This window comes from Kribbella swartbergensis (assembly GCF_054784135.1).
Map to the genome: position 1 here is coordinate 278,197 of NZ_BAAGPM010000007.1, position 165,233 is coordinate 443,429.

The following is a 165,233-nucleotide window of genomic DNA, read 5'->3' on the forward strand; positions in this document are numbered from 1 at the left end:
ACCACGCTGACGCTCGGCGCCCTCTCCCCGGCCACCGCGGCCGGGGCCACCGATGCCGGAGCAACCGTGGACGAAGACTTCCTCGCCGTACTGACCAAGGCCAACCAGGCGCAGATCGCGCTGGTCCTGGGCAATTTGCAGAACCCCTCCGACAGCGTCCGGGCCGTCGCCCGCAAGGCCCGGCGGCTCGTCTCCGGCTACGTTTGGGGCAAGTCGTCGTACCACCACGACGCGTCCTTGCTGGCTCCCCTGCAGTGGCTCGTCGAGCAGCTTGCGGCCCGTCAGCACGAGGACGGCCTGTACGACGTCGGCAACCTGCACTCGCCGCCGGACAGCTCGTTCGCGATCCAGGACGTCTGCATGATCTACGGGCTGCTCGACGCCGACGGCCGGCCGGCCACGCAGCCGCACCGGGAGATCCTGGAGAAGGTCCTGCGGAAGGCCGGCCCGGCCATCGCGGCCGGCGGGGTGCACACCCCCAATCACCGCTGGGAGATCGCCGCCGCGCTGGCCCGGACCCATCACCTCTTCCCCGATCGCCGGTACGCCGCGCGGATCGACGACTGGCTCGACGAAGGCATCGACGCGACCCCGGACGGGATCTACAGCGAACGCAGCTCGACGTATGCGTCCGAGGTCACGAACCACTGCCTGGTCACGGTCGCCTGGCTGCGGAACAAGCCCGAGCTGCTCGAGTACGTCCGGCGCAACCTGGACGCCACCCTGTACTTCCTCGAGCCGAACGGCGAGGTCGACACGATCGCGTCCCGCCGGCAGGACCAGACCCGGATCCGCGAGGTCTGGTGGTACCTGACCCAGTTCCGCGAGCTCGCCCTGCACTCGGGCGACGGGCGCTTCTCGACCGTTGCCAAGAGCATCGAACAGCGCGGTACCGGTGAGCTCGGCGACTTCCTGGCCGAGGTGCTGGAACGGCCGGAGATCGCGGCCGTGCTGCCCACGCCGAAGCCGGTGCCGACCGATTTCGCCCAGCACTTCCCGTCGCAGGCGTCGGCGCGGATCCGGCGAGATTCACGAACGGCGACGGTCTTCGGCGGCACCGACTTCCACGACATCCCGGTGATCGCGTCCGGGCTGTCCACCAACCCGACGTTCTTCAAGCTCCGCAACGGTGCGGCGATCCTCGACTCGGTCCGGCTGTCGCCACAGTTCTTCAGTACCGGCCACTTCCGCAGCGACGGCCTGCGCCGTACCGGACCGCACACGTACAAGCTGGCGCAGGAGGTGAAGGTGCCGTACCACCTGCCTCTGCCGAAGCGGTACCGGCGGGAGGACGGGCTGTACGCCCTCACCCTGGACGGCCGGTTCTACGCGGCGATGGACTTCCCGCACCGGCCGAAGCACTACCGCACACTGCGGACCGAGGTCACGATCGTTGAAGTCGGCAACGGCTGGGACCTGGCCTTCGAGTTCGACGGCGACGAAACGGCGTACGCGATCGAGCTCTGCTTCCGCAACGGCGGAACCCTGGCCGGTGTCGAGTCCCTGGGCACTCCGGGCAACCACCAGCTCGTCTCCGGCACCGGCTCCTACACCGTCGGCTCCGACCGGATCGAATTCGGCCCCGGCAACGGCGCCGCCCGGGTCACGATGGACCCGGGCGAGCGCTACACCTACCTCGGCGGGAGCCTGACCCCGGACGGCCTCCGCGTCTACGTCACCGGGCGCACTCCGGGCCGCCAAACCCTGCAGTTGAGGACTCCCTAGACAGTGAGGACGACCTTGGCGCGCGCGTGCTCGGTCTCGACGTACCGGATCGCGTCGGCGGTGGCGGCCAGCGGGTAGGTGCGGTCGATGGCCGGGATGAGTTGTCTCGCCTCGGCCATCGACCGCAGCGTCGCGAGGTTCTCCGCACTCGGCTTCGCGTCGAAGGTGACGATCCGCTGACGGACGAAACGCGACAGCAGGACACCTCGGAGAATGAGGCCGACCGGGCCGAACACGCTGCCGCCGCCGGACACTCCACCGCCGGACAGGATGAGGATCCCGCCGGGTCTCAGCGCCCGCCGGAGGTCGGTGAGTGACCGGTTTCCCACCAGGTCGAGGACGACGTCGTACTGCGACCTGGTGAAGTCGTCGTGCGTATAGTCGACGACCTCGCCGGCGCCGAGAGAACGCATCAGGTCGACGTTCCTCGTGCTGCAGACAGCGGTCACCTCGGCGTCGAGCGCCTTGGCGATCTGCACCGCGAACGTACCCACCCCACCCGACGCACCGTTGATCACGATCTTCTGTCCCGGCTTCAGTTGCGCCACGTCGCGCAACCCCATCAGGGCGGTGTTGGCGGCGAGCGGGATCGCAGCCGCCTGCTCGAAGGTCAGGTTGGCCGGATTGTGATCGACCACGGTCTCCGAGGCTCTGACGTACTCGGCGAACGCTCCGGCCGCCTCGCCGTACACCTCGTCGCCCGGCTTCAACCGCCGTACGTCCGGCCCGACGGCCTCGACGACCCCGGCGAAGTCCGTACCCAGGACCCCTTTGGGTGCCCTGAGCCCGAACGCTGCCGGATTCATCAGCCGGGCGACGTACGGATCACCGCGCATCACGTGCCAGTCGCGCGCGTTCACCGACGCCGCCCGGACCCGGACGAGGACCTGATCACCGCCGACACCGGGCCGGTCGATGTCCCTGAACTCCAGCACATCCGGTCCGCCGTACCGGTCCTGCATCACTGCCTTCATGACTCGACGCTAGTCGGCGACGGCGACCGCCACATCCGGACGATCCCTACGGCATCCCTGGACTCGCCGGGCCGTCCGCGAGGGGTGGTTGCGGCCTTGTGGAGAATGTCTGTGTGAGTTTCCATGCGGCTGTTTTCATCGCCACCAGTCTCGACGGTTACATCGCGCGGCCGGACGGGTCGATCGACTGGCTCACCGAGCGCGCGGAGCAGGCCGGTGCCACCGGGTACGACGAATTCATGGCGTCGGTGGACACCGTCGTACTGGGGCGGAACACGTACGAGACGGCGCTGACGTTCGACTTCTGGCCGTACGAGGGCAAGCACGTCGAGGTGCTCAGTACGACGCTCGACCCGGACGCCGACGAGCGGATCATTGTCCACCGCACCCTGGACGCGCTGATCGAGACCCTGAACGACCGCGGCGCCAAGCGGGTCTACACCGACGGCGGCCAGGTGATCCAGACGTTCCTCCGAGCCGGCCTCCTCAACGAGCTCACCATCACCACCGCCCCCGTCCTCCTAGGCGCCGGCATCCCCCTGTTCGGCCCCCTCGACCACGAAATCACCCTCACCCACAACGCCACCCGAACCCTCAAAGCCGGCTTCACCCAATCCGACTACACCATCCACCACTAGCCCCACCGCGGTCGGGACCCGGCTTTCATCCGACTGGCAGTCGACGGTGGTCAGAGGTTGAGGCCCTGGCCCAGGTCGCGGCCTTCGGACCAGGCTCGCCGTGGGTCTTCGGCCGACGCACCCGGCGTCGTCCGGGCGGACGGCGGCGTCGGGTTCGTGCCGGCCCGGATGGCGTGCGCGAGCTCCGCGCTGTCGTGTGCGAGGTTCCCGGCGTCCGGCCAGGTGTTGTCGAAGTCCTCGCGCAGCGCGCCGAGGCCGCCGCGCGCATCGCCGACAGCCTTCTCCGTATCGGCGCCGACCTCCTGGATGACGGCGGCAACCCGGGACTGGTCGGCGACCGTTCCGGGCACGTTCAGCAACGGCTCGAGGTTCTGTCGCGCGGCCGTCAGCCGCCAGTCGGTGCGCTCCGCGCCCGCCATGGCACCATGCACGGCACGGTCGAGCGCCGCCAGCCGGTAGCGCAACTGATCGTTCGAGTCGGACTGCCGGCCCGGCAGCGAGTCCAACTCGTCGAGGAACGACCGGCCGGCCGCGATCGCGCGCGCCCCCTGCTCGAGGTAATCGCGGATCTCACCGACACCGCGTTGTCCCCTCCGCAGATCTTCGCGGATCTCGTCGGCCATTTGACGCGCGTTCCGCAGGATCGGCTCGGCGTCTTCCGCCGTCGCGGCGTACCGCACCCGGTTGGCCATCCCGGTCACCGAAGTGATGTCGTTCTCGGCGCCGCGAAGCCGGCGGTCCACCTCGTCGGTGAGGTCTGCCGCGTTACCCAGCGACCCCCGGGCCGCCTGCAACGCGTTGGAGGTCATCTCGGCCAGGGCCGCCGCACGCTCCGCCGCCTGCGCGGGCGTCATCTCGTTCGCCGGCGTACTCACCGGCTCACCTCACCCGGCTCCTCACCCTGCCCGGCTCGCGCGGCGAGAGCATCGTCGGCCGCGAGCGCCTCCCGCAGGCTCGCACCAACGGCCCGGATCTCGTTCCGAGCAGCACGCAGATCCGCGTCCGGCGCAACCTCGTCCGGCAGCTCCACGCCCTCACCCCGGGACTCCGCCGGTCCCCCGTTCGATGGCCGATCCACCACGGCGCCACTCCTCCTCAACGACAACACCCGCCCAGGAGCGTATCCCGCCCCCGGCCCACCCCTCACGGTCATCCACAGCCCCTCGAGGTCGGCGCGGGGTGACTCCCGTGCCCGGTTGAGCCGTTAGAACCCCCACCGCCACATGTCGTTGAGCTGGTCGAGCCGGGCCCGGAGGCGGCGGGCGTCACGCCGTGGCAGTTTGCGTTCGACGATTCGGAGGATCGCGTGGACTTCGAGCATTCGTGGGCAGCACTCCCAAATGCCGCACCCTTCGTACCGTGGGTCGTAGAGTCGGTGCGCCGGATCCCGGACGAACCGTTCCCAGCAGTCGATCGCCTCGGCGACCTGCCCCGGCCGCAATCGGGTGTTCTCCAGCTGGGCAATCACCACTCGCCCATGCGGGGACAACCCAGGCAGGTTGGAGATCTGCGTGATCGTGCTCCGACCAGTCGTCCTGGTCATCCGCAGCCGCGCGACAGAATCCGCGCGAACCTGAGCCGGCCGCCTACGCGGCATCGGCCTTTCTGTTGCTGAACATGGGCCCAATCGTCCCACACCAAAGGCGCAGCAAACTGTGGACAAAGGCGAGCGCCGTGCTCGGTAGGGGAACCCCTTAGTGGGCTTGCTGTCGGCGGACGATTTCGGTGATCCAGGTCGGGGCGAAGGGGGACGTGCAGTTCGGGGGTGTCGGGTAGTCCTTGAGGACCTGAAGGCGCTCGCCGATGTCGATGGCACGGGCGCGGTGCTCGGCGTGGTCGATCCCGATCTGGGCCAGGCAGTGGTTCATCGCCCACTGCAGGCGGTCCGGGGCGTCCTTCATCTCCGACTCGATGACGTCGAGCAGCCCGGTCAGGTCGAGGCCTTCAGCGTTCTTCGCCACTCGTTCGGTGGTCAGTGCCCAGCCGCCGCTCGCGACGATCGGATCCGGATCGGCGGACCAGGCAAGGCGCAGCTCTTCGGCGTACGGGTTCTTCTTCACCACGTAGTTCACGAGCCAGTCGTGCACCTTGGGGACTCGCGCCTCGCGCATCATCGCGTCCAACTCGTCACGCTCGAACGCCTTCGGGCGTGCGATCAGGATCGCCAGCAGTCGGGCCGCGGTGTCGCCCGTCTCCCAGAGCCGGCGCGCGAGTTCGTGCTGTGTCTTCAGCCGCTTCGCGACCGCACGCAGCTTGCTGAGGTTCACACCGTGATCGTCACCGTGCTTCTCGTTCACCTCACGAATTTTCGGGTCCTCGAGCGCAGCCAACTCGGCCATCACCTCGACCACCGTCGCCTCGGCCACCCCACCCTCCCCTCCATCGCGTGCCCCTCAGCCTACGAGGACGCAGGACCGCGGACGATGAGCCCGTCACAGCAAGTCCGTCCATACGGGCTGATCGCCCAGATCCGGCGGGGCTATGTCCGGTCTGCTGCGCGCTTCTTCGTCGAGGTAGCGGGCGGATTTTGTGTCCAGTTCGGCGACCAACAGCGCCGGGCCGAGGGGCGGCCGCGCGCGTCAGCGCCTGCGGGCGGGCGATAAGCCCGCAGGCCGCCGGCGCCAGCCGGCAGGAAGTAGACCGGCGAGAGCCGGGGGGTGGGTGGGAGCGGGCGTAGCTGTCGCGACGAAGGAGCGGCTGCGTAGCACGCGTGGGGCAGACCCCGGTACCTGTGAACTTCAGCGGTTGAGGAGGTGGACTGCTTCGGCGGCCCAGTAGGTGAGGATGGTGTCGGCGCCGGCTCGGCGGATGCTGGTGAGGGTTTCGAGGATGGCGCGCTCGCGGTCGATCCAGCCGTTGGCGGCGGCGGCCTCCACCATCGCGTACTCGCCGGAGATGTTGTACGCGGCGACGGGGACGTTCACGTGGTCGCGGACCTGGCGGATGATGTCCAGGTAGGCCAGGGCCGGCTTGACCATGACGATGTCGGCGCCTTCGGCCACGTCGAGGTCGACCTCGCGGATCGCGTCGCGGGCGTTCGCGCCGTCGATTTGGTAGGTTTTGCGATCGCCCTGCAGGGACGAGTCGACGGCCTCCCGGAACGGTCCGAAGAAGGCGGACGCGTACTTCACGGCGTACGCGAGGATGACCGTGTCCACATGTCCGGCCGCGTCGAGCGCGGTACGGATCGCACCCACCTGGCCGTCCATCATCCCGGACGGGCCGACGACATGCGCACCGGCGGAGGCCTGCGCCACGCCCATCTCGGCGTAGATCGCGAGCGTCGCGTCGTTGTCGACGTTGCCGTCGGCATCCAGTACGCCGCAGTGCCCGTGTGACGTGAACTCGTCCAGGCACAGGTCGGACATCACCAGCAGGGCGTCACCGACCTCGCTCACCGCGTCCCGGATCGCGACGTTCAGGATCCCGTCCGGGTCGAGGGCGCCGGAGCCGGTCTCGTCCTTGCGCTCGGGTACGCCGAACAGCATCACCCCGCCGAGACCGAGCTGAGCCGCCTCGGCGACCGCCTTCCGCGCGGTGTCCCGGGTGTGCTGTACGACGCCCGGCATCGACTTGATCGCGATCGGCTCGCGGGCGCCTTCGCGGACGAACATCGGCAGGATCAGCTGCCGCGGCTCCAGCGTGGTCTCGGCGACCAGCCTGCGCACCGCCGCCGACGACCGAAGCCGCCGCGGCCTGACCTCCGGGAAACCGGCCATCTGGATCAGCTCTTCCGACGGGAGCCCGAGCGGCGCTCGGACGGGCGGGTGACCGGTTCACCGGCCTCGATCATGGTGTCACGCCGGTCGGCGCCGAACCGGGCGAGTGCGTCGGCCAGTTCCTCGGCGGACGGGGCCTCGGCCATCGCGTCGACCCGCAGGCCGTGCTCCTCGGCGGTCTTCAGCGTGGCCGGGCCGATCACCGCGATCACCGTCGACGCGTGCGGCTTGCCGGCGATACCGACCAGGTTCCGCACCGTCGAGGACGAGGTGAACACGACCGCGTCGAACTTGCCCGACTTGATCGCCTCCCGGGTCGGCGCGGGCGGCGGCGCGGCCCGCACGGTCCGGTACGCCGTGACGTCGTCGACCTCCCAGCCGAGATCGGTCAGGCCCGCGACCAGCGTTTCGGTGGCGATGTCGGCGCGCGGCAGGAACACCCGGTTGATCGGGTCCAGCACCTCGTCGAACGGAGGCCAGTCCTCGACCAGCCCGGCGGCGGACTGCTCACCGGACGGGACCAGGTCCGGACGGATGCCCCAGGCACCGATCGCCTCGGCGGTCTTGTCGCCGACCGCGGCGATCTTCAGCCCGGAGAACGCCCGCGCGTCCAGGCCGTACTCGTCGAACTTCTCCCGGACCGCCTTGACCGCGTTGACCGAGGTGAACGCGACCCACTCGTACCGGCCCTCGACCAGGCCGCGGATCGCCTTGTCCATCTGCTGCGGGTTGCGCGGCGGCTCGACCGAGATCGTCGGCACCTCTTCCGGCATCGCGCCGTACCGCCGAAGCCGGTCCATCAGCGGGCCGGCCTGGTCCTTGGTGCGCGGCACCAGGATCCGCCACCCGAACAGCGGCTTGGTCTCGAACCAGGAGAGCGTCTCGCGCTGCTCGACCACCGAACCGACCACGATCACGGCCTCGCCCGTCACCTTGGCGGCGCGCAGATCCGCGACGATCGTCTCCAGCGTGCCGACCACGCTGGTCTGCGCGGTCGTCGTACCGCCGACCGTCGCCGCGACCGGCGTCCCAGCGTCGAAACCGGCCTCGACCAGCCCGGCGGCGGTCTCCTTCAGTACGTCGGTCGCGTTCAGCAGCACCAGCGTCTGCTTCGGGTGCAGCCGGGTCAGGTCGAGCTTCGCCTCGGCCAGGTCGAGGACGGTGACCTCGCGGTCGCCCTTCATCGTCAGCGGGATACCGGCGTACGTCGGGACCGCGCTGACCTCGCTGACACCCGGGATGACGTTGAACCCGATGCCCGCCTTCTTGCATGCGGCCGCCTCCTCGGCGCCGCTGGAGAAGGTGAACGGGTCACCGGTCAGCAGGCGTACGACGTTCGCCGAGGACTTGGCCGTCTTCACCACCAGCCGGGCCCGGGCGGCGACCCTCAGCGCCCGGCTGCCCTCGGCGCCGGACCCGTCGACCACCTCGACACCCGGCTTGCAGTAGGCCAAGAACGGGTTGTGCTCCGGACCCTCGACCACGACGGCGTCGGCGTTCGCCAGAACGTCGCGGCCGGCCAGGGTCAGCAGCGCCGGGTCACCAGGCCCGACACCGACGAACGTGACGTGGCCGAGTGGTCTGGTCTGCTTGACCGTGCCGGTGGCGGCAGCCTTGGCCGGCACCTTCTGAGGTGTCCTGGATGCCGCGGTGGCCGCTGTCTTCGCGCTGCTCACGTCTGCCTTCGCCCTCGTCCTCGTCCTGCTGCTCGTCTTCTTGGCCGTCGTCGTGCCCTGTGCCGGTGTCATGTTCGCTCCAGCAACTCGTTCGCCAGCGCCTTGCCCAGAGACACCGGGTCGTCCACCGGCCCGTTGGCGGACAGCCGTCGTACGCCGTCCTCCTGGCCGAGCGCTCCCCGCAGCCACAGCTCCGGGCCGTCCTCACCTTCGACCACTTCGGCGAGCGCACCGACCGGAGCCGTGCACCCTGCCTCGAGAGTGGCAAGCATCTGCCGTTCCGCGGTCACCGCCGCCCGCGTCGCCGGGTCCTCCAGCGGTGCCAGCGCGGTCAGCACCGCGGCGTCGCCGGACCGGCACTCGATGCCCAGGGCACCTTGTCCCGGGGCCGGCAGCACCTGGATCGGATCCAGCGTCTCGGTCACCTCGGCGAGCCGTCCCAACCGGGACAACCCTGCCCTCGCCAGCACCACCGCGTCCAATTTGCCGTCGGCCACCAGGCCGATCCGGGTGTCCACGTTGCCGCGGATCCCGGTGCACTCGAGCCCGAGACCGAGCGCTTCCAGCTGTGCGACCCGGCGCGGCGAGCCGGTGCCCACCACGGCACCGGGCTGCAGCTCGCCCAGGGTCAGCCCGTCGCGGGCGACGAGCACGTCCCGGGGGTCCTCCCGAACCGGTACGGCGCCGATGACCAGGCCGTCGACCGGTGCCGTCGGCAGGTCCTTGAGCGAGTGCACGGCGATGTCGATCTCACCGGCCAGCAAGGCGTCGCGCAACGCGCTGACGAAGACACCGGTGCCGCCGATCTGCTCCAGCGGCGCCTTGTTCACGTCGCCGGTGGTGACGATCGGGACCAGCTCCACCTCGTGCCCGAGGGCGCGCAGCTGGTCGGCCACCCAGGTCGCCTGCGCGGTCGCCAGGGCGGACCGCCGCGTACCGAGCCTGATCATGGGCGGTCACCTCCGGTCGCGTCGGCGCGGGTCTTGCTGGTCTCCTCCGGCGTCTTCGCGGCGGTGACCGCGTCGACAGTGGCCGGGTCCAGGGCGAAGAGCTCGCGCAGCGCCTCGGCGTACGTCGGTCCACCGGGATCGGCGGCCAGTTCCTTCACCCGGACCGTCGGGGTGTGCAGCACCTTGTCGACCACCCGGCGGATGGTCCGGGCGACCTCGTGCCGCTGGTTGTCGTCGAGTCCGGGAAGCCTGCGGTCCAGCCGGGCCAGCTCGGCGTCGACCAGTTCGGACGCCATCGCCCGCAGCGCGACCACGGTCGGCGCGACCGACGCGGCCCGCCGGGTCGCCTCGAACGAACCGGTCTCCTCCGAGACGATCCGCCGTACCTCGTCGATGTCGTCCTCGCTGCCGCCCGCCGTACCGGCGAGATCGGCCAGCGTGACCAGCGTGACCCCGGGGATCCGGGCCGCCTCCGGAGCGACGTCCCGCGGCAGGGCGACGTCGAGGATCCCGAACGGCCGGCCGTCGGCCGCGTTCCGGATCATCTCCTCGGTCAGTACGACGCCCCGCGCGCCGGTGCAGGACACCACCAGATCGGCCTCGGCCAGCGCATCCGGCACGGACGCGAGCTGGATCGCCGTACCACCGACCCGCTCGGCCAGCCCGGCCGCGCGGTCGTAGTTGCGGTTGGCAATGGTCACGCTCGCGGCGCCGCCGTTGAGCAGGGTCTGGGCGGCCAGCGAGGCCATCGAGCCGGCGCCGACGATCAGCGCGCGGCGACCCTCGAAGCCGCCGACCGCGTCGAGCCCGGCCGAGACGACCGAGCGTCCGGCGGAGTCGATCCCGGTCTCGGCGCGGGCCCGCTTGCCGACCCGCAACGCGTGCTGGAACAGGGCGTTCAGGCCGGTGCCGATCGTCTCCAGGTCCTGGCCGACGCGCAGCGACTCCTTCACCTGGCCGAGGATCTGGCTCTCGCCGACGACCATCGAGTCCAGCCCGACCGCGACCTGGAACAGGTGCGCGACGGCACCTTCCTCGAAGTGCACGTAGAGGTGCTCGGCCAGGTCCAGCAGCGGTACGCCGGTGACGTCGGAGAGGATCGCGGTGACCTCGTCCATGCCGGCGTGGAACCGGTCGACGCTCGCGTACACCTCGGTGCGGTTGCAGGTGGCGAGCACCGCGGACTCCGCGACCGCCGGGGTGTGCTTGACGGCCAGAGCCAGCTTGGTCGCCGCCTCCGCGTCGAGCGCCACCCGCTCGAGCACGTTGATGTCAGCAGAGCGGTGACTGATCCCGACCACCAGGTAACTCATGCCCCGACACCCCCGCCCACGCTCGGCAGATCGGTGAGACCGTTCATCGCTGGTAGTTCGGGCACCTCGGGGAGCGCCGCCTCTCCGGACTTTCGTTGTTCGTGGTACGCCAGGATCTGCAACTCGATCGAGAGGTCCACCTTGCGGATGTCGACGCCGTCGGGCACGGACAGCACCACCGGCGCGAAGTTCAGGATGCTGGTCACCCCGGCGGCGACCAGCCGGTCGCACACCTCCTGGGCCGGACCGGCGGGCGTGGTGATGACACCGATCGAGACCCGGTCGGCCTTGACGATGTCCTCGAGTTCGGCGAAGTCGCGGATCTCCATGTCGCCGACCCGTTCGCCGATCAGCTTCGGATCGGCGTCCAGCAGCGCGACGATCCGGAAGCCGCGGGTGCCGAACCCTGAGTAGTTCGCCAGCGCGTGCCCCAGGTTTCCGATCCCGACGATGACGACCGCCCAGTCCTGGGTGACGCCGATCTCGCGGGCGATCTGGTAGCGCAGGTACTCGACGTCGTACCCGACGCCGCGGGTACCGTACGAGCCCAGGTAGGACAGGTCCTTGCGGAGCTTGGCCGAGTTCACCCCGGCCGCGGTCGCCAGGTCCTCGCTCGACGCGGTGGCGATCCCGCTGTCCGACAGCGCGGTCAGGGCCCGCAGGTAGACCGGCAAGCGCGCGACAGTCGCCTCGGGGATGCCGCGTTCGGTTCTCGTCGGCGGGCCGGGGCGACGGCTGCTGGCACGCGTCACAATTCTCCTGGGAACGGTTCTCCACGGCCGCGGTCTTGACGGCCGGCGGCTCTTCTTACTCTAGGAGCTTGTGAACGTGAGAACAAAATCGGCGACGGCCGAGGTGACGGACAGCACTACGCCGTGAGCCCTGGCGACTACGCCGTGAGCGCCTTGCGCAATCTCGCCGGGTCGACGCGCCAGAAGTCGTGCTGCCTGCCGTCGACGAAGGTCACCGGGATCTGCTCGCCGTACTCGGCGAACAACCGGTCGTCCTGGGTGATGTCGACCTCGGTCCACCCGACGCCGAGTTCGGCGCAGACCTGCTCGATGATCGCCCGGGCGTCGTCGCACAGGTGACAGCCGGGTTTGCCGTAGAGCGTGACGCGGTTCATTTCCTCAACTGTCCCTTGGCGACCTTGCCGGTGACCGAGTGCGGCAGGTGGTCCACCACCTCGATCTCGACCGGGCACTTGAACCGGGCCAGCCGGGTCCCGGCGTACTCCCGGACCTCGGCCGTGTCCACGCTCGCCCCGACCTCGGGCACGACGAACGCCTTCACCGCTTCCCCCGTCTCCTCGGACGGTACGCCGATGACCGCGGCCTCGCGCACGCCGGGAGCGCCGACGAGTACCTCCTCGACCTCGCTGGGGAAGACGTTGAACCCGGACACGATGATCAGTTCGCGCAGCCGGTCGACCAGGAACAGATCGCCGTCGGCGTCCAGGAAGCCGACGTCACCGGTGCGGTACCAGCCGTCCTCGTCCGGGCCGTCGACACCGCCCGGCCAGTAGCCGGAGAACAGGTTGGCACCGCGGATCACGATCTCGCCGGGGTCGTCGCCCTCGACGTCCTCGCCCCGGTCGTCGGCGATCCGCAACTCGACGTTGGGCAGCGGCCGGCCGACCGAACCCGGCTTCGGGTCCGGCTCGCCGAGGGTCGTGGTGACACCAGGGGACGCCTCGGTCAGCCCGTAGCCCTGGTGGACGAACTTCCCGGTCTCGCGCTCGAAGCGCTCGGCCAGCGCGCGATCCAGGGTCGACGCGCCGGTCAGGACGACCTTGACCGTCTTGAGCGCGTCGCGGAGGTCGGGCCGAGCCAGGAGCGCCTGCAACGCGGGCGGCGCGAGCGGCAGCCGCGTCACGCCGTACCGGCTGATCAGGTCGAGCGTGTGGGTGGAGTCGAAGCGCTGGTCGATGACGAGCGCGGCGCCCGTCGCGACCACCCAGCCGAGGACCGCGTTCAGGCCGAACGCGTGGAACATCGGCAACACGCCGAGGACGACGTCCTCCGGACCCATCCGGTCCTCGCCGAGTTCGGAGAGATTCTTCACGTTCGCCGCCAGCGCCCGATGCGACAGCATCGCGGCCCGCGGATCGCCGCTCGTCCCCGACGTGTAGAGCAGGACCGCCAGGGTCTCCGGGTCCACCTGCGGCGGTAACGGAGCGTCACCTCGGAGCTCGCTGGCCCGGACCGTCCGGACGCCCTCGACCTTCCTCGCGAGGTCCCCGTCGGCCACGGCCAGGCGGGCTCCGGAATGCGCCACGACGGCGCTGATCTCGGCCGCGGTGAGGCCCGTGTTCAACGGTACGGCGACCAGGCCGGCGCGGAGAATGCCCAGGTAGGACGTGACGAAGTCGATGCTGTTGGCCTGCAGCTGGATGACCCGGTACCCCGGTACCAGGCCGGCCGCGGAGAACCCGCGGGCAGCGGCGTCCACGGCGGCGTCGAGCTCGCTCCAGGTCAGCCGCCGGTCGCCGTCGACCAACGCGAGACGTTCGCCGTGACGTTGCGCTGTGTCACGAAGAATGTCCGCGAAATTGAAGTCCACCAGGCGAGTCTGCCACGTTCGGGCGGCCACCTCGTGAGCGGCCGGGGCCGGTTCGAGACGGTGACGCGTAGTAGGCGACAGCACAGGGTTCCGTGCCCTAAGGTCCTGCTTCATGGGTGGGGGTACGTCACGTGACCTTCGAGCCAGGTCGGTGCTGGCCGGGGAGGCCAGCGCCGCGGCGGCCGAGGTCGAAGCCGCGCTGGAGCCGGGTCCGGTACCCGACGCGGCCGCGTTCTTCGACGTGGACAACACGATGCTGCAGGGCGCGTCGATGTTCCACCTGGCCCGCGGGCTGTACCGGCGGAAGTTCTTCACCACCGGCGAGATCGCGCGCAAAGCCTTTGCCCAGTTGAGATTCCGGCTCCTGGGCGAGACCCCGGACTCGGTCGCCAACGCCCGGGCGGCGGCGCTGTCGTTCATCGCCGGCCACCGGGTGGCCGAGGTCCAGCTGCTGGTCGAGGAGATCTTCGACGAGATCATGGCCGACCGGATCTGGCCGGGCACCCGGGCGCTGGCCCAGCAGCACCTGGACGCCGGCGAGCGGGTCTGGCTGGTCACGGCCGCTCCGGTGGAGGTCGCGCGGCTGCTCGCCAGGCGCCTCGGACTGACCGGCGCGCTCGGAACGGTTGCAGCGGAGCGTGACGGGATATATACAGGTGAACTCGTGGGCGACATCCTCCATGGCCCGGCCAAGGCGGAGGCCGTCCGCGCGCTTGCGGCGCACGAGGGGCTGAACCTGGCCTCCTGTGCGGCGTACTCGGACTCGGTGAACGACTTGCCGATGCTCGAGCTGGTGGGGAATCCATGCGCGATCAACCCCGACAGCCGGCTTCGCCGCCACGCGGAAGTCGCCGGCTGGCGCATTCGTGACTATCGGACCGGACGGAAGGCGGCACGCCTCGGGCTGTTGACAGCGGGTGCTTCAGGCGTAACGCTCGGTGCTGTCTCAGCCGCTGTGGCCATTCGCGGATGTGTCAGAAGACGTGTCAGTTGAACGGGGAGAAATTTTGACGACGCCGGAGCCAAGCCCGGACGGGATGAGACGTGCAGAGCTCGTCGATCGCGCCCAGGCCGGGGACGTCGGTGCCTTCGGTGAGCTGTACGACGAGTACTCGCTCACCGTCTATCGCTACATCTACGCGCGGGTGTCGTCGTCGGCACTCGCCGAGGACCTGACCAGCGAGACGTTCGTCCGGGCGCTGCGCGCGCTGGACTCGTTCCGCTGGCAGGGCCGGGACTTCGGCGCCTGGCTGGTGACGATCGCCCGGAACCTGATCACCGACCACTACAAGTCCGGCCGGGTCCGGCTCGAGGTGGTCACCGACGAGATCGAGACGCACGACCGGCAGACCGAGGGGCCGGAGGTCGACGTGCTGGCCGCCGCCACCGCCGAGGTACTCCGGGACGCCGTCGCGAGCCTGCCCGACGAACAGCGCGACTGCCTCACGATGCGCTTCTTCGCCGGTCTGTCGATCGCCGAGACGGCCAAGGCGCTGGAGAAGTCCGAAGGCGCCGTCAAGCAGTTGCAGCTGAGGGCCGTCCGGCACTTGGCGAAGGTTATCCCCAAGGACTTGAGGTGAGGAGGATGACAACGAATGTCTTTCGTAACCCGTCAGGGAGTTTCCTCGTTTGCCTGGTGAGGACCTGTCGGTGACCCCGACTGGCCATTGAGGAGAACGAGAACTCATGAGTGACCTACACAGGGCTCGAGCGCGCGCGGAGGCATTCGCGCACGCCGTCGATCACGGGCCCCGTCACTCTTCGCGACTGAGCGATGACCCCGAGCTGCTGGAGGCTGTGGAGCTGGTCGGACGGCTGAGGACCGCCGGCGCAGTGGCACCCAGGCCGGAGTTCAGCGCCGAGTTGCGGCACCGCCTGATGGAGCAGGCGGCGGCGCGCGCGGCGACGACGACTCCGACCATGGTGCGCAGTACTCCGGACGACTCGGACGACCCGCCGGGTGGCGAGGACGTCGACGCGACCGTGACTGTTATCCGCCAGCGTCACGGCCGGCGCATCCGGCTCGTGGCCAGTACCGCCGCGCTGGTTCTGCTCGGAGGTGGCATCGGTTCCGCCGCCGCCGCTCAGCAGGCCATGCCCGGTGACACCTTGTACGGGATGAAGCGCAGCATCGAGAACGTCTCGACGAACGTGAGCGTCGGCGACGGTTCCCGGGGCCGGCGCGATCTCGAGCACGCGATGACCCGGCTGTCCGAAGTCCGCGAGCTGGCCGAGTCCGGTGGCGACGTGGCCACCATCAACGCCACTCTCGACGACTTCTCGGCACAGGCCCGCAAGGGCGTGTCCCGGCTGGTCGCGTCGTACCAGCAGGACGGCGACGCCAGTTCGATCACCGCGATCACGCAGTTCATCACCAGCGCCCGCCAGGCTCTTGGTGAGCTCGCACCGAAACTGCCGCCGGAGTCGCTGAAATCCGCCGTCGAGGCACTCGCCACCATCGAGCAGCTGGCCCAGCACACCACGGCCGCCTGCCCGAAGTGCGAGCAGCCGAAGCCGGCCAAGGGCACCGGCAACCAGCCGGCCGCACCGAACAACGCCACCGAGCCGAGTACGTCGGCCAACGGCGGGCCGAGTGTGGGGCCGTCGACCAAGCCGACCACGGGTGCCGGCACCCTGCCGAAGGTGACGTCGACGCCGAAGCCGTCGCCGAACCCGACGATCCTTGAGGAGCCGAACACTCCGCCGCCGACGACCCTGAAGACGCCGCCGAAGCCGTCGTCGTCATCGACGCCGTCGGCGACGTCGACCCCGACGATCGTCCCGACCCTGCCGTCGGCCACACCGTCGTGGCCCTGGCCGTTCCCGTCCCTGGCCCTCCCGTCGACGCCGATCATCAACATCCCCGGCGTCATCCAGACCCTCCTTCCGCCCTGGAAGTAGGTTCCTGACACCAGAAGCCCGGCGCACTCCGCGCCGGGCTTCTATCTGTCCGGACAGCCGGCCGAAGACGCCGTCGGCGTCGTCGTGGAGGGCTCAGAAGAAGACGCTGCGGCGCTGCATCAGGAGGGCGTACAGGGTCTGCTGGATGGTTTCGCGGACCTGGTCGGTGACGTTGAAGACCAGCATCGGGTCGTCCGCGGCACCGTCGGCGAAGTCGTCGGTACGGATCGGTTCGCCGAACTCGATCAGCCACTTGGACGGCAGCGGGATCAGCCCGAGCGGCCCGAGCAGCGGGAAGAACGGCGTGATCGGGATGTACGGCACGCCGAGCAGCCGGGCCAGCGACGCGATGTTGCCGACCAGCGGATAGATCTCCTCGGCCCCGACGATCGAGCACGGCACGATCGGCACCCCGGTCCGCATCGCCGCGCTGACGAACCCGCCCCGGCCGAACCGCTGCAGCTTGTACCGCTCGCTGAACGGCTTCCCGATCCCCTTGAAACCTTCCGGCCACACGCCGACCAGATCACCACGCCCGAGCAGCCGCTCGGCGTCGTCGTTGCACGCCAGCGTCGCGCCGCCCTTCCGGGCCAACTCACCCACGAACGGCGTCTGGAACACCAGGTCGGCCGCCAGCGTCCGCAACGGCCGGTGCGCGTGGTCCGCGACGATCAACTGGGTGACCAGCCCGTCGAGCGGCATCGTCCCGGAGTGGTTCGCGACGATCAACGCGCCGCCGGTGTCCGGGATGTTGTCCACGCCCCGAACCTCGACCCGGAACCACTTCTCCGCCAACGGCCGCAGCAACGGCAGCAGTACCTGGTCGCTCAGGTCGGCGTCGTACCCGAACTCGTCGACCTCGTAGTCCCCGGTCAACCGCCGCCGCAGGAACGCCAGCCACTCCGCGACCCGCCGCTCCCCCTCCTCGCCGAACAGATCATGGACGACTCGCTCGAGCCCGGCGAAGTCGACAGCCGCCGGGATCTCGGTCACAGGAACGTCGTCGGTGACAGCGCTCGCCGGATCCGCAGGTGTCTCGGTCGGCTCGGACTTCTTCTGCGGGCCCGGCGCCGACCGCCGACGGCCGGCCCCGGGCCCGGCGAGCGCGCGAGCAGCCGCGGACGGCGTCGTACGGCGGCCACTGCCGCGGCCCGGGCGTCCGCCGGAGCCGATCGGGATCACATCCGCGTCAGCCACGCAGCGCCCCCAGTCCGGCGCCGAGCAGGCGGGATGCCTGCGAGACGGCTCCCGGTCCGATCGCGTCGCGGAAGTCGTCGAAGGCCTCGGCGGTCGTGTACGACGGCTCGAACCCGAACTCGGTCCGCATCCGTGTCGTGTCCACCGCCCGGCCGTAGGTCAGGAAGGTGATCTGGTCCGGCGAGAAGTCCGCCAGCCGGGCCCGCCGGACGACGGCCGCCGTACTGGACGCGGTGAACGGTGGCAGCCGCAGGGCCGGCCGGCCGAGCCGGCGGATCGCCTGGGACAACATCAGGATCCCGTCACCGGCCACGTTGAAGGTGCCGGGGAGATCGTTGACGGTGGCGTGGTGGATCGCCGCGACGCCGTCGTCCTCGTGCAGGAACTGGAGGCGGGCGTCGTACCCGAACACCGTCGGGATGACCGGCATCGCGAAGTACCGGGTGATCGGCGAGTCGGTCTTGGGGCCGATCCAGTTCGCCATCCGCAGGGTGGTGACGAAGACGTCGGGGCGGCGCCGGGCGAAGCCGCGCACGTACCCCTCGACCTCGACCGCGTCCTTGCTCAGCCCGGTCTGGTGGATCGCCCGCGGCGCCATCTCCTCGGTGAACATGGCCGGGTCCCGCGGGCCCGCGCCGTACACGGTGGTCGACGACTTCACCACCAGTTTGGCCACGCCGGACGCCTTCTGGCAGGCGGCCAGCAGCTGCATGGTGCCGATGACGTTGATCTCCTTCATCGACGACCGGCCGCCGGCACTGCCCGGGGTGGCCACGACGCCGGTGTGGACGACCGTGTCGACGTCCTCGGCGGCGATCACCTTGGCGATCACAGGGTTGCGGATGTCGGCCCGGACGAACCGGACCCGGCCCAGCTCGGCCCGCGGTGGAACCACGTCGACGCCGAGCACCGTGCCGATCGACGGGTCGTCGGCCAGCCTCCGGGCACAGCGAGCACCGGCGTCCCGCGAGACGCCGGTCACCATCACCACCTGTGCCACGAGTGACCCCCAGCCAGACAGCAACCCCACACAACACCGCGCCGGACCATGTCGATCGCCGGGCGCGGCGGGAAATGCTTACTTGCCGAGCTTGCGGCGCTGCACCCGCGTCTTCTTCAGCAGCTTGCGGTGCTTCTTCTTCGCCATACGCTTACGGCGCTTCTTGATAACGGAACCCACAGTGGACCTTCCAAACTCAAAGAGAACGTCGGCAAAGCTTACCTGTAGGTCAGGGCGTGAGCCTAAAGCGGGCGGCCGGATAGGCTGGGCTCGACCTGGGGAGGTCGGGATGAAGGCTCGGTACGACGGTCTGGCCGACTGGTACGAGACCCGGTTCGTCGCCGGTTCGGAGACCCACCAGCCGGGGCTGCTCGACCTCCTCGGCCCCGGATCCGGTCCCTGCCTGGACATCGGCTGCGGCACCGGGCGCAACTTCGAGACCATCCGCGCGACCGGCCGCAGCGTCGTCGGCGTGGATTACTCGGCCGACCAGCTCCGGGTGGCCCGGACCCGCACCGACGGCCCGCTGATGATCGCCGACGCCGCCGTACTGCCGTTCGCGGACGCGTCCTTCGCCACCGCTACGGTGCTGTGGGTCTCGACGGACGTGGACGACTTCGGCAAGGTGCTGCGCGAGGCCGCGCGGGTGCTGTGTCCGGGCGGTGTGCTGGTGGCGTACGGCGTCCATCCGTGTTTCAACGGCCCGCACGTCGTCTACAACGGCGACGACGGCAGCCGGCTGATCCATCCGAGCTACCGGACACCCGGCTGGCACGAGGCCTCGCCATGGTGGGCCGAGGACGGCATCCGCCGCCGCGTCGGCATGCGCCACGTCCCCCTCGCCGAGTACCTGAACGCCTTCCTCAGCACGGGCCTCACCCTCGAACACTTCGAAGAACCAGGCGGCTTCGAGGTCCCGCACGCGTTGGCGGTCCGTGCCCGGCGGACCTAGGCGGCTGTCTCGGGTCAGAGGTAGTTGGCGACCGGGCCGAGGGTGACGAGGGCTGAGCCGGCGGCTAGCTCTGCTCCGGCTGGGGCAAGGGCTTCGCGGGCTCTGGTCAGTAGTTGCTTGTCGTCGATCTCTCGGGCGGTGTGAGCCGTCAGACACCACAGGACCTCTAGCAACAGGCCCGGCGGTGGCTCCGGGATGTTGTCGACGGCTACTGGACGCCCTTGCGACAAGAAGACGAGTGGCCGGACCCATGCCTCGTACGGCCCGTAGTCGGCATCCGCCACCGGCTGCCCCTGCCGCACCTGGTGGCAAGCGAGCGCCAACGGCAGCAAGCCTTCCTGCAGGCCTGGCATGCCGGCACCCTCCAGCAAATCGGCGGCATCGCGATACGCCTTCTCTGTGTCCACACGCATCGCGCGATACCAAGTGGTGAAGACGCGGACCAGTGGCAGCTCGTGGCGGGCGGCCAGTGCGTCGACGGCCGTTGCGTGGTGGTCGGCTGTGGAGTAGTCGCCCAACGCGCTGCGGGCCTGCAGGCGGATCAGATGGCCGAGGACTTCGTAGGTGAAGAGGTCATGGCGTTGTGAAAGGGCGATGAGCTCGGCGCCGACGGCATCGCGTTGCGGCGCGTGGCCGGTACTGCGGCAGCTCTGCATGAAGACACCGTTGAGGGCGAACGCGAGCAGCCTGGGATCGTCGAGTCCACGGGCGAGCTGCTCCGCCTCGCGAGCCGCTGCCGCGGCCCGGGGAGCTCTCGATCCCCGCGATTCCAAGGCGATCGTCGCCAGCAACCGAGCACGCGTCGCCTGGTGCTGCTGCGTGCGCAGAGCCCGCTCAGCCGCCGCAACGATCGCCGCAGCCTGGGCCTCGTCGTCCGACCGGGTCCAGATCGCCGGTACGTCGTATGCACCGATCACGCGAGCCGTCAGGCCGGGATCACCGAGCTCCTCGGCCGCAGTGACCGCTGCAAGCCGGTGACGCCGTGCGGCCTCGAGTCCACCGCCTCCTGTCACCGCGAGGTTCCGCAGCAGCCCCACCGTCGACTCCAGCCGCGCACGCGCACCGGCTCGCACAGTCCGGTCGTACGCCGCGGCCGCTTCCTCCCAGACCCGTCCGGCGGACACGGGTTCCAAGTGCTCGGCCTGGTTGAGGATGTCGGTCTCCAGTCGGCTCAACGCAGTACCAGGATCCACACCGAGCTGGTTGATCAGCATCGAGCGCGCACGACGCAGTACCGCGAGAGCGTCGCCCTGACGACCGGTCCGGTAGAGCGCGAGGGCCAGTAGCCGCCACGCCTCCTCGCGCCACGGATGCTCGGTCACATGAGCATCAAGGTAGGGCACAGCCTCAGCGGCCAGGCCCAGCGCGAGCTGAGCCTCGGCCTGGCGCTCCACGGCCCGTAGCCGCAACTCCGTGAGCCGTGAGCGCTCTGCCTGCGCCCAGTCCTCGTCGGCGAAGTCGGCATATGCAGGGCCGCGCCACAGCGCCAAGCCCTTCGCCAACACCGGCAGCAGCTCCCCCGCAGGCAGAGTGGCGGCTACAGCCTCTTCGAAACGCCATGCGTCAACGGCCTCTGTCCGCAACGCGTAGCCGGGTCCTTCGGTCAAGAGGAGCCGGGCCGGTGTCCGTGGTGGCCGGTCCGGTTCCAAGGCTCGTCGCAACGAGGCGACGAAGGTCCGTACGGCGCTCAATGCCCCGTCCGGCGGGTCGAGCCACAGATCGTCGACGAGGCGGGCCGCCGGCACTACGCGACCACGAGCGACGATCAACCGGGCCAGCACGGCCCGGTGCCGCGGTCCCTTCAGGGCGACCGGACGCCCGGCGTCGTCCCAGGCCACCACCGGCCCGAGCACCCCGAATTCCACCCGGCCACGGTAGCGCTCATCCACTGCTCATTCGCATCCTGGAGCCTGGCGGGCATGAAGCTCAACGGATTCGACTACCAGCGCATCGCCGGCGTGGACGGGGTTTCCCTGCACGTGGCGGTCGGCGGCTCGGGTACGCCGGTGGTCCTGCTGCACGGATTCCCGCAGACCCATCTGATGTGGCGCCACGTCGCCGCCGATCTGACCGCCGATCACACTGTCATCTGCCCCGACCTCCGCGGGTACGGCGCGAGCGACAAGCCGGTAGGCGGCTACTCGAAGCGAGCCATGGCAGCCGACGTCGTGGCAGTGGCCCGTCAACTCGGCCACACCACCTTCGCCCTGGCCGGGCACGACCGCGGCGCACTCGTGGCCTTCCGCGCCGGCCTCGACCACCCGGAGGCGATCACGCACCTGCTGTGCCTCGACGTCCTGCCGACTCTGGACACGTGGGACGTGATGCACGGGACCAGCGCCGCCGTCGGGTTCCACCTCTACCTGATGGCACAGCCGCCCGGCCTGCCCGAGGCCATGATCACGGCCGCCGCGGACGACTTCTTCGGCCACTTCCTGACCCTGTGGGCGAAGGACGACGATGCGATCCCGGCCGGCGTCCGCGCCGCGTACCTGGACGCCTGCCGGGCCGCCGTACCGTCGATCGTCGCGGACTACCGCGCCTCGGCCACGATCGACGTCACGCACGACCAGGAAGATCTTGCCGCAGGCAACAAACTGCGGATGCCGGTGAGCGTGATCCAGCAGGACTGGGGCGCAGCACTCGGCTTCGACGCCGCGGCGCTCTGGCGCGCCTGGGCGGCAGACCTCGACCACCGGACGACGTCCGCCGGACACTTCATGGCCGAGGAGGCCCCGGCGGAGATCACCACCGCGATCCGCGACCTCCTGAAACGCTGACTGCGAGGCAGGCGTAGCGAGGCGGCCGGGTCCCGAGGGATCCGGCCGCCTCGCATCTCGTGGTTATCCGGCTTGAAAGAAGGCGCCCTTGAGGTAGTCGTGCACGGCATCCTCGGAGACCCGGAACGAACGACCCACCCGCACGGCGGGCAGCTCACCGGAGTGCACCAGGCGGTACACCGTCATCTTGGACACGCGCATGGCCGTGGCGACCTCCGCCACGGTCAGGAACTTCACCTCGGCAAGCGGCTGCTCACCACCGGACTTCTTTGATGCCATTGCGCACCGCACTTCCAGCACGGATCGTGCGCCGGCTTCCCCTCCGGCACCTCCGCCCGTGCATGCCACGAGCGTAGTGGCTGTTGGTACGAATGGGAAAGAGGGTGTCTCGTGTGACTCAATACGAGGGGTCGAGGCCGAGCAGCGGGAAGCTGATGTCGCGGGTGGCCTTGATCGAGCGGTCCAGCCAGGTGTCCGGGTTGTAGCCGGTCGACCAGTCGGCATACGACGCGTCCCGGCCGTCGGTCATCCGCAGCGGCGCGACCCGGGCGTACCGGATCCGGACGTCCTCGCGCCACGACTCCGGCACCGGCGTCTCCGGGTCGATCGGGCGGCCCGCCACGATCGCGAGCAGGTGACTCCAGGCCCGCGGTACGACGTCGATGATCGCGTAGCCACCGCCACCGGTGGCGACCCACTTGCCGCCGGCGACCTCGTGCGCGAGATCGTGCAGCGCCAGGTACGCCGCCCGCTGCCCGTCGATCGTCTTGGTCAGATGGGCCAGCGGATCCTCGACATGCGAATCACACCCGTGCTGGGTGACCAGCACCGACGGCCGGAACGCCCGCACCACGTCCGGGACGATCGCGTGGAACGCCCGCAGCCAGCCGGCGTCACCCGTCCCCGGTGGCAGTGGGATGTTGACCGCCGTCCCCTCCGCACCCGGCCCACCGGTCTCACCCGCGCTTCCGGTGCCGGGGAACAGCGTGGTGGGCGACTCGTGCAGGCTCACGGTCAGGACGCGCGGGTCGTCGTAGAACACCGCCTGGACGCCGTCCCCGTGGTGGACGTCGACATCGACGTACGCGACCCGCTCGGCGCCGTGGTCGAGCAGCCACCGGATCGCGATCGCGGGGTCGTTGTAGACGCAGAATCCGCTGGCCGAGTCAGGCATCGCGTGATGCAGGCCGCCGATGATGTTCGCGGCGTGTACGACGTCGCCGTCCCAGACCGCCCGGGCCGCCTCGACGGAGGCGCCGACCACGTGCGCCGATGCCTCGTGCATGTTCGGGAAGCAGTACGTGTCCTCGGTGCCGAGCCCGTGTGCCGGATCCGGCCGGTCGGGATCCTCACCCGCACGCTTCACCGCGGCGATGTACTCGGCGGTGTGCACGGTGCCGAGCAGCGCATCGTCGGCGACCGGGGCCGGGACGACCTTCAGTTGGTCGAGTACGCCGAGCGCCCGGGCCAGGCGCACCGTCAAGTCCACCCGGACCGGACTCATCGGATGGCCGTGACCGAAGTCGTACGCCGTCAGACCCTCGTCGAAGACCAGCATCGCCTCACCGCTCATGCACCGACCCTAGCCCTCTCGGCGCGTTGGCACCTCGGCCTCAGCCCGGCGCCCACCACGATCGAGCCACGAGGAGAGCGGGCGGCGCGGCACCCCTCCTGGCCGCGCCGGCCACCTCCGCAGGGTCCGGGTTGCCGGTCGACACACAGTCCCCGCAGGCGGGTCGACCAGGTCGAGTTGGCTACTGCGAGTCACAAGTGGCCCTGCAGACGGTCTATCGGGCGGGGACTGCAAGGTGTTACAGAATTTGCAGGATGCTGCAAACCAGGCTGCGGTTCGGTTGCGCAGGGTTACCAATCGCGGTCTAGTCCTGTACGCTCCGCGCCCGATTCCCGCCTGCGGCAGGTTGCTGCAACGATGGCAAACGGACTTGCGCTGAGTAGCCGTCAGGCCTCACAGTTCCGTCCCGTGAGGAAGTCCGCGAGCTCGATGAGACCCAATCGACGGCAGATTTTCACGGCGGGGGCCGCAGTGGCAGCCTCGACCGTGGCCGTCTCCACCGCGACTGCGACGGAAGCGGCAGCCGCCACCTCCGGCGGGCCCTACGGCTCCGGCGTACTCGGTTCCTGGGCCACCGCGACCCGGGCGATCTCGACCGCGGCGCAGATCCAGCGCGTCCGGGACACCAACGGCGTGTACATGTTCGGCGACAGCATCTCCGTGCAGGACGGGAAAGCGCTCGCGACGCGCCTGCTGGGCCGCGACGGTAGTCAGCTGGCCGTGCACAACTGGTCCAGCCGGCCCACCTCCGGCGCGGTCGACGCCCTGCAGGAGTGGGCGGAACGGTACGGCCTGCCGCGGCGGATCCTGATGGCCAGCGGGTCGAACGACATCTTCGACCCGCCGAAGTTCGCGGCGCAGGTCGACCGGGCGATGAGCATCGTCGGCCAGAACCGGACACTGTTCTGGGTCAACATCCAGGTCGTGCGCAAGGCCCAGACCGCTGCCGTGCAGCTCGCCGACCAGCGCAACAGCTCGTGGCTCAACATGCAGCTGTACGACGCGCAGGAGAAGTACCCGAACCTGCGGATCATCCGCTGGGCCGAGTGGCTCTGGATCAAGCCGTACCGCCTGGCCAACTACCTCCGCGACGGCGTACACCCCTCGGTACCGCTTGGTCAGGACGCCCGCAACGAGCTGATCGTCCAGTCACTCACGCTGCGTTGAATTCCTTCCCCACCCCACCGCCCCGGTCGTTGACATGCTGGCGTGGTGTGACTGTCACCCGCTACCCTGATCGCGTGAACACGAACTTGCAGCTGTGGTGGGCCGCCTAGGGCGGTCCACCCGGCGTGTTCGCACGCATCCACGAGGCCGCCTCGCCGAGGCGGCCTTTTTCGTGTCCTCGGTGGGGCTTTCACACACCAAAGGACACAGCCATGACCTCGCTGTCCGGTATCACCCCGTCCGGCCGGCTGACCCTGGGCAACCACCTCGGTGCCCTGCGTCGGTTCACCGACCCCGACGGGTTCTACTTCGTCGCGAACCTGCACGCGATGACGACCAAACACGATCCCCGAAGACTCGCCGCGCTGACCCGCGAGTTCGCCACGCTGATGCTCGCGGCCGGCGTCCCCGAAGGCACCGTGTTCGTCCAGTCCGACGTCCCCACGCACGCCCAGCTGGCGTACCTGCTGGAATGTACGTCGTACGTCGGGGAGCTCTCCAGGATGATCCAGTACAAGGAGAAGGGCCGGGGCCGGCCGATGACCCGCGCCTCGCTGTTCACCTATCCGTGCCTGATGGCCGCGGACATCCTGCTGTACGGCACCGAACAGGTCCCGGTCGGCGGTGACCAGGACCAGCACGTGGAGCTCGCGCGGGACATCGCGATCCGGTTCAACCGCGAGTACGGCGAGACGTTCGTCGTACCGCAACTGGCCAAGGCCGTGCTGGCGACCCGGGTCAAGGACCTGGCCGATCCGACCACCAAGATGAGCAAGTCCGACGCCGACGACGCGATCGGCACGATCCGGCTGCTCGACCCGCCGGACGTGATCCGGCGGCAGATCATGCGCGCGGTGACCGACTCCGAGAACGAGGTCCGGCACGACGAGGCGGCCAAACCCGGGGTCACCAACCTGCTCGAGATCCTGGCCGCCTGCACCGACGGCGATCCGGTGGCGCTCGCGGCGTCGTACTCGTCGTACGGCGCGTTGAAGCAGGACGTCGCGGATGCGGTCCTGAGCGTGATCGAGCCGCTGCAGAAGGAGTACGCGCGGTTGGCGACCGACCCGGGAGCGATCGACGACCTGCTCGCCCAGGGCCGGGACCGGGCGATCGAGGCGAGTACGCCGCGACTCCACGCGGCCGAGCGGGCGATGGGGCTGGCCGGGTCCGAGCGGGCGGCGGCCGGTTTGGCAGGATCGGCGCCATGAAGGTTCGCGCCGCCACGTTCAACATCCGCAACTCCTCCGCGCCGGACGGCGACAACGCCTGGCCGGTGCGGCGGAACGCGACGGTGGCGGCGATCGAGCACCTCGACGCCGACGTGGTCGGGCTGCAGGAGGTGCTGCCCGACCAGCTCGAGTACCTGCGCTGGCGGTTCCCGCGGTACGAGATCGTCGGCGTTGGCCGGGACGACGGGATGAGCGCCGGTGAGCATTCCGTCGTCCTGGTCCGGCCGGGTGACTGGCAGGTGGACAAGCACGAGACCCGCTGGCTGTCGGACGACCCGGGTACGCCGGGATCGGTCGGCTGGGACGCGGACCTGACCCGGATCGCGACGCTGGTCTGGTTGCGGCACCGCAACGGTACGACGATCGGCGTCGCGAACACGCACTACGACCACGCCGGCGAGGTCGCGCAACTGCAGTCCTCGCGGCTGATCGCCCACTGGATCGTCGGCTCGTTGCCGTGGATCGTGATGGGCGACCTGAACGCGACGCCGGACTCGCCGCCGCTGAAGGCGTTGACGGCCGCAGGGCTGCGGAACGCCGTACCGATCGAGGCCGGTGGCAGCTGGCACGACTTCACCGGCGCCGAGGACGGCGACCGCATCGACCACATCCTCGTGACCGCGGATTGGAGAGTGGTCGAGGCGGCCGTCTCCCACTTCCGCCCGGGCGGCCGGCTGCCGAGCGACCACTGGCCGGTGGTCGCGACGCTAGAGCTCGGCTAGCACCTCTTCCCGCCGGGCAGGTTTGCGGTGCTTGCGGCTCAGACGATCTGCCAGCGGATAAGGAAGGCGCCGATCGAGAGGATCAGGTACGTGAGGACCAGGAGGGTGCCGATGCCGGGGCGGGGGCGGTGGTGCCGGGCGGGGAGGTCGGCGGCCCGGCGGCGGAGGGCCTCCATGACGGCGGCCACCTCGGCGGTGCGTTCCCGCGGGATGCCGTTGATCTCGTTCTCGTCCTGGCCGCGGACCAGTACGACGTGGTCGTCGCCGACGTCGATCCGGTCGACGTCCTGCCAGGCCAGGCTGCGGATGAGCATGCTGGTGCGGGCCTTGACGGCAGTCCGGGTCAGCACGACCCGGTAGAGGACCACGCCGCCCGCGACGCGGACGACGGAGGCGCCGATGATCGTGAGCAGGCCGACGGCGAGCATGTCGCGGGCGCCCATCCAGAGCCAGGAGTTCAGCGCCGGTACGGCGACGAACGGCGTGACGAACAACGCCCAGGCCCACCACGGCGCCGGATCCAACGGCACCCGCCACGGCAGCTCCGGCACCGCCGCGGCGGCGGGCGGCGAGGCAGCCTGCACCGAAGCATGGCTGACGTGCTCGGGGCTGTCCTGCTCCGAACGATTACTCATGGGCGGGACCATAGTCGACTCATCCCTTGGTCACGGCAGGAAACTGCGGCGCCAACAATAACGCCGGCCAAGGGGATGACGTTACTCGGCAGCCAGTGCGCGCGAGCGGTTGCGGGCTGCTTCGATGGCGGAGAGGAAGGCGGCGCGGACCTTGTGGTCCTCGAGCTCGCGGATGGCGGCGGCCGTCGTACCGCCCGGAGACGTTACGCGCTCGCGCAGTACGGTCGGGTGCTCACCGGTCTCGCGCAGCAGCTTCGCGCTGCCGACCACCGTCTGTACGACGAGTTCGGTCGCGGTGCCCCGCGGCAGACCCATGTGGACACCGGCCTCGATCATCGCCTCGACAACGAAGAACAGGTACGCCGGACCGGACCCGGAGATCGCGGTCACCGCGTCCTGCTGCTTCTCCGGCACCCGGACCACCCGGCCGGTCGCCGCGAGCAGGCTCTCCGCCAGCTCGAGATGGCTCTCGTCGCAGTGCGCCCCGCGGGAGATCGCCGCCATACCCTCGTCCACCAGAGCCGGGGTGTTCGGCATCACCCGGACCACGGCGACGCCTTCCGGCAGCCGCGACTCGATGAAACCGGTGGTCACCCCCGCCGCCATCGAGACGACCGTCTGCGACGGCTGGACCGCCGGAGCGATCTCGGTGAGCAGGTCGGCCATGTCCTGCGGCTTCACCACCAGAACCAGAGTCTCCGCCTTCGAGGCCGCGTCCACGTTGGACACGACGTCGACGCCGTACCGTTCGCGCAGTTCGGCGGCACGCTCCTCCCGGCGCTCGGTGATGAGGAGCTCCTCCGGTCGCCGCCCGGCCCGAATCAGCCCGGACAGCAACGTCTCCCCCATCACACCGGCCCCGAGGATGGCCACCTGACTAGTCATGCCCACAGGTTACTGACGAACTGCCCGGATCTTGAGCCGCCTGCCCACCAACCGGGATTCCGGCTACTTCTTGCTGATCAGGGAGCGGGCGAAGAACTGGAGGTTGGCCGGTCGCTCGGCGAGCCGGCGAACCAGGTAGCCGTACCAGTCCTCGCCGTACGGGATGTAGACGCGGACGGTGTGGCCGTACGACGCCAGCCGGAGCTGCTCCTCCGGGCGGACGCCGTACAGCATCTGGTACTCGTAGCTGCCCGGCTTGCGGTTGGCGCGGTCGGCGAGCGAACCGGCGATCGCGATCAGCCGCGGATCGTGCGAGGCGATCATCGGGTAGCCGGCGCCGTTCATCAGGATCTTCATCGCCCGGACGTACGCCTTGTCGACCTGGCGCTTGTCCTGGAACGCGACCGACTCCGGCTCCTTGTACGCACCCTTGCAGAGGCGGACGCGGGAACCCGCGTAGGCCAGGTCGCGGCAGTCCGCCTCGGTCCGGCGCAGGTACGCCTGCAGCACCGCGCCGGTCTCCGGGAAGTCCTGCCGGAGTTCGCGCAGGATGCTCAGGGTGGAGTCGGTGGTGGTGTGGTCCTCCATGTCCAGAGTGACCGTCGTACCGGCGTTGCGGGCCGCGTGGCAGATGGTCCGCGCGTTCTCCAGCGCGATCTTCTCCCCGTCGCCGGGCAGCGCCTGGCCGACCGCGGACAGCTTCACCGAGACCTCGGCGTTCCTGGTCAGGCCGGCGTCGGACAGTTGCCGCAGCAGGTCGAGGTACGCGTCCGCGGTCGCGGTCGCCGCGGCCAGGTCGGTGACGTCCTCACCGAGGTGGTCGAGGGTGACGTACAGGCCGCTGCTGACCAGCTTCTCGGTGGCCAGCACGGCCTCCGGAGCCGTCTCGCCGGCCACGAACCGCGCGACGATGCCACTGGACACCGGGAGCGACGAAACGGCCTTCTTGATCTGGGGGCTGCGGGACATGCCCAGCAGGACTCGCCGAAGCACTACGTGTTCCTCCTCATCAACCCACCCGGCCCGTAGGTCACAGCAATGCCAGTGGTGTCAGCAGGCTACGCGCCTGAACCGAGCGCTCGCCAATCGTGTGTCCGGGACCACACCACCGGCACCACTGGTCCGGTTACAGCCCGTGCCCGCACCCGGGGTCGGGAGAGGATGCGGGTATGCCCATCTTCAAGCGTCGCAAGCGGAGTGCCGGGGAGGCCGACCCGATCGGCGCGTTCTGGTCCTGGTGGACCGAATCCGGGTCCGCACAGGTCGCCGACGCCATCACCCGGCAGCAGCCGGGCGGGGCGAGCGCCGTACTGACCGAGCACCTCGGCCGGATCCACCCCGACCTCGAGTGGGAACTCGGACCCGGCCTGCACGCCGAACACGTACTGATCGTCACCGCGGCCGGCGACCCCGGCCTGCGGGCGACCGCCCGGCGTTGGCTGCGGGCCGCGCCGCCGTCCGACCAGACCTGGGAGTACGCCGACCTGCGCCGACCCGGACCGGCCTTCACGATCCGGTTCGAGGGCCTGCCGCCGGTCGCGATCGACGAGGCCGTGGTGACCGTCGACCCCGACGCCTCCTCGATCCACGTCGGCGTGCATCACCACGTCTTCCCCCAACTGCCGGTCGACGTCCGGCGGCGGGTCACGTTCCTGATGCTCGACCTGGTCCTCGGCGAGGAGATGGTCGAGACCTGGGTCGGCGCGATCGACACCCTCACCGAAGCCCCCGCCGACGCGAAGCCGATCGGAACCCTGCTGCCCGCCGTAGCGTCGTTCGCGTCCGCCCACACCCTCGAGGACGGCAGCCCGGCGTGGAAGATGCTCGAAGGCACCCGGGGCGGTCACCGCGTCATCGCCACCGCCGAATACCCGCTCCGCTCGATCCGCCGCCCGCATCTCGACACCCACGCTGCCGTGTCGATCGGCTATCCAGTACGACGTGAGGACGGCCTGCCGGAGTCGGACATGCTCGACGAACTCCGCCACTTCGAAGACCACCTCACCGCCCGCCTCGGCGGCTCCGGACACCTCCTCGCCCACGAAACGTCAGCCGGGACAAGGATCCTGCACTACTACGTCGACGGCACGACGCCCGCCGGCGAACAACTCAGAGCCGCCACCACCGGCTGGCCCCATGGCCAAGTCACCGTCGCCGTGACCCCCGACCCCGCCTGGCACAACGTCTCCCACCTCTCCGGCTGAGCCCCCCACGCGCCCGCCCTACGCACGCTCCCGCCGCCCGGCGAGTAGATCCGCGCGCGTGCAAACTCACATTCGTGCGCGGAGCATTTCTCCGAATGTCAGCAGGGCGGTCGTGTCCCAGTCGTGGCCGTCGGTGGCTCGTTGGGTGGCTGTGACGGGGCGGGCGCTGCGGTAGCAGTTGAGCGCCTGCTCGACGAGGGGCCGATGCTCGGTCGGGAGCATGTCGCGGGCCCAGAGGGCTCCCTCCTCCTTGCTGAGCACAGTGCCCGGTCCGAGTTCGACCGTCGCCAGGACCCTGCAGGCATTCAGCACGCCGTAGTAGGGCGCCGACAAGAGGTTGTCTCCGGCAAGAACGTCCTGAAGATCCGCCGTGATCGCCGACAGATAGTCGCTGTGAGGCACCGCGGCGAACACGTCCGTCGGCGGCGGGCCGCTCACAACGACACCTCGTCGGCGCACGACCGTGATGTGCGCAGCAAGGTCCGGGTCACGATGACAACTCGTGTAGTCCACGCGGTCGGCCATGATGTCAGCAGTCCAAGCGGCCGAGTAATGCACTTCGAAAGGCCGCGGGTGCTCGTGCTTCGCCGCCTGCGCAACAGTGAGGACCGAGAGCTCGAGATCACCGAGCATCGGCCGACCTTCCGACCGCTGGGCGAGCGTGCGCGCAACCCGCCCGCGCTCGGCCTCGGTGAGCGTTTCGGGTACGACGACCAGCAGATCCACATCGCTCTTCGCCCTGTAGAAGCAGCCCATCGCCAAGGAACCATGCACGTACACGCCGACGGTCCGAAGGTCGATCGCATCGACAGAGTCGAGAACGTACGTGCGCAAGTCCGGATCACAATCCGCCCACGCCTGGGCCCGATCAGCCGGATGCGGAACCTGAGACCACATGCCACGTCACGATAGGCGGATCGCGCTCCCCCGCGCATACGACTTTCGCGCAACCGGACCGTTCGGCGTGCAACCCGGACGTCGGGGCCTTCCGTCTTGAGCGGGACATGGAGAGTGGAGGCACCAGATGGCGGATCGGGACCAGGAGTACGTGGAGTTCGTCGCAGCGGCGAGCCCGTCGCTGCGACGGACGGCGTTCCTGATCTGCGGAGACCGGCACACGGCGGACGACGTCGTCCAGGACGCGCTCTACAAGCTGTACCTGTCCTGGCCGAAGGTGCAGCGGGTGGGAAATCCGTTCGGGTACGTCCGCCGGATGGTCGTCAACGCGGCGTACGACGGCGGCAGACGGCCTTGGCGCCGGGAGGTCTCGATCGCCGAGGTGCCGGACCGGGTGGCCCAGGACGACTTCGCCGCCGGGCATGCCGACCGGAACGAAGTACTGGCTGCACTGCGTGGCCTCGGGCCGCGACAACGGGCTTGTGTGGTCCTGAGGTACTACGAGGACCTGTCCGTCGAGCAGACCGCGGAGATCCTCGGCTGTTCGACGGGCACGGTGAAGAGCCAGTCGGCACGCGGACTCGACACTCTCCGGCAGGCCATCGACCGGGCGCGACAGGCGAGCCGCGCGCTGTGAAGGAGAACGAGATGGAAGACGTACGGGAGGTCGGCGCGGAACTGCGCCGACTGGCCGAAGCCGAGCCGCTGGACCCGTTCGACCCAGCGGAACTCCTGGCCCGCGGTCGCCGGGGACGGCGGCGCCGCAAGGTCCTCACAGCGGGCGGAGCGATCGCCGGCATGGCCGTGGTCGCACTTGCCGCGAGCTTGCTGCCCGATCTCGGCTCGGCCGGGGACCAGCCGCAGGTCGCTGACCATCAGGCCGAGCAATCGCTGTTCGAACCGGTGCCAGGCGTTCCTCGGGGCGAGGCAGGCGCCGACCAGCCGGTGACGAAGGCGGAGGCCGCGCGCCGCTGCGCCCTGCGGAATCCGGGGGAGAAGCGGCCGTTGCGGCTGGGAAGCAACACCGAGTCCGGGCGGACGGTGTTGTACGACATCAAGATCGGGGAGACGGCCGAGGTCCGGTGGTGCAAGGTTCCCGGCGGAGACAAGCCGTCGGCGGCCTTGGTAGCTGCCGCGGCACAGGATCCGCTGCCGACCAGCGTGGCCGGCCAACTGCGGAACTGTTCGGTGCAACTCTGGGTCGATCTGACCGGGTGGAAGGTGATGGCGTCCGATCAGTCCAGGTCTCTCGGGTCGGTCCTGGTCGCAGTGTCGCCGTCCGGACGGAAGGCGGTCGCCTGTTATCTGAGCTCGACTCGGCCGGCGGGGCCGGCTGGTCCCGGAGCCAACTCCATGTTCGTGACCTTGGACTCGCTCGACCAGAGCGACCCGATCTTCACGCCGGCAACAGCGTCCCGGCGTGCGGATCTGTTCGCCGGCGGCGGCGGGGGTTCGACCTTCGCCGGCTGGGGGCGCGTGGCTTCGAATGCCAGCAGAATCGTGCTCCAACTGGGTCCGGGCCCGGGCCACGAGGTTCCGGTCGACGACGGCTGGTTCGCGGTTTCCTGGCAGAAGCCGGGCAACGCGAACAAGGTGTCGCCACTCAAAATCACGGCGTACGACAAGGCCGGGAAGGTCATCAAGGTCATCTCACACTGACCCGACGGGTTCCCCACGCGGATGGGGAACCCGTTCCGGTCCGTGCGAGCCGACGCGGGCGCCACCTACGCCGTACGGCGTCTCAACGTGGCCGCGCCGAGACCGAGGGCCGCCAGGATGAAGGCGATCACCACGAAGGCGTCCATCCCGGCGCCCTCGCCGAAGCCGTTGCCTCTAGCAACTCCGGTGACGGCGTCGACGGCGTACGACAACGGAAGCACGTCGCTGATCGCGTGCAGCACTCCGGGCAGCTGGTCGCGTGGGACGAGCAGGCCGCAGAGCAGGATCTGCGGGATCATCACGGCCGGCATCATCTGGACCGCCTGGAACTCGGTCGCCGCGAAGGCACTCGCGAACAACCCGAGCGCCGTACCCAGGACTCCGTCGAGTACGGCGACCACGCCGAGCTGCCATGCGTCGCCACGGATGTCGAGATCCAGGGCATACAGCGCGATCGACACGACCACGAGTGCCTGGACGACGGCGATCAGCGCGAACGCCAGGGCGTAGCCGAGCAGGAAGTCGAGTTTGCCCATCGGCATCGTGAAGAGGCGGGAGAGCGTGCCGGTGGAGCGTTCGCGCAGGGTCGCGACCGAGGTGACGACGAACATGATGATGGACGGGAACACTGCCAGCAGTGGTCCGCCGAAGCGGTCGAAGGTGCCTGGGGAGTCGGTGAACATCCACCACATCAGGCTGACCAGCAAGGCCGGCAGCACGATCAGCATCGCGACGGTGCGGTGGTCGCGGCGCAGCTGGGCGAGGACCCGCGCGGCGACGGCCAAGGTGACCCGCAGTGTCATCGCGCACCTGCCTTCCGGTCGATCAGGGTGAGGAACACCTGCTCGATGTCGTCGGTGCCGACGGAGTCGAGCAGGGCTTGCGGGGTGTCGTCAGCGAGCAGGTCGCCGTCGCGCATCAGCAGCAGGCGGTCGCAGCGGATCGCCTCGTCCATGACGTGGCTGGAGACGAGCAGTGTCGCGCCGGCGTCGGCAAGCTCATGGAAGAGTCGCCACAGGTCACGCCGCAGCACCGGGTCCAGGCCGACGGTCGGCTCGTCGAGGACGAGCAGGTCCGGACTGCCGAGCAGGGCCGCGGCGAGCGAGGCCCGCGATTGCTGACCGCCGGACAGCTGATCCACGCGGACGTCGGCGTGACTGCGCAGGTCCACCGCGTCGATGACCCGGTCCACATCCTCCACCGGCACACCGAGTACGGCCGCGAAGAAGCGCAGGTTCTCGGCGACACTCAGATCGCCGTACACGCTGGGCTCCTGGGTGACGTAGCCGATCCGGCCACGCAGCTTCGGCGCTCCGGCGGGATGACCGAGGACGGAAATGTCGCCCGTGACCTTGGCCTGCAGCCCGACGATCGCCCGGATCAGCGTCGTCTTGCCGCAGCCGGACGGACCGAGCAGCCCGGTCACCGTCCCGGTCCGGAGGTCGAACCCGACCCCGTGCAGGACCTCCCGGTCGCCGCGCACCACCACGACGTCCCGGCAACCCACCGCGTTTTTCATCATGTGATGAAATTAGACCGCGGGACACCGCCTTGGCAAGAGGTCTCAGACCAGCGCGTGCCCGGTGGCGTCGCTCAGTGGGGCCAGGTCCGGGTCGCCGTACCGCTGCCGGAGCCGGCCGAACGCGGCCACCTTGCCCTCGCCCCACCGGCCGATCGCTTCGGCGTACGAGTCGCCGGACACGAAGACCGGCGGCGTGCGCTTGCTGTGGAACTTGTCGGCGTACAGGACGAGTTCCTCCTCGGGTGTCGCGGGGACGTAGTCGTCGGCCGGGATCGGCAGCGACTGCCGACGTACGTCGTCACGCGTGATGCCGACGCCGGTGTGCCGGGAGCAGAAGCGGCTGAGCTCCTCCGGGAACCCGAGACTGTCGAGGAGTTCATGCCCGAGTATGCCGTGCCGGATGTAGCCGTCCGTGTCGAGTACGCCGTCCGGCGTGTAGAGGCGGTACACGCCGATGTCATGCAGGAGGGCACCGGCCCGGACCAGGTCGGTGTCGACGTCGAGGCCGGTGAAGAACTGCTCGGCGATCCGGCAGACGAGTTCGCAATGGGTGTGGACGGACTCGAACGCCTCGCGGGTCGGGGCGTACTCGCGATGCAGGGCGCGGATCTCGCGATCGGTCGGGACCTGCATCAGCCGGTGAGATGGAGTTGCAGTACGGGCGCCAGCCGGTCGATCAACGTGGAGAGGTCGACTGAGGCGACCGGCTCGAGTCCGACCAGGTAGCGGGCCATCGCGACGCCGATGAGCTGAGTCGCGGCGAGGCTGACGCGGAGATGGGCGTCAGGTACGTCGAGGGAGCGCGAGACCGGCTCGATGATCATCTGGGTGATGCCTTCGCGCATCATCCGTGCGACCTCGTCGCTGGTCACCACGCTGCGGACGACCGCCTTCATCCGCTGCTGGCCGTCGGCCGACTCCCAGACGCCGAGGAACACGGTCGCGATCCGGCGGCCGAGTTCCTCGCGCGGGCCGTCGAGGATGCGCGCGGCGATCTGCCGGGGGTCGACCGGGAGCGCCATCGACTCGATGAACAGCTCGTCCTTGCTGCCGAAGTAGTGGTGCACCAGGGCCGCGTCCACCCCGGCCTCGCGGGCGATCCCGCGGATCGACGTCGCGGTGAAACCCTTGTCGGCAAAGGAATCCCGGGCAGCGCGCAGGATGTCACCACGGGTGTCCGGCCCGCCGGGCCGGCGCCCCGGCCGCCCGTTCCCGGTCCGGCCGGCCGGAGAGCTCGCCGTACGTTCAGTCATGTGGTGAGCTCCGAGATCTCACCTTCCGGGGTGACCGCGAACGAGGACCGGCGGGACGTGCGGACGAAGTGCTTGCGGGTGAACTCGAGCGACTCGACCAGGTCGACCTCCCGTTCGGACCGGCTGGTCGCACGCCTGGTGTTGATCTCGATGATGATGTGGCCGCGGAAGTCCTGGTTCGCCAGGCCGGTGAGCAGATCCGCGGCCCGCTGCGTGCCGCGACCGGGCACCAGGTGCTCGTCCTTCGCCGAACCGGTGCCGTCGGTCAGATGGATGTGGGTCAGGCTCTTGCCCATCGTCGCCGCGAGCTCGACGCAGTCCTGCTCGGCCGTCGACGAGTGCGACAGGTCGAGGGTGGTGTGCGCGTAGTCCTGCTCGGTCGGGTCCCAGCTCGGCGCGTACGCCTGCAGACCGCGGCCCGGCGCGCGCCACGGGTACATGTTCTCGACCGCGAAGATCACGCCGGTCTCTTCCTCCAGCCGGGCGATCCCCTCGACGAACCCGCGCGCGTAGTCGCGCTGCCAGCGGAACGGCGGGTGGACGACGACCACGTCGGCGCCGAGCACCCTGGCGGCGTCCGCACTGCGCTCGAGCTTCTCCCACGGGTCAGTGCCCCAGACCCGCTGCGTGATGAGTAGACACGGCGCGTGGATGGCCAGCACCGGCAGCTGGTGGTAGTCGACCAGCCGCTGGATCGCGTCGATCTGGGTGCTCAGCGGATCGATGCCGACCATCACCTCGACCCCGTCGTACCCGAGCCGGGCCGCCAGCTCGAACCCGCTCGCCGTCGACTCGGGGTAGACAGAGGCGGTCGACAGGCCGATCCGGGCGGTCTTGCTGGTGCTCATCTGGTGCCTTCGCCGTGGTTCGTCAGGGGTGGTGCTTCATCGGGGTTGCAACTGGTCGAGCCGGGACAGGATGACACCTTCCCGCAACGCCCACGGACAGACCTCGAGCGAGGGCAGGTCGAACAGGTCCATCACCGCGTCCGCGACCAGTGCGCCGGCGACCAGTTGCGACGACCGGCCCGCCGACACCCCGGGCAGCTCGGCCCGGTCGGCAGACGACATCTTGATCAGCTTGGGCATCCACTCGGCGAGGTCGTCGCGGTCCAGCGCACGCGGCACGTACGGCCCGTCGTCCGACGGCGCGGCACCACAGATCCTGGCCAGCGACCGGAACGTCTTGCTGGTCGCGACCGAACGCTGCGGCCGGCCGGCCCGCAGTACGTCACCGGCCACCGCGGCCATCTCCATCCGGATCCGCTTCCGCAGCGCCCGGACCTCGTCCTTGTCCGGCGGGTCGTGGGACAGGCCCTCGCGGGTCAGCCGGCCGGCGCCGAGCGGGACCGACACCGCGATGGTCGGCTCCTCGTCGGACCCGGCGGCGATCTCCAGCGAGCCGCCGCCGATGTCGAACACCGCCAGCCGGCCGGACGACCAGCCGAACCAGCGCCGTACGGCGAGGAAGGTCAGCCGGGCCTCGTCCTCACCGGTCAGCACCTGGAGATCGACCTTGGTCTCCTTGCGCACCCGGTCGAGCACCTTCTCGCCGTTCGGCGCCTCCCGCAGTGCGGAGGTGGCGAACGCGAGCACCGACTCGCAGCCCTTGTCCTCGGCCAACTCGGCCGCCTCGTTGATGAACGAGACCAGCTCGTCCGCGCCGGACTGGGCGATCTTGCCGGCCTTGTCCAGGTGTTCGGCCAGCCGCAGCTCGGTCTTGTGCGAGTACGCAGGCAGCGGCGCGGCACCGCGATGCGCGTCCACCACGAGCAGGTGGACGGTGTTGGATCCCACGTCGAGTACGCCGAGCCGCATACCCTCACGCTACTGGACCGTCCGAGGATCAGTGCGATTCGGAGTCAGCGTTCACGATCGGGTGGTGAAGGCGCGTACGCTTTCCAGGTGCCTGAGGTTTCTCTCGATTTTCCCCGCGCCTGGGTCGAGTTCACCGATCCGGACGACCCCGACCAGGTGTTCCGCTGCGACCTGACCTGGCTGACGTCCAACTGGACCTGCATCTTCGGTGGCGGCTGCCGCGGCATCTACAAGGGCCGGCCGAACGACGGCTGCTGCACCCTCGGGGCACACTTCTCCGACGAGGACGACGAGAAGCGGGTGAAGGCGTACGTCAAGGAACTGAGCAAGGAGGACTGGCAGTTCCGCAAGGAGGGCCGGACCAACGGCTGGGTCGAGACCGACGACGACGGTGACCGCAAGACCCGGGTCTGGCAGGGCGCCTGCATCTTCCTGAACCGGCCGGACTTCCCCGGAGGCGGCGGCTGCGCGCTGCACGGCCTCGCCCTCAAGAGGGGCATCCATTTCGTCGAGACCAAGCCGGACGTCTGCTGGCAACTGCCGATCCGCCGGACGTTCCGCGAGGTGGAGCGGCCGGACGGTACGACGTACACCGAGGTCGGGATCGGCGAGTACGACCGGCGCGGCTGGGGTCCTGGTGGGCACGACCTGGACTGGTACTGCACCGGCAACACCGAGGCTCACATCGGCGTCGAGGCCGTGTTCGAGTCGAGCAGGGTCGAGTTGCAGACCCTGATGGGTCACAAGGCGTACGACGTCCTGGCCGCGTACTGCCGCGACTACCTGGAGGCCGGCCGGCTGCTGCCGCATCCAGCCTCCAAGTAGCAGTACGCGACACCCCCGGAGCCGCGACTGTCGGTGATCGGGTCCAGAATGACTGTCATGCGTCTTGACCATCTTTCGTACGCCTGCGGGCCCGACGGGTGTGAGGCGACGCTCGAACGGTTGTCCGCGGTGCTCGGGGCGGAGTTCGTCGACGGCGGGGTCCACCCGCGGTTCGGCACGGTGAACCACATCCTGCCGCTGGAGAACGACCGTTACATCGAAGTGGTCGACGTTCTCGACCACCCGGCCTCGGACAAGGCGCCGTTCGGCCAGGCGGTGCGCGCCCGCAAGGAGCTCGGCGGCGGCTGGCTCGGCTGGGTGGTGGCGGTCCGCGACATGGAGCGGATGGAGAAGCGCCTGGGCCGGCAGGCCGTGCCCGGTAACCGGCACCGACCGGACGGGGTGAACCTGACCTGGCGGCAGATCGGCGTGAAGGGCCTGATAGCGGACCCGCAACTGCCGTTCTTCGTGCACTGGGACGACCTCACCCAGCACCCGTCGGTCGGCGGCAAGGGCATCAAGCTGACCGCGCTGGAGATCGCCGGCGACCCCCACCGCGTCACCGACTGGATCGGCCACCCGGCCGACCACCTGCTCGACGACCTCGAGGTCGACTGGCGCCCGAACGGCCAGCCCGGCCTGGTCTCGGCCGTCTTCGAGACCCCGAACGGCACGGTTCGGCTGTAATCCGTCGTACGCCTTGACCTGGTGTCGCTGCACGCTTAACGTACAACCAAATGGTTGTAGATGAGATGGTCGTGGATCGCTTGCTGCAGGCACTGGCCGACTCGACGCGGCGGGACATCGTGCGGCGGTGTCTGGTGAACGAGACGTCGGTGTCGCGGCTGGCGGAGGCGTATCCGATGAGCTTCGCGGCGGTGCAGAAACATGTCGCCGTCCTCGAGCGGGCCGGGCTCGTCACCAAACAACGCAGTGGCCGGGAACAACTGGTGAGCACCGATGTGGACGCCGTACGGCGGGCGCGCGAGGCACTCGACCACCTCGAGGCGACCTGGCGTGGGCGGGTCGACCGGATGTCGGAACTGCTCACCGAGACAGAGGGGAACCAGAACGATGAGCGTGACAAGCGTTGACAAGGACTTCGACGCCTTGACCTTGACCGTGATCGCCGACTTCGACGCGTCGGCCAAGCGCGTCTGGGAGCTGTGGGCCGACCCGCGGCTGCTGGAGCGCTGGTGGGGACCACCGACGCATCCGGCGACCGTGATCGACCACGACCTCACCGCGGGCGGCGAGGTCACGTACTTCATGACCAGTCCCGAAGGCGAGAAGTACCACGGCTGGTGGCGGTTGACGTCGGTGAACCCGCCCACGTCGCTGGAGTTCGTCGACGGCTTCGCGGACTCCGACGGCAAGCCGGCGGAGAACCTGCCGGTCAACACGGTCCGGGTGCAACTCAGTGCGCATGACGGCGGCACCCGGATGGAGCTGAAGTCGGTCTTCGACTCGCGTGAGCAGATGGACCAACTGATCGGCATGGGCATGGCCGAGGGCTTGGAACAGTCCGTCAGCCAGATCGACGCCCTTCTTGCGGCTTAGTGGAGGTTCTCGAGATCGGTGAGTGAGGTCTCGAGGTGGACGAGCAGGCGCTGGAGGTGTGGGACGGTCCGGCGGCAGCCGACCAGGCCGAAGTGCAGGTGGTCGTCGTAGCTGGTCACGCTGATGTTCAGCGCTTGGCCGTTCAGCACGATCGAGGCCGGATACATGCCGAGCAGGCGCGACCGGTTCCAGTACAGCGGCCCATCGGCCGGGCCGGGCACGTTCGAGATGACCACGTTGTACGGCGGCGTCGTACGGCCGGCCACACCGGGGACAACGGCCGCGGGTCCGGCGACACCGAAGCCGACCGCGCCGATCATCAGGTTCTGCAGCGGGCTCAGCGAGGACAGCACGCCCTTGCCGTAGCTGGTCGACGCCATGATGCGGCGGATCCGGCGTTCCGGGTCCGCCTCGTCGGTGGCGAGGTCGGTGATCATCGTGCTCAGCGAGTTGCCGCCGCCGGGTGCGTCGGCGTGGCCGCGCAGGGAGACCGGGACCATCGCGGTCAACGCCTTGTCCGGCAGGGCGCCGAGCTCGAGCAGATAGTTGCGCAGGGCACCTGAACACATCGCGAGCATCACGTCGTTCAGCGTCGCCCCGCTGATTGCGCGGACCTTCTCCAGCCGCTCGATCGACCAGGACTGCGCGGCGAACCGGCGCGCCCCGGTGATCGGCTGGTTGAAGATCGTCCGCGGCGCCTGGAACGGCGCGGTCGCCTGCCGCAAGCTCTTCAACGCCACCGGCGTCACCCCGGCCAGATCGGCGAGGAATCTGCCGGTACTCCCCGGGATGCGCCCGATCCTGGTCAGCACACCGGCGGAACTGCCGGGGGTTTCAGCAGACGACGCCGGCAGTGCGAAGGGGGCCGGCATACCCGACCTGTCGGGGTCCGTGCTGAGAGTCTTCTGCATCCAGCGGAGGGCGGTGACGCCGTCGATCAGCGCGTGGTGGATCTTGCTGTACATCGCGAACCGGCGGCCCTCCACACCCTCGATCAGGTGCATCTCCCACAACGGCCGGTGCCGGTCCAGCAGCGTCCCGTGCAGGCGGCTGGTCAGCTCGAACAACTCGCGGTACCGACCCGGCCGCGGCAGCGCCGACAGCCGCACGTGGTACTCGAGGTCGATTTCGCTTTCCTGCTCCCACGACCAGTAACCGAGGTCGAGCGGCCGGTTCCGCACCCGCCGGCTGAACAGCGGATTGACCGTCTGCGCCGAGGCCATCTCGTGGTACAGCCGCGACACATAGTCCCGGGACCGCTCGGGAAACACGTGGTCCCGCCCGGCACCTTCGGGCAACTCGAACAGCATCAGTCCGCCGACGTGCATGGGCTGCTCACGGCTCTCCCCGAGCAGGAACATCGCGTCCAGCGGGCCCACCACGGTCATGGTCCCTCACGCTCCTGGCCTGGGTTCGAGGTGACCACTCATCGTGGTCACCTGGAGCCCAGGCCGTCTACCCCTGCCGGGCGATCAGTCGAGCGGGCGGTAGTTGACCCCGATGCGCTCGATCCGGGCCAGGTGCGGCCGGAGGCGGCCGAGGAACTCGTCGTACGACGTCTTCGGCGAACCCCAGGCGCGTTCGGCGAAGGCGGACAGGCGCGGCAGCAGCATGTAACCGACCTGCTCCGGACCCGGCATGTACTCGGTCCAGATCTGGCACTGGGTGCCGATGATGCGGGCCTCCTCCTCGGCGGACAGACCGGCCGGGATCACCTCGAAGTCGTACACCTTCTCCAGCGGGATGAAGCCGCCGATCGCCAGCGGCTCGGTCGCCGGGTCGCCCTGGTAGTAGTCGAAGTACACCGACTCGCACGGCGCCATCACGGTCTCGTGGCCGGCTCTCACCGCGACCTCGCCGCGCTGGGCGCTGCGCCACGCCATGATGACCGCGTCCTTCGGGCAGTCGGTCTCGACCATCTCGTCCCAGCCGACCAGCCGGCGGCCTTCCTCGGCGAGCACCGCCGCGACCTGCGCGGTGAACCAGCCCTGCAACTGCCCGGCCTCGTCCAGCCCGAGCTCGGCCTGCCGCTTCTGCGCCGCCTCCGCCTCCCGCCACTGGACCGCCGGGCACTCGTCGCCGCCGAGGTGGATGTACGGGCTGGGGAAGATCTCCAGCACCTCCCGGAGCACGGTCCGGACGAACTCGACGGTCTCGTCGTTGACGTTCAGGACGTCCTCGCTGATCCCCCAGATCTGCCGGACCCCGACCTCGTTCTCCGGGAAGTTGCCGAGCTCCGGGTACGCCGCGATCGCGGCCTGCATGTGACCGGGCAGGTCGATCTCCGGGACCACAGTGATCCCGCGGTCGGCGGCGTACGCGACGATCTCGCGCAGGTCGTCCTTGGTGTAGAAGCCGCCGTGCCGGGTGCCGTCATAGGTGAACTCGGTCTGGTCGTGCGACATCTTGCCGACCATCGTCTGCGGCCGCCACGCACCGATCTCGGTGAGCTTCGGGTACGCGTCGATCTGGACCCGCCAGCCCTGGTCGTCGGTGAGGTGCAGGTGCAGCACGTTCAGCCGGTGCAACGCGAGCACGTCGATCACCTTGAGCACGAAGTCCTTCGGCATGAAGTGCCGGGCGACGTCGAGCATCGTCCCGCGCCAGGCGAACCGCGGCGCGTCCGCGATCCGCACGGCCGGCACCGCGACCTTGCCGTCCTCGGCCGGTACGGCGGCCTCCAGCAACTGCTCGTACGTCGTCTCCGCGTGCCGGAGCGCGTCCTCGGAGCCGGCCGACAGCCGGGCGCCCTCCGGGCTCACGTCGATGCGGTACTCGGTCTCCCCGAGGTTCTCCACCACCGTCCGGACGGCTTCGGCCACCGGATCCTCGGCGATCCACTGACCTTCGGTGACGGTGAGTTCGCGCGGTGCAGGGACGATCGCGATGTCGGGCATCCGGGACTCCAAGGGATGGGTCGAATTACGTCAGGACGATCCTATAAGTCGGCTGCCTGCCGGGTCAGGTTGATGAGAAGGTGAGCCCGTGACCACGGACCAGAGACCCGCCGACCGGCAACGGACCACCCTGCGTGCTCTGGTGGCCAGCAACGCGCTGGGCGGGGTGGCGACGGCCAGCGGGTTCGCCGTGGCCGGCCTGCTGGCGGAGGACGTCTCCGGTTCGACCTCGATGGCCGGACTGGCCGCCACGTCGACCACGCTGGGCGCCGCGATCCTCGCCGTACCGCTGGCCCGGCTGGCGCGGTCGCACGGGCGGCGGACGTCGTTGACGACCGGCTACCTGATCGCGTTCACCGGCGCGCTGCTGACGATCGTCGCGGCACAGGTGGACTCGCTGGCCCTGCTGCTGATCGCCGGGTGCATGTTCGGCAGCGGATCCGCGTCGAACCTGCAGTCCCGGTACGCCGCCACCGACGCCGCCGACCCGGCGCACGTCGCCCGGGCGCTGGCGGTCGTCGTCTGGGCGACCACGATCGGCGTGGTCGTCGGGCCGAACCTCACCGGGGTCGGCGGCTCGGTCGGTACGGCGGCCGGCCTGATCGCGCTCGCCGGACCGTACCTGTTCTCCGTGGTGGCGTTCGGGGCGAGTGCGGCCATCATCTGGTTCGGCATGCGCCGACTGCGGCACCTCACGCCCACGACGACGGTGGAGCGCCAGCCGCTCGTGTGGACCTTCCGTCAGGTCGTTGCCATTCCGCACGCTCGGCTGGGGCTGCTGGCGATCGCCACCGCGCACGCCGTGATGGTCGGAGTGATGTCGATGACGTCGGTACACCTGACGCACCACGGCGCATCGCTCACGATCGTCGGTTTCGTGCTGAGTGGTCACGTCGCCGGCATGTACGCCCTGTCCCCGCTGACGGGCTGGCTGGCGGACCGCCTCGGCCGGATCCCCACGATCGGCATCGGTCTGGGCGTCCTCGCCGTCGCGATGACGGTGGCGGCCGTGGCCCCGGACGACGCGCACGGCCTGACCGGGATCGCCCTGTTCCTGCTGGGTCTCGGCTGGTCCGCCTGCCTGGTCGCCGGTTCCGCGCTGTTGACCCGCTCGGTCCCCGAGGACATCCGGACGGCGGCCCAAGGCCTGTCCGACCTCACCATGGGCATCCTGGCCACGATCGCCGGCGTCGCCTCCGGTCCGATCCTCGCGTACTTCGGCTTCCACTGGCTCGCCGTCGTCTGCGGTCTCCTGCTCATTCCGGCCGCGGTGATGGCCGCCACCACCAAGTCTGTGCCGGCAGCAACCACTGCGTGAGCACCTGGCGTCCGCCGCTATCGTCGGATGATGTGAGCATCGCGGAGGGCGGGATCCCGAGTCCCAACATCTGGCACCACCCGAAGGTCTACGAGATCGAGAACCGGGCCGTCGATCCGGACGGCGTGATCGAGCCGGCGATGCGGGCGATCCGGGACTGGGCCGGGGCGACGGTGCTCGACATCGGCTGCGGCAGCGGCTTCCACCTGCCGATGTTCGCCGCGACCGCCGCCCGGGTGATCGGTGTCGAGCCGCACGGCGGGCTGGCCAAGGCGGCCCGGCGCCGGACCCGGGCGCTGACCAACGTCGAGGTTCGCCAGGGGACGGCGCAACGGCTGCCGGTGCCGGACGCGTCCATCGACGTGATGCACGCGCGCTGGGCGTACTTCTTCGGCCCCGGGTGCGAGCCCGGCCTGGCCGAGCTCGACCGGGTGATGCGGCGCGGCGGGACCGCGTTCGTGATCGACAACGACGGCAGCCGGTCGACGTTCGGTCGCTGGTTCAGTACGGCGTACCCGATGATCAGGCCGCCTGTGGTGGAACGGTTCTGGACCGAACGCGGCTGGCAGCGGACCCAGCTGGACATGGGCTGGCGGTTCGAGAGCCGGGCCGACTTCGAGGCGGTGGTCCGGATCGAGTTCACCCGGGCCGACGCGGAGCGGATCATCGCGTCGCATACCGGCACCGAGGTCGACTACGCGATCAACCTGTGGAGCCGGACCTTCTGAACATCTTCTGAAACGGCACGCGGCGAGGCCTGCGACGACCCCGGAGTCCCCATAGGGTTGACGAACCACTCGACGGGGCCACTGGGGAGGCGCCAGGCACGGATGGACGGACTGCTGCTCGAACGAATACCCGGTCTGCCCGAGAAAGTCCTGATCGAGGTCGGCGAGCAGCGAGCACTGGTGATGCCCACTGCCGCCGCGGCCCGTCGGCTGGCCGACCTGATCATCGGCGTGGAGGAGCCGCCCGACGGTGCGGTGATCAAGACCGGCGGTCCGGTCCGGCTGGTGCCGGCCGAAGGGGGACTGCTCCCCCACCTCACTGTGCTCGGCAACGTGATCCACGGGCACACGGTGGCGCATCGCGTCACCCGCAAGGCCGCTGAGGTGCAGAGCGCCCAGACAGCGAAGTGGTGCGGTCTGGAAGACGTGCTGGACCGCCATCCGCACGAGATCACCCCGGGCCGGCGTCGGCTCGCCGGTGTGGCCCGGGCCCTCCGGGCGGAGCCGCGAGTGATCGTGCTGGAAGACGCCGGCGGCCTGCCGACGTGGGGATCGCTCCTGGCTCTCCAGCCCAACCCTGAGCTTCTGAGAGCCGCCCTGCTGCTCATCACGACCGACCCGGAACGTACTACGGGGTTCGCCGATGCAGCGTAGTCGGCGGGCGTTTCTCGGAGCAGCGGCCTCACTGCTGGTTGCGGGGTGCTCGAGCGATGTCCTCGGACTCCGGCGCAGTGTGCGTGTCGCGGTCAGCTGGAGCGGGCAGGAGTTGCGGGCGTTCCACGACGTACTCGATGGCCTCGGCACGTTGGACTACCCGGTGGAGGTCGTGCCACTGGGTGATGACATCTCCACGGCCTTCGACGCGCGTTCGACTCGTCGGCCGGACATCGTGATGTTGCCGCAGCCCGGATTGGTCCCCCGCCACCTGCGCGACCTCGAGCCGATCCCGGACGACCTCGCGGATCGCGGTCGGGCACGTCTGTGGGCCGAGCTGCTGGTACACGACGGGACGACGTACGGCGTGCCCTTCAAGACGGCGCACAAATCCGCGGTCTGGTACCGGCCCTCGGTGTTCCGGGACGTAGGCGTAGAACCGCCAGGGGACTGGTCTGACTGGCTGGCTGTCAACAAGTCGTTGTCGCTGGCGGGCGTACGGCCGCTGTCACTGGCTGCGGGTGACGGCTGGGTGCTCACCGACTTCTTCGAGAACGTGCTGCTCGGTACAGCGCCTTCCGTCTACGCAGCACTCGCCACAGCTGACAGGCCGCATCCGTCACGGGAGTCCCGGGTCGCCGAGGCGCTTCGTTTGCTGGGCGCGATGTGGTCGGCTCCGGGAACGCTGGCCGGTGGTGTGGAGCGTTCGTTGGTGCAACAGTTCCCGGACGCCGTGGTCGAGGTCTTCGGCCACCGCAGGGCGGCCATGGTCCTCGCATCCGACTTCGCCGAGCCTGTCGTACGGTCGTTCGCCGCGGACCCTGACGACATCGGCCTGTTCACGTTCCCGCCGTTCAGAGCGGGTGCGGCAGCGCCTGTCGTGGCCGGCGGCGATGTGATGGTGCTGCCGAAGCCCCCGACGGACGACGCCCTCGATCTGGTACGGCGCCTCGCCGCACCAGCCGCTGTGGACCCGTGGATCGCTCAGGGTGGGTTCCTGGTGGACGGACGCGTGTCGGGCTACTCGCCCGAGCTCACCCGGCTGGCCGAGCAGTTGTCGGATCCTGGTGGGCTGTTGCAGTTCGACCTGTCCGACCGGCTCGGTCCCCTCGGCGACATCAACGGGCTGTGGAGAGTCCTGACCGACTTCCTCATCCGGGTCGGCGGACGCGGCAACGAGGTCGTGGCCGCGGCCGTGGACGCTGCGATCACGGAACTGCGGAAAGTGGAGGGCTGATGGGCCTGCACAGCAACGGCCTGTCACTGGAGGTCGTCGGCCGCGAGGTGAGCGGTCGCCCGGTGCCCGGCAAGCCGCGGCGACCGGCCGGCCCGTATCTGCTCGGCCTGCCGGCCCTGCTGCTGAGCTGCCTGTTGCTGATCCCGATCGGGGTGACCGTGGTCACGGCGTTCCGGACGCCGAACGGTTTCGGCTTCGGCAACTTCGCGGTGATGGGCGACCCCGACGCATTGCGGGCCGTGGGCAACAGCCTTGCCTGGGTGGCGGCCGGCCTCGGGCTGGTGGTCGTCGGGTTCTTCCTCGCCCTGGTGAGCTATCGGCTGCCCGGGGTGACCTCATTCCTGCAGCCCGCGCTGGTGATCCCGTTCGCGGTGTCGGTGCTGGTGTCGGGTGCGACGTTCCGGCTGATCTACGACCCGGCTCCCGAGCGCGGCACGCTGACCGCGGTCTGGACCGCGCTGTTCGGCTCCAGCCCGGTGTGGCTGGGTCCGGGTCTGTTCTGGCTCGTCCTGGTGTCCGCCTTCGGCTGGACCTGGCTCGGGTACGTCGTCTCGTTGTTCCGTGCCGGTCTGGACGCCATACCGGACGACGTGAGCCGCACGATCGCAGCCGAAGGTGTCACCGGTTGGCGGCGGCTGTTCGTGTTGGAGATCCCGCTGCTGCGGCCCATCACCGGTGTGATCACGCTGACCCTGGTCATCGCGGCAGTCCGGGTGTTCGACCTGATCCTGATCGTCGTACCCGGGCCGATGCAGCGATCGGCCGACGTACTCGGTCTGAACTGGTGGCGTGCGACCGCGACAGGGGGCGACCCGGGTCGTACTGCGGCGCTCGGTGTGGTGCTGTTCGCGATCGTGGCCGCTGTGGGCGTGGTCGGCGTACGCGGGCTGCGACGGCGGCGGTGGGCGATGCCGGTGACGGTGGTGCCGCGTGACCCGTCGCTGGGACGGCCCAGGCCCAGCAAGCGAGTACGGCGGATCGGGTGGACCATCGGCTTCGCCGTGAGCCTGGTGTGGATCCTGCCGGCCGTAGTGCTCGTCGCCACCGCACTGCATTCGCCACGCTCGGCAGGACTCAGTGGTTGGTGGTCGTTGTCGGGCCTGGGGTTCTCGTCGTTCGACGCTGCCGCGAATGTCGGCCTGTTCCGGGCGTTGATGTCGACACTGCTGATCGCCGGTGCGGCAACGGCCGTGCTGCTGGTGATCGCCGTGCCGACTGCGTACCTGGTCGCGTGGGGTGGCCTGCCGCAGTGGCTGGGACGTGTGGTGACGTCTGTCTTCGTGGTGCTGGCCGTGACGCCGGTCCAGATGTACGCGGCTCCGTTGCGGGATGCGATCGGTATGGCCGGGTTGGCCGGGTCCCGGATCGCGCTGGCCTTGGTACATGCGGCTGCCGGTCTGCCGTTCGCCGTACTGCTCTTGCGGTCCGCGTTCGCGTCCGCTCCGCCCGCCTTGGTGTCGGAGGCTTTGCAGGGTCCTGCGCGGCAGAGCGCCGTACTGGCGACTGTGCAGCGGACCTATCGGCCCGCACTGGTTGCCGTTGCTGTGCTGGAGTTCGTCCTGGTGTGGAACGACTTCATCGTGGGCTTCCTGATCAGTGGACCTGGTACGACGCCGCTGTCGCTGGTGCTGTGGGGCGAGGCGCGCCAGTTCTCCACGTCGGCTGGGTCCGTGGCCGCCGCTGGTGTGGTGGCGTCCGTCGTACCTGTGGTGCTGATGTTGTCGTTCTGGCGGACCGTCGTACGCGGGCTGACCGCGGGGAGCAGGCCATGAGCGGTGATGAGAAGCCACGCCCGAGCCGGCTGCGCGGGTACCTCTTCGGGGTCAGTGCGCTTGCCTCAGGTCTGCTGTCCGGGCTGGCGTCCGAGCGGCTGTCACAGAGCCTCGACAGCGGCGGTTGGGTCCGTGCGGTCGGGCTCACCCTGACGATCGGCTTCGCGCTGATCTGGGCTCTCTACAACCTGCCGACCGCACTGCAGGCGTACCGGCGGTGGCGAGCCGGCAACGTGGTCGCCGTACCGGCTCCGGAGCTCCACCGAGCCGCGGAAGAGGCGGAGACCTGGCTGGTCTCGCTCGGCTCGGGTGCCGGTGGGATGGCCGCGGCGGAGTGGTTCGCACTGAACGAGTCGCGGCTGCGGGAGTTGCTGCTGACCGAGAAGGCGCGGGAAGACACCGCTGACGACTTCGCCCGGATCTGCGACGCGCTGGAGGTCTGGTACCTACGCCGGTCCGAGCCCGGCGCGCTGTTGGAGTTGAGTGAGTTCCTGAGTGCCGTTGCGGAGGCGACTGGGCGGCGTGACCTCGCGGAACTCGCTGCTGCCCGGGCGGCGACGGCGTACCGGCTGATGGGCGATCTGGAGAGTGCGAGCACCCGACTGGGTTACTCGGACAACGTGGCCACGCACGGTCGTACGGCGGCCGCGTTGACCACTCGCCGACAGGTCGAACGGGCGTTGCTGCACCTGGAGCGAGCTGAGCAGGCACCAGCGGGCAACGACCGCGACGAGGCCGTGCTGAACGCCAGGGATCGGCTGGACGACGCACGGCTGAGTCGACCGGGTCCTGACCTTGCCGCAGAGGTTGCGATCTCCATCAACCTCGCGATCGTGCATCTGTACCAGCAGGACCCGGAGACCGCTGTCGATCACCTCCGTACGGCGGCTGCCCGGGCCACCGCGGCCGGTGACATCAGCGGCCATGCCCACGCGATCGAACTGCACGGTGTCGCCGCCTGGATGCAACGCAGCCCCCACGAGGCCAAGGGCTGGTGGGAGCACGCCGAACACCTGTACGCCGAGATCGACGAACGTGAAGGGCGCGCACGCTGCCTGCAGCACCTGGGATCCGCGGCGGTCCTGGCCGGCGACCTCGAGAAGGCCCGGAAGCTGCTCGAGCAGAGTGCGATGCTGCGTCGGTCCGAGAGCCAACTGCTGACCACGTACCTCGAGGCCGCGCGGCAGACCGGCGAGGCGCCCGCTGTCGCCGAGGACCCGAGCGGTCGTCGCGTCGCCATGAACTGGATCCAGCGCCGCATCGCCCAACTGCGGAACCACTTCCGCTGACCCTGTGGACGAGCCTTCCGGTTTTGTCGGCAGCTTCGCCTAGGTTGTTCGCCATGGCGAAGGCAGCGGGGACCACCAAGAGCAAGCCGGCGTTCGCATGCAGCGAGTGCGGCTGGACGACGGCGCGGTGGATCGGGCGATGCGGCGAGTGCCAGGCCTGGGGCACGGTCGCCGAGGTCGGCGCGCCCAAGGCCGCCCGGATCACCGCGGGTCCCGTGTCGTCACCCGCGATGCCGATCGCCAAGGTGTCCGCGATCGAGGCCGAGTCTCGCCCGACCGGGATCGGCGAGTTGGACCGGGTGCTCGGCGGCGGCGTCGTACCAGGTGCGGTGATCCTGCTCGCCGGTGAGCCCGGCGTCGGCAAGTCCACGCTGTTGCTGGAGGTCGCGGCCCAGTCGGCCCGGCGGGGTCAGCGAACGCTGTACGTGTCCGGTGAGGAGTCGGCGGCCCAGGTTCGGTTGCGGGCCGGGCGGACCGACGCGCTGGTCGACGGGTTGTACCTCGCGGCGGAGACGGATCTGTCCGCGGTGGTCGGGCAGGTCGACGCGGTCGAGCCGTCGTTCCTGGTGATCGACTCGGTGCAGACGATGGCGCATCCCGAGGTGGACGGCGCGCCTGGCGGTGTGACCCAGGTCCGCGAGGTGACCGGTGCGCTGGTGCGGCTGGCGAAGGAGCGGCACATCGCGGTCGTGCTGGTTGGCCACGTCACCAAGGACGGCGCGATCGCGGGCCCGCGGATGCTCGAGCATCTGGTCGACGTCGTGCTCGCGTTCGACGGGGACCGGCACTCGGGGTTCCGGATGGTGCGCGCGACGAAGAACCGGTTCGGACCGTCGGACGAGGTCGGGTGCTTCGACATGGTCGACACCGGCATCGTCGAGGTGACGGACCCGACCGGGTTGTTCGTCTCCGAGCACGCCGAGCCGGTCGCCGGGACGTGCGTGACGGTGATGATGGAGGGCCGGCGGCCGCTGCTGGCCGAGGTGCAGGCACTGGTCGGGCCGTCGGCGACCCCGCAGCCGCGCCGGACCACGTCCGGGTTGGAGTCGTCCCGGGTGTCGATGGTCCTCGCCGTACTGGGGAACCGGGTCGGTCTGAAGCTGACCGACCAGGAGGTGTACGTCGCCACCGTCGGCGGGGTGAAGATCGCCGAGCCGGTCGCCGACCTGTCGGTCGCGATCGCGGTCGCGTCGTCGGTGATGGACCGGCCGATCCACCCCGGCCTGATCGCGATCGGCGAGGTCGGTCTGGCCGGCGAGGTCCGCCGGGTCGGCGGCCTGGAGAAACGCCTGGCCGAGGCCGCCCGGCTCGGATTCACCAAGGCGATCGTGCCCGCCGACGTCCCGAACCGCGGCAAGGACCTCAAACCCATGGACATGCAGGCGAAGTACGGTCTGCGCGTTTTCGCCGCCCCCGACCTTCCCTCCGCGCTCCTGGCCGCCGGTCTCACCTAGCCCCCTGTGGTCCCGGCCACAGAGTGTGGTGTGCGGTGAGACGGGGGATCCGCCGGGGCCGGGTGCGGAACGTACTCTGGGGAGGCCCCCGCCGGGTTCAACGTCGAGCCTGGGCACCGCACCGGCCCGACCGGTTGACCGCAGGAGCTCTCAGATGACCGGATCCAGAGTTGTCGCGCTCGGCCACTACCAGCCCGAGCGGGTGCTCACCAACGACGACCTCGCCACCATGGTGGAGACCAGTGACGAGTGGATCCAGAGCCGGGTGGGCATCCGTGAACGCCGGATCGCCGCACCGGACGAGCAGGTCGACGAGATGGCCTGGCGGGCCGCCGAGAAGGCCGTCGCGAACGCCGGCATCGACAAGGCCGAGATCGACTTCGTCGTCGTCGCGACCTGTACGGCGATCGACCGCTCCCCCAACATCGCCGCCCGGGTCGCCCACCGGATGGGCCTCGGCAACCCGGCCGCCCTGGACGTGAACACCGCCTGCTCCGGGTTCGCGCACGCGATCGCGACCGCCGACCACGCGATCCGGGCCGGTGCCGCGTCCAAGGCGATCGTCATCGGCGTCGAGAAGCTGAGCGACTTCACCGACTGGACCGACCGGACCACATGCGTGCTGATCGGCGACGGCGCCGGCGCGGCCGTGGTGGTCGCGAGTGACGAGCCGGAGATCGGCCCGGTGGTCTGGGGTTCGGTGCCGGAGATGTCGGACGCGGTCCGGATCGAGGGCCACGACGGGAAGTTCGCCCAGGAGGGCCAGAGCGTCTTCCGCTGGACCACGACCCAGCTCCCGGTGATCGCCAGGCAGGTCTGCGAGAAGAGCGGGATCGCGCCCGAGGACCTCGGCGGCGTCGTGCTGCACCAGGCGAACCTGCGCATCATCGAGCCGCTGGCCAAGCGGCTCGGCGCGGTCAACGCGGTGGTCGCCAAGGACGTCGTGGAGTCCGGCAACACCTCGGCCGCGAGTATCCCGATCGCGCTGTCGAAACTGGTCGAACGGCGGGAGATCCCGAGCGGCGCGCCGGTGCTGTTGTTCGGTTTCGGCGGCGGTCTGTCCTACGCCGGCCAGGTCATCCGGTGTCCCTGACCTGACAGCCGTCGTACCGGAAACGCCGGATCCCCGCGGGACGCCGGGCTGCACGCCACGGCTGCACGGGCGTTTGCACGCGCACGTGCAAGCGCGACCGATTCGCGGTCCGCGCACCGACCGGTAGCCGGGTAGTTCGGCCCCACCACGTCCGGGCAACCGCATAGACTCGGGTTCCGTGGCCCCCAATTCCGACAAGAACAGCACCGGCGCCCGGATGCGCGCGACCCTCGCGGCAGTGGCACCCGGTACCGAACTGCGCGAAGGCCTGGAGCGGATCCTGCGCGGGCGAACCGGCGCGCTGATCGTCCTGGGTCACGACAAGACGGTCGACTCGATCTCCACCGGCGGGTTCGAGATCGACGTGGAATTCTCCGCGACCGGGCTGCGCGAGCTGAGCAAGATGGACGGCGCGATCATCCTGGACCGCGACGTCAGCCGGATGATCCGGGCCGCCGTGCACCTGATGCCGGACCCGTCGATCCACACCGAGGAGACCGGCACCCGGCACCGCACCGCCGACCGGGTCGCCCGGCAGACCGGGTTCCCGGTGATCTCGGTGTCGCAGTCGATGCACATCATCGCGCTGTACGTCGACGACCAGCGCTACGTGCTGGAGGACTCGGGCGCGATCCTGTCCCGCGCCAACCAGGCCCTGGCCACGCTGGAGCGGTACAAGCTGCGCCTCGACGAGGTGTCCGGCACCCTGTCCGCGCTGGAGATCGAGGACCTGGTCACCGTCCGCGACGTCGCCGCGGTCGCCCAGCGGCTGGAGATGGTCCGGCGGATCGCCACCGAGATCGACGGGTACGTCGTCGAGCTCGGCACCGACGGCCGGCTGCTCACCCTGCAGCTGAACGAGCTCGTCGCGGGGGTCGCCGGCGAGCGCGAGCTCGTCGTCCGGGACTACCTGCCGCCGGCCACCGGCCGGAAGGCGAAGACGGCGGACGACGTACTGCTCGAGCTGGACGCGGTCAGCCCGACCGACCTGCTGGACATCGGGCAGGTCGCGCGGGCGCTGCAACTCGGTGGGGCCGAGCAGCTGGACGCCGCGGTGACGCCGCGCGGGTACCGGCTGCTGGCCAAGGTGCCGCGGCTGCCGGGCGCGGTGATCGACCGGCTGATCGACCACTTCGGCCACCTCCAGAAGTTGCTCGCAGCAAGCATCGACGACCTGCAGACGGTCGAGGGCGTCGGCGAGAACCGTGCCCGCACCGTCCGCGAAGGCCTCTCCCGCCTGGCCGAATCCAGCATCCTCGAGCGCTACGTCTGACCCCGACGCCGGTGGAGGGGTCAGACGACCAGGAAGGCCTGCGCGGTTGACGCGCGGCCGTCGAACTCCGCCTTGACCACGTAGGTCCCGGGCTTCGCCACCGGCTGCCCCGGCAGGCAACCGGGCCCGGACCGGCGGCCGGTCCAGGGCACGGTGGTCGCGACTTGCTTGTCCTTGGCAACGACGAGGGTGGCGCGCTGGATCGCTTGCCCACAATGGGTCGTGGTCCAGATCAGGTCGTTGCCGGACGTCACGGTGACCGTCAACGCGGTCGAATCGAGGGTCGCCCGGCACTCGTCCGAGACGGCCTCGAACCGGACGACGAAGTTCAGCACCGAGCCGGAGACGATCTTCCGGTTGGCGGGCAGCACCTCGACGCGGACGTCGGAACCGTCGCACCGGGTGTCCCGCGGCGGCGTGGACTTCGCCGGCGGCTCGGTGGTCTTGGCCGGTTCCTCGGACTTCTGCTTGGTGGCTGTCGGCGTACTGGTCGGCGTCACCGTCGGGGCCGCGGTCTGCTGCTGCGGGCCGGGAGCCGCGGTGTTCTGCGGGTCGTCGCCACCGCCTCCGAACAGCCGGATGATCAGGAAGAGCAGCAGCGCCAGGACGGCCAGCACCAGTCCCCGGCGGAACCAGTACACGCTGGCGGGCAGATGCCCGACCGGACGGAGCAGGCTGCTCATGGGCCTGACCTTAATGTCAGGATTGTCCTCACCATGTCAGGCTCGCCGCTTCCCTTTGCACCTGCCGCGCTGCACGAGCCCGTGCTGGAGTGGTACGCCGCCAACGCACGGGAGTTGCCGTGGCGGGAGCCGGGTGCCGGGCCGTGGGCGGTGATGGTCAGCGAGTTCATGTTGCAGCAGACACCGGTCAATCGCGTGCTGCCGGCGTACCAGGCCTGGCTGGAGCGATGGCCGAAGCCCGGGGACCTGGCTGCAGAGCCGCCAGGAGAGGCTGTGCGGGCCTGGGACCGGCTCGGGTACCCCCGGCGTGCTCTGCGCCTCCACGCGGCCGCTCAGGCGATCGTGGAGCGCCACGGCGGCGAAGTGCCGGACGACCATGCCGCTCTGCTCGCGCTGCCGGGTGTAGGGACGTACACGGCGGCCGCGATCGCGTCCTTCGCGTTCGGCCAGCGGCACGCGGTCGTGGACACCAATGTGCGTCGGGTCCTCGCGAGAGCCCTCACCGGCGTCGCACAACCGACCGTCTCCCCCACTGCGGCCGACCAGCGGCTCGCGGTGAGCGCACTGCCCGCTGACGAGCGCACTGCGGCTCGCTGGGCCGTGGCGTCGATGGAACTCGGGGCGCTGGTCTGCACAGCCCGTATGCCGAAGTGCAGCGACTGCCCGATCCGCGGCCAGTGCGCCTGGGTCCTGGCCGGCAGCCCGCCGTACGACGGTCCACCGCGGCGCGGGCAGACGTACGAAGGCACCGACCGGCAGGTCCGCGGCCGTCTGCTCGCCGTACTCCGTGCCGCACCGGGCGCCGTACCCAAGAAGACGCTCGACGCCTGCTGGCCCGACCAGCTCCAACGAGAACGAGCCCTCGACGCACTGGTCGCCGACGGCCTGGTGGAACCCCTCCCGAACTCGCGCTACCGCCTGCCCACCTGACCCCGGGTGAGGCGGCGGGCTCGCGCGACCTGCGCGTGAACTAATGAGGCCGGCTCGCGGGGCGAGCCGGCCTCAGGGGTCAGTTCTTCTTGCTGCCGGCGGTCTCTTCGTCGTCGTCGCCGAGCAGGTCGAGCGGCATCGCCGGGCTGCCGGACAGCGTCGCCAGCATCTGGCGGACGTTGGTCAGCTGCGCGTTGATGCTGTCGCGACGCTGGGTCGCGGCGGCGAGCTCGCGCTCGGACTCGGCCCGGATCCGCTCCGCCTTGTCCTTCGCGGCGGCGACGATCTCCTGAGCCTGCCGGTTCGCGTCGGCCAGCTGCTGCTGGGCCAGCCGCTCCGCCTCGGAACGAGCGCGGTCGGCCTCACGCTGCACCTGCGCGGCGCGATCGGTGACGGCGGCCAACTGCTGCTCGGCCAGCGCGGTCCGGGCGGCGAACTCCTGCTCGACCTTGCCCCGGCGCTCGGCCAGGGTGGTCTCGAAGGCGGCCGCGGCCTGGGCCGACTTGGCCCGCTCCTGCTCGTACAGCGCCTGAGCCTCGCTGCGCCGCGCGTTGGCGTCGCGCTCGGCCTCGTCGCGCATGTCGTCGGCCTGGGTGCGCGCCTCCTCCAGGATGCGGGCGGCCTCGGCGTCGACCTCGCTCTTCCAGTCCAGGGAGTACTGCTCGGCCTCCTTGCGGACCTTCTTGGCGTGCGCCTCGGCGTCGGCGACGATCGCCTCGGCGTCGCTGCGGGCGCGGGTCACCAGATCGCGGGCCTCGTCGTCGGCCAGCGACAGGATCTTGGCCACCCGCTCACCGAACTCGGTGAAGGTGGGGGTCCGGTCCTTGCTCTCCTCCTGGGCGGAAATGACGGCCGCCTCCGCCGCGTCGGTGCGGGCCTGCAACTCCTGCACATGCCGCTGGAGCTGCTCGGACTGCTGCTGCAGCGCGGTCAGCGAGGTGGTCAGCTCACGGATGTGCTGGTCCACCTGGGCCGGCTCGTAGCCACGCAGAACGGTGCGGAACGGGGTTGGGCTTTCACTGCTCATGTCTTCTGATGCTCACTTCGGTGGGTGGGTGGATCACACATTGTCACTGACAAGGATCTGGCTGTCACGTCCTCATCCTGATTCCCCCGTGGAACCCTCGCCGGAGGACATTCCACCACCTGGGCGTATGCCTGGTACAGCGAGTGCCTCGATCACACCCGAAAGCTGGGTGAGCTCCTTGGTGATCTCGTCCCGGCGCTGGTTCAGCGCCGCGACCCTCGCCTCGGCGTCGGCGAGAAGTTTTCGGGCCTGGGCACGCAGGTCGTCGGCGTGCCGGCGGGCCTGCGCCTCGATCTCCTGGGCCTCGGCGCGGGACTTGCGGATCAGCTCGTGCGACTGGCGCTGGGCGTCGGCGAGGTCGTTCGCGGCCCGCTCGCGCAGCACCCGGGTGCTGGCCTCGGCCTCGGCCTCCCGGCGGTTCGCCCGCTCGACGATCTCGCGGGCCTCGGTCTGCGCGGCCGCCTTCAGTCGGTCGGCCCGGGTCTGCGCCTGCGACGTGAGCTTCTCCGCCTCCTGCTTGGCGGCAGCCAGGGTCGCCTCGGCCTGCTCGGTCGCGCTCGTCAGCGTGGTCTCGGCCAGCGCGGTGAGCTCGGCGTTCTCCCGGGCGATCGCGTCCTTCGTCTGCTTGAGGCGGCTCGTCGTCCGGCCGACCACGCGGCGCAGGTGCGCCCGCTTCTGCCGCATCAGCTGGGCCGCCTCGGCGGCCGCCTGCTCGCGGATCGTCCGCGCCTCGGACTCGGCCGCACTGATCAGTTCGTCGACTGTCTTCTTGCTCCAGACGGTCTGCTTCTCGGCCTCCGCGAGCGCCGCCTCGGCCGCCTTGTTCGCGTCCTCGACGATCCGCTGCGCCTCGGCGGCCGCGGTCCGGCGGTCGGCCTCGATACTGTCCACGACCAGCTTGGCCTGGGCCCGGGCGTCGGCCATCAGCCGCTCGTTGCCGGCCTCGGCCTCGGCCTTCCGCTCGGCGATCTCCGCGACCGCCTCGGCCCGCAGCTTCTCGACCTCGAGCGAGATGGCGGCCAGTTTGGCCCGCTCGGTCTCCTCCAGCTCGGCGGTCCGGCGCTCCAGCTCGGCCCGGTTCTCGCCGCGCAGCCGCTCGATCTCGGCGTGCGCCGCGGCGATCTCGGCGCGGGACTTCTCCCGGGCGGCCTCGACCTCGCGCTCGACCGCCTCCCGCAGCTCCCTCGCCTCGGTCTCGGCCCGGGCGATCAGCTCGGCCTCGTTGCGCGCCGCCGCCTGGGACACCAGCGCGGCCTGCTCGCCGGCGTCCTTGACCAGTTGCTGCGCCTCGCGGCCGGCCCGCTCGACCGTCTGCTGCGCGGACTCCCGGGCCAGCCGGGCTTCCTCGAGCAGCTCGTCGGCCTCTTCCTTCAGCCGGTTCGCCTCCGCCTCGGCGGCAGCGATCCTGCGGTCGGCGGCGGCCTGCGACTCGGCCCGCAACCGGTCGGCGGCCGCCTGGCTCTCGTCCCGCAACTGCTCGGCCGCGGCCTCGGCGTCGGCCCGGCGCTTGGCCACCTCTTCGGCGACGGCGGCCCGGAGTTGCTCGGCGGCGGACTCGGAGTCGGCCTTCAGCCGCTCGGCGATCGCGGTCGCCTCGGCGCGGACCCGCTCGGCTTCCTCGGTCGACTCCTGGCGCAGCTTGTCCGCGGCGGCCGCGGCATCCCGCCGTACCCGGTCCGCTTCGGCGGTCGACTCGGCCTTCAGCCGCTCGGCTGCCGCCTCGGCGTCGGCGCGGACCCGCTCGGCCTCGGTCTCGGACTCGGACCGGAGCTGTTCGGCGGCGCGCTCGGCGTCGTTGAGCAGCCGCTGGGCGGCGGACGTCGCGTCCGCGCGCAGCTTCCGCGCGGCCTCCTCGGTCTCGGTCTTCAGCCGCTCGGCCTCGGCGCGGATCCGGCCCGCCTCCTCGCGGGCGAGATCGTTCTCGTACTCCGCCTGCTCCCGCAACGTGTCCGCGATCCGCTGGGCCCGCTCGAGGACGCCGCCCGCTTGCCGCACGCCAAAGGAACCGGTGTCGGCGACCGGTTCCTGGGTCAGGGGCAGACGCGGTGCGTCCATGCGACGAGATGATTCCATCCCCGGCCCCCTTTCCGACAGTCCGGGTCCCATCAGCGTGGTCACAGCGTTACAACGCGGTACCCCGGTGATAGGTAACTGTGGCAGGTAACGTCATTCTCGTGCCGCTGCGCGAGCTCCCCACCGAATCGAAGGCCGCGGCGGCCCTTCTCCGGACCGAGCTGATCGCCCATCGCAGGACCCTACGACGATCCGGGCGGCACGGTGTCGTGCTCGCGTGTCTCGCCGCCGGTACGGCGTTCGCACTGCTCGTGCCGGGCCAGACGGGCACAGGCTGTTACCTCTGGCGAGCGAGCACGCAACCGATCGGCGGCCGCGGTCCGGCCCTCGCGCTGCCGGTCGCGATCGTGCTGCTGGTGCTCGTGGATCGCCTGTCTGCCGAGCGATTCCGGCTTCGCCGCCAGGTCCGATCCGTCGGTACGGCGGTGATCGGACCGTCACCGTGACGGCCTGGACCGGGTTCGCCGCGCAGGGCCGGCCGAGTTGCACGAGCTCACCGGCTGTGATCGGCACGATCGTCTGCGGAACTCTCGCGACCATGGTCGCAGCGCACTGGGCGACCCGCTCGACGACCCCTTGGACCGTGCGTGACGAGTCGCCGGACGAGACCTCCAGCGAGCCGCTGAATCAGTCCGAATTGCGTACAGTCTTCGTCCGGCTCGGCGCCGAGGTCGACTCGTGGACGCCTTTTCGCTTCCGAGTGTTCCCGTTCGTCTCGGGGACGCTCGCCGTACTGCTCGTACTCTCGACGGTGCTCCCGTGGCGCGAGTTGCTCGATCCGGTGGCACTCGGGCCGACCGCGGCCGAAGCCGGTCTGGCCCGGTCTCAACTCTGGGAGATTCCGCCGGCCCGGCTGTGGTCGTTCATCGTCTGCGGGTTGGCGATGGCCACTCTTGTCTCTACAGGCCTGGTACGCCGAGCGGCCGCCGTCGCCACCGGGTCAGCCGCTGTGACCGGGCTGGCCTTCCATCTGCTCTGGCTGCCGACCGGACTGTCCAACGGCGTCGGCTACCGGCCTGGGGTCGGGGCCTGGACCGGGCTTGGCATCGGGCTGCTTCTGTTGTTGGCCGGTCTACTGGGCGCGCGTCGGATCGTTGTGGTCGCAGGTGCTGCCGCTGTGGGCGCGCTGGCCGGTGCGCTGCTTCCGTCCGCTGTTGGAGCGCCGTACCAGCCGTCCGTCGTGGCCGGGGTGCCGCACCGGTTGCTGGACCTGCAGGGCGGGCAACTGGTCGACCGCCTCGGCATGCGCGTCGCCATCGGTACGTCGGACCCGTTGGACTCGCTGGCCGGGACGCTCGACGGGTCGCCCGGGCAGTGGCTGCTGGGCCGGACCGGCTCGGAGAGCTCGACCGTGTTCGCGTACGACGACGGCGTCGCGCTCCCCCAGGTCACGCTGAACCACGGCACCAGTCCGCCCGCACTGTGGGGTGTCACCGACAACCGCATGGTCCTGCTGGCAGGCGGAGCACTCGGACATCCGTGGGCGATCCTCTCGGTGCCACTCGACCTGGTGAGTGCTGACATCAGCCTGAGTCACAAGAATCAGGACGGCAGCTACTACGTCACGCCCGGCGTGGACATCGTCGCGAGCGGCGCCGGACCCGCGCTCAGCCACCGCAACGCGGACCGTTCGATCGTGGTCCGGGGATCCACGACCACCTGGCAGATCCCAGCCCACCAACTGCGGAAGGGGATTCGGCTCAGCGACTTCGTGGTCGCTCCGGGCCCGGGTGCTCCAGGTAACGCCGTCTCCACCGGACCTGACGGTACGACGGCCTGGCGGACGAGCGAGACCGGGTTGGCGATGGTCCGGCCGGGCGGTGTCCCGCAGCAACTCACCGGAGTGGCGCCGGCTGGTTGCGTGCTGAGCAGTGACGCGGCCAGCTCATCCATGACGGTCAACACCTTCGCAGTAGACGTGCGAGGCAACCTGTGGCTCGGGGGTGGCGCTCCGACGTCGGTCGTCACGCCGGACGGCGTACTGCGGAAGCTGCCCGGCGGAGCCGAAGGTGTCGACAGCATCGAGGCTCGGCCGGACGGGTCGCTGTTGCTGGGCACCTCGCCCGGCGGCGGGGACCAGGTCCTGGCAATACCCGATGCGGCTGCGGCTGCCGCGTCCTTCCCGGCTGCGCCTCCACCGGAGCCGCGGTGTGATCGCCGGAAGCCGGTGGACGGCACGACGACGTTCAAGACCTCTCTGGTGCCGCCTGTGCGTGTGGTGGGGACGGCCGGCGTGAGCACGCAGCTCGCCCTGGACGCCTCGGGACGGCTGGTTCGCGTGCGAGTGCCGTTGGCGGCTCGGGCGTCTGCTCCGGACGGTCAGGGCGGCGTGTGGTGGACAGTTGTCGGTCGTGGTTCGACAGAGAGCGCCGTACATCTGGTGCGCGGTCGGACGACGGTTGTGCGGGACAGGCAGCCGGTCCCAGGCAATCAGAAGGGCGAGTACGCCGCGGCTGCCGGCGATCGACTGGTGTCCGCTGTAGGCGGAGGTCTCTACAACCTCTACGGACCAGGCGGCCGGGTGCGGCGCGTGAGGGTACCGGGCGAGTTGCGGCCAGGTGGGCTGGCACAGCTCGCGTCCGGCCAGGTCGCGATGGTCCTCGGTGAACGGCTCGTCCGCGTCGATGCCGACGGCCGGACAACGGTCCTGCTCGGCGGTTCGACGTCGGGCTGGCCGATCTCGGCGAGCGGCGTACCGGCGTCGCAGTGGACCGCCGACGGCAGGTGGTTCACCGGCCCGGACGGAAAGCTCTGGGGGTACGACGGCAGCCACCTGGTGCGCGTGGACGGGCCGGGACGGGTCACTGTGATCGCGGGAGCGCGGCAGGGCGTGCCGCAGGCCGCGGATCAGGTGACCGTGATCGGGCGGGCACTGTACTTCCAGCTGGGCAACGACCTCGTTCGCCTGGAGGCCGCCCGATGAGCGACTTCCCGGACGAGGAACTGCCGCGCCTGCTCGACGCGGCCGAGGCCGCCCTGGAGCGATCTGAGCACCGGTGGTTCGCTCGAGCCACTCTGCTGGCCGCGCTGGCGACCGGAGTCTCGCTGCTCCTGCCCTGGACCTACACCAGGCGCTACGGCCTCTCGGTCTGGCAGCTGGGCATCGAAACCCAACCCACACTCGCTCTGACCTGCCTGACCGGCCTCGCAACCTCAGTTATCGCCCTCGTTCTCAAGCCCGGCGCCATGGCCAAAGCCGCCGCGGCCGTCACCGCGATCAGCTCGATCGGCTGTGTCGCCACAGCCTGGCAGGCCAGCCGGCCCGAAACCCTCACCGACGGCTGGCCCGGACCTGGCCCCGCCTTCACCATCACCATGGCGGTGATCTGGCTGCTGACCGCGGCCGCCGGTCTGGTTGCCGTGCATCACAAGCCGGCCCGCTTCGATCCCGACGACGTCTCCAGAGCGATCACCCGGCTACGCCGTACCCGGTGAGCGTTCACTCCCGGGAGGGAGTCCGAACACTCTCGCGGCTGAGGTGGTCGGGTGACCTCCGGCTGGACAGTGAAAGCACTGACAGCTGGAGGAAACGATGAGTGTTCTCGAGGTTCGGGATCGGACCAGGACGGTGGTACCGGTTCTGGTGGCGGCCTTGTCGCTGGTGTACGGGATCGCCGGACTGGCCTGGTTGCGCGGGGCCGGGGGTTACGCGTTCGGGCCGGTCCCGCCGGAGGGAGAGCGGTTGTCGTTGCTCGCCCAGTTGCCGGACCAGGTCGGCGCGGGACTGATCGCCGTACTGGGAGTCCTCGGGATGCCGGCGGCGCTCGCGCACACCCGGACCGAGTGGAGTGCATCGGCGTACCGGCCGTTGCTGGGCTTCACAGCCCTGCAGGTGATCGTATTCGGGCTGCTGGCGCCGAGCCTCACGGTGGTGATCCTGGCCGGGTACCTGCTGGTCCTGCTCGGTCTGCCGGCCGGGATCGTCTGGTTGGTCGCCGGGGCGTGGAAGCAGCCCGCGACGCGGATGCTGCTGCTCGCCGTGGCGGTCACCGTCGTCGTGGTCGAGTCGACCACCGGTCTGTTCGACTGGTCCGCGTTCCGCGAGCTGGCCGCGGGCGTTGCCGGCATACCGGCGAAGGTCGGGACCACGCCGCTGTTCGTGACCGCGGCGTTCCTGCTGGGGTGTGGCTGGGCGTTGCTCGGCGTCCGGGGGCTGCGGAGCGCGCGGGGGCGGTGCCTGCGGTGTGGCCGGCCGGGAGCGAGCTGGACGCGGTCGGAGTCGGCCCGGCGGTGGGGGTTCTGGGCGACGATCGTGGCGGTGCTCTGCCCGATGCCGTACGCGTTGCTGCGGATGACCTGGCTGCTGCCGAACCCGATCGGGTTCGACGCCGCCGAGCTGAACGCCGAGCCGGGGATCAAGTTGTTCGGCCTCGGGCTCGGCTTGATCGCGCTGATGTCGGGGATCGTCACGCTGGGCCTGATCCGGCCGTGGGGCGAGGTGTGGCCGCGGTGGATTCCGTTCCTCGCCGGGAGGCCGGTGCCGATCAAGGCGGCCGTCGTCCCGGGCGCCGTGGCGGCCACGCTGCTCCTGGTCAGCAGCGCCTCGCTGGCCGGGATGCTCTGGTCCCCCGACGCCTCGACCGCCGAGAACCTCCTCTACCTCCTGATCCTCCCGTTCCCCCTCTGGGGCGCTTCCGTGGGCCTCGCCACCGCCGCCTACTACTACCGCCGCCGACCGCCCTGCCAGATCTGCCACCAGGCCCACTGACGGCCTCCGAACACGCGAGAGGCCCCACGCGGGGTGCGCGGGGCCTCTCGGGGTCGGTGCGGTTTACGAGTCCTGCAGCCCGGTGGATCCGCCGGCCGTGAGGTCGGACAGTTCCAGGTCCGGGGTGGTGGACTTCTGGGTGCCGGTGAAGGTGAAGTACTCCGCCAGGCCGTCCTCGTTGACCGTGCCCTCCGGAGCGGCGTCGACCAGGACGATCTGGCCGGGGCGCAGGTCCCCGAACAGGATCTTCTCGGCCAGCACGTCCTCCACGTCGCGCTGCAGTGCGCGGCGCAGCGGGCGGGCTCCCAGGACCGGGTCGAAGCCCCGCTTGGCGACCAGTTCCTTCGCCGCCGGGGTGAGCTCGATGCCCATGTCCTTGTCCTTCAGCCGCTCCTCGATCTGAGCGACCATCAGGTCGACGATCTTGACGATCTCCTCCATGCCGTGCTGGTGGAAGACGACGATCTCGTCGACACGGTTGAGGAACTCCGGCCGGAAGTGCTGCTTCAGCTCCTCGGTGACCTTCGCCTTCATCTTCTCGTACGACGTGGCGGTGTCGTTCGCCTGCGAGAAGCCCAGGCTCACCGCCTTGGCGATGTCCTTGGTGCCGAGGTTCGTGGTCATGATGATCACGGTGTTCTTGAAGTCGACCACGCGGCCCTGGGCGTCGGTCAGGCGACCCTCGTCCAGGATCTGCAGCAGCGAGTTGAAGATGTCCGGGTGGGCCTTCTCCACCTCGTCGAACAGCACCACGCTGAACGGCTTGCGGCGCACCTTCTCGGTCAGCTGGCCACCCTCTTCGTAGCCGACGTAACCGGGCGGCGAACCGAACAGCCGGGACGCGGTGTGCTTCTCGGAGTACTCCGACATGTCGAGGCTGATCAGCGCGTTCTCGTCGCCGAACAGGAACTCGGTCAGCGCCTTCGACAGCTCGGTCTTACCCACACCGGACGGGCCGGCGAAGATGAACGAGCCGCTCGGGCGGCGCGGGTCCTTCAGGCCGGCGCGGGTACGCCGGATCGAGCGGGACAGCGCCTTGACCGCGTCGGTCTGGCCGATGTACCGCTTGGCCAGTTCCTTCTCCATGTCGAGCAGCCGGGACGACTCCTCCTCGGTCAGCTTGAAGACGGGGATGCCGGTCGCGGTGCTGAGCACCTCGGCGATCAGCTCCTCGTCCACCTCGGCGACGACGTCCATGTCGCCGGCCTTCCACTGCTTCTCGCGCTCCGCCTTGGCGTTGATCAGCTTCTTCTCGTCGTCGCGCAGGCTGGCGGCGCGCTCGAAGTCCTGCGCGTCGATCGCGGACTCCTTCTCCCGGCGCACGTTCGCGATCTTCTCGTCGAACTCGCGCAGGTCCGGCGGAGCCGTCATCCGGCGGATCCGCAGCCGGGCGCCGGCCTCGTCGATCAGGTCGATGGCCTTGTCCGGCAGGAACCGGTCGGAGATGTAGCGGTCGGCGAGCTGGGCGGCCGAGACCAGGGCCGGGTCGGTGATGGTGACCCGGTGGTGCGCCTCGTACCGGTCCCGCAGGCCCTTGAGGATCTCGATCGTGTGCGCGATCGACGGCTCGGCCACCTGGATCGGCTGGAACCGGCGCTCCAGCGCGGCGTCCTTCTCGACGTACTTGCGGTACTCGTCGAGGGTGGTCGCGCCGATGGTCTGCAGCTCGCCGCGGGCCAGCATCGGCTTCAGGATGCTCGCGGCGTCGATCGCGCCCTCGGCCGCACCGGCCCCGACGAGGGTGTGGATCTCGTCGATGAACAGCACGATGTCGCCGCGGGTGCGGATCTCCTTGAGCACCTTCTTCAGGCGTTCCTCGAAGTCACCGCGGTAGCGCGAACCGGCCACCAGGGCGCCCAGGTCGAGGGAGTAGATCTGCTTGTCCTTCAGCGTCTCCGGGACGTCACCGCGGACGATCTGCTGGGCCAGACCCTCCACGATCGCGGTCTTGCCGACGCCCGGCTCACCGATCAGGACAGGGTTGTTCTTGGTCCGCCGGGACAGCACCTGCATGACCCGCTCGATCTCGGTCTCGCGCCCGATCACCGGGTCGAGCTTCGATTCGCGGGCGGACTGGGTGTAGTTCCGGCCGAACTGGTCGAGCACCAGGGAGCTGCTGGGCGCACCCTCGGCGGGCGCGCCGGCTGACGCCGTCTCCTTGCCCTGGTACCCGCTCAGCAGCTGGATGACCTGCTGGCGGACCTTGTTCAGGTCCGCGCCGAGCTTGACCAGGACCTGCGCGGCGACACCCTCACCCTCGCGGATGAGGCCGAGCAGGATGTGCTCGGTGCCGATGTAGTTGTGGCCCAGCTGCAGGGCCTCGCGCAGGGAGAGCTCCAGCACCTTCTTGGCGCGGGGGGTGAACGGGATGTGCCCGCTCGGTGCCTGCTGCCCCTGGCCGATGATCTCCTCGACCTGGGAGCGGACGGCCTCGAGCGAGATACCCAGGCTCTCGAGAGCCTTGGCGGCGACACCCTCACCCTCGTGGATCAGGCCGAGCAGGATGTGCTCGGTCCCGATGTAGTTGTGGCTGAGCATCCTGGCCTCTTCCTGAGCCAGGACGACTACCCGACGGGCGCGGTCCGTAAATCGTTCAAACATCGCCAAAGCGCTCCTTGCCTCAGAGGAGTCGGACGTGCCGTGTAGGCCGACCCCCGTACATGCATGCTAGTCCCCGGTGCCGACAGGCTCGCTCTCGGCGAACATTTGCTCACCACCGGCCCGGTGCCCCAGGAGGCATCACAAGGGAACAACCCCGCGGATCCCCAGGGTGTTCCCGTCCGGCCCCGAGTACCCAGCCTGTTCGCCACCAGCGAATTCCCGGACCTACCTGCCGCCTCAGTCATCGGTCCCGACACGCCCGGGTCACCGATACGTCCACATCGTGAAACAACCGGAATGCGGACGGCCCGCGGAGCGGAGCTCCCCATGACACACCGGAGGCGAGGTGCTCCGCGCTTTGCGCGGACACACCTCGCCTCTCGCATCCGGCACCCCTCGGGGCACCGGGACCGGCGGTCGGCCGGGAATTACTTGGCTTCGTTGTACGCCGCGCGCACCTCGGCGGAGATCCGGCCCCGCTCGCTCACGTCGTAGCCGTTCTCCTTGGCCCAGGCCCGGATGTCGGCGGAGTCGGACGCCGACCGCCCGCGACCCCGGCCCCGGCCCGAACCGCCGCGGCGCCCGGAAACCCGGCGGGCCGCGCCGACATAACCGCTGAGGGCGTCGCGCAGTTTGGCGGCGTTCTTCTTGGACAGGTCGATCTCGTACGTCGTTCCGTCCAGCCCAAAGGTCACGGTCTCGTCGGCCTTACCACCGTCGAGATCGTCCTCGAGAACCACCTGCACCCTTTGCGCCATCGATGACAGTCCTTTCCGCGCCCGTCACCGGGCCGCAATCCCCCTGCCGTTTTGTTTGCACCTGATTTGTACCGCACAAACCGGGCCCGTGTCATTCACCTCCCACAATGAGCGGGAAAGATGTGACTAAACGCTCCGCACCACGCGGTGCCGATCGACGCTGTGCAGCCGTGGTGACCTTGTGTATTCACGCGGTCCGAAACCGGCCCCGGCCAGAATGCTGAGCCGATCCCGACGAAAACTCAGGCCCCCGGATTTGCAGTGACCGTCCGTTGTGCTATGCAACGATCCTGCGACCGATTCGCGGAATCACTCCGGCCGGAGCAACGGGAACAGAATCGTCTCCCGGATACCGGTCCCGGTGAGCAACATCACCAACCGGTCCAGGCCCATCCCCATCCCACCGGACGGCGGCATCCCGAACTCCATCGCACGCAGGAAGTCCTCGTCCAGCTCCATCGCCTCGGGGTCGCCGGCGGCGGCCTGCAACGACTGCGCCACCAGGCGATCCCGCTGGATCACCGGGTCGTTCAGCTCCGAGTAGGCAACCCCGAGTTCGACGCCGTTGACGAACAGGTCCCAGGCCTCGACCAGGCCCGGAATTTCCCGGTGCGGCTTCGCCAGCGGCCGTGCCGCTTCCGGATAGTCGCGGACAAAGGTGGGCTGGATCAAGGTGTGCTCGGCCAGCTTCTCGAACAAGTCGACGGCGATCTCGCCGGCATTCCGGCCCGGCTGCAACTCGACGTGATGCTGCTCGGCCAACTTGGTCAGAGTGGCCAGGTCGGTGGTCACGTCGACGCTCTCGCCGACCGCTTCGGACAGCAGCCCGAAAAGTGTCGCGTGCCGGAACGGCTGCTGCAGGTCGATGGTTGAACCGTCGCGCGCAGTGATCGTCGTCCGGCCGATCGCGCGGCCGGCGTTCCGGATCAGCTCCTGGATCAGCTCGGCCATCGTGTCGTAATCGCCGTACGCCTCATAGGCCTCGATCATCGAGAATTCCGCCGAGTGGGTGGAGTCGAGTCCCTCGTTACGGAACGTGCGGCCGATCTCGTAGACCCGGTCGACGCCGCCGATCATCGCCCGCTTCAGGTCGAGCTCGAGCGCGATCCGCAGCTTCATCTCCTGGTCGAACGCGTTCAGGTGGGTCGTGAACGGCCGTGCGGCCGCTCCGCCGTTGGTCAGCTGCAGCACCGGCGTCTCGACCTCGACGAAGTCGTGCGTGTCGAACGTCTGCCGCAGCGACTTGAGCACGGCGGCCTTGGTCCGGACCATCTCCCGCGCCTCGGGGCGGACGATCAGGTCGACGTACCGCATCCGGACGCGGGCTTCCTCGCTCAGCGGCTTGTGCTCGTTCGGGAGCGGGCGCAGCGTCTTGGCGGCCATCTGCCAGCCGCTCGCCTGGACGGACAGCTCGCCGCGGCGGCTGGTCACGACCTCGCCCTGGACGGCCAGCAGGTCGCCGATGTCGACCAGCGCCTTGAACCGGGCCAGCTCCTCCTCGCCGAGGTCCGCCTGGGACAGCATCACCTGCAGCTCGGTCCCGTCGCCCTCCCGGAGCCGGACGAAGCACAGCTTGCCGGTGTTGCGCAGGAAGATCACCCGACCGGTCACGGAGACCTGCTCGCCGGTCCGCGTGTCGGGCTCGAGCTCCTGCCCGTCGTACTTGGCCCGCAGGTCCTTCAGCAGGTGCGTCCGCGGCACCGAGATCGGGTAGGGCTGCACTCCCTCCGCCAGCAGGCGGTCACGCTTCTCCCGGCGGACCCGCATCTGCTCGGGCAGGTCGTCCTGCCCGCTGTCGGGGTTCACCGGGTTCACGTGTGCGTCAGTCATGGGGTCAAGGCTAGTGACTGAGCACCTTCTGAGCCGAATCGTTTGTCCCCAGGGCCTTGACAGCCGGCATCGGTACGGCGGCGGCGACCGGGGGGCCGCCGGAAGAAAGCCGAACCGTTAGCTGCACGCCCACGGATCCGGAGTACCGTCGAAACAGAGGTACTTTCCGCCGCCGGGTGGTCGCCATGCAGTCCTGGTTCCTGTGGTTGATCCTCGCCGCCGTCCTCGGCACCGCCGAGGTGATGACGGCGACTCTCGATCTGCTCCTGCTCGCCGTCGCCGCGCTGGCCGCGGCCGGTGCGGCCGGCCTGGGGCTCGGCCTCGGTCTGCAACTGCTCGTGTTCGCCGTGACCGCGGCCGCGATGATCACGCTGGTCCGGCCGGTGGCCCGCCGGCACCTGATGTCGTACCCGCAGCTGCGCAGCGGCGTGGCCGCGCTGGTCGGACGCGAGGCCGTGGTGCTGAGCCAGGTCGGCCGGGAGCCGGGGCGGGTCCGGATCGGCGGCGAGGAGTGGAGCGCGCGGTCGTACGACCCCGACCTCGTCATCCCCGAGGGCACCACGGTGGACGTCTTCGCGATCGAAGGAGCCACCGCCCTCGTCCATCCCCGGGAGGATCCATGGCCGAAATAGTCTTCGGGGCGATCGCCGCCCTGCTCGCCGTCGTCCTGGTACTCCGGACGGTCCGGATCGTGCCGCAGGCGCGAGCCAGCAACGTCGAGCGCCTCGGCCGGTACCTGCGCACCCTCGAGCCCGGCCTGAACATCGTCATCCCGTTCGTCGACCGGCCCCGGCCGCTGATCGACCTGCGTGAGCAGGTGGTGTCGTTCGAGCCACGCTCGGTGATCACCGAGGACAACCTGGTCGTGCACATCGACACGGTGCTGTACTTCCAGGTCACCGATCCGCGGGCGGCGGCGTACGAGATCGCCAACTACATCCAGGCGATCGAGCAGCTGACCGTGACCACCCTGCGCAACGTGATCGGCAGTCTCGACCTGGAGAAGGTGCTGACGTCGCGCGAGCACATCAACTCCACCCTGCGCGGCGTACTGGACGAGGCGTCCGGCAAGTGGGGCATCCGGGTGAACCGGGTCGAACTGAAGGGCATCGAGCCGCCGCCGTCGATCAAGGAGTCGATGGAGAAGCAGATGCGGGCCGAGCGGGAGAAGCGGGCCGCGATCCTGGCCGCCGAGGGCCAGCGGCAGTCCAAGATCCTGACCGCGGAGGGCGAGCGGCAGGCGGCGATCCTGCGGGCCGAGGGTCAGGCGAAGGCGATCGACACGGTGTTCGAGGCGATCCACCGCAACGACCCGGACCCGAAGCTGCTCGCCTACCAGTACCTGCAGATGCTGCCCGAGCTCGCCAAGGGCCCCGGCAACACGTTCTGGGTGATCCCGTCCGAGGTCACCGCCGCGCTGCAGAACGTGACCAAGGCGTTCAACGGCAGGAACCCTGAGATTCCCCCGGACTGATGCCCTGAGCACCTGGCCGCGAACGCCGGCGGCGGGATCGCCTGGGCGGCCGCGATCGGGATCGTCGCGTACAACATCGGCGACGACGCGGACCGGATCTTCGGCCAGTTGTCGATCTGGGCCCTGGTCGTGCTCGTGCCGGCGGGTGTCGCGGCGTACAACTACTACAAGCTCCGCCGGAAGGACCGGGTCGCGCCGGAGGCCGAGACCGCGTCAGCGGACGTTCAGCGGTAGCTGCGGGGTGGTCGTTCCGTTCATCGGCCGCCCGAACATCGACGCGCCCGGGATGACGAACCGGTAGGCGAACGCACCCGCCTGGGACGCCTTGAACAGCAGCGAGGCCTGCCCGTTGCGCATCGCCACCGCCTTCACGTTCACCCACCGGCGGGTCTGCCGGTTCCACGACTGCAAGATCACGGTCGTGTTCATCGCCGGCTTGACCGTCGTGTAGACCATCACGTTGTCACCGCGCCGCTTCGCCGGGCCGCCGACGAACCCGGCCGTCGCGACCCGGACCACGCTCTTGGTGTACGCCGGACGGCTGCTCGACGTCGCCGTGAGGACGCCGGGGCGGGTGTAGCCCGGGACCGTGATCCGGTACGGCCGGCTCGGGCCGTTGATCATCGGGATGTCGTAGTGCCCGCCGGCTGTCGTCGAGCCGCGGGCCGCCGGCGTCCAGCGGGCATCCGGCGTGACCTGGGTCATCACCATCACGGGCACGCCGGCCGGAGTGGCCCGACGCTGCACGCAAGGGGTCTCACCCTCGCAGACCACCTCCTGCAGGACGACCCGGCCACGGACGTGGACCTGCACGCTGAACTGCGCCAACGCGGGCACCACACCGTTGATCGAGCTGGTGAGGCCGAGCACCTCCCCGCCGATCCGGGTGCTCCACTCGTTCTGCGCCCGCAGCTGGAACAGGTACGGCGGCTGGAGACTCTTGATCAGCTGTCGCGTCGACGTCGTACCCGGGCCGATCGCGCGCATCATGGCGCCGGGCCGCCCGACCATCGGGACGTACAGCTGCGTCTTCGCACCCTTCACGTCCAGCGGGTCGTTCGGCGTGAAGTCCTGCGGCGGCGCCGGTACCGTCCACGTCATCAGCACACCCCGGCCCATCGGGCTCGCACTGGCCGCACCCGGCCGGACCGGGCCGTCGGTGTCGAACACCTCCGAGCGCGCGAGCTTGCTGGTCACCCCGCCCTGCGACGTCCCAGTGGCCACCGCCACCCGGTAGTTGCCGTCCGGCGGGAAGGCCGACGTCGGGATCGCCCAGCTGTTCGGCTCGCCGGCGGCAAGGTACTTCACGTACGACGGACTGCTGCTGAGCACACCCTCGATGGTGATCCGGTTGGGCGCGTTGTCGTCCTTCCAGGTCACCTGGACGGCGGTCCGGCCGTCACCGGCCCAGCCGACCGCCACGTCGGTGGGCACCGGATCCGATTGGCAGGCGGTCAGAGCGGTCGCGCAGAACAGCACCGCCAGCGCCACGGCGGAGACACGTCCCGACATCCGCCGCACTCAGACCACCTCGTCTCAGTTGCCTCACAACCGACCGGGTGAACCATACCCATGACCCGGTACCCACCAGGCAGGAGCGTTGCCGGATCGGTACGGCACCTTTACCGTGAAGCCACAAGGGGGGTTCGCATGACGTTCATCGACACACCGACGGACCAGGGGTTCTTCGACCGCAACCGTGCTCCGGCGGGACACATACCCAACTACGTCAAGACCTTCGCGGCCCGGCCGCAGGTCTACGAAGCCTGGAAGCAGCTGTCCGGGGCGATCCGGGAGTCCATGGACCTGCGCCGCTACGAGCTGGCCACCCTGGCCGCCGCGACCGCGCTCAAGTCGAGCTACTGCAGCCTCGCGCACGGCCAGGTCCTGGCCGACAAGTTCTACACGTCCGAGGAGGTCGCGGCCCTGATCAACGAGCCGGCCATCGATCCGGTCGACCGCGCGATCATGACGTTCGCCCGCAAGGTCGCGCTGTCCGCGGACACCATCACCCAGGACGACGTGGACGAACTGAAGTCCGTCGGCCTGACCGACGACGACGTCCTCGACGTCGTGCTGGCCGCCGCCGTCCGCTGCTTCTTCTCCAAGACCCTGGACGCGACCGGGACGCGGCCCGACGCGGCGTTCAACACACTTCCGGACACGCTGCGGAGCGCGCTCACTGTCGGCCGCCCGATCGAGCCGGATCACTCGGGCTGATTGCTCGCCGTACCGCCGAGGTGGAACCTGGTCGTGACGCCGCTGTACATCAGGTGGGTGACCAGCCCCTGAGCGGCGTGCGGCAGGTTGTGGCAGTGGTCCATCCAGATCCCGGGGTTGTCCGCGACGAACGCGATCTCGTAGGTGTCGTCGTCCTCGACGTTGAGTGAGTCGGTCCACCACGGGCTCCCGGTGGCCGCGACGCCGTTGCGGCTCAGTACGACGACGTGGTGGCCGTGCAGGTGCATCGGGTGGACCTGGCCGGAGGTGTTCCTGATCGTCATCCGGACGACGTCGCCCTCGGTCACCATGTACATCGGCACGTTCGGGAACTGATGCCCGTTGATCGTCCACCACAGGCCCGGGCGTCCGTCGAAGAACCCGGGCCGGCGGCCGATGTCGTAGGTGAACACCCGGGTCGCCCCGGCCGGGTCGAACGCGAGCGGACGCGGTGCGCCGTACGTCAGCAGGTCGACGCGTTCCCGCGGTTCGGCACCGGCCGGTGCGTTGCCGTCGCCGACCACCAGCGACGTCGGTCCACCGCCGAGACCGATCCTGATCGCCGAGCCCTGCGGCATCCTCACCAGCAGATCGACCCGGCCGCCCGCGGTGACGAGCACGGCCTTGCCGCTCACCTCCGGCGGCGCGTTCACCTCGGTCCCGTCCACCGCCACGATCCGGTACGGCGCTCCGTCGACCCAGCCGGCCCACGGACCGTTGTCCGTGTTGATCAACCGGACCCGGACCGTGGGTCCGGGTGCGGGCACCCGCCGTTCGCCGTACCCGCCGTTGACCGTCCGCACCTTCTCGTAGGTGTGCACGGCGGCGACCACGTCGGTCGCGGTCGGTTCGACGATCAGTACGCCGTACAGGCCCTTCTTCACCTGTTCGTGCGAGACCTGGTGGGAGTGGTACCAGTACGTGCCGACGTCCTCGGCGACGAAGCGGTAGACGTGCGACTTCCCGGGCGGCACCGCGTCCTGCGTGACACCGGCGACACCGTCCTCGGCCGCGGGTACGTCGATGCCGTGCCAGTGCAACGTGATTCCCTCGGGCACGGACTCGTTGTGCAGCGTCACCTGGATCAGATCGCCTTGTTGTGCGACGATCTGGGGCCCTGGCGAGGTGTGGTTGAGCGTGTAGCCGTCCATCGATCCGCGGCCTGGGATGTCGAAGCGTTCCTTGCGCGCCACCAGATTCACGCTCACGTCAGGTCTGCCGGACGGACCGGTCAGCGTGCTCACGTCCTGCCCGTGATGGGCGTGCGTCGCCGGGCCGCCGCCGTAGTCGGCGTACCCCATCTGCATCGGGGACAGGTCGCCGGGCACCAGGCTGCGCTGCCAGAACCACGCGAGCGGCGCCAGTACGACGATGGTCGCCAGCACCGCGATCACGGTGCGGCGACGTGGCCGCCGGGTCATCAGCCCGCGGCCACGCACGAGTCAGTTGCCGACGACATCTACCTGGCCGCCTCGGCGGGTGTCTCGGACGCGGGGACCGCCGTCGGTGCGGCCGCCTTGCGAGCCGCCACGCTCGCGACACCGGCCAGCACGAACGCGTTCAGACCGTGCAGCGTGCCGACCACGGGCGCGCCGAAGGAGACGAACGCGAGCGTGATCTGCAGTGCCACCAGGCCGACCACGAACAGCGCCCACTTGATCCCGCCCTCCACCTTGGCGAAGAACGAGACGATGAGCAGCAGCAGCGCGAGAGCCGGCATGACCATCATCCCGATCGTCCCGTGCGCCTCGTGGCCGAAGTTCAGATCCGAGTTCTTGTCGAAGACGGCGCCCTCGTCCATGTCCTTGATCGCGGTGAACCATGCGAGGGCGATCGCCATCGCCTGGACCACCACACCGATCGCGATCAGGCCGGCCAGTGCGCGATAAACAGACTTCATTGTTTCCCCCCACCCCGGAAGTCGTTCACCCCATGGTGATCCCGGCCGCAACCGACGCACAAGAGGTTATGCCCGAACGGGCAATCCGGCACCGGCCGGTCTAGTTGTTCCGGGCAAACGCCCGGTACAGACCGTGCAGCGTCAGTAGCGGTTCGTTGCGAACCGGCGTGGAGAGTTGCTCGGCCAGCAACGGCGCCAACGCGCCGGTGAGGACGACGGCGGCGGACTCGTCCAGGGACTGCTCCGCGCGGATCCGCCCGACGAGGCCGTCGACCAGTGCGGCGAAGCCGTGGATCGCACCGGACTGCAGCGCTTCGACGGTGTTCTTCGCGACCACCGAACGTGGCCTGACCAGTTCGACCCGGCGCAACTGGGCGGCCGCGTTCCCGAGCGCGTCCGTCGCGGTTTCGATGCCGGGGGCAATCACTCCGCCGCTGAAGGCGCCGGCCGGGTTGACCACGTCGATGGTGATCGCCGTACCCACGTCGACGACGATGCACGGAGCGCCGTACAGGTGGACCGCCGCGAGCGCGTTGGCGATCCGGTCGGTGCCGACCTCACGCGGGTTGTCCACCAGCACCGGCAACCCGGTCTTGACGCCGGGCTCGACCACCACACTCGGCACGTCGTGGTAATACCGGGAGACCACGTCGCGCAACTCGTGCAGCACGTGCGGTACGGCGGAACACACCGCGATCCCGGACACCGGCGACTCCCCCGCCAGCAGTCCCTGCAACAGGACCGCCCACTCGTCCGCCGTACGCCGGGGATCCGTGCCGACCCACCAGTGCCGTTTGACCGTGCCCTCGAAGACCAGACCGACCAGGGTCCGGGTGTTCTCGACGGCGACGGCGAGGAGCATCAGGCGTCCTCGGGATTCGCCGCGGTCCGCAGGTCCAGGGCGATGTCGAGCACCGGCGCCGAGTGCGTCAGCGCACCGACCGCGAGGTAGTCGACGCCGGTCTCCGCCACCGCGCGGGCCCGGTCCAGGGTGAGACCGCCGGACGCCTCCAGCTTGGCGCGCCCGGCCACCTTCTCGACCGCCTCCCGGAGCAGCGGAAGATCCATGTTGTCGAGCAGGATCAGCTCGGCGCCGGACTCGACCGCGATCAGCGCGTCGTCGACCGAGTCCACTTCCACCTCGACCGCGAGATCGGGATACGCCTTGCGGACCAGGCGGAACGCCTCGGCGACCCCGCCGGCCGCGATCACGTGGTTGTCCTTGATCAGCGCCGCGTCGGACAGGCCCATCCGGTGATTCTTGCCGCCGCCGCAGCGGACCGCGTACTTCTCCAGCGAGCGCAGCAGCGGCATCGTCTTGCGGGTGTCGCGGATCACCGCGCCGGTGCCCTCGACCGCGTCCACCCATCGACGGGTCAGCGTGGCGACACCGGAGAGGTGGCACAGCAGGTTGAGCGCGGTGCGCTCGGCCGTGAGCAACTGCCGCGTCTTGCCGCGGATCGTCATCAGTACGTCGCCCTTGCGCACGGCAGCTCCGTCGGTGACGGAGTACTCGAGCTCGACCTCGTCCGGCGCGGCGACCAGCCGGATCACCAGCTCGGCGATCTCCAGGCCCGCCACTACCCCGTCGGCCCGGGCGACGAGTTCGGCGACCGAGATCTGGTCCGCGTCGATGGTGGCCGTCGTCGTGACGTCCACGCCGCCGGCCAGGTCCTCCTCGATCGTGGCCCGCACGAGGTCAGCGACCCATTGCCGGTCGACAGTCTCATCCATGCTGGGCATTCTCCTCGGTTTCGTGCGGAACGAACGTGGTCCGCGGAAGTGCCTGCTCGCCCTCGGCGGGCAAGGTCAGGTCCAGATTGCCCAACCAGTGTTGGTCGTCGCGATCGGGGTGGTCCTCGCGCCAGTGCGAGCCGCGGCTCTCCTCGCGCGCGGTCGCGGCGGCGATCAGCGCGGACGCCACCGTGGCCAGGTTCGTCGCCTCCCAGGCCGGCGTACCCGGCTCACCGGCCGGCTGCTCGATCAGCTTGCCGAGTGTCGCACCCGCCTCCGACAGTCCGGTCGCGCTGCGGATGACACCGGCGCCAACCGTCATCACCCGCTGCAGCTCGGGTACGACGTCCGCGTCGACCAGCCCGGACACGCGGGTGTCGGCGACCGGCTCACGCAAGGCGGGGAGCCCGTCGGCCAGCCGGGCGGCGATCCGGCGGGCGAAGACGAGACCTTCCAGCAGCGAGTTCGACGCGAGGCGGTTGGCGCCGTGCACACCGGTGCACGCGACCTCACCGCAGGCGAACAGACCGGGCACCGACGTCTGACCGTCGAGGTCGGTCCACACGCCGCCGGACGAATAGTGACAGGCGGGCGCGACCGGGATCAGCTCACGGACCGGGTCGATCCCGTGCGACCGGCAGGACGCCAGGATGGTGGGGAACCGGACCCGCCACTTCTCGTCGCCGAAGTGCCGCGCGTCGAGGAAGACATGATCCTTGCCAGTGGCAAGCATCTGCCGCATGATCGCCTTCGCCACCACGTCGCGCGGCGCCAGGTCGGCGAGCTGGTGCTGACCCTGCATGAACCGGTTGCCCTCGTGGTCGACCAGGAACGCACCCTCGCCGCGGACCGCCTCGGACACCAACGGCTGCTGGCCTTTCGCGCTCTTGCCCAGCCACAGCACGGTCGGGTGGAACTGCACGAACTCCAGGTCGCGCACCTTCGCCCCGGCCCGCAACGCCAGCGCCATCCCGTCCCCCGTGGACACGCTGGGATTGGTCGTCGCGGCGTACAACTGACCGATGCCACCGGACGCGAGGATCACCGCCCGGCTGCGGATCGCCCCGACACCGTCCAACTGCCCCTCGCCCATCACGTGCAGTGTCACACCGGCGACGGCGCCGTCCTCGGCGGTCAGCAGGTCGATGACGAGCGCGTGCTCGATCAGCCGGATGTCGTCGGCCCGTTTCACCGCGGCGACGAGCGCCCGTTCGATCTCGGCGCCGGTCGCGTCACCGCCGGCGTGCGCGATCCGGTTGCGGAGATGCCCGCCTTCCCGCGTCAGCGACAGGTCACCGTCGGCGAGGGTATCGAACCGGGCCCCCAGCTCGATCAGGTCACGGACGGCGTCGGGGCCCTCGGTGACCAGCGCCCGTACCGCGTCCGGGTCGCACAGACCGGCGCCGGCGACCAGCGTGTCGTGCAGATGCTCCTCCGGGGAGTCCTCCGGATCGAGGGCGGCGGCGATCCCGCCCTGGGCCCACTGGGTCGAACCGGAGGCGACGACGTCCTTCGTCACCACCAGTACGGAACCGAGCTCACGGGCCTTGAGGGCGGCGGTCAGCCCGGCGATACCGGATCCGATCACCACCACGTCGACGGTGTCGGTCCAGCCCGGTTCGGGCGCGGCCAGCCGTTGCGGCACAGCGGGTGCGGTCACGGGGCCTCCCGGCCTGGACTGAGGAGCGCAGGGAGCCCGATCATGGGCCCCCGGCCTGGACTGAGGAGCGGAGGGAGCGAAGCGACTGGAGCGACGAGGGAAGGCCGGGAGTCAGAGCCCCGTGACCCCGCCGGCGCCGAAGGCCCGGCCAAAAGCACAGTCATCCCGCGACGGTATCAACCGAATTCATCGAAGGGTGATGGAAATGTTGTCAATGAGACGGGTGGTGCCGACCCGGGCGGCGATCAGCATCCGGGCCTCGCCGGGGCCGATCACCGGGCCGAGGTCCGGTGCGCGCAGGGCGAGATAGTCGATCTTGACCGACGGGACCGCTTCCAGCTCGGCCTGGGCGGCGGCCATCACCGCGTCCGGACCGTTCATCCCCGCCTTCGCCCCGGCAGTCAGCGCCCGGTACAGCACCAGCGCCTCGTCGCGCTCGGTCTCGTCGAGGTAGCGGTTGCGTGAGGACATGGCGAGGCCGTCGGCTTCGCGGACGGTCGGCACCGGCACGATGTCGACGTCCCAGTCCAGGTCGCACACCATCTCGCGGATCAGCGTGAGCTGCTGGTAGTCCTTCTCGCCGAACAACGCCAGGTCGGGCGCGGTCAGGTGCAGCAGCTTCGCCACCACCGTCAGTACGCCGGCGAAGTGGCCCGGCCGGAACACACCCTCGAGCTCGTCGGCCAGCGGACCCGGATGCACCGTGATGGACGGCTCGTTCGGGTACAGCTCGTCGCGGGACGGGTTGAAGACCAGGTCGACGCCCTCGTTCTTGGCGATCGCCAGGTCGCTGGCCAGCGTGCGCGGATACCGGTCGAAGTCCTCGGACGGCCCGAACTGCAACGGGTTCACGAAGATGGTGAGGACGACACTGCCCTCCGGACCGACCCGCTCCCGGGCCTCGGCGAGGAGGGCCGCATGGCCTTCGTGCAGGGCGCCCATCGTCATCACGACCGCCCGGGGCCGGATCGCGGCCGCCGCCCGCAGTTCGGCCTTGGTCTGGGTGAGTCTCATCGCGGTGCCTCCCCTGTCCGATCCCGCTCGCCTGGTTCCCCGTTCAGCACCTTTTCGAACCGGGCCGCCGTGTCCGGGTCCAGCCGTCCGTCGGCCGCGGCCAGCTCCACCGTGGCCCGGGCCAGTTCGGCGTACGTGCTCGCCGTCCGGTCTCGCAGTCCGGCCAGATGTGCTGCCACCGTGTCGACATCGCCCCGGGCGATCGGCCCGGTGAGCGCATGATGACCGGATCGCAGCGTGTTGTCGAGGGTTGCGGTCACCAGTGGCCGGAGTGTCGCGGCCGGGTCCGCCACCCCCGCCTCCCGCAGTACGGCGAGGGCCTGGGTGACCAGCGTTGTCAGGTGGTTCGCGCCGTGCACGAGACCCGCGTGGTAGTGCGCGCGATCCTCCTCCGCCACCCACTGCACCTGCGCCCCGAGCGCCTTCACCAGCCGCTCGACGATCTCCCTGGCGCCGTCCGGCGCGGTCGCCGTGAACATGACACCCTCCAGGCTGACCGCACCGCCCGGGAACGTCATGGCCGGATGCAGGGCCACTGGGACGGCCTTCGACGCTCGGAGTGGCTCGAGGCCGTGTGCACCCGACAGGTGGACGACGTACTGGCCGCTGGTGAGTGGTAGCTGGTGGACGACGTGCTGGATCAGGTCGTCCGGTACGGCGATCAGGACCACATCGGCGCGGGCCGTCACCTCGTCGGGCGTCAGCACCGGCACATGGGGCAGGAGCCGGGCGGCGCGTTCCCGTGACGCGCTCGACCGTGCGGTGACACCGACCAGGGGATGCCCGGCGGCCGCCAAGGCTGCTCCCAGGGCGGTTCCGGCCCGGCCGGCTCCGATCAAGCCGATCCGTTCCATGCTCACTCTCTTCGTTCCAGTCCCGCGCGGGGTACCAGACGATCCATCTTCAGCCTAGGTGATGAGAGCATGCCGTGGTGAGCGATGCGTGGGCTGCCCGGACCGGATTGACCGCGATCCTGATCACAGTTCCCGAACTGGCCGACTACACCCACCGCTGGCGGTCGGTGTCCCGGTCGACAGCGCGACCGCACGTTCCACTGACGGAGTTGATCCCGCCACATGTCACCGTCCTTGTGCCATGGGTCGTGGAGCCGACGTCGGCCGACGCGGTCCGGCTGTGATCACCTTTCGCGAGGCCTGGGAGACCGCTCTCTACGGACCTGACGGGTTCTATCGGCGGGAGCGGCCGGCTGCGCATTTTCGGACGTCTGTGCACGCGTCAGCCTTGTTCGGGCAGGCACTGGCGCGGCTGGCGCGTGCGGTGGGTGCTGCGGAGGTGGTGGACATCGGTTCAGGGTCGGGCGAGCTGGGCCACGTACTGCGAGCCGAGGGGCTGTCGGTCGTCGAGGTGGAGCTGGACGACGAGCTGCCGTCGTCGATCACCGGACTGGCCGTCGCCAACGAGTGGCTGGACAACGTGCCGTGTGACATCGCCGAGCTGGACGAGGACGGCGTACCGCGGTATCTCCTGGCCGATCTGTCTCTCGGGGATGTTGTCTCGGGCAACGACCTGGGCTGGCTCGAGGAGTGGTGGCCGTTGCGGCAGCCAGGTGATCGGGCCGAGATCGGCAGGACTCGCGACCTCGCGTGGGCGTCGGTGGTCGAGCGGCTCGAGGAGGGTGGGATGGCGGTCGCGATCGACTATGGGCATGTGCGGGCCGGTCGTCCGCCGTACGGGACTGTGACGGGCTTCCGGGCCGGACGCGAGTGTGACCCGGTGCTGGACGGCTCGTGCGACGTGACCGCCCACGTGGCGCTGGACTCGCTGGGTGGGAAGCTCGTACTCCAGAGGGACGCCTTGCGGGCGCTCGGAGTGAGCGCGGCCCGTCCGAGCCTCGACCTGGCCCAGACGGAACCGCTGCGCTACGTGGCCGAGCTGTCGTCCGCCGGAGAGGCCGCCGAACTGCTGGACCCGTCCGGCCTCGGCGGGTTCGGCTGGGTATGGACAGCAGCCGGCGAGGGCACCGTACGACGCGCTTCGCGCGCCCTGTCCGCCTGAGCCTCCAAGAGCTGCGCAGCCTCGAACTGGTCGCGATGCAGGGCGATCGCATCGGTCGGGCCGAGGGGCGTGTCCACGTGGACATTGGCGAGGCCCAGGCGCCGCTGGAGAGGGCCCTGTTCGAGGCGCACCGACTGGGTCTTGTGGTGCAGCACGATCGACGTACGACGGCTCACCCAGCCGCGCGTGGTCACGAGCACCTGCTCGTCGTGGCCGTACGAGAGGTAGCGCCAGCCGATCGGACGCAGCCACTTGGCCCGCTCGGGCGCTTGATGCATCACGATGCGGGACAGGTCGAGCCCGGGCAGGATGCGTGCGAGCACGAACGCGACTTCGTCACGGTCTCCCACCGGGAGGAGCTGTGCACCCTCGCGGTCGTCCTCGCCCTCGGCGGGATTGCCCGCCACACCCGCGATGTCGAGCTCCACGCGGGCCCAACCGAGCAACCGCCAGACGATCGGCTCGGTGATCAGCAGGCCCTGGACGCGACCAGGCGGCACGGTCTGCCGCTGGACGTCGAACAGGCCGCGCTTCGTCCGCAGTCCGTGGTGGCTCTCGGACAGCGTGAAGCCGTGGTTGCCGACGACCTGCTTCCAAATCGGCTGCACGACACCCAGCAACAGCGGCAGACCGGCGAACAGACCGATGTGGAAGTCCAGCACAGTGGTGGCGACGATCAGCCAGACCAGACCACCGGCGCTACCGATGACCGTCGACGACAGCAGGGTCGCGCCGAGCAGGCGGTTCGTCGGGACCACCAGGATCGGCTCGGACTCGGGCTGCTGGGTGTGCTCGACGGCCTGCCCGCCCTTGGCCCGGACCAGCAGGATGGTGCGGAGGTCGACGGCCTCGCCGTACCTGAAGTAGCTCAGCTTGCCGTCGCTCTTGCCGCCGCCGGCCACGTCCATCCGCAGCTCGGCCATCCCGAACAGGCGGGCGACGAACGGCTGCGCGACGTCGATCGCCTGGATCCGGTCGAACCGGATGATCCGGGTCCGGCGGAACAGGAACCCACTGTCCACCCGGATCGCGTCGTCGGTCAGCTGCCACTTGGTGAACCACCACGACAGCGCGCCGAGCAGGATGCCGCCGATCAGTACCCCGACCAGGCCGAGGCCGGCCAGCTCGAGATTGCTGCGCAGGCTCTCGTTGTTCACCATCGCGATCGCCGCGACGACGAAGTACCCCCAGCCCTTCACGAACGGCGTCAACGGGTGCAACCGCGCCCCGGCGGGCTCTCCCGGCGACGGCAGCCCCGGGGGCTGCGCGGTCAGCGGCTGGGTGCTCTGCTGGGTGGTCTGTGGCCCGGGGGCGTCGTACGGCCCGGGCGCCGGCTCCGTCACAGGCCCCACGCCTGGGCCTGGCCGAGCGCGGACAGACGGTCGCGCAGCCGGCTCGCCTCGTCCGGATGCAACCCCGGGATCTTCGCGTCGGTCGCCGGGGTCGCGGTGTGCAGCTCGACCGTCGCGATCCCGAACGCCCGCTCCAGCGGCCCGGCCGTCACGTCGACGAACTGCATCCGCCCGTACGGCACCACCACCAGCTCGCGGAACAGGATCCCGTGGCTGACCAGCAGTTCGTCCTCGCGCTCGGCGTACTTCCAGGACTGCTGGTTCCGCCCGATCAGCACCCACGACCAGCCGAAACCGGCCGCGAGCACGACCAGCGCCAGGACGCCGTACGTCCAGCCGATGGTCAGCCCGAGAACCAGGAGGGCGAGCAGCCCGAGCACGCCGAACGTGATCGCCGCGTTCAGCCGGCGCACCGCGGCCAGCTTCGGCGAGACCGGCGTCCAGCTGACATCCGAGGGTGCGAAGAGGTCATCCACGGGTCAAGCCTGTCACGAAAGTGTGCCGTGGGTGGCGCAGCTTGAGTGATGCTGGCGTCCAGGTGCGTGCATCGCAAGGCGGAGGAGCGTCCTCGATGCGGGGTTCATCGTGGATGCTCCTCCAACGCAGCGAGGTGCGTACCTGGGCGTCAGCAGCGCCAAGCTGCGCCACCCACGGCACACTAGGGGCATGAGTACCGAAAGAGTGGTGGGAATTGGGGCGGGGGCCGCCGGATTCGACCCCGCGTACGAGCGGGGCGGGACCGGGACCGGCTCGGAGCTGGCGACCACCGACATGGTGCTCAACATCGGCCCGCAGCACCCGGCCACCCATGGCGTGCTCCGGCTCCGGCTGACCCTGGACGGCGAGCGCATCGTCGGCTGCGAGCCGATCATCGGCTACATGCACCGCGGCGCGGAGAAGCTGTTCGAGGTCCGCGACTACCGCCAGATCATCGTGCTGGCGAACCGGCACGACTGGCTGTCCGCGTTCAGCAACGAGCTCGGCGTGGTGCTCGCGGTCGAGCGGATGATGGGCCTGGAGGTCCCGGTCCGCGCGGTCTGGCTGCGCACCCTGCTGGCCGAGCTGAACCGGATCCTCAACCACCTGATGTTCCTCGGCTCCTACCCGCTCGAGCTCGGGGCGATCACCCCGGTCTTCTACGCGTTCCGCGAGCGCGAGACGCTGCAGGCGGTGATGGAGGAGCTGTCCGGCGGCCGGATGCACTACATGTTCAACCGCGTCGGCGGCCTCAAGGAGGATCTGCCGTACGGCTGGCTCGGTCGCGCCGCGGCGGCCTCCACCGCGGTCCGCAAGCGGCTGCCCGACATCGAAGACATTGTCATGGGCAACGAGATCTTCCGCGCCCGCACCGTCGGCGTCGGCAGGCTGACCCCCGAGCTGATCGCGCAGTACGGCGTCTCCGGCCCGATCGCGCGCGCTTCCGGGGTGGACGCAGACCTCCGCCGCGACGAGCCCTACCTCGCGTACGACGAGTTGCAGCGCGACGGCGTACTCCGGGTCGTCACCCGGCCGGAAGGCGACTGCTTCGCGCGGTTCTGGGTGCTGCTCGAACAGGTGAAGGTCTCGCTCGACCTGGTCGACGCCTGCATCGGCAAGCTGTCGTCCCTGCCGGCCGGGCCGGTCAACGTCCGGCTGCCGAAGATCCTCAAGGTGCCCGAGGGCCAGACGTACGCCTGGACCGAGAACCCGCTCGGCATCAACGGCTACTACCTGGTCTCCCGCGGCGACAAGACCCCGTGGCGGCTCAAGCTGCGGTCGGCCAGCTTCAACAACATCTCCGCGCTCCCCGCGCTGCTCCCCGGCACCGTCATCCCCGACATGATCGCCATCCTCGGCAGCATGTTCTTCGTCGTCGGCGACATCGACAAGTAGACGTTCGTCGGCGGGCGTGCCTTCCGGACACCGGGTCAGCCGATCGCCTGGCCGATCAGGTCCAGCATCGGCTCGCGGATGCCGGCGGAGACGGCGAACGTGCCGCGGGAGTCCGGGGTGTGGTCCGTACCGTCCAGGTCGAGGACGACGACGCCTGCCTCGCGGGCGATGGCGACACCGGCCATGGTGTCCCAGGGCTTGTTGGAGAACATCACCATCGCGTCGAAGTGGCCGGCCGCGACCCAGGTCAGCGCGGTCGCCGCCGTACCGATCATCCGGATCCGCTGGACCCGCGGGTGCAGCAGGCCGGTCAGCGCCAGCCGCTCGGCGTTCTGCACCTCCGCGTTCGGCCCGACCGCGTAGTCGCCCACGGCAACCAACGCGTCGGACAGCCGGGTGCAGTCACTGCCGCGGATCGGGACGCCGTTGCAGGTCGCGCCGTGACCCTCGGCCGCGGCGTACCGCGTTCGCAGCATCGGCTGGTCGATTACGCCGGCCACCGCGCGGCCGTCCGCGATCAGGCCGAGCGAGATACCCCACAGCGGCGCGCCGTGGACGAAGTTCACCGTCCCGTCGATCGGGTCGAGCACCCATCGGGTCCCGCCGGTCGCGCCGCCCTCCTCCTCGCCCAGTACGCCGATGTCCGGTGTCTCCCGCTCCAGGAAGGCCCGGACCGCACGCTCCACCGCGAAGTCCACCTCGGACGCCATGTCCCGGTCGCCCTTGGCGGTCAGCTCCCCCGGCGGACGCGAGTCGGTCACCTTCCGGCCCTCGTCGACGGCGGCCTCGGCGATCTTCAGCAGTTCGGAGATGTCCACGGCCCCGAACCTACGCGACCACCTCAAGTCGTGCCGGGGCTGTCCGATCTACGGCGCCACGACCGGATCGCCGTGGCGGCACCGGCGGCGAGAACGCCCGCGGCGACGGCTTGGCCGGCCTTGCGGCGGCAGCCGACGTTCCGGCACTCCGGGATGGGATACGGCTGGCCGGGGTTCAGCTCGTGGGTCTCGTCGGCCGAGACGTAGGCAGCGGTCGCCGGGAACTCCCAGCCGTCCGGGTTGAGCAGTCTGTACCAGTACGCGTCGTCCCACGCCTTCAGCCGGCACGTCACGTTGACCGACCTGGAGTGGAACGGCGGAGGGCCCAGGTGCCCGATCGGCACATGGTCCTCGTTGTAGACGGTGACCGTACCCATCGGGTTGTTCATCGTCACCGCCGGGTAATTCGCATCCAGCCCCATGCTGATCCCCTCCCCACCTCGCAGTATGGGGCCGACCGGTGATCAAGTCATCGGCGGTACGACGGGATTCGCGCATCCGGGACATTTCGCCAGGTGTGAACCGCCCAGCAGCGAGCATGCCTCACAGGTGAACTCGCCGCACGCGGTACAGATCAGCGCAACCCCGTCGAGCATCCCGTCGTGCGTGACCGTGACCGACGACGACGCCTGCAGTACGACGGTCAGCCCGCGCCCGCACCGGATGCAGTCCACCCGCTCACCACCGGACAATCCGTGATCCAGCCAAGGCCGCCGCTGCGGCCCGCTGACTGTCTTCTTCCGCCGGAACCAAGCCATGCCTCAGCCCACCATCGCGGCGGGTGCTCGCGGGGGAGGTGGCAGCAAACTGCCGCCGGCAGGCGGTCAGGAGGCGGCGAGGCCGCGGAGTTTGAGGTCGACCACGGTCGGGGCCTCGGCCTGGGAGTGTTTGTCGCCGGCGGCAACGACCGTGGCGACCTCCTGGTCGATCTTGTCCAGCCGCTCGTCGATCTTGTCCAGCCGGCGCTGCATCAGGTCGACGAACTCGGCGTTCTCGACCACCCGGGCACTGGTGATCCGGGAGTACTCCTGGGCCACCTGGGCCCGTTCCTCGGAGTGGGCCAGGCGTTCGACCAGCAGTTGGTGGCGGACCAGCAGCGAGGCACCGACGGCGACCAGGACGGCGACGACAGCCGCCGCGCGAAGGATCCACTCGTTCTGCGAGAACAGGGCGATCGACACGCCCAGGCAGACGACGACGAGCAGAGAGTTGGCGACGGCGAGAACTGTGGCCCTGGTACGACGGCGGTTACCCCTTGAGCCCATGGACCGACATGTTAGGCGGTCTCGTCGGGGTCCTCGGGAACACGACACGCACGTTCGAGCAACAATCCGGCCGTGACGACCAGCACAGAGATCACCGCCGCGGCACCGGCCATGATCACACGGTGGCGGGGACCGGAGGAGTTCACCGCCTCCAGGAAGGATAACGCGAACCCTGCGTAAACACCGGTGCACAACGCGCCGACGAACGCACTGGCCTTCCCGATCAGCAGCAGGAACACCGCGCGGGACGGCTCGATCCGTTCCCGCCGGACCTGGATCCGCTGATGGGTGTTGCGGGCCGCGGCGAACAGCAGGGCGGCCAGGAACGCCCAGGCGACCAGCGTCAGCCAGGACACCGACGGGGCGACGCCGCCGCCGGACTCGATCGCCGTGACCATGGTCAGGCCGATCGCCGCCCCGAGGACGGCGATCGCGACCAGCAGCCACCGCGAGGTCGGCCTGACCGAACCCGGGCGCGGCGGCTCCTTGCCGGGCCCGTTTCGGCGCCCGTTTCTGCGCCCGTTTCTGCGCCCGTTGTCACGCCCGTCGTCACGCGCCCGGCCGGGCTCGGGACCGCCGGACACCACTACTGCAGCTCGATGTCGAGCTTGGTCACGCCCTCGGAGCCGACCTTGGCCAGCAGTTCGGCCACCGGTCCGTGCCCGGGCAGCACCGCGTCCGGCTCGATGTCGAGCCAGGGCGCGAGCACGAACGCCCGCTCGTGCGCCCGCGGATGCGGCACGGTCAGTTCCTCGGACTCGATCGTCTTCTGGCCGTACGTGATCAGGTCGACGTCCAGCGTCCGCGGCGCGCCCGGCACGCTGCGCTCCCGGCCGAACGCCTGCTCGATCGCGTGCGCGCGGTCCAGCAGCATCTCCACCGGCAGCGTGGTGTCGGCCAGCAGTACGATGTTCAGGTACGGACCGGACTCGGCCGGCCCGCCGACCGGTTCGGTCTCGTAGACCGGGGAGACCTCGACCACCACGACGTCCGGGGTGTCCCGCAGCGCGTCGACCGCGCCCTGCAGGTTCGCCTCACGGTCGCCGAGGTTGCTGCCGAGCGACAGGATCACCTGGCGGATCGGTTTGAGGCCACCGCTCAGGGTGTCCGCGTCGATGACGTGGGGACTAGGGGTCTCAGTCACGTGAATTCTCCGGCTCTGCGCTGCACGGTCAGGACAACGTCGTCGAACGGCACCGTGATCGGTGCCGAGGGTTTGTGGATCGTCACCGCGGTCGCCGTCACCCGCCGGTCGGCGAGGCACAGGTCCGCGATGCGCTGGGCGAGGGTCTCGATCAGGTCCACCGGATCGCTCTCGATCGCCTGGTGCACCCGCTCGGCCACCACCCCGTAGTTCACGGTGTCGGCCAGGTCGTCGGAGGCCGCCGCGGGCCGGGTGTCCAGCTCCAGCCGGACGTCGACGACGAACTCCTGTCCGTCGGCCCGCTCGTGCTCGAACACCCCGTGGCGCCCGAACCCCCGGATGCCCCGGATCTCGATCACGTCAGGAGGCAGAACGCTGTGCTCGATGGTGACCTCGCTCCGCTCGCTCACGGCGCCTCCTCCTGTCGGCCCCCAGACGACAGTACCGGTGAGGCATGGTGGATCCACAACCGCCAGCCGGAAGGAGTTTTGCGGAAGACGTTCGTCGCCAGCGCCTTGCCACCGGCGAATCCCTCCTCGGGGGCGCCTTCCCCCGACGACAGGACATTCTCCGTACACGTGACGTACGCCACGTCTTCATCCACCCGAACCTGCACGTCGGTCAGGAAGAACTGGATGTACGGCGTGTTGGCGAAGATCATCGCCCACGCCCGCATCATCTCGGCGTACCCGTAGATCGCCGCGTTCCCCGGATGGATGCAGACCGGGTCCGGCTCGGGCAGCCAGACCGCCGCCATCAGATCCAGGTCCCCGGCCTCGAACGCGTTGTAGAACGCGGTGTTGGCGGTCAGCACGACGTTCTCCACCGTCGCGCCGCGGGCCGCGCCCTCGCCTCCGGCGCCCTGCCGCGGACCGCCGGGTCCGTCCGTCATACCGCTCCCCATCTCTTCGCCACCCGGACCGCGTCCGCGCTCGGTGCCACCGCGTGCGCCCGGACACACCAGGCACCCGCGGCGGCGGCCAGGGCGGAAACTGCCGCGCTCGCGTCGTCTCGTCGTACGGCCGGTCTGGGTTCACCGGTCTGCTCGTCGGCGAGCAGCCTACCGAGGAACGCCTTCCGGGACGCACCGATCAGCAACGGTCTTTCCAGTACGGCGAATTCCCGCAGCCGGCGCAGGATCTCCCAGTTGTGGTCGGCGTTCTTCGCGAAACCCAGTCCGGGGTCGAGGGCGACCCGGTTCAGGTCGACGCCGGCATGGCGCATCGCCTCGATCCGCTCGCCCAGTTCCGCGATCACCTCGGCGACCACGTCGTCGTACTCGGCCCTGTTCTGCATGTCGATCGAGTGCCCACGCCAGTGCATGCAGACATACGGCGTACGGCGCTCCGCCACCAGCGGAAGCATGTCGGGGTCGGCCTGGCCGCCGGACACGTCGTTGATCATCACCGCCCCGGCGTCGAGGGCGAGCGCCGCAACTCCCGCCCGCATGGTGTCGACCGAGATCAGCGCACCGTCGGCCGCGAGCGCCTCGATCACCGGGAGGACCCGGCGGATCTCCTCCTCCGGCGCGGGGCGCTCGGCCCCGGGCCGCGTCGACTCGCCGCCGACGTCGAGCAGGTCCGCGCCCTCGGCCAGCAGTTCCCGCCCGTGCTTGATCGCCGCGGCCGGCTCGAACCACTCCCCACCGTCCGAGAACGAATCCGGCGTCACGTTGACCACACCCATCACGAGGCACCGATCCACCACCGGAAGCCCCTCGACAAAAACCCGCGACTCGGTTCCCACCCACCCACCGTAGTAGCCCCCACCCCCAACCCCCACCAGCACCGTCCCTCACCGTGCCGCCGGACTCGCTCAGTCGCCGAGAACGAGGCAGCACCGGCCAGCGCCGAGGACCGCCCCACCGGTCCCCACCCCACCCACCGGGCCCACCGGCGAAGCCGGTCAGGTGCTGAGGATGAGGCGCGACTTGGTGGCGTTGAAGGCTTCGCCCACGGGTCTGGTCATCACCCGCCGGCTTGCCGGCGGGGGCGGTCAATTGCTGAGGATGAGGCGAGACCTGGTGCCGTTGAGGGCTACGGGCACGGGTCTCCACACCACCCGCCGGCTTGCTGGCGGGGGCGGTTAGCTGCTGAGGATGAGGCGGGACCTGGTGCCGTTGAAGGCTTCGCCCACGGGTCTGCACACCACCCGCCGGCTTGCCGGCGGCGGCGGTCAGTTGCTGAGGATGAGGCGAGACCTGGTGCCGTTGAAGGCTTCGCCCACGGGTCTCCACACCACCCGCCGGCTTGCCGGCGGGGGGCGGTCAGTTGCTGAGGATGAGGCGGGACTTGGTGCCGTTGAGGGCTTCGGCTACTGGTTGGGAGTAGGACTCGTTGGGCTGGCCGTACTTCTCCAGGCATTTGCCGTCGATCAGCGCCGCACCACTCGTGATCCCCTGGGCGTAGTTGCCCGTCATGTTCGCCCCGCCGGAGTCGCCGCTCTCCACGCACGCGGTGTGCTGGAACAACCCGCGGACCACCCGGTTGCTCCCGTAGTTCACCGTCACGTTCCGCGCGACGATCTTCCCGCAGGTCCAGCCGGTCGTCTTGCCCGACTTGCACAGCTTCGACCCGATGGTGGCGTTCGCGATCCCCTTGACCGCGACGTTCCCGGCTCCCCAGCCCTCGACGTACCCCTGCTGGTCCCAGCCCTCGATCACACCGACCGAGCCGTAGTCGTTGCCGGGGAAACTCGACGTCCGGGTGTTGCCGAGCACGTACCCGTTCCGCGAGAACGACGGCTTGCCCGCCGTGCAGTGCCCCGCGGTCAGGAAGATCCGGGTGCCCTTCGTCGTCCGGGCGTTGAACCCGAGCGAGCAGAGGTACCCGGTGTTCTTGTCGACCTGGACCCCGCCCCGCAGGCTGAAGTCGTCGGCGGTCGTGGTCACCCGGCCCGTCGCGGTCCGCACCGTCACCTTGTCGCCGTTCGCCTCGGCCCGGCGGAGGAAGCGCTCGGTGATGACGTCACGCGCGCCCTTCGGCACGGTGACGACCACGGTGCCCGAGATGGGGTCGACGTACCAGGACCGGACCTTGCCGGCGCTCGAGCCGGCGGCGACGCGGTCCAGCTCGGACTGTACGGCGTTCAGCTGGTCGGCGGTGAAGCGGACGAGCTTGGGGATCGCACCGGCCTCGCGGACCAGCTGGGCGGTGGCCGGATCGGACACCGCGACGACCAGCTCACCGGCGTCGTCGTAGTAGCTGCCCACGGCCCGGGATCCGAGCTCGTTCTCCAGCGTTTCGGCGATCAGCGGCGGCTCGACGGTCACCTGGTCGACCGGACCGCTCCGCGCGGTCTTGTCCCCGCTGCCGGAATCGGCGTTGGCCCAGTTGGCCGCGGCCAGACCGGCCGCGGTCAGTACGACGGCCCCGGCGAGTGCGGCGCCGACCCGGTAACGCCCTGACATCCTGTCCTCCTCACGCAGGCACCTGGTCCCGTTTGGCCAAGCACCACTACGGAAAGTAAACGCTCAGCGACAGATTGTCCACAGGTACCCGCTTTTCACATCACAACGAGACAACGGGTCCGGAGGCTACGGGCGAGCGGTCAGCCGACGATCAGACTCATCGCCTCGGCGCGGGTCACCGGGTTGCGGAGCTGGCCGCGAACGGCGGAGGTGATCGTCTTGGCGCCGGGTTTGCGGACGCCGCGCATCGTCATGCACAGGTGCTCGCACTCGATCACCACGATCACCCCTCGCGGCTCGAGAAGCTCCACCAGCGACTCGGCGACCTGCGTGGTCAGCCGTTCCTGGACCTGCGGCCGCTTCGCGTACACGTCGACCAGCCGGGCCAGCTTCGACAGCCCGGTGATCCGGCCTTCCCGGCTCGGGATGTAGCCGATGTGCGCGACACCGGTGAACGGCACCAGGTGGTGCTCACACAGGCTCCACACCTCGATGTCCTTCACCAGCACCATCTCGTCGTGGCCGATGTCGAACGTGGTGGTGAGCACGTCCTCGGCCCGCTGGTCCAGTCCCCCGGTCATCTCGGCGTACGACCGTGCCACCCGGGCCGGGGTCTCCTTGAGCCCTTCGCGGTCGGGATCCTCCCCGATCGCGATCAGCAACTCCCGGACCGCCCGCTCGGCCCGCGCATGATCGAACTTCGGCGACGTCATCCGGCCACTCCTCCAGCAACCACGGGAACCCGACCCCGGCACGGTACCGTCCGGCCGTGCGCGCAGGGCCGCCGCCACCCGGCCGGTGAAACGACAACGCCGCCCGGCTGGGCGGCGTTGCTCGGGTTCACTCCTTGTTCGGCGGCGTCGGGCCGCTGCCGTAGTTCGGCGGCTTGACCGCCTCGTCCGGGCCGACCGCGCCGCCCGGCAGGACGTCGGACAGCGACCCGTTCTGGTCGCCGCGCGACGGCACCGGCATCACCGGCGGCAGGTCGGACGGCACCCGGGTGGACGATCCGGTCCAGGCCGGCCGCCGCTCGCGCTTGCGCACCGGCGCGAAGACCCGGGCGATCTCGTGCTTGTCGAGGGTCTCCTTCTCCAGCAGTTCCTCGACCAGGTGGTCCAGCACCGCGCGGTTCTCGACCAGGATGTCGAAGGCCTCCTGGTGCGCGTTCAGGATCAGCTTGCCGACCTCCTCGTCGACCGCGGCCGCGATCTCCTCGGAGTAGTTCCGCTGGCTGCCCAGGTCGCGGCCCAGGAACGGCTCGCTGCTGTCCTGGCCGAACTTGATCGCGCCGAGCCGCTCGGTCATGCCGTACTGCGTGACCATCGCCCGGGCCAGTGCGGTCGCCTTCTCGATGTCGTTGCTGGCGCCGGTGGTCGGGTCGTGGAAGACCATCTCCTCGGCCGCCCGGCCGCCGAGCATGTAGGCCAGCTTGTCCAGCATCTCCGACCGGGTGGTCGAGTACTTGTCCTCGTCCGGCATCACCATCGTGTAGCCGAGCGCGCGGCCGCGCGGCAGGATCGTCACCTTCTGGACCGGGTCGGAGTGCGGCAGCGCGGCGGCGACCAGGGCGTGGCCGCCCTCGTGGTACGCCGTCAGCACCTTCTCCTTGTCCGACATCAGCCGGGTCCGGCGCTGCGGTCCGGCGATGACCCGGTCGATCGCCTCGTCCAGGGCCTTGTTGTCGATCACCTGCTGGTTCGACCGGGCGGTCAGCAGGGCGGCCTCGTTCAGCACGTTGGCCAGGTCGGCACCGGTGAAGCCCGGGGTACGGCGGGCGACGGCGGTCAGGTCCACGTCGGGGGCCATCGGCTTGCCGCGGGCGTGCACCTTCAGGATCTGCTCGCGACCGGGCAGGTCCGGCGCGTCGACGGCGATCTGCCGGTCGAACCGGCCGGGCCGCAGCAGCGCCGGGTCGAGCACGTCGGGCCGGTTGGTGGCCGCGATCAGGATCACGCCGCCGCGGACGTCGAAGCCGTCCATCTCGACCAGCAACTGGTTCAGCGTCTGCTCGCGCTCGTCGTGACCGCCGCCGAGACCCGCACCACGGTGCCGGCCGACGGCGTCGATCTCGTCGATGAACACGATCGCCGGGGCGTTGGTCTTGGCCTGCTCGAACAGGTCGCGGACCCGGGAGGCGCCGACACCGACGAACATCTCGACGAAGTCCGAACCGGAGATCGAGTAGAACGGCACGCCGGCCTCACCGGCGACCGCGCGGGCCAGCAGCGTCTTACCGGTACCGGGCTGGCCGTAGAGCAGCACGCCCTTCGGGATCTTCGCGCCGACCGCCTGGAACTTGCCCGGCTCCTGCAGGAATTCCTTGATCTCGCCGAGCTCCTCGATCGCCTCGTCACAGCCGGCCACGTCCGCGAAGGTCGTCTTCGGGGTGTCCTTGGTGATCAGCTTGGCCTTCGACTTGGCGAAGCTCATCACCCGGGAGCCGCCGCCCTGCATCGAGTTCATCAGGAAGATGAACACCACCGCGATCAGCAGGAACGGGATCAGCGTCGAGAACACCTGGCCGATGAAGCTCGGCTTCGGGTTCTCCACGTCGTACCGCTCGATCTTCTTGTCGTCGTACAGCTTCTGCACCGACTGGCCGAGCGCGTTCGCCTGGCCGTCGACCCAGTGCGCCCGGACCTTGGTCCCGTCGGTCTTCTCGACCCGGATCTCCTGGTCGGGATCGATCAGCGTGATCGACTTGATCGTCTTGTCCGACGACGTGGTGGCCTGCTGGATCAGCTGCACGACCTGACCGGTGGGCTCGGTCTTGTACCCGGTCGAGCCGGTCAGGAGCTGCCCGATCACCAGGACGCCCAAGAAGGCGACGACGATCCAGAACAGGGGTCCGCGGAAGATGCGCTTCACGTCCATGATCGAGGCCTACGCCCCGTCCCTCCTAGCTCGGCAGGCCCGGGTTTGCGGGCTTGAGACGGTAACACCAGTCCAAGTGTCTCGTGCCGCACAAGACGACACGGCACGAGGGTCACCAATGGACCGTACGACCTGTTGTACAGGCTGTCACCAAGTCTGCCTTGACCGGCGGATCAGGAGTAGACGTGCGGTGCGAGCGTGGCCACGCAGCGCAGGTTCCGGTATTTCTCCGCGTAGTCGAGCCCGTACCCGACGACGAACTCGTCCGGCAGTTCCAGGCCGACGTACTTCACCGGGACCGCCATCTTGGCCGCGTCCGGCTTCACGAACGCGGTACACAGCTCCAGTGAGGCGGGTTTGCGCGACTCGAGGTTGCTGACCAGCCAGCTGAGCGTGAGCCCGGTGTCGATGATGTCCTCGACGATCAGCACGTGCCGGTTGGTGATGTCGGTGTCCAGGTCCTTCTGGATCCGGACCACGCCGGACGACTTGGTCCCCGACCCGTACGACGAGATGGCCATCCAGTCCATCTCGATGTGCCGGCTGAACGACCGGGCCAGGTCCGCCATCACCATCACCGCACCGCGCAGGACACCGACCAGGAGGAGGTCCTTGCCTTCGTAGTCCTGCTCGATCCGCGCGGCCAGTTCCCGGAGCTTCGCGAGGATCTGGTCCTCGGTGTAATGGATCTTGCTCAGGTCCTTCTCGATGTCCGACGCATCCACGCGGGTCAGCCTGTCACATTCGGGCCGAGGACGATGAATCCACCCCGGCGGACCGCCCGGACGCCCTGTGGCAGGTCGATCCATCGCTGTCCGCGCCAGCCGGTGACCAAGGCGTCGACGGCAGCGATGTGCCCGGCGGTGAGGTCCGTGGCCCGGCACCCGGCCTCCAGCGCCGCCTGCCGCAGCACCCGGGTCCGTACGGCGTCCGGCTCGGAAACGAGCGTGGCGACGTCGCAGTGCACTTCACTGTCGGTACGACGTACGGCGGTCTCCGCGACGTCGGCCGCGAGCATGTCGAGTGCGTCCGCGTCAGCCCTGAGCAGTCCCGCCGTACGGGCGAGCGCTTCGACCACACCGGGTCCGAGCGCCTCCTCCAGGACCGGGATCACCTCGTGGCGGACCCGGACCCTGGTGAACTGCGGGTCGTCGTTGTGCGGGTCGTGCCACGGCCGGAGCCCTGACGCCACACACGCAGCCGCTGTGGTGGCCCGCGGCAGTTCCAGGAAGGGGCGGCGCAGCAGTCCGGCGACCGGAGCCATCCCGGCGAGCGACCGCGCGCCCGAGCCGCGCGCCAGCCCTAGCAATACAGTCTCGGCCTGGTCGTCACGAGTGTGCGCCAGCAGTACGACGTCTGCCCCGAACTCGTCCGCCGCCGCCCGCAGAGCGTCGTACCGGGCGGCTCGAGCGGCTCCTTCCGGTCCGCCTTCGATGCCGATCTCCACTGCCCGCACCTGCACCGGGTCGAGGCCCAGCGAGCGGCATTGACCAGCAGCGATCTCGGCCGTGTGGCTGGAGTCCGCCTGGAGTCCGTGGTCGACGATGACGGCACCGGCTCGCAGCTTGAGCTTCGGCGCCTCGAAGGCGGTCGCGGCCGCCAGAGCCAGCGAGTCCGTGCCGCCGGAGCAGGCCACCAGCACGGTGGTGCCGTGGGGCAGGTCGGACAGGGCGGCACGCACTGCCTCGCGGGTGCGCGCCACGGCGGGGTGCAGCTTGCCCCTCCGGTGTTCGACCAGTTCTTCGGCGGCCGACCGGATCGGCGGCTCAGCCGTGGAGTCGGGTGACCCAGGCATCGGGGTTCGCGATCTCGTGCTTGGTGGGCAGCGTGTTCGGCCCGGTCCAGACCCGGTTGAAGCCGTCCATCCCGACCCGCTCGACCACCTGGCGAACGAAGGCGGCACCATCCTTGTACTGCCGCAGCTTGGCGTCCAGCCCGAGCAGTCGCTTCAGCAACTGGTCCACCGGGCTGCCGCTCTGCCGTCGCGAGGTGAACTTGGCCCGGATGGTGTCGACGGTGGGGATCACCGACGGGCCGACCCCGTCCATCACGAAGTCGGCGTGCCCCTCCAGCAGGGACATGACCGCGGTCAGCCGGTCCAGCACCGCCCGCTGCTCAGGCGACTGCATCAGGTCGACCAGGCTCAGCTCGGCCTCTCCGCGCACGGACCGGCCCAGCCGCTGCACGGCCTCCCGGAACATCGCCGCGTACGCCGACGCGTCCAACTCGGCCTGATCGAGGAAGAGCGCGATCTCCGACCGCAGGTGGTCCCGCAACCACGGGACCGCGGTGAACTGCACCCGGTGCGTCTCCTCGTGCAGACACACCCACAACCTGAAGTCCCGCGGTACGACGCCCAGCTCGGACTCCACGTGCATCACGTTGGGCGCGACCAGCAGCAGCCGGCCGGTGAGCCCGGGACGGTCCGGGTCCGGCTCGGAGGGGAAGAACGGGTCGAACTGCCCGAGTACCCGGGACGACAGGAAAGCCAGCAGCGCACCCGCCTCGATCCCCGTCACCCGGGAGCCGACCGCGGACGAGAACCCACCGCTGCGCTCGGCCTTCTCGCGGAGCTTGTCCGCCAACGGCTGCAGGACAGTGCGGAAGCCGTCCGCGTTCGCCTGCACCCAGCCGGGCCGGTCCACGATCACCACGGGCGCGGTGGCCGAAGTGGCCTGCAGCCCGGTGAACTCCCGGACGTGGTGCTCGGAGTCGGCCGCGAACTGACGCAGCTCGGCGACCACCTGATGCGCCTCGGCGCGGCTGACCGCCGGGCCGGGCCGGAGCAGCTTGCGCGCCACTCCCGTCGCCAGCTGCCAGTCGACCATCTCCGCCGCAGTCGGTCCTTCCGCCGTGCTCATGTGTCGACCCTAGTCGCATGTCCCAACATGTGCCTGTTGTCCAGACGGTCTTTTAGGCGGCGCAGCCGCAATTGGCCAGCACTGCGGCGGCTCTGTCGAGGGCCGCACGGGCAGCCAGCGTCTGCGGAACCGGCACGCTGTCAGAGGCCACCGCGAACACGAGGAGCGTGCCAGTCCGGTCGCGGACCAGTCCGGCGAGGCTGTGGACGCCGGTGAGTGTGCCGGTCTTCGCACGGACCAGTCCGGTCCCCGGGCCGGCTCCCGCCGCGGCGAACCGGTCCTCGAGGCTGCCGGTGAACCCAGCGATCGGCAGACCGGTCAGCAGGTACCTCAGCTCCGGGTGGTCCTCCGACGCCGCCACCTGGACCGCTCCGGCCAGCACGTCCAGCGGAACGTGGTTGGTCCTGGCCAGGCCGCTGCCGTCGAGGATCCGCGCCTTGCTGACGTCCAGACCGAGCTTGGTGAGTGTCGCCTTCACTCCCTTGGCTCCACCGGCGTACGAGCCGCCGTTGTTGGTCGCAATGCCCACGTGCCGCAACAGGACCTCGGCACCGTCGTTGTCGCTGTGCAGGTTCACGTACTCGACGATCTCGCCCACGGTGGGGGACTCGACCTGAGCGACAGCCTTGGCGCCGGCAGGTGTGACGACCGGCTTGGGAATGCCGGCGACCGTGATCCCAACAGCCTTCAACTGGGCCACGAACGACGTTGCCGCCGCCTGTGCCGGAGAACTGGCCCGCTTCGCCATGCCCGGCGTCACCCGTCCCTCGTTAACCCACAGCGCGGACGTCGGCGCCGCGATGCCCTCGACGACGTAGTTCGGCTGCCAGTTGGCGTTCGCCGCCGGTCCGGTGAACAGCGAGGCGTCGTACCCGAGGGTGACGCTTGCGACTCCCTGCGCCTTGAGCGCCTTCGCAGTACTGGCTGCCAGGGCCTGCAGGGACGCTCGCGTCGGGTAGTCGGCGGGATCGGTCGGACGCTTCACCGTGAGCAGAGGGTCACCGCCGCCGACCAGGACGATGGAGCTCTTCGCAGGGCTGACCACCTTCGTGGCGAACCTGTGGCCGGCTCCCAGGGTCGCGAGTGCCGACACGGTGGTCAGCAACTTGAGCGTCGAGGCCGGCACGTACGGCGTGGAGGCTCCGACCGAGAACACCGGCTTGCCGCGGGAGGCGTCGTACACGTAGATGCCCCGGTGCCTGCCGAGCGACGGGTCCCTGAGGATCGGCGCCAGCGCCTTCTGCACCCCGGTCGCCGTCGGTGCGACGCCCTCGGCCGTCGCCGGAGCCAGCACAGCCGGCGCCTGGGCCCGTGCGGTTGGCAGGGATCGGGGTACGGCGTTCGCACCGCTCACCACGCCCCCCACCGGGGTCACGCAGAGCGCTGTGGTGAGCAGCGTGACGAACACCGCACGGGGAGGACGGGCCACCGGGCTGCTCCTGTCAATCGGTCGGTCGGAACCGTGACAGTATCTGCCGTATGGAGTTCGACGTCTTCATCGAGATCCCCAAGGGCACCCGCAACAAGTACGAGCTGGACCACAAGACGGGCCGGCTGCGGCTGGACCGGACCCTGTTCACGGCCACTCAGTACCCGTCCGACTACGGGTTCATCGAGGACACGCTCGGTCAGGACGGCGACCCGCTGGACGCACTGGTGCTGCTCCCCGAGCCGACCTTCCCGGGCTGCCTGATCCGGGCCCGCGCGATCGGCATGTTCCGGATGACCGACGAGAAGGGCCCGGACGACAAGGTCCTCTGCGTGCCCGCCGGCGATCCGCGGCAGGAGCACCTGCGCGACATCCACCACGTGCCCGAGTTCGACCGGCTGGAGATCCAGCACTTCTTCGAGGTCTACAAGGACCTCGAGCCGGGCAAGTCCGTCGAGGGCGCCACCTGGGTCGGCCGGGCCGACGCCGAGTCCGAGATCAGCGCCTCGTTCGAGCGGCTGAAGACCGGGACACACTGACGTCCGCCTGCCCCGCCGCGCCTGAGGGGAACGGTCACTCGCCGTTCAGCTTGCCCAGCAGTCCGAGCAGCGTCTGCCGCTCCGCGTCACTCAGCGGCTCCAGCAGGTCCGCCTCCGCCGCGTGGACGAGCCGGTCGAGCTCGACCAGCTGCTTCTCACCCGCAGGTGTGATCGCGACGATCTTCCGTCGCCGGTCGTCCGGGTCCGTCCGCCGTACGACGTACTCCAGCTCCTCGAGCTCGTCGAGCATCGTGACCAGGTCACTCCGGTCGAAGCCGATCCGATCGGCCAGGGTGGCCTGCGCCGCCTCGCCGTCGTCCGCCAGGCTCGCCAGCACCTGGTAGTGCTGCGTCCGCAGGTCCGCTGCCGTCAGGTGCTGCCTGACCAGCCGCTGTGACTGCTGGCCGGCCCGTCCCAGAGCCCACACCACCCGGTCCGCCAGGCGATGCGGCGACGAGTTCTCCACCTGAACCACTCTAGGGTTTCTTCCGCTGGAGGGTTGTTGCCCACGGCACGAGGTCAGGGACGGCCGAAGAAGTCCGGGGGCTCCCAGTAGTAGACGCTGTCGATCTGGACCGGCTTGCCGGTGCGCGGGGCATGCACGATCCGGCCGTCGCCGATGTACAGCGCGACGTGGTGGATGGTGCCCGGGTCGTCCGGATCGATCGACCAGAAGACCAGGTCGCCGGGCCGCAGCTCGTCCTCGTCGATGTGCCGGACCTGCTCGTACTGCGCGACGCTGTAGTGCGGCAGGTAGACACCGGCCTTCGCCCAGGCGGCCTGGGTCAGACCGGAGCAGTCCCAGCGGTTCGGGCCGGTCCCGCCCCACAGGTACATGTCGCCGATCTGGTCCAGCGCGAAGTCGATCACGGCCTGCGGACCCTTCCGCGAAGGGCGGTCGTCGCGCGGCCGGTCCGGCTGCTGCTTCGGCGGCTTGGCCGGGTTCTTCTTCGGCTCCTCGCGCCGTTCCCGCTCCTCGCGCCGTTCCCGCTCCTCGCGCCGTTCCCGCTGCTCCCGGTCCCGCTCAGCGGCTTCCGCAGCCCGCTCGGCCGCTTCCCGGGCCCGCTCGGCGGCTTCCCGGGCGGCGATCCGGCGCCGCAGCTCAGCCTCCTTCTTCGCGGCCAGAGCGGCGGCTCGCTGGCGCGCAAGCTCCTCGAGTCCCCGCTGCCGCTGGGCGGCCACCTGGACGGACGTGTTCTGCAGTACGGCGAGCTGGGTGATCGCCTGCGTGCGCTGGACGCCCATCGCGGTCACCGCCGACGCCTGGGCCCGCTCCGCGGCCTCGGCTGCCGCTTTCGCCTTGGCTGCCTCGTCGGTCGCCTGCTTCACCTTGGTGACGGCCTGGTCGGCCTGCACCTTGAACAGGTTCGTCATCACCTGGGTCGCGGTGTAGCGCAGGTACGAGCCCTGCATCGCGGCCGACACCGAACGCGCCGCCCCGGCCGAGTCGAGCAGCTGCTGCGGACCTTCCGCACTGAACAGCGGTGCGAGCTTCGCCACATCACCACCGCCCTGGTACGACGCCGCGGCGAACCGGCCGATCTGCTGCCGCTGGGCCGCCAGCGTCTTCTGCGCCTTGGCCGCCCGGGCCGCCGCCTGGGCCGCCTCGGACTTCGCCTGCTGCAGCCGGTACAGCGCGCCATTGTAGGCCTCGTCGGCGATGCCCGACGCGATGCCGAGCTGCTCGAGCCGGGTGTTCGCCGCGGCGAGCCGGCCCTCGATCGCCTTCACCTGGGCCGCCTTCGCGGACGCGGCCTGCTGGGCTCGCTCGACCGCGGCCTTGGACGGAATGACCGGCGGCTTCGGCTTGGCCTGCGCCGGGACCGGGATCACGGCCATCGAGCCGGCCAGACAGACCGCAAGCACCCCGGAGAGCAGCGCCCTGCCGGTCTTCCCCGTGCCCGCGACCCGCCCGCCGGACGTGGCCCTGGTGGGCGTCCGCATCGGGTCGTTCCTTCCGCCGGTCACGAACCCCTTCCCCAGGGTTCGTGATCTTTTGGTCCTCCTGGACCTCATAGGTGACACTAGTTGCCTACAGCCCCAATGGGAACACCTTTCACACAAGTAACTTTATTTCACCTGCGTGTCGGCTTGACAAACTACAAGCTTGTAATTCCGCGCTTCCCGTGAGCGGGCCGCCTCGGCAGAAATAGATGCCTGACACAACAACTGGGGGCCTCGCACAGGCTGTGACCTGCGCAAGGCCCCCAGAGGGTGTTCAAGTCCCGGCGGTGTCCGCCGGGGATGGGTCAGTTGAGGATGTAGGAGGCGAGGACCGGGAGGTGGTCGGAGGCGGGCGACAGCGGTACGGACGCCTTCGTCGGCTCCAGGTGGCTGCTGTGCAGCAGGTAGTCGATGCGGGCGGTCGGGTTCTCGGCCGGGATGGTGTAGCCCGGTCCCTCACCGACCTCCACCCAGGTGTCCGACAACAACGCCGTCATGGTCTTGATCTCCGGCGTGTCCGGCCGCGCGTTGAGGTCGCCGACCAGCATCGTCGGCTTGGTCGACGCGCCCAGCACCTCGACCACCTTCTGCGCCTGCTCCAGCCGCTCGGCGTTGTTGTTGTGCGTCAGGTGCGTGTTCGCGAACCGCAGTTCGATGCCGCGCACCTTGATCGTCGCCACCGCCAGTCCACGCTGCTCACCGGCCGGGTACTTCGGCAGCAGGGTGTTGGTGAAGTCCTTGATCGGGTAGCGCGACAGGATCGCCGTACCGTACTGCCGGCGCGGCTCGCCGGGGCTCAACGGCGGGAGGTCGAGATTGGCGGCGTACCCGTAGTGCATCTTGAGCCGCTGGGCGAACCAGGCCGGCTGGTCGACCCAGTTGCTCCGCTCGCTCCAGTGCCGATCCACCTCCTGCAGCCCGATCACGTCCGCCCCGGACTTCTCGATCAGTACGGCGATCCGCTCGAGATCGAGGACGCCGTCGGTCCCGGCGCCGTGGTGGATGTTGTACGACATCACGGTCAGCGGACGGCCGGGAACACCGGTGGTGTCCGGCGGCTCGGCCGCGGCCGTGGTCGGTAGGAGCAGCAACAGTCCCGCGATGGTCCCCAGCAACGTTTTGCGCATGCCCTCATCCTCTCGGCAGGTGGGCGACCCTCGCACGACGTACGAGTGTCGCCCACCTGAACATCAGCGTGTCAGCCGAGCGACAGCGCCCTTGGCGCCGGAGGCCCAGCAACCCGCCTGGATCCCGTGCCCGGCGCACTCGACGCTGTCGAAGCTGCCGTCGTAGAACTGCTTCCAGCTGCGCCCGCCGTCGTAGCTGACGTCGCTGCCCGACGGGCCCACCGCGATCACGGTAGCGGGCGTGTTCGGCACAAACGCGGAACCACTCCGGTAGCCCTTCGGCGCCTTCTCGGCCGGGACCAGCTGCCAGGTCCGGCCGCCGTCGTACGTGACCGACGCGGCCCTGACCGCCTCGGTGGGCTTCAGGAAGTCACCGCCGACCGCGACCCCGAACAGCGGCCCGCGGAAGGCGAGGCTGAAGATCCCGGCCGCCTCACCACTGGCCATCGGGGAGTCGGCGACGGTCCAATGCCTGCCGCCGTCGACGGTCCGGAACACTCGCGGCCGGTCGCCGCCGCCGGTCGCGAACCACGCCGTCCGACCGGGTCCGGCGACGAGGCAGGTGCCGCTGGCCGCGAACGCGAACTCACCCGGCAACGCGGCCGGCATGCCGGCGGTGGGTTGCACCTGCCACGACTTGCCGCCGTCAGCCGTCGCCAGGATCCGGAACTTCCCGTCGACCGGGTCGCTCAACGCCAACCCGCGCTTGTTGTCGAAGAAGTCGAAACAGTCGTAGAACGCGTTCGGGTCGGTGTTCCGGAACGTCTCGGTCCACGACTTCCCGCCGTCCACGGTCCGGTAGACCCGCGAGTCCTCGCCGTTGCCGATCGACAGCACCACCGCCCGCTTCGCGTCGAACGCCTCGACGTCACGGAACTGCACCGTCGCCGCATCGGGCGGGCTGACGTTCTGCCAGCTCTTCCCGCCGTCGACGGTCCGCAGTACCTGCCCGCCGGAACCGCCGACCCAGGCGACGTCCTTGTTCACCGCCGCCAGCCCGCGGAACTGCGCCGTACTCCCGGTCGGCGTCATTTCCCACTGGTACGACGGACGGCCGCTCGCCTGGGCGGGGACGAGCTGAGACATCAACAGCAGACCTCCTGCCGCAATCGCGGCCACACGCAGGATTCTCATGCCGGGCAACCTAGCCCATGCATCGCACCACGGTCAGCCGAACTCTTGCCGTCGGCGCGCGCCGCTGCCACCCTGAGCCTCCGACGTTCGAAGGGACTCGCTAGGTGGACGACTCAGTGCTCACCTCGGTGCTGCTGCCGATCGCGCTGGCGATCATCATGCTCGGCCTCGGCCTGACCCTGACCGTCGCCGACTTCAGCCGCGTCCTGCGGATGCCGCGCGCCGTCCTGGTCGCACTCGGCGTCCAGGTGATCCTGTTGCCGCTGATCTGCTTCGGCCTGGTGAAGCTGTTCGGGCTGGCTCCCGCACTCGCCGTCGGCATGATGCTGCTGGCCGCCTCCCCCGGTGGTACGACGGCCAACCTGTTCAGCCACCTGGCCGGCGGCGACGTCGCCCTCAACGTCACCCTCACCGCGGTCAACTCGGTCCTCGCCGTGGTCACGCTGCCGATCGTGGTCAACCTGTCCCTCGACCACTTCCTCGGCGACGGCGAGATCGGCCTGCAACCGGCCAAGATGCTGCAGGTGTTCGCGATCGTGCTGATCCCGGTTGCCCTCGGCATGCTGCTGCGGAACAAGCTGCCGGCGTTCGCGGAGCGGATGGCCCGGCCGGTCAAGATCGGCTCGATCCTCGTGCTGGCGCTGGTGATCTTCGCCGCGATCTACAGCGAACGCGACAACGTGCTCGACTACATCGCGGCCGTCGGTGTGGTCGCCGTCCTGCTGAACATCCTCAGCCTCGCGCTCGGGTACGCCGTACCGCGGTTGGCCAAACTGGGTGAGCGGCAGTCGATCGCCTGCTCGATGGAGATCGGCATCCACAACGCGACGCTCGCCCTGACGATCGCGCTCAGCCCGGCACTCCTCGGAAACAGCGAGATGTCTATCCCGGTGGCCGTCTACGGCATCGTCATGTTCTTCCCGACCGCGGCCTTCGCCTTCTACCTCAGCCGCCGTACGACACCTCAGCCCGCCGGATCGAGGGTCTGACTCCCGAGGACCGAGAGCAGTTGCAGCCTCTCTGCGCTTTCGGTGCCCGGGGCCGCGGTGAAGACCACGAGGGTCTGCTGCTGGTCGCGGTTGTCGATGACCTCGCAGTACAGCTCGAGCTCACCGACCACCGGATGCCGGAACCGCTTGGTCCGGCTGTGCGCGATGCCGATCTCGTGCGCGTCCCAGAGCGTGGCGAACTCGGGACTGAGCTTCTGCAGTGCGCGCACGATCGATGCGGCGTACGACTTCGGACCGTCCACGGTGGCGACCGATCGCAGCCACGACACCAGCATCCGGCTGTGCGTCGAGACCTCCGGCTCGCAGTACAACGAGCGTGACGACGGGTCGGCGAACCATCGGTAGATCTCGCTGCGCTCGAAGCCGTCGAAGTTCGTCTGTTCACCGGCGAACGCCACATGGGCCGGCGTCTGCGCGAGCGTCTCGCCGAGCCGGTTGAGCAGCACCGCCGGGGTGTCCTGCAGGCGGTCCAGGATCCGCAGCATGCCGGGGTCGATGTGATCGGCCCGCGTCGTCCGCGGCGGCGTACCGTGGCCGGCCAGGATGAACAGGTGGTCGCGTTCCTCGGACGTCAACCGCAGGGCGCGGGCGATCGCGCCCAGCATCTCCACCGACGGCTGCGGTCCCCGGCCGCCCTCGAGCCGGCTGTAGTAGTCGGCCGACATCGACGCAAGTGCGGCGACCTCCTCGCGCCGGAGGCCGGGTGTACGGCGGCGACGGCCCCGCGGCATACCGACGTCCTCGGGTTGCAGGGCCTCGCGTCGTTTACGTAGAAAATCGGACAGGTCGCCGTACTCCATGTCTCCAGTCTCGCGGGTTCCGCACGGTTAGCCACTGCTTGCCGAGCAGAGGCTCAGGCGGGCCTGGTTACCCCGGCCGTGCGGGCGAAGCCTGGAGACATGAAAACCACAGGCAACACGATCTTCATGACCGGCGGTACGTCGGGTATCGGCCTCGAACTCGCCCGCCGGTTCCGCGACCTCGGCAACACCGTGATCATCAGCGGCCGCCGCACCGACCTGCTGGACCGGATCGCCACCGACGACGGCATCGAGGGCATCGAACTCGACGTCGCCGACCCGGACTCGATCGCGGCCGCCTTCGAGACCGTCACCACCCGGCACCCCCACCTCAACGTGGTCGTCACGATGGCCGGGATCATGCGCGAGGAGGACCTCCGCGATCCCGGCCACCTGGCCGCTTCCGAGCAGATCATCGACATCAACCTGCTCGGCACGATCCGCACGCTGACCGCGTTCACGCCGTACCTGCTGACCAAGCCGGACGCGGTGATCATGACGGTGTCGTCCGGGCTGGCCTTCGTGCCGCTGGTGGCCACGCCGACGTACAACGCCACGAAGGCCGCCGTACACAGCTACACCCAGAGCCTGCGGATCCAGCTCGCCGGCACCGGTGTCCAGGTGATCGAACTCGTCCCGCCCGCGGTCCAGACCGGGCTGCTGAACGGCGTACCCGATCCACGATGGATGCCACTGGACGAGTTCGCCGACGAGGCGGTGAAGCTGCTCCAGGATCACCCCGACGCCGACGAGATCCTGGTGAACCGGGTCCGCTTCCTCCGCGACGCCGAGCGCGAGAACCGCTACGCCGCCACGGTCACCACCCTCAACGCATCACACTAATCGGCCAGCGCCTGCTCAACCCGCTCCACCTTGGCACTGAGCTGCCCGGTATACCCAGGACGAATATCCGCCTTCAACACCAGGCTGACCCGGGGCGACACGGCCGCGACCGCGTCGACGGCCTGCTTGACGACGGCCATCACCTCGTCCCACTCCCCCTCGATGTTGGTGAACATCGCGTTAGTTTCGTTCGGCAGTCCGGAGGCGCGGACCACGCGGACGGCCTCGGCCACCGCCTGGCTCACGCCTCCGGTCTCGTCGCCGCCGGCCGGGCTGATGCTGAATGCAACGATCATGCGTCCAGCTTGCCAGCTGCTTCGGCTTCGGCGGCTTCGGTTGCGCGGCGTTCGGCGGCCGAGGTGGTGAGGAGGGCCTTCTCCTTGATGAAGACGATCGCGACCAGGGCGAGGACGGCGATCGGGACAGAGATCATGAACAGGTCCGCGGTCGCGTTCCCGTACGCCTCCTGGACCGCGACCTTCACCGGCTCCGGCAAGGTGTTGATGTCCGGTACGGCGCCATCGCCGCCGCCGTTGCCGTCCATCCCGAGCGACGCGGCGACCTTGTTCGCCAGCACGACCCCGAGCGCGCTGACGCCGATCGTGCCGCCCATGCTGCGGAAGAAGCTCACCACCGACGTCGCCGCCCCCAGCTCCCGCGCCGGTACGTCGTTCTGCGCGGCGAGCACCAGGTTCTGCATCACCAGACCGACGCCGACACCCAGCACGGCCATGAACACCGAGATCCGGAAGATGCCGGTGTGCGCGTCGATCGTGCCGAGCAGCGCCAACCCGATCGGCAGCAGCACACCACCGGCGACCAGGTAGATCTTCCACTTGCCGTACTTCGTGATCAGTCCACCGGCGATCGTGGACGAGATCAGCATGCCGAAGATCATCGGCAGGCTCATCAGGCCGGCCGAGGTCGGCGAGTGACCCTGGGCGATCTGGAAGTACTGCGACAGGAAGACCGAACCACCGAAAAGCGCCAGGCCGACCAGCATGCTGGCGACCACCGACAGGGCGACGGTGCGGTTGCGGAACAGGTCCAGCGGGATGATCGGCTCCGGGTGGCGCGCCTCGACCAGCACCGCGGCGGCGAGCGCGAGCAGGGCGATGCCGACCAGCACGAAGCTCCAGGTGGACACCCAGTCGAACCTGTTCCCGGCGAACGTCGACCAGACCAGGACGATGCTCACCCCGCTGGTGATGAACAGCGCGCCCCACCAGTCGATCTTCACGTCCCGGCGGATCGTCGGCAGCCGCAGCGTCCGCTGCAGCAGGTAGATGGCGATCAGACAGAACGGGACCCCGACCAGGAAGCAGGCCCGCCAGCCGAGCGGCGAGTCGACCAGGAAGCCGCCGAGCAGCGGTCCGCCGACGGTCGCGGAGGCGAAGATCGCGCCGAAGATGCCGGAGTACCGGCCGAGTTCGCGCGGCGGGATGATCGCCGCCATCACGATCTGCACCAGCGCGGTCAGGCCGCCGGCACCGATCCCCTGCACGACCCGGCTGGCCAGCAGGAGTTCGACGTTCGGGGTGAAGCCGGCCACCAGCGAGCCGATCACGAAGAACGAGAGTGACAGCTGGACCAGCAGCTTGTTGTTGTAGAGGTCGGCGAGCTTGCCCCACAACGGCACGGTGGCCGTCATCGCGAGCAGCTCGACCGTGACGACCCAGGTGTAGACCGACTGGCTGGCCTCCAGGTCCGCGATGATCCGCGGCAGCGCGGTGGACACGACCGTGCCGGCCAGGACGGCGACGAGCATGCCCATCATCAGGCCGGAGATAGCCTGCGTGGTCTGCCGCGGGGTGAGCGTTGTGATGTTCTCGGTGACCTCACCCACGGCGCCGTCGGAGACGTTCTCCGGCGACGGGGAGGGTGACGAGGTCGTTGTCATGAGTGACCTTTCGTTGTCGTGTCGAAGCCGGGGTCGAGGCCCTGTCGGCTGATCCCGCACCGAGTGCCGCGCAGTAGGCGGGGGTCAGGAGACAGGGCCTAAGCCCTCGGCAAGGAGCTGGAAGCCTTCGTGGACCAGCTCGGGGATCGGCCGGTCGGGGGAGTGTTTGTGCAGCTCCATCGCCGTCCGGCAGGCGGCGCCGACGGCACTGACGACGAGGGCCGGCCGGATCGCGCCGGCCGGCTCGCCCAGCCGCTCGGCCAGTGCGGCGGTCAACTGCCGTTCGTCGTCGAAGCTGGACACCATCAGCTGGTAGAGCAGGTTGGGCGACTGCATGATCAGCTCGCCGCGCCGCGACAGCTCGCCCCCGCTCTCGAGATCCAGCAGTACGTCGCGAACGACGTGCCACATCACGGTCAGCGGCGACTCGCCGGGCGGCGCGGTCCGGATCCGGTCCAGGGCGCGCTCGAGGTGCTCGGGGTCGCGCCCGAGGATCGCGTGCTCCTTGTGCGGGAAGTAGTTGAAGAAGGTGCGCACCGAGACGTCGGCGGCCTCGGCGATCTCCTCGACCGTGACGTTGTCGGCGCCCTTCTCCAGTGCGAGCCGGAACGCGGCCTCCGCCAGCGCCGCCCGGGTCTCGCGCTTCTTGCGCTCCCGCAACCCACCCCCTGATTGCCTCACCCGACCAGGGTACGAACAATCTTGCAGTCACTGCAAACTATTAACCCTGAAACTTTGCAGCCACGCAGGAAACTGGCCTAAGGCGCCCCGGGTCGGATAGAATGGAGTGACAAGCCTCCGGTGCGGGTTCCCGCGTTCGGAGGCTTCTGTGTATGCAGACACTTCTCTATCGGGCCGCCATCCACGACCTCCGCGGGACCGAGATCCTGCCACTCAACCTGCTCCGCGAACGGCACCCCGACCTGTACGAACGCGAGGCCGCGAAGTACTCGTACCGGCCGCAGGCGATGGACTATCCGGTCCATCCGCTCGAGTGCCGGTGGAGTGATGTGGTCTTCCTGTCACCGGTCCATCCGGCACCGATTTTCGCCGCGCTCCGCGAGTCCGGCCGCATCGGGCCGTCGACGCCGGCGTACTGGACCCTCGACGCGCACCTGCTCGATCCGGACCGCACCTGCATGCTGCTGAAGCGACACGATCCTCTGTTCCGCCCACAACCGCCCGAGGACTACCTGCCGTACAGCGCGGAGACCGTCGCCACCCTCTCCACGCCGTCAGCCAAGGCACTCGACCGACTGCGCAACCTCAACGCCACCGAGCCCCTGCTCCCCTGGGCGGACATCCCCCACATCCTCCACCGCGGCCCGATCCCTGTAACTCTCTTCCGCGACCCCGACGGCCATCCCATCGCCTCGTGAACTACGGCCAGGACCATACCAAACAGTATGGTATGGTTCTGGCATGGTGACTCGGACGGAATGGCTGGAGGCGGGGCTCGAGCTGCTGGCGGACGAGGGTGCCCCGGCCGTGACGATCGAGCGGCTGACCGGGAAGCTCGGGGTCACCAAAGGGTCGTACTACCACCACTTCAAAGGCGCCGCGGGATTCCGTACGGCGCTCTTGGAGTACTTCGAGGCGCAGTACACCACCCGGCTGATCGACACCGTCGAACGCAACCCCGAGGCGGAACCATGGGCCAAGTTGCAGCACCTGCTGAAGCTGGTGCTGTCCGATCCGGACAGTGCTCGGCTGGAGATCGCGGTACGGGCGTGGGCTCTGCAGGACGCCGAAGTACGGGCGGCGCAGGAGCGGGTCGATCGGGCCCGGACCGCCTATTTGAAGGAACTCTGCCGCGGGTTGAAGACCGACGTGAATCCGGATCGGCTCGCCGAACTGCTCTATCTGATCCTCGTCGGCGCCGAGCAGGTGTTGCCGACTGTGCGGAAAGACGATCTGCGCGAGATCTACGCGATGACGCTGCGCCTCGCGACCGGCGAGACGCTGGACTAGGAGGCCCCATGCCGACCCGGACCGATCTGCCCGAGATCGAGGACCTGCTGCCCGTCGTCGACGTGGTCGATGTGAAGACCATCCGCGGTGCGGTGTCGCTGCGCGAGTTCACCGCGGGCGCGCTGGGTTACTCGCCCTTGTGGATCAAGGCGTTGTTCGCGGTGCGGATGGTGGTGGCTGCGGCCCTCCGGCTGGACACGACCGGCATCCCGGCCTCGCGGCGGCTCCGGCCGGAGACGGTGAGCTTCACGCCGGGAGCTGCGGCGTCGTTTTTCACCGTTGTCCGCGGCTCCGAGGACCACTATCTGCTCTTGAAGGTGGACGACAACCATCTGATCGCGTACCTGGCGATCATCACCGACAACGCGCGGCCGGTCAGCTCCTTCAAGGTCGTCACCCTGGTCCAGTACCTGCGCCCGGCCGGGCGCTTCTACTACAACCTGATCCGCCCGTTCCACCACCTGGTGCTACTCAGCATGACCCGCGCAGGCGCCAGGTCATTCGCGTCCCGCTAGCAGGGTGATTGGTTGCCGCCTCGTGGCTCGGTGCGCGGTGCCGGCGGCCGCGACGCCGACCACGACCATCGCTCCGGCGAAGATCAGGCCCAGCAGACGCCACGGAATCGCCAACGCCGCAATGCCGTAGGGACCGGCGGCGATGCCTGCGAGCGCGGCGCCGGCGACGACAGACCCGAGGAGTACGCCGATGACCACGACGGTGGTGGACTCGACCAGGGCGACCATGACGACCTGGATTCTGGTCAGACCTGCCATCCGGGCCAGCGCGAACTCACGGCGGCGGTCGGCGGTGGACATCACCACCGCGTTCACGACCGCGACCGCGGTGTAGATCCCGGCCAGTCCCATCAGTGCGGCGAAGAGGCCCGAATTGCCGCGCTGCTGGGCTTCCCCCTTCGCCTCTGCCCATTCCTTGACGGTCTGCCCTCGCAGTTCGTGACCTGGTGCCGCCGTGACGAAGGTCTCGGTCCGTCCGCCTGCCGGCAGCAGGGTGCGCGGGATGAAGAAGTTCTCGCTGACGTCGAGTGTCTCCGGCATGATCGCGACCACCGTGACCGGCAGCTTTCTGTTGCCGAGAGCAATGGTCAGGGACTGGCCGAGTGTGTAGCCCTCGGCGGCCATTCCGGGGCCGATGGCAATCGTCCGGCCAGTCAGCCGGTCCAGCGACCCTTTCCTCGGCCGCAGTCTGTGCGTCTGCTGGTACGCCACCGGATCGATCCCGATCGCCTCGGAGTACACGGTCCGTCTCCCGCGCATGACCGCGACAGGTACGGCGGTCTGCGGCGAGGCGACCGTGACACCCGGACCATCCGGCACAACATCGCCGGTCACCACCAGATCGGCGGTGATCAGTCGCTCCTGTTCCACCCCGACCGCCTTGGCCAGCGACCCGAACGTTCCCGCCAACCCGACCACCAGGCCGACCAGCACGATCAATGGCGCCGCGGTTGCTGCGCTTCGCCGTACCGCGTGAAGGACGCCGGCCCGGGCCAGGTCGGCGATCAGGTTGCCGCGGAGCAGCACCGCGGGGAGGCGACCGGCCAGCGGTACGACGATCGGGCTGAGCTGACTCAGCGCGATCGATCCGCTGATCATCACGACGAGCCCGATCATCAGGCCGGCGACGAGGTCGCGGGCAGCCTGGGCGGCAATCACGAGCAACGCCATGCACGATGCGGCGGAAAGGCCCCAGAACCATCGCCACGCGGTCATCACCCGCATCGCCTTGGGAGATTCGGTGAGTGCTTCGAGCGCGCTGACGCGTGACGCACGCCAGGCGGCCGCCAGTACGCCGACCAACGCGGTACTGACGCCGACGATCATTGCCGCCCACATCGCACCGTGGTCCCAGGGAGCCTTGAACCATGGCGGGAGCATGCCGAGCTCGATCAGCAACGCCGACTGCGCCCAAGTGCCGAGCACTCCGATCGGTACGCCGATCGCCGTGCCGAGGACTCCCAGCAGTCCCGCCTCGCACAACAGCATCAGGCAGACATATCCGCGCTGCGCTCCCACCAACCGGAGCAGGGCGAGTTCACGCCGCCGCTGCACAACCGTGAAGCCGAACGTCGTGCTGACGACGAAGACCGTGAGGAACACGGCGAGCATCACCGACATCCCCAGCAGCGTCGCGGCGCCGACGTACCCCTCCCGGACCTTTGCACGCTCGTACGCCGAGAGGCCGGGTGGCGACTCCGGACGATCCGCAGCCGCCAGCACCTGTAGCCCCGACTGCACGAGCCCGACGCCGAGGGCGACGGCAACCACCGCACCCGCGAACAACTGCCACCTGTTGCGCAGCGCACCCAGCGATAACCTCACCATTCGTCCACTCAACCGCGCAGACGACGGAAGCACCCTGGCCCAGGCGCCCAGCTGAGGTAGCCCCTGCGCTACCCGTCCAGCTCACGGCGGCCGCTTGCAGGGCTATCGCATCACCTCGAGGAGGGCGGCGAAGTCTGCTCGGTCGACTTGGCGGGAGCCGATCAGGGCCTGCATCAGCAGACCGTCCAGTGCTGCGACCAACAGGCCCGCCTTGTGCGGGTCGGCCGTGAAGGCTCGGGCGATCTCGGTGAGTGGCTCCAGCCAGGCGCCGGCGACCTCGCGGAGGTCTGGGCGGCGGGCGGCGTACAGGTAGAGCTCGTACAGTGCGAGCGTCCGTCCGCGTCGCCGGACCAGGCTGTGCTCGATCAGCCGCGCCAGCTCGTCCGCCGGCCGGGCACCCAGCTCACTCCCCCGCGCGTGCAGTTCGGCGGCGAGATCCTCGGCCGCCCAGGTCAGCGCCGCGACCAGAAGGTCGTCCAGCGTCGGGAAGTGATACGTGATCGACGCGACGGACACATCCGCCGTCGCGGCCACCGCGCGATGGCTGACACCTGCGACTCCGTCGCGTTCGATTACCGCCAGCGTCGCCCGCAGCAGCTCGCTCCGGCGCTGCTCACCGCGCACCCGACGCCCGTCCACACCCCTCCTGACCTGCACAAACGGCAAACTACCAGGACATCTGTACGGATTGATTTTGGTCTCGCGAATCGCGGGAACGCCCGGTTTCCGGCACTTAGGCTCGGATTCCGTGGCCAACGACATCAGCACCGCGATGCGCCGTGCACTCAAGCGCGCGGACGACGGCAAGACACTCGACCAGGCCGAGGCGGAGGTTCTTCTCACCGCCACCGGCGACGCGCTGACCGCCCTGATGGCGACCGCGGCGCGAGTCCGCGACCAAGGGCTCGCCGACGCCGGCCGGGCGGGGATCATCACCTATTCGAAGAAGGTGTTCATCCCGCTGACCCGGTTGTGCCGCGACCGGTGCCACTACTGCACGTTCGCCACCACACCCGGTCGCGTGCACTCGCCGTACCTCTCGCCGGACGAAGTACTGGAGATCGCGCGGCAGGGCTCGGCGCTCGGCTGCAAGGAGGCGCTCTTCACGCTCGGCGACGCACCCGAGGAGCGGTGGGAGGCCGCGCGGACGTGGCTCGAGGAGGCCGGGTACGACAGCACGCTCGACTACGTGCGGGCGATGGCGATCCGGGTGCTGGAGGAGACCGGACTGCTGCCGCACCTCAACCCGGGCGTGATGACGTGGCAGGACCTGCAACGGCTGAAGCCGGTCGCGCCGAGCATGGGGATGATGCTGGAGACGACGTCGCGCCGGTTGTTCGAGGAGAAGGGCCAGCCGCACTTCGGCTCGCCCGACAAGGACCCGGCGATCCGGCTGCGGGTGCTGGAGGACGCCGGGCGGTCGAACGTACCGTTCACCACCGGTCTGCTGATCGGCATCGGTGAGACGACGGCCGAGCGGGCCGACTCGATCTTCGCGCTGCGCAAGATCGCGCGGCAGTACAACGGGATCCAGGAAGTCATCATCCAGGGCTTCCGGGTGAAGCCGGACACCGCGATGCGCAACGACGACGACGTACCGCTGGAGGAGTGGCTGGCCGCGATCGCGGTCACCCGGATCGTGCTCGGCCCGCGGATGCGCGTCCAGGCGCCGCCGAATCTGGTGGACCTGGCCGAGTGCCGTGCGCTGCTCGACGCCGGTGTCGACGACTTCGGCGGGGTGTCGCCGTTGACGCCGGACCACGTGAACCCGGAGCGCCCGTGGCCGCAGATCGACGATCTGGCCAAGGTGACCGCGGACGCCGGATTCACCTTGCGGGAAAGGCTGACCGCGCATCCGGAGTACCTGCGTGAGCCGTGGCTCGACCCGCGGCTGCTCTCGCACGTCGAGGCGCTGGTCGACCCGGCGACCGGGCTGGCCAACGAGTCCGCACTGCCGGTCGGGTCACCGTGGCAGGAGCCGGACGGCGGGTGGAACGTTTATCAGTCAGGGGCCGGGCGGACCGATCTGAACACCGCGATCGACACCGAGGGACGCCGTACCGAGACCCGGTCCGACTTCGACGCGGCGTACGGCGACTGGGACGTACTGCGCGAGCAGGTGGCGGGACGGTCCGCGCCCGAACGGATCGAAGGTGACGTCAAGGAAGCCCTGGCCGCGGCCGAACGCGATCCCGCCGGACTGTCCGACGCCCAGGCCCTGACGTTGATGACGGCAACGGGTCCGGCGCTGGACGAGCTCGCCCGGATCGCCGATGAGTTGCGTAAGGCAACGGTCGGTGACGACGTGACGTACGTCGTCAACCGCAACATCAACTTCACCAACGTCTGCTACACCGGCTGCCGGTTCTGCGCGTTCGCCCAGCGCCGCACCGACGCGGACGCGTACTCGCTGTCGATGGACGAGGTCGGCCAACGCGCCGAGGAGGCCTGGGTGATCGGCGCCACCGAGGTCTGCATGCAGGGCGGCATCCACCCCGACCTCCCGGGGACGGCGTACGCCGACCTGGTCCGCGCCGTCAAGGACCGCGTCCCGGACATGCACGTGCACGCGTACTCGCCGATGGAGATCGTCAACGGCTCGGTCCGCACCGGCCTGTCGATCGAGGAGTTCCTGCTCTCGGTCAAGGAGGCCGGGCTGGACAGCATCCCCGGCACGGCGGCCGAGATCCTCGACGACGACGTCCGCTGGATCCTCACCAAGGGCAAGTTGCCCACCGCAACGTGGATCGAGGTGATCACGACCGCGCACAAGGTGGGGCTGCCGTCCAGTTCGACGATGATGTACGGGCACGTCGACTCGCCGCAGCACTGGGTCCAGCACCTGCGCACGATCGCCGCCGTCCAGGACGAGACCGGGGGGTTCACCGAGTTCGTGCTGCTGCCGTTCATCCACCAGAACTCGCCGATCTACCTGGCCGGGGTGGCGCGGCCGGGCCCGACGTACGACGAGAACCGCGCGGTGCACGCGATGGCGCGGATCATGCTGCACGGGCGGATCGACAACATCCAGTGCTCGTGGGTGAAACTCGGCGTCGACGGCTGCGTGGCGGTCCTCAACGGCGGGGTCAACGACATCGGCGGAACGCTGATGGAGGAGACCATCAGCCGGATGGCCGGCTCGAAGCACGGCTCGCGCAAGTCGATCGCCGAACTCACCGCGATGGCCACCGCCGCCGGCCGCCCGGCCCGCCAACGCACCACGACGTACGGCGAAGTCCCGTCCCGGCCGACGCTCGAACTCGCCTGAGCCCGGCCGTCGGGAGCCGAGAGCGGCGGGGCCGGGAGATGCCCTCGGTCGGTGTCTGGTCCCCAGCAGCACCAGACACCGACCGGGCAGCGCTTCCTTGTTCACCAAGGAAAACGCCGGCCGCGCCTGATGTCGGTCGCCACCTCACTGGCGACCGCCACCGCTTGTGGCGCGGCCGGCGTCCTGCTGTTGCCCCGAGAGGGCAGTCGGCCCGAAGGAGGGTGGGCCCGGCGCCTCATTCCGTGACCGGCAGGGGAGGTACAGTCCGGTCTCGGACGGGAGTGCGTCGGGAACACCTGGAGCCTGTGCCGGCGACCCGTCCGCCGCCGACAGCAGAACGTTGGCACGCCGCCACAGCCCCGGACCATCCCCCGGATCAAACATTTGCATTGCCTTTGAACAAGGCAACGCTATGTGCACAGATCTTCACTTTCCGTATATCTGTTGCCTTCCGCAACAACAGGTTCGGCCCATCCCCCGGTCAGTCGGCGCCCTTGGACCTGGCGTAGTGGCGCGCCGCTTTGGCGCGATTGCCGCAGCCGGCCATCGAGCACCAGCGGCGGTTGGCCTTGCGGCTGATGTCGTAGAAGTGCAGGACGCAGTCGGGGTGTGCGCAGGCGCGGACGCGGGCCGGATCGCGCTCGAGGAGACGTAGGTAGTCGTCGGCCGCGAGCCAGGGGATCAGGTCCGCCGGGTCATCCACCTCGGGAGCCAGTTCGGGACCGGCCGGACCCAGTCGGCGGGCCAGGCGCCCGCGCGCCAGGAGTTCGTTCAGTTGCGCCTGAGCCTCCTCGTTCACGCGTCCACCGAGCTGCGCCTTCACGACGTCGCGCAGCGTTTCCCGTACCTCGCGCAACTGTCGCCGGGTCACGTCTGTCGCCGAGGCGGCCGCGGCCGGATCGACTGCGGGTTGTCCGGCGAGCCACACCTGCAGGCCGTCGGCGGTGTCGAGCAGGTCGTACTGCTGCCCGCCCTCCACCCAGACGGTGTTGAGCAGGTCCATGCTCAACGGCTCACCGATCAGGGGGCGTGGATCCATGCCATCCATTCTAACCCATGAAGATCACTTGACAGGTTAGAGGTCTTCTATCCAGTATTAGGGCTCTTACTGGTTAGAACTCTGGAGGGACCACCGAATGAGCACCACCGCGGTACCGACTGCCCTGAAGACCGGCCACGTGGGCCTCAACGTCACCGACCTGGACCGGTCGCTGGCCTTCTACCGACGGGTGTTCGGCTTCGAGGTCCAGGCCGAAGGCACCGATGCGGATCGCCGATGGGCGTTCCTCGGCCACGGCGGCAAGATGCTGGTCGCCTTGTGGCAGCAGGCCGGCGACGCGTTCGGCGCCGGTCGCGCCGGGCTGCACCATCTGTCCTTCCAGGTGGACAGCATCGAGGAGGTGGAGGACGTCCAGGCCGTGCTCGGCGAGCTCGGCTCGGAGTTCCTGTACGACGGGGTCGTGCCGCACGGCGAAGGTGTGTCGTCCGGCGGCATCTTCTTCACCGACCCCGACGGGATCCGGCTCGAGGTGTACGCGCCGAGCGGTGCCGACACCGCGCCGGCCCCGTCCGGCACAGCCCCGACCTGCGGCTTCTTCTGAGCCTCGGTCGCGAGCTATCGACGAAGGCCGGCGCCGCCCTCGCGGCGCCGGCCCCGGAGGGAACGAACGATGACCATCCAGTACCACCCTGGTGAGCGGCTGGCCCAGCGGCTGGCCGGGCTCCGGACCGAGGCCGAGCTGGCGCGGCCGGCGATCGGGACCAGCATCCCGGCCGTCGCGGCACGGTTCGTCGGCGAACAGCACCTGCTCGTCCTCGGCGCGGCCGACTCCGACGGGCGAATGTGGGCCTCGCTGCTGGTCGGTGACCCCGGTTTCGCCGCCGCTGTGGACGAGTACACGCTCGATGTCGCGGCTTTACCGGCTGAGGGCGACCCGCTCCGCGCGGCACTGACTGAGATCACCGCGGTCGGAATGATCCTGATCGAGCCCGCCACGCGACGCCGGATGCGGGTGAACGGCGACGCCGTACCGACGCGTGCGGGTGTGCGGATCGCCGTACGTCAGGTGTACGCGAACTGCCCGAAGTACATCCAGCAGCGCAGGATCGAGCGGGTCGAGCCGGTCGCAGTCGAGACCGCCCGGGAGTCGGATGCGCTGGACAGCCGCCAGCGGCAGCTGATCGCGACAGCGGACACGTTCTTCGTCGCCACCAGATCGGCGGCGGGCGAGGCGGACGCCTCACACCGCGGCGGCAACCCGGGATTCGTGCAGGTGCTCGGCGACCGGTCGCTGCGCTGGCCCGACTATGTCGGCAACGCGATGATGATGACGCTCGGCAACCTGCAGCAGGACCCGGCGGCCGGTCTCTTGTTCGTCGACTGGGCCACCGGCACGACGCTGCAGGTGTCCGGTCGCGCCCAGGTCGAGTGGGAGGCGGATCCCAGCCTGCCGGGGGCGCAGCGACAGGTCCGGTTCGACGTCGACCGGGTAGTCCAGCTGGATCACGCCAGCCCGCTGATGTGGAGCGCACCGGCCCCGTCCCGCTTCAACCCACCACTTCCGGAAAGGACCCAGCGCTGATGCGTGTCGAGGTCGACCGTGCCGTCTGCGAGAACCACGGCCAGTGTGTGTTCGCCGCGCCGGAGGTGTTCGCGTTCGATGACGACGAACAGCTGACGTACGTCGCCGAGCCGACGGCAAACCTGACCGCCGATGTCCGGGCGGCCGCGGCGGCCTGCCCGGTCCGGGCGATCGCCCTGATCGAGGCCTGATGCACCGTCACGTCGTGGTCGTCGGCGCGTCGCTGGCCGGGCTTCGAACGGCAGAGGCGCTGCGCCGCCACGGGCATCGAGGTCCGATCACGATCGTCGGCGCCGAAGCACATGCTCCGTACGACCGTCCGCCGTTGTCCAAGGAGCTGCTGTCGGGCCGGCTCGCTCCGGATGGTGTTCGATTGCCACAAGCAACAGGCTTGGACGCCGGCTGGGCGCTCGGCGTACCGGCGGTGGGGCTGCACCCGGACACCAGTGAGCTCGAGCTCGCTGACGGCGGTGTGATGCGGTACGACGGCCTCGTGATCGCGACTGGTGCGCGAGCCGCTCCAGCCCCGCCTGGTTCGCTGACGCTCCGGTCGCTCGACGACGCGATCGCCATCCGCGACCAGCTGCGCCCAGGGCGGCGGGTCGCCGTGCTGGGCGGTGGCTTCCTGGGCAACGAGATTGCCGCCGCCGCCAGGCAGCGCGGCTGTGAGGTCCACCTGGTCATCCGGCAAGCTCTGCCACTGTTGGCGGCCGTCGGCGAACCGGTGGCCGCGTTGATCGCAGAGCTGCACCGCCGCGCCGGCGTCGTCCTGCATCCCGGGCACCAGGCCGCACGCACCGACTGGCCAGCTGATCTCGTGATCTCCGCGACCGGCTCGGTGCCCAACACCGACTGGCTGCGCGGCTCGGGTCTGCTGACGGACCCTGATGGGCTGCGGTGCGACCAGTGGCTGCGCCCGCTCAGAACTGACGGCGACGCCGTCCCAAGAATCGTCGCTGCTGGTGACGTGGTCCGCTGGCCGCACCCGCTGGCTGATGGCGAACACGTCAGTCTGGGCCACTGGAGCAACGCGGTCGACCAGGCGGACACCGCAGCGCGGAATCTGCTGTATCCGGACCGGCCGGTCGCCTTCGAGGCCATCCCGTCGTTCTGGTCCGACTTGTACGGCGTACAGCTTCGCGCCGTCGGGCTGCCCCGGCTCGGTTCACCCACCGTCGAAGAGCACGACCCGGACCGGACGCGGCTGGTCGTCACGTACCACCGCGACGCGCGGCTGGTGGGCGCCGTCACCGTCAACCGCACCAGCCGCCTGGCCCGGTACCGTGCCGAGCTGGCCACTCGGATGCGGCAATCTCAGCGCCTGGCCGACGCGCGGCGCTGACCGCGACCACCGGGTCTTCGGCAGCTAGTACGGGTAGGTGTCGTCGCGGCGGGTGGGGTCCATGTCCCACAGCGAGAAGTCGACGATCTTGTGGGACTCTTCGCCGCCGGCGGGGGTGAGACCGGCGTTGTCGTAGTCCTTGGAGCCGAGGCCGTCGAGGTAGCAGAGCAGCTCGAACGCCGACTGGGCGTCCTCGATGTCGTCGACGACCTCGTCGTTCTGCGCCTCGTCGGCCCGGCTCCGGACGTACCGCACGAACGCCTCGGGGTCCGTCACCACGAAGTCGTACCGCGCCTGGTAGCTGAGCCGGATCCCGTCCTCCGGCAGCAGCGGCTCCTCCAGCTCGTCGAGGTCGTCGCCCTCGACCATCTCCCGGTAGTCCTCGGGGTCGTCGAAGTCGTCCGGCCCGAGCGGCAGGTCGTCGAGCTCGTCGGGATCGTAGGAGTCGATCCCGAGGAAGATCTCACCCCAGCCTCGTTCGTGCACGGCATCCGCGAGCGCCCGGGCCTGGACCCGGACGTTCTCGATGGCGCCGGTGGCCCGCAGGTCGTGCAGGTCCAGAGCGTCGGCCTGCTCCAGCAGCACCCGGGCGAGTTCACGGGCGGCCTCGGCGGCCGACGCGGGTTCGATCGGCTCACTCATGCTGCGACGGTACAACCATCGGCACCTCCACTGCCGAGCCCGGTACGCCGAACGCGTCGACAAGCTCCACCGCGACCGGCCGGACCGCGGCGCACAGCTCGTTCACCAGCGCGGTGATCGCCTTGGATCGGCCCGGCGACAGCCGCCCGTGCTCGAGGTACCAGGCCCGCTCCGCCTCGATCGTCGCCAGCGCGTGCAGGTCGTACACGTCCTTCAGCAGTTCGCGAAGCTCCTCCGGCGCGTCCCGTACGGCGGCCTGGAACGCCTCGAGGACGACGCGGTCCACGTGCGCCCGCCCGGCCGCGATGACATGGTCCTGACACCGGTTGAACACCTCGAACGGTTCGTCGCCCGCATCGATCCCCGCCCTCAGCCGGCGCGCGACCCCGGACAGCATGTGCTCCTCCCGGAACCGCAGCATCCCGGAGTGGTACGCGTCGTCGCGCAGTCCCGCATCCGGGTCGGCCGAGTCGCCCCGGTTCGGTACGACGTCGCGCAACCGCTCGATCAACGGCCGCAGGGCCGCCTTCTCGACCGCGATCTCCACCGCCTGTGCCGCGATGAACCGGGCCGTCCCGAGCGGGTCGAGCTTGCCGAACGACTCCCGGTAATCGGTCAGCAACCCCTTGGCGACCAACTGCAGCAGGACCGTGTTGTCCCCTTCGAAGGTGGTGAACACATCGGTGTCCGCCTTCAGCGTCGCCAGCCGGTTCTCCGCCAGGTAACCGGCGCCGCCGCACGCCTCGCGACAGGTCTGGATCGTCTCGGTCGCGTGCCACGTCCCGAGCGCCTTCGTCCCGGCCGCCTGCGCCTCCAGCGCTCGCCGGTCGTGCTCGTTGCTGCTGTCGGCGAAGATCCGGACGAACTCGTCGACCAACTCCGCCTGGGCGAAGTGCAGCGCGTACGTCCGGGCCAGTAGCGGCAGCAGCCGCCGCTGATGCATCCGGTAGTCCAGCAGCAGCGCCTCCTCGGCAGTCCCCGGGGCACCGAACTGCCGCCGCTGGGCGCCGTACCGGATCGCGATCGTCAGGGCGACCTTGCTCGCGTTGATCGCCGCGCCACCCACCGACACCCGGCCCTGCACCAGCGTCCCGAGCATCGTGAAGAACCGGCGGTCCGGGTTGTCGATCTCGCTCGTGTAGTTGCCATCGGCATCGACCTGGGCGTACCGGTCGAGCAGCGCGTCGCGGGGCACCCGGACCTGGTCGAACACGATCCGCCCGTTGTCCACCCCGTTCAGCCCGAGCTTGGGCCCGCAGTCCGACAACGTCACGCCGGGCATCGGCTTACCGTCCTCCGACCGGATCGGAACCAGCAGGCAGTGCACGCCGTGGCTCTCACCGCCGACCACGAGCTGCGCGAACACCGCCGCCATCCGCCCGTGCCGCGCCGCGTTGCCGATGTAGTCCTTCCGCGCCGCCGGGGTCGGGGTGTGGACGACGAACTCCCCGGTCGCGGCGTCGTACGTCGCCGTCGTACCGAGGGCCTGGACGTTCGAGCCGTGTCCGGTCTCGGTCATCGCGAAGCAGCCCAGCAGCCGCCCGCTGATCGCGTCGGCCAGGTACTGCTCGTGGTGCCGCTCGGTCCCCAGGTGCAGGATCGCGCCGGCGAAGAGGCCGAACTGCACCCCCGCCTTCACCATCAGCGAGAGGTCCCCGAAGGCGAGCGTCTCGAACCCGGCGATGAACCCGCCGAGGTCGCCCTCACCGCCGTACTCCTTCGGGAAGCCGCGCGCCGGGTGGCCCTCCGCCGTGATCCGCTGCAGCAGCTCGAGCACCTTGTCGCGATACTCGTCCCGCGGCAGCTTGACGGCCAGGTGGAACAGCTCCGCGTCCGCGCCGAGCCCCGCGCGCACGACGTCCCGCGCCGCCTTGTGCGGCCCGTCCAGGTAGTCCCGCAACCCCGATGTCCTCATGCCCCTAACCTATGCGGCTTCGCAGGCACTTTCCGTCACTACTGCGTGACTGTGGAAAACCGACGTCGGAACCCGCATCTGCGGCATTACACTGTGGATCGTGCCGAATTTGCGGATCAGTGAGGCGGCCGCGCTGCTCGGGGTCAGTGACGACACCGTCCGGCGCTGGGTCGAGCAGGGCCGGCTGCCGGCGGTCCTGGGCGGCGCGCGGATGGCGATCGACGGCCGCGAGCTCGCCGCGTTCGCCCAGAAGCTGGCGGAGTCACCGGAGCCGGGCGCCACCGCCGCAGCCTCGGCGCGCAACCGCATGCGGGGGATCGTCACGCGCGTGCTCAAGGACGGCGTGATGGCTCAGGTCGAGATGCAGGCCGGGCCGTTCCGGGTCGTCTCGCTCATGAGTCGCGAGGCCGCCGACGAACTCGGTCTGGAGCCCGGTGTGGTCGCGGTCGCCTCGATCAAGTCCACCCATGTCGTCGTCGAGATCCCGGAGGCCTGATGTTCCGTCGTACCGCGGTCGCCGTCGTCGCGGCCGTTGCCGCGCTCACCGTCGCAGGCTGCGGTGATGACAGCTCGGCCGCCTCCGGAGATTCCGGTACGGCGACATTGTCCGGGACCGTCAACGTGTTCGCGGCCGCCTCGCTGACCGGCTCTTTCACCCAGCTGGGCAAGGACTTCGAGAAGGCGCATCCGGGGGTGAAGGTGGTGTTCAACTTCGCCGGCAGTTCGGCGCTGGCGCAGCAGATCAACCAGGGCGCCCCGGCGGACGTGTTCGCCTCGGCCGCGCCGAAGAACATGGACCAGGTGACCGACAGGAACACTCCGGCGACGTTCGCACGGAACAGGTTGGAGATCGCCGTACCGATCGGGAACCCGGGCAAGATCACCGGGCTCGAGGATTTCGCGGACAAGGACAGGAAGATCGCGCTCTGCGCCGCACAGGTGCCGTGCGGAGCGGCGGCGGACGCGGTGTTCAAGGCGGTGGGGATCACGCCGCAGCCGGACAGCCTCGAGCAGGACGTGAAGGCCGCTCTGACGAAGGTCAGCCTCGGTGAGGTCGACGCGGCGCTCGTCTACAAGACCGACGTACTCGCCGCCAAGGACAAGGTGGAAGGCATTGCGTTCCCGGAGGCCGGCAAGGCGATCAACGAGTACCCGATCGCCACGCTGACCGAGGCGAAGAACCCTGACGGCGCCAAGGCCTTCGTCGACTACGTCCTCTCCGACCAGGGCAAGGCAGTCCTCACCACTGCTGGCTTCGAAGCGCCATGAGTCGTCGGAGCAGGAATACGAGCGGGCGGCTGCCCCTCGTGCTCTTGCTGCCGGCTCTGCTCGGGCTGGCGTTTCTGCTGGTCCCACTGATCGGGCTGCTCGCCAGAGCGCCTTGGTCGACGCTGCCGAGCCGTCTGTTCAGTGCGGATGTCTGGACGGCTCTGCGACTGTCGCTGGTGTGTGCGACGGCTGCCACTGTGCTCTGCTTGCTGCTGGGTATTCCGCTGGCCTGGCTACTGGCTCGGGGATCTCTGCCTGGCCGGGGCCTCATCCGGGCGCTGGTGACGGTCCCACTCGTGCTGCCGCCTGTGGTGGGCGGTGTAGCGCTGCTGCTTGTGCTGGGACGCCGTGGACTGATCGGAGAGCGGCTGGACCTCTGGTTCGGGTTCTCGCTGCCCTTCACGACGGCTGGAGTGATCGTCGCGGAAGCCTTTGTCGCCATGCCCTTCCTGGTGATCTCGGTGGAGGGCGCATTGCGTGCTGCTGATCCCCGCTACGAGGAGGCTGCGGCGACACTCGGTGCAGGTCGTTGGCTGACGTTCCGGCGCGTCACACTCCCGTCCATTGCGCCGGGTGTGGTGGCGGGCGCCGTACTGTGCTGGGCTCGCGCGCTAGGTGAGTTCGGCGCCACCATCACGTTCGCCGGGAACCTGCCGGGCCGCACGACGACCATGCCGCTCGCGGTGTACTTGGCGTTGGAGACCGACCCCGACGTGGCCGTCGTCCTGAGTCTGGTGCTCCTGTTCGTCTCGGTCGTCGTACTGGCGACTCTCCGCGAGCGTTGGATCAGTGGTCTTCGATGACTCTGTACGCCGACGTGCGGGTGGCCCGCGGAGCCTTCAACTTGGCCATGGAGCTGACGATCGAGCCTGGTGAGGTTGTCGCGTTGCTGGGGCCTAACGGCGCCGGCAAGACCACAGCGCTTCGTGCGATCGCCGGCCTGCTGCCGCTGGGCGGCGGTCGGATCTGTCTGGGTGACGAGGTCTGGGACGAGCCCCCGCGGGTCTTTCGTACGCCGGACCGGCGGCCGATCGGTGTGGTGTTTCAGGACTACCTCTTGTTCGACCACCTCAGCTGTCTGGAGAACGTGGCGTTCGGTCTGCGCGCTCGCGGAGTCGACAAGCACACTGCTCGCGCTGAGGCCGCCCGGTGGCTCGACACCGTCGGACTGTCGTCGTACGCCCGTAGCCGCCCACGCTCGTTGTCCGGCGGCCAGGCTCAACGGGTGGCCCTGGCCCGGGCACTGGCGACAGACCCGGAGCTGCTGTTGCTGGACGAGCCTTTGGCCGCCTTGGATGCCAGTACGACGCTGCACGTGCGTGCTGAACTCGGTCAGCACCTGCAGCGCTTTCCTGGCTGCACTCTGCTCGTCACGCATGATCCCTTGGACGCCATGGTGCTTGCGGACCGCTTGGTGATCGTGGAGAACGGGCGGGTGGTCCAGGAAGGCCGACCGACGGACATAGCTCGCCGGCCGCGCACCGACTACGTGGCACAACTCGTCGGCCTCAACCTCTACCGAGGCACCGCCTCCGGCACGACCGTCGCGTTGTCGGACGGTGGCACCATCACGCTCGCCGAGCCGACCACCGGGCCGGTCCATGTCGCGTTTCCACCCACTGCAGTCAGCCTCTACCCGCAACCCCCGTCCGGCAGCCCTCGCAACACCTGGCCGGCCGTCGTCACCGGCATAGAACAACACGCCCACACAGTCCGAGTCCGCCTGACCGCGACCCCCGCCGGCCCCACCACCGTCCTGGCCGACATCACCCCCGCCGCAGTAGCCGACCTCCACCTCACCCCGGGCCAACCCCTCCACGCCACCCTCAAAGCCACCGAAATCCACACCTACCCCAGCTGACGAGACCCTAGCTACGAGCGAGGATGCCGGGAGTTACGGGTTGTGATGGCACTGCTACGAATTGACATGGTGTTACGGGAGGTTTTGCGCTCGAATCCTGCGGTGCGGTAACGAAGAGTGTTTAGTTACTCACTCGTAGTGTGTGGGTTCTTCACATCAGAGTGATGACATCGTGCACTACGCCGGTCCCCGGTCGGCTGCCCAAGATGTGCGGGGCACCACGAGAAGGGGGGTCGGACGGTCATGCGTGACGGAGCGCAGGAAAGCTACGAGTTCTATTGCCTGGCGGATCGGACGTTCTACGAGACGCCGGCCAATCGTGGTGCCGAGCACCCGGACTTCGCGTTGTGTGCGCGCCAGGTGCCGGACGGCTGGCAGCACGTGCAGGGCGAGACCTGGATGCACTACGCGCCGGCCGACCTCCACCTGCCGCCGCAGGGGTGGAAGATCCATGTGTCCGCGCGGCTCGCCGATGTCGAGCGGACGCTGGAGGCGGTGTGGGACTACTGCGTCCCGCGCGGCATCGCGTTCAAGTTCCTGCGCAACGAGCCCGTGCTGGTGATGGTCAACTCGAAGTCCGCCCCGCGCGGTTCGAGCGGCAAGCTGGTGACGATCTACCCGGCGGACGAGGCGCAGCTCGAGCTGGTCCTCAAGGAGCTCGACGACGTCCTCGACGGCGTCAAGGGCCCGTACATCCTGAGCGACCTGCGGTACGGCGAGGGCCCGCTCTTCGTCCGGTACGGCGCCTTCGTCAGCCGGTACTGCCTGTCGCCGACCGGTGAACGCGTCCTCGCGATCGAGGACGACCAGGGCAGGCTCGTCCCGGACCACCGCGGTCCTACGTTCTCGGTGCCGCCCTGGATCACACTGCCCGCGTTCCTGCGGCCGCATCTCGACGCCCGCAACGCGGTCACCACCGACGACCTCGCGTACACGATCGCGGGCGTCATCCAGTTCTCCAACGGCGGCGGGGTGTACGTCGGCCACCACAACGAGACCGGCGAACGCGTCGTGCTCAAGGAGGGCCGTCCGTACGCCGGTCTCGACATGGCCGGCCGCGACGCGGTCGCCCGGATCAGCCACGAACGCGACATCCTCGAGCAGCTCGACGGCCTGGACGTCGTACCGAGGATCCACGACTACCTGCAGCTCGGCGACCATCACTTCCTGGTGCAGGAACACATCGACTCGGTGTCCCTGCAGCGGGAGTTGGTACGGCGGTATCCGCTGACCCACCCCGATGCGACCGAGGCCGAGAAGGCGGAGTACGCCGGGTGGGCGACCCAGATGGTCACCAGGCTCGAGGACGCAGTCGGTCAGCTGCACGACCGCGGAGTCGTGTTCTGCGACCTGCACCCGGACAATGTCCTGCTCGACGCCGACGGCGGGCTCAAGCTGATCGACTTCGAGGTCGCGACCAGAGCCGAGGACAGAGCACGGTCGACACTCGCCCACCCGGGTTACGCGGCGCCGCCGGATCGCCAGGGTGTCGACGTGGACCGCTACGCCCTGGCCTGCGTCGCCCTCGGCGTCTACGCGCCGCAGGCGACGATTCTGCTGAATCTCCGCCCCGGCAAGGCGTTCCAGCTCGCCGACATGATCACCGAGACCTTTCCGGTGCCCAGGGCAACGATCGACGAAGCGGTCCGTACCGTCACCGGTCCGGACGCGACGGACGAGCTGGCCGACGTCGCACTTCCCGGCAAGGCCGCCTGGAGCGACGTGCGCGAGGCGCTCACCAAGGCCATCGTCGCCAGCGCGACGCCCGAGCGGGCCGACCGCCTGTTCCCCGGCGACATCGCGCAGTTCCGCGCCGGCGGCGGCATCGACATCGCGACCGGAGCCGCGGGAGTCCTGTACGCACTCGCGAAGACGGGCGCCGGACGGTTCCCGGAGTACGACGACTGGCTGCGCAAGCGGACCCTGGACACCGAGTCCGGGCCCGGCCTGTACGACGGCCTGCACGGAGTCGCGCACGTCCTCGACGAGCTCGGCTACCGCCAGGACGCGTTGGACCTGGTGGACCGCACTCTTGCCGACGACTGGAGCTCCCGCGAGCTCGGCTTGCACTCCGGCCTCGCCGGTATCGGTCTGAACCTCCTGCACTTCGACACCGAGCCGTCTCTGCGCGCCAAGGCGGTGCGGGTGCTCGACCTGGTCGCGGATCGGCTCGGCGACGAGAACGACGTACCGGAGATCAGCGGCGGTCAGCATGCGCGGGCCGGGTTGATGTACGGGTCGTCGGGTCCGGCGCTGCTGTTCGTGGAAGCGTACGAGCGGCTCGGTGACACCGGCCTCCTCGACCTGGCCGAGATCGCACTCCGGCAGGACCTGAGGCGAACCGTCCGCACCGACGACGGCATGCGCCAGGTGAACCAGGGCTGGCGGACGCTGCCGTACCTGGAGGAAGGCTCGGCCGGTGTCGCGCTCGTCCTCGAGCGGTACCTGCGTCATCGACCGTCCGACGAGCTCATGACCGTACTCGACGAGCTCAAGACGGTGACGCACTGCTCGTACTACGTCCAGCCCGGCCTGTTCATGGGCCGCGCCGGTCTGCTCCTGACCGCTGCGGCACTCGGCGAGGAGCAGGCGACGGTCGGCGACCTGGTGTACGGCCTCGGCTGGCACGCGATGCCGTTCGCGGGCGGCCTCGCGTTCCCCGGCCACCAGTTGCTCCGGCTGTCGATGGACCTGGCGACCGGATCGGCCGGCGTCCTGCTGGCTCTGGGAACCGCGCTGCACGACGCGCCGGTGTCCCTCCCGTTCCTCGGACCTCCCCAGTGGTCCGAGTCTCTGTCCCGACGATTCACACCGAAGGAGGTGTAAGACATGGCACTTCTCGACCTTCAGGGCCTCGAGACCCCGGGCTACGGCGGCGGCCACCACCACGGCGGCTCGACGCTGACCGTGCTCGGCTGCGCTTCGCAGCGCCCGAGCAACCTGAGCCTTCTGCTCTGCCACTGATCGGTGCCTGGGCAACCAGGTTCCGAAGGCCCTGGGTGGGCGGCATACCCACCCAGGGCCGAACCTGCATTCAGCCCGGTCACCGGATCAGCGGAGCAGCCGGCCGGCCATCGGGCCGCAGCGCTCGCCCGCTCGGTCCGTACGCCCCCGCGTTCTTCTGATCGGAAGGAGCACCGCAGTTGTCCGACTCCGTGCAGTCCTATCCATGCGCCGAGCGGCTCCCGCTCGTGGAGCAGGTGCACGGCCACACCGTCGCGGACCCGTACCGCTGGCTCGAGGACGCGACGTCCGCCGAGACCCGGCAGTGGCAGGCGAGCCAGGACGAGCTCTGGCTGAACCACGCCGCCGGCCTCCGGAGCCGGTTCCGTTTCCGTAACCGAGTGACGACCCTGTCGAACGTCGGCAACGTCTCGACACCGACGTGGCGCGGCGGCCGTTGCTTCACTCTCCGCCGAGGCCCAGGACAGCAACATCCGATCCTGTACGTCGACCAGACGGTCCTCGTCGACCCGATGCGGCTCGACCCGTCCGGCCTCACCACTCTGGACAGCTGGCAGCCCTCCCCCGACGGCAACCTCGTCGCGTTCCAGGTCTCGCGGGGCGGCGACGAGCAGTCCGTCCTCCACGTCCTCGATGTCACCACCGGACGACTCGTAGACGGTCCCATCGACGGCTGTCGCTACTCCCCGATCGCCTGGCTCCCGGACGGGAAGTCCTTCTACTACGTGCGTTTCCGCCAGGTACGGCGCCACGTCGTCGGCACACCCGACGACACCACGGTCCTGTCCGGCGAAGCGTCGTACGGCTTGGAGATCAGCAACGACGGCCGCTGGCTCACGATCTCGGCCGTCCGCGGTACGGCGAACGACCTGTGGCTCGCCGACCTCAGCACCGACGCGCCGCCCACCCCGATCCAGCAGGGCATCGACGCGCTCACCGTGATGTCGGTCGGGCCCGACGGCCGCCTGTACGTCGTCACCACGAAGGACAGTCCGACCGGCCGGATCTGCGTCGGCGATCCCGTCGATCCACTGGTCTGGCACGAATTCGTCGATCCCGGCGTACCACTGACCGGACTCGCGATCCTGGACGACGTACTGCTCGTCAGCACCACCAGTGAGATCGCGATCCACGATCTCGACACCGGCCGGCGGATCGGCGACGTCGACCTGCCCGGGGTTGGCTCGATCGGCTCGCTGAGCGCCCGCCCGGACGGCGGCAGCGAGGCCTGGTTCAGCTGCACCGACAGCGTCACCCCGTCGGCGGTCTACTGCTACGACCACACCACCGGCCGGACGACGCTCTGGTCGCAAGCACCGGGCGCACCAGCGGAAGCCGAGACGCACCAACTCACCTGCACTGCGCCCGACGGCACAGAGCTCCAACTCCTGGTGACCACGAAGCCGGGGCACACGGGCCCTCGGCCGGCGATTCTCTACGGGTACGGCGGTTTCGGCCAGTCGCTCACACCGACGTACTCCGCCTTCACCCTCGCGTGGGTCGAGGCGGGCGGCGTCTTCGTGACGGCCAACGTCCGTGGTGACGGAGCATCCCACCGAGCCGGCATTCTCGACCAGAAGCAGAAGGTCTTCGACGACTTCATCGCCGCGGCCGAACACCTGGTCGCGGAAGGCTGGACCACCACCGACCAGCTCGCACTGTGCGGCGAGTCGAACGGCGGCCTGCTCGTCGCGGCCGCGCTGACCCAGCGGCCGGAGCTCTTCGCCGCGGCTGTCTGCTCAGCCCCACTGACGGACATGGTCCGCTACGAGCTGTCAGGTCTCGGTGAACGCTGGGTGCCGGAGTTCGGGACCGTCAAGGATCCGCAGCAGTTCGAGGACCTGCTGTCGTACTCGCCGTACCACCGGGTGACCGACGGCGTGAAGTATCCGGCCGTTCTGCTCACCGCGTTCGGCAACGACACCCGCGTGGATCCCTTGCACGCAAGGAAACTCACCGCTGCACTTCAGCACGCTACCGCGGGTCCGCGACCGGTGCTGCTCAGGTTCGACCCGGACGCCGGACACGCGAGCGGTTCGGCCGGCCAGGGCATCAGCCTCGCGGCGGACATGCTGGCGTTCATCGCCGAGCAGACCGGGCTGGACTCATGATCACCTTCGGTGCGGTGGTCAAACGCGGCCGGGGCTGGTTGCCACTCATCGGCTTGAACGCCCTCATCGGCAGCGGGGTGACGCTCGCCCTGCCGGCCGTCCTCGGCCGTTCGGTCGACTCGATCGTGGCAGGCACCGACTACCGGCAATGGCTGACCGTTGCAGCGGGTCTCATCGCGCTGGGGATCGCGGCCAGCCTCGTCGACGCCTTCGCCGGCGCCGCGTGTGTCGCCGAGACCACAGCCTGGCTCCGGCACCGCCTGGTCAGACAGATCGTCCGCAGTGGTCCGGAAGGCACCCGCGACTTCGAGACCGGCGATCTCGTCACCCGCGTTTCCGCGAACGCCACCGACGCCGCCCAGGCCGGCCCGGCCGCCGTCACCGCGATCGCCGCCGTCGCACCGCCCGCCGGAAGTCTGGTCCTCCTGGCTGTGATCGATCCTTGGCTCGCCGCGGCCTTCTTCTGCGGCGTGCTGCTCGTGATCGCGGTCCTCTGGACGTTCGCACGCCGTACGGCGGACGTCAGCCTCTCGTACCAGGAGACGCAGGGACGGATCGCCTCGCTCCTGTCCGAGTCACTGACCGGGATCCGCACGATCACAGCCGCCGGTACGACGGGCCGCGAGGAGCGTCGCATCCTCGGTCTGCTGCCCGAGCTCCACAAGCACGGGGTCGTCACCTGGCGGATCCTGGCCCGATCCGGTGCGCAGGCCGCGGTCGTCGGTCCGCTGGTCCTGGTCGCCGTACTTGCCGTCGGCGGTCTCCAGCTGGTGTCCGGCAGGATCACGGCCGGAGAGCTCTTCGCGGCATCGCAGTATGCCGTTCTCGGGGCCGGACTGGGCAACCTGACCGGCGTCATCGGTGAGATCGCTCGGGCGCGCGCCGGGGTGCACCGCGCGGCCGAAGTCCTGTCGGTGGACACGGTCGCCTACGGAACGCTGCCGCTTCCGAGTGGCCCGGGTCAGTTGACGTTCGACGGTGTGAGCGTGGTCGCGGGCGGGAATGTCCTGCTGGACAACGTGAATCTCGACCTGCCCGGTGGTGCGACCGTGGCCGTCGTCGGCCCGAGTGGAGCGGGGAAGTCCGTGCTCGCCGCCGTCGCCGCTCGGCTACGTGACCCGTCGGCCGGGCAGGTGTCCTTGGACGGCGTACCGCTGCAGGCTGTCAGCAAGCGGGCGCTGCGGACCGCGGTCGGCTGTGCCTTCGAGCGTCCGCAACTCGTCGGCCGGACGATCGGTGACGCGATCGAGCCGACGGCGGTCAGCCCGGTGCGTACGCTCGCCGCCGCGCGCGCCACCCACGCCCACGACTTCGTCAGCCGGCTGCCCGGCGGCTACTTCACCTCGTTGCGCAAGGCACCGATGTCCGGTGGGGAACGGCAACGGCTCGGGCTGGCCAGGGCCTGGTCGGCGAACCGTCTGCTGGTGCTGGACGACGCGACCTCGAGCCTCGACACCGCGACCGAACTGCAGATCAGCCGCACCCTCACCGAGGACCGGCACCACCGCACCCGGCTCATCATCACCCACCGCCCGGCCACCGCCGCCCGGGCCGACCTCGTCGTCTGGCTCGACCGCGGCCGAGTCCGCGCCGTCGCCCCGCACACCGACCTCTGGCAGCTCGCCTCGTATCGCGAGGTCTTCGGTTGAGACGTGAACTGACGTACGGCGCCGCCGCGCTGCGGAATCGGTCCACGCTGAAACTGGTGGCGTGGTCGGTGCCGGAGATTCTGCCGACCGCGGTCTACGGCATCGCGGTCGCGCAGGCGACCGACAACTTCCTCGCCGGGCACGCCTGGCAAGGGATCGCCTGGCTCGGCGGCCTGGTCGTTGCCGCGTGCCTGGGCTCGGCCGGCGCGAAGCAGGTCTACGGCCGGCTCGGCGATCTGGTCGAGCCCGTGCGGGACGATCTGGTACGGCGGGTCGTCGCCGGCGCACTGCGGACGGGTGACGACAGTGCCGTGGCCAGGCTCAACCGGCAGGTCGAGATCGTCCGCGACACGTTCGCCGGGCTCGTCCTGGTGATCCGCAGTTTCGCTGTCACGTTGTTCGGCGTTCTGGCCGGGTTGCTGTCGTTGGCGCCGGTGGTCGCGGCGTTCGTCGTACCGCCGTTCCTGCTCGGGTTCGCGTTGTCGCTGGCGGTGTTGGGCATGGCGGCGGACCGGGTGCGGGCGTCGCTGCAGGCCGACGAGGAGTTGGCGGCCTCGGCCGGGATGGTGTTCGGCGGCGTACGGGACATCACTGCGAGCGGGACGGAGGAGTACGCCGAGCGACTGGTCGGCGAGCCGATCGAGGCACATGCCGCCGCGGAGCGCGCACTGGCGAAGGTGGCGGCCCTCAGGACGTTGTGTTTCGCGGTCGGTGGGTGGTTGCCGTTGCTGATCCTGTTGGCCATCGGGCCGTGGCTGGTCGGGCGCGGGGTGAGCACGGGCACACTGCTCGGCGGGCTCACGTACGTGCTGATCGGGCTGCAACCGGCGCTCAACACGGTGCTGAGCGCGTTGGGCGACAGCGGTCTGCGGTACGTCATCACGCTCGGGCGGATCCTGGACGCCGCGGCGCCGGCCGAGCGGCCGCGGCGGATCGATGTCGTGCAGGGGTATCACCTGCGGATGCGCGGATTGACCTTTGCGTACGGGCCCGGCGCGGAGCCGGTGCTCGACGATCTCGAGCTGACCGTGGACGAGGGTGAGCATCTTGCCGTGGTCGGACCGAGCGGGATCGGGAAGTCGACGCTGGCCGGACTCATCTGCGGCATGCTCGAACCGACGCGGGGACGGCTCTTGCTGGGCGACGTACCGCCCACCGAGGTCACGCCGGAGCGATTGGCGGCGACCCGGGTCCTGATTCCGCAGGAGGCGTACGTGTTCAGCGGGACGGTGCTGGACAACCTGACCTATTTGTGGCCTGACGCAACCAGGCGTGCGGTCGAGGCCGCCATCGACGCGATCGGCGCGGGTGCGTTGGTCGAGCGGATCGGCGGGTTGACGGCGGAGGTGAAGCCGAACGAGTTGTCCGCGGGCGAACGGCAGCTGGTCGCGCTGGTCCGTGCGTACCTGTCGCCGGCGCCACTCGTCGTACTCGACGAAGCGACCTGCTTCCTGGACCCGGAGGCCGAACGCCGGGCCGAGGAGGCCTTCGGCAAGCGCGGCGGCACGCTGATCGTGATCGCGCACCGGATCAGCTCGGCCCTGCGTGCGCGGCGGATCCTGGTCCTGGACGGGAACAAGGCAACGATCGGCACCCACGCGATGCTGATGCGAACGTCTCGCCAGTACCGCGAGTTGCACGGGCACTGGTCGCCCTCGAACACCGCTCGGCGTCAGATCCAGCCGGCGTCCTGAGCCTTCCGGATGGCCTCGATCCGGCTGCGCGCGCCGGTCTTGGCGAGGATGCGGGACAGGTAGTTGCGCACCGTGCCGGTGCTCAGGCTCAGCGTCCGGGCGACCTCCTGCGCGGTCGCTCCGGTGGTGACCTGGCGGAGCACCTCACACTCGCGGTCGGTCAGCGGGTTGTCACCGGCCTTCAACGCGGCGACGGCGAGCCGTACGTCGACCACGGGCAGACCCTTCGCCACGTCGCGCACCGCCTGCACCAACTGGTCGGTCGTCGCGTCCGTCGCGATCAGACCGATCCGCGGCGCCTGCTTCACCAAGGCCAGGCTGGTCGCGGCGATGGCCTCGTGGTCGATCAGGACGAGGACGCCCCGACCGGTCAGTTTCCGGCACAGGTCCTCGGTCCGGATCCGGCCGGGCAGCTGCGGATCGAGCAGTACGACGTGCGGCCGCCGGCCCGCCACCTGCAGGACGTCGTCCGTGCGGTCCAGCTCGGCCACCACGTCCAGATCGTTCTCCCTTGCCAGCACCGCGGCCAGTGCACCACGCACCAATGTGCCGCGATGGCCGAGAGCCACTCGGATCACCGCTCGCCCCCATCACGTCCGTCGCCTCATCCACCGGCCACCCCCGCCGACAGCCCGGACGGCGGTGCCCGTGCTTCATCAACGACTCACCCGCCCCGATGACACGCACGAATCCGGCCGGCTGCCCCGCTTCCGCGCCTGGGTGACGGGCAAACCGATCAGTTCCCGAGACACCGGGCGTCCACGAGTCGACCCGGTCCAGACCCTGAAAACTGGGTACTTCCCAGCCCGTGACGACCCTGTTCACGGGTGTTTCAAACGGCCGACTGAACACCTGGGGTGAGCCCGGAAACCGTTCTGTTGTTGGGCTTTCGGTAGGTAAGGCGCAGAAAAATCCGGGGCAGATTCGGGGAATGGTCTTGCGTTCGAGGCCTTGGTCCCCCAGGATGACTCAGGTCGCGTCGTTACCGTGGCGTGACCATTCGGACGCTGGTCCGTGACCTGTCCGGATGCCCCTCCCCTGCACGGGGGGCCTGGTGAGTTCCACCATGCCCAAGCTCACGAGGAGCGCGTTACCGATGTCCAAAGCACGACATGCGCGCCCCCGGCGAAGTACTCGCCGGGTGGCTCGAACCCTGTCCATCGCCGGCCTCGGGGTCGGTATCACCGCCGCCGGCGCGGGCGCGGCGTTCGCGACCGACTACACGGTCAAGCCCGGCGACACCCTCTCGGAGATCGCTCAGGCCAACGGCGCCGACTGGCGTCAACTGGCGGAGATCAACAACCTCCAGGACCCCGATCTGATCCTGATCGGGCAGACCCTGACGCTGGACGGTGTGAAGAAGGCCACCGCCCCGCGCAAGGTGACCACGAAGAAGGCCGAGACCAAGAAGGTCCGCAAGACCGAGCGCAAGGTCCGCACCAGCCGCTCCGAGGACCGCCCCTCGACGAGCGTCAGCATGAGCGCGGCCTGGCGGAAGGTCGCCGAGTGCGAGTCCAGCGGCAACCCGCGGGCGGTGAACCCGGCCGGGTACTACGGGCTGTTCCAGTTCGACCTGCAGACCTGGCGCAGCGTCGGCGGCAGCGGCAACCCCGCGAAGGCGTCGGCGGCCGAGCAGCTGATGCGCGCGAAGAAGCTGTACGCGCAGCGCGGCGCCCAGCCGTGGCCGGTCTGCGGCCGCTACCTGCGCTGACGTCCTCCCACCGGTAGGGGCGGGCGGTCGACCGTCCTCCCGCCCGCCCGACCGGGCCCCTCGACGTCAGTTGCGGGTGATGACCAGCATTTCGTCGGCGCCCGCCTGGAACTCGTACGGCACCTTGCGGATCTCCCAGGTGACGTCCTCGAGCGCGTCCAGCAGTTCCTGAAGGTAGGGCACCGGCTCACCGGCACCCTGCATGACCGTAGGGAAGATCCGGACCTCATGGTTGCTGACCCGGATCAGCTCGCGCAGCGCCGCGAGGTGCCAGTCCCGGTCGTACTTGTCGGCCCAGGTGAAGAGCAGGTGCGAGCACAGCACCAGCTCGAATCGCCTGTCCCCGAAGGGCAGGTCGGGCAGCCCGGCCGCGACGTAGCGCTCCGGTGCCGTCGCCACGTCCCGCAGGAAGCGGTCGGCCGCCTCGATCCGGTACTGATCCTTCCGCTCCGGCGTCCCGTACCAGTGCCAGACGAAGCTCCCCGCGTGCTCGTCGACGATCCCGGCGGTCGCCGGCAGGCTGCGCCGAACCGTGTCCACCAGTTCGGCCGGCTCCAGCTCGTACGCCGGGTCGGCGGCGATCGCGTCGACACCACGGGCGGCGGCTTCGGCGGTGAAGCTCGCACCGCCGGCGCAGCAGTCGAGAACGGACTCGGGGAGTTCGGTCAGGTCGAACATCGCTTCGTACTCGGCGTACGAGCGAGAGGTCACCAGCACGGGCTTACCTTTCGACGGTCGTCTTCCGGTGCAACCGGCGATCGAGGTAGGTGGCCCCGGCCGCCAGAGCCAGGAACAGTACCGCGACCAGCAGACAGTTCAGCAGCACCTGTGCGTACCCGTGCTCGGTGACGTCGACGAACGGATACGGGTAGAACCCGACGAACTCGCCGCGGACCAGTGTGAACACCAGCCAGACCAGCGGGAACACCACCGACCAGGCGACGACGCGCGGATCGGTCCGCCCGCGTGGGCCGAACAGCAGCCAGCCGAGTACGCCGAAGACCGGCGCGGCCGTGTGCAGCAGGAAGTTCGTGAACGCCGCCCACCCGGACAACTCGTCCAGCCCGGCGAGCACCAGGTGGTACACGATCCCCGTCACCGCGATACAGAGCACCCCGTTCAGCCGCAGGGTCCTGAACACCGTGCCCTGCGGTCGATCCGGCCACAACGCCAGGGCGAGCGCCGTCCCGCCGAGCAGCAGGTTCGACTGGATCGTGAAGTACGCGAACACGTTCAGCACGCGCTCGGGATTGTCCGGGAAGAACCCCTCGGTCCCGTTCGCCGTCACGACCAGTTGTACGACGATCCCGCACGCCACGATCAGTGCGGTGACCCCAGCCCACACCCGTCCACCCGTAGTCATGCCCGCAATGTACGACGGCGCGGCGGCGCAGCCGGGGATCTCAGACCGACTGCTTGTCTCGCGGCGCCTCCTGATCGGAGTCCGCGCCCTGGAACGTGGAGCTGAACGAGACGATCGCGTCGATGACCAGGACGATCGTCCACGTCCACGCCGGCCCGAGCACCGCGTCGTACCCCTTGCCGGACAGGATGCCGAGTCCGGCCATGATGCCGACGGCGACGGCGTAGGCGAGCAGGTGGCGGTACCAGCCGGCCCGCTCCCGGCGGGCCCGCTCCGGCCCACCCTTCGGCGGCTTGACCGGACGCGGCGCGCCGGCCAGGTGGTGCGCGGCCCACTTGTCCGCCCACTTCAGCGTCTGATGGCCGAAGCCGACGCTGACACCGATGAAGATCGCGGCCAGTGAGTGCTTGAACGACGGCTCGCCACCGCGCTGGATGTCGACGACACTCGCGACCAGCATCACGACGTCGACCAGCGGCACCCCGGCCAGCAGCACCATCCCCAGCCGGGGCAGCCGGAGCAGATAACGCGTCGCCAGGCCGGCCGCGAGCAGGACCCAGAAGCCGACTTCGCACGCGGCGATCACAGCGAGCAGCACAGTGGTTCACCCTTCCGAGATTTATTCAGCACAACTGTGTTACCAACGACTCTAACACGAGTGTGCTAAAAAGAGCCCATGCCGAAGATCGTCGACCACGACGCCCGCCGCGAGGAGATCGCCGAGGCGCTCTGGCGGGTGGTCCGCCGGGACGGGATCCGCGGCGCCTCGGTCCGGACCATCGCCGCCGAGGCCGGCTGGTCCGCCGGCGCCGTCCGCTACTACTTCCCGGACCAGGCCGGTCTGCTCAGCTTCGCGATGGATCTGGTCTCGCGCCGGGTGAGTGACCGGATCAGCGCGCTGAACGCGAAGGGCAGCCCGACCGCGGTCGCGCTGCGCTACCTCGAGGAGGCCCTGCCGCTCGACGCCGAGCGCCGCGCCGAGTTCGACGTCTGGATGGCCTTCATGGCCCAGGCACAGGCCGAGTCGGACGCCGGGAGCCTGCACGAACACGTCGACAAGGTGCACGACGGGCTGCGCTTCCTGTGCGAGTCCCTGCTGCAGGCGCTGTCCGAATCCGGGGCGCTGCGGCAGGACCTCGACCACCGCCGGGAGATCGAGCGTTTGCACGCCCTGCTCGACGGCCTCGCCCTGCACGCCGCGATCCAGCCCGGCCGCACCACACCGACCCGGGTACGCCAGCTGCTGCGCCACCACATCGAGACGTTGCTGACCTGAAAACCCCTTACAAACGAGGGTTTTGTCCGAGGAAAGACAAGAATCGCCGAGACCGGACCAAAACCTCGCCGCCCGTGGCACGATCACCACCATGGAGTCCGAGGGGGTGATCGTCGTCAGTGGAATCATGGCGGCGGGAAAGTCGGCGGTCTCGCAGTTGCTGGCCGAGAGATTCCAGTACGGCGTCCATCTCCGGGGTGACGTTTTCCGCCGGATGATCGTCAGCGGCCAGGCCTCGATGGCCCACGACAGCGCCGAGGCCCAGCGCCAGCTCCGGCTCCGTTATCGGCTCGCCTGCCAGGCCGCCGACGGGTACGCCGACGCCGGTTTCACAGTGGTCCTCCAGGACGTCGTGATCGGCGAGCTGCTGCGGGAGTTCCTCGACGGGATCCGGACCAGGCCGCGGTACCTCGTCGTCCTCACTCCGCGCCCCGAGGTCATCTCCAGCCGGCTCGGCGGCGCCTACCACCTGGTCGACGAACTCGACTACGAGCTGCACGCGTTCAGCCCGCGCCGCGGTCTGTGGCTCGACAACTCCGACCTGTCCGCCGGCGAGACCGTCGACGCGATCCTGGGCCGCCTCGACGAGGCCCGCTTCGACTGATGACCGAAATGGCTACCCAAGGGTAGTTTGTGGGGATGGCGACCACGGTACGGCGAACCTCGTGCAACCTGTGTGAAGCGATCTGCGGTGTCCTCGTGACGGTCGACGACGGCCGGGTGACCGACATCCGCGGCGACGAGTCGGACCCGCTGTCCCGCGGCCACATCTGCCCGAAGGCAGTGGCCCTGCGCGACCTGCAGGACGATCCCGACCGGTTGACCACACCTGTACGACGTACTGCGGAGGGCTGGCAGGAGATCGGCTGGGACGCGGCGTACGACCTGGTCGTCGGCCGGCTGACGGAGATCCAGCGTGAGCACGGCCGGAACGCGGTCGGCGTCTACCTGGGCAACCCGAACGTGCACAGCCTCGGCGCGCTGACGCACATGCCGACGCTGGTGAAGCAGCTACGGACCAGGAACCGGTTCAGCGCCACCTCGATCGACCAGCTTCCGCACATGCTGGCGTCGTACCTGCTCTACGGGCATCAGCTGATGGTCCCGGTCCCGGACATCGACCGGACGTCGTACCTGCTGGTGCTCGGCGCGAACCCGCTCGCCTCCAACGGCAGCATGATGACCGCACCCGGCTTCGGCCGGCGGCTCAAGGAACTGCGGAAACGCGGCGGCAAGGTCGTCGTCCTCGATCCGCGCCGGACCGAGACCGCCGCGGTCGCCGACGAGCACCACTTCGTCCGTCCCGGGACCGACGCGGCGTTCCTGCTCGCGCTCATCCATCAGGTGATCGCGGACGGGAATGCCCGGCCGGCGCCGTACGTCGACGGCCTCGACGTGGTCGAGCAGGCGGTCGAGCCGTGGACCCCTGAGCGCGCGGCCGGTGTCACCGGCATCGGTGCGGACGAGATCCGGCGGATCGCGCACGAGTTCGCGACGGCCGACCGGGCCGCCTGCTACGGCCGGGTCGGGGTGTCGACGCAGCAGTTCGGGGCCGTGTGCCAATGGGCGATCCAGGTGCTCAACATCATCACCGGCAACCTCGACCGGCCCGGCGGGACGATGTTCCCGCGGCCGGCGGTCAACCCGCTGCTCGGGCTCGGCCGCGGGCACATCGGGGTGTGGAAGAGCCGGGTCCGCGGGCTGCCCGAGTTCGGCGGGGAGCTGCCGGTGTCGACGATGGCCGAGGAGATCCTGACGCCGGGTGACGGCCGGATCCGCGCGATGGTGACGATCGCCGGGAACCCGGTGCTGTCCACGCCGAACGGCCGCGCCCTCGACGAAGCCCTGGACACCCTCGACTTCATGGTCGCGGTCGATCCGTACATCAACGAGACGACCCGGCACGCGGACGTGATCCTGCCGCCCGCGCCGCCGCTCGAGCGCGACCACTACGACGTGATCTTCCACCAGCTCGCGGTCCGCAACACGGCGCGCTGGAACGACGCCGTACTGCCGAAACCGCCCCAGGCACGGCACGACTGGGAGATCTTCCGCGACCTCGGGCTGCGCCTTGTCCGCCGTATGCCGATGAGCCGCAAGAAGCTGATGGTGTCGGCGCGGCTGCGGTTGTCGCCGCGGCGGATCGTCGACCTCGGACTGCGGATCGGGCCGTACCGGCTGTCCCTGCGCAAGCTGCGGACGACGCCGGGCGGGATCGACCTCGGACCGTTGCAGCCCGCGCTCCCGGGCGCGCTCCACCACAGGAACAAGCGGATCGACCTGGCCCAGCGGCTGATCCTGGACGACCTTCCGCGGCTGGAGTCGCTCGCGACCGGGAACGACGGTGAGCTGCTGCTGATCGGCCGGCGGCACCTGCGCAACAACAACTCGTGGATGCACAACTCGGCCCGGCTGGTGAAGGGCAAGCCGCGGCACCAGCTGCTGATGAACCCGGACGACCTGGCCGAGCGCGACCTGACCGACGGCCAGCTGGTCAACGTCAGCTCGGCGGCCGGCACCGTGGCCGTCGAAGTTGCCGCTAGCAACGAGATGATGCCTGGTGTGGTCAGCCTGCCGCACGGGTTCGGCCACGGCCGGCCGGGTGTCCGGCTGTCCGTCGCGAACCAGGTCGCCGGGGCGAGCGTCAACGACGTCACGGACACCGAGCTGACCGACACCGTGGCCGGCACCGCCGCGGTCAACGGCGTACCGGTCACGGTCACCGCCTGCTAGCCAGGCGGGGGCGGGCCGGAGCTGTCGCGGACGACGAGTAGCGGGGTCGAGTAGAGGTGTGCCTGGGGTCGGGCGCCTTCGATCAGGTCGAACAGGCGCTGGGCGACCTCGGCGCCGTACCCGACGATGTTGTGGCTCATCGCGGTCAGCGTCGGATGGGTGTGCCGGCACAGCGTCGAGTCGTCCCAGGCGACCATCGTGACGTCGTCCGGCGACCGCAGTCCGAGGTCTTGTACGACGGCCAGCCCGGCCACCGCCATCAGGTCGTTGTCGTAGACGATCGCGGTCGGCCGGGCCTCCGCGGTCATCAGCGCACGGGTCGCCGAGGCGCCCTCCTCGGCGGAGAAGTCGGTGTGCACCACCTGGACGTCCAGGCCCAACCTCCGGCTCGCGGCCGCGAAGGCGTTGTCCCGGATCCAGACGTGCCCGTGTTCGGGCGGACCGGCGACGCGGGCGACCACGCGGTGCCCGAGGGACGCGACGTGCTCGACCGCGGCGTTCATCGCCGACGTTCCGTCGGTCCAGACACAGGTCATCCCGTCGGCCAGCGACGGATCGCCGACCAGGACGGCCGGTACGCCGAGCTTGCGCAGCAACGGGATCCTCGGGTCGCCGACCCGCAGGTCGACCACGATCACGCCGTCCACCCGGCGCTCCGCGGCCCACTTCCGGTACGTCGCGAGCTCCTCGGTCAGGTCCGCCACGACCTGGAGCGCGAGCGCGTACGACTTCCCGGCCAGCACGGACTCCACGCCACCGACGAAGCCCATGTAGAACGGTTCCTCACTCAGGGTCTGCGCGGTCCTGGCGAGGACGAGCCCGAACGTCTCGCTGCGTGCCGCGGACAGCTGCCGGGCGGCCCGGTTGGGCACCCACTCCAGTTCCTGGGCCACTTTCAGGACCCGCGCCCGGGTGGCTTCGGAGACACCCGGCTGGTTGTTCAGCGCGTACGACACCGCGCCTTTGGAGACGCCGGCCCGACGGGCGATCTCCTTGATGGTCACTCGGGGCACCACGGCCTCCTTCTGCAACGGGCGGCCGGACCGCTGACGGTCGGTCCGGAATCCTTCAGTGTGCACCCGGCCTCTACACGGTGTCACCAGTCAGGAGCACAGAGTGACAGTTTGATCAAATCGCACCGTCGGCCGGAGCAGGACATGACCGCCCAGTGGTTGGGCCGAGGGTGGTGTGGGGCGGCGCGTTTGGGATACGGTTGCCGTCATTACTTAACCGGTTCGGCAATCAAGTCGGTGCGATGTCCTGGGCAGCGGGCGCGGCGCCGGCGACGAGGAGAAACCATGGTCGCAGTGGACAACCTGTCCCTCCAGTTGTACACGGTCCGATCCAAGCTCGAGGAGGACTTCGACGCCACCCTCGCCCGTATCGCGGAGATCGGCTACACCAAGGTCGAGCCCTTCGGCGTCACCGCCTTCGCGGACCGCCTGGCCGACGCGCTGCCCAAGTACGGTTTGTCGGCGCCGACCACGCACGCCGGCCTGCTGCGCGAGGACAGCGGCCCGATCTACGCCGCGGCGAAGCGGCTCGGGATCACCACCGTCATCGACCCGTACGTCGACCCGGCCCGCTGGCAGGCCGCGGACGACATCAAGGCCACCGCCGAGGCGCTGAACAAGGCCGCCGCCGAGGCCGCCGACCACGGCATCACGGTCGGGTACCACAACCACCACTTCGAACTCGAGTCGACGGTGGACGGCGCGCACGCGCTCGAGATCCTGGTCGACCACCTGTCCGACGACGTGATCCTCGAGGTGGACACCTACTGGGCCGCGGTCGGCGGTGCCGACGTACCGGCGCTGCTCACCAAGCTCGGCGACCGGGTGAAGGCCATCCACGTGAAGGACGGCGACGGCACGCTGGACAACAAGGCCCAGGTGGCGGTCGGCGACGGCAGCATCGCGGTCGCGGACATCCTGGCCGCGGTCCCGAACGCGCTGCGCGTGGTCGAACTGGACGACTTCAGCGGCGAGATCTTCGACGCGGTCGAGGGCAGCTACAAGTACCTGACCGGAGAGGGCGCGCCCGCATGAGTGCCGTCGGAGTAGGCGTGATCGGCGCCGGGGTGATCTCGGACGCCTACATCAAGAGCATGCAGAGCTTCCCGGATCTGAACGTGCTCGCCGTCGGCGACCTGCGGCCGGAAGCGGCGAAGGAGAAGGCGGAGCAGTACGGCATCGAGGCCCACGGGGGTCCCGAGGCGGTGCTCAGCCACCCGGACGTGGAGATCGTGGTCAACCTGACCATCCCGATCGCGCACGTCGAGGTCGCGCTGGCAGCGGTTGCCGCCGGCAAGCACGTGTGGAGTGAGAAGCCGTTCTCGCTCGACCAGGAGAGCGGCCTGAAGCTGCTGTCCACCGCCCAGGATGCGGGCCTGCGGCTCGGCTGTGCGCCGGACACCATCCTGGGTCCGGGCCTGCAGGAGTCGCGCCGGATCATCGAGCGTGGTGAGATCGGTCAGCCGCTGACTGCGCTGACCCTGATGCAGTCCCCCGGCCCGGAGTCCTGGCACCCGAACCCGGCCTTCCTGTTCCAGGAGGGCGCGGGCCCGCTGTGGGACATCGGCCCGTACTACCTGACCACGCTGGTCCAGCTGTTCGGGCCGGTCGCGGCGGTGGCCGGGCTCGGCTCGAAGTCGCGGGAGAAGCGCACGATCGGCTCGGGTCCGCTGGCCGGCACCGAGTTCGACGTGACCGTGCCGACGCACGTCAGCGCGATCGCGCGGTTCGAGTCGGGGCAGTCGTCGCAGAGCATCTTCAGCTTCGACTCGCCGCTGCCGCGGGCCGGGGTCGTCGAGATCACCGGGTCCGAGGCGACGCTGGCCGTACCGGACCCGAACCGGTTCGACGGCGAGATCAAGATCCGCCGCCGCGGTGCCGAGGACTGGGAGACGATCGCCGAGACGACCGCCTCCGCCGAGCGCGGCACCGGCGTACTGGAGATGGCGCGGGCGATCCGGGAGAACCGGCCGCACCGGGCCACCGGCGCGCTGGCGTTCCACGTCGTCGACGTGATGGCCTCCATCACCGAGTCGATCGACACCCGCGCGTTCGTCGACGTCACGAGCACGGTCGAGGTCCCGGCGATCCTGCCGGACGACTGGGACGTGCACGCGTCCACGCTGTGAGCCGGACGCTGTGACATCACTGCTGCCGGATCCCCGGCGGACCGTCGTGTCCGCCGGGGACTCCGCAGCTGGGCATCCGGCGATCGCCGGCCTGTGGCGACGGGTCGTTCTGGAAAACTGAGGAACCGCTCCGGGCGTGGGTGCGGCGTGCCTCGACTAAACCGGTTCACTTTGGAGAGCTCTGTGACATCCGTGAATGCAGTCCCGCTGACCACCGAGAGCGGGGCCACCTGGACCGTGCGTGCGCTCGAGGGCTCACTGGCCGGGAAGTCGATCGCCGCTACGGTGCCGGGTGAGGTGCACACCGACCTGCTCGCCGCGGGCGAGATCCCGGACCCGTTCGACGGGGACAACGAGTCCGCGCTGGCCTGGATCGGGCGGACCGCCTGGAGCTACCGGACGTCGTTCGACTGGAGCGCGGACGGCAACGCGGTCCAGGAACTGGTCGCCGAGGGCCTCGACACGGTCGCGACCATCACGCTGAACGGCCGGGAGCTCGGCCGGACCGCGAACCAGCACAGGTCCTACCGGTTCGACGTCACCGGCCTGCTGGTGGCCGAGGGCAACGAACTGGTGATCGAGTTCGCCGGGCCGGTGACCGCGGCCGAGGAGGTCGTGGCCAGGTCCGGGGCATGGCCGCACACGAACCACCATCCGTACAACGCGTTGCGGAAGATGGCCAGCAACTTCGGCTGGGACTGGGGACCGGACGTCGCGACCGTCGGCATCTGGCGGCCGATCCGGATCGAGTCCTGGTCCGGCGTACGGATCGACTCGGTCCGTCCGCTGGCCCGTCTCGACGGGGACCGCGGCGTACTGAACACCGAACTCACGCTCGCGTGGGCGGACGGCTTCAGCGAGGACGTGACCGTCACGGTCGAGGTCGGCGGCACCACCTCCTCGGTGACCGTTGCCCCGGGCACCCTCAGCACCTCGATCACGTCGGTCGTCGACGCGGTCGACCGCTGGTGGCCGCGGGGACACGGCGATCAGCCCCTGTACGACGTCGTGGTCTCGGCGCACGGTGATCGCTGGCAGGGCCGGGTCGGGTTCCGGACCGTGTCGCTGAACGTCGACCCGGACCAGGACGGCACGCAGTTCGTGCTGTCGGTGAACGGCAAGCCGATCTACGTGCGCGGCGCGAACTGGATCCCCGACGACGCGTTCGTGACGCGGCTGAACCGGACGACGTACCGGAACAGCATTCAGGACGCGGTCGACGCGGGGATGAACCTGCTGCGCGTCTGGGGCGGCGGGATCTACGAGAGCGAGGACTTCTACGACATCTGCGACGAGCAGGGCGTCCTCGTCTGGCAGGACTTCCTGTTCGCGTGCGCGGCGTACTCGGAGGACGAGGCGCTGGCCGCGGAGGTCGAAGCCGAGGCGCGGGAGGCCGTGACGCGGCTGAGCAAGCACGCGAGCCTCGCGGTGTGGAACGGCAACAACGAGAACATCTGGGGCTACGTCGAGTGGGGCTGGCGCGTGCCGCTCGCCGGCCGGCCGTGGGGCGCCGGGTACTACTTCGACCTGCTCCCCCGGATCGTGGCCGAACTGGACCCGCGGACGCCGTACTCGCAGGGCAGTCCGTACTCGTTCGACCGGTTCATCCACCCGAACGACGAGCGGCACGGGACGATGCACATCTGGGACGTGTGGAACCAGGTGGACTACACGACGTACCGGAAGTACAAGCCGCGATTCGTGGCGGAGTTCGGATTCCAGGGTCCGCCGGCGTGGTCGACGCTGACGTCGGTCGTCCACGACGAGCCGCTCGACCCGTACGGCGAGCAGATGCTCGTGCACCAGAAGGCGTTCGAGGGCAACCTCAAGCTGGAGCGCGGTCTGGGTGATCACCTGCCGAAGTGGACGTCGATCCACGACTGGCACTGGACGACGCAGCTGAACCAGGCCCGGGCGGTTGCCTACGGCATCGAACACTTCCGCAGCCTGTATCCGCTGAACACCGGCGCGGTCGTCTGGCAACTGAACGACAACTGGCCGGTGGTGTCGTGGGCCGCTGTCGACGGTCACGGCATCCGGAAGCCGTTGTGGTTCGCGTTGAGGCGCGTGTACGCCGAGCGCCTGCTGACCGTCCAGCCGCGTGAGGACGAACTGGTGGTCGCCGCGCACAACGACACCGACACGACGTGGTCCACCGAGCTCACTGTTGCGCGCCGGTCGACATCGACCGGTGGTGAGGTCCTCGCCCAGGAGACGTTCGCACTCGAGGTCGAGCCGCGGTCGGCGACGCTCAGCTCGCTCCCCGACTCGATCACCAAGCCCGCCGACCCGACACGCGAGTACGTCGAGGTCCGGGGCGCGGACGGGAGCACGGCGTACTGGTACTTCGTCGAGGACACTTCCCTGCGCCTCGCCGGGGACGCCTACGCCGCCTCGGTCACGCCGACCGCGGACGGGTACGACGTGACGGTCACGGCGAGCGCATTGGCCAAGGACCTGGCCTTGTTCCCGGACCGGCTGGACCCGGCGGCCCGCGTCGACTCCGGCCTCGTCACCCTGTCGGCAGGCGAGTCCCACACCTTCCACGTCACTGCCGCCGAGGCACCGACCAACATCGGCATCCCCGTACTCCGCTCGGCCAACGACCTGGTGAGCTGACTCCGCCCGCTCGGAGACCCTGGGAAGATGGCACCCTTGGGGGACGACGAGCGGATGGATGGCTGTGACGACAACGGGTTCGCGGTCTCGGGGGCGGAGTCTTCGGCGTGATGCGCTGGGTGTCGGGTCGTCGACGGCGATCGGGATAGCTTCGACGGCGCCGGCGTACTCGCTCGCTGTCTCGGTGGGACTACTGGCCGGATACACCGGCGCGGCGGCTCCGCTGGTGCTGGCGGTGAGCGCGGTCCCGGTGATTCTGGTCGCGCTGTGTTTCCGTGAGCTGAACAGAGCCGAGCCGGACTGCGGTACGACGTTCCCGTGGACGGAGAAGGCGTTCGGCCTGGCCACCGGGCGGATGGTCGGCTGGACCACGGTGATGGCCTGTGTCCTGGTGATGAGCAACCTCGCCCAGGTCGCCGCGGTTTACACGTACCTCCTGCTCGGCCTGGACAGCGCCGCCGAGTCCCGTCCCGCCCAGGCCGGTCTCGGCACGGCCTTCATCCTGGTGATGGCCCTGCTCGCCTACCGCGGCATCCGGATCGCGGCGACCACGCAGTTCGTGCTGCTGACGGTCGAGGTGGTCGCGCTGCTCTGGTTCGCCGTCAACGCCTTCCGCGAAGCCGGATCCCTGAGCATTCCCGCGTTCTCCACGACCGGCGACGGCGCGTGGGCGGCCGGTGTACTGGTGGCGGTGTTCCTCTACTGGGGCTGGGACTCGTCCTTCAGCGTCAACGAGGAGTCCCGGAACCCGAGCCGCACACCGGCGATCGCCGCCTTGGTCGCCAACGGCTTCCTGGTCGTCCTGTACGTCGTGATCGCGTGGGCCGCGGTCGCGTACGCCGGGGTGGATCCGCTCGCGGACATCGCCGACGACGACTTCTTCGCCGTACTGTCGAACGACCTGCTCGGCACGGCCGGCGGCAAACTCCTGGTCGGCGCGGTGCTGGTGTCCGCGCTGGCGTCGACGCAGACCACGATCCTGCCGACGGCCCGGACGATGCTGTCGATGGCCCGGCGGGATGCGTTCCCGGGGCAGTTCGCCCGCATCTCGGCCCGCTACCAGACGCCGACCGTCTCCACCTGGGCGTTCGCCGGGGCGAGCGTGCTGGTGTACGTCGCGCTGGTGCTGACCTCGGACGCCGTACTGGCCGACTCGGTCGCGGCCGTGTCGGTGCTGGTGTCGTTGTACTACCTGGTCACGGCAGCCGCCGTACCGGTGTACTTCAGGGGCGACTGGCGGGCGCGGCCGGTGCAGCGGCTGGTCGTGCCGGTGCTGGCGAGCCTGTCGTTCGTGCTGGTGCTCGTGCTCGCCGTGGCGGACGTGGGCACTGGGCCGCTGCTTGTGGTCGGTGTCACGATGGTGGTCGGGGCGGCGGTCATGTTCTCCATGAAGCCCCCGGCCGAGGGGGAGGGCAGGCGATGAAACGGCGGATGCGCAGTGCGAAGGTCACACTCGGGCTGACGGCCCTGATGGCCGCGTCACTGACCGGGTGTGCGAGCGAGGAGGAGGAGCAGCCGGACTACGCCGCCATCTGTGTCGACCCTCAGACGCAGACCCGGACCGACGACGACAACTGCACCGACGAACGCGAGTACCACGGGTCGGGCGCCGGGTTCTTCTGGTTCTACATGGCCACCCGGGGCGGCGCCTTCGTGCCGCCGATCGGCGGGCGGTACAACGTTGCCTCTGGCACCTATACGGTGCCGCGGTCGGGGTCGCCGACGATCCGGCGGGGCGGACTGGACCGGGGCGGCGGCGACATCGGCACCATCACCCGCGGCGGGTTCGGCAAGTCCGGCCACGGGAGCTCTGGCGGCTGATGTGGCGGCACGCGATCAGGCCCCGGCCGCGGTGGAAGGAGACCGTGATCGAGCAGGGCCTGGTGTTCCCGATGACCGACCTGCCGGACGGCAGCGAGACGCCGTACTGGAACGAGAGCGCCTGGTACGAGGTGACGATGGACGAGGTCCTGCACCTCGAGCGCGTCACCGAGGAGCTGTACGGGATGTGCAGGCACGCGGCCTCGGTGATGGCCTCGGGTGACCGGTTCTCCGACACCCAGCTCGGGCTCGCCCCCGGCACACTCCCGCTCGTCCGGGAGTCGCTGAAGCGCGACGACCTGTCCGTCTACGCGCGCTTCGACCTGGCCTGGAGCGGTGCCGAGCCGAAGATGCTGGAGATCAACGGTGACACCCCGACGGGGCTGGTCGAGTCCGCGGTGATCCAGTGGAACTGGCTGGAGGACGTGTTCCCGGACGCCGACCAGTGGAACTCGGTGCACGACCGCCTGGTCAAGTGGTGGGCCGAGCACCTCGCGGCCGGCCACTTCCCGGGCAACGAGGCGCACTTCTTCAACTCCGGCGCGGAGACCTCCGGCGAGGAGGCGATGACGGTCGCGTACCTGCGTGACACCGCCGCGATGGCCGGACTCGCGACGTACGGGCACGAGATCGAGGACGTCGGCTGGGACTCGGCCCGGCGGGCCTTCGTGGACTGGGGCGGGCGGCCGATCCGGACCGCGTTCAAGCTCTACCCGTGGGAGGACATGCTCGACGACGAGTTCGGCCGGTACATCCTGGCCGGCCTGGAACCCGAGCCGGTGCAGTGGATCGAGCCGATCTGGAAGACGATGCTGTCCACCAAGGCGATCCTGCCGGTGCTGTGGGAGCTGTACCCGGACCATCCGAACCTGCTGCCGGCGTACTTCGGTGATCCCGGCGACCTGCTCGAGTGGGTGGCGAAACCGCTGCACGGCCGGGAGGGCGGCAACATCCACATCCACACCCTGGCCGGCACCGAGGACCACGTCCACGAGGGTCCGTACGACACCTCGACGATGGTCTACCAGGAGTGGCATCCGCTGCCGTCGTACGACGGGAACCGCGCGGTCATCGGCAGCTGGATCGTGGACGGCGTCGCGGCCGGCATGATGGTCCGCGAGTCCGACGGGCCGATCACCGACTACTACGCCCGCTTCGTCCCGCACGCGATCGGGACCAGCCCGCGGCCGGACCAGGCGACGATCGATGCCTGGCTCAACGAATAGCGCGTAACGGCGGCGTGCGGCATCGTGGAAAGGTGAAGACGCAGCGGGTCGGCTTGGTGGCGCTGGCCGGTGTGCTGGTGATCTCCGTCGTCGGCGCGTGCGTCCGCGACGCCCCGGGCGGATCCGCGAGCCCGTCCATCACGGTGACCACGCCGCCGCCGGACGACGGAGCCTTGCCGATGACGGGTCGTGCCCCGCTCACCGGCTTACCGGTCTCGCAGCCGCTGAATCGACCGGCGGTGACGGTCAAGATCTCCAACACGCCCGACGCGCATCCGCACCGCGGGCTCGGGGACGCCGATCTGGTGTTCGTGGAGCCGATCACCGCCTCGACGACTCGGCTGGCGGCCGTCTTCCACTCGCGGCTGCCTGCCCAGGTCGGCCCGGTCCGGTCGCTGCGGCCGATGGATGCGCCGCTGATCGGCCCGACGCGGGGCGTCATCGCCGACACGATGGCCGCCCGGTGGGTCCTCGCGTACTTCGGCAAGGCCGCCGACGTCGACGATCTCGGCACGCTGACCGTCCCGGACGGTACCTACCGGCTCGATCCCCGCCGACCTGCGCCGAACCACGTGTTCGCCCAGCCCGCCAGGCTGCTGAAGCTGACCAAGCGGACCGCGCCGCCCGCGCCGTACTTCAGCTACGCCACACCGCCGACCGCCCAGCGCGTCGGCACTCCCGCCACCGCGGTGCGGATCGGGTACGGCGGTCCCGCGACGGCGACCTGGACCTACCAGCCCCGCACCAAACGCTGGATCCGCGCCGAACAGTGGTCTACACACCGGATCGAAGGAGGCGGACAGGTCGCCGCGGACAACGTGCTCGTCCTCCGCGCCGCTCCGGACCGCAGTTTCCCGCAGGCCAAGGGCTCGATGACGATCCTCGACCTCATCGACGCCTTCGGCCCGGCCCAGCTGTTCACCGGCGGCAAGGTGGTCACCGGCCGCTGGGCCAAGGGCGGGGTCAACGAGTCGTTCACCTTCACCGGCCCGGACGGCAAGCGGCTGCTCCTCACTCCAGGGACGACCTGGGTCGAGTGCGTCCTGACAGGTATGCCCGTGACGGTCAGTCCAGGTTGATGGCGACGTACTTGAACTCCAGGTACTCGTCGATGCCGGTGCTGCCGCCTTCGCGGCCCAGGCCGGACTGCTTGACGCCGCCGAACGGGGCGGCCGGGTTGGAGACGATGCCCTGGTTGAGGCCGACCATGCCGGTCTCGAGCTGTTCGGAGACGCGGAGGGCCCGGGTCAGGTCGCTGGTGAACAGGTAGGAGACCAGGCCGTACTCGGTGTCGTTCGCCATCCGGACCGCCTCCTCCTCGGTCTCGAAGGCGGTGAGCGGAGCGATCGGCCCGAAGATCTCCTCCTTCTGCAGCCGGGCGGTCCTCGGTACGTCGGCCAGCACGGTCGGCTGGTAGAAGTATCCGTTGCCGGCGGCAATCGATGCGCCGGTCAGGACCCGGGCGCCCTGGCCGACCGCGTCGTCGACCAGGTCCTTCACCTTGTCCCGCTGCTCGGCGTCGATGAGCGGGCCGACGTCGATTCCGTCCTCGGTCCCGCGGCCGACCTTCAGCGCCCGCATCCGCTCGGCCAGCCGGGTGGCGAACTCGTCCATCACCGACGACTGCACGTAGATCCGGTTGGCCGCCGTACAGGCCTCGCCGCCGTTGCGCATCTTGGCCAGCATCGCGCCGTCGACCGCCTTGTCCAGGTCGGCGTCGGCGAACACCAGCAGCGGCGCGTTCCCGCCGAGCTCCATGCTGGTCCGCAGCACCTGCTCGGCGGCCTGCTCGATCAGCTTCCGGCCGACCTGGGTCGAGCCGGTGAACGACAGCTTGCGGGCGCGGCCGTCGCGGATCAGCGGCTCCATCACGCCGCCGGAGTCGCTGGTCGTGACCACGTTGAGCACGCCGGCCGGCAGCCCGGCCTCGGTCATCAGCTCGGCGAGCTTGAGCATCGACAACGGCGTCTGCGCGGCCGGCTTCATCACCATCGTGCAACCGGCCGCGACGGCCGGGCCGATCTTGCGGGCGCCCATGGCGGCCGGGAAGTTCCACGGCGTGATCAGCAGACACGGTCCGACCGGTTGCCGCATCACCAGGAAGCGGCCCTTGCCGTTGGGTGCGACCTGGTAGCCGCCGTCGATCCGGACCGCCTCCTCGGCGAACCAGCGGAAGAACTCGGCCGCGTACGCGATCTCCGCCTTGGACTCGGCGACCGGCTTGCCCATCTCCAGCGTCATCAGCAGTGCCAGGTCGTCGGCCCGCTCGGTCATCAGCTCATAGGTACGGCGGAGGATCTCGCCGCGGTCCCGCGGTGGTGTCGCGGCCCACTCCTTCTGCGCCGCGACGGCCGCGTCCAACGCGGCCACGCCGTCGGCCGGACTCGCATCGGCCACCTCGCACAGCGTCGCGCCGGTGGCCGGGTCCTCGACGGCCAGGGTCTTACCGCCCTCGGCCGCCTGCCACTTGCCGCCGATGAACAGCTCGGCCGGGCACGCCTTGACGACTTCCTGCTCCCGCTCCCGCGACATGAGCCTGCCTTTCTCTCGTGGTCCGGCAGTACCCACATTAGGTCGCGGCAACAGGAGATTCAGGCTGTGGCGATGAGCGGTGGTGCGTGGCGTGGAACCGTGCGGACCGTACGTGTGAGGCCCGCTGCGATGGTGCGGAGGATGGCCGACCGCACCAGACCGTCGAAGGCCAGTGGGACCAGCATCACCTCGTCGGCCCCGGTGCTTGCCACCAGTTGGCCCAGTCCCGACACCACAGTGGCCCGTGAGCCGACGATGTGGCCTGGATCGTCCAGCAATCGGTCCGCCCGGCCACGCTCCCGACCGGTCAGCGGCGGCTCCAGCAGTTCCATCAGCTCGGCGGGAGTCGCTCGTGGCGATGCAGCTGCCAGACGGGTCTTCACCCGCACGTACTCCGCGAACCGGACGATCGCCTCTTCCTCGGAGTCCGCCGCGACCACACCGACCGTCACGGCGAGGTACGGCTTCACCGTGGGCCCGCTCGCCTCGAAGTGGTTCTGGTACGCCGCGACAGCCGCAGGCGTCGTCGCAGCAGCACAGTGATGCGTCAGAAAGACAGGCAAGCCTCGTACGGCGGCTATCGCGGCGGCGCCCGGGTGATCGGCCAGCACGAAGACAGGGGGCGGCAAACCCGCCAGTGACAGCCGTACGTCCCCGACCGGCGCCCGCCCGGGCAGTCCGTCACGCAGGAATCCACACAACTCGTCCAGCCGCTGGGGGAAGCTGTCACGGGCACTGCCACCGAGTGCGGCCGCCGTACTGGGCACCACACCGGTCTGCTGCCCCACCCCGAGGTCGATCCGGCTCGGGTACGCCGCTGCCAGTGCGGCGAACTGCTCCGCGATGACAAGAGGCCGGTGCGTGGTCAGCTGTACGCCGCCCGCGCCCAGGCGGATCCGATCGGTCCGCGCGGCCAGGACAGCCGCGAGCACGGCCGGCGTCGCGCTACCGACGCCTCGGACGCCGTGCTGCTCCCCCAACCAGAACCGGCGGTATCCGAGGTCGTCGGCAGCCTGTGCCACCTCTGCGGTCTCCCTGAGTGCGGCCGCAGCCGACTGACCGGGCAGCTGCGGTACGACGTCGAGCACAGAGTGCGCTGAGACGGGCAGTCCGGGAGCGACAGGAGAGAGCACCCGTCCACCGTGGCAGCGTTCCGGTCGTTCCCGCATGGGTGTTCGGCCCCCATGTTCCGCGTGCCGATCACCCACCTGCCGACCGGCGTACGGCGCTCCGAAAATGGGGGTTCGGAGGTCTTGCCGGACCGTTGACGGCTCGGGCATCGTTCCCGGCGTTCCTTCCGGATGTCGCGGACAGAGGAGGCCGAAGACGAGTGCAGACCCAGAGCTGGGAGCCATAGCGCTCCCGTCCTGAGCTGGGCCGGCCTTCCACCAGAGGCCGACCCGGCCGGGCGCTGCTGCCGCGGGGTGGTCAACCCCCAGTCGTCACCCCGCGGCGGGTGCCGCCTGCGCACTCCCGGCGCTCCTTTCGCGAAATATGGGGGCTCGTTACCCATGTCTGGGGTGGGTCGCCGATGGCAGCCTGTCCGCGTGCTCAACTCAGCGACCGCCGGGCCGGCCCGGACCGACCAGGGCAACGCCTGGTGGTCCGCCGGGATGCGCCCGCACGAGCTGACGACGTCCGCGCCCGCCTGGGCCGAGTACGTCGAGCGGAGCACGCATCAGACCGCGTCTGCCGCCGGTCGCGGCCCCGCAGGGACCGATGCCGTCGCCGGCCACACATCAGGTGGGGCTGACGATGCTTCGGGTGGGTCCGACTGGCGGCAGGCGCTTATGCGCTGCCTCGAGCCGTTGCTCTCCTCCGCTCGCCGTGACCTGGCCGCCGCCGGGCACACCGGCGTACTGGCGGAGCAGTTCCTGCACCGGCTCGGACTGCGGCTGGTGAAGCTGGCGTCGCGGACGCTGGTGCTGGAACTGGCCCGCGCCCGCGACCGCGGTGAGCTGGCCGGTGCCACCCCGGCCGAACGTTTCCTGGACTTCACCCACCGGCTCGTCGGAGGGAGCGAGCTGGCGGAGTTCCTGGCCGCATACCCGGTGCTGGCCCGGGTCCTGGGCGAGTCGTGCCGGCAGGGCGTCGAGGGTCACCTCGAACTGCTGGCACGACTCGCCGACGACCGTGAGTTGCTCGTCACCGGACTGCTGGACGGTCGCGATCCCGGGGCCCTGACCGCGATCGACCCGGCGGGCGATCCGCACCGGGGTGGCCGGGCCACGGCGACTCTCACCTTCGCGGACGGGCGGCGCGTCGTCTACAAGCCGCGGCCGCTCGACCTGCACGGCCACTTCAACGAGCTGATCGACTGGCTGAACGACAAGACCGGGCTGGGCATCCGCACCGTCAGCCTGCTCCCCCGCGACGGCTACGGCTGGTCGGAGTACGTCGTACATCAGCCGTGCAACGACTTGGCCGAAGTACGCCGCTTCTACCACCGGCAGGGTGCTCTGCTGGCGCTGCTGTACGTGCTGGACGGCACCGACATGCACTACGAGAACCTGATCGCTGTTGGCGAGCAGCCGGTCCTCGTGGACGTCGAGACACTGTTCCAGCCGAGTCACACGCCGGCTGGTGCGCTCAGCCGTGACCCCGCGTACCGCGCGCTGCTGAGCTCGGTCTATCGCACTGCGCTGTTGCCACTGCTCGTCAGCGGTGAGCACGGCGTGGCCGACATGTCCGGGCTGGGCGGCGACGCCGACGCGACAACACCTTCCAGCGTGGTCGAGTGGGCCGACGCCGGCCTGGACTCGATGCACCTGGTCAGGCGGCCTGGAAAGACTAATGGCGCCAGGAACCGGCCGCAGCTCGAGGGCGCCCCCGTCGAACCGCGGGACCACGAGATCGCGCTGCTCACAGGATTCCGGGCTGCGTACGAGGCGATCGCCTGGCACCGTGAGGAGCTGATCGGCGCGGATGGAATGCTGGCCCGCTGCGCCAAGGACCAGATCCGCTTCGTGCCACGCAGTACGAGCCTCTACACAGGTCTCCTGGACGAGTCGACGCACCCGGACGCGCTCAGGGACGCGGCTGGTCGCAGTCGACTCCTCGACCTCTTGTGGGACGCCGACGAGGCACTGCATCACGTGGTGCCGTACGAACTGGCTGATCTGTGGGCGGGTGACGTACCGCTCTTCACCGCTCGTCCGGACAGCCGTGACGTGTGGGCCTCCGACGGGACCCGCATCCCGAACGTGCTGGCCACCGAAGGCCTCGCTGCGGTCGAGGCGAAGATCGCCGGACTCAGCGACATCGACGAGCACCGGCAGAAATGGTTGATCTCCGCAACACTCGCCACCAGGCCCGAGCCAATCGTGCATTCCACCACGGCCGGCAGGCCCGGCCTCGGCGCCACGGAGGCCGACCCCGATCACCTGCTCGCGGCCGCAACGGACATCGCCGACGAGATCATGGCGCAGGTCCACAGCGAACCCGGCGGCGCGGCGAACTGGCTCGGTCTGGAACTCATCGACGACCACCACTGGGCCGTCAGGCCAATGGGAGCAGGGCTTCCGTACGGCTACACCGGTACGGCGCTCTTCCTCGCACAGGTCGGTGTGCTGACCGGGGCCCAGAAGTACTGCGAACTGGCGCGTGACGCAATCCGTCCGATCCCTGCGCTTCTGGAGGGCCTGGCGGCGGATCTGGAGTCCGCACAGCTCGTCGGCCCGGGCCTGCACGGTCTAGGCGGCATCAGCTACGGCCTCGACCGCCTGCACACGCTGCTCGGCGACTCCGACATCTCCAACTGGCTGGCCGCCTGCCTCGAGCTCACCGGACGACTCCAGCCCGACGGGTTCCCGACGTACGCCGAGGGCGCGGCCGGCGGACTCGCCGCCATGCAAGCCATCCAGGACAACGAGACCGCCGCCGAGCTGGCCAAGCGGTACGCGGACGAGCTCGTGACCACTGTGGAGCTCGGACTCCGCCGGGGTGTGCTCGCACCGGACCACGGCTTCTCCCGCGGCTACCAGGGAATCGCTTGGGCTCTCGGTCAGTACGGCGTACCTGGTGACAAGTACATGGATGCCGCACGAGCGGCAGCAGATCTGGACCGTCGGGAACGCGCCGGCGGCCACGGGTGGTGCTCTGGTGACGCCGGGACCGCGCTGGCCCGGCTGAGTGCCGGAGTACCTGCGGACCTGGACGCCTATCTGAGGGCCGCAACCGAACGTCCGGTGCTCGCCGACCTGAGTCTGTGTCACGGCGAGCTCGGCGCGGTGGAGCCACTGGTGTGGCTCGCCGAACGTGAGCACCCAGGTGTTGAGGCGGTCCGGCGGCGCCGGGCCGGGCTGGTGCTCGCAGCAGTACAGCAGTACGGACCACAGTGCGGGACACCGCGATCGGTTCCGTCTCCAGGCCTGCTGACCGGTCTGGCGGGAATCGGCTACGGCCTGCTCCGGCTGGCGTTCTCCGAACGCGTTCCGTCCGTGCTGCTGCTCGAACCGACCGCCGGGTCGAGGCGCCCACCCATGGCGCCGAGGCCCATCCTTTCGACAGGGGAGACAGCATGACCGCCCAGCACCACACTGCGCAGCACCACGAAGGGCAGCACCACGAAGGGCAGCCCGGCGCCCGGCCGGTGGCCGACGGCCCTGACCCGCTCGGCCCGATCACGGTGCCGACCCGATCCAAGGTCGGCGCCCGCGCGATGGCCCTCGTCGGCACCGTCGGGCTGAGTGCCTTCGCCGCCGCGGTCGCCGCGAGCGACCTGGCCAGCACCTGGCCGACGATCGAAAGCTGAGCAAGCGTTTGACCCCACCGATCGACCGGTCCGCTGGGGGGTGGCCGGTCGACCGGTGCGATTCGCTGCGGTGGCAGCGATACGTCGTTAGAGTTGGCAAGCATGCAGACCCGTGCGCCCAGAGTGGTCGGCAGAGACCGGGAGATCGATCAGCTCCACCGCCTGCTGGCCGCTGCCCGAGGCGGTCACGGAGGTGCGGTCTTCCTGGTCGGCGAGCCCGGCATCGGCAAGAGCCGGCTGGCCGGAGTCGGCACCACCCGAGCGCTGGACGACGGCATGGCCACCTTGCGCGGACGGGTCGGGGCGATCGGCACGATGGTTGCGTTCCGCCCCTTCACCGAGGCCCTGTTGTCCCTCATCCGCCGTGGTGAGATGCCGGACGCCGAAGGACTCGGTCCTTACCGTCAGGTGCTCGGCCGCCTGGTTCCGGACTGGGACGACGGTACGGCGCACGACACGGCCACCTCGGCCGTCGTGCTCGGTGAAGCCGTTCTGCGACTGCTTGCACTGGTCGGCAAGGACCGTGGTTGCCTGCTGGTGCTGGAAGACCTGCACGGGTCGGACCCGGAGACGCTGGCGGTGATCGAGTACCTGCTGGACAACCTGGACGAACAGCCGATCGCACTGGTCGCCACACTGCGCTCCGAGACCTGTGCGGCCTTCGAGCTCGCCCGTCTGTCCGCACAACGCGGGTCTGCCCGTTTGGTCGAGTTGCAGCCGTTGGACCGGGCGGAGGTCGGTGAGCTGGCTTCCGGCTGCCTGGAGGTGCCGCCGGACGGCGTACCCGAGGCATTGGTCGACAGACTGTGGCGGGACAGTGCCGGAATCCCTTTTATCGTTGAGGAACTACTGCAGGAGGCGAGCAGGTCCGGGCAGCTGTTGTCCAAGGCGGACGGCAGTGTGCAGGTAGTGGACGGGCTGCAGACGAACGTTCCGGCAGCAGTTGTCAGGAGCATCAGTAGCCGGACCGACCAGCTGGGACCTCAGTCCCGAGACCTGCTGGTTCTGGCTGCGGTGATCGGGCACCGCTTCCCGCTGAGCGTCGTACGCAAAGCCACTGGGACTGACGAGCGGTTGCTGCTGGCCACGTTGCGCGCCGGCCTTGCAGCGCAGCTGGTAGGACCCGACGAACCGGTGCCGGACTGGTACGCGTTCCGGCATCCATTGACGGCTGATGCGTTGCTGGCCGGTCTGACACCGACTGAACGGTCCACACTCGCGAGACGGTGTGCGGACGCGATCGAGGAGCTACACCCCGGGCTGCCCGGTGAGTGGTGCCAGATGGTCGCAGAGCTCGCGGAGACCGGTGGGGACATGGCCCGGGCGGGTCGACTCTTTGCGACCGCCGGTCGGCGGTCCTTCGACGAAGGGTCGATGGCGTCGGCGGTGAAGCTGCTGGAACGCGCGACCGCCTTGCTGGCAAGCGATCCGGACACCAGCTACCGGGCCGAGGTGCTCGGGTCGTTGCTGATCGCACTGAGTGAGACCGGCCAGTTCGAGAACAGCACGGCTCACGCCGCGACGATCGAGGAGATGGCCGACCGCAACCTGGACAGCCGCAAGGTCGCCGCACTCCACGTGCAACTGGCGAACCTCGAGCACATGGCCGGCCGGTGGTCGGCGGCTCTGACCCAGGTGGCGACAGCCCGTTCACTGCTCGGCATCGACGCCGGCGATGCCGATCTCGCACCAGTGGACGCGATCGCCGCGCACCTCGAGCTGGCTCGTCCGAGTCCCGGCCGGCTCAAGGCCGCGACCGAACTGGCCACGCGTGCGGCCGCGGCCGCCGAGCGCGCCAACCTGCCCGCGGTCGCGTGCGACGCGCTGCAGTTGCTCGGCATCCTGTCGCGTGAGCACGACCTGGACCGGTCCATCGACTACTTCCACCGCGCCCGGCTGGTCGCGGAGGAACACAACATGACGTTCCAGCGCGTGTGCTCGCACATCTTCCAGGCCGGCACGATCTGCCTCGCCAACGGCAGCATCGCCGAGCTCGAACGCGCCCGGCAGCAGGCGTTGCGGATCGGCGCCATCCCGCTGGCCTACGAGGTGGACGGGATCCTCGGCCAGCAGGCGATCCTGCGGTCCGAGTACGACAAGGCCGCGGTCATCATCGACGAGTGCCTGGAGGTGACCCGGCGACTCCGACTCGGCCGCTCGGCGACGTACTTCCTGTCCACCAAGGCGATCCTCGAGGCGCATCGGGGACGTCGTACGGCGATGGAGGAGACGCTGGCCGAGGCGGCCAACTGGGGTGGCGAGCGGGCGTCGTACGAACTGCCGTACTCCTACGGGCTCGCGCGGACGTTCTGCGCGCTGCTGGAGGAGAACCGCGAACTGGCCGACTCCGAGATGGCCCAGGCACTCGCGTACGACGCTCAGAACCCGACCACCCTGCACACGTCGGGGAAGTACGGGCTGGGGTTGCTCCTCGGCGTTCTGTCCGGCCGCAACAGCTGGGCGCACTTCGAGGCCATCACGTCGGCGGCGGCCAGTGGGATGCGGTGGAACAAGCAGTTCGTCCAGCTGGCCCACGCCGTACTGCTCGGACGGGACGGTCAGGTCGAGGCGGCCGACGCCAAGGTGATGGAGGCGCTGGAGACGGCGTCGCTCTACCCGATGGCGCGGCATCTGGGTCTGCGGCTGATCGCCGAGCCCGCGCACGCTGACGGCTGGGGTGAGCCGGTGGCCTGGCTGCGGCAGGCCGAGGACTACTTCCACACCGCGGAGATCCCGGCCGTGGCGAGTGCGTGCCGCAGCCTGCTGCGTCAGCTCGGCGCGACGGTGTCACAGCGCCGCAGCGGCATCGAACAGGTGCCGGCGCATCTGCGTCAGCTCGGGATCACCAGCCGCGAGTACGAGGTCTGCCGGCTGCTCGTGGACCGGATCGGCAACAAGTCGATCGCGTCCCGGCTGCACATCTCGCCCCGGACCGTGGAGAAACATGTGGCGAGCCTGATGACCAAGACGCAGCAGCCGGACCGGGAGGCACTGAGCAGTTTCGCCCGGACCGTTCTGCAGGATTGACCGTGCTGTTCCGGACCAGGAGCCGGTCCGATTCCGGCACTGCTGCGTGTGCGGGAACGCGGGACGGCCGGAGGGTGATAGGTGTCGACGAACGATTCGGAGACCGCCCGTCGGCGTGGGACATAGGTAATTTATGAACGCTCGCTTTCTATATAGGATGGGTGAGTGGCAGGCAAGGGGTCGGACATGAGCAAGGGAACGGTCGGCGGCGGTACGACGATGCTGCGGCGGATCAACGTCGCCGCGGTCCTGGACGCGGTACGCCGCTCCGCGCCCGCGCCGCTGCGTGTCGCCGAACTGGTCGAGCGCACCGGTTTGGCCAGACCGACCGTCGCCCAGGCCGTCGACGAGTTGCTGGACGCCGGTTGGCTGCAGCAACACGGACCCGACTCCGCGGACCGCTCACTCGGCCGCCCGGCCATCCGGGTCTCACTGCGCGGCCGCGCGGCGCCGGTGCTGGGCCTGGACGTCGGGCCGCACCGGGTGACCGTCGGCGTCTCCGACCTGGCCGGCCGCAAGCTCTCCCTGGTACGGCGTTCCGGCCCGGGCTGGAGCGCGCAGGAGTTGCTCGGAGTCATCAGCGAGGTGATCACCGAGGCACTCGCCGAGGCCGAAGTGCCTGCCGAAGACATCGCTGCCGCGGTCGCCGCGAGCCCTGGCATCGTGGACGAGCACACCGGCCGCGTGCAGCTGGTCCCGAGTGTTCCGGGCTGGTCCGCGATCGACCTGACCAAGCACGTCCGCAGCATGCTCGACTGCCCGGTGATGCTCGACAACGACGCCAACCTTGCCGCGCTGGCCATTGCCGCCGCACGTGGTGGCACCGGCACGTTGCTGGCTGTGCAGTGGGGTGAGCGGCTCGGCGCCGGCATCGTGATCGACGGCCGCCTGCACCGCGGCACAGGTGCCGCCGGTGAGATCGGCTTCATCGCCACCGGGCCGGACGACGTCATCAACCCTGAAGACAGCCGGGGACCGCTCGAGCGCGCGGTCAGCTCAGAGGCCATCGCCGCGCTCGGCCGCCAGGCAGCGCTCGACCACCCGAACTCCCGACTGGCCGAGTTGGGTGGCGGGCAGTTGGACACGGCGGACGTGTTCGCTGCTGCCGCAGAACGGGACCCGGTGGCTCAAGCCGTCGTACAGCAGGTCGCTCGGGCCTTCGCTCGGGCGCTGGCCCCCGCCGTACTCGTGCTGGATCCTACTGCGGTGGTGATCGGTGGCGGTGTCGCCCGGGCGGGCGCCGTGCTGCTCGACGCCATCTCCGACGAACTGCGGCTGCTCACCCTGAACCACCCGAAGCTGGAGCTCTCCGCATTGGCCGAGGACGCGGTTGTCACCGGCGCCATGCGTATGGCCCTCGACGAGGTCTGGCAGCGCAAACTCCCCACCCCCGCCCTCACCAGCACTGCCTGACCCGAGGCGGAAGGGTCACCGCTGCACGGCGGTGGCGATGGCGTCGGGGCGGTCCAAATGGACCAGGTGGGCAGAATCGCGCAGGATCTCGACCGTGCCGGCCAGCACGTCGGCCAGCCGGCGCTGGCCTGCCAGCCAGCGGTCGGCGGTGAAGCGGGAGGTTCCGCCGGTGGCAACCAGGAAGGTGGCGGGCGCGACCTCGCCCACCCGGCCCGCGACCAGCGTGTCGACCTCGGCCGCCAGCTCCCAGCTGTTCGCCAGTTCGTCCCAGAACAGCAGCCAGGACAGCGCGTCGCCGTACCGCTTCCGTGCCGTTGCCTTCGACAACAGATCCCGGTTCTTCGCACTGCCGATGCGGACACTCAACCGTCGTACGGCGGGACCGAACAGCTGCGGTACGCCGACCCGGCCGAGGAACCGCAGGACCGCACGCACGACCCGATTGCCGAGGGTCCCCGGGTACAGCCAGCGCCAGCCGGTCTCGGACGTGAGGCTGGTGTCGACGAGCACGAGCTGGGACACCTCCAACGGCCGCGTCACCGCCCAGCGCAGGACGGCCAGGCCGCCGATCGAGTGGCCGATCAACCCGATCTCCGCGTCCGCCGGTACGCCGGCCGCCGTACGCAACTCGTCGACACTCGACGTGACCGGCGTACGCCAGGGATCGATCACCCGGAGGTCCAGACCCGGCAACAGCTCGACCACCCGGGCGAACTCCTCCGGAGTCTCAGCCAGGCCAGGCAGGACGATCCAGGTTGTTGTCATCGAAGGAAAGTTTGCCTCAGGCCTGGCAACAATGTCGCCAGAAATAGACAAACCAGGAGGATCGAGACCCGTTGGAGGATGCCTGGCGCATGCAGGTCGTCACCGGTGAGCACCTCGACTCCGGTCTCGATACCGAGCCAGACCTGCGTCACCACCACACCGGCGGCGAGTACAGCAACCAGGCCGCCCCAGACACCACCCCAGCCGGAACGACGCAGGACGAGCACCGCGAAGATTCCCATGGTAACGGTGCCGACGCCGGCCATGGTCGAGGTGATCTCGTGCAGGAGCAACGCCGTACTCGCCTGGCCCGTCGTCTCGGCCGCTCTGCAGGATTCGCTCAGTGACGGCGCGCACTCCATCGGAGAGAAGGAGTCGAACAGGGTTCCGGCGCCGAAGACCGCGGCGCTGATCAGCAGGCCCGCGACGTCTCGATTCATCCGGGCCGCGGGCCGGCCGAGGATGGCGGCGATCAGGAGCAGTACGCCTGCACCGAGGTCCAGAGCGCGGGCATAGGGACTGGTCGGCTGGTCGCGGGCACCGAGCTCGCTCAGGAAGGACGCGTGGATGTCGAGCGGGTAGCCGGCCACCGCCTCGAGAAGCAGGCTGCAGTACAGCACGGCGGCGGCGATCATCACGTTGCGCATCAAGCGATACGGGACGGCCACCATGCCCGCCAGGGTCGCACACGACCCAAGGCGTTGACTGTCGACTCAGCTACACCTTCACGGTAGTGCCAGCACGACCGACTCGGCGGCGCAGTAGTGGGATGATCGCGGGGTGCGCTCGGAACAGGTAGAGGCGGCGGTCCCGCAATGGCAGCACCGTGCTGCCGTCTGGGTGGGCCGCGTCGTGGTGGTCGCCTCGGTCTGGTCGTTCATCGCGATCCCGCTGCACCTGTTCGCCCCGGCGTACGTGAAGCGCGTCGACCAGGCCTTCGACTTCTTCGGGATCCCAGCCGGCCACACGTTCTTCTCGGCCGTCTACCTCGCCGTCGTCGGCAGCGCGCTGCTGCGCGGCAAACGGGCCGCGTTGCTCTGGGTGCTGTGGGTGTTCGAGGCCCTCTGGCTGATCGCGCAGACCGCGGCCGTCGCCTTCACCAGCGTCCGGCTGGCGAACCCGAACGACACCGAACTGCTCAGGGACTTCGGCCCGGCCACCGTCCAGGACCTGGAGTGGGGCATCGTCCAGGTGATCGTGGTGGCCGCGATCATCGCGCTGCTGTGGAAGATCCGCGGCGCGTTCCCGGCCCGGCTGGCTCCCGGCACCCGGCGGCTCGCGATCGGTGCGCTGGTGGCCGGCCTGCTGATCTCGATCGCGGTCAGCATCACCTTGACCCAGGTCTTCCCGAAGACGCTGACCGGTCAGCGGGAGAAGATCGGCTGGGCGGTCATCGCGGCCCTCGGCCAGTCCCGCAGCAAGCTGGGCGGCCACGAAGGCCACGGCTGGATCGGCCTGACGGTCGGCGCGATCTCCGCCGCCTCCCTGGTGATCGCGTTCGCCATCTTCCTGCGTTCGGTCCGGCGGGTCCGCTACCTGACCCAGTCCGAGGAACTCGACGTACGGCGCCTGCTCCTGCTGCACGGGGAACGGGACTCGCTCGGGTACTTCGCCACCCGCCGGGACAAGGCGGTCATCTTCTCCCCCGGCAAGGACGCCGCGATCGCGTATCGCGTGGTCAACGGGGTCAGCCTGGCCAGCGGCGATCCACTGGGCGATCCGGCGGCGTGGCCCGGCGCGATCAAGGCATGGCTCGCCGAGGCGCGCACGTACGGCTGGTCCCCCGCGGTGCTGTCGGCGAGCGAGGAGGCGGCACACGCGTACGTCGACGCCGGCCTGCGTGCCCTGTCGATGGGCGACGAGGCGATCATCGACGTGGCCGACTTCACCCTCGAGGGCCGGACGATGCGGCCGGTCCGGCAGGCGGTCACCCGCGTCCAGCGGGCCGGATACCACGCGGAGGTGGTCCGGCACGGGGATCTGGCACCCGAGGTGCTGGCGGAGTACGTGCATCTGGCCGAGAAGTGGCGGGGAACGCAGACCGAGCGTGGCTTCTCGATGGCGCTCGGTCGCCTCGGCGATCCGGCCGACGCGCGGTGCGTGATGGTGATCGCGCGCGACGCCGACGGAGCGGTGCGCGGGCTGCTGTCGTTCGTGCCGTGGGGTGTCCGGGGTGTGTCGCTGGACGTGATGCGGCGGGATCCCGAGTCGGCCAACGGCCTGATGGAGTTCATGGTCACGTCGCTGGTCGACGCCTCTGGGGACCTCGGCGTGCACCGGATCTCGCTGAACTTCGCGATGTTCCGGGAGATCTTCAGCGACGCCGAACGGGTCGGGGCCGGGCCGGTGCTGCGGTTGACGAACGCACTCCTGACGACGGCGTCGCGGTTCTGGCAGTTGGAGAGTCTGTACCAGTCGAACGAGAAGTACCTGCCGCGCTGGTCGCCACGGCTGATCTGCTACTCGCGCGGCGGGTCGCTGGCGCAGGTGTTGCTGGCGGCCGGCACCGCGGAAGGGTTCCTGCCGGCGCCGCGGCCGTGGACGCGTGTCGACACAGCGGAAACGGCTGAGCGGCACGCGATCATGGCGGCGGACGGTGGCCGGTTCGCGGCCGCCGTACGGGCGCAGGAGGAAGAGCTGCTGCGACCCGCTGTGCCGGATCGGAAGCTGACCGAGCAGGAGCAGATCCGCCGGTCGAAGCTGGCCCAGCTTGTTGCCGTTGGCATCGATCCGTATCCGGTGAGTGTGCCGCGGACGGAGACGCTGGAACGGGTCCGCTCGCTGTACCCCAACCTGCCGGCTGATCATCGCACCGGCTTCACCGTCTCGGTCACTGGCCGGGTGATGCGGATGCGGAACCACGGCGGGCTGGCGTTCGCCGAGTTGCAGGACGGGTTGGCCCAGTTGCAGGTGATGCTGTCGGCAGACGCCTGCGGAGAGGCAGCGCTCGATCACTGGCGACGGTTGGTGGACATCGGCGACCACGTCGGCGTGACCGGGGAGGTCGTGACGAGCCGGCGCGGTGAACTGTCGATCGCGGTGACGAGTTGGCTGATGGCGGCGAAGTGCCTGCATCCCCTGCCGGACAAGCGGAAGGGGTTCACCGATCCCGAGGCACGGGTCCGGCAACGGCATCTCGACCTGGTGATGAACCCGGACTCGCTGCGGATGATGCAGCACCGCAGTACCGCCGTACGGGCCCTGCGCAACGGTTTCGAGGCGCGCGGGTTCATCGAGGTGGAGACGCCGATGCTGCAGGCGGTGCACGGCGGGGCGAACGCGCGGCCGTTCGCGACCCACATCAACGCCTACGACACCGAACTGTTCCTGCGGATCGCGCCGGAACTGTTCCTGAAGCGGCTCAGCGTCGGCGGCCTCGGGAAGGTGTTCGAGCTGAACCGGAACTTCCGCAACGAGGGTGCGGATGCGACGCACAACCCGGAGTTCACCTCGGTCGAGGCGTACCAGCCGTACGCCGACTATCACGTCATGCGTGAGCTCACCCGGGAACTCCTGATCGAGACCGCGACCGCGGTGTTCGGCAAGCCGGTCGTGCAGCGGCCGGATGGCGAGATCGACATCTCCGGCGACTGGCCGGTCGTCACCGTCCACGAAGCCGTCAGCCGCGCCACCGGCACGTCGATCGACGCCGATACGCCGGTCGAACTGCTGCGTGAGGTCTGCTCGGCGCACGGCGTACACACCACGTTCGAACTGACCGCCGGCGAACTGGTCCTCGAGTTGTACGACGAACTCGTCGAACCGGCCACGACGCTGCCGACCTTCTACACCGACTTCCCGCTCGAAACCTCACCGCTCACCCGCACCCACCGCACCGAACCACGGCTCGCCGAGCGCTGGGACCTGGTCGCCTTCGGCGCCGAGATCGGCACCGCGTACTCCGAACTCGTCGACCCGATCGAACAACGCCGCCGCCTGACCGACCAGTCCCTGAAAGCAGCCGCCGGCGACCCCGAGGCCATGTCCCTCGACGAGGACTTCCTCACCGCCCTCGAATACGCCATGCCCCCCACCGGCGGCCTCGGCCTCGGTGTGGACCGCATCATGATGATGCTCACCGCCCAAAACATCCGCTCCACCCTGGCCTTCCCCTTCGTCCGCCCCACCCCCCGCGACTAGCCCTCAGCGGCTACAGGCCGATGGTTTTGAGGAGGGATTGGAGGACGTCGGTGACGGTGGGTGGGTTCGGGTCCTTGGGGGTGGGTGGGGTTGTGGGGGG

Annotated in this window: 157 protein-coding genes and 1 pseudogene (1 of these 158 running past the window's edge); 74 read left to right on the forward strand and 84 right to left on the reverse strand. The window is 69.6% G+C overall.

The features are described from left to right. On the forward strand, positions 1 to 1,725 hold the 3' portion of the coding sequence (locus ACYVOK_RS02820) for a hypothetical protein (RefSeq protein ID WP_460660622.1). Its footprint begins 33 nt before the window's first position; 1,725 of the gene's 1,758 nt are visible here — the last part of the coding sequence; the start codon falls outside the window, past its left edge; it ends in the stop codon at positions 1,723 to 1,725. On the opposite strand, the gene ACYVOK_RS02825 is transcribed toward ACYVOK_RS02820, so the two are convergent. Next, positions 1,722 to 2,699: an NAD(P)-dependent alcohol dehydrogenase gene (locus ACYVOK_RS02825; RefSeq protein ID WP_460660623.1), complete on the reverse strand. Its 978-nt coding sequence runs from the start codon at positions 2,697 to 2,699 to the stop codon at positions 1,722 to 1,724. The genes ACYVOK_RS02820 and ACYVOK_RS02825 overlap by 4 nt on opposite strands. 113 nt (positions 2,700 to 2,812) lie before the next feature. Between ACYVOK_RS02825 and ACYVOK_RS02830 the strand changes: the two genes are divergently transcribed. Further along, positions 2,813 to 3,337 carry a dihydrofolate reductase family protein gene (locus ACYVOK_RS02830; protein ID WP_460660624.1) on the forward strand — a complete coding sequence of 175 codons (525 nt, stop codon included), beginning with the start codon at positions 2,813 to 2,815 and terminating at the stop codon, positions 3,335 to 3,337. Positions 3,338 to 3,387: 50 nt separating this feature from the next. Here the strand turns inward: ACYVOK_RS02830 and ACYVOK_RS02835 are convergent, their stop codons facing one another. From ACYVOK_RS02835 to ACYVOK_RS02885, 11 genes are all read right to left on the reverse strand, one after another. After that, positions 3,388 to 4,212, reverse strand: a complete 825-nt coding sequence (locus ACYVOK_RS02835; RefSeq protein ID WP_460660625.1) for a hypothetical protein — start codon at positions 4,210 to 4,212, stop codon at positions 3,388 to 3,390. Next, a complete protein-coding gene (locus ACYVOK_RS02840) occupies positions 4,209 to 4,418 on the reverse strand; it encodes a hypothetical protein (RefSeq protein WP_460660626.1) in 210 nt (69 codons plus the stop codon). Before ACYVOK_RS02840 ends, ACYVOK_RS02835 begins: the two co-directional genes overlap by 4 nt. 123 nt (positions 4,419 to 4,541) lie before the next feature. Next, positions 4,542 to 4,880 (reverse strand): hypothetical protein, encoded by a 339-nt coding sequence (locus ACYVOK_RS02845; RefSeq protein ID WP_460660627.1) that lies wholly within the window; start codon positions 4,878 to 4,880, stop codon positions 4,542 to 4,544. A gap of 151 nt (positions 4,881 to 5,031) precedes the next feature. Then, positions 5,032 to 5,703, reverse strand: coding sequence for a DNA alkylation repair protein (locus ACYVOK_RS02850; RefSeq protein ID WP_460660628.1), 672 nt, complete (start codon positions 5,701 to 5,703; stop codon positions 5,032 to 5,034). Between the two features lie 372 nt (positions 5,704 to 6,075). Beyond that, a complete protein-coding gene (gene hemB / locus ACYVOK_RS02855) occupies positions 6,076 to 7,056 on the reverse strand; it encodes a porphobilinogen synthase (RefSeq protein ID WP_460660629.1) in 981 nt (326 codons plus the stop codon). 5 nt (positions 7,057 to 7,061) lie between these two features. After that, the gene (locus tag ACYVOK_RS02860) at positions 7,062 to 8,804 is read right to left on the reverse strand and encodes a bifunctional uroporphyrinogen-III C-methyltransferase/uroporphyrinogen-III synthase (protein WP_460660630.1); all 1,743 of its coding nucleotides are present in this window, start codon (positions 8,802 to 8,804) and stop codon (positions 7,062 to 7,064) included. Continuing rightward, complete coding sequence (hemC, locus tag ACYVOK_RS02865; protein WP_460660631.1) at positions 8,801 to 9,682, reverse strand: hydroxymethylbilane synthase; 882 nt, start codon at positions 9,680 to 9,682, stop codon at positions 8,801 to 8,803. Before hemC ends, ACYVOK_RS02860 begins: the two co-directional genes overlap by 4 nt. Beyond that, positions 9,679 to 10,995 carry a glutamyl-tRNA reductase gene (locus ACYVOK_RS02870; protein ID WP_460660632.1) on the reverse strand — a complete coding sequence of 439 codons (1,317 nt, stop codon included), beginning with the start codon at positions 10,993 to 10,995 and terminating at the stop codon, positions 9,679 to 9,681. Before ACYVOK_RS02870 ends, hemC begins: the two co-directional genes overlap by 4 nt. Then, positions 10,992 to 11,747, reverse strand: a complete 756-nt coding sequence (locus ACYVOK_RS02875) for a redox-sensing transcriptional repressor Rex (protein ID WP_460660633.1) — start codon at positions 11,745 to 11,747, stop codon at positions 10,992 to 10,994. Before ACYVOK_RS02875 ends, ACYVOK_RS02870 begins: the two co-directional genes overlap by 4 nt. 137 nt (positions 11,748 to 11,884) lie before the next feature. Continuing rightward, positions 11,885 to 12,121: a glutaredoxin family protein gene (locus ACYVOK_RS02880; RefSeq protein ID WP_460660634.1), complete on the reverse strand. Its 237-nt coding sequence runs from the start codon at positions 12,119 to 12,121 to the stop codon at positions 11,885 to 11,887. Then, a complete protein-coding gene (locus ACYVOK_RS02885) occupies positions 12,118 to 13,557 on the reverse strand; it encodes a class I adenylate-forming enzyme family protein (protein WP_460660635.1) in 1,440 nt (479 codons plus the stop codon). Before ACYVOK_RS02885 ends, ACYVOK_RS02880 begins: the two co-directional genes overlap by 4 nt. Positions 13,558 to 13,669: 112 nt before the next feature. On the opposite strand from ACYVOK_RS02885, the gene ACYVOK_RS02890 reads away from it, so the two are divergent. The 3 genes from ACYVOK_RS02890 (at position 13,670) to ACYVOK_RS02900 (ending at position 16,458) form a co-directional block, all read left to right on the forward strand. Next, complete coding sequence (locus ACYVOK_RS02890) at positions 13,670 to 14,551, forward strand: HAD family hydrolase (RefSeq protein WP_460660636.1); 882 nt, start codon at positions 13,670 to 13,672, stop codon at positions 14,549 to 14,551. A 43-nt stretch (positions 14,552 to 14,594) separates the two neighbouring features. After that, positions 14,595 to 15,137 carry a sigma-70 family RNA polymerase sigma factor gene (locus tag ACYVOK_RS02895; protein ID WP_360359984.1) on the forward strand — a complete coding sequence of 181 codons (543 nt, stop codon included), beginning with the start codon at positions 14,595 to 14,597 and terminating at the stop codon, positions 15,135 to 15,137. 253 nt (positions 15,138 to 15,390) lie between these two features. Continuing rightward, positions 15,391 to 16,458 (forward strand): DUF5667 domain-containing protein, encoded by a 1,068-nt coding sequence (locus tag ACYVOK_RS02900; protein WP_460660637.1) that lies wholly within the window; start codon positions 15,391 to 15,393, stop codon positions 16,456 to 16,458. Between the two features lie 93 nt (positions 16,459 to 16,551). Here the strand turns inward: ACYVOK_RS02900 and ACYVOK_RS02905 are convergent, their stop codons facing one another. The 3 genes from ACYVOK_RS02905 to ACYVOK_RS02915 all read right to left on the reverse strand — a co-directional run bounded on the left by ACYVOK_RS02905 (position 16,552) and on the right by ACYVOK_RS02915 (position 18,835). Further along, positions 16,552 to 17,655 carry a lysophospholipid acyltransferase family protein gene (locus ACYVOK_RS02905; protein WP_460660638.1) on the reverse strand — a complete coding sequence of 368 codons (1,104 nt, stop codon included), beginning with the start codon at positions 17,653 to 17,655 and terminating at the stop codon, positions 16,552 to 16,554. Continuing rightward, entirely contained in the window at positions 17,648 to 18,640 is a 993-nt protein-coding gene (locus ACYVOK_RS02910; protein WP_460660776.1) for an NAD-dependent epimerase/dehydratase family protein, read from the reverse strand. The genes ACYVOK_RS02905 and ACYVOK_RS02910 overlap by 8 nt, the downstream gene beginning before the upstream one ends. A 93-nt stretch (positions 18,641 to 18,733) precedes the next feature. Beyond that, positions 18,734 to 18,835 carry a 30S ribosomal protein bS22 gene (locus ACYVOK_RS02915; protein WP_008356322.1) on the reverse strand — a complete coding sequence of 34 codons (102 nt, stop codon included), beginning with the start codon at positions 18,833 to 18,835 and terminating at the stop codon, positions 18,734 to 18,736. 109 nt (positions 18,836 to 18,944) lie between these two features. Between ACYVOK_RS02915 and ACYVOK_RS02920 the strand changes: the two genes are divergently transcribed. Next, positions 18,945 to 19,607 carry a class I SAM-dependent methyltransferase gene (locus tag ACYVOK_RS02920; RefSeq protein WP_460660639.1) on the forward strand — a complete coding sequence of 221 codons (663 nt, stop codon included), beginning with the start codon at positions 18,945 to 18,947 and terminating at the stop codon, positions 19,605 to 19,607. A gap of 14 nt (positions 19,608 to 19,621) precedes the next feature. Here ACYVOK_RS02920 and ACYVOK_RS02925 read toward each other — a convergent pair whose 3' ends face one another. Continuing rightward, positions 19,622 to 21,472, reverse strand: coding sequence for an AfsR/SARP family transcriptional regulator (locus tag ACYVOK_RS02925; RefSeq protein ID WP_460660640.1), 1,851 nt, complete (start codon positions 21,470 to 21,472; stop codon positions 19,622 to 19,624). Between the two features lie 54 nt (positions 21,473 to 21,526). Here ACYVOK_RS02925 and ACYVOK_RS02930 point away from each other — a divergent pair, with 54 nt between their 5' ends. After that, a complete protein-coding gene (locus ACYVOK_RS02930) occupies positions 21,527 to 22,387 on the forward strand; it encodes an alpha/beta fold hydrolase (protein WP_460660641.1) in 861 nt (286 codons plus the stop codon). A 63-nt stretch (positions 22,388 to 22,450) separates the two neighbouring features. Here the strand turns inward: ACYVOK_RS02930 and ACYVOK_RS02935 are convergent, their stop codons facing one another. Together ACYVOK_RS02935 and ACYVOK_RS02940 are read right to left on the reverse strand one after the other, a co-directional pair. After that, on the reverse strand, positions 22,451 to 22,666 hold the full coding sequence (locus tag ACYVOK_RS02935) for a helix-turn-helix domain-containing protein (protein WP_012923942.1): 216 nt from the start codon (positions 22,664 to 22,666) through the stop codon (positions 22,451 to 22,453). A 118-nt stretch (positions 22,667 to 22,784) separates the two neighbouring features. Then, positions 22,785 to 23,960 carry an acetoin utilization protein AcuC gene (locus ACYVOK_RS02940; protein ID WP_460660642.1) on the reverse strand — a complete coding sequence of 392 codons (1,176 nt, stop codon included), beginning with the start codon at positions 23,958 to 23,960 and terminating at the stop codon, positions 22,785 to 22,787. Between the two features lie 471 nt (positions 23,961 to 24,431). Between ACYVOK_RS02940 and ACYVOK_RS02945 the strand changes: the two genes are divergently transcribed. The 3 genes from ACYVOK_RS02945 (at position 24,432) to ACYVOK_RS02955 (ending at position 27,081) form a co-directional block, all read left to right on the forward strand. Beyond that, the gene (locus tag ACYVOK_RS02945; RefSeq protein WP_460660643.1) at positions 24,432 to 25,127 is read left to right on the forward strand and encodes an SGNH/GDSL hydrolase family protein; all 696 of its coding nucleotides are present in this window, start codon (positions 24,432 to 24,434) and stop codon (positions 25,125 to 25,127) included. A 212-nt stretch (positions 25,128 to 25,339) separates the two neighbouring features. Next, a complete protein-coding gene (gene trpS / locus ACYVOK_RS02950; protein WP_460660644.1) occupies positions 25,340 to 26,338 on the forward strand; it encodes a tryptophan--tRNA ligase in 999 nt (332 codons plus the stop codon). Then, entirely contained in the window at positions 26,335 to 27,081 is a 747-nt protein-coding gene (locus tag ACYVOK_RS02955; protein WP_460660645.1) for an endonuclease/exonuclease/phosphatase family protein, read from the forward strand. The genes trpS and ACYVOK_RS02955 overlap by 4 nt, the downstream gene beginning before the upstream one ends. Before the next feature lie 38 nt (positions 27,082 to 27,119). On the opposite strand, the gene ACYVOK_RS02960 is transcribed toward ACYVOK_RS02955, so the two are convergent. The 3 genes from ACYVOK_RS02960 to ACYVOK_RS02970 form a co-directional block, all read right to left on the reverse strand. Further along, positions 27,120 to 27,716, reverse strand: coding sequence for a hypothetical protein (locus ACYVOK_RS02960; protein ID WP_460660646.1), 597 nt, complete (start codon positions 27,714 to 27,716; stop codon positions 27,120 to 27,122). An 81-nt stretch (positions 27,717 to 27,797) separates the two neighbouring features. Continuing rightward, the gene (gene proC, locus ACYVOK_RS02965) at positions 27,798 to 28,601 is read right to left on the reverse strand and encodes a pyrroline-5-carboxylate reductase (protein ID WP_460660647.1); all 804 of its coding nucleotides are present in this window, start codon (positions 28,599 to 28,601) and stop codon (positions 27,798 to 27,800) included. Positions 28,602 to 28,664: 63 nt separating this feature from the next. Further along, positions 28,665 to 29,594, reverse strand: a complete 930-nt coding sequence (locus ACYVOK_RS02970) for a proline dehydrogenase family protein (RefSeq protein WP_460660648.1) — start codon at positions 29,592 to 29,594, stop codon at positions 28,665 to 28,667. A 176-nt stretch (positions 29,595 to 29,770) separates the two neighbouring features. On the opposite strand from ACYVOK_RS02970, the gene ACYVOK_RS02975 reads away from it, so the two are divergent. Further along, complete coding sequence (locus ACYVOK_RS02975; protein ID WP_460660649.1) at positions 29,771 to 30,805, forward strand: DUF695 domain-containing protein; 1,035 nt, start codon at positions 29,771 to 29,773, stop codon at positions 30,803 to 30,805. Positions 30,806 to 30,871: 66 nt separating this feature from the next. Here ACYVOK_RS02975 and ACYVOK_RS02980 read toward each other — a convergent pair whose 3' ends face one another. Next, on the reverse strand, positions 30,872 to 31,702 hold the full coding sequence (locus tag ACYVOK_RS02980) for an aminoglycoside adenylyltransferase domain-containing protein (RefSeq protein WP_460660650.1): 831 nt from the start codon (positions 31,700 to 31,702) through the stop codon (positions 30,872 to 30,874). A 127-nt stretch (positions 31,703 to 31,829) separates the two neighbouring features. On the opposite strand from ACYVOK_RS02980, the gene ACYVOK_RS02985 reads away from it, so the two are divergent. After that, positions 31,830 to 32,339: a SigE family RNA polymerase sigma factor gene (locus ACYVOK_RS02985; protein ID WP_460660651.1), complete on the forward strand. Its 510-nt coding sequence runs from the start codon at positions 31,830 to 31,832 to the stop codon at positions 32,337 to 32,339. Between the two features lie 11 nt (positions 32,340 to 32,350). Then, entirely contained in the window at positions 32,351 to 33,361 is a 1,011-nt protein-coding gene (locus ACYVOK_RS02990) for a hypothetical protein (RefSeq protein ID WP_460660652.1), read from the forward strand. A gap of 65 nt (positions 33,362 to 33,426) precedes the next feature. On the opposite strand, the gene ACYVOK_RS02995 is transcribed toward ACYVOK_RS02990, so the two are convergent. Genes ACYVOK_RS02995 through ACYVOK_RS03020 form a run of 6 tightly spaced genes read right to left on the reverse strand, consistent with a single transcriptional unit; the run spans position 33,427 to position 37,953 of the window. Then, positions 33,427 to 34,164: an ABC transporter permease gene (locus ACYVOK_RS02995; RefSeq protein ID WP_460660653.1), complete on the reverse strand. Its 738-nt coding sequence runs from the start codon at positions 34,162 to 34,164 to the stop codon at positions 33,427 to 33,429. Next, positions 34,161 to 34,880, reverse strand: coding sequence for an ABC transporter ATP-binding protein (locus ACYVOK_RS03000; RefSeq protein WP_460660654.1), 720 nt, complete (start codon positions 34,878 to 34,880; stop codon positions 34,161 to 34,163). The genes ACYVOK_RS02995 and ACYVOK_RS03000 overlap by 4 nt, the downstream gene beginning before the upstream one ends. Before the next feature lie 45 nt (positions 34,881 to 34,925). Then, entirely contained in the window at positions 34,926 to 35,516 is a 591-nt protein-coding gene (locus ACYVOK_RS03005) for an HDIG domain-containing metalloprotein (RefSeq protein ID WP_460660655.1), read from the reverse strand. Further along, positions 35,516 to 36,136 carry a TetR/AcrR family transcriptional regulator gene (locus ACYVOK_RS03010; protein ID WP_460660656.1) on the reverse strand — a complete coding sequence of 207 codons (621 nt, stop codon included), beginning with the start codon at positions 36,134 to 36,136 and terminating at the stop codon, positions 35,516 to 35,518. The genes ACYVOK_RS03005 and ACYVOK_RS03010 overlap by 1 nt, the downstream gene beginning before the upstream one ends. Beyond that, positions 36,133 to 36,984: a sugar phosphate isomerase/epimerase family protein gene (locus tag ACYVOK_RS03015; RefSeq protein ID WP_460660657.1), complete on the reverse strand. Its 852-nt coding sequence runs from the start codon at positions 36,982 to 36,984 to the stop codon at positions 36,133 to 36,135. Before ACYVOK_RS03015 ends, ACYVOK_RS03010 begins: the two co-directional genes overlap by 4 nt. A gap of 36 nt (positions 36,985 to 37,020) precedes the next feature. Then, positions 37,021 to 37,953 carry a Ppx/GppA family phosphatase gene (locus ACYVOK_RS03020; protein ID WP_460660658.1) on the reverse strand — a complete coding sequence of 311 codons (933 nt, stop codon included), beginning with the start codon at positions 37,951 to 37,953 and terminating at the stop codon, positions 37,021 to 37,023. A gap of 87 nt (positions 37,954 to 38,040) precedes the next feature. Here ACYVOK_RS03020 and ACYVOK_RS03025 point away from each other — a divergent pair, with 87 nt between their 5' ends. From ACYVOK_RS03025 to ACYVOK_RS03040, 4 genes are read left to right on the forward strand one after another with little or no spacing between them, the layout of a single operon-like run. Beyond that, entirely contained in the window at positions 38,041 to 38,778 is a 738-nt protein-coding gene (locus ACYVOK_RS03025) for a hypothetical protein (RefSeq protein ID WP_460660659.1), read from the forward strand. A gap of 57 nt (positions 38,779 to 38,835) precedes the next feature. Beyond that, positions 38,836 to 39,465, forward strand: coding sequence for a VOC family protein (locus tag ACYVOK_RS03030; RefSeq protein WP_460660660.1), 630 nt, complete (start codon positions 38,836 to 38,838; stop codon positions 39,463 to 39,465). A gap of 50 nt (positions 39,466 to 39,515) precedes the next feature. After that, positions 39,516 to 39,872 carry an ArsR/SmtB family transcription factor gene (locus ACYVOK_RS03035; RefSeq protein ID WP_460660661.1) on the forward strand — a complete coding sequence of 119 codons (357 nt, stop codon included), beginning with the start codon at positions 39,516 to 39,518 and terminating at the stop codon, positions 39,870 to 39,872. Further along, a complete protein-coding gene (locus ACYVOK_RS03040) occupies positions 39,853 to 40,338 on the forward strand; it encodes an SRPBCC family protein (protein ID WP_460660662.1) in 486 nt (161 codons plus the stop codon). The genes ACYVOK_RS03035 and ACYVOK_RS03040 overlap by 20 nt, the downstream gene beginning before the upstream one ends. Here ACYVOK_RS03040 and ACYVOK_RS03045 read toward each other — a convergent pair. Then, positions 40,335 to 41,726 (reverse strand): WS/DGAT/MGAT family O-acyltransferase, encoded by a 1,392-nt coding sequence (locus ACYVOK_RS03045; RefSeq protein ID WP_460660663.1) that lies wholly within the window; start codon positions 41,724 to 41,726, stop codon positions 40,335 to 40,337. The genes ACYVOK_RS03040 and ACYVOK_RS03045 overlap by 4 nt on opposite strands. An 84-nt stretch (positions 41,727 to 41,810) precedes the next feature. Beyond that, positions 41,811 to 43,235: a beta-N-acetylhexosaminidase gene (locus ACYVOK_RS03050; RefSeq protein ID WP_460660664.1), complete on the reverse strand. Its 1,425-nt coding sequence runs from the start codon at positions 43,233 to 43,235 to the stop codon at positions 41,811 to 41,813. 88 nt (positions 43,236 to 43,323) lie between these two features. Between ACYVOK_RS03050 and ACYVOK_RS03055 the strand changes: the two genes are divergently transcribed. From ACYVOK_RS03055 to disA, 9 genes are all read left to right on the forward strand, one after another. Then, complete coding sequence (locus ACYVOK_RS03055; protein WP_460660665.1) at positions 43,324 to 44,553, forward strand: MFS transporter; 1,230 nt, start codon at positions 43,324 to 43,326, stop codon at positions 44,551 to 44,553. Positions 44,554 to 44,585: 32 nt separating this feature from the next. Continuing rightward, positions 44,586 to 45,281 (forward strand): class I SAM-dependent methyltransferase, encoded by a 696-nt coding sequence (locus ACYVOK_RS03060; RefSeq protein WP_460660666.1) that lies wholly within the window; start codon positions 44,586 to 44,588, stop codon positions 45,279 to 45,281. 102 nt (positions 45,282 to 45,383) lie between these two features. Next, the gene (locus ACYVOK_RS03065; protein ID WP_460660667.1) at positions 45,384 to 45,935 is read left to right on the forward strand and encodes a P-loop NTPase family protein; all 552 of its coding nucleotides are present in this window, start codon (positions 45,384 to 45,386) and stop codon (positions 45,933 to 45,935) included. After that, positions 45,925 to 47,172: an ABC transporter substrate-binding protein gene (locus ACYVOK_RS03070; protein ID WP_460660668.1), complete on the forward strand. Its 1,248-nt coding sequence runs from the start codon at positions 45,925 to 45,927 to the stop codon at positions 47,170 to 47,172. The genes ACYVOK_RS03065 and ACYVOK_RS03070 overlap by 11 nt, the downstream gene beginning before the upstream one ends. After that, the gene (locus ACYVOK_RS03075) at positions 47,172 to 48,944 is read left to right on the forward strand and encodes a sugar ABC transporter permease (protein ID WP_460660669.1); all 1,773 of its coding nucleotides are present in this window, start codon (positions 47,172 to 47,174) and stop codon (positions 48,942 to 48,944) included. Before ACYVOK_RS03070 ends, ACYVOK_RS03075 begins: the two co-directional genes overlap by 1 nt. After that, positions 48,941 to 50,233 (forward strand): hypothetical protein, encoded by a 1,293-nt coding sequence (locus ACYVOK_RS03080; protein ID WP_460660670.1) that lies wholly within the window; start codon positions 48,941 to 48,943, stop codon positions 50,231 to 50,233. Before ACYVOK_RS03075 ends, ACYVOK_RS03080 begins: the two co-directional genes overlap by 4 nt. A gap of 53 nt (positions 50,234 to 50,286) precedes the next feature. Next, positions 50,287 to 51,687, forward strand: coding sequence for a DNA repair protein RadA (gene radA, locus ACYVOK_RS03085; protein ID WP_460660671.1), 1,401 nt, complete (start codon positions 50,287 to 50,289; stop codon positions 51,685 to 51,687). A gap of 154 nt (positions 51,688 to 51,841) precedes the next feature. Continuing rightward, a complete protein-coding gene (locus ACYVOK_RS03090; protein ID WP_460660672.1) occupies positions 51,842 to 52,780 on the forward strand; it encodes a beta-ketoacyl-ACP synthase III in 939 nt (312 codons plus the stop codon). Between the two features lie 217 nt (positions 52,781 to 52,997). Then, positions 52,998 to 54,053 (forward strand): DNA integrity scanning diadenylate cyclase DisA, encoded by a 1,056-nt coding sequence (disA, locus tag ACYVOK_RS03095; protein WP_460660777.1) that lies wholly within the window; start codon positions 52,998 to 53,000, stop codon positions 54,051 to 54,053. A 20-nt stretch (positions 54,054 to 54,073) separates the two neighbouring features. On the opposite strand, the gene ACYVOK_RS03100 is transcribed toward disA, so the two are convergent. After that, complete coding sequence (locus ACYVOK_RS03100) at positions 54,074 to 54,736, reverse strand: hypothetical protein (protein ID WP_460660673.1); 663 nt, start codon at positions 54,734 to 54,736, stop codon at positions 54,074 to 54,076. Positions 54,737 to 54,769: 33 nt separating this feature from the next. On the opposite strand from ACYVOK_RS03100, the gene ACYVOK_RS03105 reads away from it, so the two are divergent. Beyond that, positions 54,770 to 55,666: an HhH-GPD family protein gene (locus ACYVOK_RS03105; RefSeq protein WP_460660674.1), complete on the forward strand. Its 897-nt coding sequence runs from the start codon at positions 54,770 to 54,772 to the stop codon at positions 55,664 to 55,666. A gap of 79 nt (positions 55,667 to 55,745) precedes the next feature. On the opposite strand, the gene ACYVOK_RS03110 is transcribed toward ACYVOK_RS03105, so the two are convergent. Both ACYVOK_RS03110 and ACYVOK_RS03115 read right to left on the reverse strand, forming a co-directional pair. Further along, positions 55,746 to 56,693 (reverse strand): DivIVA domain-containing protein, encoded by a 948-nt coding sequence (locus tag ACYVOK_RS03110; protein ID WP_460660675.1) that lies wholly within the window; start codon positions 56,691 to 56,693, stop codon positions 55,746 to 55,748. A gap of 72 nt (positions 56,694 to 56,765) precedes the next feature. Next, a complete protein-coding gene (locus ACYVOK_RS03115) occupies positions 56,766 to 58,748 on the reverse strand; it encodes a kinetoplast-associated-like protein (protein WP_460660676.1) in 1,983 nt (660 codons plus the stop codon). A 119-nt stretch (positions 58,749 to 58,867) separates the two neighbouring features. Between ACYVOK_RS03115 and ACYVOK_RS03120 the strand changes: the two genes are divergently transcribed. The 4 genes from ACYVOK_RS03120 (at position 58,868) to ACYVOK_RS03135 (ending at position 63,474) form a co-directional block, all read left to right on the forward strand. After that, on the forward strand, positions 58,868 to 59,212 hold the full coding sequence (locus tag ACYVOK_RS03120) for a hypothetical protein (protein ID WP_460660677.1): 345 nt from the start codon (positions 58,868 to 58,870) through the stop codon (positions 59,210 to 59,212). Further along, the gene (locus ACYVOK_RS03125; protein ID WP_460660678.1) at positions 59,209 to 61,689 is read left to right on the forward strand and encodes a hypothetical protein; all 2,481 of its coding nucleotides are present in this window, start codon (positions 59,209 to 59,211) and stop codon (positions 61,687 to 61,689) included. Before ACYVOK_RS03120 ends, ACYVOK_RS03125 begins: the two co-directional genes overlap by 4 nt. Further along, positions 61,686 to 62,201 (forward strand): hypothetical protein, encoded by a 516-nt coding sequence (locus ACYVOK_RS03130; protein ID WP_460660679.1) that lies wholly within the window; start codon positions 61,686 to 61,688, stop codon positions 62,199 to 62,201. The genes ACYVOK_RS03125 and ACYVOK_RS03130 overlap by 4 nt, the downstream gene beginning before the upstream one ends. 97 nt (positions 62,202 to 62,298) lie before the next feature. Continuing rightward, on the forward strand, positions 62,299 to 63,474 hold the full coding sequence (locus tag ACYVOK_RS03135) for a hypothetical protein (protein WP_460660680.1): 1,176 nt from the start codon (positions 62,299 to 62,301) through the stop codon (positions 63,472 to 63,474). A 63-nt stretch (positions 63,475 to 63,537) separates the two neighbouring features. Here ACYVOK_RS03135 and ACYVOK_RS03140 read toward each other — a convergent pair whose 3' ends face one another. The 3 genes from ACYVOK_RS03140 to lysS form a co-directional block, all read right to left on the reverse strand. Further along, positions 63,538 to 66,075, reverse strand: a complete 2,538-nt coding sequence (locus tag ACYVOK_RS03140) for an ATP-dependent Clp protease ATP-binding subunit (RefSeq protein ID WP_460660681.1) — start codon at positions 66,073 to 66,075, stop codon at positions 63,538 to 63,540. 428 nt (positions 66,076 to 66,503) lie between these two features. After that, positions 66,504 to 66,833: a histone-like nucleoid-structuring protein Lsr2 gene (locus ACYVOK_RS03145; RefSeq protein ID WP_460660682.1), complete on the reverse strand. Its 330-nt coding sequence runs from the start codon at positions 66,831 to 66,833 to the stop codon at positions 66,504 to 66,506. 309 nt (positions 66,834 to 67,142) lie between these two features. Beyond that, on the reverse strand, positions 67,143 to 68,663 hold the full coding sequence (gene lysS / locus ACYVOK_RS03150) for a lysine--tRNA ligase (RefSeq protein ID WP_460660683.1): 1,521 nt from the start codon (positions 68,661 to 68,663) through the stop codon (positions 67,143 to 67,145). A gap of 185 nt (positions 68,664 to 68,848) precedes the next feature. On the opposite strand from lysS, the gene ACYVOK_RS03155 reads away from it, so the two are divergent. From ACYVOK_RS03155 to ACYVOK_RS03165, 3 genes are all read left to right on the forward strand, one after another. After that, on the forward strand, positions 68,849 to 69,295 hold the full coding sequence (locus ACYVOK_RS03155) for an NfeD family protein (protein ID WP_460660684.1): 447 nt from the start codon (positions 68,849 to 68,851) through the stop codon (positions 69,293 to 69,295). Then, positions 69,283 to 70,137: an SPFH domain-containing protein gene (locus ACYVOK_RS03160; RefSeq protein ID WP_460660685.1), complete on the forward strand. Its 855-nt coding sequence runs from the start codon at positions 69,283 to 69,285 to the stop codon at positions 70,135 to 70,137. The genes ACYVOK_RS03155 and ACYVOK_RS03160 overlap by 13 nt, the downstream gene beginning before the upstream one ends. Before the next feature lie 108 nt (positions 70,138 to 70,245). After that, positions 70,246 to 70,371, forward strand: coding sequence for a hypothetical protein (locus tag ACYVOK_RS03165; protein WP_460660686.1), 126 nt, complete (start codon positions 70,246 to 70,248; stop codon positions 70,369 to 70,371). Here ACYVOK_RS03165 and ACYVOK_RS03170 read toward each other — a convergent pair. Beyond that, positions 70,351 to 71,649 carry a hypothetical protein gene (locus ACYVOK_RS03170; RefSeq protein ID WP_460660687.1) on the reverse strand — a complete coding sequence of 433 codons (1,299 nt, stop codon included), beginning with the start codon at positions 71,647 to 71,649 and terminating at the stop codon, positions 70,351 to 70,353. The two genes, ACYVOK_RS03165 and ACYVOK_RS03170, sit on opposite strands and share 21 nt — an antisense overlap. A 138-nt stretch (positions 71,650 to 71,787) precedes the next feature. On the opposite strand from ACYVOK_RS03170, the gene ACYVOK_RS03175 reads away from it, so the two are divergent. Next, positions 71,788 to 72,357, forward strand: a complete 570-nt coding sequence (locus tag ACYVOK_RS03175) for a carboxymuconolactone decarboxylase family protein (RefSeq protein ID WP_460660688.1) — start codon at positions 71,788 to 71,790, stop codon at positions 72,355 to 72,357. Here ACYVOK_RS03175 and ACYVOK_RS03180 read toward each other — a convergent pair. The 7 genes from ACYVOK_RS03180 to ACYVOK_RS03210 form a co-directional block, all read right to left on the reverse strand. Further along, positions 72,345 to 73,742, reverse strand: coding sequence for a multicopper oxidase family protein (locus ACYVOK_RS03180; RefSeq protein ID WP_460660689.1), 1,398 nt, complete (start codon positions 73,740 to 73,742; stop codon positions 72,345 to 72,347). The genes ACYVOK_RS03175 and ACYVOK_RS03180 overlap by 13 nt on opposite strands. A gap of 74 nt (positions 73,743 to 73,816) precedes the next feature. Further along, positions 73,817 to 74,257: a hypothetical protein gene (locus ACYVOK_RS03185; protein ID WP_460660690.1), complete on the reverse strand. Its 441-nt coding sequence runs from the start codon at positions 74,255 to 74,257 to the stop codon at positions 73,817 to 73,819. A gap of 100 nt (positions 74,258 to 74,357) precedes the next feature. Further along, a complete protein-coding gene (locus ACYVOK_RS03190) occupies positions 74,358 to 75,119 on the reverse strand; it encodes a type III pantothenate kinase (protein ID WP_460660691.1) in 762 nt (253 codons plus the stop codon). Then, on the reverse strand, positions 75,119 to 75,991 hold the full coding sequence (gene nadC / locus ACYVOK_RS03195; protein WP_460660692.1) for a carboxylating nicotinate-nucleotide diphosphorylase: 873 nt from the start codon (positions 75,989 to 75,991) through the stop codon (positions 75,119 to 75,121). Before nadC ends, ACYVOK_RS03190 begins: the two co-directional genes overlap by 1 nt. Beyond that, complete coding sequence (locus ACYVOK_RS03200) at positions 75,984 to 77,651, reverse strand: L-aspartate oxidase (protein WP_460660693.1); 1,668 nt, start codon at positions 77,649 to 77,651, stop codon at positions 75,984 to 75,986. Before ACYVOK_RS03200 ends, nadC begins: the two co-directional genes overlap by 8 nt. A 186-nt stretch (positions 77,652 to 77,837) precedes the next feature. Further along, positions 77,838 to 78,665, reverse strand: coding sequence for a pantoate--beta-alanine ligase (panC, locus tag ACYVOK_RS03205; protein ID WP_460660694.1), 828 nt, complete (start codon positions 78,663 to 78,665; stop codon positions 77,838 to 77,840). Continuing rightward, positions 78,662 to 79,519 carry a Rossmann-like and DUF2520 domain-containing protein gene (locus ACYVOK_RS03210; RefSeq protein ID WP_460660695.1) on the reverse strand — a complete coding sequence of 286 codons (858 nt, stop codon included), beginning with the start codon at positions 79,517 to 79,519 and terminating at the stop codon, positions 78,662 to 78,664. Before ACYVOK_RS03210 ends, panC begins: the two co-directional genes overlap by 4 nt. Before the next feature lie 77 nt (positions 79,520 to 79,596). Between ACYVOK_RS03210 and ACYVOK_RS03215 the strand changes: the two genes are divergently transcribed. Together ACYVOK_RS03215 and ACYVOK_RS03220 are read left to right on the forward strand one after the other, a co-directional pair. Continuing rightward, positions 79,597 to 79,803 (forward strand): hypothetical protein, encoded by a 207-nt coding sequence (locus ACYVOK_RS03215; protein WP_460660696.1) that lies wholly within the window; start codon positions 79,597 to 79,599, stop codon positions 79,801 to 79,803. Continuing rightward, positions 79,761 to 80,438: pseudogene (locus ACYVOK_RS03220) on the forward strand (SAM-dependent methyltransferase); the annotation flags it as partial. The gene ACYVOK_RS03215 and the pseudogene ACYVOK_RS03220, both read left to right, overlap by 43 nt. A gap of 107 nt (positions 80,439 to 80,545) precedes the next feature. Here ACYVOK_RS03220 and ACYVOK_RS03225 read toward each other — a convergent pair. Both ACYVOK_RS03225 and ACYVOK_RS03230 read right to left on the reverse strand, forming a co-directional pair. Next, complete coding sequence (locus tag ACYVOK_RS03225) at positions 80,546 to 82,024, reverse strand: PH domain-containing protein (protein ID WP_460660697.1); 1,479 nt, start codon at positions 82,022 to 82,024, stop codon at positions 80,546 to 80,548. Then, positions 82,021 to 82,509, reverse strand: coding sequence for a PH domain-containing protein (locus tag ACYVOK_RS03230; protein WP_460660698.1), 489 nt, complete (start codon positions 82,507 to 82,509; stop codon positions 82,021 to 82,023). The genes ACYVOK_RS03225 and ACYVOK_RS03230 overlap by 4 nt, the downstream gene beginning before the upstream one ends. 190 nt (positions 82,510 to 82,699) lie before the next feature. Between ACYVOK_RS03230 and ACYVOK_RS03235 the strand changes: the two genes are divergently transcribed. Beyond that, complete coding sequence (locus tag ACYVOK_RS03235; RefSeq protein WP_460660699.1) at positions 82,700 to 83,905, forward strand: NADH-quinone oxidoreductase subunit D; 1,206 nt, start codon at positions 82,700 to 82,702, stop codon at positions 83,903 to 83,905. A 35-nt stretch (positions 83,906 to 83,940) separates the two neighbouring features. On the opposite strand, the gene ACYVOK_RS03240 is transcribed toward ACYVOK_RS03235, so the two are convergent. The 16 genes from ACYVOK_RS03240 to dacB all read right to left on the reverse strand — a co-directional run bounded on the left by ACYVOK_RS03240 (position 83,941) and on the right by dacB (position 97,705). Next, positions 83,941 to 84,723 (reverse strand): inositol monophosphatase family protein, encoded by a 783-nt coding sequence (locus tag ACYVOK_RS03240; protein WP_460660700.1) that lies wholly within the window; start codon positions 84,721 to 84,723, stop codon positions 83,941 to 83,943. 23 nt (positions 84,724 to 84,746) lie between these two features. Further along, positions 84,747 to 85,145 (reverse strand): hypothetical protein, encoded by a 399-nt coding sequence (locus ACYVOK_RS03245; protein ID WP_460660701.1) that lies wholly within the window; start codon positions 85,143 to 85,145, stop codon positions 84,747 to 84,749. A gap of 42 nt (positions 85,146 to 85,187) precedes the next feature. Continuing rightward, positions 85,188 to 85,481 carry a hypothetical protein gene (locus tag ACYVOK_RS03250; RefSeq protein WP_460660702.1) on the reverse strand — a complete coding sequence of 98 codons (294 nt, stop codon included), beginning with the start codon at positions 85,479 to 85,481 and terminating at the stop codon, positions 85,188 to 85,190. A 66-nt stretch (positions 85,482 to 85,547) separates the two neighbouring features. After that, a complete protein-coding gene (locus ACYVOK_RS03255) occupies positions 85,548 to 85,988 on the reverse strand; it encodes a hypothetical protein (protein WP_460660703.1) in 441 nt (146 codons plus the stop codon). Between the two features lie 11 nt (positions 85,989 to 85,999). Next, complete coding sequence (locus ACYVOK_RS03260) at positions 86,000 to 86,572, reverse strand: DUF3180 domain-containing protein (protein ID WP_460660704.1); 573 nt, start codon at positions 86,570 to 86,572, stop codon at positions 86,000 to 86,002. Between the two features lie 2 nt (positions 86,573 to 86,574). Next, positions 86,575 to 87,132, reverse strand: a complete 558-nt coding sequence (folK, locus tag ACYVOK_RS03265) for a 2-amino-4-hydroxy-6-hydroxymethyldihydropteridine diphosphokinase (RefSeq protein WP_460660705.1) — start codon at positions 87,130 to 87,132, stop codon at positions 86,575 to 86,577. Further along, on the reverse strand, positions 87,129 to 87,542 hold the full coding sequence (folB, locus tag ACYVOK_RS03270; RefSeq protein ID WP_460660706.1) for a dihydroneopterin aldolase: 414 nt from the start codon (positions 87,540 to 87,542) through the stop codon (positions 87,129 to 87,131). The genes folK and folB overlap by 4 nt, the downstream gene beginning before the upstream one ends. Further along, complete coding sequence (locus tag ACYVOK_RS03275) at positions 87,539 to 88,024, reverse strand: nuclear transport factor 2 family protein (protein WP_460660707.1); 486 nt, start codon at positions 88,022 to 88,024, stop codon at positions 87,539 to 87,541. Before ACYVOK_RS03275 ends, folB begins: the two co-directional genes overlap by 4 nt. Then, complete coding sequence (gene folP / locus ACYVOK_RS03280) at positions 88,021 to 88,818, reverse strand: dihydropteroate synthase (protein ID WP_460660778.1); 798 nt, start codon at positions 88,816 to 88,818, stop codon at positions 88,021 to 88,023. Before folP ends, ACYVOK_RS03275 begins: the two co-directional genes overlap by 4 nt. A gap of 580 nt (positions 88,819 to 89,398) precedes the next feature. After that, the gene (locus tag ACYVOK_RS03285) at positions 89,399 to 90,541 is read right to left on the reverse strand and encodes a S1 family peptidase (RefSeq protein ID WP_460660708.1); all 1,143 of its coding nucleotides are present in this window, start codon (positions 90,539 to 90,541) and stop codon (positions 89,399 to 89,401) included. A gap of 140 nt (positions 90,542 to 90,681) precedes the next feature. Further along, the gene (folE, locus tag ACYVOK_RS03290) at positions 90,682 to 91,254 is read right to left on the reverse strand and encodes a GTP cyclohydrolase I FolE (protein ID WP_460660709.1); all 573 of its coding nucleotides are present in this window, start codon (positions 91,252 to 91,254) and stop codon (positions 90,682 to 90,684) included. 127 nt (positions 91,255 to 91,381) lie between these two features. Beyond that, positions 91,382 to 93,415, reverse strand: coding sequence for an ATP-dependent zinc metalloprotease FtsH (gene ftsH / locus ACYVOK_RS03295; protein WP_460660710.1), 2,034 nt, complete (start codon positions 93,413 to 93,415; stop codon positions 91,382 to 91,384). Positions 93,416 to 93,588: 173 nt separating this feature from the next. Beyond that, entirely contained in the window at positions 93,589 to 94,140 is a 552-nt protein-coding gene (hpt, locus tag ACYVOK_RS03300) for a hypoxanthine phosphoribosyltransferase (protein WP_460660711.1), read from the reverse strand. Between the two features lie 5 nt (positions 94,141 to 94,145). Continuing rightward, positions 94,146 to 95,210 (reverse strand): tRNA lysidine(34) synthetase TilS, encoded by a 1,065-nt coding sequence (gene tilS / locus ACYVOK_RS03305; protein WP_460660712.1) that lies wholly within the window; start codon positions 95,208 to 95,210, stop codon positions 94,146 to 94,148. Next, a complete protein-coding gene (locus ACYVOK_RS03310) occupies positions 95,182 to 96,276 on the reverse strand; it encodes a zinc-dependent metalloprotease (RefSeq protein WP_460660713.1) in 1,095 nt (364 codons plus the stop codon). The genes tilS and ACYVOK_RS03310 overlap by 29 nt, the downstream gene beginning before the upstream one ends. A gap of 52 nt (positions 96,277 to 96,328) precedes the next feature. After that, entirely contained in the window at positions 96,329 to 97,705 is a 1,377-nt protein-coding gene (gene dacB / locus ACYVOK_RS03315; protein WP_460660714.1) for a D-alanyl-D-alanine carboxypeptidase/D-alanyl-D-alanine endopeptidase, read from the reverse strand. Positions 97,706 to 97,755: 50 nt separating this feature from the next. Between dacB and ACYVOK_RS03320 the strand changes: the two genes are divergently transcribed. Then, positions 97,756 to 98,244, forward strand: a complete 489-nt coding sequence (locus ACYVOK_RS03320; protein ID WP_460660715.1) for an inorganic diphosphatase — start codon at positions 97,756 to 97,758, stop codon at positions 98,242 to 98,244. Positions 98,245 to 98,278: 34 nt separating this feature from the next. Here ACYVOK_RS03320 and ACYVOK_RS03325 read toward each other — a convergent pair whose 3' ends face one another. The 4 genes from ACYVOK_RS03325 to ACYVOK_RS03340 all read right to left on the reverse strand — a co-directional run bounded on the left by ACYVOK_RS03325 (position 98,279) and on the right by ACYVOK_RS03340 (position 102,449). Continuing rightward, positions 98,279 to 98,710: a MarR family winged helix-turn-helix transcriptional regulator gene (locus ACYVOK_RS03325; RefSeq protein WP_460660716.1), complete on the reverse strand. Its 432-nt coding sequence runs from the start codon at positions 98,708 to 98,710 to the stop codon at positions 98,279 to 98,281. Between the two features lie 53 nt (positions 98,711 to 98,763). Further along, entirely contained in the window at positions 98,764 to 100,188 is a 1,425-nt protein-coding gene (locus tag ACYVOK_RS03330; protein ID WP_460660717.1) for a C40 family peptidase, read from the reverse strand. A gap of 305 nt (positions 100,189 to 100,493) precedes the next feature. Beyond that, positions 100,494 to 101,315 (reverse strand): endonuclease/exonuclease/phosphatase family protein, encoded by an 822-nt coding sequence (locus ACYVOK_RS03335; RefSeq protein WP_460660718.1) that lies wholly within the window; start codon positions 101,313 to 101,315, stop codon positions 100,494 to 100,496. A 63-nt stretch (positions 101,316 to 101,378) separates the two neighbouring features. Further along, complete coding sequence (locus ACYVOK_RS03340; RefSeq protein ID WP_460660719.1) at positions 101,379 to 102,449, reverse strand: WD40/YVTN/BNR-like repeat-containing protein; 1,071 nt, start codon at positions 102,447 to 102,449, stop codon at positions 101,379 to 101,381. 104 nt (positions 102,450 to 102,553) lie between these two features. Between ACYVOK_RS03340 and ACYVOK_RS03345 the strand changes: the two genes are divergently transcribed. Continuing rightward, complete coding sequence (locus ACYVOK_RS03345; protein ID WP_460660720.1) at positions 102,554 to 103,438, forward strand: bile acid:sodium symporter family protein; 885 nt, start codon at positions 102,554 to 102,556, stop codon at positions 103,436 to 103,438. Here ACYVOK_RS03345 and ACYVOK_RS03350 read toward each other — a convergent pair. Continuing rightward, positions 103,414 to 104,259 (reverse strand): helix-turn-helix transcriptional regulator, encoded by an 846-nt coding sequence (locus ACYVOK_RS03350; protein ID WP_460660721.1) that lies wholly within the window; start codon positions 104,257 to 104,259, stop codon positions 103,414 to 103,416. The two genes, ACYVOK_RS03345 and ACYVOK_RS03350, sit on opposite strands and share 25 nt — an antisense overlap. A 99-nt stretch (positions 104,260 to 104,358) precedes the next feature. Here ACYVOK_RS03350 and ACYVOK_RS03355 point away from each other — a divergent pair, with 99 nt between their 5' ends. Next, positions 104,359 to 105,102, forward strand: a complete 744-nt coding sequence (locus ACYVOK_RS03355; RefSeq protein ID WP_460660722.1) for an SDR family oxidoreductase — start codon at positions 104,359 to 104,361, stop codon at positions 105,100 to 105,102. Here ACYVOK_RS03355 and ACYVOK_RS03360 read toward each other — a convergent pair. The 3 genes from ACYVOK_RS03360 to ACYVOK_RS03370 form a co-directional block, all read right to left on the reverse strand. Then, a complete protein-coding gene (locus ACYVOK_RS03360) occupies positions 105,099 to 105,398 on the reverse strand; it encodes a thiamine-binding protein (protein WP_460660723.1) in 300 nt (99 codons plus the stop codon). The genes ACYVOK_RS03355 and ACYVOK_RS03360 overlap by 4 nt on opposite strands. Then, positions 105,395 to 107,002, reverse strand: a complete 1,608-nt coding sequence (locus ACYVOK_RS03365) for an MDR family MFS transporter (RefSeq protein WP_460660724.1) — start codon at positions 107,000 to 107,002, stop codon at positions 105,395 to 105,397. Before ACYVOK_RS03365 ends, ACYVOK_RS03360 begins: the two co-directional genes overlap by 4 nt. Before the next feature lie 84 nt (positions 107,003 to 107,086). Continuing rightward, positions 107,087 to 107,683, reverse strand: a complete 597-nt coding sequence (locus tag ACYVOK_RS03370; protein ID WP_460660725.1) for an acyl-CoA-like ligand-binding transcription factor — start codon at positions 107,681 to 107,683, stop codon at positions 107,087 to 107,089. A 152-nt stretch (positions 107,684 to 107,835) separates the two neighbouring features. Here ACYVOK_RS03370 and ACYVOK_RS03375 point away from each other — a divergent pair, with 152 nt between their 5' ends. From ACYVOK_RS03375 to ACYVOK_RS03385, 3 genes are read left to right on the forward strand one after another with little or no spacing between them, the layout of a single operon-like run. Beyond that, complete coding sequence (locus ACYVOK_RS03375; protein WP_460660726.1) at positions 107,836 to 108,381, forward strand: hypothetical protein; 546 nt, start codon at positions 107,836 to 107,838, stop codon at positions 108,379 to 108,381. A 43-nt stretch (positions 108,382 to 108,424) separates the two neighbouring features. Then, the gene (locus ACYVOK_RS03380) at positions 108,425 to 108,973 is read left to right on the forward strand and encodes a TetR/AcrR family transcriptional regulator (protein ID WP_460660727.1); all 549 of its coding nucleotides are present in this window, start codon (positions 108,425 to 108,427) and stop codon (positions 108,971 to 108,973) included. Between the two features lie 8 nt (positions 108,974 to 108,981). After that, on the forward strand, positions 108,982 to 109,488 hold the full coding sequence (locus tag ACYVOK_RS03385; RefSeq protein ID WP_460660728.1) for a DUF2867 domain-containing protein: 507 nt from the start codon (positions 108,982 to 108,984) through the stop codon (positions 109,486 to 109,488). Here ACYVOK_RS03385 and ACYVOK_RS03390 read toward each other — a convergent pair. Together ACYVOK_RS03390 and ACYVOK_RS03395 are read right to left on the reverse strand one after the other, a co-directional pair. Beyond that, positions 109,471 to 111,315, reverse strand: a complete 1,845-nt coding sequence (locus tag ACYVOK_RS03390; protein WP_460660729.1) for an FtsX-like permease family protein — start codon at positions 111,313 to 111,315, stop codon at positions 109,471 to 109,473. The genes ACYVOK_RS03385 and ACYVOK_RS03390 overlap by 18 nt on opposite strands. A gap of 102 nt (positions 111,316 to 111,417) precedes the next feature. Further along, positions 111,418 to 111,954: a TetR/AcrR family transcriptional regulator gene (locus tag ACYVOK_RS03395; protein WP_460660730.1), complete on the reverse strand. Its 537-nt coding sequence runs from the start codon at positions 111,952 to 111,954 to the stop codon at positions 111,418 to 111,420. A 109-nt stretch (positions 111,955 to 112,063) separates the two neighbouring features. Between ACYVOK_RS03395 and ACYVOK_RS03400 the strand changes: the two genes are divergently transcribed. Beyond that, positions 112,064 to 114,583 carry a bifunctional FO biosynthesis protein CofGH gene (locus ACYVOK_RS03400; RefSeq protein WP_460660731.1) on the forward strand — a complete coding sequence of 840 codons (2,520 nt, stop codon included), beginning with the start codon at positions 112,064 to 112,066 and terminating at the stop codon, positions 114,581 to 114,583. Between the two features lie 481 nt (positions 114,584 to 115,064). Here the strand turns inward: ACYVOK_RS03400 and ACYVOK_RS03405 are convergent, their stop codons facing one another. Beyond that, positions 115,065 to 115,622, reverse strand: a complete 558-nt coding sequence (locus tag ACYVOK_RS03405; RefSeq protein ID WP_460660732.1) for a CGNR zinc finger domain-containing protein — start codon at positions 115,620 to 115,622, stop codon at positions 115,065 to 115,067. 97 nt (positions 115,623 to 115,719) lie between these two features. Here ACYVOK_RS03405 and ACYVOK_RS03410 point away from each other — a divergent pair, with 97 nt between their 5' ends. From ACYVOK_RS03410 to ACYVOK_RS03425, 4 genes are all read left to right on the forward strand, one after another. After that, positions 115,720 to 116,184, forward strand: coding sequence for a VOC family protein (locus ACYVOK_RS03410; RefSeq protein ID WP_460660733.1), 465 nt, complete (start codon positions 115,720 to 115,722; stop codon positions 116,182 to 116,184). Between the two features lie 69 nt (positions 116,185 to 116,253). After that, positions 116,254 to 117,165: a pyridoxamine 5'-phosphate oxidase family protein gene (locus tag ACYVOK_RS03415; RefSeq protein WP_460660734.1), complete on the forward strand. Its 912-nt coding sequence runs from the start codon at positions 116,254 to 116,256 to the stop codon at positions 117,163 to 117,165. Beyond that, positions 117,165 to 117,356, forward strand: a complete 192-nt coding sequence (locus ACYVOK_RS03420) for a ferredoxin (RefSeq protein WP_460660735.1) — start codon at positions 117,165 to 117,167, stop codon at positions 117,354 to 117,356. Before ACYVOK_RS03415 ends, ACYVOK_RS03420 begins: the two co-directional genes overlap by 1 nt. Continuing rightward, positions 117,356 to 118,507 (forward strand): NAD(P)/FAD-dependent oxidoreductase, encoded by a 1,152-nt coding sequence (locus ACYVOK_RS03425; RefSeq protein ID WP_460660736.1) that lies wholly within the window; start codon positions 117,356 to 117,358, stop codon positions 118,505 to 118,507. The genes ACYVOK_RS03420 and ACYVOK_RS03425 overlap by 1 nt, the downstream gene beginning before the upstream one ends. Before the next feature lie 24 nt (positions 118,508 to 118,531). Here the strand turns inward: ACYVOK_RS03425 and ACYVOK_RS03430 are convergent, their stop codons facing one another. Together ACYVOK_RS03430 and ACYVOK_RS03435 are read right to left on the reverse strand one after the other, a co-directional pair. Further along, positions 118,532 to 119,149, reverse strand: coding sequence for a hypothetical protein (locus ACYVOK_RS03430; RefSeq protein WP_460660737.1), 618 nt, complete (start codon positions 119,147 to 119,149; stop codon positions 118,532 to 118,534). After that, positions 119,142 to 121,064, reverse strand: a complete 1,923-nt coding sequence (locus ACYVOK_RS03435; RefSeq protein WP_460660738.1) for an acyl-CoA dehydrogenase family protein — start codon at positions 121,062 to 121,064, stop codon at positions 119,142 to 119,144. Before ACYVOK_RS03435 ends, ACYVOK_RS03430 begins: the two co-directional genes overlap by 8 nt. 100 nt (positions 121,065 to 121,164) lie before the next feature. Here ACYVOK_RS03435 and ACYVOK_RS03440 point away from each other — a divergent pair, with 100 nt between their 5' ends. The 9 genes from ACYVOK_RS03440 (at position 121,165) to ACYVOK_RS03480 (ending at position 132,612) form a co-directional block, all read left to right on the forward strand. Then, a complete protein-coding gene (locus tag ACYVOK_RS03440) occupies positions 121,165 to 121,560 on the forward strand; it encodes a TOBE domain-containing protein (protein WP_460660739.1) in 396 nt (131 codons plus the stop codon). Beyond that, positions 121,560 to 122,333: a molybdate ABC transporter substrate-binding protein gene (gene modA, locus ACYVOK_RS03445; RefSeq protein ID WP_460660740.1), complete on the forward strand. Its 774-nt coding sequence runs from the start codon at positions 121,560 to 121,562 to the stop codon at positions 122,331 to 122,333. The genes ACYVOK_RS03440 and modA overlap by 1 nt, the downstream gene beginning before the upstream one ends. After that, complete coding sequence (gene modB, locus ACYVOK_RS03450; protein ID WP_460660741.1) at positions 122,330 to 123,136, forward strand: molybdate ABC transporter permease subunit; 807 nt, start codon at positions 122,330 to 122,332, stop codon at positions 123,134 to 123,136. Before modA ends, modB begins: the two co-directional genes overlap by 4 nt. After that, positions 123,133 to 124,194, forward strand: coding sequence for an ABC transporter ATP-binding protein (locus tag ACYVOK_RS03455; RefSeq protein WP_460660742.1), 1,062 nt, complete (start codon positions 123,133 to 123,135; stop codon positions 124,192 to 124,194). The genes modB and ACYVOK_RS03455 overlap by 4 nt, the downstream gene beginning before the upstream one ends. A gap of 243 nt (positions 124,195 to 124,437) precedes the next feature. Beyond that, positions 124,438 to 127,020 carry a class III lanthionine synthetase LanKC gene (gene lanKC, locus ACYVOK_RS03460; RefSeq protein ID WP_460660743.1) on the forward strand — a complete coding sequence of 861 codons (2,583 nt, stop codon included), beginning with the start codon at positions 124,438 to 124,440 and terminating at the stop codon, positions 127,018 to 127,020. Between the two features lie 3 nt (positions 127,021 to 127,023). After that, entirely contained in the window at positions 127,024 to 127,158 is a 135-nt protein-coding gene (locus tag ACYVOK_RS03465; protein WP_132210032.1) for a SapB/AmfS family lanthipeptide, read from the forward strand. A gap of 179 nt (positions 127,159 to 127,337) precedes the next feature. Beyond that, complete coding sequence (locus ACYVOK_RS03470) at positions 127,338 to 129,269, forward strand: prolyl oligopeptidase family serine peptidase (RefSeq protein WP_460660744.1); 1,932 nt, start codon at positions 127,338 to 127,340, stop codon at positions 129,267 to 129,269. Beyond that, positions 129,266 to 130,918, forward strand: coding sequence for an ABC transporter ATP-binding protein (locus tag ACYVOK_RS03475; protein WP_460660745.1), 1,653 nt, complete (start codon positions 129,266 to 129,268; stop codon positions 130,916 to 130,918). Before ACYVOK_RS03470 ends, ACYVOK_RS03475 begins: the two co-directional genes overlap by 4 nt. After that, entirely contained in the window at positions 130,915 to 132,612 is a 1,698-nt protein-coding gene (locus ACYVOK_RS03480; RefSeq protein WP_460660746.1) for an ATP-binding cassette domain-containing protein, read from the forward strand. Before ACYVOK_RS03475 ends, ACYVOK_RS03480 begins: the two co-directional genes overlap by 4 nt. Here the strand turns inward: ACYVOK_RS03480 and ACYVOK_RS03485 are convergent. Then, the gene (locus ACYVOK_RS03485) at positions 132,591 to 133,190 is read right to left on the reverse strand and encodes a response regulator transcription factor (protein ID WP_460660747.1); all 600 of its coding nucleotides are present in this window, start codon (positions 133,188 to 133,190) and stop codon (positions 132,591 to 132,593) included. The genes ACYVOK_RS03480 and ACYVOK_RS03485 overlap by 22 nt on opposite strands. A 563-nt stretch (positions 133,191 to 133,753) precedes the next feature. Between ACYVOK_RS03485 and ACYVOK_RS03490 the strand changes: the two genes are divergently transcribed. Beyond that, a complete protein-coding gene (locus ACYVOK_RS03490; protein WP_460660748.1) occupies positions 133,754 to 134,323 on the forward strand; it encodes a transglycosylase family protein in 570 nt (189 codons plus the stop codon). Between the two features lie 66 nt (positions 134,324 to 134,389). On the opposite strand, the gene ACYVOK_RS03495 is transcribed toward ACYVOK_RS03490, so the two are convergent. The 3 genes from ACYVOK_RS03495 to ACYVOK_RS03505 are packed head-to-tail and all read right to left on the reverse strand — an operon-like array spanning position 134,390 to position 136,284. After that, positions 134,390 to 135,040, reverse strand: a complete 651-nt coding sequence (locus ACYVOK_RS03495; protein ID WP_460660749.1) for a class I SAM-dependent methyltransferase — start codon at positions 135,038 to 135,040, stop codon at positions 134,390 to 134,392. Positions 135,041 to 135,044: 4 nt separating this feature from the next. Further along, positions 135,045 to 135,686, reverse strand: a complete 642-nt coding sequence (locus ACYVOK_RS03500) for a Pr6Pr family membrane protein (RefSeq protein WP_460660750.1) — start codon at positions 135,684 to 135,686, stop codon at positions 135,045 to 135,047. Between the two features lie 40 nt (positions 135,687 to 135,726). After that, positions 135,727 to 136,284 (reverse strand): 2TM domain-containing protein, encoded by a 558-nt coding sequence (locus ACYVOK_RS03505; RefSeq protein ID WP_460660751.1) that lies wholly within the window; start codon positions 136,282 to 136,284, stop codon positions 135,727 to 135,729. A 78-nt stretch (positions 136,285 to 136,362) separates the two neighbouring features. Between ACYVOK_RS03505 and ACYVOK_RS03510 the strand changes: the two genes are divergently transcribed. The 3 genes from ACYVOK_RS03510 to ACYVOK_RS03520 all read left to right on the forward strand — a co-directional run bounded on the left by ACYVOK_RS03510 (position 136,363) and on the right by ACYVOK_RS03520 (position 139,695). After that, the gene (locus tag ACYVOK_RS03510; protein WP_460660752.1) at positions 136,363 to 136,962 is read left to right on the forward strand and encodes a TetR/AcrR family transcriptional regulator; all 600 of its coding nucleotides are present in this window, start codon (positions 136,363 to 136,365) and stop codon (positions 136,960 to 136,962) included. Positions 136,963 to 137,053: 91 nt separating this feature from the next. Next, positions 137,054 to 137,566 carry an AAA family ATPase gene (locus tag ACYVOK_RS03515; RefSeq protein WP_460660753.1) on the forward strand — a complete coding sequence of 171 codons (513 nt, stop codon included), beginning with the start codon at positions 137,054 to 137,056 and terminating at the stop codon, positions 137,564 to 137,566. Between the two features lie 35 nt (positions 137,567 to 137,601). Then, positions 137,602 to 139,695, forward strand: coding sequence for a molybdopterin-dependent oxidoreductase (locus tag ACYVOK_RS03520; protein ID WP_460660754.1), 2,094 nt, complete (start codon positions 137,602 to 137,604; stop codon positions 139,693 to 139,695). Here ACYVOK_RS03520 and ACYVOK_RS03525 read toward each other — a convergent pair. Beyond that, positions 139,692 to 140,708, reverse strand: coding sequence for a LacI family DNA-binding transcriptional regulator (locus ACYVOK_RS03525; protein WP_460660755.1), 1,017 nt, complete (start codon positions 140,706 to 140,708; stop codon positions 139,692 to 139,694). The genes ACYVOK_RS03520 and ACYVOK_RS03525 overlap by 4 nt on opposite strands. Positions 140,709 to 140,993: 285 nt before the next feature. Between ACYVOK_RS03525 and ACYVOK_RS03530 the strand changes: the two genes are divergently transcribed. The 7 genes from ACYVOK_RS03530 to ACYVOK_RS03560 all read left to right on the forward strand — a co-directional run bounded on the left by ACYVOK_RS03530 (position 140,994) and on the right by ACYVOK_RS03560 (position 149,582). Continuing rightward, positions 140,994 to 141,743 (forward strand): sugar phosphate isomerase/epimerase family protein, encoded by a 750-nt coding sequence (locus ACYVOK_RS03530; RefSeq protein WP_460660756.1) that lies wholly within the window; start codon positions 140,994 to 140,996, stop codon positions 141,741 to 141,743. After that, entirely contained in the window at positions 141,740 to 142,837 is a 1,098-nt protein-coding gene (locus ACYVOK_RS03535) for a Gfo/Idh/MocA family protein (RefSeq protein WP_460660757.1), read from the forward strand. Before ACYVOK_RS03530 ends, ACYVOK_RS03535 begins: the two co-directional genes overlap by 4 nt. A gap of 183 nt (positions 142,838 to 143,020) precedes the next feature. Further along, positions 143,021 to 145,456 carry a glycoside hydrolase family 2 protein gene (locus ACYVOK_RS03540; RefSeq protein WP_460660758.1) on the forward strand — a complete coding sequence of 812 codons (2,436 nt, stop codon included), beginning with the start codon at positions 143,021 to 143,023 and terminating at the stop codon, positions 145,454 to 145,456. A gap of 58 nt (positions 145,457 to 145,514) precedes the next feature. Continuing rightward, entirely contained in the window at positions 145,515 to 146,879 is a 1,365-nt protein-coding gene (locus ACYVOK_RS03545) for an APC family permease (RefSeq protein WP_460660759.1), read from the forward strand. Next, on the forward strand, positions 146,876 to 147,277 hold the full coding sequence (locus tag ACYVOK_RS03550) for a hypothetical protein (RefSeq protein WP_460660760.1): 402 nt from the start codon (positions 146,876 to 146,878) through the stop codon (positions 147,275 to 147,277). The genes ACYVOK_RS03545 and ACYVOK_RS03550 overlap by 4 nt, the downstream gene beginning before the upstream one ends. Before the next feature lie 44 nt (positions 147,278 to 147,321). Continuing rightward, on the forward strand, positions 147,322 to 148,503 hold the full coding sequence (locus ACYVOK_RS03555) for a glutathionylspermidine synthase family protein (RefSeq protein ID WP_460660761.1): 1,182 nt from the start codon (positions 147,322 to 147,324) through the stop codon (positions 148,501 to 148,503). Between the two features lie 32 nt (positions 148,504 to 148,535). Continuing rightward, positions 148,536 to 149,582: a DUF3048 domain-containing protein gene (locus ACYVOK_RS03560; RefSeq protein WP_460660762.1), complete on the forward strand. Its 1,047-nt coding sequence runs from the start codon at positions 148,536 to 148,538 to the stop codon at positions 149,580 to 149,582. On the opposite strand, the gene ACYVOK_RS03565 is transcribed toward ACYVOK_RS03560, so the two are convergent. After that, positions 149,569 to 151,035, reverse strand: coding sequence for an NAD-dependent succinate-semialdehyde dehydrogenase (locus ACYVOK_RS03565; RefSeq protein ID WP_460660763.1), 1,467 nt, complete (start codon positions 151,033 to 151,035; stop codon positions 149,569 to 149,571). The genes ACYVOK_RS03560 and ACYVOK_RS03565 overlap by 14 nt on opposite strands. A gap of 59 nt (positions 151,036 to 151,094) precedes the next feature. Beyond that, complete coding sequence (locus ACYVOK_RS03570; protein WP_460660764.1) at positions 151,095 to 152,168, reverse strand: MsnO8 family LLM class oxidoreductase; 1,074 nt, start codon at positions 152,166 to 152,168, stop codon at positions 151,095 to 151,097. A gap of 414 nt (positions 152,169 to 152,582) precedes the next feature. On the opposite strand from ACYVOK_RS03570, the gene ACYVOK_RS03575 reads away from it, so the two are divergent. From ACYVOK_RS03575 to ACYVOK_RS03590, 4 genes are all read left to right on the forward strand, one after another. Further along, positions 152,583 to 155,558 carry a type 2 lanthipeptide synthetase LanM family protein gene (locus ACYVOK_RS03575; RefSeq protein WP_460660765.1) on the forward strand — a complete coding sequence of 992 codons (2,976 nt, stop codon included), beginning with the start codon at positions 152,583 to 152,585 and terminating at the stop codon, positions 155,556 to 155,558. Continuing rightward, a complete protein-coding gene (locus ACYVOK_RS03580) occupies positions 155,555 to 155,788 on the forward strand; it encodes a hypothetical protein (protein ID WP_460660766.1) in 234 nt (77 codons plus the stop codon). The genes ACYVOK_RS03575 and ACYVOK_RS03580 overlap by 4 nt, the downstream gene beginning before the upstream one ends. Before the next feature lie 102 nt (positions 155,789 to 155,890). Beyond that, positions 155,891 to 158,815 (forward strand): ATP-binding protein, encoded by a 2,925-nt coding sequence (locus tag ACYVOK_RS03585; RefSeq protein ID WP_460660767.1) that lies wholly within the window; start codon positions 155,891 to 155,893, stop codon positions 158,813 to 158,815. A gap of 186 nt (positions 158,816 to 159,001) precedes the next feature. Then, positions 159,002 to 160,228 (forward strand): ROK family transcriptional regulator, encoded by a 1,227-nt coding sequence (locus ACYVOK_RS03590; protein WP_460660768.1) that lies wholly within the window; start codon positions 159,002 to 159,004, stop codon positions 160,226 to 160,228. Between the two features lie 15 nt (positions 160,229 to 160,243). Here ACYVOK_RS03590 and ACYVOK_RS03595 read toward each other — a convergent pair whose 3' ends face one another. Together ACYVOK_RS03595 and ACYVOK_RS03600 are read right to left on the reverse strand one after the other, a co-directional pair. After that, on the reverse strand, positions 160,244 to 160,993 hold the full coding sequence (locus ACYVOK_RS03595; RefSeq protein WP_460660769.1) for an alpha/beta fold hydrolase: 750 nt from the start codon (positions 160,991 to 160,993) through the stop codon (positions 160,244 to 160,246). Further along, complete coding sequence (locus tag ACYVOK_RS03600; RefSeq protein ID WP_460660770.1) at positions 160,990 to 161,664, reverse strand: DUF998 domain-containing protein; 675 nt, start codon at positions 161,662 to 161,664, stop codon at positions 160,990 to 160,992. The genes ACYVOK_RS03595 and ACYVOK_RS03600 overlap by 4 nt, the downstream gene beginning before the upstream one ends. 109 nt (positions 161,665 to 161,773) lie before the next feature. On the opposite strand from ACYVOK_RS03600, the gene lysX reads away from it, so the two are divergent. Continuing rightward, complete coding sequence (gene lysX, locus ACYVOK_RS03605) at positions 161,774 to 165,133, forward strand: bifunctional lysylphosphatidylglycerol synthetase/lysine--tRNA ligase LysX (RefSeq protein WP_460660771.1); 3,360 nt, start codon at positions 161,774 to 161,776, stop codon at positions 165,131 to 165,133. Positions 165,134 to 165,233 lie beyond the last annotated feature (100 nt).

Excerpts from the sequence above, each read along its gene's own strand:
- tilS (WP_460660712.1), bottom strand. The coding sequence starts at position 95,210 with ATGCCTGGGTCACCCGACTCCACGGCTGAGCCGCCGATCCGGTCGGCC.
- ACYVOK_RS03170 (WP_460660687.1), bottom strand. The coding sequence starts at position 71,649 with ATGTCGGGACGTGTCTCCGCCGTGGCGCTGGCGGTGCTGTTCTGCGCG.
- ACYVOK_RS03420 (WP_460660735.1), top strand. The coding sequence starts at position 117,165 with ATGCGTGTCGAGGTCGACCGTGCCGTCTGCGAGAACCACGGCCAGTGT.
- ACYVOK_RS02935 (WP_012923942.1), bottom strand. The coding sequence starts at position 22,666 with ATGGCATCAAAGAAGTCCGGTGGTGAGCAGCCGCTTGCCGAGGTGAAG.
- ACYVOK_RS03155 (WP_460660684.1), top strand. The coding sequence starts at position 68,849 with ATGCAGTCCTGGTTCCTGTGGTTGATCCTCGCCGCCGTCCTCGGCACC.
- ACYVOK_RS03175 (WP_460660688.1), top strand. The coding sequence starts at position 71,788 with ATGACGTTCATCGACACACCGACGGACCAGGGGTTCTTCGACCGCAAC.
- hemB (WP_460660629.1), bottom strand. The coding sequence starts at position 7,056 with ATGGCCGGTTTCCCGGAGGTCAGGCCGCGGCGGCTTCGGTCGTCGGCG.
- ACYVOK_RS02845 (WP_460660627.1), bottom strand. The coding sequence starts at position 4,880 with ATGACCAGGACGACTGGTCGGAGCACGATCACGCAGATCTCCAACCTG.
- ACYVOK_RS03030 (WP_460660660.1), top strand. The coding sequence starts at position 38,836 with ATGCGTCTTGACCATCTTTCGTACGCCTGCGGGCCCGACGGGTGTGAG.
- ACYVOK_RS03520 (WP_460660754.1), top strand. The coding sequence starts at position 137,602 with ATGGCGACCACGGTACGGCGAACCTCGTGCAACCTGTGTGAAGCGATC.
- ACYVOK_RS03065 (WP_460660667.1), top strand. The coding sequence starts at position 45,384 with ATGGACGGACTGCTGCTCGAACGAATACCCGGTCTGCCCGAGAAAGTC.
- folE (WP_460660709.1), bottom strand. The coding sequence starts at position 91,254 with ATGACGTCGCCGAAGTTCGATCATGCGCGGGCCGAGCGGGCGGTCCGG.
- ACYVOK_RS02910 (WP_460660776.1), bottom strand. The coding sequence starts at position 18,640 with ATGGTGACCGGCGTCTCGCGGGACGCCGGTGCTCGCTGTGCCCGGAGG.
- ACYVOK_RS03405 (WP_460660732.1), bottom strand. The coding sequence starts at position 115,622 with ATGGATCCACGCCCCCTGATCGGTGAGCCGTTGAGCATGGACCTGCTC.
- folP (WP_460660778.1), bottom strand. The coding sequence starts at position 88,818 with ATGGGTGTGGTCAACGTGACGCCGGATTCGTTCTCGGACGGTGGGGAG.
- ACYVOK_RS02995 (WP_460660653.1), bottom strand. The coding sequence starts at position 34,164 with ATGACACTGCGGGTCACCTTGGCCGTCGCCGCGCGGGTCCTCGCCCAG.
- ACYVOK_RS03415 (WP_460660734.1), top strand. The coding sequence starts at position 116,254 with ATGACCATCCAGTACCACCCTGGTGAGCGGCTGGCCCAGCGGCTGGCC.
- ACYVOK_RS03430 (WP_460660737.1), bottom strand. The coding sequence starts at position 119,149 with ATGAGTGAGCCGATCGAACCCGCGTCGGCCGCCGAGGCCGCCCGTGAA.
- ACYVOK_RS03500 (WP_460660750.1), bottom strand. The coding sequence starts at position 135,686 with ATGACTACGGGTGGACGGGTGTGGGCTGGGGTCACCGCACTGATCGTG.
- ACYVOK_RS03330 (WP_460660717.1), bottom strand. The coding sequence starts at position 100,188 with ATGCGGACGCCCACCAGGGCCACGTCCGGCGGGCGGGTCGCGGGCACG.
- ACYVOK_RS03005 (WP_460660655.1), bottom strand. The coding sequence starts at position 35,516 with ATGCAGGTCCCGACCGATCGCGAGATCCGCGCCCTGCATCGCGAGTAC.
- ACYVOK_RS03250 (WP_460660702.1), bottom strand. The coding sequence starts at position 85,481 with ATGGCTTGGTTCCGGCGGAAGAAGACAGTCAGCGGGCCGCAGCGGCGG.
- ACYVOK_RS03045 (WP_460660663.1), bottom strand. The coding sequence starts at position 41,726 with ATGACCGTGGTGGGCCCGCTGGACGCGATGTTCCTGCTCGGGGAGAGC.
- ACYVOK_RS03360 (WP_460660723.1), bottom strand. The coding sequence starts at position 105,398 with ATGATCGTTGCATTCAGCATCAGCCCGGCCGGCGGCGACGAGACCGGA.
- ACYVOK_RS02930 (WP_460660641.1), top strand. The coding sequence starts at position 21,527 with ATGAAGCTCAACGGATTCGACTACCAGCGCATCGCCGGCGTGGACGGG.
- modB (WP_460660741.1), top strand. The coding sequence starts at position 122,330 with ATGAGTCGTCGGAGCAGGAATACGAGCGGGCGGCTGCCCCTCGTGCTC.
- ftsH (WP_460660710.1), bottom strand. The coding sequence starts at position 93,415 with ATGGACGTGAAGCGCATCTTCCGCGGACCCCTGTTCTGGATCGTCGTC.
- ACYVOK_RS03310 (WP_460660713.1), bottom strand. The coding sequence starts at position 96,276 with ATGAGCACGGCGGAAGGACCGACTGCGGCGGAGATGGTCGACTGGCAG.
- ACYVOK_RS02940 (WP_460660642.1), bottom strand. The coding sequence starts at position 23,960 with ATGAGCGGTGAGGCGATGCTGGTCTTCGACGAGGGTCTGACGGCGTAC.
- ACYVOK_RS02920 (WP_460660639.1), top strand. The coding sequence starts at position 18,945 with ATGAAGGCTCGGTACGACGGTCTGGCCGACTGGTACGAGACCCGGTTC.
- ACYVOK_RS03160 (WP_460660685.1), top strand. The coding sequence starts at position 69,283 with ATGGCCGAAATAGTCTTCGGGGCGATCGCCGCCCTGCTCGCCGTCGTC.
- ACYVOK_RS03255 (WP_460660703.1), bottom strand. The coding sequence starts at position 85,988 with ATGGGCTCAAGGGGTAACCGCCGTCGTACCAGGGCCACAGTTCTCGCC.
- panC (WP_460660694.1), bottom strand. The coding sequence starts at position 78,665 with ATGAGACTCACCCAGACCAAGGCCGAACTGCGGGCGGCGGCCGCGATC.
- ACYVOK_RS03015 (WP_460660657.1), bottom strand. The coding sequence starts at position 36,984 with ATGAGCACCAGCAAGACCGCCCGGATCGGCCTGTCGACCGCCTCTGTC.
- lanKC (WP_460660743.1), top strand. The coding sequence starts at position 124,438 with ATGCGTGACGGAGCGCAGGAAAGCTACGAGTTCTATTGCCTGGCGGAT.
- ACYVOK_RS03070 (WP_460660668.1), top strand. The coding sequence starts at position 45,925 with ATGCAGCGTAGTCGGCGGGCGTTTCTCGGAGCAGCGGCCTCACTGCTG.
- ACYVOK_RS02880 (WP_460660634.1), bottom strand. The coding sequence starts at position 12,121 with ATGAACCGCGTCACGCTCTACGGCAAACCCGGCTGTCACCTGTGCGAC.
- ACYVOK_RS03545 (WP_460660759.1), top strand. The coding sequence starts at position 145,515 with ATGGCTGTGACGACAACGGGTTCGCGGTCTCGGGGGCGGAGTCTTCGG.
- ACYVOK_RS03140 (WP_460660681.1), bottom strand. The coding sequence starts at position 66,075 with ATGTTTGAACGATTTACGGACCGCGCCCGTCGGGTAGTCGTCCTGGCT.
- ACYVOK_RS02860 (WP_460660630.1), bottom strand. The coding sequence starts at position 8,804 with ATGACACCGGCACAGGGCACGACGACGGCCAAGAAGACGAGCAGCAGG.
- nadC (WP_460660692.1), bottom strand. The coding sequence starts at position 75,991 with ATGGATGAGACTGTCGACCGGCAATGGGTCGCTGACCTCGTGCGGGCC.
- ACYVOK_RS03010 (WP_460660656.1), bottom strand. The coding sequence starts at position 36,136 with ATGACTGAACGTACGGCGAGCTCTCCGGCCGGCCGGACCGGGAACGGG.
- ACYVOK_RS02890 (WP_460660636.1), top strand. The coding sequence starts at position 13,670 with ATGGGTGGGGGTACGTCACGTGACCTTCGAGCCAGGTCGGTGCTGGCC.
- ACYVOK_RS02870 (WP_460660632.1), bottom strand. The coding sequence starts at position 10,995 with ATGAGTTACCTGGTGGTCGGGATCAGTCACCGCTCTGCTGACATCAAC.
- ACYVOK_RS03275 (WP_460660707.1), bottom strand. The coding sequence starts at position 88,024 with ATGACGGACGGACCCGGCGGTCCGCGGCAGGGCGCCGGAGGCGAGGGC.
- ACYVOK_RS03210 (WP_460660695.1), bottom strand. The coding sequence starts at position 79,519 with ATGGAACGGATCGGCTTGATCGGAGCCGGCCGGGCCGGAACCGCCCTG.
- ACYVOK_RS03595 (WP_460660769.1), bottom strand. The coding sequence starts at position 160,993 with ATGACAACAACCTGGATCGTCCTGCCTGGCCTGGCTGAGACTCCGGAG.
- ACYVOK_RS03110 (WP_460660675.1), bottom strand. The coding sequence starts at position 56,693 with ATGAGCAGTGAAAGCCCAACCCCGTTCCGCACCGTTCTGCGTGGCTAC.
- ACYVOK_RS03510 (WP_460660752.1), top strand. The coding sequence starts at position 136,363 with ATGCCGAAGATCGTCGACCACGACGCCCGCCGCGAGGAGATCGCCGAG.
- ACYVOK_RS03385 (WP_460660728.1), top strand. The coding sequence starts at position 108,982 with ATGCCGACCCGGACCGATCTGCCCGAGATCGAGGACCTGCTGCCCGTC.
- ACYVOK_RS03050 (WP_460660664.1), bottom strand. The coding sequence starts at position 43,235 with ATGCCCGACATCGCGATCGTCCCTGCACCGCGCGAACTCACCGTCACC.
- ACYVOK_RS03335 (WP_460660718.1), bottom strand. The coding sequence starts at position 101,315 with ATGCGCAAAACGTTGCTGGGGACCATCGCGGGACTGTTGCTGCTCCTA.
- ACYVOK_RS03475 (WP_460660745.1), top strand. The coding sequence starts at position 129,266 with ATGATCACCTTCGGTGCGGTGGTCAAACGCGGCCGGGGCTGGTTGCCA.
- ACYVOK_RS03435 (WP_460660738.1), bottom strand. The coding sequence starts at position 121,064 with ATGAGGACATCGGGGTTGCGGGACTACCTGGACGGGCCGCACAAGGCG.
- ACYVOK_RS02985 (WP_460660651.1), top strand. The coding sequence starts at position 31,830 with ATGGCGGATCGGGACCAGGAGTACGTGGAGTTCGTCGCAGCGGCGAGC.
- ACYVOK_RS03365 (WP_460660724.1), bottom strand. The coding sequence starts at position 107,002 with ATGACAACGACCTCGTCACCCTCCCCGTCGCCGGAGAACGTCTCCGAC.
- ACYVOK_RS03580 (WP_460660766.1), top strand. The coding sequence starts at position 155,555 with ATGACCGCCCAGCACCACACTGCGCAGCACCACGAAGGGCAGCACCAC.
- ACYVOK_RS02895 (WP_360359984.1), top strand. The coding sequence starts at position 14,595 with ATGAGACGTGCAGAGCTCGTCGATCGCGCCCAGGCCGGGGACGTCGGT.
- ACYVOK_RS02975 (WP_460660649.1), top strand. The coding sequence starts at position 29,771 with ATGCCCATCTTCAAGCGTCGCAAGCGGAGTGCCGGGGAGGCCGACCCG.
- proC (WP_460660647.1), bottom strand. The coding sequence starts at position 28,601 with ATGACTAGTCAGGTGGCCATCCTCGGGGCCGGTGTGATGGGGGAGACG.
- ACYVOK_RS03350 (WP_460660721.1), bottom strand. The coding sequence starts at position 104,259 with ATGGAGTACGGCGACCTGTCCGATTTTCTACGTAAACGACGCGAGGCC.
- ACYVOK_RS03285 (WP_460660708.1), bottom strand. The coding sequence starts at position 90,541 with ATGTCAGGGCGTTACCGGGTCGGCGCCGCACTCGCCGGGGCCGTCGTA.
- ACYVOK_RS03515 (WP_460660753.1), top strand. The coding sequence starts at position 137,054 with ATGGAGTCCGAGGGGGTGATCGTCGTCAGTGGAATCATGGCGGCGGGA.
- ACYVOK_RS03425 (WP_460660736.1), top strand. The coding sequence starts at position 117,356 with ATGCACCGTCACGTCGTGGTCGTCGGCGCGTCGCTGGCCGGGCTTCGA.
- ACYVOK_RS03380 (WP_460660727.1), top strand. The coding sequence starts at position 108,425 with ATGGTGACTCGGACGGAATGGCTGGAGGCGGGGCTCGAGCTGCTGGCG.
- ACYVOK_RS03550 (WP_460660760.1), top strand. The coding sequence starts at position 146,876 with ATGAAACGGCGGATGCGCAGTGCGAAGGTCACACTCGGGCTGACGGCC.
- ACYVOK_RS02980 (WP_460660650.1), bottom strand. The coding sequence starts at position 31,702 with ATGTGGTCTCAGGTTCCGCATCCGGCTGATCGGGCCCAGGCGTGGGCG.
- ACYVOK_RS03035 (WP_460660661.1), top strand. The coding sequence starts at position 39,516 with ATGGTTGTAGATGAGATGGTCGTGGATCGCTTGCTGCAGGCACTGGCC.
- ACYVOK_RS03245 (WP_460660701.1), bottom strand. The coding sequence starts at position 85,145 with ATGGGGCTGGATGCGAATTACCCGGCGGTGACGATGAACAACCCGATG.
- lysS (WP_460660683.1), bottom strand. The coding sequence starts at position 68,663 with ATGACTGACGCACACGTGAACCCGGTGAACCCCGACAGCGGGCAGGAC.
- trpS (WP_460660644.1), top strand. The coding sequence starts at position 25,340 with ATGACCTCGCTGTCCGGTATCACCCCGTCCGGCCGGCTGACCCTGGGC.
- ACYVOK_RS03020 (WP_460660658.1), bottom strand. The coding sequence starts at position 37,953 with ATGCGGCTCGGCGTACTCGACGTGGGATCCAACACCGTCCACCTGCTC.
- ACYVOK_RS03115 (WP_460660676.1), bottom strand. The coding sequence starts at position 58,748 with ATGGACGCACCGCGTCTGCCCCTGACCCAGGAACCGGTCGCCGACACC.
- ACYVOK_RS03105 (WP_460660674.1), top strand. The coding sequence starts at position 54,770 with ATGTCAGGCTCGCCGCTTCCCTTTGCACCTGCCGCGCTGCACGAGCCC.
- ACYVOK_RS03185 (WP_460660690.1), bottom strand. The coding sequence starts at position 74,257 with ATGAAGTCTGTTTATCGCGCACTGGCCGGCCTGATCGCGATCGGTGTG.
- ACYVOK_RS03355 (WP_460660722.1), top strand. The coding sequence starts at position 104,359 with ATGAAAACCACAGGCAACACGATCTTCATGACCGGCGGTACGTCGGGT.
- modA (WP_460660740.1), top strand. The coding sequence starts at position 121,560 with ATGTTCCGTCGTACCGCGGTCGCCGTCGTCGCGGCCGTTGCCGCGCTC.
- ACYVOK_RS03465 (WP_132210032.1), top strand. The coding sequence starts at position 127,024 with ATGGCACTTCTCGACCTTCAGGGCCTCGAGACCCCGGGCTACGGCGGC.
- ACYVOK_RS03410 (WP_460660733.1), top strand. The coding sequence starts at position 115,720 with ATGAGCACCACCGCGGTACCGACTGCCCTGAAGACCGGCCACGTGGGC.
- ACYVOK_RS02825 (WP_460660623.1), bottom strand. The coding sequence starts at position 2,699 with ATGAAGGCAGTGATGCAGGACCGGTACGGCGGACCGGATGTGCTGGAG.
- ACYVOK_RS03190 (WP_460660691.1), bottom strand. The coding sequence starts at position 75,119 with ATGCTCCTCGCCGTCGCCGTCGAGAACACCCGGACCCTGGTCGGTCTG.
- ACYVOK_RS03320 (WP_460660715.1), top strand. The coding sequence starts at position 97,756 with ATGGAGTTCGACGTCTTCATCGAGATCCCCAAGGGCACCCGCAACAAG.
- ACYVOK_RS03535 (WP_460660757.1), top strand. The coding sequence starts at position 141,740 with ATGAGTGCCGTCGGAGTAGGCGTGATCGGCGCCGGGGTGATCTCGGAC.
- ACYVOK_RS03235 (WP_460660699.1), top strand. The coding sequence starts at position 82,700 with ATGAGTACCGAAAGAGTGGTGGGAATTGGGGCGGGGGCCGCCGGATTC.
- ACYVOK_RS03455 (WP_460660742.1), top strand. The coding sequence starts at position 123,133 with ATGACTCTGTACGCCGACGTGCGGGTGGCCCGCGGAGCCTTCAACTTG.
- hemC (WP_460660631.1), bottom strand. The coding sequence starts at position 9,682 with ATGATCAGGCTCGGTACGCGGCGGTCCGCCCTGGCGACCGCGCAGGCG.
- ACYVOK_RS03585 (WP_460660767.1), top strand. The coding sequence starts at position 155,891 with ATGCAGACCCGTGCGCCCAGAGTGGTCGGCAGAGACCGGGAGATCGAT.
- ACYVOK_RS03000 (WP_460660654.1), bottom strand. The coding sequence starts at position 34,880 with ATGAAAAACGCGGTGGGTTGCCGGGACGTCGTGGTGGTGCGCGGCGAC.
- ACYVOK_RS03565 (WP_460660763.1), bottom strand. The coding sequence starts at position 151,035 with ATGTCGCGGGAGCGGGAGCAGGAAGTCGTCAAGGCGTGCCCGGCCGAG.
- ACYVOK_RS03530 (WP_460660756.1), top strand. The coding sequence starts at position 140,994 with ATGGTCGCAGTGGACAACCTGTCCCTCCAGTTGTACACGGTCCGATCC.
- ACYVOK_RS03040 (WP_460660662.1), top strand. The coding sequence starts at position 39,853 with ATGAGCGTGACAAGCGTTGACAAGGACTTCGACGCCTTGACCTTGACC.
- ACYVOK_RS02960 (WP_460660646.1), bottom strand. The coding sequence starts at position 27,716 with ATGAGTAATCGTTCGGAGCAGGACAGCCCCGAGCACGTCAGCCATGCT.
- ACYVOK_RS03130 (WP_460660679.1), top strand. The coding sequence starts at position 61,686 with ATGAGCGACTTCCCGGACGAGGAACTGCCGCGCCTGCTCGACGCGGCC.
- radA (WP_460660671.1), top strand. The coding sequence starts at position 50,287 with ATGGCGAAGGCAGCGGGGACCACCAAGAGCAAGCCGGCGTTCGCATGC.
- ACYVOK_RS02955 (WP_460660645.1), top strand. The coding sequence starts at position 26,335 with ATGAAGGTTCGCGCCGCCACGTTCAACATCCGCAACTCCTCCGCGCCG.
- ACYVOK_RS03375 (WP_460660726.1), top strand. The coding sequence starts at position 107,836 with ATGCAGACACTTCTCTATCGGGCCGCCATCCACGACCTCCGCGGGACC.
- ACYVOK_RS03080 (WP_460660670.1), top strand. The coding sequence starts at position 48,941 with ATGAGCGGTGATGAGAAGCCACGCCCGAGCCGGCTGCGCGGGTACCTC.
- ACYVOK_RS03090 (WP_460660672.1), top strand. The coding sequence starts at position 51,842 with ATGACCGGATCCAGAGTTGTCGCGCTCGGCCACTACCAGCCCGAGCGG.
- ACYVOK_RS03145 (WP_460660682.1), bottom strand. The coding sequence starts at position 66,833 with ATGGCGCAAAGGGTGCAGGTGGTTCTCGAGGACGATCTCGACGGTGGT.
- ACYVOK_RS03340 (WP_460660719.1), bottom strand. The coding sequence starts at position 102,449 with ATGAGAATCCTGCGTGTGGCCGCGATTGCGGCAGGAGGTCTGCTGTTG.
- ACYVOK_RS03390 (WP_460660729.1), bottom strand. The coding sequence starts at position 111,315 with ATGGTGAGGTTATCGCTGGGTGCGCTGCGCAACAGGTGGCAGTTGTTC.
- ACYVOK_RS02990 (WP_460660652.1), top strand. The coding sequence starts at position 32,351 with ATGGAAGACGTACGGGAGGTCGGCGCGGAACTGCGCCGACTGGCCGAA.
- ACYVOK_RS03600 (WP_460660770.1), bottom strand. The coding sequence starts at position 161,664 with ATGGTGGCCGTCCCGTATCGCTTGATGCGCAACGTGATGATCGCCGCC.
- disA (WP_460660777.1), top strand. The coding sequence starts at position 52,998 with ATGCGCGCGACCCTCGCGGCAGTGGCACCCGGTACCGAACTGCGCGAA.
- ACYVOK_RS03100 (WP_460660673.1), bottom strand. The coding sequence starts at position 54,736 with ATGAGCAGCCTGCTCCGTCCGGTCGGGCATCTGCCCGCCAGCGTGTAC.
- ACYVOK_RS03135 (WP_460660680.1), top strand. The coding sequence starts at position 62,299 with ATGAGTGTTCTCGAGGTTCGGGATCGGACCAGGACGGTGGTACCGGTT.
- ACYVOK_RS03075 (WP_460660669.1), top strand. The coding sequence starts at position 47,172 with ATGGGCCTGCACAGCAACGGCCTGTCACTGGAGGTCGTCGGCCGCGAG.
- ACYVOK_RS03590 (WP_460660768.1), top strand. The coding sequence starts at position 159,002 with ATGAGCAAGGGAACGGTCGGCGGCGGTACGACGATGCTGCGGCGGATC.